We start from the raw sequence: 184,956 nt of genomic DNA on the forward strand, positions 1-184,956 counted from the left end.
CTTCCCCCTCGATGGGGGAAGGGCCGGGGTTGGGGGTGGTTGCGGCGGCATGACTTGAAGCGGCGGTGCGGGCTGAACGCGCGGCGTCACCCCCATCCCAACCCTTCCCCCCATCCGCCGACGGGAAGGGCTTTGAGTGGCTGTGGGCGGGGGAGGAAGGTCGGTTGGCATCGCCGCAGCTGAGAACGGCCCCCCTCCGGCCCTCCGGGCCACCTCCCCCAGAGGGGGAGGATCTGCCGATCAGGCCTTCCGGTTCAGTGTGATGGCCGTGGCGTTGTTGGCGTAACCGGCGCCGTGGGCGCTGGGGCCGTAGCCGGCGGCTTGCGGGCGTTGGGCGGCGATCTCGTTGGCGACGGCGCGGACGAGGCCCTCGGTGACGGTCTTGGCGGCGGCGATGGCGCGCGACTGGCGGGCCAGCACGGCGTCGAAGGCCTCGGTGGCGCGCACCAGGCGGCGGCGACGGTCGGGCGTGGCGGCCTGGACCAGGGCGACGTTGCCGCGCACCCGGGCCGACTCGTGGCGATAGACATTGGCCAGCTTGGCCGTCTCCTCGACGTGGCGGGCGGCCTCGTGCGGGCGGCGGGCCTCGAAGGCGGTGGCCTGCTTGGCGATCAGGTCGGTCAGGCGCTCGGTCAGGACGATCAGCTGTTCGACGCGCTCGTCCGAGGGAGAGAGGAGGGCGGAGCTCATCATTGGGCGACCTCCTGCAGGCCCTGCATCTTCAGCATCTCGCGCTGGACGGTGGAGGCTACGCCGATGCCGCCGGCCTTGGTCACTTCCTTGGCCATGGCGTCGGTCAGCAGGGACTTGAACATCTCCTCGCCCTGGCCGCCGCCGAAGGGCTCGGGCGTCTTCACGCCCTCGAACATCGACTGCATCATCACCGACAGGAACGAGGCCTCGAACTTCTGCGCCGTCTCCTTGATCTTGCCGCGCTTGAGCAGCTCGGCGGCCGAGGAGGCGGTGGGACCGGCGCCGGCGGTCAGGCCGGTGATCGGCGGCGAGGCGATCGAGAAGGCGCTCATCACATCACCTCGATGTCGGCTTGCAGGGCGCCGGCGGCCTTCACCGCCTGCAGGATGGTGATCATGTCGCGCGGGGTGACGCCCAGGGCGTTGAGGCCGCCGACCAGGCTCTTGAGCGACGCGCCGCCGCCCAGCGTGATCAGCTTCTTGCCCTTTTCCTCGTCGATGCTGATCGCCGATTGCGGGACGACCGTGGTGCGGCCCTGGCTGAACGGGGCGGGCTGGCTGACGGCCGGGGTCTCCTGGACCGAGATGGTCAGGTTGCCCTGGGCGATGGCCACCTGGCTGATGCGGACGTCGTCGCCCATCACCACCACGCCGTTGACCTCGTCGATGATCACCTTGGCCGGGCCGTCGGGCTCGACTTCCAGGTTCTCGATGGCGGTCACGAAGCTGATCATGTCCATGCCGGCCGGCGAGCGGATGGCGACGATGGTCGGGTTCTGGGCCTGGGCGCAGCCCGGGTACTTCGAATTGATGGCGTCGGCGATGCGGCGCGAGGTGGTGAAGTCGGGGTTGCGCAGCGACAGGCGCAGTTCCGTCATGGCCACCATCTGGAAGCCGGTCTCGCGCTCGACGTCGGCGCCGGCGGCGATGCGGCCGGCGGTCGGCACGCCGCGGCTGATCGAGCTGCCCGAGGCGCCGCCGGCCGAGACGGCGCCGGTCTGCACCTGGCCTTGCGCGACGGCGTAGGTCTGGCCGTCGGCGCCTTGCAGCGCGGTGACCATCAGGGTGCCGCCCTGCAGGCTCTTGGCGTCGCCCATGGCCGAGACGGAGACGTCGATCTTCGCGCCGGCGCCGGCGAAGGCGGGCAGCTTGGCGGTGACCATGACGGCCGCGGCGTTCTTGGCGTTGAGGTTGGCGTCGCGAATGTTGACGCCCTGGCGCTCCAGCAGCGACTCCATGCTCTGCTTGGTCATCGGCGCGTTGCGCAGGCTGTCGCCCGTACCGTTGAGGCCGACGACGATGCCGTAGCCGATCAGGTGGTTATCGCGCACGCCTTCGACGGCGACGATGTCCTTGATCCGCGACTTGGCGGCGGCCGGACCGGCGACGACGACGGCGGCCGCGAGGGCCAGGCCGGCAAGAACGGAGCTGAAAAGTGAACGACGCATGGACTTCCACACCGAGGACGCAATTCCGTCGCGGCCCATGCCAGAACCGGGCCAACGAAAAAGGTGAGGAAAATCAATGATCAGGGCGGGCAAAAACGCCTGCGACAATCCTGTCCGGCAGATTCTGCCCGGCATTAACCATACCGCAAGCGCGCTTCTCGAATATGAGTTCTCATCGGGGAGCGCGACTCCCTATATGTAGGCGTACAAGACCAGCGGTGGAGCGACGGTCGTCATGAAGGTTTCGAGCACGGGAGGCGTGGGCGCGGCTGGCGCATCACGCGCGCGGCCGACGGGCGGCGGGTCCAGCTTTTCGCTGCCCAGCGTCGGTGCGGCCGGCGGCGTCGCCGGAACCGCGGCGGCCGGCGGCCTGGCGGGCGTGGGCTCGCTGGACGCCTTGCTGGCCTTGCAGGCCAACATGGATCCGATGGAGCGCAAGCGCAGGGCGATCCGCCGGGCCGACGACATCCTCGACATCCTCGACGGCCTGAAGATCGCCGTGCTGGACGGGGAGGTTTCCCCCAGCACCATCGACAAGCTCAAGCGGGCCGTTCGCGAGCATCGCGAAGCCGTCGACGATCCGAAATTGCAGAGCCTGCTCAACGAGATCGAGACCCGCGCCGCCGTCGAAGAGGCCAAGCTGGCCGTCATGCGCGGCGCGTGAGGAGCAGCGGGATGGAACCTCTGGCCCTTTCCCGCGATTTTATAGCCCCGGTCGGCGCGGCGAAGCTCGCCGTAAGCGTGAGTCGCCGTCGCCCGCATGGGCGGTCTGCAGGCGCTCGCGCGCCTGAACGCGCCGCTCACGCGACGTTCATTGAACGGGGCTATCGTTTTGGTATAAGCACACCGCCCGCTGAGGGCGGAGTTCATCGGGGCGTGAGGCGTTGATGCAGACGGCCACTGTTCTTAAAGAACCGGACACCTATCGTCCTTCGGACGATGAGCCTTTCATGAACGAGCGTCAGCTTGAATATTTCAAGCAGAAGCTGCTCGGCTGGAAGGAAGAGATCCTCCGCGAATCTCGCGAGACGGTGTCCCATCTTCAGACTGAAACTGAAAACCATGCCGACCTCGCCGACCGGGCGTCGTCGGAAACCGACCGAGCGCTGGAATTGCGGACCCGCGATCGGCAACGGAAACTGATCTCCAAGATCGACCAGGCGTTGCGCCGCGTCGAAGACGGCAGCTACGGCTACTGCGAAGAGACCGGCGAGCCCATCGGCCTGGCCCGTCTCGACGCCCGCCCGACGGCGACCCTGAGCCTCGAGGCCCAGGAACGCCACGAGCGCCGCGAGCGCGTCCACCGCGACGACTGAAGCCCTTTGGGGCCTTCGGGCCCGACTGATGTGTTTCAAGCGGCCTCGCCCGAAAGGGCGGGGCCGTTTTTTTGTCTGCGCGGGCCCCCTCCGGCCCTCCGGGCCACCTCCCCCAGAGGGGGGATCGAGATGCGGTCGCTTCTCCTCCCTCGCGAAGCGGGGGAGGGGGACCACGAAGTGGTGGAGGGGGCGAGACTGGGCGCTGTGCCGGCGGTCGCCCCCTCCGTCACGGCGCGTATCCGCACCGCGCCACCTCCCCCGTTTCTCGGGGGAGGAGTAGGGAGCTGTCGCGGAGCGACTGAGGGGGTGTCAGCCCCGCTTCTCCTCGCCCCGCGCCGTCAGCCAGTACATCACCGGCGTCGCCACCCGCGACAGGACGGTCGAGGTCACGAGACCCCCGATGATGGCGATGGCCAGGGGCGAGTAGAGGCCCGAGCGTTCCAGGGCCAGCGGCAGCAGGCCGCCGATCGCCGTGGCCGAGGTCAGCAGCACCGGCAGGAAGCGCACCTCGCCGGCCTTCTCGATGGCGTCGTGCAGGCTCATCCCCTCGCGCCGCAGCTGTTCGGTGAAGTCGACCAGCAGGATCGAGTTCTTGATCTCGATGCCGATCAGGGCGATCAGGCCGATGGTCGCGGTGAAGGACAGGGAATTGCCGGTCAGCCACAGGGCCGCGGCGGCGCCGAAGATCCCGAACGGGATGATGCCGGCCACCACCAGGGCGGTCTTGAACTTGCGGAACTCCAGGACCAGCACTGCCAGGATCCCGAACACCGCCACCATCACCGCAGCCCCCAGGCCTGCGAAGCTCTCCGACTGGGCCTCGGCCTGGCCGCCCAGGCTCAGCACGTAGCCGGGCGGCATGGGCAGCTCCTTCTGCAGGCGGGCCAGCACTTCCTTGGTGACGTTGTCGGTCAGGTAGCCGGTGCGGACGAAGGCGGTGACGGTCACCGTCCGCTCGCGGTCGAAGCGGTCGATGCGGGCGGGGCTCGACTTCAGGCTGGGCGTGGCGATGGCCGACAGCGGGGCGGCCTCGCCGTCCGCGGTGGGCACGTAGACGCCCGACAGGGCCGACAGGGCGTTGCGGTCGGCGCCGTCGACCTGGCTCATGGGCAGGCGCACCTTCACCGCATAGTCGTCGCCGTCGGCGTCGCGGAAGCGTCCGGTCTCCTCGCCCGACAGCGACAGGCGGGCCACGCGGCGAGCCGCGCCGGCCGGCACGCCCAGGGCGGCGGCCTTGGCCTCGTCGACGCCGAGGTCGAGGTCGGTGCGGTCCAGGCGCACGGGATTGCCGACGTCGCGGGTTCCCGGCGTGCTCTTCAGGACCGCCTCGGCGCGCACGGCCAGGGCCTTGAGCACCTCGAGATTGCGGCCGGTGATGCGCAAGGCCACCGGGGCCTCGATCGGCGGGCCGTTCTCGAACACCTCGACGCTGATCCGCGCGCCGGGATAGCGGGCGAAGTCGGCGCGCAGGCGGTCGAGCAGCTGCTCGCTCTTGCCCGGCTCCCAGCGCTTGAGGCTGACGAACATCTCGCCATAGGTCACCGCGCTCTCGCGCTGGGACTGGTTGTAGAACACCTGCGGATTGCCGCGGCCCAGGTTGGCGGCGCGCCAGACGATGTCGGGCTCCCTGGCCAGGCGCTGGTCGACATAGCGCAGGGCTTCGTCGGTGCGGGCCAGGGACGAGCCGTCGGGCGTGGTGACCCGGACCAGGAACTGCGGCGTCTCGGCGGCAGGGAACAGGCTGGAGCCGGCCGCCTGCAGCAGCGGAACCGCCGTGGCGCAAAGAGCCAGCATAAGGGCCAGCGCCAGCCAGGGCCGCGCCAGGGCGTGGTGCAGCACGGGGCGATAGACGGTGTGGATCACGCGGTTGACCGCCTGCAGCAGGCGGTTGCCCTCGGGATCGGAATGCTTGTCCAGCACCCGGCTGGCCAGGAACGGGATGATGGTCAGCGACACGAACAGGGACGCGCCCACCGTGCACAGCACCGTCACCGGCAGCGAGCGGATATAGGCGCCCGAGCCGGCTGGCAGGGCCATCAGCGGCAGGAAGGCCAGCATCAGGGTGGCCGTGCAGCCGATCACCGCCAGGGCGATCTGGCCCGAGCCGTTGATCGCCGCGGCCGTGCGCGCCTCGCCCTCGCGGATCCGGCGGGCGATGTTTTCGGTGATGACGATGCTGTCGTCGACCAGCAGGCCGAGCGCCAGCACGAAGCCGGCGATCGACAGCTGGTTCAGGGTGAAGCCGAAGGCCTGGATCAAGGAGAGGCCGATCAGCAGGGACAGCGGGATCGACACCATCACCACCAGCCCCGCGCGCGGCCCCAGCGGCAGCAGGGTGATCAGCACCAGCACCAGGGCCAGGCCGAAGTCGCGCAGCAGGTTCTGGAGGCGGTGCTCGACATTGCGGGCCTGCATGAAGCCGCGATCGAGCCTGACCCCGGCCGGCAGCACCTTCTCGTAGTCGTCGAGCACGGCCTCGACGCTCTTGGTGATCTTGCCGACGTCCTGGCCGTCCTTCTGGGTGACGGCGATGAACACCGCGCGCTTGCCGTCGAAGCGGGTGACGTGGGTCGGCTCCTCCTGGGCCCAGGCCACATCGGCGACGTCGCGCACCCGCACCACCTGGCCGCCGACCGAGCGGACAGGGGTGTCCTTGACGGCGTCCAGCGAGCGGAAGGCCCCGCCGGACTTGACGTTGAAGCGCCGGGCGCCGGCCTGGACCGCGCCGATCGGGGCCTCGGCGCCGGCCGCGCGCAGGGCGTCGGCGACGCTTGAGGCGGGCAGCTTCAGGGCTGACAGGCGGGCCAGGTCCAGCGACACCCGCACCTCCGAGGCCGGGGCGCCGTAATAGCGGGTCTGGCGCACGCCGGGCACGCGGTCGAGGCGCTCGGACAGGCGGTCGGCGGCCTTCTCCAGCCGGCGCATGGGCAGGCTGTCGCTGACCAGGGCGACCTGGACGATGGCGACCTCGGTGGTGCGCACCCGCTCGATGTCCAGTCGTTGCAGGCCCGCCGGCAGGCTGCCGCGGATGGCGTTCACCTCGCGCACCACCTGGTCGAACTTGCGCTCGGGATCGACGTCCCAGGTGAAGAATACCCGCACGATCGCCGCCCCGTCGAGGCTGGTGCTCTCGACCTTGTCGATGTTGTCCAGGCCATAGACCGCCGTCTCGATCGGGTCGGCGACCAGCTGCTCCATCTCGGCCGGCTCGGCCCCGGGCAGCACGGCGCGGACGATGACGATGGGGATCGGGAAGTGCGGATCCTCCGACCGCGGCACGGTCAGCAGGGCGTTGACCCCCAGCATGACCAGCAGGCCGAAGGCGACGATGGTGAACTGCCAGCGCTTTACCGCGAAGGCGGCGAGGTTGAGGCTCATTTGCCCGCCGCCCCGCGGACAGGGGCTGCCAGGGCGCGCGGATCCACCACGGCCACCTTTTCGCCGTCGGAGACGAAGCCGGCGCCGGCGGTGATCACCCGGGTTCCGGCGGCGAGGCCCGCCACCAGGGCGTCGTCGCCGTCGAAGCCGCCAAACCGGACATTGACCCGACGGGCCACGGCGCCGTCGAGGCGCAGCACGGCGGCCTTGTCGCCTGAGGCCTCGAGCAGGGCCTCGGCCGGGATGCGGACGAACTCGGCGCGGGCGGCGGCCTGGGCCGAGGCGGGCGCTTGCAGGCGGGCGGCGGCGATCTGGCCGCTCTTCAGCTGCGGCGGAGCCTGGACCTCGATCTCGACGGTGACCGCGCCGGTGCGGGCGTCGGCGGCCTGGCCCAGGCGCGTGACGACGCCGGTCAGGGTCTGGCCGGGCAGGGCGTCGGCGGTGACGGCGGCGCTGGAGCCCAGCGTCACCCGCGCCGCGTCGCGGGCGGGCAGCGGCAGGCGCAGGACGAGCGGACTGGAAAGGTCGGCGACCGTCAGCACCGTCTGGCCGGCGGCGACCACCTCGCCGGCCTGGGCGGTCCGGGCCAGCACCACGCCGGAGACGGGCGAGGACAGCGCCGCCCAGCGCCGGTCGAAGGCCGCGCCGGCATGGGCGGCCTGGGCCGCCTTCAGCGCGCTTTCGGCGTCGTCCAGCCGGGCCTTGGCCACGAAGCCGGTGGAATAGAGCTTGCGGGCCCGGTCGGCGTCGCGGCGGGCGCGCTCCAGGTCGGCGGCGGCCTGGGTCTGGCGGGCGTCGACGCCCGCCGGATCGATGGCGGCTAGCGCCTGTCCGGCCCGCACCGCGTCGCCGGCCTCGACGCTCATGCGGGTCAGGACGCCGGGAATGCGGAACGACAGGGCCATCTCGCGGCGGCGTTGCAAGGCGCCCGAGGCGGTCAGTTCCGAGGCCGCTCCGGGCGCGCCGACCGTGACGGCCTCGACGGCCGGGGGCGGGGCGGCCTGGGGCGTCTGCGCCTTGCCGCCGCAGGCGACCAGCATCAGGCCTGAGCCCAGCGCTAGCGCCGTCAGCAGCACGACGCCTCCATAACCAGCACGCGCCCCGTCCATCGCCCTCGCCCTCATCATCGATCGGTGATAAGTTATCACTGATCGATTATTGTGGGTTGTCAAGGCAGGCCGAACACGGAAAGGAGGGACGATGATCGCGCCGAAAGTCCGTTCCCCCCGCAAGCCCAAGGGCCAGGGCGCCGAGCGCCGTGAGGAGATCCTGGACGCGGCGCTGAAGCTGTTCAGCGCCAAGGGCCTGCACACCGTCTCGACCCGCCAGATCGCCGAGGCGGTTGGCATCTCGCAGCCGGCGCTCTACGCCTATTTCGCCACCAAGGACGACATCACCGCCGAGCTGTGCATCCGCGCCTTCGCGATCCTGGTCGAGCGCATGGAGGCCGCGCGGGCCGACTTCACGCCGACGGCCGAGCGCTTCGAGAAGGCGCTGCGGGTCTATGTCGACTTCGGTCTCGAAAACCCCGACGCCTATCGCGTGGCCTTCATGGTCGAGAAGGGGCTGGACGGGACCTACAAGGAGCGGGTCGGCGACCGGCCGATGATGGCCGGCATCGGGGCCTTCCAGCGCTTCGCCGAGATCGTGGGCGAGGTGCGCGACGCTGGCCTGACCCATGACGACGACGTGCAGCGCATCACCCAGACCCTGTGGGCGGGGCTGCACGGCCTGGTGTCGCTGCTGATCGCCCGCGCCGATTTTCCGTGGGTCGAGCGCGAGGTGCTGATCGCCTGCCACATCTCGCTGCTGCGACGAGGAGCGTTGAAGGGCGTGGCCTGAACGGCATGGGAAGAAGGACGTCCGTTGAACTGAGCGCCTGGGGAGCCTACATCCGCGCCTCGCATTCCCCAGACGAAAGACGCCGACCATGGCCAAGCTGCAGCCCCTGGAAACCTTTTCCCTGCAAGAGACCGAAGACGGCTACCGCCTGCTGGTCTCGGCCGTCGGCGGCGACAACATCTATGTCTCGATCACCTCCGAGCAGATGGACGAGATCATCGACAGCCTCGACACCGCCCTGACGGGCGAGGAAGAGACCGCGGGCGAAGACGCGTTCGACGACGCGGATTGACCAAACTTCCTTCTCCCCTTGCGGGAGAAGGTGTCATCCGAAGGATGACGGATGAGGGGTCTCTCGGAACTTCGACGCTACACCCGATCGTTCGGCCGCTGCGGCGGATCGGGCTTTCGACCCCTCACCCGACCCGCTGCGCGGGCCACCCTCTCCCGCAAGGGGAGAGGGATCAGGCCGCAGCCTTGGCGTTGGTGGGCCGATAGCTGGCCGCGTCCGTGGTGAACTCGGCGTGGCCGTAGCGCTTCAGCAGGCTGCGGATCCGGTGGACCATGGCCGCGTCGGCGACGTGGCGCAGCAGCGGCAGGCGGTCGGCCAGGTCGAAGGCCTTCATCTGCAAGGTGACCAGCAGGGCGACGACGATGAAGGTCGCCTCGTCGGCCGGGGTCACCGCGATGCCCATGCTGGCCGCCCGCTTGCGGTCGCCGCGCATGAAGTGGCGCAGGAAGAAGGCCTTGGCGAAGCGGCGCTCGATGCGGTCGTGCAGGCGGTTGGCGGGGCTTTCGTCCGGCGGCAGGTAGGCGTCGAGCGTGGCGCGGATCAGCGCGCCGCAGGTCTCGTCGTCGAAGCCCCGGCGAAGCGTGCTGTCGCGGGCCGTCATCATCCGCACGATCCCTTCCGGCGTGTCGGCCAGCAGGTCCTGCGGCAGGCCCAGCAGGAAGCAACGATAGCGGGCCAGCTCGACCTTGGCCCGCTCGGCCGGGGTGAACCGGCGGCGGCCCTTGCGCAGCATCTGGAACGACATCAGGAAGATCGGGATCAGCCCGGCCGGCATCTGGTCGACCTGCGGGATCGGCACGCCGTAGACCTCGGCGTTCCAGCGGCCCGAGCGCAAGGCGTTGAAGCGCACCATCGAGTGCATCAGCCGCACCATGGCCGCGGCCTTGAAGCCTTCGCCGTGGCGGTCCAGCGAGCCGGGCAGCAGGGTGGTGGTGAAGAAGGCGGCCGTCTCGTTGACCCGCTTGGCGGCGGTCTCGGCCCCCAGGGTCCCGGTCAGGGCCATGGGCAGGGCCGAATACTTGTTGAGGAAGGTGGCCACGAACGCGCCGCGGATCGCGAAGGGGCCAAGGTGGGCGGCGGCGTTGCGGTCGAGCCGCTGGCCCTCGCGCACCAGGTCCATGTCGATCCAGTCGGGCGTCGCCTCCATCTCGGCGATGAAGGCGGCGAGCTCCGGCGGCGCGTCGGGCACGGCCTCGATCCCGCGCTCGCAGGCGGCGACCAGCATGTCGATCAGCCGGCGAAAGCCGAACTGCGGGATCAGGGCGGCATAGGCGTCGGCGACGATGTCGCCCAGCATGGTGTAGGCCCGCACGCGGTCCAGGTCGTCCTGGCTGACCGACACCCCCAGCGGCTGGCGGTCGCGGGCGACGGCGAAGGCGGGGTCTTCGGTGAAGCGCTCGGGCGTGCGGTCGAAATCGATCTTGCCGTAGAAGCCCGGCAGCAGGGTCTTCTGCGAGGCGACGCGGGCGCGGACTTCGTCGATGGGACGGATCATCTGGGCTCCTTCCGGTCTGCTCCCGGGGGAGGGACCTCTATTCTTGCCCTCAAGCGTATGTAAGCATTGCTCATGTTCCTACTCGCCTTGCCTTTTGACCTGGCGAGTGTGCGGAGGTCGATGGCAAGTGACTGAAAAGAAAAGGCGATCGCCGAGCCAGGGACGGGCGCAGGCCACGGTCGACGCCATTCTCGACGCAGCCTTTCAGCTTCTGGAGAGCGGCGGGCCCGAGCGGCTGACCACCAATCACGTGGCCGAGCGGGCGGGTGTCAGCGTCGGCACGGTCTACCAGTACTTCGCCGACAAGCAGGACATCCTGGCCGCCCTGGCCCAGAGGCGGACCAGCGCGGTGCGCGACACGATCGCCCAGACCCTGATCGAGCGGCCGGACCTGGGCAGCGTTCGGCCGATCGTGCGGGCGCTGATGAACGGCTTCGAGGGCTCGCCCGCTACCCGCCAGGCGCTGCTGGGGGCCATGTTCCATCGCGGCGACGCGGTGCTGGAAGAGCATCACCAGGCCTTCCTGGCCTCGATCGCCGGCAAGGCCCGGTTGCAGATCGACCTGACCCCGGAGTCGGCCTTCGTCCTGACCCACGCCGCCGTCGGCCTGCTGCGGGCGGCGGCGGCCGAGCCGGGGCTGGCGCTGGATCCGCAGGCGCTGGAGGACGAGCTGGTGCGGCTGATGGAGGCCTACATCTCGGCCTTGGTGGCCCTGCGTGGTCCTCGTCCTTCGACAAGCTCAGGATGAGGACCAAGGCTGGCGCTGCGGGTCATTCGAAAACCTCACCCTGAGCTCGTCGAAGGGCGGGGTTTTCGCGTCCCTCGAGGCCTTCCCTTGCCACGCTTGCGCTCCGGGTCCAGACGGAAGGCGTCGTCGGCACGGCGACTCGTCAAAGGGCCTGGCGATGCATTCCGATCTCGACACCGACGCGGCCGCCGCGCGGGCGCTGTTCCAATCGCTGGAGGGCATGGAGGGGCTGAGCCGTCCCGAGCCGGCCCCGGCGCAGAAGGCCAAGGAGCGGTTTCCCGGCCAGGCGGCGCTGATCAAGCTCTATCCCGGCGTGCTGGTCGCCGGGACCATCGCCCTGGCCTCGACCTGGCTGTCGCAGCACTATGGCGCGCCGGTGATGCTGTTCGCGCTGCTGCTGGGCATGACCTTCCACTTCCTGCACCAGGAGGGGCGCTGCATCCCGGGCATCGAGTTCTCGTCCAAGGCCATACTGCGGTTCGGCGTCGCCCTGCTGGGCGCGCGGATCACGGCGAGCCAGATCCTCAGCCTGGGCGTCACCCCGATCGTGACGGTGGTCATCGCGGTGGTCTCGACGATCCTCCTGGGCGCGTTCCTTTCGAAGCGGATGGGCCTGCGCCAGGGCTTCGGGGTGCTGTCGGGCGGGGCGGTCGGCATCTGCGGGGCCTCGGCGGCCCTGGCCATCGCGTCGGTGCTGCCGCGCGACAAGGACGGCGAGCGCGACACCATCCTGACGGTGGTGGTGGTCACGGCCCTGTCGACCATCGCCATGATCACCTATCCGCTGCTGACAGCGGCCCTGCATCTGGACCAGACCAAGGCCGGGGTGTTCCTGGGCGGCACGATCCACGACGTGGCCCAGGTGGTCGGGGCCGGCTACATGATCTCGCCGCACACCGGCGACGTGGCGACCTATGTGAAGCTGCTGCGGGTGTCGATGCTGCTGCCGGTGGTGTTCGTCATCGCCTTCCTGGCCGCGCGGATGCTGCCGGGCGGCAGCGGCGGGGCGAAACCCCAATTGCCGCTGTTCCTGGTGGCCTTCGCCGCCCTGGTGGCGGTCAACAGCCTGGGTTGGCTGCCCAAGGCCGGCGCCGACGCGGCCACCGAGGTCAGCCGCTGGTGCCTGGTCACCGCGATCGCGGGCCTTGGCATGAAGACCTCGTTCAAGGACGTGATGACCGCCGGCTGGCGGCCCGTGGCGCTGATGGTGGTCGAGACGGCGTGGATCGCCGGCGTGGTGCTGGTGGCGGTGGAGTGGTTTCTGTGACCGCCTGACGGCGGCCCCCTCCGGCCCTCCGGGCCACCTCCCCCAAAGGGGGAGGATCTTGAGCGCCTAGATGCTCCCCCTCTGGGGGAGCTGTCGCGAAGCGACTGAGGGGGTCAGCGCGCCGCCACCTGCGTCGCTCTCGCCAGGGCCTGGACCACCACCGGCGCCAGGTTGGCGGCGATGACCCGCGCGCCCTCGGCGTTCGGGTGGATGCCGTCGCTCTGCATATAGCGGCGCGAGCCGCCGATGCCGGCCAGCAGGTTGGGCAGCAGGGGGGCTGCGAAGTCGCGGGCCAGGTCGGTGTAGACGGCGTTGAAGCGGCGGGCGTAGTCGGCGCCGAGCAGGGCCGGGGCGTTGATGCCGGCGATGGCGGCCGGGATCCGCCGCTCGCGCAGCCGGGTCAGGATGGCGCGCAGGTTGGCCCGGGTGGCCTCGGGACGCAGGCCTTGCAGCAGGTCGTTGCCGCCCAGGGCCACGACGCAGACGGCGGTGTCGCCGCCCAGCGCGCCTTCGAGGCGCGAGAGGCCGCCGGCGCTGGTGTCGCCGTTGCGGCCGGCGGCGCGAACCTGGACGTTGAGGCCACGCGCCGCCAGCACGGCTTGAAGGCGAGCGGGCATGGCCTCGCCCTGGCGAACGCCGAGGCCAGCGGTGATCGAGTCGCCCAGCACCGTGACCACCGGTGGGCGCGGCGGTGCGATCACGCGCGGCGCGGCCAGCGCGGCGCCGGCGGGGAGGGTGAGCAGGCCGGCCAGGATCTCGCGCCGGCCCCAATTCGGGTCCTTCAGGATGTGAGCGTCAGCGAACTTCATTCTTCCTAGGTAGTAAGCCTTTCAGGCCGGGTTGAGGCGTCGGCGCCCCCTGATCGAGCGGTTGTGATCCGTCTTGAGGAAGGCTTGAGATCGGCACGCCGGGCAGGGGCGGCTCGCCGGTCCATTCCCAGTGCCAGGGCTCGAACACGTAGTTGACGAAGCCGAAGCGGCCGGCGTTGCGCACCATCCAGCGATAGACGTCCGAGCGGGCCATGGCGCGGCGGTTGTCGTCGGCGCTGGAGTCGGGGCCGTGGCCGGGGGCGGCGATGAAGACGTCCATGGCCAGGCCCGTGCGGTGGGCCGAGCAGATGGTGCGGGTCACCCCCTGGCAGTTGTTGTCGCGGGCGCAGCGGGCGGCGTCGGCGGCCGGATCGCGGAAGGCCGAGAAGATGGTCAGCACGCGCGGGTCGCGGTCGGTGACGACGCCGTCCTTGCGCGCCGCCTCGACCATCCGGCGATAGGCCTCCAGCGCGCCGGGGCGCAGCTGGATCGTCTTGCCGCCGTAGGCCTCCTCGGGCTTGGCCGTCGACAGGCTCGCCACGGCGGGAGCGTTGGGGCATTCGCCGCGCGCATTGATGGCCGCGAAGGGACGGGCCAGCGTCCAGCGGGTCTTCATGGCGTCGAAGGTGGGTGCGTCCAGCACGCCGGTCTGAGGCAGGCCGTGGCCCGCCTGCCAGCGGGCGAGGGCGGCGGCGAAGCGGGGCGTGCCCGGGCCGCAGGCGGTGGCCAGCTCGGCGCCGATGCGCGGGGCGTAGATGACCCAGCCGGTCTCGGTCCGTCCGAACGGGGCCCATGACAGGGTGTTGAGGCTGGCGGCGTTGGCTTCCGCGGCGCCGGCCGGAGCGGCGGCCTCGCAGGTCTCGTCGAGCGGCAGGGGAGACAGCGGGGCCGACGGCGGATCGTTGGAGGGCACGTACTGCGCGGCCGGCTCGAACGGGGTCTCGTCGCCGGTGGGCGGGTCGGCGGGCGGCGGACCCGATGTCGGCCAGGCCAGCCACGCGCCGACCCCCGCGCAGCCGGCCAGCAGCAGGACCAGCAGGGTCAGCCCCAGCCGCCGGCCGCGTCGCCGCGCCTTCGTTCCCTTCCGCCATCGTGAAGCCAAGCGCACCCGCCTTTCGGAACTTCGCCATGGCTCAAGGCTTGAGAACGGCAAGACGTTCCTCGTGCGTGGAGTATGCGATGCCTTCGACCTTCCGTCTCGCGGCCCTGATGGCCGGATGCGCCCTGGCCGCGGCCGCCTGCTCGAAGGGCGAGGACAAGGCTGAGGCGCCGCCGCCCGCCGCGGCCGGCGCGCAGCAGCCGAAGGCCGCCCCGGCCGCCAACGGCCGCTCGCCCCTGGCCCAGGCGGTGGAAGCGGCCGGGCCGCAGGACGCCCCGCCCGCCGATCCTTCGATGATCGCGCCGTCGCTGGTGCGGGTGCAGGTGCTGCTCGACCGGGCCCGGTTCTCGCCCGGCTCCATCGACGGGGTGACGGGCACGAACCTGCGGCTGGCCATCGAGGCCTTCCAGCAGGCCCGGGGCCTCACGGTCGACGGCCAGGTGACGCCGGACCTGTGGAAGGCGCTGATCGAGGCCGACGGCGGGCCGGTGCTGACCGACTACGTGATCACCCCGGAGGACGTGAAGGGGCCGTTCGTCAAATCGATCCCCAAGGACGACTACGAGGCGATGGCGAAACTGCCGGCGCTCTCCTACACCGGCCCGCTGGAGGCCCTGGCCGAGCGTTTCCACATGGATGAGGCGCTGCTGCAGGCCCTCAACCCCGGCGCGGACTTCACCAAGGCCGGCGCGAAGATCGCGGTGGTCGCCCTGGGACCGGCCGAGCTGCCGGCGCGGGTGACGCGGATCGAGATCGACAAGGGCGTCGGCCAGGTGCGGGCCTTCGACGCCCAGGACGTGCTGCAGGCGGTCTATCCGGCCACGGTGGGCAGCACCGAGCGCCCGGCCCCGAGCGGCGAGCTAGCGGTCAACACCGTCGCCCCGCGCCCGACCTACACCTACGACCCCTCGCGCCTGACCTTCGGCAAGCCCAAGGGCAAGCTGACCATCAAGGCGGGTCCCAACAACCCGGTCGGCGGCACCTGGATCGACCTGACCAAGGACACCTACGGCATCCACGGCACGCCCGATCCCAAGCTGGTCAACAAGCGCGCCTCGCACGGCTGCGTGCGCCTGACCAACTGGGACGCGGCGCAACTGGGCAAGGCGGTCGAGAAGGGGGCCAAGGTGGTGTTCATGGGCGAGGAGGCGAGGGCGGGATAGGGCCCCCTCCGGCCCTCCGGGCCACCTCCCCCAGAGGGGGAGGATCTGGATGCTCCCCTTCTGGGGGAGCTGTCGCGGAGCGACTGAGGGGGAGCGCGCATCGCGCGCTTTCTTGCCGTTAATGCGTTGTTGCGTCGCAGCATGTGAGCTTGATTTGACAACGTTGTCATCATATATGGCCGGCGTCGGGGCAATCTGGTCCCGGCGACGCAAGATGACTGGATTTCGCATGCTGAGCCTGATCGCTCTGGCCGTTTCGGCCTACAAGAACCGCGCCGCCCTGTAATTCGGCCGCGGTCGCCCCGGTTTCGGGGCCCACGAGGAAATGGCCCGCGCGCTCCGGCTCGCGGGCCTTTCTTTTGGGTGCGATGCAGCAATCGGTGTTCGTCGAAGATGCTTGCATAACGAGACTGATGGTCTAGGCTTCCGTCCGCCAGCCTGGGGAGGACGGCATGAAGATCGCGCGCCAACCGTCGGTGAAGACCTCGCTTGGGGTCACCGACCATCCCTACATGACCGGCGCCTGGACGCCGCAGCACGAGGAGCTCGACGCCGAGGACCTGGTGGTGCTGGAGGGCGCGATCCCGCCGCAGCTGGACGGGGTCTATCTGCGCAACACCGAGAACCCGGCGCACGAGCCGCTGGGTCGCTACCATCCGTTCGACGGCGACGGCATGGTCCACCAGATCGAGTTCCAGGACGGGACGGCGCGCTATCGCAACCGCTTCATCCGCACGCGCGGCTTCGAAGCCGAGCAGGAGGCGGGCCAGAGCCTGTGGGGCGGGCTGGCCGACGGGCCGGGGGTGTCGCTGCGACCGGGGTTCGGCGCGCATGGAGCGCTGAAGGACACCGCCAGCACCGACATCGTCGTCCACGCCGGCGAGGCGATCGCCACCTTCTACCAGTGCGGCGAGGCCTATCGGCTGGACCCGCTGACCCTGGAGACGCTGGGACCGGCCTCGTGGGCGCCGCTGGACGGTGTGTCGGCCCACGCCAAGGTCGATCCGGCGACCGGCGAGCTGCTGTTCTTCAACTACTCCAAGCACGCGCCCTACATGCATTTCGGCGTCGTCGACGCCTCGGGCCGGCGGACGCTGTACCAGCCCGTGCCGCTGCCGGGCCCGCGCCTGCCGCACGACATGGCGTTCAGCCAGAACTGGGCGATCCTCAACGACCTGCCGGTGTTCTGGGACTCAGGCCTGCTGGAGCGCGACATCCACGCGGTGCGCCTGCACAAGGGCCTGCCGTCGCGCTTCGCCCTCGTGCCCCGCAAGGGCGGCGAGCCGCGCTGGTTCGAGGCCGCGCCGACCTATGTGCTGCACTTCCTCAACGCCTACGAGGAGGGCGACGAGGTGGTGGTCGACGGCTACTTCCAGGAAAACCCGACGCCCAGACCGCTTGCGGATGCGCCCGAGCCGTACGCCCACCTGATGGCCTATCTGGACGAGCACAGCTTCCGGCCCAAGCTCCACCGCTGGCGGTTCAACCTGGCGACCGGCGAGACGGTCGAGCAACGGCTGGACGACCGGGTGCTGGAGTTCGGCATGTTCAACCAGGCCTGGGCCGGTAAGCCCTATCGCTATGCCTATTCGACGACGGCCAAGCCGGGCTGGTTCCTGTTCGACGGCTTCGTCAAGCACGACCTCGTCACCGGCGAGAGCCGGAGCCTGAAGCTGCCGGAAGGACGCTACGCCAGCGAGGCGCCGTTCGCGGGCCGTCCGGGTGCGACAGACGAGGACGACGGCTGGCTGGTCAGCTTCATCATCGACGAGAACACCGGAACCTCGGAGTGCCTGGTGGTGGATGCGCGGACGATGGAGCCCGCGTGCCGGATCGCGCTGCCGCACAAGATCAGCAGCGGGACGCACTCGGTGTGGGCGGGGCGGGGGGAGCTTCGCTAAACCTTCTCCCAGAGGGAGAAGGAGGGGCCCGCGCCGAAGGCGTGGGAGGATGAGGGGTTACACGGTCGGCCGGCGTGCCGGTACGATCTCGGGCAGGGCGGCCAGGGTTCCTAACCCCTCACCCTCCCAGGCTTCGCCTGGGCCCCTCCCTCTCCCTATGGGAGAGGTGTTTTTTGGGGAAACCACGGCACGAACCCGGAGGTCCGCGCCACATAGGCCGCGTAGTCGGGCCTCGTCTTCTTCAGGCGGCCTTCGGTGGTGGGCACGCCGCTCCAGCGGATCAGGGTGAAGGTCAGCAGGGCCGGGCCGATCATCGACAACGGGCCCCAGGGCAGGGCCTCGGCGGCGATCAGGAACAGGCCCCACCAGGTGCAGGCGTCGCCGAAATAGTTGGGGTGGCGGGTGTAGCGCCACAGGCCCTTGTCCATGACCTTGCCGGCGTTGGCCGGGTCGGCCTTGAAGGCCACGAGCTGGGCGTCGCCGACGGTCTCGAAGACGATGCCAAGCACCGCCAGGGCCGCGCCGGCGATGGCCAGCGGGCCGAGCGGGCCGGGCGCCTGGCCCAGCTGCACGGGCAGGGCGACCACGAACTGCATGACGTATTGCAGGGCGAAGACCAGCAGCAGCGAGGTCTTGGCGAAGCTCCAGCCGCGTTCCTTCTCGGCATGGGCCAGCATGGCGACGTAGCGGCGGTCGGCGCCGTGCTTGCGCCAGCGCCACAGCAAATAGCCGCCCAGGCGCGCGGCCCAGACAGTGCAGATGGCGGTCAGCAGCATGCCGCGCGGCGTCGGCGGGCCTTGCAGGAAGGCGGTCCAGGCGATCAGCGCCATGCCCAGCCCCCACCAGGCGTCGATGAAGCTGACGTCGCGGATCTTCAGCGAGGTCAGCCACAGCGCCAGGAAGGCGGCGGCCGAGACGGCGGCGTCGACCAGCAGGATCTGCAGCATGTCAGGTTCCGATCACCAGGCTGACCGTGGTGGTGGTCGAGCCGCCGATATTGAGGGTCTGGACGTTGCGGGCGCCGTCGACCTGATAGTCGCCGGCCGTCCCGGTGGTCTGCTTGAAGGCGTCCAGCACCATGCGCACGCCGGTGGCGCCGACGGGGTGGCCCGCGCCGATCAGGCCGCCTGACGGATTGACCGCCAGCTTGCCGCCGATGGCGATGTCGCCGGCCTCGATCGCCTTCCAGGCCTCGCCGGGCGCGGTGAGGCCCAGGTGGTCGATGGCCATGTATTCGGTGACGGCGAAGCAGTCGTGGGTCTCGACGGCATGGATGTCGGCCAGGGACAGGCCGGCCCGTGCGCGGGCGTCGTCGATGGCGCGGCGCACCTGCGGGAAGACGTGGCCGCCGTTTCTGCTCGCAGCCAGCTTGCGGTCGAGCGGGATCGGGGCCGAGCGGTGGCCCCAGCCCTTGATGCGCGGCAGGCTCTCGAGCGGAATGCCGCGGGCGTCGGCATAGGCCCTGGCGCGCTCGGGCGAGGCCAGGAAGATCACCGCGGTTCCGTCGGTGACCTGGCCGCAGTCCTGCTTGCGGGTGCGGCCCTCGACCACCGGATTGGCCACGTCGTCGGCGGTGAAGGCTTCGGGGGCGAAGCGCCAGTCGCGGGTCTGGGCGTTGGGGTTGCGGCGGCCGTTGGCGAAGTTCTGTTCGGCGATCGCCATCAGGTGCTCGTAACGCAGGCCAAAGCGCTGGTCGTAGACCTCGGCCAGGTCGGAGAAGGCGGCGGGCCACAGGAAGCGGGCGTCCTGGAACTCGTGGCCGGTCCAGGCGGCCGCCCCCAGGTGCTCGGCGGCGGTCTGGCCGGGGACGTTGCGCATCTGCTCGATCCCGATCACGCAGGACAGGCCGTAGCGGCCGGCCTCGATCTCGGCGGCGGCGGCCAGGACGGCGCAACTGCCCGAGGCGCAGGCGGCCTCGTGGCGCATGGTCGGCAGGCCGTCGAGGTCGGGATGGACCAGGCCAAAGAAGCCGCCCAGCAGGCCCTGGCCCGCGAACAGTTCGCCGGCGAAGTTGCCGACGTGGCCGGTCTCGATGTCGGAAGGGGCGAGGTCGGCGGCCGCAAGTCCCTGCGCCACCGCCTCGCCAAACGCGTCGGCCAGGCCCCAGCCCCGGCGCGACCAGTTCGCGGAGAAGTCGCTCTGCCATCCCCCCAGGATGTAGACCATGGCTGCCTCCGCGCCGGCGAGATTGCCCGTCCCCGCTCTTGTTAGTCTCGTTATAAAAGCTACTGGCGGGCGAGGCAATCGGCCAAGATTGACAGGCGGCCGCGAACGCTCGCACCAAGGGGAAGATGTCGCCCGAAAACCACAGTTTCCGCACGGTGCGCGCCAGTTCGGCGGCGCGGGCGCTGAACGTCATCGGCGATCGCTGGACGCTGCTGGCGCTGTACGCGGCGTTCCGTGGCGTCAGCCGGTTCGACGGCTTCGTGGCCCATACCGGCATGGCCCGCTCGCTGTTGACCGACCGGCTGGGCCGGCTGGAGGGCGCGGGGATCCTGGAGCGGCGGCCCTACCAGCAACGGCCCGTCCGGCACGGCTATCACCTGACGGCCAAGGGGCTGGACCTGTTCGCCGCCGCCCTGATGATCCTGCGCTGGGACCAGAAGCGGGGCGACGCGCCCGTCGACGCCTCTGGCGACCCGGCCCATCGCGTCATGCACCGCACCTGCGGCTGCGAACTGGTGGCGCAGCTGACCTGCAAGGCCTGCGGCGAGGCGGTGACCGCCCGCAACACGACCGTGGCTCCGGGACCGGGGGCGGGCCTGGATCCCGCGCCGGGACCGCGCGCCCAGCGGCGCTCGATCGTCGAGGGCGAGGGCGGGATCCCGCCGGTGGCCGAGCGGGCGATCGCCGTGCTGGGCGACCGCTGGACCTCGCACCTGGTGGCGGCGGCGTTCTACGGCCTGCGCCGGTTCGCCGACCTGCAGGCCGAGCTGGGCGCGGCCAGCAACATCCTCTCCGACCGCCTGGCGCGGCTGACGGCGCTGGGGGTGCTGGATCGCGTCCGCTACCAGGAGCGGCCCGAGCGCTGGGAGTACCGCCTGACCGACGAGGGGCGGGAGCTGTTTCCGCTGCTCGTGACGCTGATGGCCTGGGGCGATCGCTGGCTGGCGGGGCCGCAAGGCGCGCCCGAGGTGCTGACCCATGGGCCGTGCGGCCAGCCGCTGGAGGCGGTGGTGAGGTGCGCGGTCTGCGGCGGGGTGGTCGGGCCTGAGACGACCGTGCTGGTGTAGAGGCGGGGGAGCCCCCTCAGTCGGCTTTGCCGACAGCTCCCCCAGAGGGGGAGCATCTTCTTGGCGTGGCGCTTCTAGATCCTCCCCCTTTGGGGGAGGTGGCCTGGAGGGCCGGAGGGGGTCTCCTCCGGCCCCATTGCCTCTACAGCCGATCCACCGGCGAAGCCGTCGCCCCCGGCGCCTCGCGCGGCGTGGTCAGGCGCGAGAGCTTCGGCGTGATCCAGCGCTCGAAGTCGTCGATGACCTCGTAGACCACCGGCACCAGCACCAGCGACAGCAGGGTCGAGGTGATCAGGCCGCCGATCACGGCCACGGCCATGGGTTGGCGGAACTCGGAGCCTTGGCCCAGGCCCAGGGCCGTGGGCAGCATGCCGGCCATCATCGCCAGGGTGGTCATCACGATCGGGCGGGCCCGCTCGTGGCAGGCGTCGATCAGGGCCTCGCGCTGGGTCATGCCGGCGCGCTCCTGCTCGATGGCGTATTCGACCAGAAGGATCGAGTTCTTGGCCGCCAGGCCCATCAGCATCAGGAAGCCGATCAGCGACGGCATCGACAGCGGCTGGCGGCAGACCACCAGCGCCACGAGGGCGCCGCTGATGGCCAGCGGCAGGGCCGAGATGATGGTGATCGGCTTGAAGAAGCTGCGGAACAGCAGGACGAGCACGCCGAACACCAGGCCGATCGCCGATAGGATGGCGACGGCGAAGCCGCTGAAGAGTTCGGTGAACGCCTCCTGGTCGCCGGCCGAGGCCGGGGTGACGCCGGCGGGCAGGTTCTTCATCGACTCCAGCTTGCCGATCTCTTCCAGCGCCTGGCCCAGCTGGGCCTTGCCGGCGAGGTCGGCCTCGACGGTCAGCTGACGCTTGCGGCCGAAGCGGTCGATCTTGGCGGGACCGGCCTGGAAGTCGATGTCGGCGACGCTGTCGAGGCGGGTGACGCCGCCGCTGGCGGTGGGCACCTGCAGGGCGCCGATCGCAGCCAGGTCCGAGCGCGCGCCGTCGGGCAGGCGGATGCGGATCGGGATGCGGCGCTCGCCCTGGGTCATCTTGGCGACGTTGGCGTCGATGTCGCCCACCGTGGCCACGCGGGCGATGGCGGCGATGTCGGCCACCGAGACGCCCAGGCGGGCGGCCTCGTCGGCGCGCGGCCGGATGACGATCTCCGGGCCGCTGGGCGGGGAGGAGGGGCGCGGGTCGGCCACGGTCTTCAGGGTCCGCATCTCGCGCTCGATATCCAGGGCGGCCTTGTCGAGGGCCAGACCATCGTCGGAGGTGATGATGTTCTGGATGTCGGCCGAGCCCCAGTCGCTCTGCAGGTTGACGCGGGCGTCTGGAATGTCGCGCAGGCCGGCGCGGATCTCCTGCTTGATCTCGGTGACGGTCAGCTTGCGGTCGCCGGTGAGCACGACGGTGACGGTGCCGTCGCGAACGTCGGCGCCGCTCTGGCCGCCGAAGCCGCTGGCGATGTTGGAGCCGACCTGGACGAAGACGTGCTCGGTCTCGGGGCGGGCCTTGAACATCCTGGTCACGGCCTGGACCGTGCGGTCCATGTCGGTGACGGTCGCGCCGGGCGGGCCTTGCAGCTTGATGTAATAGTAGTTGGCGTTGCCGGCCGGCTGGAAGCCGACGGGCAGCACGCCGATCGACGCCAGGAAGCCGGCCCCGACCAGCGAGCCGACGGTCAGCACGCCGCCGAGGATGAAGCTGATGATCCGGTGGTCCAGCGCCCAGTCGAGGCTCTTGCGGTAGAGGCCCTCGAACGGTTTGCGCGGATGCGGCTTCTTGGCCGGCTTGAGGAAGTAGGCGGCCAGCAGCGGGGTCAGCAGGCGGGCCACGACCAGCGAGAACAGCACCGAGACCGCGACGGTCAGGCCGAACTCCTTGAAGAACTGGCCGGGGATGCCGGGCATGTAGGACACCGGCACGAACACCGCGACGATGGTGAAGGTGGTGGCCACGACCGCCAGGCCGATGGCGTCGGCCCCCTCCATCGCCGCCTGGTAGGGACGCTCGCCCTTGGACACCCGTTTCTCGATGTTCTCGATCTCGACGATGGCGTCGTCGACCAGGATGCCGATGACCAGGGTCAGGGCCAGCAGGGTGACGACGTTCAGCGAGAAGCCGACCATGGCCATGAAGGCGAAGGTCGGGATCAGCGACACCGGCATGGCGATGGCGGTGATCAGGGTGGCGCGCCACTCGCGCAGGAACAGGAACACCACCAGCGAGGCCAGCAGCATGCCTTCCAGCAGGGTGTGTTCGGTGGCCTTGAAGCTGGCCCGGGTCTCGTCGACGGTGGAGTAGATCTTGGTGAAGGCGACGCCCTTGCTCCTGGCCTCGAGGGCCAGGACGGCCGCCTTCACGCGATCCTCGACCTGCACGTCGCTGGACTCGCGGGTCTTCATGACCTGGAAGGCCACCACGGGCTTGCCGTCGAGACGGGCGAAGCCGCGCTCCTCGCCGGCGCCCTGGCCGACGTCGGCGACGTCGGTCAGCTTCACGTAGCGCGAGCCGACCGGGATGGTGATCTGCTTGAGCTGGTCCAGCGTGTTTGCCGCGCCCAGCACCCGCAGGGTTTGTTCGCGGCCGCCGACCGTGGCCCGGCCGCCTGGCGCGTCGAGGCTGAAATTGGCCAGGGCCTGGTTCAACTGCGGCGCCGTCACGCCGAACGCGGCCATGCGGGCCGGGTCGATGATGACGTTGATCTCGCGCTCGGCGCCGCCGACGCGGGCCACCTGGGCCACGCCCTTCTCGCCCTGCAGGGCGCGGGTGACGGTGTCGTCGACGAACCACGACAGCTCGGCCGTGCTCATCGCCGGGGCCGAGACGGCGTAGGTGATGATCGGCGCGCTGTCGATTTCCAGGCGCTGGACGATCGGCTCGTCGATCTCCTTGGGCAGGCTGGCGCGCGCCTGGTCGACCTTGGAGCGGACCTCGTCGGTGACCTTCTGCAGGTCCTCGCCGAGTTCGAACTCGATGGTGGTGGTCGAGGCGCCCTGGGTGACGGACGAGCGGATGGTCTTGATGTTGGAGATGCCCGAGACCGCGTCCTCGATCGGGCGGGTGACCTGGGTCTCCAGCTCGCCGGGGGCCGCGCCGCTCTGGGTGACCGAGACGGTCACGGCCGGGAAGGTGACGTTCGGGAACTGCTTGACCGGCAGCGACAGGTAGGCCGCGACGCCGGCGATGATCAGGGCGATGAACAGGACCGCGACGGGGATCGGGTTCCGGATCGACCAGGCTGAGATGCGAAGTTCGGCCATCAGTTGGCCGCCTTGACGGGCTGGGGCTTCACCAGGTCGCCGTCGCCAGCGAAGGCGGCCGAGCCGACGATGACGCGCGTGCCGGCGGCGGGGCCCTGGACCAGCTCGACCCAGCCGCCGCCGCGGCGGCCGGTGCGCACCGCAACCTGCTTGGCGCGATTGTTGGCGTCGACGGTCACCACCGACAGGCCCGAGGCGTCGTAGCGGATGGCGGTTTCGGGAACCGCCGTGACCGCCTGGCCCGAGGCCCCGAAGGTCGCCTTGCCGAAGCCCCCGGCCCGCAGGTCCTCGCGCACCGGCAGGCGGATGCGGACCTTGCCCAGGCGGGTGTCGGCGTTGACGCGCGGGCTGACCAGGCGGATGGCGCCGGAGACCTGCTGGCCGCCGGGCAGGGTGACGGTGGCCGGCTGGCCGACCGCCAGGCCCGCCAGGTCCTGCTCGTTGACGTCGGCTTCCAGCTCGACCAGGCCGTCGCGGACGATCCGGAACCAAGGCGTCGTGCCGCCGCCGGAGATCTCGCCCGGCTTGACGCCGCGCTCGATGACCCGGCCGCCGACCGGGGCGACGATGGTCATGCGGCTCTGGCGGGTCTTCAGTTCGTTCAGCGAGGCGGCCTGGGCCTTGGCGGTGTAGCGGCGGCTCTCGATCTGTTCCTGGCTGAGCACGCCCTGGCCGTCGAGGCCGGAGACGCGGGCGGCTTCGGCCTGGGCCTGGGCGGCGACGGCGGCCTGCTGGTCGATCTGGGCGCGCAGCAGGGTGGCGTCCAGCTGCACCAGCGGCTGGCCGGCGCGGACATAGTCGCCCTCGTCGGCATAGATGCGGGCGACGCGGTAGCCGGACAGCTCCGAGCCGACCACGGCCTCGTCGCGGGCCAGCAGCACGCCGGAGGCCTCGATGCCGCCGCCCAGCGGGCGGGTCTCGATCTGGCCGACGCTGACGGCGCGGGCCTGGCTGGCGGGGGCGGCCTTGTCGTCGTCCTTCTTGCCGCAGGCGGTTAGGGCCAGGGCGGACGCGGTCAGCAGGGCGAGCGCGCGGGCGGAAGTGATCGTCATGGTCTGGGTTCTCATCGCGAGGCGCGTTCGGAAGACGTGTCGGCGGGCTGGCTGGCGGCCCGTGGAGGCAGGGGCGCGGGGCTGTCCGGAGACCAGCCGCCGCCCAGCGCCTTGTAGGTCTGCACCGCGCGCAGCAGCGCCTGGGTCTGGGCGCCGGTCAGGGCGGTGCGGGCGCTGCGCCAGCTCTGCTCGTTCTGCAGGTTGGTCGTCTGGTCGGTGAGGCCGGCGGCGTAGCCCCTGCGGCTGGCGGCGTAGGCGTTGGCCGCGCGGGCCTCGCCGGCCTTCAGCAGGGTGACGCGGCGATTGTCCGACGCCAGCTGGGCCATGGCGTTCTCGGCCTCGCCATAGGCGGTCTGCACCGACTTCTCGTAGGCGACGGCGGCCTGCTCGGTGCGGGCGTCCTGGGCGTCGATCTCGGCCAGCAGCTGGGGGATGTTGAGCAGTGGGACCGAGACGTTGCCGCCCAGCGTCCAGGTTCCGGTGGTGGTCGAGACCGTGCCGCCGCCGGCGCCGCCCTGGCCGAAGTTGAAGGCCGGCGAGACGCTCTTGGCCCAGCCGAGACCGGGGGTCAGGGTGAAGGTCGGGAACAGGGCCTTCTGGTTGACCTTGAGATTGCCGGCGGCCGAGGCTAGGCGCGCCTGGGCCTCGCGCACGTCGGGGCGGCGGGCCAGCAGCTCGCCCGGCACCGCGGCCGGGATCGCCGGCGGCTCGGCCAGGGCGGCGTCGACGTCGAGGCTGGCCAGCGGGTCGATCCCGCGCCCGACCAGGATCAGCAGGCTGCGGCGGGCGGCCTGTAGCTGGCTTTCCAGGTCGGCCGCCTGGGCCTGGGACTGAGCGAGGGTGGCCGCGGCGCTGTCGGCTTCGGACCCGGCCGACAGACCCCGGCGGGCCTTTTCGGCGGCGAGGTCGAGCAGGCCCTGGCTGATGCGGGCGCTCTGCCGGGCGTCCTCCAGTTGGACGGCCAGGCCCTTGGCCTCGAAATAGGACTGGGCGACGTTGGCGGCCAGCGCCGCGCGGGCCCCTTCGTAGGCGAAGCGGGCGGCGGCCAGGTCGTTGTTCACGACCTGTAGGCCGGCCTTGCGGCGGCCCAGGTAGTCGAGTTCCCACGAGACGTCGAAACCCAGGCTGTAATTGTCAGCGTTGCCGCCAAGGGTGAAGGCGCCCTCGCCATCCTGATTTAGGATGTCGGTGTGCTGGCGGCTGGCCGCGCCCTTGATCTGGCCCGAGGGGATGAACAGCTGGCGGATCTGGCCCTTGCGCACGGCGCGGGCCTCTTCAAGCACGGCTGCGGCGCTGCGGGCGTCGGGGCTCTTTTCCAGGGCCGTGGCGATCAGGCCGCTCAGCTGCGGGTCGTTGAACTGCGTCCACCACTGGTCGAGGGCGGCGGCGGGCAGGGGCGCGCCCGCGGGGGCCTCGAAGGCGGCGGGCAGGCGGGTGTCGGGCGTGCGGGGCGCGGTGGCGTTGCAGCCGGCAAGGGCCAGCACGGCCAGGCCGGCGCCCGCACCAAGGCCGACCTGCGCGAACAGGCGCGCGGCCGTGCGTCGGCGATCGGCGGTCGCGTCGAAACTCATCAAGAACCTACCCCACTTCCGGACGACCGCCCCTAAACGGACGAACTGGACCGTCGTTCGCTCAATTAGGGCGACTATTCACAAGAAAAAAGCCCGTCTCTCGAAGACGCCAGCCGATTTTCCCATGCCTGCGGTCACTACGTAGGACGGTCGCGCCTTTGCTCGCATGGCGGCCACCCGAATCTGTCAGCAGCCTGGCAGCGCAACGCGACGATTTTTCGAAGCGGACGGCAGGCGGCTTTCGTTGCGCCCTCGTTACGAGCGGTTGACGTTTCTGAAAAACATACCCAATCATCGAAACGTTCGTTCGACTCTCGCCGGCGAGGCGGCTCGCTCACAGGTCGAACAGTTGAAAAGCTTTGCGTACAAAGTATCCGGCGGGAGGGGATCCCAAGGTTGTCGGCATCCAAGTTCGCATCTTCCAATTTCGAAAAGCGTGACCATGGCGCGGCGGGCGGCCGTGCGTCGTCGTCGCGCGCGGAGGATTTCGCCGAGACCTGAGAGAGATCCGTCCTCGCCCAAGCGCTCCGAAAAAGAAGAGACAGACCGGGAGAGGGAAATGACCAGGAAGACCTATCTGCGCGCGGGCTCGGCCTGCGCGCTGGCGGCGGCGCTCGCCGCGGCGGCGGGGGCGGCCAGCGCCCAGGAGAGCACGCAGGTCGAGGAGGTGGTGGTCACCGGCTCCTTCATTCGCGGCACGCCCGAGGACGCGGCCCTGCCGGTCGACGTGATCGGGGCCGAGGAATTGCAGAAGCGCGGCTCGCCCTCGACGGTGGAGCTGATCAAGTCGCTGTCGGTGTCGAGCGGCGTGCTGGGCGACACCAACCAGTTCGACAGCCGGGCCCAGGGCTCGGAGGGCTCGGGCTCGGTGAACCTGCGCGGCCTGGGCTCGCAGCGGACGCTGGTGCTGCTGAACGGCCGGCGCCTGGCGATCAATCCGCTGGCCTCGGCCGGGGCCGGCATCGTCGACACCAACATCATCCCGGCCGCCGCCATCGGCCGGCTGGAGGTGCTGAAGGACGGCGCGGCGGCGACCTATGGCTCGGACGCCATCGCCGGCGTGGTCAACTTCATCACCAAGAAGAACGTCGACGGGCTGGAGGTCGGCGCCGACTACCGGGCCATCGACGGCTCGGACGGCGACTACGGCCTGAACCTCACCTACGGCAAGCCGTGGGACAACGGCGACATGCTGATCAGCATCGGCTGGCAGCATCGCTCCAAGCTCAGCGTCGCCGAACGCGACTGGGCCAACCAGCCCTATCTGTCCAATCCCGAGGCGGGGTGGTCGGCGGCGGGCAGCCCCTCGAGCTTCATCCCCGTGGCCAGCACCACCAGCGGGCTGCGCGACCCGGCCTGCGCGGGGCGGGGCGGCTATCCCGGCTTCAGCGGCCTGACGCCGGTCTGCTACTGGCACTACACGCCGTTCGACAACCTGGTGGAAAAGTCCAACGCCGTGCAGGTCTACGGCGAGATCAACGCCCGGCTTTCGGAGACCACCAGGTTCCACGTCGAGGCGCTGTACGCCCATACCGACGTGCCCGACTGGAACACCTCGCCGTCCTATGCGGCGCTGGCCGTGCCGACGGCCGAGGTGGCGCCGATCCCGCAGCTGGCCGGGCGCTATTTCGTGCCGGCGACCAATCCGGGCCTGATCGCCTTCATGGCCGCCAATCCGACGGTGATGCTGACCAACCTGGGCACCGGGGCCCAGAGCACCGCGCCCGGCACGATCTTCGCCGGCGGCGCGCTGAACGTCGCCAACCGGCCGTTCGGCATCGGCGGCAACCCGGCCTTCGGCTACGGCCCGTCGATCGGCTCGCGCTCGTTCGACGCCTATCGGGTGTCAGCCGACCTGAAGGGCGAGTTCGGCAACGGGATCGGCTGGGAGGCGGCGGTGACCTACTCGCAGGAGGTGGGCATCCGCACCGGCTACGACACCCTGGTCAACCGCTACGCCCTGGCGCTGCGGGGGCTGGGCGGGCCCAACTGCGACAGCAGCCCCTCGACCCCCGGCATCCAGGGTACGCCCGGCGTGGGCGGCTGCATGTACTTCAACCCGTTCGCCAGCGCCCTGCCTAGCAACGCCATCACCGGCGCAGCCAATCCCGGTTACGTCTCCAGCCTGGCCAACAGCAAGGAGCTGACCAGCTGGTTCTTCCAGAAGCTGTCGACCAAGCAGACCTCGCGACTGTTCGTCGCCGAGGCGGTGCTGAACGGCAAGACGAGCATCACCCTGCCGGGCGGCGACATCGCATGGGCGGCCGGGATGCAGTATCGCCGCAGCTACTTCACCGCGACCTACAACGACATCTCCAACGCCCTGATCAATCCGTGCGTCAACACGCCGGACTTCGGGGTGACCACCTGCACGGGCTCGGCGCGGAACGGGCCGTTCATGTTCCTGGGCGTGGGCACGCCGTCGGATAACCAGAGCGACGTCGTGGCCGCCTTCGGCGAGCTCAGCTTGCCGATCACCGAGACGGTGCAGGCCCAGCTGGCGGCGCGCTACGAGGACTATGGCGGGGCGGTGGGCTCGACCTTCAACCCCAAGGCCTCGGTCCGCTGGCAGGCCACGCCCTGGATGGCGGTGCGGGCCTCGGCTGGCTCGACCTTCCGCGGACCGCCCGATCCCCTGACCACCACCACCTCGGTGACCTCGCTGCAAGGCATTCTCGGCGTCTTCCGGGCGGTCGACATCTTCGGCAATCCGAACCTGAAGCCCGAGAAGGCCAACACCTACAATGTCGGCCTGCTGTTCAAGGCCGGCGCCTTCAAGGCCAGCATCGACTACTTCCGGTTCGACTTCAAAAACCCGATCGTGGCCGAGCCGGTGGCCGGCATCACCAACGCGATCTATCCGAACGGGGTGGGGGGAGCCAACAACTGCGCCGACCCGGCCTATGCGGCCCTGGTGGCGCGCTTCACCTTCAACGGGGCCTGCGGCTCGCCGGCCAATATCGCGCGGCTGAAGACCTTCTACATCAACGGCGCGCCGGTGGAGAACTCGGGCTTCGACGTCTCGGCCGACTACAGCTTCGCCGGCGTGCTGGGCGGCGACCTGGCCATCGGCGGCACGGCGACCTGGGTGCAGAAGTACGAGGTGGGGGCGACCACCGTCGAGGGCGTCGTCGTGGAGAAGGCCTTCGATGCGGTGGGCCTGCTGAACTACCAGACCACCGTCGTGCCGATCCCCGAATGGAAGGGCCAGGCCTTCGCCGAGTGGAGCCGCGGGATCCACAACCTGCGCCTGACGGTGAGCTATATCGGCGACTACGCCGACCAGCGCACCGCGCCGTTCGCCACGGGGGCCTACAAGGATGCGACCGGCGCGGCCGTGACGGTGTCGAACGGCAAGACCATCGACGCCCAGGTGCTGACCGACCTGGCCTATCGTGTGCAGCTGCCGCGCGACACGACGGCGACGGTGGCGATCACCAACCTGTTCGACCAGGACCCGTCCTACGCCCGGCTCGACCTGGGCTACGACCCCTTCACCGGCGACCCTCTGGGCCGGACCTACAAGTTCAGCCTGCGCAAGAAGTTCTAGGGATCCCCGCCTCGGGGAACTGACGGCCGACCATCCTCCTGCCGGTCGTCCTGGGCCGGAGCCCGCTTGGCCGTCCCCCGCGCCAGGCAGGCTTCGGCCTTTCTGTTGTCAAAGCTCCTCCCCCGCTTGCGGGTGAGGGGGACCACGAAGCGGTGCAGGGGGCGAGACTGGGCGCCGAGGAGGCGGTCACCCCCTCCGTCACGCTGCGTATCCGCAGCGCGCCACCTCCCCCGTTTCACGGGGGAGGAACTGGGGCTCAAACCTGCGCCACGGCCCGCCGCACGGCCTCGGCCAGGTCGTCGAGGTCGGCGATGTCCAGGTCGGCGGCGAAGGGCAGGCCCAGCATCTTGCCGGCCAGGTGGTCGACGACCGGCACGCTGTCGGCCTGGATCTCGGGATCGCGCACGCCGACGCAGGTGACGAAGCGGCCTTCGACCGCCAGCAGGGCGGCCACGGCCGGGGCGCAGCCCTCGGCGACGCTGACCACGCAGGCGCTCGACACCCAAGACAGGCCCCAGCCGGGCTGGAAGGCGACGGGCGAGCCCAGCAGCAGCATGCGCAGGCGTTGGGCGTTGGTGGCCAGCTGCTGGCGCTTGAGGGTCCAGCCGTCCAGGCCGTCGTCGCCCTCGAAGATGGGAGCGGAAAGGCGAGCGATCAGCTCGGCATCCTCGGCGGCGACGAACACGCCCTGTCCGCCCGGCAGGCCGACGACCACGGGCACGGGGGCGTCCATGATCACGTCGAAGCCGAAGGCGGCGTCGACCACGACCGGCAGGCCGGTCTCGGCCTGGAAGGCGGCCAGGGCCAGGAGGTCGGGGGCGCGGCCGAAGGCGCAGGTGGTGACGATGGCTTCCAGCGGGCAGGGGGCCTCGGCCAAGCGCTCGCGCAGGTGGGCGGTGTCGACCATCCAGGTGAACGGGTCGACGTCGACCAGCCACGGCGTCAGGCCGGCGGCGGCGACGCCTTCCAGGGTCTCGCGGCCGGCCAGGGCCGAGACGATGCACACGCCGCCGGGGCGCGCCCCCTGGGCGGCCAGCAGGTCGGCGGTGGCGGCGGCGCGGTCGGCGCAGGCGCGCACGGCGGTGGTTCGGGAGAAGCGCTGGGCCAGCCGGCCGTTCAGGGTGTCGCAGTCGGGGCCGTCGAAGGCCTTGCCCAGGGCGTCGAAGTCGAGCGACGCCGGAGAGGCCAGGACGGACTTCGGCTGCGACGCCAGGATGGCGGCTGAAAGGCTGGACATGCGAGACGCTTCCGCAACGAACCGGCGCCGACAACCCCGACGGCGCCTTTATGGTTAATCGAACGTATCGAGTGACTCGGCCTGTCCAGATGCGGCGCGCCGTCGCGGCGGAGTTTGCGGTTTTTCCGGGTTTTCGGTGATCCGCTTTCCTATCCGCCCGTCATTCCCGCCCTTGTGGCGGGAACCTCTGGTGCCACTCGCAAGTGAAGCGCCAGCGGACCGCTGGCGGTCCGCCCCTCCCGCCCTTACGGCTGATAGAGGGGTTCCCGCCACAAGGGCGGGAATGACGGGCGTTGGGGGTGTGGCGAGCTATCCCTTCACCGTCCACCCGTCCCGCAGCTCGCGCTTGAGCACCTTGCCGATGTGGCTGCGGGGCAGGGCGTCGACCAGCACCAGGTCGGCCAGGCGCTGGGTCTTGCCCAGGCGTTCGTTGGCGAAGGCGCGGACGGCTTCTGCGCCCGCGGCCGCGCCGGGCTTGAGGGCCACGAAGGCGATCGGCGTCTCGCCCCAGGCCTCGGACGGCACGCCGACCACGGCGGCTTCTAGCACGTCGGGATGCGTGGCGACCACGGCTTCCAGGTCGCTGGGATAGATGTTGAAGCCGCCGCTGATGATCATGTCCTTCTTGCGGTCCATCAGCGTCAGGAAGCCTTCGGCGTCGAAGCGGCCGACGTCGCCCGTACGCACGAAGCGGCGGCCGTCGGGGCTGGTCCAGATGGCTTCGGCGGTCTTGCCGGGCTGGCCGTGGTAGCCGCTCATGGTGGCCGGCGAGCAGCCGACGATCTCGCCGATCTGGCCGACAGCGACCTCGACGCCGTCCTCGTCGATCAGGCGGATGTCGTGGCCGGGGGCGGGGCGGCCCACCGTGTGCAGCTTGTCGGGGTGCTCGTGGGCCATGAGGATGCAGGTGCCGCCCCCCTCGGTCATGCCGAAATACTCGACGAGGCCGCCGGGCCAGCGCTTGAGCACCTCGGCCTTGAGTTCAGCCGCGAACGGGGCGCTGGTGCAGAACTTCAGGCGCGTGGCGGACAGGTCGAAACGGTCGAAGTCCGGGTGCGCCAGCAGGCGGCGGTACTGCACCGGCACCAGCATGGCGTGCGTCATGCGGCGCCTCTCCGCCAGTTCCAGGAAGCGGCCGGCGTCGAACTTCCTCATCAGCACGACGGTCCCGCCGCCGGCCAGGGTGGGGAAGAAGCAGACCAGGGTGGTGTTGGAATAGAGCGGCGTCGACAGCAGGGTGACCGCGTCGGCGCCATAGCCGACGGCGTCGCCGCGGAAGACGTGCTTCCAGCGCATGCCGTGCGACTGGACGATGCCCTTGGGCGCGCCGGTGGTGCCGCTGGAATAGATGATGTTGAACGGATGCTCGGGGCCGATCTCGACCGGCGTCGGGGTCGCGCCTTCGGGGGCCAGCCAGGCCTCGAAGGCCTCGCCGGCGGCCGAGCCGTCCAGCGCGATGGTGCGAGCGGCGATCGGAGCGGGGCTTTGCGCTTCGGCCACGCCCGCATCGACGAAGAACAGCTTGGCGCCGCAGTCGGCGACCATGCCGGCGATGGCCTCGGGCGTCGACGAAGGCGCCAGCGGGGCGACGGCGACCCCCGCGCGCAGGCCGCCCAGGAACACGGCCGCATAGGGGATGGACGACAGGGCGCAGACGGCGACCGCCTCGCCGGGCGCCACGCCGTCGCGCTGCAAGGCGGCGGCGACGCGGTCGGCCAGGGCGTCGAACTGGCGGTAGGTGACGGTCTCGCCGGTCTCCATGATCACGGCGGGGTGGTCGGGGGCTTCGAGCGCCCGCTCGCGCAGGATGTCGCCCATCACGCCGTAGTCGGCGGCGATCATGGAGGGGATGGTGGGCATTGGTACTCCTTGCACTTGGCGGGCGCCGCATAGACCCCCTCCGGCCCTCCGGGCCACCTCCCCCAGAGGGGGAGGATTTATGCGGCGCAGATGCTCCCCCCTTGGGGGAGCTGTCGCGGAGCGACTGAGGGAGCCGCGAAGCGGCTACGCGTCCTTGAAGCCCTTGCCTTCGGTCACGAGCCGCTCCAGCAGGGGCGACGGCTTGAAGTCGTCGCCGTGCTTCTCCTGGAAGGCCTTCATGCCGGCCAGCACCTTGTCAAGGCCGACCAGTTCGCCCCAGAACATCGGGCCGCCGCGATAGACCGGCCAGCCGTAGCCGTTGATCCAGACGATATCGATGTCCGACGCCCGGATGGCCTTGCCTTCCTCAAGGATCTTCGCGCCCTCGTTGACCATCGGATAGAGGCAGCGCTCCAGGATCTCCTGGTCGCTGATCTCGCGGCGCTGGATCTGGCGCTTCTCGGCGAAGTCGAGGATCACCTTCTCGACCTCGGGGCTGGGCCTGGCGACGCGGTTCTCGTCGTAGTCGTAGAAGCCCTTGCCGTTCTTCTGGCCGCGACGGTCCATCTCGCACAGCACTTCGCGCACGGTCGAGGAGGAGGTCTTGGCCGGGTCCCAGCCGATGTCGAGGCCGGCCAGGTCGCTCATGGCGAAGGGGCCCATCGGCAGGCCGAACTCATAGAGCACGCGGTCGACGTCCCAGGGCATGGCGCCTTCGAGGATCAGCTTCTGGGCCTCGCGCTGGCGCTGGGCCAGCATGCGGTTGCCGACGAAGCCGAAGCAGTTGCCGACCAGCACGGCGACCTTGCCGATCTTCTTGCCGATCTGCATCGAGGTGGCGATCACCGACTTGTCGGTCTTCTCGCCGCGCACGATCTCGAGCAGGCGCATGACGTTGGCCGGCGAGAAGAAGTGCAGGCCGATGACGCTTTCGGGGCGCTTGGTGACGGCGGCGATGGCGTCGATGTCGAGGTACGAGGTGTTGCTGGCCAGGATCGCGCCCGGCTTGGCGATGGCGTCCAGCTTGGTGAAGACCTCTTTCTTGATCTCCATCAGCTCGAACACGGCCTCGATGATCAGGTCGCAATCGGCGAGGTCTTCGAGGTGCATGGAGGGGGTGAGCAGCCCCATGCGCTTTTCGACGTCGTCCTGGGTCAGGCGGCCCTTCTTGGCGGTGTTCTCGTAGTTCTTGCGGATGGTGGCGACGCCACGGTCGAGGTTCTCCTGCTTGGCCTCGATGATCGTCACCGGGACGCCGGCGTTGAGGAAGTTCATCGAGATGCCGCCGCCCATGGTGCCGGCGCCGATGACGCCGACCTTCTTGACGGGGATTGTGGGCGTGTCGTCCGGCACGTCGGGGATCTTGGCGGCCTGGCGCTCGGCGAAGAACACGTAGCGCTGGGCGGCCGACTGGCTGCCGGTCATCAGCTCCATGAAGAGGCGCCGCTCTTCCTTCAGGCCCTCGTCGAAGGGCAGGTTCACCGCCGCCTCGATGCACTTGATGTTGTTCTCGGGCGCCAGGAAGCCGCGGAACTTGCGGGCGTTGGCTTTGCGGAACTCGGCGAAGATCTCGGGCTTGCCGCGGGCGGCCTCGACCTTGTCCGACAGGTCGCGGACCTTGGCCAGCGGCTTGCCCTCGGCCAGCACGACGCGGGCGAAGGCGATCGCGCCGTCGCGCAGGGCCCCTTCCTCGACCAGGCTGTCGAACAGGCCCATGGCGAGCGCGGCCTTGGCCGGCACGTGCTGGCCGCTGGTGACCATCTCCAGCGCCTTCTCGACGCCGACGATGCGCGGCAGGCGCTGGGTGCCGCCGGCGCCCGGGAGGAGGCCGATGTTCACCTCGGGCAGACCTGCTTTCGCGGAGGGCACGGCGACGCGGTAGTGCGCGACCAGCGCCACTTCCAGACCGCCGCCCAGGGCCGTGCCGTGGATCGCGGCGACCACCGGCTTGGTCGAATTCTCGATGGTGTTCTGCACGTCCTGCAGGGAGGGGCCGGTCATGGCCTTGCCGAACTCGCTGATGTCGGCGCCGGCGATGAAGGTCTTGCCCTCGCAGATCAGCACGATGGCCTGCACGGCCGGATCGGCGATCGCCGCCTCGAAGGCGTTCTTCAGCCCTTCGCGGACCTGGGCCGACAGGGCGTTGACCGGCGGAGAGTTCAGCGTGACGACGCCGATGTCGCCTTCGACGGTCAGATCGGTGACGGCGTTGATCGCGGCCATGCGGTTCCACTCTTTTCGGTTCGTTTGAACGCTTGTTTGACTAAAGCCAGCACGACGGCGCGCCAGAGTCCAGAGGGCGCGGGCGGCGCCGCTTTTTCGGGCGCCGCAGGTTGACGTTCAAGGCGTCGTACTGGACATTCGAAGGGTTCAGTTTCGGTCGAGATGGCGCCTGCCGGCGCGGGCCGACGTGACATCGCGTCGGCGCGTAAGCCTACGGTCTTCCAAGAACAATCGACCAGACTGGGGAGGGAGTTCGCACCAGGACCGGCCGTCGGCCGCCGCTTGCAGGCGTGCGCGACATTCCAAGACCGTTTCAGGCGCGGGCGCGACGCGGTGCATACGACGCGTCGAAACTTAGAGGTGAAGCGCACCTCGGCGCGGGGGCGACAGGCTCCCGCGCCGCCTTGTGCGGGCTTGACCCTGGCGCGTCGCGAGCCGATGGAATTCCCATGACCGACACCACGCTCGAAGCCTTCGCCCGCGGCCTGCCCAAGGCCGAACTACACATGCACATCGAGGGCAGCCTCGAACCGGAACTGATGTTCGCCCTGGCCGAACGCAACGGGGTCACCCTGCCGTACAAGTCGGTGGAGGAGATCCGCGCGGCCTACGCCTTCTCGAACCTGCAGGACTTCCTGGACATCTATTACCAGGGCGCGGGCGTGCTGATCACGCGGGCCGACTTCAAGGACCTGGCCGTGGCCTATTTCGAGCGCCTTGCCGCCGACGGCGGGGTGCATGCCGAGATTTTCTTCGACCCGCAGACCCACACCGAGCGCGGCGTCGCCTTCGAGACGGTGATCGACGGCCTGCTGGACGGCATGGCCGAGGCGGAGGAACGCCTGGGCGTGACCTCGAAGCTGATCCTCTGCTTCCTGCGCCACCTGTCGGAAGAGAGCGCCTTCGAGACCCTGGAGCAGGCCAAGCCGCACCTGGCCAAGATCGCCGGCGTCGGCCTCGACTCCTCGGAGGTCGGCCACCCGCCGGCCAAGTTCGCCCGGGTGTTCAAGGCCGCCCGTGAGCTGGGCCTGAAGATCGTCGCCCATGCGGGCGAGGAGGGGCCGCCGGAATATGTGTGGGAGGCCATCGACCTCGTCGGCGTCGACCGCATCGACCATGGCAACCGTGCGCTGGAGGACGAGGCGCTGACTCAGCGGCTGGTCGCCGATGGGACGACGCTGACGGTCTGCCCGCTGTCGAACCTGAAGCTGTGCGTGGTGCCGGACCTGACCGCGCACCCGATGCGCAAGATGCTGGATCTGGGCCTCAAGGCGACGGTGAACTCCGACGACCCGGCCTATTTCGGCGGCTACCTGCTCGACAATTACCTGGAGACCGCCAAGGCCGTCGACCTGTCGCGGGACGACCTGGTGGTGCTGGCGCGGAACAGCTTCGAAGGCTCGTTCCTGGACGAGGCGGAGAAGGCCAGGCGGCTGGCGCAGGTGGATGCGTACGTGGCGGGGAACTAGACGCCCCCCCCTGAAGGGGGAGCTGTCGCGGAGCGACTGAGGGGGAAGACGGCGAGTTCGGCGGAAGCTGAAAACGTCCCCCCTCCGGCCCTTCGGGCCACCTCCCCCCGGAGGGGAGGGTCTTTGTCACCGCGCCATCAGCCCCATCAGCAGAGGCCTTGCGAACAGCCTCGCGGCGTCTTCGCGCGTCACGCCAGGGGCCCAGGCTTGCAGCGAGGCCGCCGCGTTGAGCATCGAGTTGATCATGTGCGCCGCCACCAGCGGGTCGACCGCGCGCACCGAGCCGTCGGCTATGCCGTCGGCGATCATGCCGGCGAAGCGGTTGGAGCCGCGGGCGTAGCCGTCGCTCATTTCGTGCCGGATCTCAATCGGCAGGGCGCCCATCGACGAGGCGCGCAGCAGCGGGCCGTGGTCCGACAGCTGGTATTCGACCAGGGCCGCCGTCGCCGCCGACACCGCCGTCCAGCCGTCGCTTGGCAGGGCCAGGGCCGACAGCTGGGCGCGGCGGGTGACCGAAAAGGTGCGCTGGAAGCACTCGACCACCAGGGCGTCCTTGTCCTCGTGGTGGTGGTAGAACGAGCCCTTGGTGACGTTCAGCGCGGCCGAGATGTCTTCCACCGAGGCGCCGCGATAGCCGCGCTGGTTGATCAGGCGCGTGGCCGCCACGAGGAAGGTCTCGCGCCATTCCTGGCCCTCGTCGGAGACGGGCGTCGGATCGGGCAGGGCCGGCGGCGTCCAGTCGCGGCCGGGGCCGGCGATGCCGCCCACGAGAATGTCGTACATCCGCTCGCGCACCCGCTCGTAGTCGTCGAGATCGAAGCGGCGCAGCCAGGCGCCGGTCCAGAAGACCTGTTCGAGCAGCAGGTGGGCGCGGGCGTTGCGCTCGGCCTTGTCGAGGTGGGCGAAGGCCTCGCCGTCGAAGAAGCCGCGCACCCGGCGGAAGATGTCGGCGAAGGCGGCCTGCACCGAGGCGCGCATCGGCTCCTTCAAGGCGCGGATCTCGGTGAAGCTGGCCAGGGGCGCGTCTTGCCCTGCGCGCACCCGGCGCGAGAGGTCGAGATAGAGGGTCAGGAACTTGCGGATGCGGCCGGCGGCGTCGGGCTCGGCGGCCGCCTCGTCGATCATCGCGTCCAGCCGTTCCAGGCCCCGGATAAAGCAGGCGGCGGCCAGGTCGTCCTTCTTGCGGTAGTAGTAGGTGACGCTGGTGGTGATCAGCCCGACCTTGGCGGCGACGTCGGCCAGGGTCATGCCCTTGACGCCCTGGCGATTGAGCACTGCGGTGGCGGCCGCCAGGATGGCTTCCTTCTTCTGCGCGTAGCGCGCGGTCGCCGCGGTGACGGTGTGGCCGTCGTCCATAGTCTCGCCCCCTGCAACGCCGGACTTTCCGGCGCTGGACTCAAGCGTCCAATCTAGGCCTCGAAAGGGGCCGCAGAAAGGCCCGCCCCAAGTCTTTGTCGCTCAGTGGACGCGGTCGGGCAGGGCGGCGACCACGGCGCGGACCAGGGCGGCGGGCGACAGGGGCTTGGCCACCGAGCCGTTCATGCCGGCCTCGGCATAGGCGCCGGTCTGGTGGGCCAGGGCGTTGGCGGTCATGGCCACGATTGGCGCGGACCCTGCCGGGCCGGGCAGGGCGCGGATGGCGCGCGTGGCCTCGACCCCGTCCATGATCGGCATCTGGATGTCCATGAAGATCAGGTCATAGCCGCGGGCGGCCGCGACGATGCCGGCCTGGCCGTCCTCGGCGGTGGCGACGCGGGCGCCGAGGGCTTCCAGCATGCGGGTGGCGATCAGGCGGTTGACCGCGTTGTCCTCGACCAGCAGCACCTCCAGCCCGTCGAGCATCGGGGCGTCGTCCTTAGCGTCCGTCGCCGCCGGAGCCTGGGCGGCGGGGGCGAGGATCTCCAGCCAGAAGGTCGAGCCCAGGCCCGGCGTGCTGGAAAAGCCGATGTCGCCGCCCATCAGCTGGGCCAGGCGGCGGGTGATCGACAGGCCAAGGCCCGCGCCGCCGAACTGGCGGGTGGTCGAGCCGTCGGCCTGGCTGAAGCGCTCGAAGAGGCTGGCCTGGGCGTCGAGCGGAATGCCCACGCCCGTGTCCTCGATCTCGAAGCGCAGGCGCATGCCGTCTTCGACCGGCGAGACGGACAGGCGGGCCACGACCTGGCCGGCCAGGGTGAACTTCACGGCGTTGCCTATGAGGTTGAACAGGGCCTGGCGCAGGCGCACCGGATCGGCGGCGACGAAGGCCTGGCCGGCCGGCGGGGCCTCGACGCGGATGGAGAGGCCCTTGGCCTCGGCCTGGGGCTCCAGCAGGTCGGCGACGCTGCGCAGCAGGGCCGACGGATCCAGGGCCTCGGGGGAGAGCTCCAGCTTGCCGGCCTCGACCTTGGAGAAGTCGATGATGTCGTTGAGCAGTTCCGACAGCATGGCGCCGCAGCCCAGGGCCTCGGCCAGCAGGCGGCGGCCGTCGGCCGACAGCGGCTCGTGCTTGAGGAGGTGCAGCACGCCCAGCACGCCGTTCATCGGGGTGCGGATCTCGTGGCTCATATTGGCCAGGAACTGCGACTTGGTCGCCGTCGCCGCCAGGGCCGCGTCGCGGGCGACCAAGAGCTCGGTGACGTCCTGGCTGATGCCGATGACGTCGAACAGCTCGCCCGCGCCAGCCCGCACGCCGCGCCAGTCGGTGCGCATCCAGCTCCAGCCCTCCCTGGAAGGATCGGCGTGGCGGTAGACCAGCTGGGCGTGCTCGCCGGTCTCCTGGGTGCGCAGGAAGGCCCGGGTCATGGTCTGGCGGTCGTCGGGGTGGATGGCGCTCAGCATCTCGGCCACCGTCATCTGACGGGCGTCGCCCAGCGGCGCGGCCAGGGTCGTGATGTCCTGCTCGAAATAGTAGATCCCCTTGCGGGTCTCGAAGCGCCAGACATAGACGCCGGCGGCGTTGCGCAGCAGCTCGTTGGCGCGCTCGGCCTGCTGGCGCTGGAGGCGGCGCAGGCGCTCCTCGGAAAAGTCCTGGAAGACGATCAGCAGCGCGCCGTCGGGCAGGATCTTCGAGCGCGAGCGCACCCACAGCCAGCCGCCGCCCTTGCGCGCCAGCCGGTGCTCGGACTGCACCTGGCCCTCGGCCCGCAGCACCCGGCCGGCCTGTTCCAGCACCTCGGTGTCGTGCAGGTGCAGGAAGTCGCGGATCGAGCGGCCCAGGGTCTCGTCGGGGCTCCAGCCGGCGATCGCGCTCCAAGCCGGATTGACCCGCACGATGGCGCGGTCTTGCAGCACGATGAACATGTCGAGGCTGTTCTGGAAAAACCAGTCGGCCGCGGCACGATCGATGTTCGAGGCCGTCTCGCCCTCGGGACGCTTGCCCATCGCGCTCCCCTCGTCTTCAATCGATCAACGCAGGATCAGGTGAAGGTTGCGTTAGCCGTACCGCCTATTCGATCCGCGATAATAAGGCGACCGTGACTGAAGGTCGCGCCAGTAAAGGGGGATTCCCGTTTGAGCACGCCCGAAGCCGTCGGCCTGTCGTCGCAGCGCCTGAAGCGCATCGATACGTTCCTGCAGGCCAAGTATGTCGAGCCCGGCCTCCTGCCCGGCGCCCAGTTGCAGGTCTGGCGGCGCGGCCAGCTGGCCCACGAGACCGTGCTGGGCCTGGCCGACCGCGAGCGCGGCGCGCCGTTGAAGTCCGACACGCTGTACCGCATCTATTCGATGACCAAGCCGATCACCTCGATCGCCTTCATGATGCTGGTCGAGGAGGGGCGCGTCGCCCTCGAGGATCCCGTCCATCGCTTCATCCCGGCCTTCAAGGACCTGGGCGTGTTCGTCGCCGGGAGCCTCGGCATGTTCCAGACCAGGCCGCTGGCCGAGCCGATGCGGATGATCGACCTGCTGCGCCACACGGCCGGCTTCACCTATGGCTTCCAGCAGCGCGGCAATGTCGACGCGGCCTATCGCAAGCTGCACCTCGACGACCTGCCGGGTCCGCGCGACCTGGACGGCTTCATCGCCGAGCTGGCGAAACTCCCCCTCGAATTCAGCCCCGGCGAGGCCTGGAACTATTCGGTCTGCACCGACGTGCTGGGCTATCTGGTGCAGGTCATCTCGGGCCAGCCGTTCGACCAGTTCCTCAAGGACCGCATCTTCGAGCCGCTGAAGATGGCCGACACCGGCTTCTTCGTGCCGGAAGCCGATCAGGGCCGCTTCGCCGCCTGCTACAGCCTGGATCCCAAGGGCAAGGTCGTGTTGCAGGACGATCCGGCCCAGAGCCCGTTCCTCAAGGACCCGCTGTTCAAGTCGGGCGGCGGCGGCCTGGTTTCGACCGCCGCCGACTATATGCGCTTCTGCCGCATGATCCTGAACGGCGGCCAGCTGGACGGCGCCCGCATCGTCAGCCCCAAGACGCTGAAGGCGATGATGCTCAATCACCTGCCGGGCGGCCAAGAGCTGACGCAGATGTCGAAGTCGCTGTTCAGCGAGAGCGTCTATGACGGCGTCGGCTTCGGCCTGGGCTTCGCCGTCACGACGGATCTCGCCCGCACCCGCACCATCGGCAGCCTGGGCGAGGCCTTCTGGGGCGGCATGGCCTCGACCGCCTTCTGGGTGGACCCGGTGGAGGACCTGGCGGTGGTGTTCATGACCCAGCTGATGCCGTCCAGCGTCTATCCCATCCGGCGGGAGCTGCGGACGCTGGTCTATGCGGCGTTCGAGGAGGCGGCTTAGCCGGCCTGCGGGCCGGCCCCCCTCAGTCGCTCCGCGACAGCTCCCACAGAGGGGGAGCATCTGCGGGATAAATCCTCCCCCTCCGGGGGAGGTGGCCCGAAGGGCCGGAGGGGGCCGCGCAGCGGCTAGAGCGGCGACGCCGGCGGGGTGTAGTCCTCCGGCAGGGGGATGAACTCGCCGTCGTCGAGGTCGGGCAGCTTCATGCGGCCGGCGCGCCAGTCGGCCTTGGCCTGTTCGATGCGGTCCTTCGACGAGGAGACGAAGTTCCATTCGATGAAGCGCGGGCCGATCGGCTCGCCGCCCAGCAGCATGACCACCGACGGCTCCAGGGCCTCGAAGACCACGGTCTCGCCCGGGGCGAAGACGGCCATCTGGGCCGCGCCCAGCACCTGGCCGGCGACTTCCACGCGGCCGCTGGAGACATAGGCCGCGCGCTCGGAATATTCGGCCGGCAGGGCCGCCTTGGCCCCGGCCGCCAGCTCCCAGTGGACGTAGAACAGCGGCGAATGCACCGGCACGCTGGCCTTGGCGCCGAAGGCCTCGCCGGCGATCAGCCGCGCCTTCAGGCCCGCGCCTTCGTAATAGGGCAGGTCGGCCGAGCCGGCGTGGTGGCTGAAGCCGGGATCCATCTCCTCATATTCCTTGGGCAGGGCGATCCAGGCCTGCATGCCGTTCATCACCCCGCCCTGGCTGCGCAGGGTCTCGAAGCGTTCGGAGTGGGTGATGCCCGAGCCGGCGGTCATCCAGTTGACCTCGCCGGGCACGATCTCGATCTCCGAGCCGACGCTGTCGCGGTGGGTCATGGCCCCTTCGAAGAGGTAGCTCAACGTCGACAGGCCGATATGCGGGTGGGGCCGCACGTCGACGCTCTGGGGGAAGTTCGGGTCGAAGCTGGCCGGGCCCATGTGGTCGAGGAACACGAACGGCCCGACCATGCGCCGCTTGGCGAAGGGCAGCACCCGCCCGACCTCGAAACCGCCGATGTCGCGGCGGCGGGCGTCGATGACGAGGTCGATCATGGCGGGGGCTCCGAAGGCGTCTCTTGTTGCGTGGGCGGAACCTCCCACGGCGGACGTGCGCAGTCTTGTTGATTTTCGCGGAGGCGCGGTCCCGCCTTCAGCGGTCGTTCCACCATGCGCCCTGGCGGCGCAGGATCTCGACATATTCGTCGACGACCTCGGGCGGACAGCCGCGGCGGCGCTTGTACTCGGCCTTCTTCTCGGCCTCGATCGCGGCCAGTCGCCGCGCTTCGGCGCGAGCGGCGGCCTTGGCGGCGGCCCGGGCCTCGGCCTCGGCGCGCTCGGCGGCGCGACGTGCGGCCAGCCGCTCCGCTGGCGTCGGCGGGGGCGGCGGAGGGGCGGGGCCCCGCGTGCGGTGCGGACGGGCGGGGCAGGGGTTGCGGCGATGGGGCATGGGGTTGGCTCGGGCTCGGCTGGGAACCTCCCCCCGTGGGGGAGGCGATCGCGCAGCGATCGGTGGGGGGAGCGGGGGTTAGACCGGCCGGCCTGGGTGGACGCTGAAAACGGCCCCCCGCCGGCCTTCGGCCGCCTCCCCGGAGGGGGAGGTTCCCCCTCAGTCGCTCCGCGACAGCTCCCCCAGAGGGGGAGCATCGGGTTGGCGAAGGCGTCGGGCGAGATCCTCCCCCTCTGGGGGAGGTGGCCCGGAGGGCCGGAGGGGGTCTGCGCGGACAGACGCGCGGCCTCGCGCTCACGCGGAAAACCACTGAGGGGATGGAGAGGGCGCGGGGCGTCCGGACCGCGTCCGGAGCTGTGTTTGAATGTACCGTTTCGACGAAGCCTGGACGCCCCGCGCGATCGTTTGACCTCAGGCCGGGGCGCGCGGGCCTTTTCCGCCCTTCACCCCCTTCGGCATCCGCCTTCCCCGTGACCGGGCTGTGAGCTTCGCTAGCCATCGCGTGCAGACAGAAGGCGCCGGAGCGGACCCTCGGGCGGGCGGGAGCCCATGACAGGCAGGCCCCCGATAGGCGGGTTTACGTCCCCCGCCCTCCATTCAAGCCCCGCCGGCCCGGCTCACGCCGCTCCAGGAGGCCCCGCTCGATCGCACCCCGCCGCACGCATCGGGCCGGATCCTGGCTCCCTCTCCCCGCGACGGGATGGAGAGGATTATGCGGGCGGTTTGAGAGCCGTCGGATGGGAAACGTGTGTTTTTGTGTAGGGCGTTGATTAGGTTGGGGTTTGTGCGGTGGGGGATGGGGATTGTGCAGCTCGCTGGCGTGCTGGGTGTCGTCAAAAAAGCACGCGTTATAGGCGAGTTAGCTCTGGCGTTCTTGTCCGTAGTCCTTACGTTCCTCCTGACGCCTTATCAACAGGGGGGGAGCGTTGGAGAAGAAAACGAAGGGTGCGTGGCTTCTCGCGCAATCCAAGAGCTTGGGCGGTTACACCGGCGCGGGGGCTACGCGACTTGAAAATGTTAGCCACTCCGGAAAGATAGGTCGTCTGTATAATCTATTGCGACGGCAGGTGGATAATCAAAGTACATTTCTTATAGAGAAGAATACGATTGAAACTACATGTAAATTGAATGGTATTGAAAAATCTGACCGAATTATTGGCCTGCAGGTGCTTCAAGACGCGGGGAGGATAGATGTTTCTTCCGAAGGGGCGGTGGCTGTCTTAGGCGCTACGACTCAGGCCGTTTTGGAGGCGACGGCCGAAATATTCGATGATCAGAATCCGAGCGCGGATGAGCGGGCGATCATTGATCTGTCGGAGTTGGTGTCTGGAAAGCCTATAAGGCGCGCAGATGCGGAAGAGTACATTTCTGATATTCATAGGCTTACAAAAGCTGATGCGACATCACTTGTTGATCTATCGAAGAAAACGGCGCTTATAGATGAAGAGGGTGGGGCGGGGCAGTGCATTCTTTTTAATTCACATACCTTCCGTGATGGTAGGTATGCGGAAAAAGCATACCGAGTTTTGGAGCAGCTCAGTGCGGATGAGCGTGGGCGTCTTTCTGAGGTTCAGGAAAAACTTAGCAAGCATGGTGCATTGTACGACGTAGATGTCGAGAAGATACTGGAGCCGGAGCTTTATAGGCGATTGGTCAGCGTTGGATTATTCGACCGTATGGAGGTCAGTAATAGCACCGAGTCGGTCGGTTACATCGCGTCGCCAAACGATTTTCAGAAGTATGGCCGACCATTCGAGGAGGATCCAATCGACGATGCCAAGGCTCTGATCGCATCGTTGACATACGGTCAGTCCCGGAGCACCCACACTCGAGGTCAAATCACTATGCCTGAGGCGCTCATTCGAGCCTTGGTTCGGGGTGAGGAGTTGGCCGCGCGGGCTGGCGGTGTGCGTGCGATCGGCGAAGACTATCGCGAACTTGAGGCGCGGCAAGTCGTGGACGTTACTAAAAAAAGCTATGGACGCTATACTATGCGCTTGCTCAAGAAGGATGTCGGCGAGCTCGCGTTGACGATCATCCGGGGTGGGGCTGCCGCGCAGGAAGCGGTCCTGATGGACGGGTCGCCGGCGCGAGCTTTCAAGGGGCCTCACGCAGCCAGAAGTGAAGTGCGCGCGAGGAATGAAATTACGGATAAGCGGTTCGTCTACGATGCGTTGGACCGTCTGCGGAGTGGGGGCTGATGGCTGTGGCGAAGGGTGCGGGTCTCGAAGAGTTGGCGCGGGCGTATTTTTCTCGGCAGGGGTTTGTCGCGATCCGCAGTGTCTCGATCCAGTTCGAGGACGAAGAAGTTACTGATGCAGACGTCTGGTTATACGGACGGCAAGGGGCTGGAGTTCGTACTCGGGCGCTTGTGGATGTTAAGGATAAAAAGTCGCCAAAAGCGTTCGAGCGGGTGCTTTGGGTTCGGGGGATGCAATTGGCGCTCGGATGTGATCGAGCGTTCGTTGCTACGACCGATGCCAGTCCCAAGGTGATCCGCTTTGCTCAGCATCAAAAGGTGGCTTTGCTGCCTGCTTCATTCCTTCGTCGTCAGGTTGAAAATCGGCTTGATCGTTTGAGTTTAGAGGAGTTGGTGGGAAATATTCAGGAATTCTCATCTCATAAGCAAGATGGTGACTGGTTGAAGCAGATCGCTATGGCTAAATCTGCGGTGGTGAGCTTGGCTCCTTATCCAGCGTTTAACAAGGCGATAAGCGCATTTCGATTTTTCGCTGAACGGGCTGGAACTAGACCTCAGCACCGCGAGCAGGCGCTACGAGGTGCATACTTTGCTGCGTCCCTGGCAAGTATCGCGCTAGACGCGGCAGCTGATCGGTTGGCATTTGAGGACAATGCCGCTCGCTATAGATTGCTCTATGAAGGCATAACCTATGGTGACGTGGGTGATGGCCGTGTCAGGTCGACCATAGGTACTGTTCTCAATGTAATTTCGCATGGCGTGAATAACGGCAAGGTTATTGCGCGACAGGCGAGTGATGCTCTTGATGAGATGTTCGCAGGTCTTAGGGCGGAGATCGTTGCGGAATTTTTTTCAAAGTCAGAGAATTCTCAAATGTTATTCTCGGTGGCGAGGGAGTTAGAGGCGAAAGCGCATGCGCGGTCACGCTCCGATATGACTTTGCTGAGTGTCGAGGCTAAGTCTGTGTTGGGTGTGTTTGCGGATTTTGTCGGGGCAAAGCGGGCGGCGTTATTTAGCGCTGAATTTGGAGTCGCGTCTGCGGCCAAGCCTGAGATCGGTGAGGCGTCTGATCGAGTGCTCTTAAAATCCAGCGACGATAAAGATGACGACGTATTCCCAGGGGATCGGCCGTCCAAGCTGCTTTAGGCTGGAGTGAGGAGATGGAGGGCTGACCCTTATTGGGTTGGCCTTCCCGATTAAAAACTCACCTCCGCCCCTTCCTGAACGCCTCCGCCTTCTCCGCCCGGTGCTCGGCCCGCACCCGTTTCGGCGCTGACGTGTCCACCGCCTCCCCAGCCCCCGTCAGCGCCTCGTTGGCGAACTCCAGATCCAGCAGCTTCATGCGCTTGATCTCGTCGCGGAGGCGGGCGGCGGTTTCGAATTCGAGGTTGGCGGCGGCTTCGCGCATCTTGGCTTCGAGGTCGCGCAGGGCGGCCTTGAAGTTGTCGCCGCTGAAGGGCTTCTCGGCGCCCGAGGCGTCGGCGACGCCCATCGGCACGAGGACGCGGTCGCCGCGCTCGTAGGGGCTGGCCAGGATGTCCTTGATGTCGCGCTTGACGCTCTCGGGCGTGATGCCGTGCTCGAGGTTGTAGGCGTTCTGCTTGTCGCGGCGGCGCTGGGTCTCGGCCATGGCCCGCTCCATGCTGCCGGTGATCCGGTCGGCATAGAGGATGACCTTGCCGTCGACGTTGCGCGCTGCCCGACCGATCGTCTGGACCAGCGAGGTCTCCGAGCGCAGGAAGCCTTCCTTGTCGGCGTCGAGGATGGCCACCAGGCCGCACTCGGGGATGTCGAGGCCCTCGCGCAGCAGGTTGATGCCGACCAGCACGTCGAAATGGCCCAGGCGCAGGTCGCGGATGATCTCGATGCGCTCGAGGGTGTCGACGTCGCTGTGCATGTAGCGGACGCGGATGCCCTGTTCGTTGAGGTATTCGGTCAGGTCCTCGGCCATCTTCTTGGTCAGGACGGTGACCAGGGTGCGGTAGCCCTTGCTGATGGTCTGGCGGATCTCGTCGACGACGTCGTCGACCTGGGAGGCGCCGTCCTTGGCCACGGGGCGCACCTCGACCGGCGGGTCGATCAGGCCGGTGGGGCGGATGACCTGCTCGGCGAAGACGCCGCCGGCGCGCTCCAGCTCCCAGTTGGCGGGGGTGGCCGAGACGTGCACCGACTGGGGCCGCATGGCGTCCCACTCCTCGAACTTGAGGGGGCGGTTATCCAGGGCCGAGGGCAGGCGGAAGCCGTATTCGGCCAGCGTCCATTTGCGGTTGCGGTCGCCCTTGTACATGGCGCCGATCTGCGGAACCGTCTGGTGGCTCTCGTCGGTGAACAGCAGGGCGTTGTCGGGGATGTATTCGAAGAAGGTCGGCGGCGGCTCGCCGGTGCGGCGGCCCGACAGGTAGCGGCTGTAGTTCTCGATGCCGGCGCAGGAGCCGGTGGTCTCGATCATCTCCAGGTCGAAGGTGGTGCGCTGCTCCAGGCGCTGGGCCTCCAGCAGCTTGCCGTTGGCGTTCAGCCACTCCAGCCGCTCCTTCAGCTCCTTGCGGATCTCGATGATCGCCTGGCGCAGGGTGGGGCGCGGGGTGACGTGGTGGCTGTTGGCGTAGACCTTGATGGTCTCCAGGTCGGCGGTCTTCTTGCCGGTCAGCGGGTCGAACTCGCTGATCGCCTCGACCTCGTCGCCGAACATCGAGACGCGCCAGGCGCGGTCCTCGTAGTGGGCGGGGAAGATCTCGATGGTGTCGCCGCGGCGGCGGAAGGTGCCGCGGTCGAAGGCGGCGTCGTTGCGCTTGTACTGCTGGGCCACCAGGTCGGCCATCAGCTGCTTCTCGTCGACCCGGTCGCCCACCGTCAGGGTGAAGGTCATGGCGGTGTAGGTCTCGACCGAGCCGATGCCGTAGATGCACGACACCGAGGCCACGACGATGACGTCGTCGCGCTCGAGGATCGCCCGCGTGGCCGAGTGGCGCATGCGGTCGATCTGCTCGTTGATGGAGCTGTCCTTCTCGATGAAGGTGTCGGTGCGCGGGACGTAGGCTTCTGGCTGGTAGTAGTCGTAGTAGCTGACGAAGTACTCGACCGCGTTCTCGGGGAAGAAGGCCTTCATCTCGCTGTAGAGCTGGGCGGCCAGGGTCTTGTTGGGAGCCAGGATCAGCGCCGGGCGCTGGGTGGCCTCGATGACCTTGGCCATGGTGAAGGTCTTGCCCGAGCCGGTGACGCCGAGCAGCACCTGGTCCTGGTCGCCGTTCTCGACGCCCTCGACCAGCTCCTTGATGGCGGTCGGCTGGTCGCCGGCGGGCTCGTAGGACGACACCAGCTTGAAGGTCTTGCCGCCTTCCGACTTCTCGGGACGCGCTGGCCGGTGGGGCGTCCACAGCATCGGCATGCCGCCTTCGAGCGCCTGGTCCAGTTGCGCGTCGAGGACGAAGGGCGTCGAGGCGTCGGAGACGCCGGGGTTCTGGCTGCTGGGCATGGGCCAAATCTAGGCATCCAGGCGCGCGAAGGCCAGAGGGCCTGCTGACAGCCGGTGTCAGCAGGTGGCGGCATGTGGCGGCTAGTAGCCTCCGGCGTAGTCGCCGCTGAGCGGCACGGTGATCGCGCGGCCGTATTCCAGCATCACCGACACGACCTCGGGCCGGGCGATCATGGCCTTGCGGCGGGCGTCGAGCTCGGCGTCGCGCGGGGTGAGCGCCGGCGGCGGCGGGCCGTCGCGGAAGGCCTTCAGCGCGTCGCCGCGCAGGGCCGGGTCGCGCAGGCGGCGGATCATCAGCTGGGCGGCCTCGTCGTCGCGGCCCACGCACAGCAGGGCGCCGGACAGGGCGTAGGGGTTGTCGCGCCAGCCCTTGCGCAGCTTGTCGAGCGCCTTGCGGGCGGCGGCCTCGTCGCCCAGGCGGTGGCGGGCGCAGGCGCGCAGCTCCTCCAGCCACATCAGGCCGAACGGCGAGGCGATCGAGGCGTCGGCGGCGTCGACCGCCTTCAGCACCTCGGCCGAGCGGTCGAGGCCCAGGAGGAGGGCGGCGCGGGCGGTGTTCTGGGTCAGCCTGTCCTGGGCGACGGGCCTGGCCAGCAGGGCGTCGGCCTCGTCGAAGCGGCCCAGCTCGCTGAGCGCGGCGGCCTGGATGGCGACCAGCATCGGGCCCGACAGCTCGACGTCGTCGAAGGCCTCGCCGGCCTGCAGGCGCGTGACGTAGCCGGCCCCCAGGGCGACAGCCTCGTCCCGCCGGGCCAAGGCGCGCAGGTGGTCGACGCGCTGGGCGATGCGCTTGAGGTTGGCCGGCTCGCGGGCCGACTGCTCGTCGGCGCGGGCGAGGGCGGTCTGCAGCACCTTGGTCCAGTCGAAGCGGCCGGCGGCCTCCAGGTCCGGCCACAGGGGCGCGAAACGGCGGTCCTGGGCCACGGCCAGCAGCACCTGCGGGCTGCTGGCGCGATCGAGCACGGCGCCGGCGCGGGTCATGTCGCCGTCGTCGGCGGCCAGCTGGGCGCGGACCAGGGCCCAGTCGTTGTCGACCTGGTCGTGGCCGTCCTCGGTGGGCCAGTCGAGGCCGCGCAGCAGGTCCAGCGCCTTGGCGCGGGCGGCCGGATCGTCCTTCAGGTCCTCGACCGTCTGGCCGTACATCTCGGGCGGCAGGGCGGTGACCTGCGAGGCGTCGGCGGCCACGGCGCGCTGCAGGGCCGCCAGCTCGCCCTTGCCGTCGTTGCGCATGGCCGCGTCGGCCAGCAGCACCATGTTGGCCGAGGCCAGGATCGGCGGAGGCGTGTCGTCGCGGTCGAGGCGGCGGGCCGCGGCCACGGCGCGGGCGTCGTCGAACGGCCGGCAGACGACGACGGCGTACAGCACCGCGTCGCGGCGGAAGGCGTCCAGGGCCTCGAAGCCGCGCCGGGCGACCAGGGCGTCGACCCGGTCGGCCAGCTCGGCGGGGCACGGCTGGCCGGCCTGCGGCCCCTGCGCCTTCGACAGGTCGAGCATGCGCGCGATCACCGCGTCGGCGTCGCGGGCGAGGTCGGGCCCGCCCCTGGTCGGGGCGGCCAGGGCGGGGGCGGCCGCCAGCGACAGCGCCGCGGCGGCGACGGCGAGTTGCAGTTTCACGATCATGCGCGGCCCCCGGTCACCCGTCACTTAAGACCACGCGCCCGGCCGCGCCGCAACGCCGCGATCAAGCGCAGGCCTTGCGCGGCTCGTCGGCCTTGATCACGCACAGGATCCTGGCGCCCCGCGCCTCGCCGTACTGACGGCGGACGCGCTCGGAGAACTCCTCCCACTTCAGGCGGGTGTCGGCGTCGTCCTCGTCGAACTTGCAGCTGGAGCCCATGGCGGTCTGGCCCAGCGACAGGTCGGGCGCCGCCAGGTCGCCGGCGCGGCGCAGGGCCTCGTCGAGATTGCGGTGCATCAGGGCGCGGCAGGCGCGCAGGGCGTCATTGGCCTTGTCGCGGCCCTGGGCGTAGTCGCCTCCGTCGAACCAGTCGCCGTCGTCGCAATGGGCCTCGGTGACGCTGATCAGGCCGCGGAACGGCCGGTCGGGCGCGCCGACCGCGCCGAAGCTGCCGGCCCCGACCATCAGGCTCGTGCCGGCCAGCTGGTTGAGGGTCAGCCGCTCGAAGCCGACCGGCTCCAGCGCCCGGCGGGTGATCCGCTCGTGCTCGGCGTTCTGGCCCAGCTTGCGCACCGTGCCGAAGGCCTGGGCGGCCTGCGGCGCCGCGACGAGGGCCAGGGGGGCGACCAAAGCAGCGGCGGCGAGGCCGGCTGCGAGCAGGCGCGAACGGACGGACTTGGACATGACGCTGAAGACCCCTGAAGTGCGACAACCGGCGGTCACATTTTCAGGGATTCCCTTAAGCGCCGGTGTGCCGAATGTCACAGGCGCGACAGCGTCAGCGGATCCTCCTGCCCGGCGAAATACTTGGCCAGGGCGGCGCGAAAGCGCGGCTCTTCCGGCGCGGCGGCGGAAAACAGGGTGAGGCTGGAGCGCAGCTTCACGTCGTCGGGCGAGCCGAACACCGCATGGGCGTCGTCGCCGGGCAGGGCCAGGATCGCCTCGACGCACGCGAGCAGGCGCGGCCCCAGCACCGGATGCGCCAGATAGGCCCGCGCCTCGTCCAGCCCCGCGATCGCGTAGAACCGGGCGGTCGGGCTATGGCCCAGGCCCTGGACCTGCGGGAACACGAACCACATCCAGTGCGCCCGCTTGCGGCCGGTGCGCAGCTCAGCGAGGGCGGCGGGATAGGCGGTCGCCTGGGCGTCGAGGAAGCGGGTGAGGGCGTGGGGCATGGGGGGGCAAGAGCGGAGCTTGGATCACCAGCATGAAGTGGACATTTGGCCATGTTCAACCATGACCGGCCGACTTCGCGTTGTGGACAGCAAAATGTGGAGCGACTCACTTAATGGTAGCGCTTGTCTCTCGATTCGCGCATTGGCCGAATGCCCTTGCTCGCGGCCACTAGGAGCAACGTCGCCTAATGCAGCTAATTCGCCGTATCGAGATCAACTATCTCCGCTCTCTCTACAGCGCGGTTCTCGACAATCCCGGCGACATGAACGTGGTTTTTGGGCGCAACGACAGTGGCAAGTCGAACCTACTGCGCGCGCTGAACCTGTTCTTCAACCAGGAGATTGAGCCGGGCCAGGACCTTGAGTTCGAGTTGGATTTCAGCGACATCAGACGCGATGCGGCCAAATCGGCCAAGGGGCGGCAGTTCATTGCCATCCGCATCGACTTTAATGTCCCTCCCAACTATCGTCCGTCACTCGGCGACGCTATCTCGATCAAGCGTCAGTGGAATATTTACGGAGAGCGAACGGACACACTCCCTCGCGGCCTTTCGAAGGGATCCAAGATCCAGCTGACCCGATTTCTCAACCAGATCGACTTCAGCTACATTCCAGCGATCAAGGACCTTCAAGTCTTCGGCGACTTGATCGAGCGCATGTATGGCGCTGCCGCCCAGAGCACCGGCTTTGAGGCCGTGACGGACACCTTCGTCGAAGCGATCCGGGAGCAGACCAGCGGCCTGTCAGCAGGCCTGAGCAAACTCTTTGGCTCAACCACCAGATTGGCCGCTCCGACGGACATGGGATTGCTCTTCAGGTCCCTGGATTTCGCCCATGGCGACGACGGCCACTCTCTACTACGGCAGAAGGGCGACGGCGTGAAAGCCCGCCACCTGCCCGAGTTGCTGCGCTACATCAACGAGCACGAGTCCGGGAAGAAGTTCTTTATATGGGGCTTCGAGGAGCCAGAAAACTCGCTCGACCTGGGTGCCGCCGACGCGGAGGCAGAACGATTTGCCGAAATCGCTGCGCGGTCCGACACCCAGGTCTTCATAACGAGCCATTCGCCCGCCTTCTATTTAGCGAGCTCCGAGCGAACAAAGGCTGATATCCGCCGAGTGTTCGTTTCCAAGCAGAAGCCAGGCCATGGCGCGCGGGACCTCGTTGTGCCGAAGAACGCTATAAGTGTCATCGACACGCTGGACGACGCGGAAAGCCGGATGAAAGAGGCCAGCCTCCTACAGCTGCCTTACCTGATCCGGCAATGGAGCGATCTGAAGAAAGATCGCGATGCCCTCGAAGAGCAAGCGGGGCATCTAAAGCGAAAACTGGAACTATTGAGGGTACCAACTCTGTTTGTTGAGGGTCGGTTCGACAAGGAGCTGTTCGAGGCGGCCTTCGCCCGCGCCGGCATTCCGAAAACCGCGATCAACGTTCGTGTTCTTGAGGGCACGCCTTCGACGACTCCTGAACTTTTGCCGCGCTTGCTCAGTGCAGGTGCGCTACATCAGGAAGCCAAGGTCCTGTTCCTGTTCGACAACGACGGGGCAGGCCGTAGGGCACATAGAAACATCTGCGGCAAAGCGCCGCCGGCGAAAATCTGCCAGGTCGCCAACGAGTTGGGAGTGTGGCTACTGCCACAATCGTCCGACAGCGTCGCGTTCTGCGGGGTCCACTCCATTCGTCCCGACCAGCTGTTCTTTACGTCCGAGTTTCTCTATCCCGCTAAGTTGGCCGCCGAACTCTGCGTGGAGATAATTGGGTCCGAGGGAGTGGCTGCATCACGATCCGCCATCCACGACTCGTACCACGGTAGTCTAAGCCAAGCGGCGGCAGCGCCGCTTCGTGTTGCGGAACCAGGTACGATAGATTGGTTCTTCTCTCGCGGCGTACCTAACAATTTTAAAGAGCGCTTCGCTGCGGCAGCAGCCAAAACTTTGCCGCAAGACCAAGTCGATCACATCGCCAGCACGGCTTGGGCCTTCCTGAATAGCTAATGAAGCGAGCACCAAAGTACCTAGGCGCTCTCGGTAGAAATCTCACGGGAGAAGGCGCTAATTCCATGAAGCGGCTGGTCAACATCATCAGAAACCTGCCCGAGCACCTACGGTTTAAGTACGGGCCAGGGGCGGTGCAGCAGCTGGTGCACTGGTCGACGTTCCAGGCGCGCCGGAAGCTCCCGGCCGATCAACCGCTTGGCATCCTCGTCGACAATAGCGTGCGAGGAAACGCGGTCACGCACGAGACGGGGTGGGTTTCGACTGGCCCGAAGATGTGGGGGCCGCATGAGATCGACACGGGCTACATGGCCCGCGTGCCGGTTCACACCGACGCGAATGACACCGAGATCTACGAGAACCTGACCTACCTGTCGGGGATCGTGCATCTCGGGAAGACCGGGCGACTGAGGCTCTGCACGTCGGCGGAGTTGCGCGATGAGACCTGGCGACAGCCGAGTGGCCTTTACACCGGCTACGGCTACTTCGATCATAGCCTGTTCGCTGGTGTGAACCTTGAGTGTATCGACAAACTTGAGGGCGGCTGGATGCTAGGCGGTGGCGCACCGCCCCTCGAAAATCAGCAGCAGCGTCGCCTCAGCAATTCGAACGACCCGCTGTACCACGCCCTCCTGAAGCGACTTGGACCAAAGCAAAATCTCGACGCTTGGCACATTAGGACGGCTGAGAAGTACGGCCTGTTCTGTTTCCTGACGATGGACTTCAAACTGCGACGGACGGTCGAGCGCTGGAAGGACTACGAGCCGTTCAAGTCGATGAAGACGAAGGTCATGACGCCGGCGGAGTTCGGGAAGGTATTCGAGCTGATCCGCGTGCCGCCGCGCCTCCACAGCTACTCCAACGCCAGCTTTTTCGTGCGCAGCGACTTGCACATGCCGGGTGAGAAGCGGCGCTCAAGGTCGGCGTACGGGCCTAAGGCCCGCTAGGTGAGATGCGGGGAAATCACGTCGTAATGCCTCAACCGCCGCGACAGCGGTTCGTCCGGTAGAATCCGGATGCTCAAGCGCTACCCGATGCAGCGGGCAACTGCATACGAGCGGGTGCCGAGGGCGTCGGCAGGCTGTTGGCCGCCAAGCTCAGTTGGCTGCCAAGAAGCGGATGCCTCAGACGTCAGCAAAGAGTCAGAACCCCCCTCACCCCGCCCCCGCCATCCGCCCCGCCGCCCAGGCGATGAACACCCTTGTCCGCGCCGAGAGCTGGCGGTCGCGGGGCCAGAGGAGGTGGACCGGGGTCGGGGTCGGCGGGTGGGCGGTCAGGACCTCGACGAGGGCGCCGGAGGCGAGGTGTTCTTCGGCGCGATAGCGGGGGACCTGTATGAGGCCAAGGCCCAGGAGGCCCATGGCCAGGGAGCTTTCGGCGCTGGAGACCACGACGGCGGCGGGGACGGCGACCTGGCGGACGGCGCCGCCTTCGGTGACTTCCAGCGGATGCCAGCCGCCGTCGGGGCGGGCGAAGCCGACCATCTGGTGGCGGGAAAGGTCGTCGGGGGTCCGGGGCGCGCCATGGCGGTCGATATAGGCCGGGGCGGCGCAGGTGACCTCGGGCAGCAGGGCGACGCGGCGGGCGGCCATCGCACTGCTCGAGGGGCCGCTGTCGGCGGGCGTTCCCAGGCGCAGCACGCAGTCGACCCCCTCGGCCACCAGGTCGACCAGCCGGTCGCCCTCGGTCATGCGCAGGCGAAGCTCGGGATAGGTCGCCAGGAACTCGGGCAGGCCCGGCAGCAGGAAACGGCGGGCCAGGGCGCCCTGGACGTCGACCCGCAGTTCGCCGCGCGGGCTGGCGCGGCGGAAGGCGTTCTCGGTCTCGTCGAGTTGGTCCAGAAGCTTCAGGCAGCGGCGGTAATAGGCCTCGCCGTCGAGGGTGGGGGCGACGCTGCGGGTGGTGCGCTGCAGGAGGCGCACGCCCAGCCTTGCCTCGAGCTGCTGCACGGCCTCGGTGGCGGTGGAGCGGGGCAGGGAAAGGTCGGCGGCGGCCTTGGTGAAGCTGCGGCGTTCGACGACGCGGGCGAAGAGACGCATGGCCTCGAAGCGGTCCAGGGCGGCCTCCATTATTCGCTGGTTCGAATAGTGATGGCCTGATCGCCTGAATTATTCAATCGGCGCGAAGGCGCATGGTCCGTTCGTCGACGCGGTGTCGGCCGGAGGACCAAGGCATGACGAAGACTAACGGCAGGACGGCGCTGGTGACCGGCGCTTCGGGCGGCATCGGCGCGGCGACGGCGCGGCGGCTGGCGGCGGACGGCTTCGCCGTCATCGTCAACTATGCGGGCCGGGCGGCGGCGGCGAACGGCGTGGTGGCGCAGATCGAGGCGGCCGGCGGCCGCGCCGCAGCGCACCAGGCCGACATCGCCGATCCGGCGGCCGTGGCCGCGATGTTCGACGCCGCCGGGGCGGCCTTCGGCGGCGTGGACGTGCTGGTCAACAACGCCGGCGTCATGGAGCTGGCGACCATCGCCCAGGCCGACGACGCGCTGTTCTCGCGGATGATCGCGGTGAACCTGACGGGGACCTTCAACACCCTGCGCGAGGCCGCGCGGCGGATGGCGGCGGGCGGCCGGATCGTCAACGTCTCGTCCAGCGTGGTGGGCCTGTTGCAGCCGGCCTACGGCCCCTATGCGGCGGCCAAGGCGGGCGTCGAGGCCCTGACCAGCGTGCTGGCCAAGGAGCTGCGCGGCCGCGACATCACCGTCAACGCCGTGGCGCCGGGACCGACGGCCACGCCGCTGTTCCTCGACGGCAAGCCGGACGAGCTGGTCGAGCGCCTGGCCAAGGCCGCGCCGCTGGAGCGGCTGGGCGCGGCCGAGGACATCGCCGCCGTCGTCTCGTTCCTGGCCGGTCCCGACGGGGCCTGGATCAACGGCCAGACCCTGCGCGCCAACGGCGGGATCATCTGAGCCCGCCGGGGCGTGGCCGGCGGCCGCGCCCCCTTTTCGCATTACGAAGAATTCAGAGAACGGCGGTTGACCCCAAATTATACTGTGTGACATACAGTGTGTATCGCACACTATGTGCTGCACACCATGTGACGCACACCAAACCGGGCACGCCAATGCCGACAGACACGGACATCTTCGAATCCCTCCGCCAGGAGCTGCGTCGCGGGACGCTGATCCTGGCCGTGCTCGCCCAGCTGAAGGTCGAGCGCTACGGCTACAGCCTGCGCCAGGCCCTGGCGGAGGTCGGGCTGGAGATCGACGAAGGCGCGCTCTACCCGATGCTGCGCCGGCTCGAGGGCCAGGGCCTGCTGACGTCCGAATGGCGCGAGGAGGAGAAGCGCAAGAAGCGCTTCTACCGCCTCTCCACCGAGGGCGAGGCCGTCCTCGAACGCCTGGCCGCCGAGTGGCGCGCCATCAACGACACCCTGCAAAATCTGATCTGAGGGGACTGGATCATGGACCTGCTCGACCGTTATCTCGCCGCCGTCGCCGCCCTTTTGCCCAAGGCCCAGCGCGAGGACATCGTCGCCGAACTGCGCGACCTGCTGCTCAACCGCATCGAGGAGAAGGAGGAGGCCCTGGGCCGCCCCCTGAGCGACAAGGAGCGCGAGGCGGTGCTCAAGGACTTCGGCCATCCGCTGGCCGTGGCCGGGCGCTACGGCCCCCAGCAGAGCCTGATCGGCCCGACCGTCTATCCGTTCTACATGTTCGCCCTGAAGATCGCCGTGGCGGTGGCGGCGGCGATCTCGGTGATCCCGGCCCTGGCGTCCATCGTCCTGGGCGGCGACAATCCGGCCCGGCTGCTCGCCAACGCCGCCTTCGACCACTTCCCGAGCTCGGCCCTGATGCTGGCGGGCCTGGTCACGCTGGTGGCGGCCGGCATCGAGCGCGGCTGGGCGCCGCTGACCGGCCTGACCGAGTGGAAGGTCAGCGAGCTGCCGGCGCCGAGCAAGAAGAAGGGCCTGTTCGAAACGCGCTTCAATGCGGTGTTCGAGATGGTCGTGGTGGCGCTGTTCGTCCTGTGGTGGACGGGCGTGTGGAAGGTGGACCTGGGCGACCTGACCGTGAAGGGCGAGGTGGTGCTGAAGCCGTCGGCGGTCTGGCAGACCCTGTTCTGGCCGATCCTGGCCTGGTCGGCGGTGCAACTGGTCTCGGCGCTGATCACGCTGCTCCAGCCGGGGCGGGTGAGGCTGCGGGCCGCCTTCGAGCTGGCCGTGGGCGCGGGCGGCATGGCCCTGACCACGGTGATGTGGAAGTCGCTGCCGCTGTTCACCCTGGAGCCGGTGACCGCTTCGGGCGCCGATACGGCCCGCCTGGAGCAGGTGATCGGCATGGGCTTCCACGTGGCGATGCTGGTCGCCGGGATCACCTTCGCCTGCCAGATCGGCGCGGCCGCCTGGCGCCTGTACAAGGGCGCCCGCTAAGGGGCGCCTATTGGGGGGCGATACAAGCGGGGCGGATTTTTCCACGGTCGAATGACACGGAATTAATCCGTCCCCGGTTGCCCCGCCCGCCGGGGCCATTTACGCCTTCGCCCCAGCCTTTCCGGCGCGGACCAACGCGCCGGAATTCATGTCAGGGCCCGACCGGAGGGGGAGGGCTCAAGGGAAGGGGACTTTCTCTTGCAAAACCGCCGCGAACTCCTGCTGTCGACCGTGGCCGCGGGCCTGGCCGCCGCAGCCGCCCCGTCGCTGGGCTTCGCCCAGCCGGCCGCCGCCTCGGCCTCTGGCGAAGCCGCCAAGATGAACGCGTTCTTCGACGCGGCCATGGCCAAGCTGATGCGCCAGGCGCCGGAGCTGACCACGAGCCTGGGCCTCGACAAGGACGACCTGGCCTGGACCAAGGGCCTGCTGAGCGACCGCTCGTTCGAGGCGATCGCCGCGGGCGCGGCCCAGACGACCGCCCAGCTGGCCGAGCTGCGCTCGATCGACCGCAAGCAGCTGACCGGCATGGACGCCGTCAACTACGACACCGTCGAGTTCACCCTGGCGGTGCAGGACGAGGGCAACCGCAAGTTCACCTACGCCGGCGGCGGTTCGGGCGCGCCCTACGTGCTGAGCCAGCTGACGGGCAGCTACCAGCAGATGCCCGACTTCCTCGACACCCAGCACAGCATCGAGACCAAGGCCGACGCCGACGCCTATCTGCAGCGCATGGAAGGCTTCGCGCGCCTGATGGATCAGGAGACCCTGATCGCCAAGCGCGACTACGCTGACGGCGTGATCCCGCCCGACTTCGTGATCGACAAGGCCCTCATCCAGATGAAGGCCTTCGCCGACACCCCGACGGCCGAGACCACCCTGGTCAAGTCGATCGCCCGCCGGACCAAGGAAAAGAACATCGCCGGCGACTGGGCCGCCGAAGCCAGCAAGGTCTACGAAAACTCGGTGCTGCCGGCCCTCAAGCGCCAGATCGCGCTGCTGGAAAGCGTGCGCCCGAAGGCCAACCACGACGCCGGCGTGTGGCGCCTGAAGGACGGCGGCGACTACTACGCCGTGTCGCTGAAGAACTACACGACCTCGACCATGGGTCCCGAGGAGATCCACCAGCTGGGCCTGGACTTGGTGAAGTCGATCTCGGCCGAGGCCGACAAGCTGTTCAAGTCGATCGGCATGAGCAAGGGCACGGTCGGCGAGCGCATGGCCGAGCTGGGCAAGGACATCTACGAGAACACCGATCCGGCCAAGGAACAGCTGATCAAGGATCTCAACACCAAGGCCGAGTGGATCGAAAAGCAGCTGCCGGCCTATTTCGGCCAGCTGCCCAAGGCCCCGCTGGAGATCCGCCGCGTGCCCAAGGCCATCGAGGCCGGCGCGCCGGGCGGCTACTACAACTCGCCCTCGCTCGACGGCAAGCGCCCGGGGATCTACTGGATCAACCTGCGTGATACGGCCGAGCAGGCCAAGTACACCCTGACCACCCTGACGGTGCACGAGGGCGTTCCGGGCCACCACCTGCAGCTGTCGCTGTCGAACGAGGCTCAAGGCCTGCCGCTGATCCGCAAGGTCATCGGCTTCTCGGGCTACGCCGAGGGCTGGGCGCTCTATTCCGAAGAGCTGGCCGTCGAGATGGGCATCTACAAGAGCGACCCGCGGGGCCACATCGGCATGCTGCACGACGCCCTGTTCCGCGCCGTGCGCCTCGTGGTCGACAGCGGCATGCACTACAAGAAGTGGACCCGCGAACAGGCCGTCAAGTACATGGCCGAGACCATGGGCGACGAGGAAAGCGGCACGATCACCGAGATCGAACGCTACGTCGTGTGGCCGGGCCAGGCCTGCTCGTACATGCTGGGCAAGATCACCTGGCTGCGCGCCCGCGAGCGCGCCAAGAAGGCCCTGGGCAAGAAGTTCGACATCAAGAAGTTCCACGATGCGGGCCTGCTGTCGGGCATGACCCCGCTGACCGTGCTGGACCGCGTGGTCGACGACTACGTCGCCGCGACCAAGGCCGGGAAGTAAGCGTCGCGCCTTTCGCAAGGCAGGCCTGGGAAGGGGAGCGTCCGCAAGGGCGCTCCCTTTTTCGTTGGCGGCGGTCGCACAGTTGTCGGGGCGGAATTGCCCGGTCGCCCGTAGATGACTGTTGTCCACCGCGCAGCCGCTGCTGTTGCGGAAAAAGTGTCATCAACCTGTGAAATAGACGCGGCGCTGAAAACAACCGGCGCCGTCGAGACCAGTACCCCGCGGCGCTTCCGATATCGGGGGATATCCGAATGCTGCTCAGGACCGCCAGCGCCGCGGCGATCGCCGCCTGCCTCATGCTCGCCAGCCAGGCCCAGGCGGCCGATGCTCCGGCCGCGGATGCGCCCGTCGCTACGGCGGATGGCGGCGAGGTCGAGGGCGTCGTCGTGGTCGGCAGCGGCCAGACCCGCTCGGTCTCGACCCTGACGCCGGCCAGCCTGGAAGTGCTGCCGCCGGGCACGAGCGTGCAGAAGGCGCTGAACTTCCTGCCCGGCGTGATGGCCCAGTCGATCGACGCCCTGGGCGTTAACGAGCAGTCGCTGTCGCTGCAGGTGCGCGGCTTCAACACCACCCACCTGGGCTACACGCTGGACGGCATGCCGCTGGGCGACGGCGCCTACAATAACTACAACGGCCTGACGATCAGCCGGGCGCTGATCTCCGAGAACCTGGGCCGCGCCGACCTGGCGACCGGCATCGCCGGCCTGTCGATCCCGTCGACCAGCAATCTTGGCGGCGCGCTGATCTACAGCTCCAGCGATCCGAAGAAGGCCATGGGCCTGTCGATCAGCCAGAGCGTCGGCAGCGAGGACACCCTGCGCACCTTCGCCCGCTTCGACACCGGCGAGCGCAACGGCTGGTCGGCCTATCTGTCGGGCCAGTACAGCGAGCAGGACCTGTTCGTGAACCAGCCGGTCTACAACAAGTCGACCGGCAAGCAGTTCAACGGCAAGCTGACCTACAAGGGCGAGCGCGGCCAGGTGACGGCCTTCGCCGACATCTCGCGCACCAACCAGGCCGACGACGCCTATCTGTCGAAGGACATGTTGAACCGCCTGGGTTGGGACTGGGGCGGCTATGCGCCCAACTGGGACGCCTATGTCGCCCGCGCGGCCTGTTCGGTGGCCTCGCTGGCCTCCAAGTGCGTGACCTCGACGGCGCCGGAAAAGCTGTCGGACGTGACCTTCACCAACGGCCAGATCCTGCGCAACGACGACCTCTTCTACATCGCGGCCGACTTCGACGTCACCGACAGCCTCAAGGTCCACGGCCAAGTCTACAAGCACGAGAACAAGGGCGCGGGGAACAACTTCATCACCGGCCTGTCGACCCAGGGCACGGCGTCGACGGCCGACGATCTGCCGGTGCAGATCCGCGACACCCGCTACACCATCGACCGTGACGGCGTGATCGCCAGCGTAGCCTGGACCCACGGCTTCAACCACCTGCAGGCCGGCCTGTGGCTGGAGCAGAACACCAGCAGCGCCGCCCGCTACATCTGGACCAACGTCACCGGTCCGTTCAGCCTGGCGCAGTACCTGAAGGGCCGTCCCGACACCGCCCAGTGGGTGCAGAAGACCGACTGGACCACCCAGCAGTTATACGTGCAGGACACCATCACCCTGCTGGACGACGCGCTGAGCATCGATTTCGGCTTCAAGAGCACCAGCGCCAAGTCGACCGCCACGGCCCTGCCGGGCATCGCCAAGGCCCCGGCCGCGGCCTCGACCCAGTTCGCCAGCGGCTCGCTGAAGGCTTCGGACAGCTTCCTGCCGGAAGCCGGCGCGCGCTGGCGCATCGCTCCGGGCCACGAGGTGTTCGCCAGCTACGCCGAGAACATGGCCATGTTCCAGGGCGGCTTCAAACTGGGCCCGCAGTCGGTGTCGCAGGCCGTCTGGGACGCCCAGGGCAAGTACCTGGAGCCCGAGACCTCCAAGAGCTTCGACGCCGGCTACCGCTATGTGGGCGAGAAGGTGCAGCTGTCGGTGTCGGCCTACGAGGTCGATTTCGACAACCGCCTGCTGCAATACAATCCCTGCCCGACCAACCAGCAGCAGAACCCCGGCTGCGGCAACTCCTTCCACAACGCCGGCAGCGTCACCAGCAAGGGCGCCGAGGTGGGCGTGCTGTGGAAGCCGCTGTCGTGGCTGAACTGGTACAACTCGGCCTCGTACAACAAGTCGACCTATGACGAGGACCTCAACTGGTGCTCCGGCGCGACCTGCGTGATCAAGAAGACGGCCGGCAAGCAGCAGGTCGACACGCCGAAAGAGATGTTCGCCAGCGTGGTCAGCCTCAAGCGTGGTCCGTTCTCGGCCTCGCTGCAGGGCAAGTACACGGGGCGCCGCTACTACACCTACACCAACGACCAGAGCTTCGGCGGCTACACGACCTTCGACCTGGGCGTCAGCTACGCCTTCGGCGAGGTCGGCTTCATGAAGGGGGCCAAGGCCTCGCTGAACGTCACCAACCTGACCGACAAGCGCTACGCCTCGAACTTCGACAGCAGCGTGTTCGCGCCGGACGACGCGGCGGGCTCGATCCTGGTGTTCCACTCGTCGGCGCCGCGGCAGGTCTTCGCCACGATCGGCTTCGACTTCTAGGGAAGGCGATCGACGGTCACCCGGCCGCTCTACTCAAGCCCGTCCTTCCCCGCGAAGGTGTTGTGTCCCGAGAGCTTGGCGGGATGGTTTGGGTGTAGCCTCCGGTTTGGCCTGGCTGGAGGAACACAACACCTTCGCGGGGAGGCTCGGTGAAAAAGGCCGATACTTCTGAGTGTCGATCTGGCTGGCGTGCGTGGCGAACCGGAGCGGGGCGGCGAACGTTGATGCCCCGCGACCGGCCCCGCTTGGGCCGGGCCCCGGGAGCCCGCCGTGACCTATGTGACCCGCGCCATCTTCGCCGCAGCCAGCCTGCTGTTGTTGCTGGCGGCCATGAGCCTGGTGGCCCTGGGGGTCAACGAGGCGATCTCCGGCCTGCGCAATCCCGAGCAGTCGGGCGCCGAGGCGGTGCTGGACGTCCTGGGCTACATCATCGTGGCGATCGCCGTGTTCGACGTGGCCAAGTACCTGTTCGAGGACGAGGTGCGGCGCGGCGAGGAGAAACGCAGCGCCGCCGAGGCCCGGCGCAGCCTGACCAAGTTCCTGTCGACCATCGTCATCGCCCTGTTCCTCGAGGCGCTGGTGGTGGTGTTCAAGACCGCCCGCACGGACGTCTCCCAACTGGTCTATCCGACCATGCTGCTGGTGGCGGCGGTGCTGGTGCTGGTGGGGCTGGGCGCCTACCAGCGCTTCTCGGCCGCCGTCGAGGAAAAGGTCGGCGACGACGATGACGCCGAGGCCCGAAAAGAGAAAAGCCGCCGACGCGGAAGCGCCGGCGGCTGAAGCTTGCGAGCGGTCGGGCCGGTCAGAAAGCCCACTGCACGCCCAGCAGGGCCGACTGGCGGCCCCCGTCGCCGAACTCGCCGGCATAGCGGACCGAGACCGAGACGTTCGGCTTGACCTGGTAGCTCACGCCCGCCCCGGCCGTGGCCAGGGTGTCGGCGCGGGTCACGCCCGCCGCGCGCAGCTGGACGCCGCCGAGGTTGGCGGTCGAGCTGACGCCGTCGCCGTCGACCAGGCTGCGCAGGCCGATCGAGGCGTGCGGGCGCAGGCGCGCGTCCGCCGCCTGGCCGCCGACCAGGGTGACCTGGGCGTCGACGAACAGGCTGGAGAGGCGCTCCTTGTTGACCGACAGGGCGAAGGCCCCGCCGCCGGTCTCGCTGACCGCCGCGCGCTGCGCCTGGATCCAGCTGACGCCGACGCTGGGCGCCAGCAGCCAGTCGCCGTTCAGGGCGGCGGCGTAGGTCAGGTTGAGGTCGGCCGACCAAGTCTTGAGCTTGTAGTTCTCGGCGCGGGCCGAGGCGCCGCCCGGCAGGGCGCGGCGGGTGTCGGCCTCGGCGCTGTCGTGGGCCAGCACGCCGCCCAGGGCGAAGTCGCCGAAGCTGAGGCCGCCCTGCACGCCGGCCACGAAGCTGCGGGTCTCGGTGCGAGCATCCAGGCCGCCCAGGCGCTCGCGGCCGTCGAGATAGCCGACGAAGCCGCCGGCCCAGGCCTGGCGGGCGCCGTAGCCGACGCCGGCCAGCACGCCGGCGCCGTCGACCTTGCCGCCGGCCACGCCCTCGGCGGCGTCGCCGTCCAGGGTGCGGCGGTTGAGCATGGCCTGGCCGAAGCCGAATAGGCCGGCGGTCTCGGGCGCCGAGGCCGACTGGGCGCGGGCGGCGTCGATGATGGTCAGGCCGTTCTCGGTTCCCAGTTGCAGGGCCGAGGCGTAGGCCTGAGGCGTGACGCGGATCAGGGCGGCGGCGTCGCTGCGGCCGGTCGAGGCCAGGGTCAGGGTCGGCATGGCCGCGACCAGGGCCGCGCTGGCCGTGTTGGCCACGATCGCGGCGTTGAACGCGCCGACCGCGTCGGCGGCCTGGCCGGGCAGGGTCTGGTCGTTGGTGAACAGGCCCACGGCCTGCAGGCGATCGGAGCCCTGGCGCAGGTGGATGCTCAGCGCCTGGGCGCCCTCGACGGTGGTGAAGCGGCCGGTGAGGCCGCCGCCGGCCGTGATCAGGTCAAGCGTGCGGCCCGGCGCCAGCAGCTTGTCGCCCACCAGCTTGAGGGTGGTGTTCGAGGCGATCGAGACCGCGCCCCAGACGTCCAGCCTGTCGCTGGTCGCGCCCAGTTCGAACACCGCCGACGAACCGCTGGCCATGGCCAGGTTTCCGGTGAGCGTCATCGTGCCCGGCGAGGCGCCGGGGCTGAGCACGCCGGCGACGGTCAGGTTGCCGACGACCGCGCCGGCCGAGCCGAAGGTCGCGCCGTTCTGCACCAGGATGTTGGCGGCCGACAGGCGCGAGCCGGCCAGGCCGATCAGGCGACCGCCCGACACGGTGACGCTGTCGAAGCCGTAGTCGCCCGCCAGCGAGACGACGCCCGACTGCAGGGCGAGCGCCTCGAAGCCGGTGAAGGTGGTCGAGCCCAGCGCCACGGGCGCCGCGTCGGTTCCACCGAGCGCCAGTTCGAGGCGGTCGTAGCCGGTCCCGCCGTTGGCGCCGCCGGTGAAGCTCGAACCCGACAGCAGGCGCAGGACGTCGTCGCCCGCGCCCAGGTCGAGGGCGCCGGCGAACTGGCCGGCCACGGTCACCAGGTTGTCGCCGCCGCCCATCTGCACCGATCCCGACGCCAGGCCCGCGCCGGCGCCGACGTTCAGTGTCAGGCTGGAGGTCAGCAGGCGGTCGAACCTGGCCGAGCCGGTGAAGTTCAGCGCGCCCGCGCCCGTGACCTGCAAGGTCTCGAACTGCTGTAGCTGCGCGCCGTCCAGGGTCAGGTCGGCGAGCAGGTCGATGCGGACGAGATCCGCGCCGGCGCCGCCGAGCACCTGGCCCTCCAGGTTGCCGCCGGCCTGCAGATGCAGGGTGTCGTCGCCGGCCCCAAGGTCGATCGCGCCCTTCAGCACCCCGCCCGACAGCACGGTCAGGGTCTGGGCGCCGTCGCCGAAGGCGATCTTGTCGCCGCCGGCGCCGAGCACGCCGGCCACCGAGAACGAACCGCTGGCGACCTCTATGCGCTCGAAGCCGTTGACCACGCCGGTCAGCAGAGTCGGGCCCGCGGCGGTCAAGGTCAGGACGTCGTCGCCCAGGCCCCCGTCCTTGACGCCGGCGATGGCGGCCGAGGCCAGGGTGAGGCGATCGCCGCCGCCGCCCAGCCGCACATCGGCCACGTCGCCGTCCAGGGTCACGCTTTCGTCCGCGTCGCCGCCGAGGATCGCGCCGACGGTGAAGCCGTTCAGGGCCAGGTTCACGCCCGCGCCGTCGAGGGCGACGCTGTCCCAGTTCTGGTCGAGGGCCAGGCCAAGCACGCCCGAGCCGCTGACGCCCAGGCGCTCGAAGCCCGTACGGGCGCGCAGGCCGGCGTGGTCGCCCGCCAGCTCCAGCAGGAAGGTGTCGACGCCGTCGCCGCCGTCCAGCACGCCCGCAAGGGTGGCGCCGGCGCGTTCGGTATAGGTGTCGTCGCCCGAACCCAGCAGGACCGAGCCGCCGATGGCGCCGCGATTGACCACGCTGTCGGCGCCGCCGCCCAGCGACAGGCCGCCCGACACCGAGCCTTCGATTGTGATCCGCTCCTGGGACGCCGAGCCCGTGAAGGAGAGGCCGGTCGTGGTGCTTACGCTGGTTCCCGCCAGCACCTTGGCGGCGCCGCCGACCAGGTTGATCGGGCCGGGCGCAAAATGGCCCGAATAGTTCAGTTCGCCGTCGCCGATCTGGGTGAAGCGCTCGAAGTTGATGAAGTTAGCGCCCTCGACAGAGCCGCCGCCGGTGGAGTCGATGGTCAGGGTGTCGAGGCCCGCGCCGCCGTTGACGACGCCGGTCACCTTGGCGCCGACCCACTGCACGAAGGTGTCGTTGCCGTCGCCGAGGAGGACCGCGCCCTCGATGGTCCCGTAGTTCTCGACCCGGTCGTCGCCGTAGCCAAGGTCGATCGTCCCGACGACCTTGCCGTCGTTGCGGATCGTGTCGGCGTAGTAGCCGCCGGCGATCGCGCCGGTCTTGCCCTCGATCAGGCCGTCGGCGTTGTTGGTGACGATCAGAGCAGCATAGCCGCCGCCCTGTATGGCCACGCCGGCGGTGCTGCGGATGACGCCGTCGTTCTGGATGGTCGCCGAGGCGTAGTAGCCGCCGGAGACGGCCGCACCCGCCACTTCGATGACGCCGCTGTTCTCGAGCGCGCCGACATTGAGGACGCCGGTGGCCGCCTTGTCTCCGGCGACCTGCCGGATCTCGCCGGTGTTGACCAGGGTGAGCGCGCCGCTCACCCCGACGCCGCCTTCCAGCGTGATGACGCCGGAGTTGGTCACTTTCTCGCCGCCGCGGATCGCCGCGGGCGTGGTCTGCCACCAGGACTGGGGCGCGAGCGCGACGTTGATCGACCCGGCGTTCTCGAACTCGGTGTTGGACGTCAGCTCGACGGCCGCGCCGCCCGTATAGTCGTAGGTGACTTCGGTGAACTGTAGGGCGCCGCGGCTGACGAGGCTGAGGTCGCCGTAGCCCGAGCCCTCATAGGGCGAGGCGACCCTGATGGCGCTGCCGGTCGTGGTCGTGATGTCGGCCGTCAGATCCAGCGATCCCTGGCCCGCCACGGAGAACTGCGAGGTCAGGAGCGAGGAGACCAAGGCCTTCACGGCCGCGTCGTCGCTTAGTTCGAGGCCCAGGGCCTCGAAGCTCGTGGGCAGGCTCAGGGTGACCTCGGCGTCTTTGGCTGCGCGCAGGATCAGCTGGTCGACGCCGTCGCCGGCGTCCACGGCGCCGGTCAGGAAGCTGAACTTTCCGTCCTGCAGGCGGTCCAGGTCGGTGAGCAGCCTGTCGCCGCGATTGCTCATGGTCAGCGAGCCGTTCAACTGGCCGCCGGCGTCGATATAGGTCCCCTCGCCCGAGAAGGTGACGTCGCCATTGATGACGCCCGCATTGCTGACGATGCTGGCCCAGTCGGCGCGCACCCCGCCCTTGGAGCCGGAGATGACGCCGCCGGCGAGGTTGTCGACGCGCGAGTAGCCCTCGAGAACAACGCCGTGGCCGTTGCTCGCGGTGATCGTCCCGCTGTTGGCCAGGATGATCGACGAGACCTGGGCGCCGGCGGTGACGCCCTCGATCACGCCATTGTTCGTGGAGGTCCTGGTCATGACCGTGCCGCCGCCGAGCGACACGTAGAGGGCAAGGCCTCCGGTGGAGCGGATCTCGCCTTCGTTCAGCAACGTACCGCTCGAGACCGAGAGCGCGGTGGCGACGGCGCTGATCGAGCCGTAGTTGGTCAGGGCCCCGGTGCTGCTCAGGCCAACAAGGACGCCGGCGCCGCTCGATACGATCGAGCCGCTGTTCACGAAGCTGTTCAGGTAGGAGAGATTGATCGCAGCCGGGCCGATATAGCCCGGCGCCGGCGGGGCGACGGTGCTGGTGACCGAGCCGTTGTTGGTGAACGACAGGCCCCCGTAATAGTAGTCGGGCGCATAGTAGGACATGAAGGCCGTGCCGGTGCTGGTCACCGCGCCGTTGGTCACGATCGATCCGTAGCCGGCCATCGACAGGCCGACGGGCGTGTTGCCGTTCAGCGTCAGCACGGTCCCCTGGGCCAGGGCCATGCGGTAGGCCTGGAAGTTGGCGTAGTCGGCCGACATCAGGCCGTCGGTCAGCTCGATCGATTGGTCGAGGGTGAATTGCAGGGTGTTGAGGCCGCCGCCGCCGTCGACGCGACCCGAGATCTCCTTCAGCCGTCGGGTGGCGGCGTCATAGGTTCCGATCACCAGGTCGTCGGAATCGCCCAGCAGCACGTCGCCCGCGATACGACCGCCCAACGTGTTGATCGTCGTCGACCCGTAGACGTTGGGACGCGAGGCGACCACGATCGAACCGGTGATCAGGCCGCGGTTGTAGATGGTGACGCTGGGGCCGCCGGCTTGGATCGCCGCGGCGCCGCCGCTGGAGATCACGCCGCTTGCGCTGTTGGTCAGGGTGACGCCCAAGCCGACCTCGAGCGCCGCGCCCGAGCCGCGGTTGGCGATCAGGCCGCCGTTGACGATGGTCGGCACGGACGAGGCCCTGACGGTCGCCGTCGTACTGTTGGAGCGGATCTCGGCGCCGACGTCGTTGTTCAGCGTATAGAGGTTGCTGTGCGCGTAGGACTGCGCCACGGCGGCCGGGGAACTCAGGGCGCTGAACGCGCCGCCGTCGATGACGCCGGCGTTGTTGAGCTGCTGCACGCCGGCCTGGATGCCGCCGATATAGCCGGTCCGGCGGTTGGTGATCGAGAAGAAGCCTTCGATCGAGGCGTCGGTGCTGACGATCGCCGGACCGCTGGTCGAGCGGATCTGGCCGCTGTTGTCGAGCTCGGCCACGGCCAGGCCGTAGCGGTTGCCGGCGGTGCCCTGCAGGCGGATGGCGGTCGCGCCCTGGATCGTCGCGTTCGTACCGACGGTGATGTTGAGGCGGGTGGAGGGCCAGTAGTAGCCGGGCCGATACTCGCCGCTGTTGACCAGTACGCCGTCGGCCGAGCCGCCCGTGATCGCGCCCTGGACATTCAGGTTGATGATCGAGCCATAGGTGGCGCCCATCGGCGAGACCGCGCGGAAGGCGGCCAGGTCGCCGCCGGCCGCCGACAGGCTGGCGCCGGAGAGGATGTTGACGAGGCTGGTCTTGTCGACCGTCAGGCCGCCGACCGTCGCGCCGGTGCAGTTGACGACGCCGTTCTGAACCACCGGCAAAGGCGTGCAGGCCGCCCAGGCCGAGCTTCCCGCGCCCGCGGCCAGGGCCGCCAGGCTGCAACCAAGCAGGCGGGCGCGCAGGCTCCGCGCCTCGAGGCCATTCAACTGAAGCATGCAAGCCCCCGGAGCATCAACTGAGATGGCGTCTAGCTTTGCCTTGGCGCAACGTCCAGATGCTCCGGGATATCTCCTCGCGCCCTGGTCAGTTTCTGCATGCGACGGGCCGGATATGAAACGGGGCGCTGGCGTTTCGGCCAACGCCCCGCCGATCGAGCGTTGCCGTCTTCTAGTTCAGGTCCAGCCGGTCGGCGTTCATGACCTTGTTCCAGGCCGCCACGAAGTCGGTGACGAACTTGTCCTGGGCGTCGGCCGAGCCGTAGACCTCGGCGAGGGCCCGAAGTTCGGCGTGGGAGCCGAAGATCAGGTCGACGCGGGTGGCCGTCCAGCGCGGATCGCCGCCGGCCCGGGGCGACCCGGCGAAGGCGTTGACCGCCGTCGGGTTCCAGGTCGTGCCCATGTCGAGCAGGTTGACGAAGAAGTCGTTGCTCAGAACGCCCGGATGCTCGGTGAACACCCCGGCCTTCGAGCCGCCGGCGTTGGCGCCCAGCACCCGCAGGCCGCCGACCAGGACGGTCATCTCGGGCGCCGAAAGCCGCAGAAGTTGGGCGCGGTCGACCAGGGCCTCTTCGGGGGCCATGAACTGGGTCCCCTCGCGGCGATAGTTGCGGAAGCCGTCGGACAACGGCTCCAGCGGATCGAAGCTGTCGGCGTCGGTCTGTTCGGCCGAGGCGTCGGCGCGACCGGGAACGAAGGGCACGGTGATCCGCGAGCCCGCCGCCTTGGCGCCTTCCTCGACGCCCACCGCACCGCCCAGCACGATCAGGTCGGCCAGCGATATCTTCTTGCCGTCGGCCGTATCGAACTTGGCTTTGATGCCTTCCAGCACGCCCAGCACCTTGGCCAGGGTGGGCGGGTCGTTGACCTCCCAGTCCTTCTGCGGGGCCAGGCGGATGCGGGCGCCGTTGGCGCCGCCGCGCTTGTCGGAGCCTCTGTAGGTCGAGGCCGAGGCCCAGGCGACCGAGACCAGTTCAGCGATCGTCAGGTCCGAGGCCAGGATCTGGCGCTTCAGTTCGGCGACGTCGGCGCCGTCGACCAGCGGGTGGTCGACCTCGGGGATCGGGTCCTGCCAGATCAGGGTCTCTTCCGGCACGAGCGGGCCGAGGTAGCGAGCCTTCGGACCCATGTCGCGGTGGGTCAGCTTGAACCAGGCGCGGGCGAAGGCGTCGGCGAACTGGTCGGGGTTCTCGAGGAACCGGCGCGAGATCTTCTCGTATTCCGGGTCGAAGCGCAGGGCGAGGTCGGTGGTCAGCATCCGCGGCACGTGCTTCTTCGAAGCGTCATAGGCGTCGGGGATGTCGGCCGGGGCGTCCTTGGCCCGCCACTGCTTGGCGCCGGCCGGGCTTTCGTGCAGCTCCCACTCGAACTTGAACAGGTTCTCGAAGAAGTGGTTGCTCCACCTGGTCGGGGTCTGGGTCCAGATCACTTCCGGGCCGCCGGTGATGGCGTCGGCGCCGATCCCCGTGCCGTGCTTGCTGGACCAGCCGAGGCCCTGCGCCTCGATCTCGCCGCCCTCGGGCTCGACGCCGACGAAGGACGGGTCGCCCGCGCCGTGGGTCTTGCCGAAGCTGTGGCCGCCGGCGATCAGGGCGACGGTCTCTTCGTCGTTCATGGCCATGCGGGCGAAGGTGTCGCGGATGTCGCGCGCGGCGGCCTTCGGGTCGGGATTGCCGTTGGGGCCTTCGGGATTGACGTAGATCAGGCCCATCTGCACCGCGCCCAGGGACGGATGCAGCTGGCGCTCGCCGCTGTAGCGCTCGTCGCCGAGCCAGCTGCCTTCGGGGCCCCAATAGAGCTCTTCGGGCTCCCACTGGTCGGCGCGGCCGCCGCCGAAGCCGAAGGTCTTGAAGCCCATCGACTCCAGGGCGACGTTGCCGACCAGCACGTAGAGGTCGGCCCACGACAGCTTGGCGCCGTACTTCTGCTTGATCGGCCACAGCAGGCGGCGGGCCTTGTCGAGATTGGCGTTGTCGGGCCAGCTGTTGAGCGGGGCGAAGCGCTGCTGGCCGCCGCCGGCGCCGCCGCGGCCGTCGCTGGTGCGATAGGTGCCGGCGCTGTGCCAGGCCAGGCGGATGAACAGGCCGCCATAGTGGCCGAAGTCGGCGGGCCACCAGTCCTGGCTGTCGGTCATCAGGGCGTGGAGGTCGGCGATCACCGCGTTGAGGTCGAGGCTGTGGAAGGCCTGCGCGTAGTTGAAGGACGCGCCGAGCGGATTGGAGCGCGGATTGTGCTGGTTCAGGCTTTCGAGGCTGAGATGCTGGGGCCACCAGTCGCGGTTTGCTCGCCCGCGGCCCTGGCTCACCGGGCACTGGCCCTGCGCTTTAGGATCGACGTTCCCATCCATTGTCGGCTTCCTCCGGTTGGCTTGTTGCGTTCGCCATTTCCCCGTCGGGCCTAGTCAACGCGTCCTTTTGGCCATTGGTACAATTGATTGTTCCTATCGCTTCGATAGACGCGGCCAACTCTCCAGGCGCGTTTCGTCCGCGGTCGGCCGATCTTCAGGCCGCGTCGGCGGCGGTGCTCTCGGTGTAGCCGCGCAGGCGGCGAGCGATGACCTCGCCCACGGCCTCGGCGGCCGGGCGCTGGGGGAAGTGGGCGCGCCAGACGATGCGGATGGTGCGGCCGGTCCAGGTGGAGAGCGGTCGCAGCACGATGCCGGCGTCCTGGGCCGCGCCGGCCGCCAGGCCCGGGATCAGGGTGGTGCCATAGCCGGCGGCGACCATGTTCAGCAGGGTGGTCAGGCTGGAGGCGCGCAGCGAGGCGCCGAGCGCTGTGGTCTGGCCGCAGGCCTCCAGCGCCTGGTCGCGCAGGCAGTGGCCGTCGGACAGCACCAGGATATCGCGCGCCAGGTCGGTCTCGGCCACCGCCTCGCGGGCGGCCAGCGGATGGTCGGGCGGCAGGGCTGCCAGGAACGGCTCGGCGAACAGCGGCGCGCCCATCAGGTCGGGCGCGGTCTCGTCGGTGGCCAGCAGCACGGCGTCCAGTTCATGGGCGCGCAGGCGTTCGAGCAGGGCCGCGGTCTGGTCTTCCCACGGCTCCAGCTCCAGCGAGGGCAGGGCCTCGCGCAGCGGGCCGAACACCAGCGGCAGCAGGTAGGGGGCGAGGGTGGGGATGACCCCGAGGCGGAAGCGGCCGGCCAGCGGATCGCGCAGGCTGCGGGCGGTGGCCAGCACGGCCTCGGCCGCCGTCACCGCCGAACGGGCGTGGTCGAGCAGCTGCCGGCAGGCGGCGGTGGGGGTGGCGGTCTTGCCGCCGCGCTCGAAGAGCACGACGCCCAAGAGGTCCTCCAGCTTGCGGATCTGCACCGACAGGGTGGGCTGGCTGACGCCGCAGGCGCGGGCCGCGCGGCCGAAGTGCTCGTGCTCGGCCACGGCCAGCAGATAGCGGAGATCGCGCAGGTTCATGCCGCCGGTTCCCGGTTCTCGATAGCCGAAGCCTATCGCGATCATTGATCTTTGAAACTTCTTTTCCTCGGCCCGTTGCGCCAAGCTGGCCGCGATACCGACGCGAGGAAGAGGTCGCGACGCGCAAACGATCGTGACCGTCCTTCGCCCCCGGGAGGACGCCTGCCGATGCCCCATGCCGTGGACGCCGTCCTGCAGGACGAGCTGCGTCGCGCGGGCCTGCCTTGCCGCGGCCCGACCTCGCGCCTGCTGGCGCTGCTGCGCGCCTCGGAGGAGACGCACCTGACCGCGCCCGAGATCGCCGAGCTGGCGGCCGAGGCGGGCCTGGCCATGCCGCCGGCCGAGATCGCCCGCCAGGTCGAGGCCTTCGCCGACCACGGCCTCCTGGGACGGCTGCCGACCACCACGGCCGAGCCGGTGTTCGACACGCAGCCCGAGCCGCACTTCCACCTGATCTACGAGGACACCGCGCGGATCGTCGACCTGCACGTCTCGCCCGAGACCCTGCTGGCCATGCTGCGCGACGCCCTGGCCAGGCGTCCGGGCGGGGTGGAGGTGGTGGTGGTCATGCGCCGCGAGGCCGGGCCGGCGACCGGGGGATAAACCAGCGTATGGGTGTCGGTGGCGGGGACGGTGGTCTAATCCAGTCCCGGTCAGCGTCCATGTAACGGGCGTGCTTAGAGAAACGCCATGTCCCGCCGGCGCGCCATCGCCGTCATCGACGACGACGCCCTTGTCCGCTCGGGCCTCGCGCGACTGATCCGCTCGTTCGGGCTGGAGGTCGGCGTCTTCGCCTCGGCGGCCAGCTTCCTGGCCTCGGGCGTGGAAGCCTGGGGCTGCGTGGTCACCGACATCCATATGCCGGAAATCTCGGGCCTGGATCTGCTGCGCCGCCTGCAGGCCAGCCATCCGGACCTGCCGGTGGTGGTGGTCACCGCCTTTCCGGACATGCGCGACCAGGCGATGGGCGCCGGGGCGCGGGATTTTCTCGAAAAGCCCTGTGCGCCCGACCGGATCGAGGCGACCTTGAGGCGGATGCTCGACGAGACGTGAAGCGCTGGGCGTGAGGCGCGGGGGCGTCGCTGGTGGAAGGGGGATAGGGTATGCCGGGCAAGGCCGAGAGCAGGAACGACGAGGCGGTGCAGACCGTGCTGATCGTCGACGACAACGAGATGTTCCGCGGCTCGATGGACAAGCTGTTCCGGTCGGTTGGCCTGCGCACGGCGCTCTACGGCTCGGCCGCGGAGCTGCTCGACGCCGCCTTGCCCGACACCGCGTGCTGCATCCTGGTGGACGTGCGCATGCCCAAGATGAGCGGCCTCGACCTGCAGGAGACCCTGGCCGCGCGCGGCGTGCGGGCCCCGGTGATCGTCATGACCGGCCATGCCGACGTGCCGATGACGGTGCGGGCGATGAAGGCCGGCGCCGTCGACTTCCTCGCCAAGCCCTTCCGCGACCAGGACATGATCGACGCCGTCACCGCCGCCCTGGCCAAGGACGGAAAGCGCCGAGAACTGGCCCGCGATGTCGCGCAGGTGAAGGCCCGCTTCGACGGCCTGACCCCACGCGAAAAGCAGGTCATGACCCTGGTCACCGCCGGCCTGCTCAACAAGCAGGTGGCCGGCGAACTGGGCCTGCAGGAAATCACCGTCAAGCTGCATCGCGGCAGCCTGATGAAGAAGATGCGCGCGGGCTCGTTCGCCGAGCTGGTGCGCATGGCCGAGGCCCTGGAGCGGGATCGGGCGGGCGGTTAGGCCCGGGTCGCCGTCATACCTTGGGCGGACCGGCCAGGTACTGGGCGTCGGTCACGTGCTCCATCCAGGTCACCGGTGAGCCGTTCAGCGCTTCCTGGATGGCGATGTGGGTCATAGAGGTGGTCGGCGTGGCGCCGTGCCAGTGACGATGGCCGGGCGGGCAGACGACGACGTCGCCTGCGCGGATCTCGACGATGTCCTCAGCCTCGCATTGGGTCCAGCCGCAGCCGGCGGTGACCACCAGGATCTGGCCCAGCGGATGGGTGTGCCAGGCCGTGCGGGCGCTGGGCTCGAAGGTGACGCTGGCGGCCGAGACACGGGCCGGGGACTCGGCTGTGTGCAGCGGGTCGAGGCGCACCTGGCCGGTGAACCAGTCGGCGGGGCCCTTCTGCGACGGCTGGCTGCCTGCGCGCTTGAGGATCATGGCTGTCTCCTTCGAGGACGCCCGGCGGGGCGATGCGGCCGCGAGCGCCGGCAGCAAGCTCCAGCACAGGACGCCGAAACCTAGGGTCGACACGGCTCGCCGATCCGGCATCGCAGCGCTCCGAGCGGTGAAAACGGTCGGGCAATCTAGCAGCGGGCTGGCGGGGCGATTAGCGGCGCGGCGCTCCATGGGGTGATGAGCTGCGCTCATCGATGGAAGGCCTTCAGACGACCGCCGGCAACCGCACCTCGATCCGCGCGCCGATCTCGCCGGCCGTTGACGGCAGCACCGCGATGCGACCGTCGTGGGCGGCGACGGCGGAGCGGCAGATGGCCAGGCCCAGGCCCATGCCGCCGGGCTTGGTGGTGAAGAAGGTTTCGAAGGCGCGGTCGGCGGCGTCGGGCGGGAAGCCGGGGCCGGTGTCGGCGATCTCGATCACGGCCTCGCCGCCTTCGCGGCGCGAGCGGACGTGCAGGCGGCGGGTCTCGACGGGGACGGCGCTCATGGCCTGGACGCCGTTGAGCATCAGGTTGACCAGCGCCTGTTGCAGCACGACGCGGTCGCCGTGGACGACGGTGTCGGGCGCCTGCGGGTCGAGGATCAGTTCGACGCCGTGCTCGGCGATCTCGCGCCGCACGAAGCCGGCCGAGGCGGCCAGCAGGCCGTCGAGCGGCAGGGGCGCGCGGTCGGCGGGGGTCTGGGCGATCAGGCCGCGGATGCCGCGCACCACCTCGGCGGCGTGGGCGGCGGCGTGGACGACGTCGGCGACGGCCTCCTTGGCCTCGTCCAGGTCGGGGGTCTCGCGGTCGAGCCAGCGCTGGGCCGCGCCGGCGGCGTTGGAGATGGCGGCGAGCGGCTGGTTGACCTCGTGGGCGATCGAGGCCGACAGCACCCCCAGCGTCGCCGCCCGCAGGGCGTGCTCCAGCTCGGCGCGGGCGCGATCCAGCCGCTCCTGCATGCGCCGCTGCTCGGTCAGGTCGACGATCGAGGCCTGGACGCGGTCGAGGCCCTGGGCGTCCGACGGGAAGTTCAGCGCGACCATCACCGGGATCATCTCGCCGGTGCGGCTGCGCACGGTGGTCTCGGTCTCGAAGCGCGGCGCGCCGGCGTCGAAGGCGATCAGGAACTGGGCGAAGCTGTCGTCGGTCTCGGGCAGCAGTTCGTCCAGGCGCTGGAAGAAGCCGGCCTTGTCGGCGACGCCCATCATCTTCAGGGCCGTGGCGTTGACGTCGGTGATGCCAACCCTGGTCTTGATCTCGCGGGCGACCTCGGGATTGCGGGCCAGGTGCTCGGCCAGATCCGTGACGCCCTGGGCGCGTAACTCGTCCAGCGCGGCCTTCACCGGCCGGAAGTCGTGCTCCCAGATCGACACCGCCAGGGTGTTGAAGATGGTGCGGTAGCGGGCCTCGCTGCGGCGCAGGGCCTCGTCGGCGCGACGCAGGTCGGAGATATCGGTGTTGCTCTCCAGCAGGGCGTGGGCGCCGGTCTCGTCGCGCTCCAGGATCCACTCGCTGAGCACGGTGAGGATCCCGCCGTCCTTGCGGCGCTGGCTGACCTCGCCCTGCCAGGCGCCGTCGCGGGCCACCAGGGCGGCGATGTCCTCGGAGGGGGCGGGCAGGGCGGTCGCCAGCAGGCGGTGGGCGTCCTGGCCCAGGGCCTCGTCTCGCGTCCAGCCGTAGAGGCGCTCGGCCCCGCGGTTCCAGAAGGTGATCCGCCCCTGGGCGTCGCGGATGAAGATGGCGTCGGAGGTGACGTCGAGCAGCCGGGCCTGGGCCTGCAGGATCTCGCGGGCGGCCAGGTTGCGGCCGGTCAGGAAGGCCGCCACGCCCAGCGCCGCCAGGCTGACCATCAGGCGCAGGGTGGGGGCCAGTTCGACGTCTTCCCCATGGGCGAAGGCGAAGCTGGTGGTGGCCATGGCCGCGCAGGCCAGGGTGACGACCCACAGCCTGCGGCCGGGCAGCTCCTCGCCGACCAGCAGCAGCACCAACACGTAGAGCACCGCCACCGCGCTGGAGAGCGGGGTGAAGGTGTCGATGACGAACACGGCCGCCGCGATCAGGGCCGCGCCGGCCAGGCGCAGGCGACGGCCGACCGCCGAGGGGCGCGACGAGGGGAAGGGCGAAAAGCGCATCAGGCGATTCATAGCGCAAGCCTGGCCCGGGCCGGGACCCCCTACCAAGGTCTGGGGCGGACCAACCAAGTCGATACGCGCGGTCAACGTCCGTTCGGTGTGTCGGATGAGCGACCGTCGCTAGGGTTGCGGTCATTCGAGGCGGCAGGAGGCCGGAGCCATGTTGCAATCCATCGACACCCAGGCGGCCATGCCGTCTTCCAACGCGCCCCAGGCGATCTGGCTGGTCGAGCAGGCCCTGGCCGCCCTCGACGCCGATCTCGGCTCGGCCCGCGAGATGCTGGACCGGCTGGCGGTGGTGCTGAGCAGCGCCGCCCGGCGCGAGGAGCGCAGCTTCCTGCCCGGCTCGCGGGTGCGGTCCTCGGGGCCGGCGCGCGGGGGCCTCGCCGGCTGGCAGATCCGGGCCGTGGCGGCCCATGTCGAGGCCCATATCGGCTCGACCGTCTCGGTCGCCGTGCTGGCCAGCCGCGTGGGCCTGTCGGCCAGCTATTTCTGCCGCGCCTTCAAGGTCAGCACCGACGAGACGCCGCACGCCTACATCATGCGCCGGCGCCTGGAGCACGCCCAGGCGATGATGCTGGAGACCGACGAGAGCCTGGCCCACATCGCCGCCGTCTGCGGCCTGGCCGACCAGGCCCACCTGACGCGCCTGTTCCGCCGCCACACCGGCCAGACCCCCAATGTCTGGCGCCGCGAGAACCGTCCGTGGGGCCGGGCCCTGGTGATGGGCTCGCTGCGGCGGGCCTGAGCCGAGCGCGACGGCGCCGACGTTCAAGCCGGCGCGCCTCGCGCCAAGCACGTTCGCCGCCAGCAGCGCAATATCACTCTCAACGGCGTGGCGATGGACCCCGCCTTCGCAGGAGAACACCCATGGACACCGAAATCGCCCGCGCCCGGCGCCTGGCCCCGCTGACCACGCCCACCGGCCTGGGCGAAGCCGCCGCCAAGGACATCTCCGCGGCCCTGACCGCGCTGCTGGCCGACGTCTTCGCGCTCTACATCAAGACCAAGAACTTCCACTGGCACGTCTCGGGCCCGCACTTCCGCGACTACCACCTGATGTTCGACGAGCAGGGCGACGAGCTCTACGCCATGACCGACCCGATCGCCGAGCGGGTGCGGAAGCTGGGCGGCACCACCCTGCGCTCGATCGGCCACATCGCCCGCGCCCAGCGGGTGCTGGACAACGACGCCGACTATGTCGAGCCGCACGACATGCTGGCCGAACTGCGCGACGACAACGGCGGCCTGGCCGCGGCCATGCGGGCCGTGCACAGCGCCTGCGACGAGCACGGCGACATCGCCACCGCCAGCCTGCTGGAGAACTGGATCGACGAGACCGAAAAGCGCGTCTGGTTCCTGTTCGAGGCCGGCCGCCGCGACCGCGCCTGATCCCCCTCGGGGTCCTGGAACCTCTCCCCCCAGGCCTGGACCCCGCAAGGCCCCGCCCGCCGCGCCTCCCCCGGCGGCCGGCGGGGCCGCCCCATATCCGACCAAGGGGCGTTGCTCGTGAACGGCTTCCAGAAACTGGCGCTCAGCGCCGCGACCGCCGCGCTTCTGGCGCTGACGGCCTTCGCCGCGGTGGCGCCGCGCGGCGCGCCCGATCGCGCCGCGGCTTCCGTTCAAGACATCGCCTCTCGGCGCTCCGTGAACTAGGGTCTGCAAGGACCGCCAGGAGGCCCGCCGTGACCGATATCATCGCCACCAAGCCGCTCGCCCCCGACGACCCCTACGCCCGCACCGCCCAGATCTTTCCGGTGCTGTCGCCCGAGATGGCCGAGCGCCTGGCCGGTTACGGCGTCGAGGAGGCGATCGCGAAGGGGCAGGTGCTGTTCCGTCGAGGCGACCGGCGGGCCGACTTCTTCCTGGTGCTGGACGGGCAGGTGGGGATCACCCGCACCGGCGAGGAAGGCGACGACGAGATCCTGACCATCCACCGGGCCGGCCAGTTCAGCGGCGAGCTCGACCAGATCAACGCCCGCGCCCTGCTGGTCGGGGCCCGGGCCCTGACCGACGGCCGGGTGGTGCGGGTGGCCAATGCGAACGTGCCGCGGATGATGGCGGCCGAGCCCGACATCGGCGAGATCGTCATGCGGGCCTTCATCCTGCGGCGGATGGGCTTCCTGCATCACGGCGAGGCGGGGATCGTGCTGATCGGCCGGCCCGACGATCCCGAGACCCTGCGCATCGAGCGCTTCGCCGTGCGCAACGGCTATCCCCTGCGGCTGGTCGACGTGGAGAGCGACGAGGCCGCCTCCGGCTGCATGGGCCGCCACGGCCTGGACATCGCCGACCTGCCGGCGGTGGTGCTGCCCGACCGCAGCGTGCTGCTCAATCCCGACACCATGGCCCTGGCCGACCGCCTGGGCATGACCGAGCGCTTCGACCCGCAGGCGGTGTTCGACGTGGCGGTGGTGGGCGCGGGGCCGGCGGGCCTGTCGGCGGCGACCTATGCGGCGTCCGAGGGGCTGGCGACGGTGATCCTGGAGGGCCTGGCGCCCGGCGGGCAGGCCGGGGCCAGCTCGAAGATCGAGAACTATCTGGGCTTTCCGACGGGGATTTCGGGCCAGGCCCTGGCCGGTCGCGCCCAGGTGCAGGCCCAGAAGTTCGGGGCGCGGCTGGCGGTGTCGCGGGCGGTTGTCGGGGTCGAGTGCGACAAGCGTCCCTATCGCCTGAAGCTGGAGGACGGCCAGACCCTGCTGGCGCGGGCGGTGGTGATCGCCTCGGGCGCCCGCTACCGCAAGCTGGACGTCGAGGGCTACGACCGCTTCGACGGCCAGGCGATCCACTACGCGGCCACGGCCATGGAGTCGGACCTCTGCCGGGGCCAGGCGGTGGTGGTGGTCGGCGGCGGCAACTCGGCCGGCCAGGCGGCGATGTTCCTGTCGCGCACCGTCGGCCACGTGCACATGCTGGTGCGCGGCGAGGGGCTGGCGGCGACGATGTCGGACTATCTGGTCCAGCGCATCGAAGGCTCGGCCCGCATCACCCTCTATCCGTTCAGCGAGGTCTCCCGCCTGGAGGGAGAGCGCACCCTGAGGCGGATCGGCTGGACCGACCATCGCAGCGGCGAGGAGACCGTGGTCGACGCCGGGGCGCTGTTCGTGATGATCGGCGCCGAGCCCAACACCGACTGGCTGCGCGGCTGCATCGACCTGGACGAGCGCGGCTTCGTGCTGACCGGCGAGAGCGGCCAGGTCCCCGGCGCCCGCTCGGCCTACGAGACCGAACGGCCTGGGGTCTACGCGGTCGGGGACGTGCGCTCGGGCTCGATCAAGCGGGTGGCGGCCGGGGTGGGCGAGGGCTCGGTGGTGGTCTCGGCCATCCACCGCGACCTGGAGGCGCTGCGGGCGGTCTAGAACCGCGCGACCAGCGTGGCTTCGAGCCGGCGCTTGAGCGGATCGTCCTCCGACCAGCGGTCGAACAGGTTGCGCACGCCCAGCCGCAGCTCGGTCTCGGACGCCCCGGGCGGCCGGGGAAGCTCGAAGGCCACGGACAGGTCGATCGTGGTGCGCTCGGGCAGAGCCGTCGGAAGGTTGGCGTCGATGTAGCGGACCGTGGCCGACGCGGCGAAGCGCCGGGTTGACCAGCGCGCTCCCAGGGCGCCGCGCCACTTGGGCGTTCCGCCATCGGGCGTGCGCTTGTAGGCGCCGCTGTCGGGCGGAATGTAGCGACGCAGGGTCGGCTGCCAGGTCAGGGCGGCGCTGAGGCCTAGGCGCCCGCCCGCCAGGCGCAGGTCGTGCTCGGCGACCATGTCGACCGACTCCACCAGGCTGGCGCCGGTGTTCTCGCTGAGATCGCGCACCTCGATGATACGGCCGGCCGTATAGCCCTTGGCGCGGTCGGCGTCGGTGAGCGGCGCGCGGACGACCCTGCCGGGATAGCGGTCCTCGTTGAGGATATAGAAGTCGACGCCCCGGAAGACCTGGACCATCAGGTCGTGGCCCTCGATGCGGGTGTAGTCGACCGACAGGCGCGTGCGCGGCAGCAGCGGCGAGCTTAGCACCGCGCCGGCCGAATAGGTGCGCGTTCGGTCGGGGCGCAGGTCGGCGGGGGCTCCCCAGACGTGCCAGAACCAGCCCTCCGCTGAGATGGGGCGGCTCTGATCGCGCTTGGGGTCCACGAGGTTGCTGGAGCTGGTGAAGGAACTGAGCGTCAGCATGCGGGGCTCGGGCAGCTGGCCCCCCGAGGCGAAGGAGCCGCGCAGGAGCAGGCTGGGCAGGGGCTCGACCTTCGCGCCGACCAGATAGAGGTCGGCGGCCGTGTCCAGGCGCTTCCAGGGCGAGGCGTAGGCGATCTGGACGCGGCCGGTCTGGCGGCGCACCGCCGCCTGAAGTTCCAGGCCCCGCACCCCGACCACGCCGTCCAGCGGCGCCCGCAGTTCCGCGAATAGCGAGCGCGTGCGGGACGACAGGCCGCTGCGGGGCAGGTCGGTGATGTAGGGCAGGGCGTCCTGCAACTGCTGGGCGGTCAGGGACAGCGTCAGGTCGCGGTCCCCGATCCGGCCGATCGGACCGGAGGCGCGCAGCGAGATGTCCCTGAGATGCGAGGCGCTGTAGGGGGCAGGCGGCGCCCAGTCGGCGTGGTACTGCTCGAGGTCGGCTACGAACCTGGCCTGGTCGCCGAGCGGATTGGGGACGGTCCGCCCGTCGCCGGGGGCGGCGCCGCTGGTGATCACGGAGGAGGCCTGGACCTCGAAACCGACGATCTTGCTGAGCTGGCGGGCGCGCAGCGAGCCCTCTGCATAGTCGATCCCGCCGCGCCAGCGGGCCGGCAGGTCGAACACCATGCCCGCGGTGAAGCGGCGGGTGATCACCCGGGTGGAATTGGGGCCGGCGGCATAGGGCAGCGGCGCGACCATCTCGATGGGCCCCGCCCCCGAGATCATCGCCGCCGGGCCCTGGCCCGGCGTCAGGGTGGTGGAGAAGGCCCCGTAGACGGTGGGGTAGCTGTCGAGGCTGGAGAGATAGATGTAGTCGAAATAGGCCTCGGCCCCGCGCCACAGCCGCTGGCGAAGATTGACCAGCACCGCGTCGGTGCGGCTGTCGGTGGACAGCAGCCGGTCGCGATGGGCCGGCGCCAGCCCGGGAGCCGACTTGCCGGCGTTCTGGATCAGCACCGTCTCGATCGGGGTCGAACCGTCGTAGTCGGCAGGGATGTAGGTCTTGGTCATCGCCACGCCGCCGACCACGAACGGGCCGTTCAGTCCGAACAGGGTCGTACCGTTTCCCGAGGGGCGCGAGGGCCATTGGTATGGGCCGAGCAGCGAGCCGTCGAGCGGGGCGGAGGCTTCGCGCCGGTCGCCATAGGCGACGCCGTTGAAGCGCTTCTGGCCGTAGCTGACCATCAGCGCCGTGTCGCCATCGTCGGTGCTGAATCCCAGCCGCGCGTCGAAGCGGCCGTAGTCGCCGTCGCCGCCTTTGCCCGAGCCGACGGTCGTCGAGACCTCGGCGCCGCGGTAGTCGCGGTCCAGCACCAAGTTGACCACGCCGTTGACGGCGCCCAGGCCGTAGAGCGCGCCGCTGCTTGAGGCCAGGGTCTCGATGCGGCCGATCGCCGTCAGGGGAATGGGGCCGACGTCGGCCTGGACCAGTTCGACCTGGCTGGGGATGGCCGGCATGCGCCGCCCGTCGACCAGCACCAGGGTGGCGGCCGTGGCGTTGGGGTCGCGGAACGAGAACTTGGATCGCGACGGCGGCGTGCCGCGCGGCACGCGGGGCACGGCCTGGCTGGCGTCGCCGTTGCTGGTCAGCCAGGTTTGCAGGAAGTCGTCGGCCGAAAGGGCCTGGGCGGCGCGCAGCGTGCTGCGCTCGAACACGCGATAGGGCTGGATGTCGTCGGGATCGCGCCGCTGGTCCACGTTCTGGGTGCGCACGCCCACCACCAGCAATTCGGGCAGGGCGACGGGCCCCTCGGCTTCGGGCGGCGCGCCGCGCCGGGCGCGCACGACATAGACGCCCGGCTCGACGGCCTCGTACTCCAGGCCCGATCCCGCCAGCAGCCGGTCCAGGGCCTCGCCGGGCGTCAGGCGGCCGCGCAGCGGCGGCGCGCGCCGGTCGCCGACCACGGCGGCCGAGACCAGGATGTCGACCCGCGCCTGGCGGCCCAGCTCGGCCAGGGCGTGGTTCAGCGGCTGGGCGGGCAGGGCCAGCGTGGCCATGCGCTCGGCCGCCAGGGCCGGCGCGGCCAGCGCCCAGGCGCAGGCGATGGCCGTCAGGCCACGGAAAAAGTCTTGTCGTCCTCTAGAGGCCACCCCGACCCGCCCTGATGTCGCCCGCGCCGGCCTATGGGCGAGAGTCGTGAAGATCATTCGGGCAATAGAGCGAACGATGTTTTCCGGGCAACACCCGATCGGGTAGCGCTACCCCTCGACCCACCGCTTGATCGGGCGCGGGTGGGGCGTCTTGTAGGCGGTAAGGTCGAACATCACCTCGTCGACATAGCACCAGCCCCAGCCCTCGGGCGGGTCGTAGCCCTCGATGATCGGGTGCTGGGCAGCGGCGAAGTGGGCGCTGGCGTGGCGGCTGGGCGACTGGTCGCAGCAGCCGACGTGGCCGCAGGCGCGGCACAGGCGCAGGTGCACCCACCAGCCGCCGGTCTTGAGGCATTCCTCGCAGCCGTCGGCGCTGGGCGTCACGACGGCGATGGTGGACAGGTGGCTGCAGCTCATCGGGCGGGCCTTTCTGCTTGGCGTCCGGACGGTCCGGCGATCATGCCGCCAAACCGTCCGTCGCGCTTGAGCCTGACGGGCCTTTCTTGGCCGGCCGGACCTATTTCTTCGGCTTGCGGGCGGCCTGGACCTCGATCTCGACCAGCATGCCGTCGGCGACCAGGGCGGTGACCTGGCTCGTGATGCGCGAGGGCTTGTTGGGCTGCTCGGCCGTGCCGAAGAAGGTCTTGTAGCCCTCCATCATGCCGGCGAAGTCCATCTTGCCGTCCTTGGCCGGGTCGCCGACCAGCAGCACGCGCATCATCACCACGTCCGACAGGCTCGCGCCCTGGCTCTTGAGCGCGTCCTCCAGGCGCTTGATGACGCCGATGGTCTGGGTCTTGGTGTCGCCGAACTTGGCTACGCCCGTGGCGTTGGCGTCGACCACCGGCGGGGTCATGCCGCTGACATAGATCGTGTCGTAGCCGGCCGGCACGGTGACGACGCTGGCGATCGCCGACTTGGGGTCGCCGCCGCGGACGATCTCCTGGGCCAGGGCGGGCGTACTGATGGCGGCGGTCGCCACGAGGGCGAGGGCGAGGCGTTTCATTGGGCGTTTCTCTCCTGGGGAACTCAAACCTTGGACCGAAATCCTCGTCCTTCGACAGGCTCAGGAAGAGGATTTCTACTGTGGCGTCGACGTCGCCCTCATCCTGAGCTTGTCGAAGGACGAGGGCGTAGACCTAGTGGGCCTGCAGGCCGCGGGCCTTGGCCCCGGCCTTGGACTGGGCGCGGGCGCTGGAGACGTCGGCGAAGCTGACCGGCTTGCCCTTGTTGCCCCAGGCGGTGCGAACGTAGTTCAAGAGGCCCGTCAGCTCGGCGTCGGACAGGTCGTCCTTGAAGGCGGGCATGCCGGCCCGGCCGTTGAGCACGACGCCGGCCATGGTCTTGCCGTCGCCCTGCACCAGCGGCGAGCCGGCCAGGGCCGGGAAGGCGCCCTTGACGCCCTTGCCGGTGACCTGGTGGCAGGCCGAGCAGTTGTCGGCGTAGAGGGTCTGGCCGGGCGGGGCGGCGAGGGCGGACGAGGCGGCGCCGGCGACGAGGCTGAAAGCGGCGAGCGCCGGGAAAGCGTGGCGAAGCATCAGGTCTCCGAGGGTCTGGATGGGGTTCGTCACGCGGCGCGGACGCGGGCGTGCAGCTTGGCGATCTGCTGCCAGGCGGACTCGATGGCCCCGGCCTGCCAGCCGCCGAGATAGCTGAGGTGCTCGCCGGCCAGGTAGAGGCGGCCGTCTGGCTCGCACAGCACCGGATAGGCGGTCTTGCGGCCTTCTTCGCCCCACTCGGCCCAGCCGCCCAGATTGTGCTCGGCCAGGTGCCAGCAGAACGAGAAGGCGTTCTCGTAACTGTCGGCGTATTCGGGGAACACCTTCTGGCCGCCGGCCACGGCGAAGGCGGCGCGCTCGGCGGGGCTCTTGGCGCTGATCCTCGCGGCCTCGCCGCCGAACGAGTAGTAGCCCAGGAGCACGCCCTTCTGCGACTGCCAGCCGGTCGAGGGCAGGCTGATCGTGCCGATGCCGGGCATGTCGTTGTAGATGTGGCCGCCGTAGATGAAGTGGTCCTCTTCCCAGAAGCGGCGCTTCATCTGCAGGCCGATCTTGTTGACCGGGGCGTAGGCCACGCCCTCCATCGCCGCCTTGAACGGCTTGGAGGCCTGCATGTCGACGCTGCGCAGCACGCTGAGCGGGATGGTGCAGATGCAGTAGTCGGCGACGACCTCTGCTTTCTTTCCGGCGGCGTCGCGGTAGCCGATCTTCACGCCCTTGGCGTCCTGGCCGATGCTCTCGACCACGCAGGAATAGCTGATCTTGTCGGCGACGTTGCGCTCGAAGGCCTTGGCCAGCTGGTCCATGCCGCCGATCGGCTGGAGCATGGTGCGCTGCTGCTCGTAACCGGCGACCGAGGTCAGGGTGCGCCAGGCGCCCGAGTGCAGCACGTCGGCCATGCTGCGCGGGGTCGAGGGCTTGCCGGGACCGGGCGAGACGCCGGCGCCGGGATGGACGTCGAAGCCGCGGCCGTCGGTGCCGGTATAGGCCAGGTCGGTCGCCGACAGGCGGCCCTCATTGACCATGTAGGCGACGAAGAGGTCGCGGTCCTGGGTGGTGAGCGCGCCGTCGAGGCCGCCCTTGGAAGCGACCTTGGCCATCAGCTCGGCGGCGTGGCCGCGGGCGTCGGCGGCGATCTCGCCCTTGCGCACGGGCTTGCCCTTCAGCGGGCCCTCGCCCTTCTCGAAATAGACATAGGCCGCGTCGTTGTCGTTGACGAAGCTCTCCAGCGGCACGCCGAAGAGCTTGGTGTAGTGCAGCGTCGAGCGGTGGTGGTACGGGATCCGCCAGGGGCCGTGGTTGATGTAGAGGCCCTCGTCGAACTGGCAGGTCTGGTCGTTGCCCAGGAGGTCGACGTGGCGGAAGCCCTTGCGGGCGGTCTGGCAGCGGCCGCCGGCGAAGCCGCGGGCTTCCAGCACCTGCACCTCGTAGCCGTGCTTGGTCAGTTCATAGGCGGCGGTCAGGCCCGCCAGGCCCGCGCCCAGCACCACCACCTTGATCCCCTTGCCGCCGCCTTCCAGCGGGGGCGGGGCGGCCTGGGCCGAGGCGAAGCCGTAGCCCAAGGCGTCCATGCCGGCCATGGCCAGCGACACCCCGCCATAGGCCGCAAGGCTTTCGAAAAACCGTCGGCGCGTCAGAACCGCGCCAGATGCCGAAGTCGCTCGACCGTCCATACGCCACCCCGTGTTCTTGTCCGCCTGCCGGATGTTTCGGCGGCGCGACCATCTCGAAATCCCCGTCTCGGCGGGGCAATCCCTTTAAGCCAGGCAGGGCGGCCAGCGCGTCGCGGAACGGCGTTGTGCCGCCTGCTTGGGCGCCCTGATCGCGGCTTGTGCGAAGTTGGGGCGCGGCGAGCGCGTCCCGTTGAATCGCCTTCGGAAAAGGGAGCCGGACGGACGCCCGACTCCCTCGTTGCCGATGCGATGGAAGGGCGACCTAGAAGGTGTAGGTCAGGCGCCCGTAGTAGTAGCCGCCGTTGATCCCGAACGGCGAGAACGCCGGGTACTGGGTCACGCAGCCGCCGCCTGAGGCGACGCAGGCCGACTGGAAGGCGGCCGAGAACTTGTCCGGATACTCGTTGAACAGGTTGTTGGCGCCGATGGCCGCGACCACGCCGACCGGGAACTTGTAGGAGATCTCCAGGTCGGTGAGGGCGGTGGCGCTGACCACGGTGTTGAGCAGCGGACCAGTGCCCGGGTCGGCCAGGGCCGAGGCCTTGCCGTAGAAGGTCTCGGTCAGGCTGACCGTGACGGGGCCGAAGCTGTAGAGGCCGTTGATGCCGATCTTGTACTTGGGCGCGGCGGTCTCGAGCAGCGAGGCGGCGTTGCCGGCGAACAGCACCTGGCCGGTCGGGAAGGCCGTGCTGGTCACGCCCAGCGCGGCCGGGGCCGACTTCACCTTGGTGATCTTGGTCTTGTTGTAGTTGCCGCTCAGGGTCCAGTCGATGCGGCCATAATCGCCCAGGTCGGTCGGGTAGGAGACGACCACGTCGACGCCCGTGGTGCGGGTGTCCAGGCCGTTGGAGAAGATGTTGATGCCGGTGCTGGTGACGGTGTTGTCGAGGATGTTGCCGTTGGCGGCGATGGCGGCGTTGACGTTCGGGTTCACCACCACGCCGTTGCGCAGGCCGTAGACCGAGCTGGAGCCGAAGATGCGGTCTTCCAGCTTGATGCGGTAGGCGTCGATCGTGGCGGTCAGTTTCGGGATCGGGTGGGCCACGACGCCGAAGCTGTAGTTGGTCGACTTCTCGGGCTTCAGCTTCTCGATGCCCAGCAGCGCGGCGGCCGCCGAGTTCGGGGCCAGCTGCACGAAGGCCGAGGTCGGCGAGACGTTGGTGGCCGAGTAGAACGACTCCGCCAGGGTCGGGGCGCGGAAGCCGGTGCTGACGGTGCCGCGGATGGCGAACATCTCGTTGAAGTCGTAGCGGCTGGTCAGCTTGCCGACGGTGGTGTCGCCGAAGTCGCTGAAATCTTCGTAGCGCAGGGCCACGTCGACCTTCCAGGGCGTGACCGGCGAGACGGCGAGGTCGGTGTAGAGCGCCCAGCTGGTGCGGCTGTGGCCGCCGGCGTCGGTCTTGGAGAATCCCGGATAGGACTGCGAGCCTTCCTTGTAGGTCGAGGCCGCGTCGCCCGCGCCGATCGCGTAGGTGTCACGGCGCTGCTCGATCCCCAGGGCGACATCCAGCGGCGTGGCCAGGCCCACGTCGAAGCCGCGGGAGAGGTCCAGGTTGTTGGTCCACTGGGTGGTCTGCCAACTGCCGGCGTGGAACGAGGTGGGGGTGAAGCCCTTGGTCGTGAGGGTCGAGGTGTCGGTGTAGAGGCTGGCGTTGGCCGAGTCCTCGACGCGGACCTCGATGTCGTCCTTGCCGTAGGTGGCGCTGAGGTCGAGGTTCCAGCCGGCGACGACGCCGGACAGGCCCAGGGTCAGGGCGTAGTCGTCCTCGATGATCCGTTCGCGCGGGCTGAAGCCGTTGGGGAAGGGCCGGTCGGCCGCGCCCATCCTGCCCTGGATGCGGTTGTAGCGGCGGTAGTTCTCGTAGGCCGACGCGTCCTTGTGGCCGTAGGTGCCGAACGAATAGACCTCGAAGTCGCCGGGCAGCTCGACCCCGCCATTGAAGGCCAGGACGTGCATCCGGTACTCGGCGTCGCCCGAGATCAGGTTCAGGTTCGGATAGCCCTTGATCTGGCTCTCGACGGCGTTGTTGGCGGCCGAGTAGCTGGGGCTGGCGGGGTTGTAGACGCGCTGGTCGGGCAGGCCGCGGTTGGAGAAGCCGTGGTATTTGCTCTCGACCGTGAAGTTCAGATAGCTGTTCTCGGTCGGGGCCGTGCCCAGGTTGGCCGAGAACGAGGCGGTCTTGCCGCCGCCGTCGAAATACTCGCCGCCGGTGACCGAGACCGCGCCGCCCGACTCCGACTTCTTGAGGATGATGTTGACGACGCCGGCGATGGCGTCGGTGCCGTACTGGGCCGCGGCGCCGTCGGTCAGCACCTCGATCCGACCGATCGAGGCCATCGGGATGAAGCCGAGGTCGGCGGCGGCGGCGCCCTGGTAGGGGCCCGACAGCACGGCGAAGTTGCCGGTGGTGTGGCGGCGCTTGCCGTTGATCAGCACCAGGGCCTGGTTCGGCGACAGGCCGCGCAGGCGCGCCGACAGGGTCAGGTTGGCGGTGTCGCCGCCGAAGGCCTGGGCGTTGAACGACGGCACCAGATTGGCCAGGCCCAGGCGCAGGTCGACCTGGCCGGTGCGCTCGAGGGTGGCGGTGTCGACCACCTGGACGGGGGCCGGGCTGTCGGCGACCCGCAGGCCGGTCTGGCGCGTGCCGGTGACGATGACGGTGTCGAGTTCGACGGAAGGATCAGGCGCGGGCTCGGCCGCATGTGCGATGGTCGAAGTACCGATGGCGATCGACAGAGTCGAAATGCTCGCGGTCAAGATTTTTTTGAGATTATTGTTCACTAGTGCCCCTCTCCGCATAGTCAATGCATGACTGATGGCTCCTTCGTGGGGTCCGCCCTAATCGTGTTCTTATTGTTGGAACGCGAATACTAGACTGAACAGCGGTTTTGGCCGCGGTTCAGCGTTCATCAGGCGGGCGGGTTCGGCAATGGGGGAGGGGACGAGGAAGGGCTTTGCGGGCCTTCTTCGTATACGGCCGCCACATTTCAGGGCGCCGACCGCAGGTTTCCAGATTGTGCTGATCATCACACCGGCAACTCGGATAACGCCGTTTGATTTTACGCGCACGGCGACGCCGACAGACGGTTCCCCGGTCCGGGCGCCAAGGCCGCCGCGACGGTGAAATCGCGGCGGGACCCTGTCGGCGCTGGATTTCGGCCCGAACGGCGTGTGGTGAAAATTGCCGTTCCAACCCATTTTTTGACGCGTCGGCGGCAAACTTGGTCGCAAGCGGTTCAGAAAAACTCCAATTCAATTCCCATCGATTCAGTGGGAATTGGCCGGCGCCGGCAATGATCCGGCACGACCTGTTCGTTTCGTCAGCATCGGGACGACGCGCCGGCATTTCCTGAAATGTGGATTGCGGGCGCGCTGTCGCGGCGGGGAGCGTCGGGTCGCAGTTCTGGAGGGGATACCATGAACACTCGCCTACGCGTCGCCCTGCTGGCGACCACGACTCTCTGCGCCGCCGTCCTGGCCGCGCACGCCAACGCCCAGGAGGGCCAGGCCGCGACCGTCGAGGAGATCACTGTCGTCGGCTCGCAGATCAAGGGGGCCAAGGTCACCGCCGCCCTGCCGGTGACGGTGGTCGGGGAGGACCAGATCCAGGCCACCGCCGCCGTCTCGGGCGACGACCTGTTCCGCGCCATCCCGCAGATGGGCGACGTCAACTTCAACTCGCAGTACCTGCCGGGGACCAGCAACAGCGCCCGCGGCGACGTCGGCTCGGTGAACCTGCGCAACCTGGGCATCGGCAACACCCTGGTGCTGCTGAACGGCCGCCGGGTGGTGACCCACCCGACCAGCCAGGCCAACGACAACCTGGTGCCGGTGCTGACCTACAACTCCAACGCCATTCCGGTGACGGGCCTGCGCCGCCTGGAAGTGCTGCGCGACGGCGCTGCGGCCATCTACGGCGCCGACGCGGTGGCCGGCGTGGTCAACACCGTGCTGCGCGACGACCTGGAGGGGCTGAACGTCGCGGCCCAGTACGGCTTCGCCGAGGGCACGAACCTCAAGGAGTACAATTTCAACGCCTATGGCGGGCATAACTTCGCCGAGGGCCGCGGCAATGTCAGCGCCTTCTTCTCCTATGACGCGCGCACGCACCTGCGCTCCAACGAGCAGGCCTTCACCGCCTCGGCCGACCGCCGCTCGCTGTTCGCGGGCACCCGCTTCGCCGGCGCCACCAGCCTGGACGGTCGCGGCACGACCACGCCCTGGGCCTATCTACAGACGCCGCAGAGCTTCGGCACGGTGCGCCAGGGCGCGACGGCCCTGACCAGCAGCGCCGGCTACTTCCACATCCAGCCGACCACCTTCTCGGGCTGCCAGCTGAACATCGGCAACGGGCTGTGCATCGACGACGGCGCGATCGCGACCTCGGGCGTCGACCGTGACCTGCGTTTCGACGCCGCTTCGCTGGGCACGACGGTGATCCCGTCGGTCAAGCGCGCCAACCTGTTCGCCACCGGCAAGTACGAGATCAACGACAGCGTCACCGCCTTCGGCGAGCTGGGCGTCTATCACGCCAAGACCAACGCCGGTCAGGCGCCGATCTCGACCCTGTCGTCGGGGGTGATCACCATCCCGGCCAGCAATTACTGGAACCCGTTCGGCCCGACCGTCTTCGCCAACGGTTCGGTCAATCCCAACCGCCTGCCCAACCTGAACGTCCCGGCCGCGGGCCTGCCCGTCACGCTGCGCGGCTACACCTTCGCCGACCTGGGCCTGACCCAGGTGGACGTCACCAACAAGCAGTACCGCGTGCTGGGCGGCCTGCGCGGCGAGAAGTTCGGCTTCGACTGGGAGTCGGCGGTCGTCTACTCCGAGGCCACAGCCGAGGACGTGGCCGACAACATCTCGACCACCAAGCTCTACGCCCAGCTCGCCCTGTCGACGCCGGACGCCTACAACGTCTTCAACGGCTCTGACCTGCTCTATACCAGCGGCCCCGACAGCACCCGCAACAGCCAGGCGGCCATCGACGCCATCCGGGTCAAGACCATCCGCCGCACCAAGAGCACGCTGGCGCTGTGGGACTTCAAGGTCTCGCGCCCTGATCTGCTGACCCTGCCGGGCGGCGACCTGGGCGTCGCCTCGGGCGTCGAGTTCCGCCGCGAGACGCAGCTGGACGACCGCGACAGCCGCATCGACGGCACGACCACCTTCACCGATCCGATCAGCGGGGCGGTGCTGAGCGACCTGATCAACTCGAGCATCAACCCCGACACCAAGGGCCACCGCACGGTGGGTTCGGCCTATCTGGAACTGGCCGTGCCGCTGGTCTCGCCGGAGATGTCGATCCCGCTGGTCCACCGCCTGGAAGGCCAGCTGGCCGGCCGTTACGAGCGCTACAGCGACTTCGGCGACACGGCCAAGCCCAAGGTCGCCCTGGCCTGGGACGTGATCGACGGCGTGCGCTTCCGGGGCTCGTGGGCCCAGGGTTTCCGCGCCCCGAACCTGGAGCAGATCAACGCCTCGATCATCTCGCGCTCGAACACTCGCACCGACTACGCCTTCTGCGAGGCCGACCTGCGGGCGGGCCGGATCGGCGCCTTCTCGTCGTGCTCGCGCTCGCAGCTGACGACGGCGCGGCGGGCGGGCAACCCGGACCTGGAGCCGGAAGAGTCCGAAACCCTGTCGTACGGCGTGGTCTTCGAGCCGAAGTTCGTGCCCGAGGCCTTCGGCCGCCTGACCTTCACCGCCGACTACTGGAAGGTGAAGCAGACGGGCCTGATCGGCGTGTTCGGCGAGGGCAACGCCCTGATCCTCGACTACCTGCTGCGCCAGCAGGGCTCGAGCAATCCGAACGTGGTGCGCGCCGCCCCGACGGCCGACGACGTCGCCGCCTTCGCCGGCACCGGCCTGACGGCCGCCGGCCAGGTGCTGTACGTCAACGACAAGTACACCAACCTCCAGCCGCAGGTGGTCGAGGGGCTGGACTTCGGCTTCCTGTGGAAGCTGGGCACCGACCGGTTCGGCGACTTCGACCTGAACGTCAACGTCGCCCACCTGCTGAAATACTACCAGTCGCCGTCGCCGGGCATCGCCGAACTGCTGAAGGCGCGCTCGGACGGGGTGATCAACGCCGGCACCACCATCACCGGCGGCGGTGATCTGCTGCGCCAGAACGGCAAGCCGGAATGGAAGTGGTCGGCGGCCCTGACCTGGCGCTACGACCGCTTCACGGTCGGCGGCTTCACCCAGTACATCGGCGACTACGACGACACCGCGCTGATCGACTCCTCGGGCCAGCCCTGGGTGGTCGACTCGACCCTGACCGGCAACCTCTACGGCGAGGTCGACATCGCCGAGATCGGGACCAAGCTGCGGCTGGGCGTGCGCAACGTCACCGACGAGCAGCCGCCGCTGAGCGCGGCCGGCTACGACGGCACGGTCTACACGCCCTACGGCCGCTACTGGTACTTCAACGTCAAGAAGCGGTTCTAGCCGCGCGAGCAAGCCCCGGGCCGCCGCGTGCGGCTCGGGCGTCTTCCTTTCAAGAATCAGGGAAAATCCCATGACATCGCGTTCCGCCCGCATCCTGCTCGGCGGCCTGTGCGCCGCGGCGCTCTCGACCTCCCTGGCGGTCGCGCAGACCAGGCCGCTGGCGGTGGTCAACGCCGAGATCTTCGACGCCACCGGCGCCGCGCCCTATCGGGGGACGCTGGTGGTCAAGGATGGGCGGATCGTGGCCGTCGGTCCCAAGGTCAAGGCCCCAAAGGGCGCCAGCATCGTCGACGCCAAGGGGGCGGCGCTGATCCCGGGCCTGTTCGACGTCCACACCCACTGGACCCCCGCCGGCGCGCCGGCCGTGACGCCGCAGATCGCCGACGCCTATCTGGCCTCGGGCGTGACGACGGTGAACGACTTCCACCAGCAGCCGGAAAGCTTCGCGCCGCGCCGGGCGTGGCTGGGGACGCTGACCGCGCCGCACGTCAATTTCGTCGCGCGGATGAGCACGCCGGGCGGCCACGGCGCCGACTGGGCCGACCAGGCCACCACCCGTTGGGTCGACACCCCCGAAAGCGCCCGCCTGGCGGTCGAGGAGATCGCCGCCTACAAGCCCGACGCCATCAAGGCCTTCACCGACGGCTGGCGCTATGGCTCGGCGCCTGACAACACCAGCATGGACGCCTGGACGCTGAAGGCCCTGACCGAAGCGGCGCACAAGCATAACCTCAAGGTCCTGACCCACACCGTCACCGTCGAGCGCGGCAAGGTGGCGGCGACCAGCGGCGTCGACGTCATCGCCCACAGCCTGCAGGACGAGCCGGTCGACGCCGACACGATCGCGGCGATCAAGGCTTCGGGCCTGTTCTACGCCCCGACCCTGGCGGTCTATGAACCGGTGAAGCCCGGCGCCAAGCCGCCGACCGATCCCGACAGCCCGCGCAACGTGCAGGCGCGCCGCAAGTTCGGCTACGCCCTCGGCAATGTGAAGGCGCTGTTCGACGCGGGCGTGCCGGTGGCCCTGGGCACGGACGCAGGCATGCCCGGCACGCCGCACGGCCCCTCGACCCTGCGCGAGCTGGAGCTCCTGGTGCAGGCCGGCCTTACGCCCGCTCAGGCCCTGGTGGCCGGCACCGCGACCAGCGCCAAGGCCATGAACCTGCTGGCCGATCGCGGCACGCTGGAGGTCGGCAAGCGGGCCGACTTCGTGCTGGTGTCCGGCAAGCCGTGGGCCACCATCACGGACGTGCGCAGGACCGAACGGGTGTTCCTCGACGGCCAGGCGGTGTTTGGCACGGGCGCCGTCCGCGCCCTGGCCAACGACAGGCTGACGCCGCCGGCGGTGAAGGCGACCGCGCTCATCGACGACTTCGAGCGCGCCGACGGCCGCACCAGCCTCGACACCCTGCGGCTGGACGATTTCGACGGCGGTCGCGACCGCAGCCTGGAAGTCTCGCAGGTCATCACCCGCGAGGGCGGCGGCAAGGTGCTGAGCGTCGGCGCCCGCATGGCCACCAAGGACGACGCCTCGGCCGGCGTGCTGTTGCCTCTGACCCGGGGCTCGGTGGTCCCGGCTGACGCCACGGCGTTCAAGGGCCTGAAGTTCGCCGTCCGCGGCGACGGCGGTTCCTATGTCGTGACCCTGGTCGGTGCGGCCGGCCGCTGGACCACCAAGGTCGAGGCCGGCCCGCAGTGGAAGCGCGTCGAGCTGCCGTTCGCCGCCTTCAAGCCGGTCGCCGTGCGCGGCGAGGCCCCGGCCTTCACCGGGACCGACCTGCTTCAGGTCGGCGTCGAGGGCGAGCGCGCGGCGGGGACCAGGCTGTGGTTCGAGCTCGACGACGTGGCGTTCTATTGAGGGCGTGGCGCCTGGTCCTCGCCCTTCGACAGGCTCAGGGTGAGGACCACTACTGAGCGTGCGTTAGAAAACCTCATCCTGAGCTTGTCGAAGGACGAGGTTTTCGCTGCTTGGGCGCGGACCGTGATCTGCGGGCCAACAGTCCCTGTCGCCGGACCGTCATGGACGGGCGCTAGAGGGCGGTTTTCCGATCCGCCAGCGCCCGGTTCCGCCATGATGAAGACGCGTCTTTCGCTCCTGCTCGCCGCCGGCGTCCTGGCGCTCGCCCTGCCGGCGGCGGCCGCGCCGCCGATCCCGCCCCTGACCCAGAACGGCGGGACCTGGGCCTCGGGCCACGTGCAGGGCGTCGCCGTCGATCGCAAGGGCGGCTACGTCTACTACTCGTTCACGAACCTGCTGGCGAAGTACGACTTCGACGGCAGGCTGGTGGGGACGTTGGTCGGCTGGACCGGGCACCTGGGCGACCTCGACTTCAACCCCGAGGACGGCCGGCTCTACGGCTCGCTGGAATACAAGAAGGACCAGGCCTTCTACATCGCCGTGATCGACGTTTCCCGGCTGGACAAGGTGGGTGTCGAGGCGGCCAGGAGCGATCTTTTCCGCACCGTCTACCTGCCCGAGGTGGCCAAGGACTACGCCGCCGACCTGGACAGCGACGGCCGGTTCGATGGCGACACGGCCAAGACGGCCGACCATCGCTACGGCTGCTCGGGCATCGATGGGGTCAGCTTCGGGCCGGCCTTCGGACGCAGCGACGGTCCGCGCTACCTGACCGTCGCCTACGGGATCTATGGCGACGAGGGCCGGACCGACAACGACCACCAGGTGCTGCTGCAATACGACGTCGCCGACTGGGCGAAGCTGGCCCGGCCGCTGTCGGAGGCCGCGCCGCACCACGAGGGCCCGGCCGCGCCGCGCGACAAGGTGTTCGTGCGCACCGGCAACACCCGCTTCGGCGTCCAGACCCTGGCCTATGACGAGACCCTGAAGCGCTGGTTCATGGGCGTCTACCAGGGCGCCAAGTCGACCTTTCCCAACTACCTGCTGTTCGCGGTCGACGCGGAAACCGCGCCGGTCACGGGCGACCTGGTCGGCGTGCCGGGGCCGGGCGGCAAGGACTGGGAGCAGGGCAGGGTGCTGCCCCTGGCCGCCGACGGCCTGAAGGACGAGGCCAGCGGCGTGCGCGGCTGGAACCAGAAGGCCGACGTCGGCTTCCAGCCGATCGGCGGCGGGCTGGTCTATGTGGCGGCCAATTCCAAGGTCGACGGCCGGCAGACCGCCGACCTGACTCTGATGCGTTGGACGGGCGACGCGGCGCGCCCGCTGGTTCCGGCGACAGCGGCGGACCTGCACTCGCCCGGAGCGAGCGCCCGGGACTGACTGTCACAAACCGCGTCTAGGCAAGGCGCCGACTCGCTGCGGGGAAAGTCCGGTCCTGGACCGCTCCCCGCGCCAGCGCAACGTCCAGCCAGCGGATCAGGATGACCGGCGCCGACAGGGAAAGACAGCGATGGTTCGTGCGCAACGTGCTGCCGCACGAGCCGGCCCTGCGCGGCTGGCTGTCGCGCAGCACGCCGGCGGGCGTCGATCCCGAGGACGTCATCCAGGAGGCCTACACCATCCTGGCCGAACTGGAGACGGTGGAGGCCATCCGCTATCCCCGGGCCTATCTCTTCCAGGTGGCGCGCTCGGTGATCATGCGCCACGTGCGGCGGGCCAGGATCGTCTCGATCCATGCGGTGGGCGACCTGGAGCGGCTGGACCATCCCGACGACGCCGCTTCGCCCGAGCAGCACGCGCTGGACCGGGACGAGCTGCGGCAGCTGGCCCGGGCGATCGCGGCCATGCCGGCCAAGGTGCGCGAGGCCTTCGTGCTGCGGCGGGTGGACGGGCTTTCGCAGCGCCAGATCGCCGAGCGCATGCGGATTTCGGAGAATACGGTCGAGACCCACATATCGCGCGGCGTTTCGTTCTTGATTGATTGGTTCGGCCGTAGCGGAAACAAGCGGTCCCAAACCTCTAGTACAGTGGATGCGGAGATCGCCTCGCCAGATGGCCGAACGAGACACCAGTCGAGACATTGACGAAGCGGCGTCCAACTGGACGGCGCGGCTGGATCGTGGGCCGCTGACTCCGGAGGAAGACCAGGCGTTTCAAAGCTGGCTGAAGGGCGATCCCCGCAGCCGGGGCGCGCTGTTGCGCGCCCAGTCGCTGTTCATGATGAGCGAGTCCGCCCAGGCCCTTGGCGCGCATTACGACCCGGCCGACTTCCAGGAGCCGGCGGCGCCGAGGCCGCGCGGGCTGTCGCGTCGCGGGGCCCTGCTGTGGGCGGGCGGCGCGGGGGCGGCCGCCTCGCTGGCGGCCCTGGCCGTGGGCGTGCCGGCGGCGGGCGCGGTGACCAGCACCCGGCGCGGCGAGATCCGGCTCGTGCCGCTGAAGGACGGCTCGACGGTGCTGCTCAACACCGACAGCCGCATCCGCGTGCGCTACGGCCAGGGCGAGCGGTTCGTCGCCCTGCTGAAGGGCGAGGCCTATTTCTCGGTGGCGCGCGACGAGCGGCCGTTCGTGGTCGAGGTCGACGGCCGCCGGCTGCGCACCCGCCAGGCGGGGTTCCGCGTACGCAAGCTGGCCGCCGATCCCGTGGATCTTCTGGTGCAGCAGGGACGCGTGGACGTGACCATCCCCCGGCTGACCGCGCCGTCCGCCAACCTGGCGCTGGATGGCAATACTCGGTTGGTGATGGCCGACCTTGTCCCGCGCCCGCAGCCGATCACCCCGGCGGTGGTCACGCGCGAACTGGCCTGGCGCGAGGGCAAGCTGGCCTTCGAGGGCGAGAGCCTGAAGGAGGCGGCCGACGCCTTCGCCCGCTACAGCGACACCCGCATCGCGATCCCAGACCCGGCCCTGGCGCGCGAGCCGGTGGCGGGTCTGTTCGCCGCCAACGATCCGGTCGGCTTCAGCCGCGCCATCGCCCGGGTGTTCGACGCCCGGCTGGATCAGAAGGGCGACCTGGTCGTCCTGAGCCGGGCTTCGGCCCCGACGGGCGCTTCGGACTGAGAATTTTTTGTGACCGGTCACGGAAGCCCGCGGCCGGCGGCTCTCAACCCGCGACGTCGCGATCTGGGCGACGATTGGGGGCTGACTGCCGATGACTTCCCGCTATTCCATCCTCGCCTGCGGCGTCGCCGCCGTGGCGCTCGCCGTCGCCTCGCAAGTCCAGGCGCAGGACCGCGACTTCGACATTCCGGCCCAGCCGGCCGTGCGCGCCATCCCCGAACTGGCCCGCCAGGGCCAGGTGCAGATCGTGGCGCCGGCCCGCCTGCTGGACGGCGTGCGCACCCCGGCCGTCAAGGGCCGAATGGACGTGCGCACGGCGCTGTCGCGACTGATCGCCGGCACGCCGCTGCGCATCGACAGCGACGACGGCCAGGTGATCACCCTGAAGTCGGCGGGTCCGGCCGGCGCCCGTCCGTCGGCGGCGGCGGGCTCGGGCGTGGTGCGCGGCAAGGTGCTGAACACCGCCACCGGCCAGTACGTGCGCAACGCCCAGATCCGCGTCGAGGGCACGACCATCGTGGCCTTCTCCGAAGACGGCGGCGACTTTCGCCTGACCGGGGTGCCGGCCGGCGAGGTGACGGTGGCGGCCAAGTACGCGGGCCTGGAGACGGCCCGCACCGTGGTGACCGTCGAGCCCGGCCAGACCGCGGCGGTGACCTTCGACCTGACGGCCTACGCCGCGGCCGGCGGCGACGCGGTCGAGGCGGTGACGATCACCGCCGCCCGCGACGGCCAGGCCGCCGCCATCATGGAGCGCCGCGCCTCGACCAACGCCAAGAACGTGGTGGCCGCCGACAACTTCGGGGCCCTGACCATGGGCGACGTCGGCGAGTTCATGAAGAACATGCCCGGCGTGTCGCTGGACTACACCGAAGTCGACGCCACGGCCGTGCGCATCGGCGGCCTTGATCCCAAGTACTCGACCTTCACCACCGACGGCGCGCGCATGGCCACGGCCACGTCGAACAACAATTCGGGCCGCCAGAACTCGTTCGAGCAGATGTCGATCACCGGCATCGACTCCATCGAGCTGAACAACACCCTGCAGGCCAGCATGGACGCCGACAGCCCCGGCGGCTCGATCAACCTGCGCAGCAAGTACGCCTTCCAGCGCAAGAGCCGCCTGCTGCGCTTCCAGATCGGCGGCGTGGGCACGTCGGACTCCACCCTGTCGCGTCAGTACCTGCCCGACGACAAGAAGCACATGACGATCTACCCCTCGGCGCAGATCGGCTATGGCGACGTGTTCCTGGACGGCCGGTTGGGCGTGGCGTTCAACGCCAGCTACAACGCCAACTTCGTCCAGCAGGACCGGGTGCAGACCGACTGGTCCTACCTCGCCGACGGCCGGGTCATGCCCTACCAGGTGATGTGGCGTCCGGGTCCGAAGCTTACCAGCCGCAAGGCCGCCAACCTCAGCGTCGACTACAAGATCACCGACAAGCTGGCGCTGTCCCTGCGCAGCACCTACTCGTTCTACGACGTCGAGTACTTCAACCAGTACACCTACCTGATCTTCGGCACGACGACGGTGTCGCGGGCGACGGCCGACTCCACGCCGACCCACATCGTCGTGAACCCCAGCACGACCAACACCCGCCTGCACACCCAGTATTCGCACCGCTACGCCGGCACCCCGGCCTGGGTGTTCGCGCCGAAGCTGGAATATCGCGGCGACACCTTCGAGGCCCTGTTGCGCGCGAACTATTCCAGCTCGCAGTTCAATTTCGAGGACAACGACCAGGGCTTCTTCGCCCGCACCGACAGCTACCTGACCCGCATCGGCTTCACGCTGGATCGCGCGTCGGAGGACAGCAACGCCTGGACCATCAAGCAGACGGCCGGCCGTTCGTGGAGCGACCCGGCCAACTTCAACCGCGACGACGACATCGGCAACAACATCCGCACGTCGCAGTCGAACGCCAACAACCAGATGTATGGCGTCAACCTGGACCTGAAGAAGCTGCTGGCCATCGGCGACGTGCAACTGAAGCTGCTGGGCGGCGCGGCTTTCCGCACCAACATGTGGAAGACCAACGAAGGCTCGTTCAAGCAATTCCAGTACGTGGGTCCCACCGGCGACCTGACCCAGAAGGCGCCCGAGGCGGTCATTCCCTGGACCCAGAACTACCAGTTCAAGATCCACGGTTTCGACGCCGGCAACATGAACGAGCAGGGCTGGCGCGCGGACAACAACTACGCCGTCTACGACATCTACCAGGCCCATCCCGAGTACTTCGTGCCCGACACCGTGGGCAACCTGAAGCGCCAGCTGGATAACAACAAGAAGATCGGCGAGGAGGTCAGCGCGGCTTACGTCGAGGCCCAGCCGCGCCTGGGCAAGGCCCAGTTCGACCTTGGCCTGCGCTACGAGAAGACCAAGACCCAGGCGCGCGTCGCCGACATCCGCTCGGCCAAGGAAGTCACCGCCGCCGGCATGTCGACCAGCACCGTCGAAGGCCTGATGTACCAGTACCGCAACGGGACCTACACGACCCGCGAGGGCGAGTACGACGACTGGTTCCTGAGCGGCGGCGTGAAGTACGACTTCAACAAGCGCCTGGTGGGCCAGGTGGCCTTCAGCCAGTCGATCCTGCGTCCCGACTACGGCAACCTGGGCGGCGTGGTGGCCGTCGACGACAACAACCTGATCGTCACCGTGCCCAACCCGCTGCTCAAGCCCGAGCACTCGACCAAATACTACGCCAGCCTGCTGTATTACCTCGAGCCGTCGGGCGTGGTCGGGATCTCGGCCTACCAGCTGGACGTCAAGGACATGCAGGTCACCGGCATCACGGTCGATCCCGAGGACGTCGGCTACAATCCGGGCGACTACGCCGGCTACACCTTCCGCAGCGCCCAGAACCTGCCGGGCACCAGCACCAACAAGGGGATCACGCTGGAGTACGACCAGCAGCTCAACTTCCTGCCGGGCGCCTGGCGGGGCCTGGGCCTGCGGGCCTCGGTCACCAAGATCGATCCGGACGGCGAGCGCGTGAACCTGCCCAAGACCTCGGCAAACTGGGGCCTGCGCTACAGCTACGGCAAGCTCGACCTGCAACTGACCGGCAACTGGCAGGACGCCTACCGGACCAGCGCGCTCAGCAACACGCCGACCACGGCCAACAACGGCATCCTCTACCGGGCCGAGCGGCAGCTGTGGAACGTCAGCGCCAGCTACAAGATCAACAAGCGCTTCGAGGTCATGCTGGCCGGCCGCAACATCTTCAACGAGCCGGACATCGTCTACTCGAACGTCCGCAGCCGGGTGCAGCAATACAGCATCTACGGCTCGATGTGGAACGTGGGCCTGAAGGGCGTCTTCTAAGGCGCTTTGGGCTCCCCGGCGGCCGCGTTCCTCCCCTCCGCGCGGCCGCCACCCTTTCTTCTTCTCGTCATTCCGTCGTTCAGATCGAAGAGGTCTTTCGTGGTTCTGCACATCGATCGCCGCAGCCTGGTGCTGGGCGGCCTGGGCCTGGGGGCCCTGGTCATGCCGGCCGGTCGCGTCGCCGCCCAACAGCTGCTGGGCGCCAGCGGCTTCACCCACAACGTGGCCAGCGGCGAGCCGGGGCCGGACAGCATGCTGCTATGGACGCGCTTCGTCCCAGCTGGCGACGCCGGCGTGGTCACGCTGCAGGTCGAGGTGGCGCTGGATCAGGCCTTCGCCAAGGTGGTCGCCGGCGGCGTCGCGCGCACCGGCGCCTATCGCGACTGGACCGCCAAGCTGACGGTCGACGGCCTGAAGCCCGGCACGGCCTACTGGTATCGCTTTGTGGCCCCGGACGGTTCGAAGTCGCCGGTCGGCCGCACCAAGACACTGCCGGTCGGGCCCGTGTCGCGCTTCGGCCTGGCGGTGTTCTCGTGTTCGAACCTGCCCAACGGCTACTTCAACGCCTACGGCCACGCCGCCGCCCGCCAGGACCTGGACCTGTGGCTGCACACCGGCGACTACATCTACGAGTACGGCGTCGGCTCGACCCGCGAGGGCGATTGGGCGCAGGGCCGCAAGGAACAGCTGCTGCCGGTCACCGAGATCCTGGCCGTCGCCGACTATCGCATGCGCTACGCCAGCTACCGCGCCGATCCTGATTTGCAGCGCCTGCACCAGATGGCCCCGATGGTGGCGCTGTGGGACGACCACGAGTCGGCCAACGACAGCTGGGAAGGCGGGGCCCAGAACCACCAGCCCGACAAGGAGGGTGACTGGAACGTCCGCCGCGCGGCCGCCATGCAGGTGTATCGCGAGTGGATGCCCGTGTCGGACGAGCCGTGGAAGGCCTATCCGATCGGCGCCCTGGCCACGCTGTACCGGACCGAGTCTCGCCTGCTGGGCCGCACGAAGCCCGCCGACCTCGGCGCGGCGTTCAAGGCGGCCGATCCGGACGCGGCGCTAAAGGCGTTCCGCGACGGGGCCTGGCGCGATCCGTCGGCGACCATGCTGGGCTCGACCCAGGAAAGCTGGCTGGCCCATGAGTTCAAGGCTTCGTCGAAGGCCTGGCAACTGGTCGGCATGGGCACGATCCTGGGTCGCACCGTGATGCCCCGGGAGGCCGTCGACTGGCTGCGCCCCGAGGTCGCCGACAAGAAGGTCGCCGGCTATCGCAACAACATCCGCGCCGCCCAGCAGGGCGTCCCGATGTGGATGGACCGCTGGGACGGCTATCCGGCCGCCCGCTCGCGCCTGCTGAAGGCCGCCCAGGCCGTCGACGCCGACCTCGTCATGCTGTCGGGCGACAGCCACAACGCCTGGGCCTACGGCCTGGTGGAGGACGGCCGTCCCGCCGGGGTGGAGTTCGCCGGCCAGGCGGTGACCTCCAACGGCATGGAAGGCGACATGGGCGCCGATCCCAAGGCAGTGGCCCAGGGCTTCATGGCCGCCAATCCCGAGCTGAAGTGGGCAGACACCAGCCGCCGCGGCTACATGATGATCGAGGTGACGCCCAGGAGCGTCGCCGGCGAATGGCTGTTCCTGAAGACCATCAGGGCCCGCTCGACCGAGCTGGCCGGCAGCCACCGGATGCGGGTCGACCGCGGCCGGCGGGTGTTTGCGGCCTAGAGCGGCGTGCGCATCATCCGGTCGATGCGGGCGGCCAGGTCCGACACCGCGAACGGCTTGGTCAGCACCTCCATGCCCGGCTGGATGTGGCCGTGGTTGAGGGCGGCGTTCTCGGCGTAGCCGGTGATGAACATCACCTTCAGCCCGGGCCTCAGGGCCCGGGCGGCGTCGGCGACCTGGCGGCCGTTGAGGCCGCCGGGCAGGCCGACGTCGGTGATCAGCAGGTCGAAGCGGGCGTTCGATTGTAGCAGGCGCAGGCCAGCCGGGCCGTCGGCGGCCTCGGCGCAGGCGTAGCCCAGTTCCTGCAGCGCATCGACGATCAGCATACGGACGGTCGGCTCGTCGTCGACCACCAGCACCGTCTCGCCGGCCGCCGCCGGGGCGGGCAGCACGGCGTGGGCGTCGATCTCGGGCGCGGCCTCCTCGCCGAAGTGGCGCGGCAGGTAGATGCAGACCATCGTGCCCTGGCCGACCTCGGAATAGATCCGCACGTGGCCGTGCGACTGGCGAGCGAAGCCGTAGACCATCGACAGGCCCAGGCCCGTGCCTTCGCCCATCGGCTTGGTGGTGAAGAACGGGTCGAACACCCGGTCCTGGATCGACTTGTCCATGCCCACGCCGGTGTCGCTGACGCAGACGGTGACGTATTGGCCAGGCTCCATGCCGCGCTCGTCGGCCGAGCGGCGGTCGAGCCACTTGTTGCCGGTCTCGATGGTGATGCGGCCGCCATCGGGCATGGCGTCGCGGGCGTTGATGCACAGGTTGAGGAGGGCGTTCTCCAGCTGGTTGTCGTCGACCAGGGTGGGCCACAGGCCGGCCGCGGCCACCGTCTCGACCTTGATCGACGGGCCGACCGTGCGGCGCACCAGTTCGACGAAATCGGCCATCAGCCGGTTGATGACGATCGGCTTGGGCGACAGGGTCTGGCGGCGCGAGAAGGCCAGCAGGCGGTGGGTGAGGGCGGCCGCCCGCCGGGCCGCGCCCTGGCCGGCCGACAAGTATTTCTCGACGTCGCGCGAGCGGCCCTGCGACAGGCGCGTGCCGATCATCTCGAACGAGCCGGAAATGCCCGACAGCAGGTTGTTGAAGTCGTGGGCCAGGCCCCCGGTCAGCTGGCCGACGGCCTCCATCTTCTGGGCCTGGCGCAGGGCCTCCTCGGCCTCGCGCAGGCGCTCCTGCTCCTCCAGCCGCTCGGTGACGTCGTAAACGAACTGGTAGGCGCCGGCCTGCAGGCCCATGTCGTCCCGCAGGACGCCGAAGCGCATCTCGTAGAAGCGGCGGTAGCCGCCCGGATCGCCATAGGCCTCGATCTTGACGAACTCCTCGCCCGCCAGGGCGCGCGACCAGACCGACCGTACCTGGGCCTGGTGCTCGGGCTGGTCGGACAGGAGGTCGAGCATGCGCTCGCCGACGCGGGGCGTGACGCCGAACACCTGCTCGAACTCGCGCACGGCCGCGCCGTTGACGGCCAGCCAGCGGAAGTCGTTGTCGACCACCTGCACCAGGGCGGCCGTGCCCTCGACGATGTCGGCAAGCACCCGGCGCTCGGCCAGGGCCGAGGCCACGCGCTGCTCCAGCGTCTCGTTCAGCCGGCGTAGGGCCAGCTCGGCGCGGCGGCGCTCGGTGATGTCCTGGAACAGCACCGCCACCTGCTTGCGCTCGGGCGGCTCGATGCGGAACGACGACAGCGACAGGTAGCGGCCGGTGGCCACCAGCTCCTGCTCGAAGCGGATCGGTTCGCCGGTGCGCAGCACGTGGCCGTAGCGCGCCACCCAGGCGTCGGCCTCGTCGCCGACCATCTCGCGCAGCCTCTGGCCGACCACGTCGGGGATGCCGGCGTGGCGGGCGTAGGCGGCGTTGGCGTCGATGTGGATATAGTCGCTGTCGGGGCCGTGCGGGCCGTCGAGGAACTCGATGATGCAGAAGCCCTCGTCCATCGAGTCGAAGAGGGTGCGGTACTTGCGCTCGCTGTCGGCGCTGGCCTGTAGCGACAGGCGCAGGTCGAGCTGGCTCATCACCTGGCGGGCCAGCACCTGCAAGGTGCGTTGCTGGAGGGGCGAAAGGTCCTTTGGCGCGGTGTCGAGCACGCACAGCGTGCCGATCGGCAGGCCGTCGGCGGTCTTCAGCAGGGCGCCGGCGTAGAAGCGCAGGTGCGGATCGCCGGTGACCAGGGGATTGCAGTCGAACCGGTGGTCGCGCGTGGCGTCGGGGACCAGCAGGAAGTCGTCCTCGAGGATCGCCTTGGCGCAGAACGAACTCTCCAGCGGCGTCTCGCGCACGCCCAGGCCCACCTCGGCCTTGAAGAACTGCCGGTGCTCGTCGATCAGGTTGACGACCGCGATGGGCGCGCCGCAGATCTCGGCGGCCAGGGCGACGATCTCGTCGAAGGCGGCCTCGCGCGGGGTGTCCAGGATGTCGTAACGGCGGAGCGCCGCGAGGCGGCGAGCCTCGCGTTCCGACGCGGCAGCGGCGTTCATGCTGGTTGCGGCCCCCCGGTCCCCGCGTGTCGACTCGCCGACGAGGAAGGCCGGCGCGGTCCCTTAGACGCTTGGCGCGGCCAAGGGTTCCACGCAAGTATGGTGAAGCTGTCTAGCCCCAGCCCTCCGACACGCCGGCGCGGCGGGCCATGGGGGTGACGGCCGACGGCTTCTGCGAGGGCTGCGGCTGGTCGGCCGGCTTGCCGTAGAGCCAGCCCTGGGCGAAGTCGACGCCGGCCTTGCGGACCACGTCCTCGACCTCGGCGGTCTCGACCATCTCGGCCACGGTGCGGACGTTGAGGTCGCGGCACAGCTCGACCAGGCGGCGGACCATGGCCCCGTCGCGGCTGTTGCCGGCCAGCTCGCGCACGTAGCGGCCGTCGATCTTGACGATATCGAGCGTCAGTTCCTGCAGGTAGGCGAACGAGGCCGCGCCGGCCCCGAAGTCGTCCAGGCAGACCAGCGAGCCCAGGCCGCGCAGGGCCTGGATGTGGCGGTTGGCGCGCGGCAGGTCGTCGATGGCGCTGGTCTCGGTGACCTCGAAGATCAGCTTGCCCTTGGCGGCCGGGGTGGCGGCCAGCAGGCGGCTGATGTGGTCGACGAAGGTCTCGCTGACGATGGTGCGGCCCGAGACGTTGACGGCCAGGCGGACATTGCCGGCGCGGTCGGCGGCGATCCGTCGGACCGCCTGCTCGGCGATGGCGTGGTCCAACTCCTCGATGATGTCGAACTCCTCGGCCATGCGGATCAGGGCGAAGGGGCTGGCGCCGTCCTCGAAGCGCACCAGCGCCTCGTGGTGATGGGCCTGGCCGCTCGAGAGGTCGACGACGGGCTGATAGGCGAGGGTGAAGCGGCGCTGGCTGACGGCTGCGCCCAGGGCGCCGGCGCGGGCCAGGGTGCGCTTGACCGACCGGTTCATCGCCTCCGACAGGGTCATCGGCGGGGTGTCCTTCAGGCCCTCGCGCAGGAAGTCGTCTAGGGCGTAGCGCAGGGCTCGCAGGCCGCGCGAGGAGGCCCCGCCGTCCAGCGGCACCACGTGGGCGCTGGCGTCTAGGGCGGCGATCTTGGTCAGGCGGGCGGCAAGCGCTTCGGGACGGTCGTCCTTGGCGCGCAGCAGGGCGAAGCGTTCGGGCGAGACCTGGGTGGCCATGGCCCCGGCGTGGCTCTCGGCGCGGACGGCGCCGGCGATCTTCATGTCGAGGGCGTGGGCCTCGGGGGCGGCCAGGCCGTCGCGCAGGGCGGACAGGCCGGCGAACTCGACCATGGCCAGTTCCAGCTCGAGCCCGGTGACGCGCGCGGCTTCAAAAAGGCCCTTGGCGATCTCCTCGAAGTTCTCGCGCGGGCGCAGGCCTGACGCGTCCAGGCCGCCGGCAGGCGCGCGGGCGGCGGTGACCGCCACGGAGGTACGTCCGAAATTGTCGGGGAGGGCGCGCAGAGTGACTCCGACGAAACGTTCCGGCTCGCCGGCGACGCGGACGGTGACCGGACCCCGGCGCTGGCCGTCGTCGAGAGCAGAGAGCGTCGCGTCCATCAACGGGCGGTCGGCCGGCGTGAACAGGTCGCGCCAGACCCGGCCCATCAGGGAGACTTCGGACTTGCCCATGATCTTCTGCGCCGCGCCCAGGGCGAGGCTGACGCGATCGCCCTCGAGTTCGAGAAGCAGGTCGGCGCTGGCGAAGGCCAGACCTAGTAGGCGGCGTGGATCGATAGACAAGGATGCAGGCTCCCCCAGAGGGCCTCATCCTACGCCCTCTTAGCTTAAGGAGCCGTGCATGGGGCGCGGCGAGCGGGGTGCGGCGGCTGGTCGCGGAATGGGCCGGACGAAGTGAAAAGAACATCTTGCGAACATAGAACAAAATGTGTACGCATTAATCATTCCACAGGCGGTGGGCGTAGCGGCGCCCGAACTTCCGGCCCAGCGGTCGGAATCATGGAATAAGGCGATCATCCAATGACCAGTCAGGCGGCTTTGAAACTCGTGGGCAAGGAAGAAGGCGACAAGGCGCGGGCGCTAGAAGCGGCTCTGGCGCAGATCGATCGGGCCTTCGGCAAGGGCTCAGTGATGAAGCTCGGCGAAAAGGGCAAGGTCGAGATCGAGTCGGTCTCCACCGGTTCGCTCGGGCTCGACATCGCGCTCGGCATCGGCGGCCTGCCCAAGGGGCGGGTAATCGAGGTCTACGGCCCGGAAAGTTCCGGTAAGACGACCCTGGCGCTGCACGTGGTGGCGGAAGTCCAGAAGGCCGGCGGCACCGCCGCCTTCGTCGACGCCGAGCATGCGCTCGATCCGTCCTACGCTCACAAGCTGGGTGTCAATCTCGACAATCTGCTGGTCTCCCAGCCCGACAACGGCGAGCAGGCCCTCGAGATCACCGACACCCTGGTGCGTTCGGGCGCGGTCGACATCGTCGTGGTCGACTCCGTGGCCGCCCTGACGCCGAAGGCCGAGATCGAGGGCGAGATGGGCGACAGCTTGCCCGGCCTCCAGGCCCGCCTGATGAGCCAGGCGCTGCGCAAGCTGACCGGCTCGATCAACAAGGCCAACACCATCGTCATCTTCATCAACCAGATCCGTCACAAGATCGGGGTGATGTACGGCAGCCCGGAAACGACCACGGGCGGCAACGCGCTGAAGTTCTACGCCTCGGTGCGCCTGGACATCCGCCGCACCGGTTCGGTCAAGAACCGCGACGAGATCATCGGCAACAACGTCCGCGTCAAGGTGGTCAAGAACAAGGTGGCCCCGCCGTTCCGCGAGGTCGAGTTCGACATCATGTACGGCGAGGGCATCTCCAAGCTCGGCGAGATCATCGACCTGGGCGTCAAGGGCGGCATCATCGACAAGGCCGGCTCCTGGTTCTCCTACAACAGCCAGCGCATCGGCCAGGGCCGCGACAACGTTCGCGAGTTCCTGAAGAACAACAAGGACCTGGCCAACGAGATCGAGACCGCGGTGCGCCGCGCCTCGCAGAAGATCGAGGAAGAACTGCTGGTCGGCGGCCCCGAGGAGGGCGACGAAGACTAGGACTTGAGTTTCGGCGCGCGCCTGCGCCGAACATCGCGGCCGCCGCCCGCCGAGGGCGACCCCGCCTTATAGCCCGCGGCGGCACGACACCGCCGTCGACGGCCGCGATCCCCGGACGCCTGGACCCCATGCCAGGCGTCCGATTTCGTTTCTCCTCCCCCGTGCAACGGGGGAGGCAGCGCGGCGCGAAGCGCCGTGACGGAGGGGGCGACCGCCGCAGGGCCGATCGGCCGATGGCGGGGCTGGGGCTTTTCCAGGGCCGGCCGGGACCGGACACTTGCGAGCGCAGGATCAGCAGAGCGGGCGGAGCGCCAGTCCAAGATCCTCCCCCTCCGGGGGAGGTGGCGCGAAGCGCCGGAGGGGGGGGGCGGTTTCAGCTTCCCAGACGCCTGCGGGTTTGACCGCGAGACCCGACAGCCAGGCCTGACTTGCCCCTGGCGGAAGAGGGGGCGCCCAGAGACCGCGCCCGCCTAGTCTCCCATCCGGAACACGGCCCGCTGCACGCAGCGCGGCTGGCCGTCGAAGATCGCCACCCGCGCGGCGGCGGGCGGCGCCCAGTAGGCCAAGGCCTTGGGCGTCTCCACCGCCAGGGCGCCGGGGCCGGTGAAGTCGCAGACCTGGGCCTCGCGCTTGCGGCCGTCCAGGCGATAGACGTGGCGCGAGCATTGCGCGTGGCCGATCCGGCGCGACAGGCGCGCGTCGTCGAACTCGGTGGTCATCGGCGCCCTGCGGGAGGCGGCCGTGAAGTCGACCGCCGAGATGACGGGGCAGGGGTCTCCGTCCAGGCCCCAGCGGACGGCTTCCTCCGCCTGGGCCTCGACGCCGGCCTTGTGTTCGGCGCGGTACCAGGAGCTGGCCAGCGGCGAGACGACGGCCGCCGCGAACAACAGCCGCAGCGGCCAGGGCGGCGGGCGCCTGCCCTCCACGCGAACCTCGCCGGCATGGCGTCGCGGACGAATGCGCTGCGGGCCAAGATTCCGCTCGAACATCCCCCGCTCCCCCGGTCGCGATCCCGATTCAATAACCTCCCGAGGCCGATCATCGCCAGGGCGGAGCTTTAGAAAGCTGGTCATTCCAGAGGTTGGATTTCCACAAAGCTTGAAACCGCGCTATGCAGCGCCGACCTCCGGCAGCCACCGGACCTTTCGAGATTCCCGAGACGACGATGCCTAGCCTCAACGAGATCCGCAGCACCTTCCTCGACTACTTCGGCAAGGCCGACCACGCCGTCACGCCGTCGGCGCCGCTGGTGCCGCAGAACGATCCGACCCTGCTGTTCGTCAATGCGGGCATGGTGCCGTTCAAGAACGTCTTCACCGGCGCCGAGACGCCCGCGCATCCGCGCGCGGCCAGCTCGCAGAAGTGCGTCCGCGCCGGCGGCAAGCACAACGACCTGGACAATGTCGGCTACACCGCCCGCCACCACACCTTCTTCGAGATGCTGGGCAACTTCTCGTTCGGCGACTACTTCAAGGAACAGGCGATCCACCACGCTTGGACCCTGCTGACCGGCGAGTTCAAGCTGCCCAAGGACAAGCTGCTGGTCACGGTGTACCACACCGACGACGAGGCCGCGGATCTGTGGAAGAAGATCGCCGGCCTGTCGGACGACAAGATCATCCGCATCCCGACCAGCGACAATTTCTGGTCCATGGGCGACACTGGCCCCTGCGGCCCGTGCTCGGAAATCTTCTACGACCACGGCGAAGGCATCTTCGGCGGCCCTCCGGGCAGCCCCGATGAAGACGGCGACCGCTTCATCGAGATCTGGAACCTGGTGTTCATGCAGTTCGAGCAGATCGCCGGCGGTGAGCGCTTGGCGCTGCCCAAGCCTTCGATCGACACCGGCATGGGCCTGGAGCGCATCGCCGCCGTCCTGCAGGGCGTGCACGACAACTACGACATCGACCTGTTCAAGGCCCTGATCGCCGCCTCGGTCGAACTGACCGGCGTGAAGGCCGAGGGCGACCAGGCCCCGTCGCACCGCGTCATCGCCGACCACCTGCGCTCGTCGTCGTTCCTGCTGGCCGACGGCGTCACCCCGTCGAACGAAGGCCGCGGCTACGTGCTGCGCCGGATCATGCGCCGGGCCATGCGCCACGCCTACCTGCTGGGCGCCAACGAGCCCCTGATGCACCGCCTGGCCCCGACCCTGGTGGCCGAGATGGGCCAGGCCTATCCGGAACTGCGCCGCGCCGAGGCCTCGATCGTCGAGACCCTGCGCCAGGAAGAAGAGCGCTTCCGCACCACGCTGGGACGCGGCATGGGTCTGCTCGACGAAGCCACCGCCAACCTCTCGACCGGCGACGTGCTGGACGGCGAGACCGCCTTCAAGCTCTACGACACCTACGGCTTCCCGCTCGACCTGACCCAGGACGCCGTGCGCGCCAAGGGCCTGACGGTCGACACCGACGGCTTCGACGCAGCCATGCAGAAGCAGCGCGAGATGGCGCGCGCCAACTGGGCCGGCTCGGGCCAGCAGGGCGCGGCGGCCGCCTGGTTCTCGGTCAAGGAAAAGGCCGGCGCCACCGACTTCGTGGGCTATGAGACCACCGAAACGACCGGCGTCGTGAAGGCCATTGTCGCCGACGGCGCCGAGGTCGAGGCCGCTTCGGCCGGCCAGACCGTGGACGTGCTGCTCGACCGCACCAGCTTCTACGCCGAGAGCGGCGGCCAGGCCGGCGACACCGGCGTGATCGAAGCCAACGGCGCCGAGAGCCGCGTGCTCGACACCCAGAAGCAGGCGGGCGAGCTGCACGTGCACCGCGTCGCGCTGGCCGGTCCGCTGAAGGTCGGCGACAAGGTCGTGGCCTCGGTGGACGCCGATCGCCGCCACACCACCCGCTCCAACCACTCCGCCGCCCACCTGGTGCACGCGGCCCTGCACCATGTGCTGGGCCCGCACGTCGCCCAGAAGGGCCAGATGGTCGACGGCGAGCGCATGCGCTTCGACTTCAGCCACGGCGGTCCGTTGAGCGCCGACGAGATCGAGCGCATCGAGGCCGAGGTCAACGCCGTGATCCGCCAGAACGTGGCGGCCCGCACCGAGGAGATGGCTCCGGAAGCGGCCATCGAGGCCGGCGCCGTGGCGCTGTTCGGCGAAAAGTACGGCGACAGCGTGCGCGTGCTGACCCTCGGTGACTCGCTGACCGAAGCCGGCAAGGCCTACTCAGTCGAGCTGTGCGGCGGCACCCACGTGGCCCGCACCGGCGACATCGCGCTGTTCAAGATCGTCTCCGAGCAGGGCGTCGCCGCCGGCGTGCGCCGCATCGAGGCCCTGACCGGCGAGGCGGCCCGCCGCTTCCTGCTCGACCAGGCCGGCGTCGCCAAGGCCCTGGCCGACCAGTTCAAGACCCCGGTCGCCGAGGTCCTGGCCCGCGTCGACGCCCTGGTCGCCGAGCGCAAGAAGCTGGAGAAGGAACTGGCCGAGGCCAAGAAGCAGCTGGCCCTGGGCGGCGGCGGCGCGGCTTCCGGTCCGGAAGACGTCAACGGCACCGCTCTGATCGCCCGCGTCCTCGACGGCGTCGGCGGCAAGGAACTGCGCGGCGTGGCCGAGGAGTTCAAGAAGCAGCTGGCCTCGGGCGTCGTGGCCCTGGTCGGCACGACCGACGGCAAGGCCGCCGTCACCGTGGCCGTGACCGCCGACCTCGTCGGCAAGTTCAGCGCCGCCGACCTGGCCAAGGCCGCCGTGATCGCCATGGGCGGCCAGGGCGCGGGCGGCAAGCCCGACTTCGCCCAGGGCGGCGCGCCTGACGCCAGCAAGGCCGACGACGGCCTGGCGGCGATCAAGGCCGCGCTGGCTGGTTGATACCGTCAAGGACCCGGGGCGGCGGCGCCGCCCTGGGTCCTTGACCCGGATAGCGCGCGGCCCAACTCAGGGGGCATGGGGCTATCGGCGGCGAGCCCATGCATGGTGGACGTCAACCATTTCCTGATACTCCCGAAGGGTCTCGTCATGGGTGAGGCCAAGCGCGTCCATCTGCCGGGCCATCAGCACCTTCAGGTCGTTCGTGCGGATCTCATCGTTGTCGAGCGGGCACAACGTCGCCGTTACGGCGACGACGCCATCGACAAGCGAGCCCAGGATCGGGTTCGCGCGTAGATCCATGCTCCAGACGATCAGGTCGAAACGAACATTTTCGCCGTTCAGCGTGGCGAGGACGTATTGGCTGCCCTGCTCGTGATGCCGCCCAGCCACGACCTTGCGGACCAGGGCTCGAGAAACCCAGGCGTGGGTTTGGAACAGGTGCTTGGCCAGGGCGTCGGCCACCGCCTGGTGCGCGGCTCTCAGACAATACAGGCCGCCTTCCTGATGATCGCACCGATCATCATCAGGCTCTTCGACCGTCTCATCGACCAGATCCTTGAAGACGAAGGCGTCGGCGGCGAGGCGCCCCATCCCTAGGGTCGGCGCGGGGTTCCATTTCTGGCTTGGCTTGTCGATCTCGACCTGCTGCAGCTCCAGACGGGCTTTCACCACCTCGTCCAGAAGAGACAGCGCGCCGCCCTCGACAGAGCTCCGCCGGACGCGTTCGGCCCGGTAATCCTTCAAGCTGACAAACAGAGTCATCGCGTTTCCCTGAAGCGACGGGCCGCAGGCCCGGAAGGCTCGCGCGCGGCAGGCGCGGCGAGACCTTCCCGCATAGGAGTGTCCGACAGTTTAACCGGACCGCTTAACGGCCTTTACGGCTCCAGCTGGACCTGGCCCTTGCCCAGTTCCAGCCAGTCGGTGAAGGGCCGGTGGTAATAGAGGTCGAAGATCTCGGCCTGCAGCTTGAAGGGCAGGCTGCTCTCGCTGTTCCACAGCATCACGACGCCGGTCTTCTTGGCCGGATCGAACATCATGGTGGCGCGGTAGCCGTCGACGGCGCCGCTGTGGCCGGCCAGGCGGTGGCCCTGGTAGCCGAAGCTGCGCATGGCCAGGCCATAGCCGGGCTTTTCCAGCGTGCGGCCCAGCGGCGAGTTGCCGTAGGGCTTGCCGGTGTTGACGCGCGGCCGCTGGATCTCCTCCAGCACGCCGGCGGGCAGCACGGCCGGCGCCAGGCCCATCTGGGCCTGCATCCAGCGCGCCAGGTCGACGATGTTGGAGTTCACGCCGGCGGCCGCGGGGGTCAGGTAATAGGCCTCGGCCAGGGTCAGGCGACGGCCGTAGCGCGACGGGCGCGCCCAGTGCTTGGCGTCGCTGATCTCGCCCATGCCGATGGTGGCGCTGCTCATGCCCAGCGGCAGGAACAGGCGCTGGCGCACCTCTTCGGCATAGGGACGGTGGGTGGTGGTCTCGACGACCTCGCGGATCGTGTCGAAGGCGACGTTCTGGTAGGTGTGGCAGGTGGCCGGCGGGCACTGGGGCGGCACATCGCCCAGGGCCTGGCGGATCATCTTGGGCGCGCGGCCGCCCTCCAGCCAGCCGTCATAGGCGTTGCGCGGCAGGCCCGTGCGTTGCGACAGCAACTGCTCGATCGTCAGGGTTTCCTGGGCGCCCGCCGGCAGGCGCAGGGTGGTGTGGAACTTGCCCAGCGGATCGGTCAGGGCGAAGGCGCCGTCCTGGGCCAGGCGCGCGCTCAGCGAGCCGGCCACGGTCTTGGACAGCGACGCCCAGCGGAACACCGTGTCGGCGCCCACCGCCTCGCCGTCGTCGGGCGCGGTGACGCCATAGCCCTTCACGAACGACAGCCGCCCGCCCTCGACCACGGCCACGGCCAGGCCGGTCATCGAGCGGTCGTGCATCATTGCCTGGATGCGGGCGTCGAGGGCGCGGTAGTCGATCTCGCCACGCCAGTCCTGTGGCTTCAGCGGCAGGACGACGGGCGTGGCCGCGGCGGCGATCGCCTTGTCGTCGACGGCGTGGGGGGCGCGGGTGCAGCGCGAGACGCCGAACACCACGCCGCCCAGCAGGACGACGCCGACGGCGGCGACGGCCGCGATCCGTCGGCCGGTCCAGAGACGACGGCGGAAGGTGAACTGCGAGGTCTTGAGGAACTTGGTCAGGCTGTCCGTCCGTACGCAGGAAAGCAGCGGCCGGACGCCGGCAGCCCCCCGGCGTCGCGTCCGCGACACATGAAACACGAGGCGTCCGTCCTAGCGTTTTGACGCAAGGCGACAACCCCATTTGAGCCGGCGATCCGGGATTGTCGGGCCGCCGCCGCGCGAGCGGCTTGCCGGGCGCCACCGGGGCGATAACATCGCCGCATGAAACGTCTCGCCAGCATCGTCGCCGCCGTGCTCCTGGTCTTTGGTCCCGTCGCCACCTGGCAGGCCAAGGCGCAGATCCACGAGCGGGTCTATCCGGCCCCAAAGGCGCCGCTGGATCTTGCGGGCCTGCCGCCGTCCGCCGCGATGATCACGGTCACGACCGCCGACGGCCTGGCCCTGCGGGGCGTCGAGGTCGCGCCGCGCGACGGCAAGCCGACCTTCCTGATCTTTCACGGCAACGGTTCGAGCGCCAACAACTCGGTGCGCTGGCTCTCGCCGCTGGTCGCCGAGGGCTACGGCGTGGTGGCGGCCGAGTACCGCGAGTACAGCGGCAATCCCGGCCGGGCCAGCGAGAAGGGCCTGGCGGCCGACGCCGACGCCTTCTTCGAGAGGGCGCGGACCGTCGCCGGCGCCGGACCCCTGATCGTCGTCGGCCACAGCCTGGGCGGGGGCGTCGCCTTCGGTCTGGCCGGCCGGCGCAAGCTGGACGGCCTGGTCACCATCGGGACCTTCACGCGGCTGGCGGCCATGGCCCCGGCCATCGCCCGCCCGCTGCTGACCGATCGCTACGACAACAAGGGCGCGATCGCGTCGCTGGACGAACCCCTGTTCCTGATCCACGGCGACGCCGACCCGGTCATTCCCTACGCCCATGGCGAGGCGCTGCGGGCGCAGGCGGTCGCCGCCCATCGCCAGGGGGCGCTGTTCACGGTGCGCGGGGCTGGGCACGGCCCGGACTCGGCGACTTTGGCGATGGTGCTAAGGGCGGTCGCCGCCAAGGTTAAGAGCGGCGAGGCGACGGCGCAGGTCACCTTGCCGGCCCATGTGCGGCTGGCGCCGTTCTAGGCGGCCCTTCCTTTCGACAACGCTCCGATGGCCCGCTTGGCCAAAACGCAGGGGGACTGAACAAGACTGTTTTTGTCGGCGTCGACACATTCCGCGGACTTCTTCCACTCCGCATCCAAGGACAAAGTCGATGCCGATCAAGGCCACCCCGACCCCCGGCCCGCAGCTGCTGACGCCGACCGACCACACCCTGATCATGATCGACTTCCAGTCGCAGATGGCGTTTGCGACCCACTCGATCGACGCGATCACCCTGCGCAACAACGCCGGCCTGGTGGCCAGCGCCGCCGCCGGCTTCGGCGTGTCGACCATCCTGACCACGGTCGCCGAAAAGAGCTTCTCGGGCCCGATGTTCGCCGAGGTCACCGCGCCGTTCCCGGGCAAGACCCTGCTGGACCGCACCTCGATGAACACCTGGGAAGACGCCCCGGTGGTCGAGGAGATCAACAAGATCGGCAAGGACCGCATCGTTCTGGCCGGCCTTTGGACCAGCGTCTGCATCGTCGGCCCGGCGCTGTCGGCCCTGGCTCAGGGCTATGAGGTCTACGTGATCACCGACGCCTGCGGCGACGTCTCGGCCGAGGCCCATGAGCGCGCCGTCGAGCGCATGATCCAGGCCGGCGCCCGCCCGATCACGGCGCTTCAGTACCTGCTGGAAATGCAGCGCGACTGGGCCCGTACCGAGACCTACGACATGACCACGGGCATCGCCAAGGTGCACGGCGGCGGCTACGGCCTGGGCATCATCTACGCCAAGTCGATGTTCAACGCCCACGAAGGCTAACCAGCCCGCCCGCGCCGGCTCGTTGCCGGGCCGGCGCGGCGCGCCCCTGCAAGGCGTCCCCATGATGAAGATCTACATCCTGTCGCTCGCCGCGGGCCTCGCGGTCGGCGTGTTCTACGGCCTCTTGCAGGTGCGCTCCCCCGCGCCGCCGGTGGTGGCCCTGGTCGGCCTGTTCGGCATACTGCTCGGCGAGCAGGTCCCGCCGCTGGTCAAGGGCTGGATCGCCCGCAAGCCCGCCGCCGTCTCGTGGCTGAAGCATCAGGTGGCGCCGCACATGTTCGGTCCGCTGCCCTGCGGCCAGAAGCCGACCGAACTGGCCGACAACGAGCCGCCCGCCGCGCCCAAGGCCTGAAGTTAAGCGTCCCGCCAGTTCGCTGGCCCCCAAAGTTTCCCCCGGAGTTCCGCCCATGACCTCGCCCGACCTGATCCTGCGCAACGGCCGTTTCACCACCCTGGACCGCAGCAATCCGAATGCGCAGGCCGTGGCCGTCACCGACGGACGCTTCGCCGCCGTCGGGACCGAGACCGAGGTCATGGCCCTGGCCGGCCCCGACACCAGGGTCGTCGACCTGAAGGGCCGCCGGGTGCTGCCCGGCCTGATCGACAACCACCTGCACATCATCCGCGGCGGCCTGAACTTCAACATGGAGCTGCGCTGGGACGGCGTACGCTCGCTGGCCGACGCCATGAACATGCTCAAGCATCAGGTGGCCATCACCCCGCCGCCACAATGGGTGCGCGTCGTGGGCGGCTTCACCGAGCACCAGTTCGTCGAAAAGCGCCTGCCGACCATCGAGGAACTGAACGCCGTGGCCCCCGACACGCCGGTGTTCATCCTGCACCTCTATGACCGCGCGCTGCTGAACGCGGCGGCCCTGCGCGTCATCGGCTATGACCGTGACACCCCCGAACCGCCCGGCGGCCAGATCATCCGCGACAGCCAGGGCAACCCCACGGGCCTGCTGCTGGCCAAGCCCAACGCCCAGATCCTCTACGCCACCCTGGCCAAGGGCCCCAAGCTGCCCTTCGACTACCAGGTCAATTCGACCCGCCACTTCATGCGCGAGCTGAACCGCCTGGGCGTGACCGGGGCGATCGACGCCGGCGGCGGCTTCCAGAACTATCCGGACGACTACGAGGTCATCCAGAAGCTGGCCGACGAGAACCAGCTGACCATCCGTCTGGCCTACAACCTCTTCACCCAGAAGCCCAAGGGCGAGAAGGACGACTTCCTGAACTGGACGAAGACGTCGAAGTACAAGCAGGGGGACGACTATTTCCGCCACAACGGCGCCGGCGAGATGCTGGTGTTCTCGGCCGCCGACTTCGAGGACTTCCGCCAGCCGCGCCCCGACATGCCGCCGCAGATGGAAGGCGAGCTGGAAGAGGTCGTGATGATCCTGGCCCAGAACCGCTGGCCCTGGCGGATGCACGCCACCTATGACGAGACGATCGACCGGGCGCTGGACGTCTTCGAGAAGGTCAACAAGGACGTCCCGCTGGAAGGCCTGAACTGGTTCTTCGACCACGCCGAGACGATCTCGGAAAAGTCGATCGACCGCATCGCCGCCCTGGGCGGGGGCGTCGCCGTGCAGCATCGCATGGCCTACCAGGGCGAATACTTCCTCGAGCGCTATGGCCCGGCCGCCGCCGAGGCGACGCCGCCGATCGCTAAGATGCTGGAGAAGGGCCTGAAGGTCTCTGCCGGCACGGATGCGACGCGCGTGGCTTCGTACAATCCGTGGGTCTCGCTGGCCTGGATGATCACCGGCAAGACCGTCGGTGGAACGCGCCTCTATTCGCAGCGCAACTGCCTGGACCGGGAGAGCGCGCTTCGCATGTGGACCGAAAACGTCACCTGGTTCTCCAACGAGGAGGGCAAGAAGGGCCGGATCGTGGAAGGCCAGCTGGCCGACCTGATCGTGCCAGACCGCGACTTCTTCGGCGTGCCGGAAGACGAGATCGCCGACATGACCTCGGACCTGACCATGGTCGGCGGCAAGTTCGTCTACGGCGCCGGCGACTTCTCCAAGCTGGACGAGAACGAGGTGCCGCCGGCCATGCCCGACTGGTCGCCGGTGCGCACCTTCGGCGGCTACGCGGCCTGGGCCGAGCCTGAGACGGACAAGACCCTGCGCCGCCAGGCGGCCGCGTCGTGCGGCTGCGCCAGCAGCTGCGGCGTGCACGGCCACGACCACGCCACGGCCTGGACCAAGAGCCTGCCGATCGCCGACCTGAAGTCGTTCTGGGGCGCGCTCGGCTGCGCGTGCTGGGCGGTCTGATGAGCACGCCCGTCCAACGCCTGCGCGGGGCCTTCCTCGCGCCGGCGGTGCGCTGGATCGCGCTGCTGGGCCTGTGCGCCGCCTACATCCAGGGCGGCCTGACCAAGGCCTTCGACTTCCCGGGCGCGCTGGCCGAGATGGCCCATTTCGGTCTGTCGCCCGCCGCGCCCTTCGCCGTGCTGGTCATCGTGCTGGAAATCCTCGCCTCGCTGATGATCCTTTCCGGCCGGCTGCGCTGGCTGGGGGCCCTGGCCCTGGCGGCCTTCACCCTGGGCGCGACCTTCATGGCCAACCGCTTCTGGGAGATGGGTCCGCCCGAACGCTTCGGCGCGACCAACAGCTTCTTCGAGCACCTGGGCCTGATCGGCGGCTTCCTGCTGGTGGCGTGGCACGACCTGCAACCGAAAGACCAGGCCCTGGAGAAGGGGGCATGAGGACGCTGGCGGCCGCGGCGCTCGTTCTCGTCGCGATTCCGGCTTTCGCGGCCGAGCGTCCGGCGATCAAGGTCAACCGCTGGCAGGAGGATCGGTCGGATACGTCCCTGACCCTCGGCCTCACCCTGCGCGAGCGGATCGAGACGGGCGACGCGGCCAGCTTCGGCGGCGAGCCTTCCGACGCCAGCCTGTCGCAGCGCTTTCAGGTCCATGCTGACGCTCGCAGGGGCGGCTGGCAGGGTTTCGTGCAGGTCGAGGACGTGCGCGCCTTCGGCCGCCGAGACATCGGTCCGGCCGACCAGAACCGCCTGGACCTGCGCCTGGCCTTCGTCGGCTATGAGAGCGAGGTCTGGGGCGGCAAGGCCAATGTGCGCGTCGGTCGCCAGGACTTCCCGATCGACCAGCAGCGGTTCCTGTCGGCGCGCGACGGCCCCGGCGTGCGCCAGTCGTTCGACGCGGTCTGGGCCGACTGGTCGCGTGGCGACTGGAAGTTGGCGGGTTTCGTCAGCCAGCCGGTGCAGTATCACGACCGCGAAGCGTTCGATGACACCTCCAGCGGCAATGTGCGCCTCGACCTGATCCGGGTCGAGCGCAAGGCGCCCGGCGGCGCGGTGTCGGCCTATGCCGCCCGGTTCGCCCGCTCGACCGCCCGCTATGTCGACGCGGTCGGCGAGGAGGATCGCCAGGCCTACGACCTGCGCTATCTGGGCGCGGCCGGGGCGCTGGACTGGGACCTGGAGGCCATGGTCCAGCGCGGCGACGTGGGCGCCAGCGACGCCCGCGCCTGGGCGGCCGGCGGTCGGATCGGCTGGACGCTCAAGGCGCTGGCCTGGAAGCCGCGCCTGGGTTTCCAGGTCGATACGGCCAGCGGCGATGCGCGTCCGGGCGACGGGCGAGTGGGGACCTTCGACCCGCTCTATCCCAACGCCGCCTATTTCACCCGCGCGGCCTACACCGGCTACGCCAACCTCGTGCACGTCAAGCCGTCGGTGACCGTGACGCCCGCCAAGGGCCTGGCGGTCACCGCCGCCCTGGCCGGCCAATGGCGCCGCGAGACGACCGACGCGATCTACGCCCAGCCCTTCATCCCCCTGTCCGGCACGGCCGGGCGCGGCGGACGCTGGACCGGGGCCTACGCCCACCTGCGGGCCGACTACGCTTTCAACCCGAGCCTGACCGGGACCATCGAGGCCGTCCACTACGAAGCCGGAAGCGCCCTGCGCGCCTCGGGCCGGGACGACAGCGACTATCTCGGCGTCGAGCTCAAGTACGGATGGTGACCATGAGATTCCCGAGCCTTTCCCAGCTGATGAGCTTCAACGGCGGCTATCTCGACACGGTCGGCTTCCTGGCTTTGCAGGGCGTGTTCGTCGCCCACGTGACCGGCAACTTCGTCACCTTCGGCGCGGCCATGATCCATGGCGCGGACGGGGCGATCGCCAAGCTGTTGGTGCTGCCGGTGTTCTGCGCGGCGGTGGTGATCAGCCGGCTGGTCACCTTCAAGCTGGCGGCGGCCAACATGCCGACCTTGCGGATCATGCTGGCGGTCAAGACCGTGCTGCTGATCGCCGGCTCGGTCGCCGCCGTCGTGCTGGCGCCGTTCGCCAAGGGCGACAGCTGGCAGCTGATCCTGGTGGCGGTGCTGTTCGTCTGCGCCATGGCCATCCAGAACGCCGCTCACCGGGTGCACATCCCGACCGCGCCGCCCACCACGCTGATGACCGGTTCGACCACCCAGATCATGCTCGACGTCGCCGAACTGATCCGGGGCGGCGGTCCCGACCGCGCGGGCTCGGTGGCGCGGATCCGGAAGCTGTCGGCGGCCGTGGGCCTGTTCGCGGCCGGCTGCGGCCTGGGCGCGCTGGCTTTTGCTTTCGGCGGGACGTGGGCGTTCTCGGTCTCGGCCGTGCTGGCCTTCCTGTCGCTGTTCTCGGCCGAGGCCCGCAGCCAGCGCGGATAGCGCTCCCATTCGGGCCGGCGGCTTCACCCTCCTGGGTAGGCGAGGTTCACCCGGGCGGGAATGGCGGCGGGGCGCCCTTTGGTTGAGTTTCGCTACACGCCGGCCCCGCGCCGGCGCGCCGAAGACCAGCCGAAGAGAGCGACGATGCAAGTCCTGACCGTGTCGAGCCGCGTTCCCCAACCGGCTCTAGACCCCGCCCCGGAGCCCGCCAGGGACCAGATCCGCCTGCTGCTGATGCAGGCGCGTCACGCCTTGGCGACCGATCCGGCCGACGCCGAGCGCTGCATCGCCGTGGCCGTGCGCCTGCTGCCGCAGATCGACGCGGCGCCGGCGTCCGAGCCCAAGGCCTTCGCCGCGCCGGTGATGCAGCGCGGGGGGCTGGCGCCCTGGCAGGTGCTGCGGATCAAGGCCCTGGTCGAGGCGCGCCTGGCCGGCCGGATCTCCAGCGCCGAGATGGCGGCCGCCGCCCGGCTCAGCCCCAGCCATTTCTCGCGCGCCTTCCGCATCAGCTTCGGCGACGCGCCCAAGGCCTATGTGAACCGCCGCCGCATCGCCCGCTCCAAGACCATGATGCTGGAGAGCGGCGATTCCCTGGCGGCCATCGCCCTGGCCTGCGGCCTGTCGGACCAGGCGCACTTCTGCCGGATGTTCCGCCGCTTCGAGGGCATGTCGCCCAGCGTCTGGCGTCGCCTGAGCGGCGGGGCGTCCGAGGCCATGGAGACCGAGGCCGACTGGCCGACGGCCGCCGTCGGCTGAACGGAGAGACAAGACCAGTGACCGCCGCCGTCATGCTTATCCACGGCGCCTGGCTGACGCCGCGCGCCTGGGACCGTTTCAAGACCCGCTACGAGGCGCGGGGGCTGACGGTGGTCGCGCCGGCGTGGCCGATGCTGGACGCTCCGGTCGAGGACCTGCGCCGCCTGTCGCCCCGGCCCCTGGGACGGCTGACGCTCGACGCGGTGGTCGCGGCCCATGCCGCCCACGCGGTGGCCATGGTCGAGCCGCCGATCCTGATCGGCCACGGGCTGGGCGGATTGATCGTGCAGCGCCTGCTCGACGGAGGCTGCGGCGCCTGCGGAGTGGCCATCGCCTCGACGCCGCCGCTGGGCCTGCTGGCCCGTCCGCGCGCGGCCTGGGCGCTACGGCGTCTGCTGGCGCGCTGGAGCGGTGCGACGCCCCTTTCGCCGGAGGGCTTTACCGAGCTCTTCGCCCCGACCCTGCCCGAGGACGAGCGCCGCCAGGCCTATGCCGAGCACGTGGTTCCCGCTCCCGCCCGGGTGGTGCGCCAGGCCCTGCTGGGACCCGGGAGCGGGGCGGCCAGGGCGGCCCGCCGCCGTCCGCCGCTGCTGCTGATCGCCGGCGACCAGGACCGCATGGCTCCGCCGGCCATGGTCGCCGCCGCGGCTCGCCACCAGCGCCGGGCGGCCTCGCGCACCGACCTGCAATGCTTCTCGGGGCGCTCCCACTGGCTGTGCAATGAGCCCGGCTGGGAGGACGTCGCCGACTTCGCCCTCGACTGGGCCCTGGCCAACGGACGGGCGGCCCTTTCGGGTCAAGCCCCGAAAGGGTAATCGTGCGCCGCTTTCGTGTATGGTCTCGGCTTGCGGAACAAGCCAACTGTACGAGTCCCATGCGTAAGGACCGGTCCCCGGACGTCGCCGAATGAACCAACACCCCGCCAGCATCGAGGCCGGCGACGACCGTATCCGCGTGCTGATCGCCGACGACCACCCCATGCTGCGCGAAGGGGTGATCGCGGTGCTGGAAACCCAGCCCGACATGGTTGTGGTGGGCGAGGCGGCCACCGGCGACGAGGCGATCGCCGGCTGGGAACGGCTGCGTCCCGACATCACCTTGATGGACCTGCAGATGCCCGGCAACGGCGTGGTGGCCATCGAGACCATCCGCCGCTCGCACCCCGAGGCGCGGATCATCGTGCTGACCACCTTCACCGGCGACGCCCAGGCCCTGCATGCGCTGCGGGCGGGCGCGGCGGGCTATCTCTTGAAGAGCAGCCTGCGCCGCGACCTGCTGGACGCCATCCGCGGCGTGCACGCCGGTCGCCGCCACCTGCAGGCCGAGGTGGCCGAGCGTATCGCCATCCACGCCATCGACGAGTCGCTGAACGCCCGCGAGATCACCGTCCTGCAACTGATCGCCAACGGCAATTCCAACAAGCACATCGCCCGCGAGCTGAACCTGTCGGAAGACACCATCAAGTCGAACATAAAGAGCATCTTCGCCAAGCTCTATGTGAATGACCGAACCCACGCGGTGACCGTCGCCGCCAAGCGCGGCATCATCGACCTTTGAGCCGGGCGGGGGGGCTTTGGAGCGGACTGGCGGGCGCGGCGCTCGCCCTGGCGCTGGCCGGCACGGCGGCGGCCGCGCCGACGCTCGAGCCCCTGGCCGAATACAAGCGCGTCAGCTGGTCGATCGAGGGCGGCGCTCCCAGCCGGGTCAACACCATCGGCCAGTCGAAGGACGGCTATCTGTGGATCGGCAGCGTCGATGGCCTGTTCCGCTTCGACGGCGTGGGCTTCGAGCCGATCCAGCGCGACGGGCCCAAGCCCGGGCGGCTGAACGTCTCGCAGGTGCTGGGCGCACGTTCGGGCGCGCTGTGGGTGGGCCTTGGCCGCAGCGGCGGCGTGGCGGTCTATCGCGACGGCCGGTTGATCGACGCGCGCATGCCCGATCCCTCGCGCGAGGTCACGAGCCTGGCCGAGGACCGCGAGGGCGGAATCTGGGTCGCCCGGGGCGGCCGCAAGCGCGCCACCCTGGCCCGTTGGCATAACGGCCGCTGGCAGGAATTCGGCCCCGAGGCCGGCCTTCCCGAGCAGGAAATCTGGCAGGTCTTCTTCGATCGCGACGGCGTGCAGTGGCTGGTGCTGACCAGCACCGTGCTGCGCCGCGCGCCGGGCGAGACGCGCTTTTCGCCGACCGGGGCCAAGGTCGCCCGCCGGGCCAGCCTGGCGCAGGACGGCCTGGGGCGGCTCTGGCTGTCGGACTCCGTCAGCACGCGCCTGATGCGCGGCGAGGCGCCGGCGGCCTCGTCCCTGACCCGGGCCTATCCGCGCCGCGACGAGGTGGGCGCCTCGCGGATCCTGTTCGACCGCAAGGGCGACCTGTGGGGCGCCACCTGGACCGATGGCGTCGTGCATATCCCGGCGCCGGGCGTCGCGGCCCGCAGCGTCGACGCCGGCGCCCTGCGCATCCAGTCCTACAAGGCCGTGCATGGCCTGACCTCCGACCAGACCCACGCCGTGTTCGAGGACCGCGAGGGCAACATCTGGTTCGGAACCGAGCTGGGCCTGGACATGATGCGGCCGGCGGCGGTGACCGTCGAACAGGCCATCCCGGCCAATTCCGCGCGTGGCTATCGGATGACGTCCACGGCCGACGGCAAGGTCTGGATCGCCGACGCCCACACCCTCTACGCCATCGCGCCGGGCCAGGCGCCGAAGTCCGTGCTGAAGACCGACTGGTCGGCGGGCTCGCTGTGCGCGGGGGCCGGCGACGCGGTCTGGGTGACGCTGCGCGACACCGTGCTGCGGGTGCGGGACGGCAAGGTCGAGACCTTCGCTAAGCCCGCCGAGGCCAGCGCCTATGGCTGCGTGGAGGACGAGGACGGCCGCCTGTGGATGGCCGCCCTCGACAAGGGTCTCTATTGGCGCGAGGGCGGCGCATGGAGCCATTGGCCGGGCGGTGTCGGCATCGCCTCCAACGCCGCGCTCCAGGCCGACGGCCGGGCGGCGATCCTGTTCCGCAACGCCCCGACCCTTCAGGGGCCAGCGCCGTTCGAGGCGATCCACAAGGCGCGCTTTCCGATCGGCGAGATCGAGGGCCTGCTGCCGGGCCGCGAGGCGCTGTATCTCAGCGGCGGCCAGGGCTTCGCCAGGCTGCGCGGCGGGGCGACCGCCAGCCTCGACGCCGAACGCTATCCTTGGCTGGCCTCGGTCAACGGCCTGGTCCAGACCCCGGCTGGCGACACCTGGACGATCGGCGACGCGGGCGTGGTGCGCATGCGCTCGGCCGACCTCGACCGGGCCCTGGACCGGCCCGGCGCGCCGCTGCCCAGGCGGGTGTTCGACTTCCGCGACGGCCTCAACAGCTTCGTCCAGAAGTCGCCGGGCCAGCAGATCACCGCCGGCGGCGACGGCCGGATCTGGATCCTGACCCGTCGCAACGTCGTGGTCGTCGATCCGGCGCGGCTGAGCGTCAACACCCTGCCGCCGCCGGTGGCGATCCGCGCGGTCATGGTCGGCGACCAGCATTTCCGCGATCCCAGCGCCCTGCGGCTGCCGGCCGGCACGCGCGGCCTGCGCATCCACTACACGGCGCTGAGCTTCCCCGCGCCCAATCGCGTGCGCTTCCAGTACCGGCTGGAGGGCGTCGACGCGGATTGGATCGAGGCGGGCGACCGACGCGAGGTGATCTACGACAACCTGCACCCGGGAACCTTCCATTTCCGGGTGAAGGCGGCCAACAGCGACGGCGTGTGGAACGAGCAGGGCGCGACCCTGACCGTCGAGATCCCGCCGACCCTGGTGGAGACCTGGTGGTTCCGCGCCGCCTGCGTGCTGGCCGTGGCGCTGGCGCTGTGGGGCGTCTACGCCCTGCGCCTGCGGCGGGTCGCGGCCCAGATTAAGGACCGGTTGGAGCAGCGCGCCGCCGAGCGCGAGCGCATCGCCCGCGAACTGCACGACACCCTGCTTCAGAGCGTGCAGGGGCTGATCATGCGGTTCCAGTCGGTGGCCTACCAGATCCCCGACGACCTGCCGGCCAAGGACGTCATCAACCAGGCTCTCGACCGCGCCGACCAGATGCTGGTCGAGGGGCGCGACCGTGTGCGCGACCTGCGCGGGGCCGAGGTGCGGCGGCTGGACCTGGTGCTGCGCGAGCTGATGGCCGAGCAGCCGTTCGAGGCCGGGGTGAAGGTCGAGCTGGTGGCCGAGGGGACGCCGCGTCCCGTGCAGCCGCTGGTGCAGGAAGAGATCGTCCGCATCGCCGGCGAGGCGCTGTTCAACGCGGCTCGCCACGCCAAGGCGAGCCAGGTGCTGGTCAAGGTCTCGTACGGGGTGCGGCAGTTGCAGGTGACCATTCGCGACGACGGGGTGGGCATCGGCGCCAACCGCATGGCCTGGGCCAGCCGCGAGGGCCACTACGGCCTGATCGGCATGCACGAGCGGGCCGGCAAGATGGGCGCCCAGCTGGCCATCGAGAGCGCCTCGGGCAGGGGCACGACCATAGCCCTCAGCGTCGCCGGCTCGATCGCCTATCCGACCCAGCCGTGGTTCGCGCGGCTGGGGCGGAAGAAGTAGGGCTCACGCCTTCAGCCACACCGCCACGGCCGACAGGGTGACGCAGGCGATGGCCGTGGTCAGGGCCACGGTGCGGGCGCCGCCGCGGGCGAAGACGCCGTAGGCTCGTGTCTGGATGAAGACGTTGACCGCCGTGGGGGTGGCGGCCAGCAGGGTGGCGGCCAGGTGGAAGGTCGCAGGCGCGGGGGTCAGCCCGACCACGAACCAGACCAGCACCGGCAGCGCCAGAAGCTTGGCGACGGCGGCGAGCGCCACCGGGCTCCAGCGCGGCGGGGCCGCGTCGGCCTCGGCGGGCAGGCCCAGGACTACCCCCAGCGCGACCAGCGCCACCGGGCTGCCCGAGGCGGCGGCCGCGCCGACCGCGCGGTCGAGCACGCCGGGCAGTTGCAGGCCCAGCAGGGCCAGGGCCGTGCCGAACAGGGCGGCGGCGACGATCGGGTTGCGGAACGCCTGCATGGTCGAGCGCCACACCGAGCGTCCGCCGGCCCAGCCCAGCAGCGCCACGCCAAGGGCGGTGGCCAGCACGAAGTCGATGGCGACCATGCCGGCGCCGACCCGGGCCACTTCGGGTCCGAACACGGCCGCCGCCACGGGCAGGCCCAGGAAGGCGCTGTTGCCGACGCCGGCGGCCATGGCCGCGCCGGCGCGCTCGCCCCGGTTCCAGCGCAGGACGAGGCCGACGCCGACCATCAGGGCCATGATCGCCACCAGGCAGCCGGCATAGGCGGCCAGGCCAAGGGTCAGGTCGTGGTCAGGGCGACCCATGCGCGAGAGCGAATGCACCAGCAGGGCCGGGAAGCCGATCCAGTAGACATAGGCCGACAGTCCCTGGGCCATGCGCCCGTCCAGCAGCATCAGCCGCGCCAGGGTCACGCCGGCCCCGACCAGCAGGAAGAACGGCAGGGCGCGGGCCAGCACCTCCAGCGTCAGGGCGGTCACGCCGGATACGCCTGCGAGGGCGAGGAAAGGGTCATGCGCGAGGGCCTCGGCGAAAACGCGGGTCGCTGGATAGCACCGCCTTCGCGCCGGGGTCAAAAGCGGCGCTGGGCGGCGAGGTCGGCGGGCAGGGTCAGGCGGTAGACCAGCACCAGGCTGTCGTTGTCTGCGGTCGACGCGCCCTCGGGCGCCTTGGGGGCGGCGTCGAAGGCCAGTTCGCCGACCTTGCCCCTGGCGGTCTGGAAGTCGTTGTCGCTGCCGACCAGCAGGAAGACGTCGTTGGGCGCGGCCGGGTCGAGGGCCGGGATGATGGCCAGGGATTCCAGTTTCTCGGGCAGGGTGGCGGCGTTCGGCGCGGCGTTGTCGAGATTGACGCCGACCCGCGCAAGCTCGGCTCGGTCGGCGAGGTTGATGAGTTGGGCCTGGCTGGCGGGGACCACGCCCGGGGCCAGCACGCCGCCGGGGGCGATGGCCGCGCCCGCCGCATCGTTCTTTGCGCCGGCAAGGTTTGTGGCGCCGGCGGTGTCGACCAGCAGCACCGAGCGATAGACGGCAGGCCTGGCCGAGCCTGACCCCAGGCCCGCGCCGTCGCGGGCCAGCACCAGGAACTGGTGGTCGGAAAGCGCCAGAAGCTCGGATTGAGCGGCCACCTTGTCGGGCGCGCCGCCGTCGCCCTTGGTCCGAAGCACCGGCAGTTCGAGCGCGTATTCGGCGATCGGGGCGTCGGGCGTCGGGTTCTTCTCGATGTCGTAGACGAACAGGCGGGCAACCGCGCGCTCTGCGTCGCTCTCGCCGCTGTCCTGCACGGCCGCGCTCTGCAGCAGCGCGAACAGCCGCTTGCCGTCGGGCGAGACCGCTACGCCCTCGAAGCCCTGGTTGGGGCGACGCCCGGACTGGGGCTTGATCTCGCTGGAGAGGGCGGGGCGGCCGTACTTGCGCGGGGACACGGCCGCCACCGGGGCGATGACGCCCTTCAGCGCACCGTGGGCGTCAAAGCGGTAGATGTTGGCCGCGTACTCGTCGCCGACATAGAAGCCGCCGTCCGCCAGCCGAGCCAAGGCCTCGCCGTCTAGGCTGATGCGAAAGCCGCCGGGGCCGGTCAAGGCGCTGGGGCAGGCGGCCTGGCCGCAGAAGACGACGCCTTCGCCCGGATCCATGCCGGTGAAGGCGTGGCCCTTGTCGTCCTTCAGCAGGAAGCCGCCGGTCGGCGTCAGGGTCAGCTGCTCGGCGACGCCCGAGGCTCCGTCGGCCAGCGGCCGGAAGGCCAGATCGAAGGCGTGGACGCGATTGTCGTAGGGCGTGGTGCCGGCCACCGTGCCGACGCCGTTGGGGCCGCGGTCGGGCAGGGTCAGAAGCTTGCCTTCATAGGCTCCGTCGGCGGTGCGGCGCCATTCGGTCACGGCCATGCCCGAGAACGAGCCCAGGGTGTCGCCCCGGAAGTCGCGGGTGCTGGCCGCCAGCCGACCGGCGCCGACCAGGCCGTGGTTGACGAAGCTGGCGCCGCCCAGGCTGACCGCCTTTGGGCTGGCCATATCGGGCGTCAGGTAGACGGCGGGCGCGGCGAGGGCCGGCGCGGCGAGCAACAGGGCCAGCAGCGACGCGGCGCAGGCGAACGATTTCATGACGGCTTCCCCAGACCATCCGGAACGTGGCGCACGCCGGGCCGCTCCAGACGCTGGGTGCCTAGCAGCGACGTTTGAAGGTTCGGTGACAGCGTTGCGCGGCCGGCGAAAAGCGGATCAGGACGGGGCATGAGCGACGCTATCCGCTTTCTCCGCGCCGTCCCGGTCCTGCGCAGCCCTTCGGCAGGCTGAACGCGTCCTGTCGATTCTCTACTTACAGAACTTTCAGTTGCGGCGATCCTGCCTGTGCGGTTGAAGTAGCGCTTCATTGCAAGTGAGGGTCGTTTCCATGCTGCATCGTCGTCGCCTGCTCACCCTGGCCGCCGTGGGCGGGAGCGCGCCGTCGGCGGCGCTGGCCCGGCAGATCATGGCCCTGCCGACGGTCGATCCCGCGACGGTGCTGGCCGAGACGGGCGCGCCGGCCGTGGCGGGCCTGGTCACCGACCCCGAGAAGGTGATCGTGCAGAAACAGGCCGGCGTGCGCCGCGCGGGCGCGCCCGACCTCGTCGAGGGCTCTGACCTTTGGCACATCGGTTCCAACACCAAGGCCATGACCGCGGCCGTCTACGCCCGGCTGGTCGAGGCGGGCAAGGCCAAGTGGGGAGCGAGCCTTGGTTCGCTGTTCCCTGGCGTGAAGCTCGACCCGGCGTGGGCCGACACCACGGTCGAGCGGCTGATGAGCCATGTGTCGGGGATCAGCGACAAGCCGGTGATGGCCGGCGGCTGGCTGGCGCGCGCCCATGCCGACAAGCGGCCGCTGACCGTGCAGCGGGCCGAGCTGGCCGCGCAGATCCTGGCCGCGCCGCCCACGGCCAAGCCCGGCAAGTACGAGTACGCCAACCTCAACTACATACTGGTCGGCTCCGCGATCGAGACCATCACCGGCAAGCCCTGGGAGCAGGTGATCGACGCCCAGCTCTTCAAGCCCCTGGGGATCACCACGGCCGGGTTCGGCGCGCCGAAGGGCGCCGCGCCCTGGGGCCATCTGCCCAAGCCGGGCGGCGGGCTGACGCCGGTCGATCCGGCCGGTCCGTCCGACAATCCGCCCGCCATGGGGCCGGCCGGCACGGTGCACATGAGCCTTGCCGACCACGCCCGCTTCGCGCGGCTGTTCCTGAAGGACAACGCCTTCCTCAGCGCCGACAGCATCAAGCACATGACCACGCCGGTCGGCGACGCGATCTATGCGCTGGGCTGGCTGGTGGTTCCGGGACGCCCGTGGAGCCGTGGAAAGCTCCTGGTCCACGAGGGCTCCAACACCATGTGGCACGAGGTGATCATGATCGCCCCGGGACGCGGGGTTGCGATCATCGCCGCCAGCAACGCCGGGCCCGAAGCCTCGAAGGGCGCGGCCACCAAGCTGCTGCACCAGTTCCAGGGCGCTTATGTCGCCTGAGGTTTAAGTTATCCAACCGAGCAGGACGCGTAGATGAGTTTGTTGCCGGTCGAGAACCTGTATTCGCAATTCCCCAGCCTGGCGGGGATGCTCTTGGATGGCGCAAAGATATATGTCGGGGAGCCGGGCAAGGATCCAGAGACCAATCCGCAGGCCGTGTTCTGGAGTGTGGAGGGAGGCGCGGCGGTCACCCAACCCCTGGACTTCCTAGGCGGCTATGCGGCGCGCGCCGGCGCGCCAGCGCTATTCTACACGCGAGCGGCCTATTCGCTTCGTCTGCGCGAGGCGTCGGGCGCGGAGCTCCTGTTCATCGCCAATTTGCAGAAGCCGATCCCGTTCGTAACGGGCCCTGCCGCGCCAGTCGCCGGCTCGACCATGCAGATCGACTGGATCATGGAGGACAACAGCAAGCCGGTGGAGGCGCTGGGCGGCTACTGGAACTCCAACACCTACGCGGCCGTGGCCTTCTCCAAGGAGTTCACGGACACTTTGACCGACAAGGATACGCCTGCGATCGGCGTGCTGTCCTATGTCGCCCAGAACTATGACAACCCGTTGTCGGACGGCGTGGCGGTGATGGGCGTGGCTGAGGCCTGGGCTGAGCATGCGACCGTCTTCGGCGCCAACTTCATCGCCTCGGGCCAGCCTACGGCGGTCCATGCGCGCTATGTCGGCATGGAGGTCGACGTGCAGCCCGCCACCGGCGTGCAGCCGGCTGACGGCAGCGCAGGCGTCTATGTGAACGTCTTCAACGCCAGCATTCCTGGAGCGGTCCTGCAGTCGGCCGGTCTAGGCGCGACGTTCGGCGACGGTGTGAAGCTTGGCGGCATCGCCACGACCGGCGCCGGCCTTTCCATGCAATCCGAGGCCGAGACGATCGGCAGTCTCGTCAACACCACTATCGGGCAATTCGCCGACTGCGCTATCCGCCTGGGCAACGGCGTGCAGCGGGGCTTGGCGTTCAGCGCCGCCACGGGTGGCAAAGCGAACATCTATACCGACGGCGACTTCCTCATCGCCGCGTGTCCGCCGAGCGGCTTTGCGATCAAGACGGTGGGAGGCGCGTCGACCTTGGTCTATGTGAGCGCCGCCGACGGCTCGGTGGATATCCAGGCTGGCGGCGCCCTCAAGATAGCTGGTCTGAAAGTGGCGGGCGCGCGCCAGACGGGTTGGACGGCCATGTCCGGAACGGCCGTGAAAGGCGGGTTAAACACCGAAAGTGTCACCCTTCCTGAACTGGCGAGGATCGTGAAGGCCCTGATCGACGAGCGCTTCGCCGCTGGCGGCGTCGGCGCCTGACGGCCTAGGGAGCCGCGTCGTGGCGGCGCGGCTCTACCGCTCGTCGGCCGGCAGGCGGATGTGCACCAGCTTCCAGACGAACAACTCGCGGCGCTGGAAGGTGAAGATCGTGGCCTTGGCCTTGTCGCCCGGACGGCGCACGGCGATGCGCACGCGGTTGGGGTCCCAGTAGGCGATGGTCGGATAAGGGCCGCGAACCACGGCCTGCATCCGACCCAGCACCGTCTCGGGGCGGGCCGTCGGCGGCGGGGCGGCGCCGGGCGCGTAGCCACGGGTCAGGGCCGATAGGCCCTGGACGGTGAGGTAGCGGTCGACCTTGGGCTCGGGCGGGGCGATCGGCTCGATGGCGCGCTTGAAGACGCCCATCGGGTTGGTCCACAGCGACGGCGCCTCGGGCTTGGCGGCGGGGGCTTCCTCGTCCAGCTGGCCGGTCAGGCTGCGGCGCACCACCGGGAAATCGACCAGCTCGCCCAGCGCCTGCACGTCCTCGTACTGGGCGGCGGCTTTCAGGGCCCGGAAGGCGAACCAGGGCGCTGTGGCGAAGGCGGCGGCGAAGATGAAGATCGCCAGGACCAAAAGGTCCCAGATCCGCTTCTGCAAAGTCATTGCGCCCCCGCACGGTTAACGCCGCCTAGAATGGGCATTCATGCCCCCACTGCAAGGGCGTTCGCGCGCCAAGGGTTCCCCGAGTGGAATCCGCTTTCCCGGAGGGCTTGGCCGCTTTAAGGGGTCGCCGCTTACGGCGCGGCCTTAAGCCTTCGCCGCCCCTGAGGAATTTCCCGGAGCGCCCATGGCCGGCTCGCCCATCGCCGATCTCTTCCGCTGCAAGCCCGTCGGGGCGATCGCGGCCGAGGGCGACGACAATCCCAACGAGCTGCCGCACGAGCTGGAGCGGTCGATCGGCCTGTTCCAGCTGACCATGCTGGGCGTCGGCGCCACGATCGGCACCGGCATCTTCGTGGCCCTGACCACGGCCGTGCCGCTGGCCGGGCCGGCGGTCATCGTCTCGTTCGTCATCGCCGGGATCACCGCGGCCCTGACAGCCCTGTGCTATGCCGAGCTGGGCTCGACCATTCCGGTGTCGGGCTCGTCCTACTCCTATGCCTACGCCACGCTGGGCGAGTTCGTGGCCTTCCTCGTCGGCGCCTGCCTGCTCTTGGAATACGCCGTCTCGGCCTCGGCCATCGCCGTGGGCTGGGGCCAGTACCTGAACGAGCTGTTCGTCGACCTGTTCGGCTGGCGCCTGCCCGACGCCCTGGCCAAGCCGCCGGGAGCGGGCGGGGTGTTCAACCTGCCGGCCGTGGTGCTGGTGGGCTCGTGCATGGTGCTGCTGCTGCGCGGGGCCAAGGAGTCGACCACGATCAACGCCGTGCTGGTGGTGGCCAAGCTGCTGGTGCTGCTGTTCTTCGTGGTCATCGCCTTCACCGGCTTCAACTCCGAGAACCTGACGCCGTTCGCGCCCATGGGCGTGGCCGGGATCGGGGCGGCGGCCTCGTCGATCTTCTTCTCCTACATCGGCATCGACGCGGTCTCGACCGCCGGCGACGAGGTCAAGAACCCGCGCCGCAACCTGCCGCTGGGCGTGGTGCTGAGCCTGCTGATCGTCACCGGCGTCTATGTCCTGGTGGCGATCGCCGCCGTCGGGGCCCAGCCCTGGACGGCCTTCGCCGGGCAAGAGGCGGGCCTGGCGGTGATCCTGCGCAACCTGACCGGCGCAGGCTGGACCTCGCTCGTCTTGTGCCTGGGGGCGATCATCTCGATCTTCAGCGTCACGCTGGTGGTCATGTACGGCCAGACGCGGATCCTGTTCGCCATGAGCCGCGACGGCCTGTTGCCGCGCATCTTCCAGAAGACCGATCCGCGCACCCGGGCGCCGACCTGGAACACCGCCATCGTCGCGGCCTTCATCGCCTTCCTGGCCGCCTTCGTGCCGCTGGACGTGCTGGTCAACCTGACCAGCATGGGCACGCTGATCGCCTTCGCCATCGTCTCGGCCGGTGTGATCATCCTGCGCCGCACGCGGCCCGACCTGCCGCGAGGCTACAAGGTTCCGCTCTATCCGGTGCTGCCGATCGCCAGCGTGGCCTTCTGCGGCTACCTGATCATCGGCCTGCCGTGGGACACCTTCGCCCTGTTCGGCGCCTGGGTGGCGGCCGCCTGCGTGATCTATTTCGGCTATTCGCGGAAGCACTCGAAGCTGGCTTGAACGGCCTTGGCCGACCCATTCTGGGTCAGGATTGAACACCGGGCCGCCTTCCTGGGGACGGAAGGGGCTCGCGCCTTGCCCGGTCTTCGCGACGCCCCCTAGGGTTCCCCGCGACGTCCCGTGCACGATTGCGCGGTCGTTTGGCCCGAGTCGGGTTTAGGATCGCCGCGATGAGCCAGATCGAAGTCCTGGGAATGGAAAAGCGCGCCTACCGTCGCTATCCCGCCTCGCGCAAAGCCTACCTCGTGGTGGGCGGCGAGCCCCTGCGCTGCCGGCTGATCGACATCGCCAAGGGCGGGGCGCGCATCGCCGCGCCGGAGTTCGCCACGCCGCCGGACGTGCTGCACCTGGTCGATCCGGCCCGCCGCATGATCCACCTGACGCGCATGGTCTGGCAGGGCGACGGCCAGATGGGCCTGCAGTTCATCGAGTCGCGGGCCTTCACCGAACCGCTGGGCGGCGCCGAGGGCGCGGGCCGCGTGGTCGAGATGGTCGGCCCCTGGCCGAAGCAAACCCAAGGAAACTAGACGTTTTTCGCCTTCCGTAACGGCAAGCTGAGCCAACCGGAATTGAAGTCGCGCGTTGCTGGCTCTGTCGGATTTCGACAGACGCCAAGGTGAGCGCGTGAACGCGATACTTCGTGCGGCGGCCCTCAGCGCCGCCTTGCTGCTGGCCGGTTGCGGCACGATGGCGAGGCCGCCGGAAGGCGTGGTCCGGGTCGCGCCCGGCGCGGTGATCCCCACGGTCGACCCGCGCATTGTCGCCAGCGACGCAGCCCCCGTGCGGCTGCTCGAGCGCCAGATCATGGGCGAGCAGGGCCAGGGCCCCACGGCGATCCTCGCCCTCTCGGGCGGCGGGGCCAATGGGGCCTATGGCGCGGGCGTGCTGGTGGGCTGGACGCAGAGCGGCCGGCGGCCCGACTTCCGCATCGTCACGGGGGTGAGCACCGGGGCCCTGGCCGCGCCTTTCGCCTTCCTCGGCTCGTCCTGGGATCCGCAGCTGGCGGCCGCCTATTCCGACGGCGGGGCCAAGGACATCCTGGCCTGGCGGCAGCTGGCCACCTTCGCCTCGCCCAGCCTCTACAGCAGCTCGGCCCTGCGCAAGCTGGTCGACAAGGCCGTGACGCCGCAACTGCTGGCCGCCATCGCCGTCGAGCACGACAAGGGCCGGCGACTGCTGGTGGCGACCACCAACCTCGACAGCGAGGAGACGGTGATCTGGGACATGGGGCTGATCGCCAAGCAGGGCGGGGAACAGGGGCTGAAGCTGTTCAAGGACGTGCTGACGGCCTCGGCCAGCATTCCCGGCGTCTTTCCGCCGGTGCTGATCGCCGGCCGGGCCAAGGACGGCCGTATTATCCAGGAGATGCACGTCGACGGCGGGGTCAACACGCCGTTCCTGGCCGTGCCCGAGAGCCTGGTCCTGTGGAGCCGCCCTGTCGGCGCCGTGGGCGGCGGTTCGATCTATGTGCTGGTCAACGGCCAGCTGGGCCGGCGCGACGCGGTCACCGCCGGCAGGCTGACGGCTATCCTCAAGCGCAGCTACGACAGCGGCAGCAAGGCGTCGACCCGCGCCCATCTGGCCGCCAACGCCGCCTTCGCCCAGCGCAACGGCCTGGCCTTCCGCGTCGCCGCCGTGCCCGACGAGGCGCAGGCCAACAGCCTGGACTTCAGCGACACGGCCATGCGCCGCCTGTTCGACCTGGGTCGCGAGCAAGGCCGCACGGGCAAGGCCTGGGGCGACTGGAAGCCCGCCGAGGCCGAGAAGGCGGCGGCGGCGGGGATCATCGTCATCGACGCCCCGCCGGCGCGGCGATAGCGCTCAGGCCGTCTCGTGGCGCATGGCCTCGGCGGCCAGGGCTGCGTGCTCGGCGATGCGGCCGCCCGTCTTGCGCTCGCTGTAGCGATCGACGAGGTAGTCGGCGCGGTCGCGGGTCAGCAGGGTGAACTTCACCAGCTCTTCCATGACGTCGACGACCCGGTCGTAATAGCTGGACGGTTTCATGCGGTCGTTCTCGTCGAACTCCCGATAGGCCATGGCCACCGAAGACTGGTTGGGGATGGTGATCATCCGCATCCAGCGGCCCAGCAGGCGCAGGGTGTTGACCGCGTTGAACGACTGCGAGCCGCCGCTGACCTGCATGACCGCCAGGGTCTTGCCCTGGGTGGGGCGTACGCTGCCGATCTCCAGCGGGATCCAGTCGATCTGCGACTTGATCACGCCCGTGATCGCGCCATGCCGCTCGGGGCTGCACCAGACCTGACCCTCGGACCATTCCGACAGGGCGCGCAGTTCTTGGACCTTGGGGTGATCGGGCCCCGAGGCGTCGGGCAGGGGCAGGTCGCGCGGGTCGAAGATTCGGGTCTCGCAGCCGAGGGCCTGGAGGATGCGCGCGGCCTCCAGGGCCAGCAGCCGGCTGAACGAGCGCTCGCGCAGCGATCCATACAGCAGCAGGATGCGCGGCGGATGCGACGCCCGCGATGACGACTCCAGGCGGTGCTGGTCGATCCTGGCGAGGAACGGGGCGTCGAGGGCGGGAAACTCGGTCACGGGCGTCTCCGGGGGCTGTTCAAGAGCTTATATTTCGAGAATAATGGAAATATGGAATCGACGTCCGCTGTCAACATGCTCTCGGCTCTGGGTCACGATGGGCGCCTGGCGATCTTCCGGCTGCTGGTGAAGGCCGGGCCGCAGGGCGTGGCGGCCGGCCAGATCGCGCGAACGCTGGACGTGCTGCCCAACAGCCTGTCGGCCAATCTGAATATCCTGGCGCACGCCGGCCTGATCGCGTCGCGGCGCGAGGGCCGCTCGATCATCTACTCGGCCGACTACGGCGCGATGAGCGGCCTGCTGGGTTTCCTGATGGAGGACTGCTGCAACGGCGCGCCGGAAATCTGCTCGCCCCTGACCGCCGTGCTGGCCCGTGTCGAGGGCTGCGGCCCGGCCTGCGCGCCCAAGTCGCCGGCCTGACCATGGCCGCCTTCGACCTGCGCCGCCGCCTCGTCGCCGAGGGGCTGGGCTCGACCCTGCTGCTGGCGGTGGTGGTCGGCTCGGGGATCATGGGCGAGCGCCTGGCGGGCGGGAACCTCGCCATCGCCCTGCTGGCCAACACCCTGGCCACGGGGGCGGCGCTGGTCGTGCTGATCGGCGTGTTCGGCCCGATCTCGGGCGCGCACTTCAACCCGGTGGTCACCCTGGTGGCGGCATCGAGGCGGGAGCTGTTCTGGCGGGATGCGGCCCTGTATCCGCTGGTTCAGGTCATCGGCGCGATCCTGGGCGTCTGGGCGGCGCACGCCATGTTCGGAGAGACGATCGTCCAGGTCTCGACCAAGGCGAGGACCGGCCTGGATCAGGCGTTCGCCGAGGTGGTGGCGACCTTCGGCCTGCTGGCCACGATTCTCGGGACGGTGCGGTTCAAGCCGGACAGCACGCCGATGGCGGTGGGGCTCTACATCACCGCCGCCTACTGGTTCACGGCCTCGACCTCGTTCGCCAACCCGGCCGTGACGCTCGCGCGCTCGATGACCGACACCTTCGCCGGGATCGCGCCGTCCAGCGCGCCGGCCTTCATCCTGGCCCAACTGATCGGGGCGCTGCTCGCGGCGGGCCTGTTCGGGTGGCTGCTGAAACCGGAGACCGCCTCGTGACCGACTTTCCGATCACCATCTTCCACAACCCCGCCTGCGGCACCTCGCGCAACGTGGTGGCCATGGTCGAGGCGGCCGGCTACGCGCCGACGGTCGTCGAGTATCTGCAGGCGGGCTGGACGCGCGAGCAGTTGCTCGACCTGTCCGCGCGCGCCGGCCTGCCGCTGCGCGACCTGATCCGCGACAAAGGAACGCCGGCCCAGGGGCTGGGCCTGCTTGCGGCGGACGTGTCCGACGAGCGCATCCTCGAGGCCATGGTCGCCGATCCGATCCTGGTGAACCGGCCGATCGTCGTCACGCCCAAGGGCGTTGCCCTATGTCGGCCGTCCGAGGCGGTCCTGGACCTGCTGGAGCAGCGTCCCGGCCGCTTCACCAAGGAGGACGGCGAGGTCGTCATCCCCTAGTGGGCGGCCGGGTCCCCGGGGCGAACAGCAGGTCCGACCAGCGCCAGGAGGCGTCGCCCAGGGCCAGGCGCGGCGCGCCGGGGCCGTCGGCCAGGCTGACGACGACGAGGCCGCGCATCGGGTTGGCGCGGCAGGCGGCCGGTGCGAATCCGACCTCCATGATGATCGCCTCGCGAACGCCGGCCAGGCCGCGTCCGACTTGGTTGGGGCTCTGAAGCCACTTGCCGTTCCAGATCAGCACCGCCTTGCCCGAGGCGGCGGCCTCGCCGTGGGCCGAGGCCAGGGCGCTGCGGACGCGGGGATTGCGGCGCAGCGCCGCCTGCAGCCGGCGGACCATGTCGCAGCTGGCGCCGTCGCCCGAGCCGTTTCCCGATCCCGCGCCCACGGTGGTGGCGCCGGCGAGTTCGGCCTCGCCCAGCTCGGCGGCCATCATCGTGGTGTCGGCGGGCGTGGCGGGCAGGGGCTCGACGTCGGGGGGGCGCACGGCCGGGCGGGCGGTGCGGGTCGGCGGTTTCGGGTCCGGCTTGGGCGGGGCGGGTGAGGGCGGCCGCGCGGGCTTGGAGTCGGGCCTTGGCTCCGGCGCGGGCGGCTTGGGCTCCGGCGGCGGGGGAGGCGGGGGCGGCGGCTGGATGAGGTCGACCGCGAACGGCTCGGGTTCGGGCGGGCGCGGATCGCCCTGGGACAGCATCACGGCCGCGAGCACGGCCGCGTGGGCTCCTGCGCTGAACAGGCCGGCCGCCAGCTTCGTCGCGCGCGAGGGGCGGCGTCGCGGAGGGTCGATCAGCGGTCGTGGCATCAGGCGTCCGTCACGGGCGCCGGGACGCCGGCGCAGCGTGCAGGTGAGCACTTCAGCGCGTCAGCATCGTGGCGGGCGCCGCCCCGATGCGGCCACGAGCGCTAACGGGGCGGTGTCTGCGTCAGCCGCCGACGACGTCGATGCCCAGCGGCGCGCCGCCTTCGGCGATGGCGATCAGGCGGTCGACATTGGGATGGGCGCCGGGGTTTTCGCGGGCGTCGGCCGTGTGTTCGGCGAAGACGGCCAGGCCGTGCTCGGCGGCCCTGGCGTCGAGGGCGCCGAAGGCCTGCTTCAGGTACTGGTAGACGGCGACCGAGCCCTTCTTGCCAGGCTGGTTCTCGATGCTGGCGACCACGGTCCCTTCGGCGTCGACGAGGTCGACACGGGCCACGCCGTCGATGGCCGGCAATTGCTGAAGGTTGTCCTTGAAGGTCGTGCTGGGCTGGATCATCGCCGGCTTTCTTGAATTCCAGAGTGGGGCGGGCCTTTAGCATCCTCCGGATGCTCGCCCAAAGAAAAAGGCCCTCCCGCGAGGGAGGGCCTTCGTCCTTACCGGAAGGTCGGTCGCCTTAGGCGGCCATGGCCTTCTGCAGGTTCTCGTCGATCTTGTCGAGGAAGCCTTCGGTGGTCAGCCAGCCTTGCTTGTCGCCGACGAGCAGGGCCAGGTCCTTGGTCATGAAGCCGCTTTCGACGGTGTCGATGCAGACCTTTTCCAGGGTGGCGGCGAACTTGGCCAGTTCCTGGTTGTCGTCGAGCTTGGCGCGGTGGGCCAGGCCACGGGTCCAGGCGAAGATCGAGGCGATCGAGTTGGTCGAGGTCGACTCGCCCTTCTGGTGCTGGCGGTAGTGACGGGTCACCGTGCCGTGGGCGGCTTCGGCTTCCACGGTCTTGCCGTCCGGCGTCATCAGCACCGAGGTCATCAGGCCCAGCGAGCCGAAGCCTTGAGCCACGATGTCCGACTGCACGTCGCCGTCGTAGTTCTTGCAGGCCCAGACGTAGCCGCCCGACCACTTCAGCGCCGAGGCGACCATGTCGTCGATCAGGCGGTGTTCGTAGTGGATGCCCAGAGCCTTGAACTGCTCGGCGTAGTGCTCGTCGTAGACCTCTTGGAACAGGTCCTTGAAGCGGCCGTCATAGGCCTTGAGGATCGTGTTCTTGGTCGACAGGTAGACCGGGTACTTGCGGTTCAGGCCGTAGGCGAACGAGGCGTGGGCGAACTCGCGGATCGACTCGTCGATGTTGTACATGGCCATGGCCACGCCCGAACCCGGAGCCTTGTAGACTTCGTGTTCGATGGTCTCGCCGTCTTCGCCGACGAACTTGATCGTCAGGGTGCCCTTGCCGGGGAACTTGAAGTCGGTGGCGCGGTATTGGTCGCCGAAGGCGTGGCGGCCGACGATGATCGGCTGGGTCCAGCCCGGCACCAGGCGCGGCACGTTCTGGCAGATGATCGGCTCACGGAAGATCACGCCGCCCAGGATGTTGCGGATCGTGCCGTTCGGCGACTTCCACATCTTCTTGAGGTTGAACTCGGTGACGCGCTGCTCATCGGGGGTGATGGTGGCGCACTTCACGGCCACGCCGTGCTTCTTGGTGGCCTCGGCGGCGTCGATCGTCACCTGGTCGTTGGTGGCGTCGCGGTTCTCGACCGACAGGTCGTAGTAGTCGAGTTCCAGGTCCAGATACGGGAAGATCAGCTTATCCTTGATGAGCTTCCAGATGATCCGGGTCATTTCGTCGCCGTCCATGTCGACGACGGGATTGGCGACTTTGATCTTGGCCATTGCGGGGTCTTCCTCTCGCGGTGGCGCGCTCTGACGCTCGGCGCACAGGGCCGAAACGTGGCGCGGACGGCGAGCCCTATAGACTGTTGCGGCCGTTGGGGAAAGGCTGCGTGGTGCGACGTCCGATGGTCGAGCGCGGCATTCCACCGCAGGCGACATGGACCCCGCGCCGCCCTAATGGGTTGTGGCTGCGCTGGCCGTCCCGCGTGGGGACGAGAGTGGGGAGCGGGTTTGGACAACTTGTGGCGTCATACGGACGTGATGTCGCCCCTTGCGCGCCGACTGCTGGCTTTCGCCGCCCTGCTGTCGATCGCCGTGACCGGCCTCGTCACGGCCGTGACGTTCTATTTCGTGCAGCAGAGCGCCGCCGAGACCCAGATGCGGCACCTGGCCGAATATGTCGGCGAGCGGGTCAAGACCGAGGACCGGTTGTTCTCCGACCTCGTGAAGGTTCACGACGCCGCCAGCCTGGCCCTGATGCGCCGTATTCGCGAGATCGAGCCCGACATCGACGGCCAGTTCGACCTGCTGTTCCCCGAATTCGGCGACGGCACCCGCCGCACCGCGCCGCGCCTCTATGACGGCGGGCGCACGGGCAATCACTACGTCTACGGCATCGGCGGTTTCGTGCCGCAGGCCCGGGAGCTGACCCGCGAGGACAAGGCCTTGATGGTGGCGGCCATGGAGGTCGTCGCCAACGCCGGCGAGACCGAGATCGGCCACTACGACAACTTCTACTTCTTCACGCCGCAGACCCGGCTGGTGATGTTCGGGCCCAAGCGCAAGGACCGGCTGCTCTACTACCGCCAGGACGCGCCCCCGAGCCTGGACATCGCCAAGGAGGAGATGAGCCAGCTCACCCTGCCGGCCAACAATCCGCAGCGGGTGATGAAGTGCACCAAGCTGCGCAAGCTGATCTCCAACCCCAGCGGCCGCGGGCTGAACGCGGCCTGCGTGACCCCGTTCGACATCGGCGAGCGGCATGTCGGCGCCTGGGGCACCAGCCTGTCGCTGGACTCTTTCCTGCTGCGGGCGGTCGGCGACGCGCTGCCGGGCGGGCAGAACATGATCGTCTCGTCCGACGGCGAACTGATCGCCGCGCCGGGCCTGGCCGCCGACGGGGTGGTCGACGCGGCCCAACTGGCCAAGGTGCAGTCGCGCGAGCGGGTGGCCGACCTGGTCGCCCAAATCCGCAAGCACGGCGGCGACGTCGGGGCCCTGCGCGACCGCAGCGGCGACCGCGTGGTGGCCTACGGGCGGATGAAGGAGCCCGACTGGTACTTCCTGATGACCTTCCGTTCGGACCAGATCGTCTGGAACGCGGTCAAGACGGCGTCCTGGGTGCTGCTGTTCGGCGTGGTCGGGGTCGTGGCCCAGCTCTTCCTGCTCTACCGTCTGATGGCCCGCGAGGTGGTGGCGCCCCTGCGCGGCCTGGGCGAGGCCCACCGCGCCGACGACGGCGCGGCGGCCGCCCGCATCGAGGCCCGCGGCGACGAGATCGGGGCCCTGGCCAGGGCTTTGCGCAAGCAGCGCGAGGTGCACGAGGATCTGCTGCGCTCGCTGGAAGTGCGCGTGGCCGAACGCACCCGCGAACTGGAAAAGGCCAACCAGGCCAAGTCGGTGTTCCTGGCCAATATGAGCCACGAGCTGCGCACGCCGCTGAACGGCGTCATCGCGGTCGGGGACCGCCTGGCCGAGGAGAGCGACCCGGCCCGCCGCCGCGAGCTGGCGGCGCTGGTGGCCTCGTCGGGGCGACTGCTGGAGCAGGTGCTGGGCGACATCCTCGACGTCTCCAAGATCGAGGCCGGCGAGTTCCAACTGACCTTCGCGCCCTTCGACCTGGAGGGCCTGGTGGCCGGCATGGCCGAGCTGCACCGCGCCTCGGCCGAGGCCAAGGGCCTGGCCTTCTCGTGGTCGGTCGCGCCCGACGCCATCGGCCGCTACGACGGCGACGCCGGCCGCATCAGCCAGATCCTGTCGAATCTCTTGGGCAACGCGGTGAAGTTCACCAGCGTCGGCGGCGTTGACCTGTCGGTGGAGAAGGTGGGCGAGCTGGTCCGCTTCAGCATCAGCGACACCGGGGTCGGCTTCGACGACGCGGTGCGTGAGCGTTTGTTCAAGCGCTTCGTCCAGGCCGACCAGTCGATCACCCGCCAGTTCGGCGGCACGGGGCTGGGGCTGTCGATCTGCGCGGCCCTGGCCGAGATGATGGGCGGCTCGATCGACGCGCGGGCCGTGGTCGGGCGCGGGGCGACCTTCATCGTCGAGCTGCCGCTACAGCCCTCGACCGAGAGCCTCGACCACGACCATGCCGACGACGAGGGGCCGGTCTCGCTGGAGGGCATGCGGGTGCTGGTGGCCGAGGACCATCCGGGCAACCGCAAGGTGGTCGAGATCGTACTGGAGCCGTTCGGGGTCGACCTGACCATGGTCGAGGACGGCGAGGCGGCGCTGCGGGCGCTGGAAGCCCAGCCGTTCGACGCCGTGCTGATGGACATGCAGATGCCGGTGATGGACGGACTGACCGCCACCCGGGAGCTGCGCGCCCGCGAGGCGGCGGCCGACTCCGACCCGATCCTGGTGATCATGCTGACCGCCAACGCCATGGACGAGCACATCGCCGCGGCCCACGCCGCCGGGGCCGACCTGCACGTGGCCAAGCCGCTCAATCCTGGCCTGCTGGTCCAGGCCCTGGCTGCGGCGCGGCATCGCGCCGCCGCCCACGAAGTCGCCTCCAGGCTTGAAGGCTGAGGCCTTAGCGACTATCTGACCGGCCATAATCGAGCGAGGCCACGTCCTCCACCGTCTTTCCAGGCGGGTTTAAGTCCGGGACGGCCCGGCGTTCTTGCAAAGGGACGCCGTCATGGCTTGGATATTCCTCATCATCGCTGGCCTGCTGGAAGTGGTCTGGGCCTTCTTCATGAAGGCCTCGGAGGGCTTCTCGAAGCCCTGGCCGAGCATCGCCACGATCATCTTCATGTTCGCCAGCTTCGGCCTTTTGTCGCTGTCGATGAAGTCGCTGCCGCTGGGCACGGCCTACACCATCTGGACCGGCATCGGCGCGGTCGGGGCCTTCGTGGTCGGCGTGGCGGTGCTGGGCGAGCAGCTCAGCGTCATGCGCGTGATCGCCGCGGTGCTGATCGTCAGCGGCCTCGTCTTGATGAAGCTGTCGTCGTCGCACTGAGCCGCGCGTGGTCCTCGTCCTTCGACAAGCTCAGGATGAGGACCAAGGAGCGGCTCAGTAGAGAACCTCACCCTGAGCCTGTCGAAGGGCGGGGTTTTCGCTTGGCGCCTATTTCGCCTTCTCCGCCGCCTGCAACACCGTCCGCGTGACCTCGAGCATCAGGGCGTCGCGGTCGGCTTCCTCGAGCGGCGAGGCCTTGAGCAGGATCGCCAGGGCGAAGCGCCGGCCGTCCTTCAGGCGGACCATGGCCAACACGTTGTCGGCCGCGGTCTGGCCCAGGTCCCACGGCGTCGCCGAGGTGATCGCCGCCAGCCGCGCGCCGGCCGGCAGGGCGGGACGCAGGCGCTCGCCGGCCGCCGCTTCCATCATGCGTAGCATCCGGCGGCGACCCTCCTGGCTGGTCAGTTCGGCCTGGTTCAGGGCCTCGAGGAAGCGCACGGCCGCCAGGGGCGTCGTGGAGTCGTGCGGGTCGGCCAGATAGTCCCGCCAGGCTTTGCGGCGGGTCGCCTCGGGCGTGGCGAGCACCGCCTTGCGCCAGGCCTGGCCGCGCCACTCGGCCCGGAACGAGGCCGCGCCCGTCTGTTCGGGCAGCAGTTGGCGGGCGTAGCGGTCGACCCGCAGGTTCTCGACCTTCTTCAGGTCCAGCCAGGCGGTGACTGCGCCAGGACCTCCGATCCGCTTCATCAGCACGTCGGCGGCGGTGTTGTCGCCGCCCGCCACGGCGTGTTTCAGCAGTTCCTCGACCGTCCAGCGTCGCCGGCTGGGCCAGGCGTCGGCGACGCCGCTGGGCGGCGGCGACAGGTCGACGTCCTCGATCGTGATCGTCTCGCGCAGCGACAGGGCCTTGGCCTCGACCTCGGCCAGAACCGCCGCGCCCAGCGCCGCCGTCCAGATCCCGGCCAGCGGAAACAGGTGGTCGCCGGCCACCGTGGCCCGTTGGGGGGTGGTCAGGTCCTGCACCGCCACGCCCAGGTCGCCGGGGCGGGCGCGCTCGGCGATGGCGGTCAGCTTGTGGCTCATGGTCTCGTGGTCGAAGGTCGGGTCTTCCTGGCCGGCCAGCGGCGGCTCGCGGCAGGCCGAGAGCGCCGCCGGCAGGGCGGGCATGGCGAGGGCGGCGAGCAGGGCGCGGCGATGCATCGGGGTCGAAAGCCTCCAAGCGTGAGTGGAGGCTAAACGCGCCAGACGACGGTTCGGACTTGCGTCAAAGTGTGGCTCGACGGCAAAGGGACGCCCATGACCGCCGAAACGAATTCTGAAATCGTCCGCACGCCCCCCTGCGTGATCCTCAACGCCCCGCAGCTGGCCGAGAACATCGGCTCGGTCGCCCGGGTCATGGCCAATTTCGGCCTCTACGAGCTGCGGCTGGTCAATCCGCGCGACGGCTGGCCGCAAGAGCGGGCCTGGGCCAGCGCCTCGGGCGCCAGCTGGCCGCTGGACGACGCCAAGGTGTTCGACAGCCTGGCCGAGGCGATCGCCGACCTGCATCTGGTCTACGCCACCACCGCCCGCCCGCGCGAGACGCGCCTGCCGGTCTACACCCCGCGTGAATCCGCCGGCCACCTGGCGGAGGAAGTCGAGCAGGGCCGCAAGGTCGGCTTGTTGTTCGGCGGCGAGCGCGCCGGCCTGGAGACCGACGACATCGCCCTGTGCCAGGCCATCGTCTCGATCCCGATCGACGAGCGCTTCCGTTCGCTGAATCTTGCCCAGGCCGTGTCGATCAACGCCTACGAATGGAAGATGACGGTCGACGACCGCCCCTGGAAGAAGTTCGAGCTGAACGTCGAAGGTCCGGCCGACCAGGCCGCGATGATGGGTCTGTACGAGCACCTGGAGAACGAGCTCGACAAGGCCGGCTTCTACCATCCGCCCGAGAAGAAGCCGTCGATGGTGCGCAACCTGCGTGTCCCGCTGGCCCGCGCCCGCCTGACCGACCAGGAGGTGCGCACCTTCCGCGGCGTGATCACCGCCCTGTCGAAGGGGCGGGGCCGGGTGCTGGCCAAGCTGGCCCAGAAGGCGGCCGACAAGGGTGAGGATTGACGGCGAGGTCCGGATATCCAAAGGGCTCGCCGCAGTAACCGGTGTCTCACCTTACGGCGCTTTAATTTCCGCGCTGGCGCAAACGCCGCTATCCAGCCAAAATCTGCAACCATGGTCCAGGTTGTGGGATAGCCGGCGGTTGAACGCCGGGGCTTGGGATAGGGGGCATGGTGATGGCGCTGGGCGGCGTGCTTCTGCAGGGTTTCGCGGCGGCGATGACGGTCGGGACGGTTTCGCCGTCGGAGGCCAAGCCCGCCGAGATCAAGGCTCTCGAGGTCAAGGCTGCTGAAGCCAAGTCGCCCGAAGCCAAGTCGGAAGACCCCAAGCCCGCCCCCATTCCCGTTGTCGAGGCCGAGGACGCCGTCGTCGAGGGCGTGACCGTGCAATCGGCGCCGCGCGGCAAGACCGAAGGCCCGGTCGAGCCGGAGATCTCGCTCGACGAGGAGGCTATCAAGGCCTACGGCGCGGGCAGCGTCGCCGAGCTGATGACCATGCTCGAACCGCTGACAGTCAGTTCGCGCGGACGCGGCGGCGAGGGGCCGGTGACCCTGGTCAACGGCCAGCGCATCTCGGGCTTCCAGGAGATCGCCGGACTGCCGCCCGAAGCGGTCCAGCGCCTGGACATCCTGCGCGAGGAAGCCGCGCTGGCCTATGGCTACCGGGCCGACCAGCGGGTCGTGAACCTGGTCCTCAAGAAGGACTTCCGCTCGCTGACCCTGGAGGACGAGTTCCGTTTCGCCACCGAGGGCGGGCGCACCTTCAACGAGCAGAAGGGCAACCTCTTCAAGGTCGACGCCAACGCCCGCTGGACCGTGAACGTCCGCTACCGCCGCGAGACGCCGCTGTACGAGTCCGAGCGCGACATTGTCCGCTCCAGCAGCACACCCTACGACATTCAGGGCAACATCGGCACGGCGACCGGGCCGGAGCTCGATCCGGCCCTGTCGACGCTGGTCGGCTCGGTGGTGACGGTGGCGGCCGTGCCGACCCTGGCGGCAGGCGCCGCGCCCACCCTGGCCGACTTCGTGGCCGGCGCCGGGAAGGCGGCGACCGACGACCTGACCGCTTCGCGCACCCTGCTGGCGCGCGGCGAGGAGGGCGCGATCCAGGGCGCCTACACCCGCAACCTGGTGCTGGGCGCGCTCGGCAACGTGACCACCACCCTCAGCGGCAATGTCGAGAGCACCAGCCGGGTCAGCTTCAACGGCCTGACCGGTGTGGGCCTGGCGCTGAAGGCCGACAGCCCGTTCTCGCCCTTCGCCCGGGACGTGACGCTCTATCGCTATCTCGACGTGCCCGACGGCCTGCGCCGCAAGACCGATACCGACAAGGTCGAGCTGGGCATGACCGCGCTGGGCATGATGGCCGGCTGGCGCTGGACCTTCACCGGCAACTACGACCTGACCGACAGCGCCACCCGCACCGGCCGGGGCCTCGACACCACGGCCTATCGCGCCGCCGTGGCGGCCAGTGATCCGCAGGTCGATCCGTTCGGCCCGATCCCGCGCAGCCTGCTGCGCTACGCCGCCCAGGACACCGCTGACTCCATCACCACCAACGCCAAGGCCGAACTGACCATGAACGGTACGGTGGCGGAGCTGCCGGCCGGCCGCCTGCGCGCCACGGTCAAGGGCGGGGTCGACAGCCGAAAGGTAGAGTCCGAGAGCGTGCGTTCGAGCGTCTTCACCCGCCGCACCCTGGTGCGCGACCGGGGTACGCTTTCGGCCAGCGCCGACGCGCCGATCGCCGAGCGCGACGGCGTGCTGGGCTTCCTGGGCGGCGTGTCGCTGAACGGCAACGTGCTCTACGAGCAGTTCTCCGACATCGGCGGCCTGGTGACGGCCGGCGGCGGCCTGTCGTGGTCGCCGGTCAAGCGCATGAACCTGTCGCTGAACTACAGCACCGAGGAGGGCGAGCCCTCGCCCCAGCAGGTCAACGATCCTGTGCTGCTGACGCCCAACGTGGCGATGTACGACTTCGCCACCAGCCAGACGGTCAACGTCACCCGCATCGAAGGCGGCAATCCCAACCTTAGCGCCGACAGCCGCCAGGTCGTGAAGCTGGGCTTCAACTACCGACCGTTCGAGAAGCGTGAGCTGTCCCTGTGGGGCAACTACACGGCCAGCCGTGTCGAGGATCAGATCGCCAGCTTCCCGGCCGTCTCGCCGGAACTGGAGGCCGCGTTCCCCAGCCGTTTCGTGCGCGACGCCACGGGCCGCCTCACCTCGGTCGACACCCGGCCGGTGAACTTCGCCCATGCCGACCGCCAGGAGCTGCGCTGGGGCCTGAACTACAATCTGCGCTGGGGCGGCCCGCCGCCCGCCGCGCCGGGCGCCCGGCCCGCCGGCGCGCCTCGTCCCGGTGGCGGCGCGCAGGTCAGCGGTCCGGGCGGCATGATGCGATCGGGCGGCCCGCCGGGGCAGGCGATCTTCAACGTCTCGCTGAACCACCTGTGGCGATTGCAGGACGAGGTGGTGATCCGCGACGGCATGACCCCGCTCGATCTGCTGGACGGCGCCTCGCTGGGCCGTCGCGGCGGCACGCCGCGCCACGAGGTCAACCTGCAGGCCAATCTCGCCAAGGACGGCATGGGTTGCGGCCTGCGCAGCGCCTGGCGTTCGGCCACATGGGTCGACGGCGGCCCGCGCGGCGACGACCTCTTCTTCGCCGACATCCCGACGGTCAGCCTGTCGGGGTTCGCGGATCTAGGGCAGCGCAAGGACCTGGTGAAGCGCTACGACTGGCTGAAGGGCTCGCGCGTGACGCTGGCGGTCGACAACCTGTTCGACGAGAAGCAGCAGGTCCGCGACGACCAGGGCCGCACGCCGCAGGCCTATCAGGAGGACTACATGGACGCCATGGGCCGGACCGTGCGCCTGAGCCTGCGCAAGCTGCTCTAAGCAAAGATCCTCCCCCTCTGGGGGAAGTGGCCCAAAGGGCCGGAGGGGGGGCGTTTTCAGCTTCCGCTGAACCGGCCGTCTTCCCCCTCAGTCGCTCCGCGACAGCTCCCCCTTCGGGGGGAGCGTCTGGCGGCCTACCCCAGCCCCCGCTCCAGATGCTCCACCAGCAGCCGCACCTTGGCCGGCAGCAGGCGCAGGTGCGGATAGACCGCCCAGACGCCTTCGTCGGCGGGGGTGGCGTCCTCCAGCAGCGGGACCAGCCGGCCTGCGGCTATGGCCGGGTCGACGTAGAAGTTGGGCAGCTGGCAGATCCCAAGGCCCTGCAAGGCGGCGTCCAGCACCGCCTGGCCGCTGTTGCAGCGAAAACGGCCTTGGGGCTTGAAGGCGATTTCGCGCTCGCCCTCCCGGAACGGCCAGGTGTCGGCCGCGCCCAGCACGCCGGCATGGGTTTCGAGGTCGGCGATGGTCGCCGGCGTTCCGGCCCGCGCCAGGTAATCGGGCGAGGCGCACAGGCGGCGGGTGCGCGAGGCCAGGCGCTTGGCGATCAGGCGGCTGTCGGTCAGGCGGCCGAAGCGGATGGCCAGATCGAAGCCCTCGCTGACGATGTCGCGCACCGCGTCGTCAAGCTCCAAGTACACCGACAGCTTCGGATGAAGCAGCATGAAGGCGTTGACCGCGGGCGCCACGTAGCGCTCGCCATAAGCCGACGAGCAGGTCATGCGCAGCAGGCCCTTGACCTCGCCGTCCTCCTCGCCGACCGCGGCCAGGGCCTCGTCGCGGTCGTGGATCAGGTCGCGGCAGCGGGCCAGGAAGGCCCGGCCGGCGTCGGTCAGGCTGACCCGGCGGGTGGTGCGATAGAGCAGGCGGGTCTGTAGCCGCTCCTCCAGCCGGGCCACCTCTCGGCTGACCCCGGACGTCGAAAGCCCGAGGCGCCGCGCGGCCTGCGAGAAGCTCTCGGCCTCGGCCGTCGCCACGAACTCGTCGATCCCGTCCCAGCGGCTCATGGCGCGGTGGTGCGCTTATTGTCCCTGCATGGCAACAATGTTTTGCCTTGTGAGGGATTATCGCCGGGCGCGCATCGGCGTACCACAGGGACCGAGAACCCATCGGAGCCTGCCATGAAGACCCGCGCCGCCGTCGCTTTCGAAGCCAAGAAGCCGCTGGAGATCGTCGAGGTCGACCTGGAAGGGCCCAAGGCCGGCGAAGTCCTGATCGAGATCAAGGCCACCGGCGTCTGCCACACCGACGCCTACACCATGGACGGCCTCGACAGCGAAGGCCTGTTCCCGTCGATCCTGGGCCACGAGGGCGCGGGCGTGGTGGTCGAGGTCGGTCCGGGCGTCACCAGCCTGGCGGTCGGCGACCACGTGATCCCGCTCTACACGCCCGAATGCCGTCAGTGCAAAAGCTGCCTGTCGGGCAAGACCAACCTGTGCACGGCCATCCGCGCCACCCAAGGCAAGGGTCTGATGCCGGACGGCACCAGCCGCTTCTCCTACAAGGGCCAGACCATCCATCACTACATGGGCTGCTCGACCTTCTCGAACTACACCGTGCTGCCCGAGATCGCCGTGGCCCGCATCCGCAAGGACGCGCCGTTCAAGACCGCCTGCTACTGCGGCTGCGGCGTGACGACGGGCGTCGGCGCGGTGACCAACACCGCCAAGGTCGAGCCGGGCGCCAACGCCATCGTCTTCGGCCTGGGCGGCATCGGCCTGAACGTCATCCAGGGCCTGAAGCTGGTCGGCGCCAACATGATCGTCGGGGTCGACCTGAACCCGGACCGCGAGGAGTGGGGCCGCAAGTTCGGCATGACCCACTTCGTCAATCCCAAGGACGTCTCGGGCGACCTGGTCGCGCACCTGGTGGCCCTGACCGACGGCGGCGCCGACTACACCTTCGACGCCACCGGCAACACCACGGTCATGCGCCAGGCGCTCGAAGCCTGCCACCGCGGCTGGGGCGAGAGCATCATCATCGGCGTGGCCGAGGCCGGCAAGGAGATCGCCACCCGTCCGTTCCAACTGGTCACCGGCCGGGTCTGGAAAGGCACGGCCTTCGGCGGCGCCCGCGGTCGCACCGACACGCCCAAGATTGTCGACTGGTACATGGACGGCAAGATCCAGATCGACCCGATGATCACCCACGTCCTGCCGCTGGAGCGCATCAACGAAGCCTTCGACCTGATGCACAAGGGCGAGAGCATCCGGACCGTGGTGACGTTCTGATTTGATCCTTTCCCCCTTGCGGGGAAAGGTGGCCGCGAAGCGGTCGGATAGGGGGTGTCGGCTCGGCGTTTGACGCCGGCGCTGCTCCCCCACCCCCAACCCCTCCCCGCAAGGGGGAGGGGAGGAGTTGAAGATGGTCGAAACCCTCGCCACCCACCGCACCCAGGGCGGTACGCTGCGCTACTGCCGGCACGACAGCGCCAGCACCGGCACGCCGATGAAGTTCAGCGTCTGGGTTCCAGATGGGGAGGGGCCGTTTCCGTACCTCGTCTGGCTGTCGGGCCTGACCTGCACGGAGGACAACTTCACCACCAAGGCCGGGGCCTATGCCTGGGCCGCCAGGCATGGCGTGGCCATCGTCGCGCCCGACACCAGCCCACGTGGGGAAGGCGTCGCCGACGACGCCGCCTATGACCTGGGCCAGGGCGCGGGCTTCTATGTCGACGCCACGCAAGAGCCCTGGGCGCCGCACTTCAACATGTATTCCTATGTCACCAAGGACCTGCTGGAGGCCGTCGACGGCGCCTTCCCGCTGGATCCGGCGCGGCGCGGGATCTTCGGCCACTCGATGGGCGGCCACGGCGCCCTGACGATCGCGCTGCGCAATCCGCAGCTGTTCAAGTCGGTCAGCGCCTTTTCGCCGATCGTCTCGCCGCTGAACTGCCCATGGGGCGACAAGGCCCTGAGCGCCTATCTGGGCGCCGATCGCGCCAAGTGGCGGGCCCACGACGCCTGCGCCCTGATCGAGGACGGTTTTGGCGAAAGCTTCGACGAGATCCTGGTCGACCAGGGCCTGGCCGACAGTTTCCTCGAAAACCAGCTGAAGCCCGAGCTGCTGGAAGAGGCCGGCGCCGAAGCCAGGCTGAAGGTCACGGTTCGTCGCCAGGAAGGCTACGACCACAGCTACTTCTTCATCGCCAGCTTCATCGGCGACCATATCGACTGGCACGCCGAAAGGTTGTAACCTTGGCCTTATGGAAGAGGTTTGGCCTGGCCTGATCGACGCCCTGGTCGAAGAGACGCCAAGACGGCGAGCTCGACTGCTGTGGACCACCCTGGCCTGGGTCAACATTCCATCGATTGCCGGCTCGGCGTTCGTGGCGCTGGATCCTGATGGCCAGGAACAGTCCTATCGGCTGGTCGTCTTCCTGGCCTGCGCCGCCTACACCCTGGTTCCGTCGCTATTGTTCATGCTGGCCTATGGGCTGTGGCTTGCGATGGGGCGACGGCGGCGCGTCGCGCCTCGGTCGCCGCTGCAACTGAACGGGTAGAGTCCGGATGGACGTCAGCGATCGCATCGAGCGCGTGGCGCAGGGCCGGCCGGGGCTGGTCTCGACGCCGCCTAAAACTGGCCGGTGAAGTCGAACAGCTGGCCGTTGATCCAGCCCTTGCGGAAGGCCAGGGCGCCCTTGCGGTTCATCACCACGCCCCGGGCCTTGGCCGTGCTGAGCGAGGCGCGCAGGTAGCTGAGCACGAACAGCTCCAGGTCGGCGGCCGCGACCTTGTCGCGCCACAGGCCGGCGTTCTTGATGCAGTCGACGCGGCCCCACCAGGCCGCCGGCGCGGCCAGCAGCCAGTCGCAGACCACGTCGTCGGCCTTGCCCGGCGTCGAGGTCTTGATGAACTGCTTGACGTCGTCATGGTCGACGCCCTTGAGGCTGCCGTTCTGGGTGACGAGGTCGAAGAACCAGATCAGCTCCTGCAGGCTTCGCGCGGCCCGGCCGGCCGCCAGGGCCCAGGTCGTGGCCAGGGCGTCGGCCTTGTTGGCCACCGTGCGGATGCGGGCAAGCTGCTGGGCCTTCATCTCGGGCGAGCCCATCAGGTTGGCCAGTTCCTTCTTGGGCGTCGCCTTCAGCTGGCTGCCGGTCTGCCACTGGCGCACGATCGTCAGGCCCTGGGAGACGCCGCCGTTGCTGGCCTGCCAAAGCTGGGCCCCGATCGTCGGCGCCTCGCGCAGCACCACTGGCTTGCCCACGGCCAGCACCATGGGCTGAAGCGAGGCCGAGCCGATGTTCCACTGCAGCACGCCGCAGGAAATGCCCATGCCGTCGAAGTCGCCGGTGACCCCGCGCCAGGGATCGCCCGCGTTCTCGAAGCGACCCGTGACGGCTACGGCCGCGTTGATCTCGGCGTCGGTGACGGCCATGTCGTGATCTCCCCCTCGGCGATAATTCAGAAATACACGCATAGAGGGATTTTGTCATCTGGCGACGCCTGTCGCGCAACGCGCCCCGGTTGTGAATTTTCGGTAATTCATCCCGGGTTCAGCCGCCGGCCGCTCCTCTGCGCCAAGGTCAAGTTCGACCGCTGAGGGGTGTTCAAACATGCAGAAGAAACTGGCCGTCCTGGCCCTGGTCGTCGCCGCGGGCCTGTCGACCTCGGCCTGCGTCATCATCGACGCCGACGACGGCGGCAAGCGCGACGTCTCGGTGAAGATCAACGACGGCAATGATGCGCTGGAGCCCCTGTACGGCGTGGCTCTCGAGAAGGGCGAGCTGGTGGCCCGCGTATCGTCGAACGGCTGCACCAAGGCCGAGGACTTCAAGGTCACGGCCGATCGCCGGGAAAGCGGCGTCGCCGTCACCCTGACCCGCGAGCGCCCCGACCTTTGTCGCGCTCTCGTGCCGGAGGGCAAGGAGCTGCGCTTCGACCTCGACGCCATGGGCGTGCAGCGCACCGACAAGGTCCGCGTGCGCAATCCTCTGCAGCGGGTCTAGAAGAAGCCCGAGCCCGGCGGGCGCGTCTTGGCGGCGCGCCCGCGCCGGTTGTAGGGTGGCCGCATGACGACGTCGGCGACGCAGCAACCGTCCTTGGGCCTTCGATGCCTTCGCCTGCTGGAGGCGGTGGTCTGGCCGGTCCTGGCGGTGGTGCTTCCGGACTGGAGGGACCTAGCGACGCCGCTGTCCCTGTTGTTCGTAAGTGCGGTGATCTCGGCGCCGGTCGCTCGGCCGCTGATCGACGGCATCCCGCGTTTCATCACTGGATCGACGACCCTCGTGCTGGGCATGGGCCTCGTCTGGACCTATCTGGCGCCCGACCTGATCGATGGCGCCTGGAACCGTGGCTTCATCGTTCTGGCGCTGCTGGTCGCCTGCCGCAAGGCTCGGGTTTTCGATCTGGAGCGCCGCCCGCGCTGGGCGTTGATCGTCGCGGCCGGCGCCGCGTGCCTGGCGCTGTTCGCCCTTGACCATCAGCGCATCCTGGCCGCCAACGCCGAGCTGATCTCTCGCTATGCCGACAGTCAAGCCTCGGCGTCGGCGCGGGGGAATGCGGAGTGGGAGGCGATGATGGCGGCCGAGATCGCCCACCTGCGCGCCGCCGATCGCTCTTGGTGGGTCTTGCCAACGGTGCTTGCCGTTCTTCCACCCGTCGGCCGGTTCGTCGCCCGGCGCGGCCTGGCCTTCATCCGTCGCCGCGACGTCGGCCGGTCCCGCAAGGCCTGGTTCCGCCATCCGGCCAACCTGTCGTCGGACTGAAGGGGGAGGACGCATGGCCAGCCGGTTCGCTACGAAGTTCGACGCCAGGCCGCTGTCGACGCCCAATCTCGCGCCGATGATCGGCGTGCTGCTGGCGGTGTTCGCTGGGGTCGTCGCCTGGCCGAAGGTGGATCGGGCCACGCCGCTCATGCTGCCGCCCGCGTTCGCTCCGGTTCCCCAAGGCCTGCCTTCTCCGCCAATCTACCTTTCCCAGCATCACGGACGTCACTTCGTCGACGGGCGGGGCGTGCCGCGTGACCAGGTAGCCGAAGCCCTACGGCGGGCCGCGAGGGGCAGGGAAGCCGCTCGGGTCGAGGTGCGTGTCGATCCCGACGCGCCCTATGCCGAGGCCTTCGTCCTGGTCCGCACCGTCGAGGACGCCGGCCTGCGTCCGCGCCTCGTCCTGGAGAGCGGAAGGCCTTGAAGCAACGGATATATCCGGTGCGCTGCCGGACCGTCCGTTGACTCTCAGGCGCCCCTCCGTCATAAACCGCGCCTTCACGCCGCCGGCTCGCCGCGCGGCGCGATAGCTTCATGACGGATTGACCCGAAGCCGCCGTTGAGATCGTCCTCCTTCCGGAGGTCCGGCTCGGATCGACATAAAGAGTGACCTATGTCCAAGCGCCATAGCGCCAAGTACAAGATCGACCGTCGTATGGGCGAAAACCTCTGGGGCCGGCCCAAGTCGCCGGTCAACCAGCGGTCCTACGGCCCCGGCCAGCACGGCCAACGCCGCAAGCAGAAGGTTTCGGACTTCGGCCTGCAGCTGCGCGCCAAGCAAAAGCTGAAGGGCTACTACGGCAACCTGACCGAGAAGCAGTTCGCTCGCACCTACGAGGAAGCCGCCCGTCGCAAGGGCAACACCTCGGAGAACCTGATCGCCCTGCTCGAGTCGCGCCTGGACGCCATCGTCTACCGCGCCAAGTTCGTGCCGACCGTGTTCGCCGCCCGCCAGTTCGTGAACCACGGCCACGTGACCGTGAACGGCAAGCGCGTGAACATCCCGTCGTACCGCTGCAAGGCCGGCGACGTGATCGCGGTTCGCGAAAAGTCGCGCAACATGGCTCTCGTCCTCGAAGCCGTCGCTTCGAACGAGCGTGACTTCGCCGAGTACGTCTCGGTCGACGCCAAGGGCCTGTCGGCCACCTTCGTCCGCGCTCCGGAACTCTCGGAAGTTCCGTATCCGGTGAAGATGGAACCGAACCTCGTCGTCGAATTCTACGCTTCGTAAGACGCGTCGAGCTCGCAAGAGATCGGAAAAGGCCCCGGAGCGATCCGGGGCCTTTTTTGTTTATGGCCCCTCTCCCTGTGGGAGAGGTGTCGGCGAAGCCGACGCAGAGGGGAGGGGCTATGAAATCGGCCCGCGTCGCGGCGGCTGAAAACGGCCCCCTCCGGCCCTTCTGGCCACCTCCCCTGAGGGAGGATCTCATGCGCCAAGATGCTCCCCCTCTGGAGGAGCTGTCGCGAAGCGACTGAGGGGGCTTGAAACGCGAAAAGCGCCTCCTATCTCCAATGAGCGGGCCGGGCCCCTCTGGCGCAGCGTCTTCACCTCCCCTCCGAAGGACGCGCGTGATGTCGGACCGCATCGGGTGTTCTCGATGTCTGGGTCCGGGTGTCCCTCCCCCTCGTGCCGGATCCGACATCGGGAACCCCGTCTCCATTCTTGGACCAGGGACCCGAACGACCCATGCCTCTTCTGATGTGCCCCAACTGCGATGGCTCCATGCAGGCCGTGCAGCGCGCCGGCGTCGAGTTCGACATGTGCCCCAAGTGCCGGGGCGTGTGGCTCGATCGCGGCGAGCTGGAAAAGCTTATGGCGATGGAGCGCGAAGACGCGCAGGGCGCCGCGCCGCCGCCGTCCGGTCCGTCGCCCTTCGGCCGTCCGCAGCCCACCTATGAGCAGCGGCCCGAGCCGCGCCGTTATGACGACAACTGGCGCAACGACCACAAGCGCCATGACGACCGCAAGCACTACGACCGCGACGACGACTATCGACGTCACGGCCACCACAAGAAGAAGCGCTTCGATCTGTTCGACATCTTCGACTGATCCCCGCGCAAGAGGACCATGAACCACTTCAAGACCTTCGCCCTGCTGGCCGGCCTGACGGCCCTGTTCGTCGGCGCCGGCTACATGATCGGCGGCCCGACCGGCATGCTGATCGCCTTCGTGCTGGCCGCCGGCATGAACGTCTTCTCGTACTGGAACGCCGACAAGATCGTGCTGCGGGCCTACGGCGCCGTCGAGGTCGACGAGAGCCATCCCGAGCCGCTGGTCAGGAACTACGCCCGCGACGTGGCCGATCTGGCCCAGCGTGCGGGCCTGCCCATGCCGCGGGTCTGCATCATCGACAGCGACCAGCCCAACGCCTTCGCCACCGGCCGCAACCCCGAGAACGCGGCCGTCGCCGCCACCACGGGCCTGCTGGCCATGCTCGACCGCGACGAGATCCGCGGCGTCATGGCCCACGAACTGGCCCACGTGAAGAACCGCGACACCCTGACCATGACCGTGACGGCGACCATCGCCGGCGCGATCTCGGCCCTGGCCAACTTCGCGTTCTTCTTCGGCGGCTCGCGCGAGGACGACGAGCGTCCGGGCGGGATCATCGGAGCCATCGCCCTGGCCATCCTGGCCCCGATCGCCGCCATGCTGGTGCAGATGGCCATCAGCCGCTCGCGCGAGTACGAGGCCGACCGGGTGGGCGCGCAGATCGCCGGCGACAACCGGGGCCTGGCTCGCGCCCTGGAGAAGATCGACGCCTATGCCCGCGGCGGCGTGGTCAACCACGAGGCCGAGCGCAATCCGGCCACGGCCCACATGTTCATCATCAACCCGCTGGCCGGTCGCGGCGCCGACAACCTGTTCTCGACTCACCCGGCCACCCACAACCGGATCGAGGCCCTGATGAAGCTGGCGATCGGGCAGGGCGCGCGTCAGCGGCTGGGGACGGCCGTGCCGACCAGTGGTCCGAGCCGTCGGCCGGGGCCGTGGAGCTAGAAACACAGCCGTCATCCCGGCCGGAGCGGAGCGCAGAGCCGGGACCCAGGAGACTGGGCTCCGCGCTTGGTTCATCCGCCCGAGGGCCGTCACCGCGATACGCCGCCCCCTGGGTCCCGGATAAGCCCTGCGGGCTTTCCGGGATGACGGCCTTTAGTGACCCCAGGACGTGGCGCGTCTAGCGCGCTGTCGCCGGGGCGGTTCCGCGCGCCGGCTCTTCGTCCTCGTCCTCGTTGAGCGCGCCCAGTTCGCCGCTCAGGCGGGCCGTGCGGCCATAGACGATCTCGAACAGCGGGCTGGCCATCAGCGTGGTGACGATGGCCATGACCACCAGCATCGAGAACAGGGCCGGGCCGATGATGCCCTTCTGCAGGCCGATGTTGATGATGATCAGCTCCATCAGGCCGCGGGCGTTCATCAGCGCGCCGATGCCCATGGCCGTGGCGTTGTCCTGGCCAGTGAGGCGGGCGGCGGCCCAGCAGGCCAGGCCCTTGGCGGCGATCGAGCCGGCCAGGATGACCAGGGCGATGCCCGCCAGGGCCCAGCTGTTGACCATGGTCAGCTGGGTGTTGAGGCCCGAGAAGGTGAAGAACATCGGCACCAGCAGCGCCAGCGCGAACGGCTCCAGCTGCTTCTTCAGCTCGCGGGTCAGGAGGCCGCGCGGCATGGCCGCGCCGAGGATGAAGCCGCCGAACACCGAGTGCAGGCCGGCCGCGTCCATGGCCCAGGCGCTGAGCATGAACAGCACCACGATCACGCCCAGCAGCGTGAGGGTGACCTTGCCTTCGCGCTCGGCCCAGCGGCCAAGGGGCGCCAGGAGCTTGGGGCCCACGGTCAGCATGAACAGGGCGAACAGGCCGCCGCCGATGATCGCCTTCAGGGCCACGACCGCGCCGCCGCCCAGGCTGGCCAGCACGATGGCCAGCACCGTCCAGGCGCCGGCGTCGTCGATCGCGCCCGCCGACAGCGACAGCGAGCCGAGCGGGGTCTTGGTCAGGCCGCGCTCCTGGATGATCCGAGCCAGCACCGGGAAGGCGGTGATCGAGATCGCCGCGCCCATGAACAGGGTGGCCTGGAAGGGCTGCACGCCCTTGCCGAACAGGTTCAGGCTCATCAGCCACGGCGTCAGCAGGATCGCCACCAGGAACGGCGCGGTCATGCCCGACAGCGACACGGCCATGGCGCTCTTGGCGTTGGCCTTGAAGTGATCGCTGCGGAAGCCGACGCCGACCAGGAACATGTAGAGGCCAACGCCCAGCTGGGCGCCGACATAGAGGATCGACTTGGTCTCCTTGGGGAACAGCATGTGCTGGATGTCGGGCGCCAGGAGGCCCAGCAGCGACGGACCCAGGATCACGCCGGCGATCATCTCGCCCACCACCTGCGGCTGGTCGAAGAACCGCTTCACCACCCAGCCCATCGCGCGGCAGGCCGCCACGATCACCGCCATCTGCAGGAAAAAGGCTACGCTCAACTCAGCCGTCGTCATGCGGCCGTCCCCCTTCGAATACGCCGCGTGACGCGGTCGCGTTTCATCCCTGCGCCGACGCTAGCAACGAACGTCGTTCTGGACAACGTTGTCAGAATTGAATGTTACCGTTCACTGTGGAGGCTGGGCCCCAAAGCGTTCGTGTGGGAGGCCCGATGATGATCCGGAACCTGGCGGCGGCCGTCGCGGCCCTGGCCCTGACGGCGGGCGCGGCGCCCTACACCGTGGCCCCTGGCCTGTTCGAGGCCGGCGAGCCGGATCTGGGCCTGAAGTCCTCACCGGGAACCGAGACCTTCACCGTCTTCGCGCCGACGGAAGGCTCCGACAAGTTCAGCAACGGCGTGGTGCTGATCCCCTTCCAGGGCCGCCTCTACGCCCAGTGGCAAAGCTCGGCCCGCGATGAGGATTCGGCGGACACCTGGGTCGCCTACGCCGTCAGCGACGATGGCCGGACCTGGGCCGCGCCCAAGGCGCTGGCGCCGGCCGGGCGGGGCGGGGTGATGCGCTCGAGCGGCGGCTGGTGGACGGACGGGCAGACCCTGGTCGCCTACGCCAATGTCTGGCCCGAGGGCTTCCAGTCAGGGGCGGGCGGATACGCCGAATATCGCATCAGCCGCGACGGCGTGACCTGGAGCCGGCCTCGGCGGGTCACGGGCGCCGACGGCGCGCCGGTCGAGGGCGTGATCGAGCAGGATCCGCACCTCATCGACGGCCGGGTGATGACCGCCTTCCACCTGCGGCCAGGCATGATCGCCAGGCCGTTCTTCACCGACGATCCGCTGGGCCTGACGGGCTGGACGCAGGGGCAGATGGAGAACCTGCCGCGCGACGCCTCGAACGCCGCGGCCGCGCACGAGCGTCGCCTCAGCCGCGAGATCGAGCCCAGCCTGTTCCGTCGCGCAGACGGCTGCGCGGTGATGGTGTTCCGGGACGAAGAACTGAGTTTCCGCCAGCTGGCGTCGGAGAGCTGCGACCTGGGCGTCTCGTGGACGACGCCGGTCCTGACCGCCATGCCCGACGCCCGCGCCAAGCAGAGCGCCGGCAACCTGCCGGGCGGAACGGCCTATCTCGTCAACGCGCCCAACAGCGATCGCCCGCGCCTGCCGCTGGCGGTGACCCTGTCCGCCGACGGCCGAACCTTCGACCGCAGTTTCCGCCTGCGCGGCCAGGACGATCTTCAGCCGCTGCGTTTCGAGGGCAAGTACAAGCGGCTGGGCTACCACTATCCCAAGAGCGTGGTGTGGAACGGCGCCCTGTGGGTGGGCTACGCCGCCAACAAGGAGGACGTGCAGGTCACCCGGGTGCCGCTGCCGGCGCTGGAGGGCCGTTGAGATCGGGGCGCTAAGGCAGCCTCACCGCCGTCGGCGGCGGAAACTGATCGAGCTCCGAGATCGACGAGGTGAACTGGCCGCGCATGTAGGGGGGCGGCTGGGTCCACTGCGGCTCGTAGCCGTGGCTGAGGGGCTGCATCGGGATCCGGGTCAGCGGCAAGGGGGGCTCATACACCCAACCGACGCGCACCCCGCAGGCCCGGAAGTCGGAGGCGCTGTCGGCGCGGCAGCGGAAGCCGTCGGCGGTCGCCTGGCAGTCGTCGACCCTGACGGCCGGCTTGAAGCAGGTGCCTCTGCGCTTGGCCTTGGCCTGGGCCTTGTCGGTGGCCAGGCGCATGGCCTCTTCCCGGGTGGAGGCCTTGGCCCAGTGCCAGTTCGACGCCACGGCGCCGCCGGCCGCCAATGACATCGCCAGTCCGATCAGGATGACCTGAGCCCTCATGTCGCGTCCTCCCATAGTCGGAGGATTTCGACAGGTGTGCGAGCAGGCGTCAACAATCTTTGCGGGTGATTTTGGTGCGTTCCCCCTTTGAGGCTACTGCACCAGCGGCGCGCGCGAAGGGTCCTGCCGGACGATCTCGCGGATGCCGACCAGGGTGGTGAACGAGCGCACGCGGCGGTCGTCGTTCAGCACCTCGTTGGTGAAGGCCTCGTAGGCCTCCATGGTCGGCACGGTGACCAGCAGGACGAAATCGGTGCTGCCGGTGACGTGCCAGGCGCTGAGCACCTCCTTGCGGGCGGCCACGCCGGCGGCGAAGGCGTTGTAGATCGCGCTGCCCTCGCGCTCCATCTGCACCAGCACGTGCATGGTCAGGCCGGCATTGAGGCGGGCGGGATCGACGATGGCGACGTCGGCGACGATCACGCCTTCCTTGCGCAGCCGTCGCAGGCGGCGCAGCACCGCGCTTTCGGAAAGCCCGACCTTCTCGGCCAGGCTGCGGGCCGGTTCGAGGTTGTTGCGGCGGACCAGTTCCAGCAGGCGGCGGTCAAAGTTGTCGAGGGTGACGGATTTCGTCATCTGGCCTGCCCATCTCGCCTGTTTTGAGCGGTATACGACGAATTTCGGCGAGAAGCGCCAACCGTCCGGTATTAGGTTGCGCTCATGTCCGCCGCCGCCCTCCGCCGTCCCGCGCTCGACGCGCTGTTGCCCTATGCGGCCCTGTTCGGCGGCATGGTGAGCCTGGCCGGCGGCACGTCCTTCGCCAAGACCCTGTTTCCGGCGGTGGGCGCCCAGGGCGTCTCGGCCTATCGCGTCGGCTTCGCGGCCGTGCTGCTGCTGCTGCTGTGGCGGCCGTGGCGGTTTCGCCTGACGCGCCAGGACCTCATGAGCGTCGCCTTCTACGGCGCGGCGACCGGGGTGATGAACCTCTGCTTCTACATGGCGCTGCGGACCATCCCGCTGGGGGTGGCCATCGCCATCGAGTTCCTCGGCCCGCTGACCCTGTCGCTGCTGCATGCGCGCAAGGTCAGCCATTTCCTCTGCATCGGCCTGGCCGCCTTCGGCCTGCTGCTGCTGTTGCCGCTAAAGCTGGGCGGACCTGCGCTCGACCCGGTCGGCGTCGGCTTCGCCTTGGCGGCGGCCGTCTGCTGGGCGCTCTACATCATCGCCGGCAAGCGTATCGGCCACCTGCACGGCGGCCGTTCGGTGGCCATGGGCATGGGCGTGGCGGCGATGATCGTCGTGCCGTTCGGCGTCGTCTCGGCCGGCGCGACCCTGCTCGACCCGCACCTGATGCTGCTGGGCCTGGTGGTCGCCGTCTGCTCCAGCGCCGTGCCCTATTCGCTGGAGATGGTCGCCCTCAAGCGCATTCCCAAGCGCACCTTCGGGGTCATGCTCAGCGTCGAGCCGGCGATCGGGGCCATAGCCGGCCTGCTGGTGCTGTCCGAGCACCTGTCGCTGCAACAGTGGGCCGCCATCGCCTGCATCGTCGCCGCCTCGGCCGGCGCGATCCTGACCACGACGCCCGAAAACGCCGTGGTCGAGGATCCCGAGGCGCTGGAGCGGCCGGGGGCCTAAGGGGCCTCCACCGGCATCAGCCGGCTGTATTCCCAGGCCCAGGGCATGCCGGTCTCGCCCAGCGCCGCCTTGACGACGGAGGGGAAGACTCGCTGGCCGTCGCCGCTGTTGGTCAGGATCACCACGCAGCGCCGGCGCTTTTCGACGCAGACCATCATGTTGTCGGTGATGTCGTTGTGGCCGCCCTTGAAGAAGGCCCGGCCTTGCGGTCCTTCGAAGGTGACGACGCCGACGCCGGCCGCCAGCTCGATCCTGGCGTTGTCGGGATTGGTCTCTTCCGACAGGGTCGGGAACTCCGAGCGCGAGACGATCGGCAGGCTGCCGCGCGTGAACTCGGCGCGGGCCTTCGGCGACAGGCCCCAGCCGCCGGCCATGGCCGCCGCCAGCTTGCCCATGTCGTCGATGGTGGTGTCCAGCGAGCCGGCCGCCTTGACGCTGGAGCGGTCGTCGTGCGGCTGCCACTTGCCGCCTTCCTCGCGGCCGTCGGCGATGTCGGGCGCGAAGTCGTCGCGCCAGACCATGCCCGAGCGGCTCATGCCCAGCGGCTTGAACAGGCGCCGGTCCATGTCCTCGCCGACCTTCACGCCGAGGCCCTGCTCGATGACGAACTGCATCAGGTTGATGCCTTCGCCGGCATAGGCGTAACGGCTGCCGGGCTCGAACTTGATGTCCAGCTTCTCGTCGGGGTTCAGCCAGCGGAAGTTTGGAAATCCCGCCGAGTGGCTGAGCAGGATGCGGGGGGTGATCTTCTTCCAGCGCTCGTCGCCGGCCAGGTCGGCATAGGCCTTGTAGTCGGGCAGGGGCTTGGGCAGGTAGGTCGCGATCGGCGTGTCGAGGTCGAGCTTGCCTTCGTCGACCAGCATCATGACGTAGTAGGCGAACACCGCCTTGGTGATCGAGGCGGCATACATCACCGTTTGCGGGTTCAGCGGGTCGCCCTTCTCGTTGCGGACGCCCTGGGTCGTCACATGCGCGACCTTGCCGTTCTCGATCACGGCGACGGCTACGCCGGGAACCTTGCCCAGGGCCATCAGCCGGGCGATCTCGGCGTCGAGTTTCGGATTTTCGGCATGCGCCGCCCCTGCGGCCAGACACAAGGCGGCCGCCGCCCACGCCAGAGACTTTCCACGCATTTCCAGAGGCCCCACTGTTGCGCGCACCCTCGCGCCGGGCGACCTTGGAGCCCATGGGCGTCATTTTCAACCGCCGCGTGCTGCTGGCCGGGCTGCTGCTTTCGGGATGCGCGACCGTTCCGTCGCGCCCGCCGCGCCTGTTGCCGGGCGACCCGGAGCTCTATGGAGAGCTCGAGCCGCTGCTCGATGTCCGCTCGGAGCCCGACGCCCTTGTGATCCGCCTGAAGTCGCAGGGCTGCCTGCGCAAGGAGGACCTGCGCTTCTTTGTCGAGGGCAAGGACGCGATCCCCGACGTCGCCTTTGCGCGCAGGCGGCTGGAGACCTGCAAGACGACGGGGCCTGGCTCGGCGGAGATAAGGTTCGGCTGGAGCGAGTTGGGAATTGCAGGCGCGACGGCGGTGCGGGTGCTCAATCCGATCGGGAAAGCCGGCTAGCGCGAGGGCTCCTGGATCAAGCCGGTCTTGGCCGGCGCGCCCTGCTTTTCCAGTTCACGATGCAGACAGGCGATGCGGCCGTAGGCGGCGTCTTGCGGGACGATCAACTGCGGCCGTCCATCCGAGCCGATATGCAGCCACTCGCGCGGCGCGCCGCAGGTCCTGACGACGGCGTCCAACTGTTCGGGGCTGGGCCACGTGGCCGGCTTGGGGGAGCAGCCGGCGATGACCGCGAGAGCGGCGAATGCGAACGAAAGCTTCATGCGGTGAAGCTTGGAGCGACGCGCGCGCGAAGGTCAACCGAAGCGGCTCAGCCTTTCGGCGTGAAGCGCTCGACCATCCAGGGCAGCACGCGGGCGGGACGCTTGGCGGCGATGTCGATCAGCACCCAGTCGGTGCGGCTCTGGGCGCACATCTCGCCGTCGGGGCCGTCGATGCGGACATAGCGCTCGAAGCGCGGCCCCTTCAGCTCGCCCACCCAGGTGTAGCCGGTGGCGATCTCGTGCGGCAGCAGTTCACGGCGGTAGTCGATCTCGTGTCGGCGGGCGACCCAGCTCCAGGGAGCCCGCTCCTCTTCCGAGGCCCAGGCTTCCCAGTGCGCAATGGCCAGGTCCTGGGCCCAGCCCAGATAGACCACGTTGTTGACGTGGCCGTTGGCGTCGATGTCCGACGCCAACGGCTCGAAGGTCAGGGGAAAGGCGTCCGCGGGCGGGACGAAGAGGCGGCTCACCCGGTCAGGCCGAGATGACGCCCTGCTCGATCAGGAACGACTTCAGCTCGCCCGACTGGAACATCTCGCGGACGATGTCGCTGCCGCCGACGAACTCGCCCTTCACGTAGAGCTGGGGAATGGTCGGCCAGTCGGTGAAGGTCTTGATGCCCTGGCGCAGTTCGTCGTCCTGCAGCACGTCGACGCCGACGAACTCGACGCCCAGGTGGTCGAGGATCTGCACGGCCACCGACGAGAAGCCGCAGCGCGGCTGGTCGGGCACGCCCTTCATGAACAGCACCACGGGGTGTTCGGCCACCGTCTTGGCGATGAATTCGAGGGCGGGGGAGGCGGCGACTTCGGTCATGGGGAGGTATTCCTTGGCGGTAGCCTCTCAGCTAGGCGCCGGAAGGCCCCCGGTCAAGCGCGGCGCTTGGTCCCGGCGGCCTGTTCGGCCGAAAACCGCGCCATCTCGATCTGGGCGGCGCAGCCGGTCGGCAGGTCGCGCTCGACCACGGCGGCCAGGGCCTCGAGCTTGTCGCGCTTGGTGGTGATCACCTGCACCGTGGCCAGCGAAGGCTCGGTCAGGGCGTAGCCGAGGCACAGCTCCTGGCCGGTCCAGCCGGTGGTGTTGTCGAGGAAGTCGTAGCCGCCGAGATTGGTCAGCGGGTCGGTGCGGCGCCGCCACAGCGACGGCTTCTTGAAGATCGGCTTGGCCTCGCGCTCGCGGATGCTCTGCGGCCAGAAGTCCTCGCCGATCACCGCCACGTCGTGGGCCATGGCGTTGCGGATGCGGTGGCGGTCGGCCCAGCCGGACGACAGGTTGAACGGCGCGGCCAGGGCGTCGAACATGCCGCCGGCCAGGTGGCGGTCCTGGCTCTCGCCGCGGCTGGCCAGGCCCAGCGAGCGGATCAGGCCCGACTGGCGCAGGCCCACAAGCGCGGCCATGGCCGTCGGCGGGAAGGCCGAGCCCGGGTCGTCGACCGTGACGAGGTCCACATAGGACAGGCCGCAGCGCTCGACAGCGGTGTCCACCAAGTCGTGGATCGCCTGGGCGCTGAGAAGCTCGCCGCCGCTGCGCAGGCGCCAGCCGACGAACAACAGCCGCCGCTCGATGGTGGTCAGCGACTCGCTCACGCCCTCCAGCAGGGCGTTCGACGAGCCGTGGACCTCGAAGCTGTTGATGCCCGCTTCCAGGGCCGTGAAGATAAGGTTGCGCCAGTCCTTGCCGCTCATGCGCGGGTGGTCGGCGAGCCGCAGCGTCACCGCCGAGATCGCCATGCCCGCCTTGCCGAAAGGACGATAGCGCAAGGTGCGTTACTCCGCCGGGGCCGCGGTTTCGAGCGCCAGGGCGTGCAACTCGCCGCCCAGCACGTCGGCCAGGGCGCGGTTGACCATCTGGTGCTGCTTGACGCGGGTCAGGCCGCGGAAGGCGGGCGAGACGATGCGCGCCTTGTAGTGATCGCCGTCGCCGGCCAGGTCGGTCAGCACGATCTCGGAATCCGGAAAGGCCGCGTTGAGGCGGGCTTCAAGCACGTCGGGCGACATGGGCATGGGCGGATTCTCCGATCCTCGAAGGGGCTGTATGCCCCGTAAACCTTAAGATCGCGCATATGGCGGGCGTCGCGGCCGGAAGCAATCGCCGATCCGGTCGGCCAGTTGCGTCCAGGTCCTTGGGATGATCAAAACAGGCGAAAGCCGCGTTCCGTAACGGCGGAGACCGTCCGCGCGGCAGGGAGTTCCAATGCGTTCGACGTTTCCAGCCAGCGTCCTGGCGATCCTTCTGGCCGCCCTGGCCGCGCCCGCCATGGCCGGTCCCGGCGACATGGCCCTCGACGACGTGAAGATCCTGTCGGCCGACGCCATGCAGGGCCGCGCCCCGGGCACGCCGGGATCGCAGCTGGCGCGAACGTACATCCTCGAACGCTTCAAGACGATCGGCCTGGCCCCCATCGGCGAGGGTTTCGAGCAGCCGTTCCGCTTCACCCGCAAGGACGGGACGACGATCACCGGCGTCAACCTCGTGGCCCGCATCAAGGGGACGGCCCCGGACGGCAAGGCCCTGGTGGTCACCGCCCATTACGACCATGTCGGGGTCAGGAACGGCCAGATCTACAACGGCGCCGACGACAACGCCTCGGGCGTGGCGGGCCTGCTGGCGGTGGCCGAGGCCTTCAAGGCAAAGCCGCCCCTGCATGACGTGCTGATCGTTGCGCTGGACGCCGAGGAGGGCGGTCTGCGCGGGGCCAAGGCCTTCGTCGCCCAGCCGCCGATCCCGCTGTCGGCGATCGGGCTGAACGTCAATTTCGACATGCTGAGCAAGAACGCCAAGGGCGAGCTCTACGCCGCCGGCGCTTCGCCGCAGCCGGCCCTGAAACCGATACTCGACGCCGTGGCCAAGGCCGCGCCGGTCAAGCTGAAGCTCGGCCACGACACCGACGCCGACGGCAAGGAAAACAACTGGACCACCCAGTCCGACCACGGGGCCTTCGCGGAGAAGGGTGTGCCGTGGGTCTATTTCGGGGTCGAAGATCACCCCGAGTACCACCAGTCGACCGACGACTTCGAAACCATCCCCCAGCCCTTCTTCAAGGCCTCGGTGGCGACCGTCGTCCTGGCGACGCGTGCTTTCGACGAGCGGTTGGGGGAAGTGGCGCGCTAGGGCGCTTCGATGCTGGGATAGCGGACGGCTGAAAAGTCCCCTCCGGCCGTCCTCCCAGACGCTCCCCCTTCAGGGGGAGGATCTCTTCACTCCGTCTCGTCGTTGGCCGCTTCGACCTCGACGCCGAACACTTCGTCGATGACCTCCATGATCTCTTCGAGGTCGTCGAGCGTGACCTTGACGCGCATGGTCTGATCGTCGTCGGCGGTGAGCGTCAGGAAGATGCCGTGCTCGGTCTCTTCAAGGATGAACTCGTCGAGATTGGCTATGACGGCCATGTTGCGCCTCCCGGTTTCACAAGGGGGAGCGGCCGGCGGCGGCTTTCGTTCCGCGATCTGGCCGCCGCCGACATAGGGCTTCAGGCCAGGCCGTAGCGAGGCGCGGGCCGGTCGCGCGACAGGTTGGGCGCAAGGTTCAACCGGGCCGCGTCATAGGCGGCGAAGTCGCCCGCCTCGGGCAGGGAGGGGATGGTCACCAGCTCGCCCTGGTCGAAGCCGGCCAGGGCCGCGTCGACGAGGTCGCCCACCTCCATCACCGTCGACGGATCCAGCGCGTCTACGCTGCCGCCCGAGCGGTCCCAGATCTCGGTGCGGGTGGCGCCGGGCAGCACCGCCTGCAGCTTGATCGCCTCTGGCAACTGGCTGCGCAGCCCTTGGGTGAAGTAGGTCACATAGGCCTTGGTCGCGCCGTAGACCGGCGAGCGGAACTCGGGCAGCAGGCCCACCACCGACGAGATGTTGACGATGGCGCCGCGACCACGGGCGTTGAAGGCGCCGGCCGCCGCGTGGGCCAGGCGCGTCACCGACACCACGTTCAGCTGGATCAGGTTGTCGACCTTGTCGACATCCTGGTCGACGAAGTCGCCGCCTAGCGCCGCGCCGGCGTTGTTGATCAGGATGTCGATGGCCGCGTCGTCGCGCAGGCGGGCCTCGACGCGGGACAGGTCGACGGCGTTGGTCAGGTCGGCCTGGAGGACGTCGACCTTGACGCCGGTCTCGCCGCGCAGGCGTTCGGCGAGGGCGGCCAGGCGCGCCGCGTCGCGGGCCACCAGCACCAGGTCGTGGCCGCGCCTGGCCAGGCGGTCGGCATAGGTGGCGCCGATGCCGGTGGAGGCGCCCGTGACCAGGGCCGCGCCGGGAAACTGCTTCTTGCTCATGTCTCGATCCCCTCGGGATGCTGGCCGCCACGCTCGTCGCGGCGGGGTGACTTGCAGATGGCTAGTGACTTTCGAATTGCAAGTGACTGGCTTTCATTTTGCTATCGACCGCCTATCTTCGCCTCATGACCACGCGCGCCTTCGATCCCGGACAGTGCCCCGTCGGCCGCACGCTCGAACGCGTCGGCGACACCTGGAGCCTGATGATCCTGCGGGACGCCCTGCAGGGGCTGACCCGCTTCGACGAGTTCGAGAAGAGCCTCGGCGTGGCTCCCAACATCCTCACCAAGCGCCTGGCCGGACTAGTACAATCCGGCTTTCTCGAGCGGCGGCCCTATCAGGAGCGGCCGGTGCGCCACGAATACGTGCCGACCGCGCGGGGATGGGACTTTGCGCCGGTGCTGACCGCGCTGCTGGCCTTCGGCAACCGCCACTTCGCCGAAGAGGGGATCGCCGGCCAGCTGGTCGACCGGGCGACGGGCGAGCCGGCGGAGCCGATCGTGGTCGACGCCGTAAGCGGCCGTCCGATCGACGGCGAGACCTTCACCTATGCGGCCGGCCCCGCCGCCGGCGAGGTGGTGCGCAACCGCGCAGCCCTGATCGAGGCCCGACGCGGGCGCGGCTGAAACGGCGCCTTTGGGTAATCTCTGTAGGGTTGTATGCTGCCCAGGATTGCGAAGCGCAGGGCGCCTTCGCCGGGGAGGCGCGACCATGGACACCATCACCGCCAAGAGCGCCAACGGCGCGAGCGATCCGGGCCTCGTCTCGGCCCTGGCCGAGGACGTCGCGCTCGCGCCGCCGACGGCCGACGAGGCCGCCTCGGAAGCCCCGCTCCTGGCCGCGGCCGCGGGCGCGGCGGGTCCAGAGGTGAAGCTGAACTTCGTCAACCGGTCGAACGACGCCGGCAACGTGCATGTGCTGGTGTTCGGCCAGCCCCCTTCGCCCGAGCTCGACGGGATCGGGCAGGCCTGGCGGGTGATCGACAACTGCGGTCCCGGCTGGAGCCATCCGTTCACCTGGCCCGTCGCGGTCACGCTCGGCGTCGTCGACCCGAACGGCAATGTCTCGCCGCAGCTGGACATCGCCGATGGCCAGGTCGCGGAGGTCGTCGCCGCTCCGTCCGGCACGCTTCTGAGGATCGCCGGCCAGCAGGGGCCTTCGCGCGCGATCGCCCTGATGAACCAGCTGCCCCAGGGCTTCGTCGCGGCCACCGTCTTCCGTGACGGCCAGCCCTATGCACGGACGTCCCTCGCGCCGCACACCACCGTCACCCTGGCGTTCAAGCCGACGATCTGGATCGGCGCGGCCGCCCGGACCGAGGCGAGCGGCGGCGAGGCGGTCTCGACGCTGACCGAGATCAGCCTGATGGGCGTCGCCAGCGCCGACATCGTGATGACGGGCGGCGGACAGGGAGCTGACGCCAGGCCGTTCGTCTTCACCCTGGCGAACGTCGCCTACGCCTGAGGGGGAGGGGCTTAGGCCGCGTTCTGGGCACCGCTTTCCCATCCCCGCGGCCAAGGTTGTCCACCGTTGCTGACCGCCTTGTCAGGCGGGCGTCAGCCTGACGACCCGATGGCGCCGCTACATCCGTCGCAACCTCTCCGGAACGACGGATGCTTAGATGATCTCGCTTGTGCGGACGGCTTTGGCGCGTCCCTACACCTTCGTCGTCATGGCCGCGATGATCCTCATCGTGGGCGTGCTGGCCATTCTGCGTACGCCCACCGACATCTTTCCGGAGATCCGCGTCCCCGTCGTGGCGGTGGCCTTCACCTATAACGGCCTGTCGCCGGAAGACATGTCGGGCCGGATCCTGACGCCCTACCAGCGGGCGCTGACCACCACGGTCAACGACATCGAGCACATCGAGGCCACCTCGCTGCAGGGCATCGGGGTGGTGAAGGTCTATTTCCAGCCCGGCGCCGACATCCGCCTGGCCAACGCCCAGATCACCGCCGTCTCCCAGACCCTGCTGCGCCAGATGCCGACGGGCACCACCCCGCCGCTGGTGCTGAACTACAACGCCTCGACCGTCCCGATCGTGCAGCTGGCGCTGTCGGGCCAGGGCATGAGCGAGCAGCAGCTGTTCGACTACGGCGTCAACTTCATCCGCACCCGCCTGGTCACCGTGCCCGGGGCGGCCGTGCCGTTCCCGTTCGGCGGCAAGACCCGCCAGATCCAGGTCGACATCGATCCGCAGGCCCTGCTGTCCAAGGGGCTGTCGGCCACCGACGTCGGCGCGGCCATCGCGGCCCAGACCCAGATCACCCCCGCTGGCTTCGTGAAGATCGGCGAGTTCCAGTATTCCCTGCGCCTCAACAACGCCCCGGGCTCGGTCGACGAGCTGAACGCCCTGCCGGTGCGCACCGTGAACGGCGCGACCATCCGCCTGGGCGACGTGGCCCATGTGCGCGACGGTTCGGCCCCGCAGCAGAACGTCGTCCACGTGGACGGCCAACGCTCGGTGCTGATGACGGTGCTGAAGTCGGGCGCGACCTCGACCATCGCCATCGTCGACGGCGTCAAGGGGGCGCTGCCCGAGCTGAAGGCCCAGCTGCCGGCCGAACTGTCGATCACCCCGCTGAACGACCAGTCGACCTTCGTGAAGGCGGCCGTCGAGGGCGTGGTCCACGAAGGCGCGCTGGCCGCGATCCTGACCTCGCTGATGATCCTGCTGTTCCTGGGCAGCTGGCGCTCGACGGTGATCATCGCCGTGTCGATCCCGCTGGCCGTGCTGGCGGCGGTGGCGACCCTGGCCGCCTTCGGCCAGACCCTCAACGTCATGACCCTGGGCGGCCTCGCCCTCGCCGTCGGCATCCTGGTCGACGACGCCACGGTGACCATCGAGAACATCAACTGGCACCTGGAGCACGGCAAGGACGTCAAGACCGCGATCCTCGACGGCGCGGCCCAGATCGTCACGCCAGCCTTCGTCTCCCTGCTCTGCATCTGCATCGTCTTCGTGCCGATGTTCTTCCTGCCAGGCGTGTCGGGCTTCCTGTTCGTGCCGATGGCCATGTCGGTCGTCTTCGCGATGATCGCCTCGTTCATCCTGTCGCGGACCCTGGTGCCGACCATGGCGGCCTTCCTGTTGAAGCCGCATGCGCCGCATGACCAGGAGGCGCCGTCCAAGAACCGCCTGGTGCGCTTCCAGCGCGGCTTCGAGCGGGTGTTCGCCAAGGTGCGCGACGCCTATGCCGGCCTGCTGGGCTTTGCGCTGGGCGCGCGAGGCAAGTTCGTCGCCGGCTTCCTGGCGTTTGCGGTGCTGAGCCTGGCGCTGGTTCCGTTCCTGGGCCGCAACTTCTTCCCGGCCGTGGACTCCGGCTCGATCGCCATGCACGTCCGCGCGCCCACCGGCTATCGGGTCGAGGAGTCGGCGGCCCTGTTCGACCGCATCCAGCGCCAGGTGCGCACGGTCATCCCCAGCGCCGAGATCGACACCATCGTCGACAACATCGGCCTGTCCACCAGCGGCATCAACGTCGCCTACAACGCCTCGGGCACCATTGGTCCGATGGACGGCGACATCCTGATCAGCCTGAAGAAGGGCCACAAGCCGACCGAGGACTATGTCAGGGCGCTGCGCCAGGAATTGCCCAAGGCCTTCCCCACCGCGACCTTCTCGTTCCTGCCGGCCGACGTCACCAGCCAGATCCTGAACTTCGGCAGCCCCGCGCCGATCGACATCCAGGTGGCCGGCGGCGATGCGGCGACCAACCAGGCCTACGCGCAGAAGATCCTGCGTGCGATCCGCGGCGTCGAGGGCATCGCCGACGTGCGCATCCAGCAGCCCACCGGCTCGCCGCAGCTGCGCTTCGACGCCGACCGCACCCGGATCCACGCCCTGGGCCTGGACGAGCGCGACGTCACCGCCAGCCTGGCCGGCGCCGTGGCCGGCAGCGGCCAGACCGCGCCGGTGTTCTGGCTGAACCCGCAGAACGGGGTGTCCTATCCGATCGTCGCCCAGACGCCGGAGTACCTGATCGACAGCTTCGAGAAGCTGGGCGCTATCCCGGTCACCGGCAGCCGCGTGCCCAACGACGCTCCGCAGGTGCTGGGCGGCCTGGGCGCGCTGAGCCGCGGGGCGACCCCGGCGGTGGTCTCGCAGTACAACATCCAGCCGATGGTCAATGTCTATGCGGCGACGCAAGGCCGCGACCTGGGCGGCGTGGCGGCCGACGTCCAGAAGATCCTCAAGAGCCTGGAAAAGGACAAGCCGGCCAAGGTGCGCGTCACGCTGCGCGGCCAGTACCAGACCATGAACACCGCCTTCTCCGGCATGGGCTGGGGCCTGTTGGGCGCGGTGGTGATGATCTACCTGCTGATCGTCATCAACTTCCAGTCCTGGCTGGATCCGTTCGTGATCATCTCGGCCCTGCCGGCCGCCCTGGCGGGCATCGCCTGGATGCTGTTCGCCACCGGCACGCCGCTGTCGGTGCCGGCCCTGACCGGCGCGATCATGTGCATGGGCGTGGCCACGGCCAACTCGATCCTGGTGGTCAGCTTCGCCCGCGAACGGCTGGCGGCCACCGGCGACGCGGTGCAGGCCGCCTTCGAGGCCGGGGTCACCCGCTTCCGCCCGGTGCTGATGACGGCCCTGGCCATGATCATCGGCATGGGTCCCATGGCCCTGGCCCTGGGCGAGGGCGCCGAACAGAACGCCCCGCTGGGTCGCGCGGTGATCGGTGGCCTGATCTTCGCCACCTGCGCCTCGCTGCTGTTCGTCCCGACCATCTTCGCCATCGTCCACGGCCGCCGTCCGCGCGCCGAGACCCCGTCCACCGAAGGACACGTCCATGCCTGACACCCTGCCCAAGACAGATCCGCGTCGGCTGCGCCGCCTGGCGCTGCTCGGCGCCGCGGGTTTCGCCCTTATCCTGGCGACGGGGGCGGCCGCCCGCTTCATGGCCGGCAAGGACCTGGCCAGCGCCAGCCAGGACGCCGGCGTCGTCGCCGTCAGCGTGGTGCGGCCCACCGCCGGCGAGGACGGCGCGCTGGTGCTGCCCGGCCGCTTGCAGGCGTGGAACCAGGCCCCGGTCTACGCCCGCACCGACGGCTATCTGCGCCGCTGGTACGTCGACATCGGCCAGCCGGTGAAGGCTGGCCAGGTGCTGGCCGAGATCGACGCGCCGGAAGTCGACCAGCAGCTGGTCGCCGCCCGCGCCGCCCTCGCCACCGCCTCGGCCCAGCGTGATCTGGCCGCCGTCGGCGCCGCCCGCTGGAAGCGCCTGGTCGGCGAGAACGCCGTCTCCCAGCAGGAGGCCGACGAGAAGCAGGGGGATCTCGCCGCCCGCGAGGCCATGCGCAACGAGGCCGCCGCCAATGTGCGCCGGCTGGAAAGCCTGGCCGCCTTCAAGCGCATCGTCGCCCCGTTCGACGGCGTGGTGACCAGCCGCGACACCGATCTCGGCGCCCTCATCAGCGCCGGGGGCGGCGCGCCGTCGCCGCTGTTCACGGTGTCGGACACCCGCCGCCTGCGCCTCTATGTCAGCGTGCCCCAGAGCATGGCCGCCTCGATCCGTCCGGGCATGACCGCCAGCTTCTCGAGCCCCGACCTGCCGGGCCAGTCGTTCCAGGCGCATCTGGTGCGCGCCGCCGACGCCGTCGACGCCCAGTCGGGCGCCATGCTGGTGCAGCTGGAAGTCGACAACGCCGCCGGCCAGCTGAAGCCGGGCGCCTACGCCCAGGTCAGCCTCGACCTCGGCAAGGGCGCGACGAGCGCGCCGGCGACCCTGCGCGTGCCGGCCAACACCCTGCTGTTCCGCAAGGAGGGCACGGCGATCGCCGTGGTCGACAGCAACGGCAAGGTCCAGATCCGCAAGGTCGCGATCGCCAAGGACCACGGCTCCGAACTGGAGCTGGCCGGCGGCCTGGCGGCCAACGAGTGGGTGGTCAGCAGCCCGCCCGACGCCATCGCCGACGGCGACACGGTGCGGGCGATCCAGCCCAAGCCGGCCCAGAGCAAGGCGGCCCAAGCCAACGGAGGCGCGGGTGCGCGCGGCTGACGCTGTCCTGCCCCTGGCGCTGCTGGGCCTGGCGGCGTGCAGCACGGCGCCGGCCTATGCGCCGCCCGCCGTCTCGACTCCGGCCGCCTTCCGCGACACCGGGCCTTGGACCCCTGCCGCCGCCGACGCAGCTTCGGCCGGCGACTGGTGGTCGGTGTTCGCCGATCCGACCCTGGCGGGGCTGGAGCAGCGGCTGGCCGGCGGCAACGCCAGCCTCGCCCAGGCCCTGGCGCGCTACGACCAGGCCCGCGCCCTGGCCCGCCAGGCCCGCACGGACCTCTATCCCACTGTGGGCGTCGACGCCGGCGCCGCCAGCCAACGCACGATCTCGTCGGGCCGCACCGACCCGGTCGGCGTCAGCGCGTCGGCTTCGTACGAGCTGGACCTCTGGGGGCGGGTGCGCAGCCAGGTCGAGGCAGGCCGCGCCGACGCCCAGGCCAGCGCCGCCGACCTGGCCGCCGTGCGGCTGAGCCTGCAGGCGCAGCTGGCCGACGCCTATTTCCAGCTGCGCGGGGCCGACGCCCAGATCGCCGTGCTGGCCTCCACCGCCGACGCCTATCGCCAGGCGCTGGACCTGACCCGGCGTCGCCAGGTCGGCGGGGCGTCGAGCGCGCTCGACACCGGCCGCGCCGAGACCCAGCTGGCCACGGCCCTCTCCCAGCAGGAGCAGGCCCAGGCCGACCGCGCCCTGCTGGAGCACGCCCTGGCGGTGCTGGTCGGCGAGCCGGCCTCGAACTTCTCGGTGGCTTCAATCGAAGGCCTGTCGGACGCGCCGCGCACGCCGGTCAGCACGCCGTCGCTCGTCTTGCAGCGCCGGCCCGACATCGCCGCGGCCGAGCGGCGGGTGGCCGCGGCCAACGCCCGCATCGGCGTGGCCCGCGCGGCCTGGTTCCCGACCGTGACCCTGGCGGCCAGCGGCGGCTGGCAGTCGACCGGCGGAGAGCTCTTGACCACGGCCAACCGCGTCTGGGCCCTGGGTCCGGCGGCCGCGGTCCTGCCGCTGCTCGACGGCGGCGCCCGCAAGGCCGAGGTGGCCCGCAGCCGCGCCGTGTTCGACGAGGCCGCCGCCGGCTATCGCCAGACGGTGCTCGACGCCTTCCGCGAGGTCGAGGACCAGATGGCGCTGGCCAACCGCCTGGCAGCCGCCCAGTCCCGCCAGGACGAGGCCGTCGACGCCGCCGCCCGCACCGCGGCCCTGGCCACGACCCGCTATCGGGAGGGCGCGGCCAGCTATCTCGACGTGGTCACCGCCCAGACCGCCGAACTGGACGCCCGCCGCTCGGCCCTCGACCTGCGCACCCGCCGCCTGGCGGCGAGCGTCGACTTGATCCGCGCGCTCGGCGGCGGCTGGACGGGCGGGGAGGGCGCCTAGGGTTCGGACTCAATTGTCCAGCGGCAAGACTGAAGTTCGAAGCTTCCAACGATCGTCATCCCGGCCGCAGCGAAGCGGAGAGCCGGGATGACGGCCTTCTTCACCGGCCCCAATCGAGTCCGGATCCTAGGGCTTCGCCGCCGCGGGCGGCTGGGGCTTGGGATACCAGAGCGCGTTGACGATCACCCAGCGCTCGCCGAACCGGCCAAGGTTCAGGTGGTCGACGAACCACGGGGTCTCCACCCGCGCCACCGCCACATTGCCGGCGACGTCGAGCACCCGCACCGTGCGATCCCACTGCTCGCGCGGGGTCTTCAGCGCGCCTTGCCGCGTCAGGCCCACAAGTTCGTCGCGGTTCATGCGCCGCAGGCCCAGGGTCTCGTCCGGGTCAGGCCGCGAGCGGATGGCGCGCTTGGCGAGGTCCGGGTGCAGCGAGCGGGTGACGCGCGCCACGTCGCCTTCCAGCTGGCCGTCGACATAGTCGTAGGCCACCGCCTCGACCGCCTTCACGGCGGCTGGGTCCAGTGCGGGCTGGGCCGTGTCGGCGGGCGGGGGCGCGGAACCGCCGAGGGCGATGGCGGCGAGCAGGGCGGCGATCATGGGCGTCTCCGAGTTGTGGGCGAAGGGCTGGTCACTCGACGGGGCGGGTCCAGACGAGGGCGGCGAGGTCCCTGGACTTCAGGTCGATCTCCTCGCCCTCGGGCGTGCCGTACTGGAAGCCCTCCAGGCAGGTCGGAAAGCCGTCCTCGAGCCAGAGGATGAATCCCATCAGCAGGGTCTTGCCGTCGATCGCGACCTCGGCGGTCGGCCCCTCGAGCGTGCGCGTGGGCCAGACGACGGGCGGCTGGCCCTTGTCGACGTCGAAGCAGGTGTAGAAGCCGTGGCCGGTGTTCTCGCGCTCGGGCGGCCGCATCGTCGCCAGCAGCGAGCGCAGCTGTCGCGCTATGGCCGGCCGGCCGTCGCAGATCGCGCCCAGCGCGGCCTTCTCAAGATCCGTGAAACCCGACATGCGCCCCCCTGGGCGCGAACCTTAGCGCCAAGGTCGCGGGTCGCCTATGGGGGCTCTTCGGGCTCAGGCCTCGGCCGGCTCGACCCGGCGGGCGAACGGCTCCTGCGGCTCGCCGGTCGCGGCCGCGCCGCCGGGCAGGACGAAGCCGATCAGCACCTCGCCGTCCTCGCAGCGGGCGAACACCGTGCCGCCGTGCATGGTGACGATGGCCTTGACCACGGCCAGGCCCAGGCCATGGACGTCGTGGCTGTGCTCGCGGGCCCGGTCGAGGCGATAGAAGCGGTCGAACAAACGGGCCAGATGCGCCTCGGGTATGGGGCCGCCGCGATTGCGCACGCCCAGGCAGACCTTGCCGTCCTGCGGCTCGATGGTCACGCGCACGGTCTTGCAGTCGACGCCGTGGCGGATGGCGTTGTCGAGCAGGTTGGTCACCGCCCGGCCCAGCAGCGAGGCGTCGGCGGCCACCATGCCGTCGCCGACCACCTCCAGCCGCACGCCGGCGTCCTCGAACAGGACGTCCAGGAAGTCGGCGGTCTTGTGGGTCAGGCCGGCCAGCGACACGGGTTCGAGATTGGCCGCCAGCGCGCCCTGGTCGGCGCGGGCCATGAACAGCATGTCGTTGATGATGCAGCGCAGGCGGTCCAGCTCTTCCAGGTTCGAGTGCAGCACCTCCTCCAGCTCGCCGGCTTCGCGGGGGCGGGAGAGGGCCACCTGGGTCTGGCCGATCAGGTTGCCCAGCGGCGTGCGCAGCTCGTGGGCGACATCTGCGTTGAACGAGGCCAGGCGTTCATAGGCGTCCTGCAGGCGGTCCAGCGCGCCGTTGAAGGCGGTCATCAGGCCCACCAGCTCGGTCGGCAGGTTCTGGGTCGGCATGCGCAGGCCAAGGTCGTTGGGGTTCAATGCGCGGGCCCGCTGCGACAGCCGGTCGACGGGGGCCAGGCCCTTGCGGGCGACCCACCAGCCCAGCAGGCTGACCAGCGCGATCGTCACCAGCGAAACGGCCAGCACCCCGACGCCCAGCACCCTGCGCGAGGCGTCGAACGGCGCGGTGTCGGCGGCGATCACCAGCCGCACCTCCGGCCGTTCCAGATAGGGCGGCACGCGGCGGGTCAGCGTCATGTAGCGCTTGCCGTCGAAATGGATCAGGTCGACGCCGTCGCGCGCCCGGGCCAGGGCGTCGTCGGGCGCGAAGCGGAAGCGGGCGTCGGGACAGTCGACCCGGTAGCGGACGCCGCCATTGGCCGGAGTGAACGACTCCAGCTTGTCGCCCAGCATCGGCCAGCGCTTGGGATCGCCGGCGTGCCGGATCATCGCGTCGATGATCTCCATGCGGGCGTTCAGCTCCTCGGCCTGGTGGCGGCGCAGCTCCAGGCTCTGGAAGCCGAAGATGGCCACGCCGGCCAGCACCGACACCAGGGTGGTGGCGATGGCGAACATCAGGGCCAGCCGCCCGGCTATGGACTGGGGCCCGATGGCCTTAGGGGCGATCGAGGCGGCGGTCATTCGGGGCCTCTGTCGGGGCGGTATTCGAGCACGTAGCCCATGCCGCGCACGGTATGCAGCAGCTTGGTCTCGAACATCCCGTCGATCTTGGCCCGCAGGCGCTTGATGGCCACCTCGACCACGTTGGTGTTGGTGTCGAAATTGATGTCCCAGACCAGCTCGGTGATGATGGTCTTGGAGACGATCTGCGACTGGCGCCGGCCCAGGACGGCCAGCAGGGCGAACTCCTTGGCTGTCAGGTTCAGGCGGCGACCGGCGCGGGTGGCGCGGCGGGCCAGCAGGTCTAGGTGCAGGTCGCCGACGGTGATGGTGGTGGCCTCGCCGCGTCCGCGCCGGGTGATGGCCTGCAGGCGGGCCAGCAGTTCCAGGAACGAAAACGGCTTGACCAGGTAGTCGTCGGCCCCGGCGCCCAGGCCGCGCAGGCGGTCGTCGACGCTGTCGCGGGCGGTCAGCATGATCACCGGCGTCTGGCGGGTCTGGCGCAGGCGCTCCAGCATGGCCACGCCGTCGAGGCCCGGCAGCATGCCGTCCAGCACGATGGCGTCGTAGTCGAGGGTCTGGGCCAGGTGCAGGCCGTCTTCGCCGTCGCCGACGAAGTCGACCGAGTAGCCCTGTTCCGTCAGCCCCTTGCGCAGATAGGCGACGGTCTTGGGTTCGTCCTCGACGATCAGGATCTTCATGGTGGCGGCGGCCCGGCGGCGCGGTGTTCGTGCGGCGGAGGCGGAAGGCCTCCTCGAACAGCTTTGATACAGCGTCCTCGCGCCGACCGCCACGGCTGGGGCGGGAAGGGGGCTCGGCAGCGGCCGGGCGAGAACTGTAGCCTAGGTGCCAGACCGCTCGGGTCGCCAGGCTGACGCCAGCATGACATTTCTGACCGGAAGGCGATGGCGGCGCCGATGCGCGCCATCGCCAATTGCGAAGCTCGTCGATTCATGTCCAGGTTGCGCCCGATTTCGACGCGAGGATCGCGTCGCTGGCAGGGGCGTACGATGGCGATCTGGACGATCGAGGTGGTCAACGAAACCGGGGCGGCCAAGGACTTCTTCGTCTACAGCGAGCCGCCCAAGGTGCGTTTCTCGGGCCAGATGGTCGCGGTCCATCCCTGCGCCTGGATCACCTATCCGGGGATCCAGCCGGGTGATCGCCGCCGCTCGACCTTCAGCGAGAGCATCGCCATCTACGTGGACTTCAGCGCCAGGCCCGCGCCCGGCGTGGTGCTGATGGAAAACGCCAACGTGCCGGTCGACGCCCGGGCGCGCGACCGCGTCGACCTGCTCAACAACCCCGACCTCTTCGGACCCGTGGTGCATGACCGGTCGGACTACGGCACGGTCTCGCTGCACACGCCCGACCCGCTGTCCAACGGTTCGTTCCCGCCGCCTGCGACGATCGGGCTGGGCAAGTTCGGCGACAGCGACGTGCCGACCCCGATCGCCGGTTTCCTGCCCCAGCCCGGCGGCGTGTTCGTGATCGAGCCGTCGCACCGCTTCCACCTGGCGCAGGGGCGTCCGCTGCGCGGCGAGGCGCTGGCGCTGCATCCGCCGTCGCTGGTCGCCGTCGACTTCGACCAGGACAAGCTGACGGCGACGATCGTGGCCAAGGCCGACGGGACCTTCGCCGTCACCTACGAGCCGGTTTGATCGGGCGGAGACGAGCATGGCGGTCTGGACGATCGAGATCGTGAACGCCGGGGGCAAGGTTCGCAGCTATGCGCTGCTGCCCGCGCCGCCGGAGGTGACCCTGGACGGCGCGCCGGTGACGGTATGGCCCGCCGTCTGCGCGCCTTTCGACTATGTCGAGCCGAACGCGCCCCGCGCCGCCACCTTCAGCGAGGCGGTGCAGGCCCTGTTCGCCTTTCCGGCCAAGGTGGAGGTCGATCGTGTGATCAAGACGGCGTTCACGGTGCCGGTGAACCCGCTGGCCCGCGACCTCGTCACGATCACTCACATGGAGCACGAGGGCCCCAGCCGGGGCTTCGCCGAGAAGCTCACCGCCGGCGCCGCCGAGCCGGGTCACTTCGCGATCGACACCAAGGCCGACTTTCCGCAAGGCGACGGAGTCGTGCTGGGCATGACCAAGCAGATCGACAGCAACGAGCCCGTGCCGGCGGCGGTGTTCGACGCCCGGCAGCACGTCACCTACCAGATCCGGCCGCGTCCGGTGTTCCACCTGATCGAGGGGCGCTTCGTGCGCGGCAAGGTGCTGGACCTGTCGGCCAGGCCCAGCGCAGTCATCGACTTCACCGGGCGCGAGCGGGCCAAGGCCGCCATCGTCCAGGCGGCCGACGGCGTCTTCACGGTGACGTACGATCCGGCCTGAGGCGCGTCAGTCGACGCAGATCGCGCCGGTCGCCTTGCCGTTCACGACCTTGGCGTAGCAGCCGAACTGCACGTTCGAGCGCTTGCACTGGCCGGTCACCGGGGCGTCATTGGGTTCGAGGTTACCCTCGACGATGCAGCCGCCCTGGCACTGGGCGTTGTCGGTGCAGGCCTTGCCGGCGTCGGCATAGGGCACGACGCAGGTTGGCAGGCCCCGGCGGCCGACGGTCTCGATCTGGCCGCCGCGGGCGGCGCATGTCTCGGCGGTGTCGCTGCCCGAAGCCGCTTGCGACGGCGACGGCGGAGGAGCCGTCGGGGCGCAGGCGGCCAGGGTCAGCAGGGCGGCGGCGATCAGCGGAAGGCGCATCCGGGATACTCTTTCGTACTTTCGCCGCTAGCCGGCGATCAGCCCATGAACGCCGGCAGCCAGGCTTCGTTCGCCTCACGCAGCTTGGTCAGCGGGATCGAGAACAGGTCGGTCGAGGCGAAGGCCTCGCCGCCGGCCACGCCCGCGATGTTGGCGTGCACGCCGGCGTCCTTGGCCGCTTCCAGCAGGGCGTCCGGATCGGGCGTCGCCACCAGGTAGCGGGCCTGGTCCTCGCCGAACAGGTAGGGGTGGGCGTGGGCGTGGCTGGTGGCGTTCAGGGTGACGCCGACCTTGCTGGCTAGGGCGATGTCGGCCGCGGCGACCAGCAGGCCGCCGTCCGACAGGTCGTGTACGCCGGCCACCAGGCCCGAGCCGATCAGGCCACGGACGAAGTCGCCGTTCTTGCGCTCGACGGCCAGGTCGACCGGCGGCGGGGCGCCGTCCTCGCGGCCCAGGATCTCGCGCAGATAGATCGAGGCGCCCAGTTCGCCGTGCGTCTCGCCGATCAGCACCAGGGTGTCGCCCTCGGCCACGGCGCCAAAGCCCGTGCGCAGGTCGTAGTCGGCCAGCAGGCCAACGGCGCCGACGGTCGGGGTCGGCGGAATGGCGACCCCGTTGGTCTCGTTGTAGAGGCTGACGTTGCCGCTCACGACCGGGAAGTCGAGCACGCGGCAGGCCTCGGCCATGCCGTCGGTGGCGCGCACGATCTGGCCCATGGTCTCGGGCTTTTCGGGGCTGCCGAAGTTGAGGTTGTCGGTGATGGCGATCGGCACGGAGCCGGCGGCCGTCAGGTTGCGCCAGGCTTCGGCGACGGCCTGCTTGCCGCCCTCGTACGGGTCGGCCTGGACGTAGCGCGGGGTGCAGTCGCTGGTCACGGCCACGGCCTTGCCGGTGCCGTGGATGCGCACGATGCCGGCGTCGCAGCCTGTGGCGCTGTCTTCCAGCGTGTCGGCCATCACGTGGCGATCGTACTGCTCCCACAGCCAGCGCTTGGAGGCCATGTCGGGGCAGCCCAGAACCTTGAGCACGGCCTCTTCCCAGTTCTGCGGCGCGGCCACCTTGGCCGGATCGAGGCGGGCGTCGACCTTCGGTTCGGTCCACGGACGGTCATAGAGCGGCGCGTCGTCGAACAGCGGGGCCAGCGGCACGTCGCAGACGGTCTCGCCGTGGTGCTTGAGCACCAGGCGGCCGGTGTCGGTGGTGTAGCCGATGACGGCGGCGTCTAGGCCCCACTTCTCGAAGATGGCGTGGCCGTCCTGCTCGCGGCCGGGCTTCAGGACCGCCAGCATGCGCTCCTGGCTTTCCGACAGCATCATCTCGTAGGCAGACATGCCGGTCTCGCGCTGCGGGACCATGTCCATGTTCAGCTCGATGCCGACGCCGCCCTTGCCGGCCATCTCGACCGACGACGAGGTCAGGCCCGCAGCGCCCATGTCCTGGATGGCGGCGACGGCGCCGGTGGCCATCAGCTCCAGCGTGGCCTCGATCAGCAGCTTCTCGGCGAAGGGGTCGCCGACCTGGACGGTCGGGCGCTTCTCCTCGGAGTCCTCCGAGAACTCGGCCGACGACATGGTCGCGCCGTGGATGCCGTCGCGGCCGGTCTTGGAGCCGAAATAGACGACCGCCAGGCCCGGGCCCGGAGCGGCCGAGTAGAAGATGCTGTCGGCCTTGGCCAGGCCCACGCACATGGCGTTGACCAGGATGTTGCCGTTGTAGCCCTTGTGGAAGTTGGTCTCGCCCGCGACGGTGGGCACGCCCACGCAGTTGCCGTAGCCGGCGATGCCGGCCACCACGCCGTCCACCAGGCGCTTGGTCTTGGGGTGAGCCGGCTCGCCGAAGCGCAGGGCGTTCAAGAGGGCGATGGGGCGCGCGCCCATGGTGAAGACGTCGCGCATGATGCCGCCCACGCCCGTCGCCGCGCCCTGGTAGGGCTCGATGTAGGACGGGTGGTTGTGGCTCTCCATCTTGAAGATGATCGCGTCGCCGTCGTCGATGTCGATGACGCCGGCGTTCTCGCCCGGGCCGCAGATCACGCGCGGGCCGCTGATCGGGAACTTCTTCAGCTGGTTCTTCGAGGACTTGTACGAGCAGTGCTCGGACCACATCACCGAAAACACGCCCAGCTCGACGAGGTTGGGCTCGCGGCCCAGGCGGTCGAGGACGACCGCGTATTCCTCGGGCTTCAGGCCGAACTCGGCGGCCGTATCGGCCATCGTCTTGGCGGGGGACTTGGCGGGGGCGTTGGTCGGTGCGCTCATGGGCGCGCCTTCTAGCGCGGCTGAGGGGATTCCGCTATATTTCAGGTGACCAGAAAGGCGCTTCTCGCATGGGTGTCGAGATCAATCGCGGCGAGATCGAGCGTCTGGCCCACGAACTTTCCGAGATCACGGGGGAAAGCCCCGATGAAGCGGTCCGCAGCGCGCTTGCCGAGAAGATCGACCGTCTGGCCCGCCCAGCGCCCGGTTCGGCCGCTTATGAGGCGCGCAAAGCGGCTTTCTTTGCGCGGCTGAGCGCCCGGCCACGAACCGCTGACGCTCGAGCCTGGCGGCAGATCGAGGATGAGGACCTTTACGACGAGCACGGACAGCCGATCGGATGATCGTGGATACTTCGGCGCTTGCCGCGATCCTCCTGGAGGAGCCTGACGCCGGGCGCTTTTATGATGCGATCATGGCGATCGCCGAGCCCAAGCTTTCAGCGGCGTCATTCGTGGAACTCGTAGAGGTCTACACAAAGAAGATCGAGATCAATGACGTCATGGGGGATGTGGTGCGCGATGATCTGGGAATGTTGGGCGTTGTCATCGTGCCTGTAACTGCCGAACAGGCCTTGCTCGCGGGAGCGGCCAGGTTGCATTTCGGCAAGGGCCGTCACCTGGCCCGTCTGAACTATGGCGACAGCTTCTCCTACGCCTTGGCAAGGTCTCTCGACGCGCCGCTGCTCTTCAAGGGCGACGACTTCGCCCATGCCGACATCCGTCCGGCGCTCTGACGCCTGGCGGGAAAACTCTCGCGAAAACAGAAGCTAAGCAGGAACTAAGGCAGCTGCGCCGAAGGAACGGCGGGACTCTCGCGCCCGTTCTTCATCCGTGCGCATCGCAGCGCGCGGAACGAACAGGAGTAAGGCCCATGGGCGAGCAAACCCGCAATCCGCAGCAGCAACAGCAGAACCCGCAGCGCCAGGCGCCGGGCCAGCAACAGCAGCAGCGCCAGAACGAGCAAGGCCGCAACCCGGGCGGTCAGGAAAATCAGCCGGAGCGCGATCGCGACCGCTGATCTGAAGCTTCAGCGCATTTTCTGACGACGAACCGGTACCCACTTCGTCGGAAAATGCTCTGGGCGAGCGTTAGCAGCGCTCCATCGGAGGAAGGGTCGGCGTCGCTCCGCCGGCCCTTTTCGCGGGCTAAGCCTCAGGCGCTCTGGAAGACGCTGCGGAACAGGATCGCGCCGTCTTCCGAGCCGAGGTCGGCGTCGAACGAGCGGTCGGGGTGGGGCATCAGGCCCAGGACGTTGCCGCCGGCGTTGACGATGCCGGCGATGTCGCGGGCCGAGCCGTTGGGATTGTCCTTGTAGCGGAACACGACCTGGCCTTCGCCCTCGATGCGGTTCAACGTCTCTTCGTCGGCGAAGAAGTTGCCCTCGCCGTTGCCGACGGTCATGACCGCGTCGCGCTGCTCGCCGAAGGCGGCGGTGAAGCGGGTCTGGCTGTTGACGATGTCGAGCTCGACCGGCTTGCAGATGTATTTCAGCTTGGCGTTGCGCAGCAGGGCGCCGGGCAGCAGGCCGACTTCCGTCAGCACCTGGAAGCCGTTGCAGATGCCAACGACGGCGACACCCTTATTGGCGGCCGAGACCACCTCGCGCATTACCGGGCTCTGGGCGGCCATGGCGCCGCAGCGCAGGTAGTCGCCGTAGGAGAAGCCGCCGGGCAGGACGATCAGGTCCAGGTCGTCCGGCAGGGCCGTCTCCTGGTGCCAGACCATCTCGACGCGAGCGCCGGTGGAGCGTTCGACGGCGACCTTGCAGTCACGATCGCAGTTGGAACCCGGGAAGACGACGACGGCGGCTTTCATGGCGCGGGCCTGTAGCACCGTTCGAAGGCGATGTCAGGCGCCGGACAGGCGGAAACTGGCGAAACCGTCCGGCAGCCGGGTCGCTAGAGCGGATCGACATTCGGTCGTTCTGGTCGCTTCTCACCGAGTTTCCCCGCGAAGGTGTTGTGTCCCGAGAGCTTGGCGGGATGGTTTGGGTGTAGCCTCCGGTTTGGCCTGGCTGGAGGAACAGCGATGCTCGTGAAGCTGCATGGCAATGCGACGACGACGCCGAAGGTGCGTGCCTACATCCAGGCGA

153 protein-coding genes and 1 pseudogene are annotated in these 184,956 nt (G+C 69.4%); 84 read left to right on the top strand and 70 right to left on the bottom strand.

Annotated elements, in window-relative coordinates:
• Window positions 1-240 precede the first annotated feature (240 nt).
• The 3 genes from SGCZBJ_RS14525 to SGCZBJ_RS14535 are packed head-to-tail and all read right to left on the bottom strand — an operon-like array spanning window position 241 to window position 2,140.
• Window positions 241-690 carry a flagellar basal body protein gene (locus tag SGCZBJ_RS14525; RefSeq protein ID WP_101718713.1) on the bottom strand — a complete coding sequence of 150 codons (450 nt, stop codon included), beginning with the start codon at window positions 688-690 and terminating at the stop codon, window positions 241-243.
• Complete coding sequence (locus tag SGCZBJ_RS14530; RefSeq protein WP_101718714.1) at window positions 690-1,025, bottom strand: rod-binding protein; 336 nt, start codon at window positions 1,023-1,025, stop codon at window positions 690-692. The genes SGCZBJ_RS14525 and SGCZBJ_RS14530 overlap by 1 nt, the downstream gene beginning before the upstream one ends.
• Complete coding sequence (locus tag SGCZBJ_RS14535) at window positions 1,025-2,140, bottom strand: flagellar basal body P-ring protein FlgI (protein WP_101718715.1); 1,116 nt, start codon at window positions 2,138-2,140, stop codon at window positions 1,025-1,027. The genes SGCZBJ_RS14530 and SGCZBJ_RS14535 overlap by 1 nt, the downstream gene beginning before the upstream one ends.
• Before the next feature lie 235 nt (window positions 2,141-2,375).
• On the opposite strand from SGCZBJ_RS14535, the gene fliX reads away from it, so the two are divergent.
• Both fliX and dksA read left to right on the top strand, forming a co-directional pair.
• Window positions 2,376-2,804 carry a flagellar assembly regulator FliX gene (gene fliX / locus SGCZBJ_RS14540; protein ID WP_101718716.1) on the top strand — a complete coding sequence of 143 codons (429 nt, stop codon included), beginning with the start codon at window positions 2,376-2,378 and terminating at the stop codon, window positions 2,802-2,804.
• 223 nt (window positions 2,805-3,027) lie between these two features.
• Entirely contained in the window at window positions 3,028-3,456 is a 429-nt protein-coding gene (gene dksA, locus SGCZBJ_RS14545; RefSeq protein ID WP_058346549.1) for an RNA polymerase-binding protein DksA, read from the top strand.
• A 309-nt stretch (window positions 3,457-3,765) separates the two neighbouring features.
• On the opposite strand, the gene SGCZBJ_RS14550 is transcribed toward dksA, so the two are convergent.
• Together SGCZBJ_RS14550 and SGCZBJ_RS14555 are read right to left on the bottom strand one after the other, a co-directional pair.
• Window positions 3,766-6,834, bottom strand: coding sequence for an efflux RND transporter permease subunit (locus SGCZBJ_RS14550; protein ID WP_101718717.1), 3,069 nt, complete (start codon window positions 6,832-6,834; stop codon window positions 3,766-3,768).
• Window positions 6,831-7,910, bottom strand: a complete 1,080-nt coding sequence (locus tag SGCZBJ_RS14555) for an efflux RND transporter periplasmic adaptor subunit (RefSeq protein ID WP_338065459.1) — start codon at window positions 7,908-7,910, stop codon at window positions 6,831-6,833. Before SGCZBJ_RS14555 ends, SGCZBJ_RS14550 begins: the two co-directional genes overlap by 4 nt.
• A 124-nt stretch (window positions 7,911-8,034) precedes the next feature.
• Here SGCZBJ_RS14555 and SGCZBJ_RS14560 point away from each other — a divergent pair, with 124 nt between their 5' ends.
• Both SGCZBJ_RS14560 and SGCZBJ_RS14565 read left to right on the top strand, forming a co-directional pair.
• Window positions 8,035-8,676, top strand: a complete 642-nt coding sequence (locus SGCZBJ_RS14560; protein ID WP_101718718.1) for a TetR/AcrR family transcriptional regulator — start codon at window positions 8,035-8,037, stop codon at window positions 8,674-8,676.
• Window positions 8,677-8,764: 88 nt separating this feature from the next.
• Window positions 8,765-8,968, top strand: coding sequence for a hypothetical protein (locus SGCZBJ_RS14565; RefSeq protein ID WP_101718719.1), 204 nt, complete (start codon window positions 8,765-8,767; stop codon window positions 8,966-8,968).
• Window positions 8,969-9,140: 172 nt separating this feature from the next.
• On the opposite strand, the gene SGCZBJ_RS14570 is transcribed toward SGCZBJ_RS14565, so the two are convergent.
• The gene (locus tag SGCZBJ_RS14570) at window positions 9,141-10,463 is read right to left on the bottom strand and encodes an oxygenase MpaB family protein (protein ID WP_101718720.1); all 1,323 of its coding nucleotides are present in this window, start codon (window positions 10,461-10,463) and stop codon (window positions 9,141-9,143) included.
• A gap of 127 nt (window positions 10,464-10,590) precedes the next feature.
• On the opposite strand from SGCZBJ_RS14570, the gene SGCZBJ_RS14575 reads away from it, so the two are divergent.
• A complete protein-coding gene (locus tag SGCZBJ_RS14575) occupies window positions 10,591-11,211 on the top strand; it encodes a TetR/AcrR family transcriptional regulator (RefSeq protein ID WP_101718721.1) in 621 nt (206 codons plus the stop codon).
• 157 nt (window positions 11,212-11,368) lie between these two features.
• Window positions 11,369-12,478, top strand: coding sequence for a YeiH family protein (locus SGCZBJ_RS14580; protein ID WP_101718722.1), 1,110 nt, complete (start codon window positions 11,369-11,371; stop codon window positions 12,476-12,478).
• A 113-nt stretch (window positions 12,479-12,591) separates the two neighbouring features.
• On the opposite strand, the gene SGCZBJ_RS14590 is transcribed toward SGCZBJ_RS14580, so the two are convergent.
• On the bottom strand, window positions 12,592-13,287 hold the full coding sequence (locus tag SGCZBJ_RS14590) for an arylesterase (protein WP_101718723.1): 696 nt from the start codon (window positions 13,285-13,287) through the stop codon (window positions 12,592-12,594).
• The gene (locus SGCZBJ_RS14595) at window positions 13,274-14,389 is read right to left on the bottom strand and encodes a M15 family metallopeptidase (protein WP_240621514.1); all 1,116 of its coding nucleotides are present in this window, start codon (window positions 14,387-14,389) and stop codon (window positions 13,274-13,276) included. The genes SGCZBJ_RS14590 and SGCZBJ_RS14595 overlap by 14 nt, the downstream gene beginning before the upstream one ends.
• Before the next feature lie 77 nt (window positions 14,390-14,466).
• Here SGCZBJ_RS14595 and SGCZBJ_RS14600 point away from each other — a divergent pair, with 77 nt between their 5' ends.
• Together SGCZBJ_RS14600 and SGCZBJ_RS14610 are read left to right on the top strand one after the other, a co-directional pair.
• Window positions 14,467-15,549 (top strand): L,D-transpeptidase family protein, encoded by a 1,083-nt coding sequence (locus tag SGCZBJ_RS14600; RefSeq protein WP_101718724.1) that lies wholly within the window; start codon window positions 14,467-14,469, stop codon window positions 15,547-15,549.
• A gap of 452 nt (window positions 15,550-16,001) precedes the next feature.
• The gene (locus SGCZBJ_RS14610) at window positions 16,002-17,450 is read left to right on the top strand and encodes a carotenoid oxygenase family protein (protein WP_101718725.1); all 1,449 of its coding nucleotides are present in this window, start codon (window positions 16,002-16,004) and stop codon (window positions 17,448-17,450) included.
• Between the two features lie 155 nt (window positions 17,451-17,605).
• Here the strand turns inward: SGCZBJ_RS14610 and SGCZBJ_RS14615 are convergent, their stop codons facing one another.
• Both SGCZBJ_RS14615 and SGCZBJ_RS14620 read right to left on the bottom strand, forming a co-directional pair.
• Window positions 17,606-18,397, bottom strand: a complete 792-nt coding sequence (locus SGCZBJ_RS14615; RefSeq protein ID WP_101718726.1) for a DUF1295 domain-containing protein — start codon at window positions 18,395-18,397, stop codon at window positions 17,606-17,608.
• A gap of 1 nt (window position 18,398) precedes the next feature.
• Window positions 18,399-19,616: an acetyl-CoA acetyltransferase gene (locus SGCZBJ_RS14620; protein WP_101718727.1), complete on the bottom strand. Its 1,218-nt coding sequence runs from the start codon at window positions 19,614-19,616 to the stop codon at window positions 18,399-18,401.
• Between the two features lie 125 nt (window positions 19,617-19,741).
• On the opposite strand from SGCZBJ_RS14620, the gene SGCZBJ_RS14625 reads away from it, so the two are divergent.
• On the top strand, window positions 19,742-20,683 hold the full coding sequence (locus SGCZBJ_RS14625) for a winged helix-turn-helix transcriptional regulator (RefSeq protein ID WP_101718728.1): 942 nt from the start codon (window positions 19,742-19,744) through the stop codon (window positions 20,681-20,683).
• 142 nt (window positions 20,684-20,825) lie between these two features.
• Here SGCZBJ_RS14625 and SGCZBJ_RS14635 read toward each other — a convergent pair whose 3' ends face one another.
• From SGCZBJ_RS14635 to SGCZBJ_RS14645, 3 genes are read right to left on the bottom strand one after another with little or no spacing between them, the layout of a single operon-like run.
• Entirely contained in the window at window positions 20,826-23,945 is a 3,120-nt protein-coding gene (locus tag SGCZBJ_RS14635; protein WP_101718730.1) for an efflux RND transporter permease subunit, read from the bottom strand.
• A complete protein-coding gene (locus SGCZBJ_RS14640) occupies window positions 23,945-24,997 on the bottom strand; it encodes an efflux RND transporter periplasmic adaptor subunit (RefSeq protein WP_240621515.1) in 1,053 nt (350 codons plus the stop codon). The genes SGCZBJ_RS14635 and SGCZBJ_RS14640 overlap by 1 nt, the downstream gene beginning before the upstream one ends.
• An 11-nt stretch (window positions 24,998-25,008) precedes the next feature.
• The gene (locus SGCZBJ_RS14645) at window positions 25,009-26,568 is read right to left on the bottom strand and encodes an efflux transporter outer membrane subunit (protein WP_101718732.1); all 1,560 of its coding nucleotides are present in this window, start codon (window positions 26,566-26,568) and stop codon (window positions 25,009-25,011) included.
• Window positions 26,569-27,127: 559 nt separating this feature from the next.
• Between SGCZBJ_RS14645 and SGCZBJ_RS14650 the strand changes: the two genes are divergently transcribed.
• A complete protein-coding gene (locus SGCZBJ_RS14650) occupies window positions 27,128-30,118 on the top strand; it encodes a TonB-dependent receptor (protein ID WP_240621516.1) in 2,991 nt (996 codons plus the stop codon).
• 256 nt (window positions 30,119-30,374) lie between these two features.
• Here the strand turns inward: SGCZBJ_RS14650 and SGCZBJ_RS14655 are convergent, their stop codons facing one another.
• From SGCZBJ_RS14655 to SGCZBJ_RS14665, 3 genes are all read right to left on the bottom strand, one after another.
• Window positions 30,375-31,355, bottom strand: coding sequence for a DegT/DnrJ/EryC1/StrS family aminotransferase (locus tag SGCZBJ_RS14655; RefSeq protein ID WP_101718734.1), 981 nt, complete (start codon window positions 31,353-31,355; stop codon window positions 30,375-30,377).
• 309 nt (window positions 31,356-31,664) lie between these two features.
• Window positions 31,665-33,215, bottom strand: a complete 1,551-nt coding sequence (locus tag SGCZBJ_RS14660) for a class I adenylate-forming enzyme family protein (protein WP_101718735.1) — start codon at window positions 33,213-33,215, stop codon at window positions 31,665-31,667.
• 144 nt (window positions 33,216-33,359) lie between these two features.
• Window positions 33,360-35,438 (bottom strand): 3-hydroxyacyl-CoA dehydrogenase NAD-binding domain-containing protein, encoded by a 2,079-nt coding sequence (locus SGCZBJ_RS14665; RefSeq protein WP_101718736.1) that lies wholly within the window; start codon window positions 35,436-35,438, stop codon window positions 33,360-33,362.
• Window positions 35,439-35,887: 449 nt separating this feature from the next.
• Here SGCZBJ_RS14665 and SGCZBJ_RS14670 point away from each other — a divergent pair, with 449 nt between their 5' ends.
• Window positions 35,888-36,907 (top strand): adenosine deaminase, encoded by a 1,020-nt coding sequence (locus SGCZBJ_RS14670; RefSeq protein WP_101718737.1) that lies wholly within the window; start codon window positions 35,888-35,890, stop codon window positions 36,905-36,907.
• Window positions 36,908-37,033: 126 nt separating this feature from the next.
• Here SGCZBJ_RS14670 and SGCZBJ_RS14675 read toward each other — a convergent pair whose 3' ends face one another.
• Both SGCZBJ_RS14675 and SGCZBJ_RS14680 read right to left on the bottom strand, forming a co-directional pair.
• Window positions 37,034-38,263: a TetR/AcrR family transcriptional regulator gene (locus SGCZBJ_RS14675; RefSeq protein WP_101718738.1), complete on the bottom strand. Its 1,230-nt coding sequence runs from the start codon at window positions 38,261-38,263 to the stop codon at window positions 37,034-37,036.
• Between the two features lie 102 nt (window positions 38,264-38,365).
• Window positions 38,366-40,267 (bottom strand): ATP-binding protein, encoded by a 1,902-nt coding sequence (locus SGCZBJ_RS14680; RefSeq protein ID WP_101718739.1) that lies wholly within the window; start codon window positions 40,265-40,267, stop codon window positions 38,366-38,368.
• Window positions 40,268-40,396: 129 nt separating this feature from the next.
• Here SGCZBJ_RS14680 and SGCZBJ_RS14685 point away from each other — a divergent pair, with 129 nt between their 5' ends.
• A complete protein-coding gene (locus SGCZBJ_RS14685; RefSeq protein ID WP_101718740.1) occupies window positions 40,397-41,620 on the top strand; it encodes a serine hydrolase domain-containing protein in 1,224 nt (407 codons plus the stop codon).
• A 125-nt stretch (window positions 41,621-41,745) separates the two neighbouring features.
• On the opposite strand, the gene SGCZBJ_RS14695 is transcribed toward SGCZBJ_RS14685, so the two are convergent.
• Both SGCZBJ_RS14695 and SGCZBJ_RS14700 read right to left on the bottom strand, forming a co-directional pair.
• Complete coding sequence (locus tag SGCZBJ_RS14695) at window positions 41,746-42,639, bottom strand: pirin family protein (protein WP_101718742.1); 894 nt, start codon at window positions 42,637-42,639, stop codon at window positions 41,746-41,748.
• Between the two features lie 97 nt (window positions 42,640-42,736).
• Window positions 42,737-43,033 (bottom strand): hypothetical protein, encoded by a 297-nt coding sequence (locus SGCZBJ_RS14700; RefSeq protein ID WP_101718743.1) that lies wholly within the window; start codon window positions 43,031-43,033, stop codon window positions 42,737-42,739.
• A 926-nt stretch (window positions 43,034-43,959) separates the two neighbouring features.
• Between SGCZBJ_RS14700 and SGCZBJ_RS25420 the strand changes: the two genes are divergently transcribed.
• Both SGCZBJ_RS25420 and SGCZBJ_RS25425 read left to right on the top strand, forming a co-directional pair.
• Window positions 43,960-45,234 carry a hypothetical protein gene (locus SGCZBJ_RS25420; RefSeq protein ID WP_133149264.1) on the top strand — a complete coding sequence of 425 codons (1,275 nt, stop codon included), beginning with the start codon at window positions 43,960-43,962 and terminating at the stop codon, window positions 45,232-45,234.
• Window positions 45,234-46,379 (top strand): hypothetical protein, encoded by a 1,146-nt coding sequence (locus SGCZBJ_RS25425; protein WP_133149265.1) that lies wholly within the window; start codon window positions 45,234-45,236, stop codon window positions 46,377-46,379. Before SGCZBJ_RS25420 ends, SGCZBJ_RS25425 begins: the two co-directional genes overlap by 1 nt.
• 58 nt (window positions 46,380-46,437) lie before the next feature.
• Here SGCZBJ_RS25425 and uvrB read toward each other — a convergent pair whose 3' ends face one another.
• The 4 genes from uvrB to SGCZBJ_RS14730 form a co-directional block, all read right to left on the bottom strand.
• The gene (gene uvrB / locus SGCZBJ_RS14715) at window positions 46,438-48,705 is read right to left on the bottom strand and encodes an excinuclease ABC subunit UvrB (RefSeq protein ID WP_101718746.1); all 2,268 of its coding nucleotides are present in this window, start codon (window positions 48,703-48,705) and stop codon (window positions 46,438-46,440) included.
• Between the two features lie 81 nt (window positions 48,706-48,786).
• Window positions 48,787-50,325 carry a hypothetical protein gene (locus SGCZBJ_RS14720; RefSeq protein ID WP_101718747.1) on the bottom strand — a complete coding sequence of 513 codons (1,539 nt, stop codon included), beginning with the start codon at window positions 50,323-50,325 and terminating at the stop codon, window positions 48,787-48,789.
• A gap of 61 nt (window positions 50,326-50,386) precedes the next feature.
• The gene (locus SGCZBJ_RS14725; protein WP_101718748.1) at window positions 50,387-51,007 is read right to left on the bottom strand and encodes a hypothetical protein; all 621 of its coding nucleotides are present in this window, start codon (window positions 51,005-51,007) and stop codon (window positions 50,387-50,389) included.
• 77 nt (window positions 51,008-51,084) lie between these two features.
• A complete protein-coding gene (locus SGCZBJ_RS14730; protein ID WP_101718749.1) occupies window positions 51,085-51,498 on the bottom strand; it encodes a DUF1810 domain-containing protein in 414 nt (137 codons plus the stop codon).
• A 188-nt stretch (window positions 51,499-51,686) separates the two neighbouring features.
• On the opposite strand from SGCZBJ_RS14730, the gene SGCZBJ_RS14735 reads away from it, so the two are divergent.
• Both SGCZBJ_RS14735 and SGCZBJ_RS14740 read left to right on the top strand, forming a co-directional pair.
• Entirely contained in the window at window positions 51,687-53,495 is a 1,809-nt protein-coding gene (locus tag SGCZBJ_RS14735; protein ID WP_101718750.1) for an ATP-dependent nuclease, read from the top strand.
• A 65-nt stretch (window positions 53,496-53,560) separates the two neighbouring features.
• A complete protein-coding gene (locus tag SGCZBJ_RS14740; RefSeq protein WP_101718751.1) occupies window positions 53,561-54,442 on the top strand; it encodes a hypothetical protein in 882 nt (293 codons plus the stop codon).
• A 207-nt stretch (window positions 54,443-54,649) separates the two neighbouring features.
• Here SGCZBJ_RS14740 and SGCZBJ_RS14745 read toward each other — a convergent pair whose 3' ends face one another.
• Window positions 54,650-55,564, bottom strand: coding sequence for a LysR family transcriptional regulator (locus tag SGCZBJ_RS14745; RefSeq protein WP_240621517.1), 915 nt, complete (start codon window positions 55,562-55,564; stop codon window positions 54,650-54,652).
• A gap of 104 nt (window positions 55,565-55,668) precedes the next feature.
• Here SGCZBJ_RS14745 and SGCZBJ_RS14750 point away from each other — a divergent pair, with 104 nt between their 5' ends.
• The 6 genes from SGCZBJ_RS14750 (at window position 55,669) to SGCZBJ_RS14775 (ending at window position 63,295) form a co-directional block, all read left to right on the top strand.
• Entirely contained in the window at window positions 55,669-56,409 is a 741-nt protein-coding gene (locus tag SGCZBJ_RS14750) for an SDR family oxidoreductase (RefSeq protein ID WP_101718752.1), read from the top strand.
• A gap of 155 nt (window positions 56,410-56,564) precedes the next feature.
• The gene (locus SGCZBJ_RS14755; RefSeq protein WP_101718753.1) at window positions 56,565-56,894 is read left to right on the top strand and encodes a PadR family transcriptional regulator; all 330 of its coding nucleotides are present in this window, start codon (window positions 56,565-56,567) and stop codon (window positions 56,892-56,894) included.
• 12 nt (window positions 56,895-56,906) lie between these two features.
• On the top strand, window positions 56,907-57,875 hold the full coding sequence (locus tag SGCZBJ_RS14760; RefSeq protein WP_101718754.1) for an HAAS signaling domain-containing protein: 969 nt from the start codon (window positions 56,907-56,909) through the stop codon (window positions 57,873-57,875).
• A 198-nt stretch (window positions 57,876-58,073) separates the two neighbouring features.
• Entirely contained in the window at window positions 58,074-59,912 is a 1,839-nt protein-coding gene (locus SGCZBJ_RS14765; protein ID WP_101718755.1) for a DUF885 domain-containing protein, read from the top strand.
• A gap of 251 nt (window positions 59,913-60,163) precedes the next feature.
• Window positions 60,164-62,515, top strand: coding sequence for a TonB-dependent receptor (locus SGCZBJ_RS14770; RefSeq protein WP_101718756.1), 2,352 nt, complete (start codon window positions 60,164-60,166; stop codon window positions 62,513-62,515).
• Between the two features lie 270 nt (window positions 62,516-62,785).
• Window positions 62,786-63,295 carry a GNAT family acetyltransferase gene (locus SGCZBJ_RS14775; protein ID WP_101718757.1) on the top strand — a complete coding sequence of 170 codons (510 nt, stop codon included), beginning with the start codon at window positions 62,786-62,788 and terminating at the stop codon, window positions 63,293-63,295.
• Window positions 63,296-63,317: 22 nt separating this feature from the next.
• On the opposite strand, the gene SGCZBJ_RS14780 is transcribed toward SGCZBJ_RS14775, so the two are convergent.
• The 3 genes from SGCZBJ_RS14780 to SGCZBJ_RS14790 all read right to left on the bottom strand — a co-directional run bounded on the left by SGCZBJ_RS14780 (window position 63,318) and on the right by SGCZBJ_RS14790 (window position 72,754).
• Window positions 63,318-69,302 (bottom strand): autotransporter outer membrane beta-barrel domain-containing protein, encoded by a 5,985-nt coding sequence (locus SGCZBJ_RS14780; protein ID WP_101718758.1) that lies wholly within the window; start codon window positions 69,300-69,302, stop codon window positions 63,318-63,320.
• A 172-nt stretch (window positions 69,303-69,474) separates the two neighbouring features.
• Complete coding sequence (gene katG / locus SGCZBJ_RS14785) at window positions 69,475-71,649, bottom strand: catalase/peroxidase HPI (protein ID WP_101718759.1); 2,175 nt, start codon at window positions 71,647-71,649, stop codon at window positions 69,475-69,477.
• A gap of 154 nt (window positions 71,650-71,803) precedes the next feature.
• A complete protein-coding gene (locus SGCZBJ_RS14790; protein WP_240621518.1) occupies window positions 71,804-72,754 on the bottom strand; it encodes a LysR substrate-binding domain-containing protein in 951 nt (316 codons plus the stop codon).
• A gap of 123 nt (window positions 72,755-72,877) precedes the next feature.
• Here SGCZBJ_RS14790 and SGCZBJ_RS14795 point away from each other — a divergent pair, with 123 nt between their 5' ends.
• The 3 genes from SGCZBJ_RS14795 to SGCZBJ_RS14805 all read left to right on the top strand — a co-directional run bounded on the left by SGCZBJ_RS14795 (window position 72,878) and on the right by SGCZBJ_RS14805 (window position 74,463).
• Complete coding sequence (locus tag SGCZBJ_RS14795) at window positions 72,878-73,312, top strand: transcriptional repressor (protein WP_101718760.1); 435 nt, start codon at window positions 72,878-72,880, stop codon at window positions 73,310-73,312.
• A gap of 87 nt (window positions 73,313-73,399) precedes the next feature.
• The gene (locus tag SGCZBJ_RS14800) at window positions 73,400-73,762 is read left to right on the top strand and encodes a response regulator transcription factor (protein WP_101718761.1); all 363 of its coding nucleotides are present in this window, start codon (window positions 73,400-73,402) and stop codon (window positions 73,760-73,762) included.
• Between the two features lie 50 nt (window positions 73,763-73,812).
• A complete protein-coding gene (locus SGCZBJ_RS14805; RefSeq protein ID WP_101718762.1) occupies window positions 73,813-74,463 on the top strand; it encodes a response regulator transcription factor in 651 nt (216 codons plus the stop codon).
• 13 nt (window positions 74,464-74,476) lie between these two features.
• Here SGCZBJ_RS14805 and SGCZBJ_RS14810 read toward each other — a convergent pair whose 3' ends face one another.
• Window positions 74,477-74,887, bottom strand: a complete 411-nt coding sequence (locus tag SGCZBJ_RS14810; RefSeq protein ID WP_101718763.1) for a (R)-mandelonitrile lyase — start codon at window positions 74,885-74,887, stop codon at window positions 74,477-74,479.
• A gap of 223 nt (window positions 74,888-75,110) precedes the next feature.
• Window positions 75,111-77,018 (bottom strand): PAS domain-containing sensor histidine kinase, encoded by a 1,908-nt coding sequence (locus SGCZBJ_RS14815; RefSeq protein WP_165799330.1) that lies wholly within the window; start codon window positions 77,016-77,018, stop codon window positions 75,111-75,113.
• 160 nt (window positions 77,019-77,178) lie between these two features.
• On the opposite strand from SGCZBJ_RS14815, the gene SGCZBJ_RS14820 reads away from it, so the two are divergent.
• The 4 genes from SGCZBJ_RS14820 to SGCZBJ_RS14830 all read left to right on the top strand — a co-directional run bounded on the left by SGCZBJ_RS14820 (window position 77,179) and on the right by SGCZBJ_RS14830 (window position 80,377).
• Window positions 77,179-77,766, top strand: a complete 588-nt coding sequence (locus tag SGCZBJ_RS14820; protein WP_101718765.1) for a helix-turn-helix domain-containing protein — start codon at window positions 77,179-77,181, stop codon at window positions 77,764-77,766.
• A gap of 122 nt (window positions 77,767-77,888) precedes the next feature.
• Window positions 77,889-78,410, top strand: coding sequence for a Dps family protein (locus SGCZBJ_RS14825; RefSeq protein WP_101718766.1), 522 nt, complete (start codon window positions 77,889-77,891; stop codon window positions 78,408-78,410).
• 117 nt (window positions 78,411-78,527) lie between these two features.
• Entirely contained in the window at window positions 78,528-78,674 is a 147-nt protein-coding gene (locus SGCZBJ_RS25670; protein ID WP_165799331.1) for a hypothetical protein, read from the top strand.
• A gap of 29 nt (window positions 78,675-78,703) precedes the next feature.
• Window positions 78,704-80,377, top strand: a complete 1,674-nt coding sequence (locus SGCZBJ_RS14830; protein ID WP_205685393.1) for an FAD-dependent oxidoreductase — start codon at window positions 78,704-78,706, stop codon at window positions 80,375-80,377.
• On the opposite strand, the gene SGCZBJ_RS14835 is transcribed toward SGCZBJ_RS14830, so the two are convergent.
• The 6 genes from SGCZBJ_RS14835 to SGCZBJ_RS14860 form a co-directional block, all read right to left on the bottom strand.
• On the bottom strand, window positions 80,374-83,271 hold the full coding sequence (locus SGCZBJ_RS14835; protein WP_165799332.1) for a TonB-dependent receptor: 2,898 nt from the start codon (window positions 83,269-83,271) through the stop codon (window positions 80,374-80,376). The two genes, SGCZBJ_RS14830 and SGCZBJ_RS14835, sit on opposite strands and share 4 nt — an antisense overlap.
• A gap of 108 nt (window positions 83,272-83,379) precedes the next feature.
• Window positions 83,380-83,688, bottom strand: a complete 309-nt coding sequence (locus SGCZBJ_RS14840; protein ID WP_101718768.1) for a UBP-type zinc finger domain-containing protein — start codon at window positions 83,686-83,688, stop codon at window positions 83,380-83,382.
• A gap of 100 nt (window positions 83,689-83,788) precedes the next feature.
• Window positions 83,789-84,277 carry a RidA family protein gene (locus SGCZBJ_RS14845; RefSeq protein ID WP_101718769.1) on the bottom strand — a complete coding sequence of 163 codons (489 nt, stop codon included), beginning with the start codon at window positions 84,275-84,277 and terminating at the stop codon, window positions 83,789-83,791.
• 133 nt (window positions 84,278-84,410) lie between these two features.
• Window positions 84,411-84,809: a c-type cytochrome gene (locus SGCZBJ_RS14850; RefSeq protein ID WP_101718770.1), complete on the bottom strand. Its 399-nt coding sequence runs from the start codon at window positions 84,807-84,809 to the stop codon at window positions 84,411-84,413.
• Between the two features lie 29 nt (window positions 84,810-84,838).
• Window positions 84,839-86,443: an NAD(P)/FAD-dependent oxidoreductase gene (locus tag SGCZBJ_RS14855; protein ID WP_101718771.1), complete on the bottom strand. Its 1,605-nt coding sequence runs from the start codon at window positions 86,441-86,443 to the stop codon at window positions 84,839-84,841.
• A gap of 262 nt (window positions 86,444-86,705) precedes the next feature.
• Complete coding sequence (locus SGCZBJ_RS14860; RefSeq protein WP_240621519.1) at window positions 86,706-89,201, bottom strand: TonB-dependent receptor plug domain-containing protein; 2,496 nt, start codon at window positions 89,199-89,201, stop codon at window positions 86,706-86,708.
• Between the two features lie 660 nt (window positions 89,202-89,861).
• Here SGCZBJ_RS14860 and SGCZBJ_RS14865 point away from each other — a divergent pair.
• The 7 genes from SGCZBJ_RS14865 to SGCZBJ_RS14895 all read left to right on the top strand — a co-directional run bounded on the left by SGCZBJ_RS14865 (window position 89,862) and on the right by SGCZBJ_RS14895 (window position 102,868).
• Window positions 89,862-92,897, top strand: a complete 3,036-nt coding sequence (locus SGCZBJ_RS14865) for a TonB-dependent receptor domain-containing protein (protein ID WP_101718773.1) — start codon at window positions 89,862-89,864, stop codon at window positions 92,895-92,897.
• A 70-nt stretch (window positions 92,898-92,967) separates the two neighbouring features.
• On the top strand, window positions 92,968-94,755 hold the full coding sequence (locus SGCZBJ_RS14870; protein WP_101718774.1) for an amidohydrolase family protein: 1,788 nt from the start codon (window positions 92,968-92,970) through the stop codon (window positions 94,753-94,755).
• Between the two features lie 213 nt (window positions 94,756-94,968).
• A complete protein-coding gene (locus SGCZBJ_RS14875) occupies window positions 94,969-96,135 on the top strand; it encodes a hypothetical protein (RefSeq protein ID WP_101718775.1) in 1,167 nt (388 codons plus the stop codon).
• A 137-nt stretch (window positions 96,136-96,272) separates the two neighbouring features.
• A complete protein-coding gene (locus tag SGCZBJ_RS14880) occupies window positions 96,273-96,839 on the top strand; it encodes an RNA polymerase sigma factor (RefSeq protein ID WP_240621520.1) in 567 nt (188 codons plus the stop codon).
• A complete protein-coding gene (locus SGCZBJ_RS14885) occupies window positions 96,808-97,812 on the top strand; it encodes a FecR family protein (protein WP_101718777.1) in 1,005 nt (334 codons plus the stop codon). The genes SGCZBJ_RS14880 and SGCZBJ_RS14885 overlap by 32 nt, the downstream gene beginning before the upstream one ends.
• A 91-nt stretch (window positions 97,813-97,903) precedes the next feature.
• Window positions 97,904-101,140, top strand: coding sequence for an outer membrane beta-barrel protein (locus tag SGCZBJ_RS14890; protein ID WP_101718778.1), 3,237 nt, complete (start codon window positions 97,904-97,906; stop codon window positions 101,138-101,140).
• A 99-nt stretch (window positions 101,141-101,239) separates the two neighbouring features.
• Complete coding sequence (locus tag SGCZBJ_RS14895; RefSeq protein WP_101718779.1) at window positions 101,240-102,868, top strand: alkaline phosphatase D family protein; 1,629 nt, start codon at window positions 101,240-101,242, stop codon at window positions 102,866-102,868.
• Here the strand turns inward: SGCZBJ_RS14895 and SGCZBJ_RS14900 are convergent.
• From SGCZBJ_RS14900 to SGCZBJ_RS14905, 3 genes and pseudogenes are all read right to left on the bottom strand, one after another.
• Window positions 102,865-104,901, bottom strand: coding sequence for a PAS domain-containing protein (locus tag SGCZBJ_RS14900; protein WP_420808162.1), 2,037 nt, complete (start codon window positions 104,899-104,901; stop codon window positions 102,865-102,867). The two genes, SGCZBJ_RS14895 and SGCZBJ_RS14900, sit on opposite strands and share 4 nt — an antisense overlap.
• Window positions 104,887-105,345 (bottom strand): annotated as a pseudogene (locus tag SGCZBJ_RS26140) (GAF domain-containing protein); the annotation flags it as partial. The pseudogene SGCZBJ_RS26140 and the gene SGCZBJ_RS14900, both read right to left, overlap by 15 nt.
• 112 nt (window positions 105,346-105,457) lie before the next feature.
• Complete coding sequence (locus SGCZBJ_RS14905) at window positions 105,458-107,059, bottom strand: EAL domain-containing protein (protein ID WP_101718781.1); 1,602 nt, start codon at window positions 107,057-107,059, stop codon at window positions 105,458-105,460.
• Between the two features lie 237 nt (window positions 107,060-107,296).
• On the opposite strand from SGCZBJ_RS14905, the gene recA reads away from it, so the two are divergent.
• Complete coding sequence (gene recA, locus SGCZBJ_RS14910) at window positions 107,297-108,367, top strand: recombinase RecA (RefSeq protein ID WP_101718782.1); 1,071 nt, start codon at window positions 107,297-107,299, stop codon at window positions 108,365-108,367.
• A 470-nt stretch (window positions 108,368-108,837) separates the two neighbouring features.
• On the opposite strand, the gene SGCZBJ_RS14915 is transcribed toward recA, so the two are convergent.
• Entirely contained in the window at window positions 108,838-109,356 is a 519-nt protein-coding gene (locus SGCZBJ_RS14915) for a hypothetical protein (protein WP_101718783.1), read from the bottom strand.
• Window positions 109,357-109,532: 176 nt separating this feature from the next.
• Between SGCZBJ_RS14915 and alaS the strand changes: the two genes are divergently transcribed.
• The gene (gene alaS, locus SGCZBJ_RS14920) at window positions 109,533-112,175 is read left to right on the top strand and encodes an alanine--tRNA ligase (RefSeq protein WP_101718784.1); all 2,643 of its coding nucleotides are present in this window, start codon (window positions 109,533-109,535) and stop codon (window positions 112,173-112,175) included.
• 81 nt (window positions 112,176-112,256) lie between these two features.
• Here alaS and SGCZBJ_RS14925 read toward each other — a convergent pair whose 3' ends face one another.
• The gene (locus tag SGCZBJ_RS14925) at window positions 112,257-112,937 is read right to left on the bottom strand and encodes a hypothetical protein (protein WP_101718785.1); all 681 of its coding nucleotides are present in this window, start codon (window positions 112,935-112,937) and stop codon (window positions 112,257-112,259) included.
• 113 nt (window positions 112,938-113,050) lie between these two features.
• Window positions 113,051-114,433, bottom strand: a complete 1,383-nt coding sequence (locus tag SGCZBJ_RS14930) for a serine hydrolase domain-containing protein (RefSeq protein WP_240621521.1) — start codon at window positions 114,431-114,433, stop codon at window positions 113,051-113,053.
• Between the two features lie 123 nt (window positions 114,434-114,556).
• Between SGCZBJ_RS14930 and SGCZBJ_RS14935 the strand changes: the two genes are divergently transcribed.
• The 11 genes from SGCZBJ_RS14935 (at window position 114,557) to SGCZBJ_RS14985 (ending at window position 126,186) form a co-directional block, all read left to right on the top strand.
• Window positions 114,557-115,405 (top strand): alpha/beta hydrolase, encoded by an 849-nt coding sequence (locus SGCZBJ_RS14935; RefSeq protein ID WP_101718786.1) that lies wholly within the window; start codon window positions 114,557-114,559, stop codon window positions 115,403-115,405.
• Between the two features lie 130 nt (window positions 115,406-115,535).
• A complete protein-coding gene (locus tag SGCZBJ_RS14940) occupies window positions 115,536-116,189 on the top strand; it encodes a hydrolase (protein ID WP_101718787.1) in 654 nt (217 codons plus the stop codon).
• A gap of 61 nt (window positions 116,190-116,250) precedes the next feature.
• Window positions 116,251-116,541 carry a XapX domain-containing protein gene (locus SGCZBJ_RS14945; protein ID WP_240621522.1) on the top strand — a complete coding sequence of 97 codons (291 nt, stop codon included), beginning with the start codon at window positions 116,251-116,253 and terminating at the stop codon, window positions 116,539-116,541.
• 55 nt (window positions 116,542-116,596) lie between these two features.
• Window positions 116,597-118,471, top strand: coding sequence for an amidohydrolase (locus SGCZBJ_RS14950; protein WP_101718788.1), 1,875 nt, complete (start codon window positions 116,597-116,599; stop codon window positions 118,469-118,471).
• Window positions 118,471-118,905, top strand: a complete 435-nt coding sequence (locus tag SGCZBJ_RS14955) for a DoxX family protein (protein ID WP_101718853.1) — start codon at window positions 118,471-118,473, stop codon at window positions 118,903-118,905. The genes SGCZBJ_RS14950 and SGCZBJ_RS14955 overlap by 1 nt, the downstream gene beginning before the upstream one ends.
• The gene (locus SGCZBJ_RS14960) at window positions 118,902-120,185 is read left to right on the top strand and encodes an alginate export family protein (RefSeq protein WP_101718789.1); all 1,284 of its coding nucleotides are present in this window, start codon (window positions 118,902-118,904) and stop codon (window positions 120,183-120,185) included. Before SGCZBJ_RS14955 ends, SGCZBJ_RS14960 begins: the two co-directional genes overlap by 4 nt.
• A 2-nt stretch (window positions 120,186-120,187) precedes the next feature.
• Window positions 120,188-120,865: a YoaK family protein gene (locus SGCZBJ_RS14965; RefSeq protein WP_101718854.1), complete on the top strand. Its 678-nt coding sequence runs from the start codon at window positions 120,188-120,190 to the stop codon at window positions 120,863-120,865.
• 144 nt (window positions 120,866-121,009) lie between these two features.
• Window positions 121,010-121,621 (top strand): helix-turn-helix domain-containing protein, encoded by a 612-nt coding sequence (locus tag SGCZBJ_RS14970; protein WP_240621523.1) that lies wholly within the window; start codon window positions 121,010-121,012, stop codon window positions 121,619-121,621.
• Between the two features lie 17 nt (window positions 121,622-121,638).
• Window positions 121,639-122,436 carry an alpha/beta fold hydrolase gene (locus SGCZBJ_RS14975; RefSeq protein ID WP_101718790.1) on the top strand — a complete coding sequence of 266 codons (798 nt, stop codon included), beginning with the start codon at window positions 121,639-121,641 and terminating at the stop codon, window positions 122,434-122,436.
• Window positions 122,437-122,527: 91 nt separating this feature from the next.
• Entirely contained in the window at window positions 122,528-123,178 is a 651-nt protein-coding gene (locus SGCZBJ_RS14980) for a response regulator transcription factor (RefSeq protein ID WP_101718791.1), read from the top strand.
• Window positions 123,175-126,186, top strand: a complete 3,012-nt coding sequence (locus SGCZBJ_RS14985) for a sensor histidine kinase (RefSeq protein ID WP_101718792.1) — start codon at window positions 123,175-123,177, stop codon at window positions 126,184-126,186. The genes SGCZBJ_RS14980 and SGCZBJ_RS14985 overlap by 4 nt, the downstream gene beginning before the upstream one ends.
• A 3-nt stretch (window positions 126,187-126,189) precedes the next feature.
• On the opposite strand, the gene SGCZBJ_RS14990 is transcribed toward SGCZBJ_RS14985, so the two are convergent.
• Both SGCZBJ_RS14990 and SGCZBJ_RS14995 read right to left on the bottom strand, forming a co-directional pair.
• Window positions 126,190-127,125 (bottom strand): AEC family transporter, encoded by a 936-nt coding sequence (locus SGCZBJ_RS14990; protein WP_240621524.1) that lies wholly within the window; start codon window positions 127,123-127,125, stop codon window positions 126,190-126,192.
• 92 nt (window positions 127,126-127,217) lie between these two features.
• Window positions 127,218-128,744 (bottom strand): esterase-like activity of phytase family protein, encoded by a 1,527-nt coding sequence (locus SGCZBJ_RS14995; RefSeq protein ID WP_101718793.1) that lies wholly within the window; start codon window positions 128,742-128,744, stop codon window positions 127,218-127,220.
• A 289-nt stretch (window positions 128,745-129,033) separates the two neighbouring features.
• Between SGCZBJ_RS14995 and SGCZBJ_RS15000 the strand changes: the two genes are divergently transcribed.
• Both SGCZBJ_RS15000 and SGCZBJ_RS15005 read left to right on the top strand, forming a co-directional pair.
• Window positions 129,034-130,140: a serine hydrolase domain-containing protein gene (locus SGCZBJ_RS15000; protein WP_101718794.1), complete on the top strand. Its 1,107-nt coding sequence runs from the start codon at window positions 129,034-129,036 to the stop codon at window positions 130,138-130,140.
• 33 nt (window positions 130,141-130,173) lie between these two features.
• On the top strand, window positions 130,174-131,439 hold the full coding sequence (locus SGCZBJ_RS15005; RefSeq protein ID WP_133149266.1) for a hypothetical protein: 1,266 nt from the start codon (window positions 130,174-130,176) through the stop codon (window positions 131,437-131,439).
• A 33-nt stretch (window positions 131,440-131,472) separates the two neighbouring features.
• Here the strand turns inward: SGCZBJ_RS15005 and SGCZBJ_RS15010 are convergent, their stop codons facing one another.
• On the bottom strand, window positions 131,473-132,045 hold the full coding sequence (locus SGCZBJ_RS15010) for a DUF2939 domain-containing protein (RefSeq protein WP_101718796.1): 573 nt from the start codon (window positions 132,043-132,045) through the stop codon (window positions 131,473-131,475).
• Between the two features lie 184 nt (window positions 132,046-132,229).
• On the opposite strand from SGCZBJ_RS15010, the gene SGCZBJ_RS15015 reads away from it, so the two are divergent.
• The 3 genes from SGCZBJ_RS15015 (at window position 132,230) to SGCZBJ_RS15025 (ending at window position 135,463) form a co-directional block, all read left to right on the top strand.
• On the top strand, window positions 132,230-133,645 hold the full coding sequence (locus tag SGCZBJ_RS15015; RefSeq protein WP_101718797.1) for an amino acid permease: 1,416 nt from the start codon (window positions 132,230-132,232) through the stop codon (window positions 133,643-133,645).
• A gap of 170 nt (window positions 133,646-133,815) precedes the next feature.
• Complete coding sequence (locus SGCZBJ_RS15020) at window positions 133,816-134,172, top strand: PilZ domain-containing protein (RefSeq protein WP_101718798.1); 357 nt, start codon at window positions 133,816-133,818, stop codon at window positions 134,170-134,172.
• 97 nt (window positions 134,173-134,269) lie between these two features.
• Window positions 134,270-135,463, top strand: coding sequence for a patatin-like phospholipase family protein (locus SGCZBJ_RS15025; protein ID WP_240621525.1), 1,194 nt, complete (start codon window positions 134,270-134,272; stop codon window positions 135,461-135,463).
• A 3-nt stretch (window positions 135,464-135,466) separates the two neighbouring features.
• Here the strand turns inward: SGCZBJ_RS15025 and arsH are convergent, their stop codons facing one another.
• Window positions 135,467-136,195, bottom strand: a complete 729-nt coding sequence (gene arsH, locus SGCZBJ_RS15030) for an arsenical resistance protein ArsH (RefSeq protein WP_101718799.1) — start codon at window positions 136,193-136,195, stop codon at window positions 135,467-135,469.
• A 51-nt stretch (window positions 136,196-136,246) separates the two neighbouring features.
• On the opposite strand from arsH, the gene SGCZBJ_RS15035 reads away from it, so the two are divergent.
• From SGCZBJ_RS15035 to arsC, 3 genes are read left to right on the top strand one after another with little or no spacing between them, the layout of a single operon-like run.
• Complete coding sequence (locus SGCZBJ_RS15035) at window positions 136,247-136,615, top strand: ArsR/SmtB family transcription factor (protein ID WP_101718800.1); 369 nt, start codon at window positions 136,247-136,249, stop codon at window positions 136,613-136,615.
• Window positions 136,616-136,617: 2 nt separating this feature from the next.
• Window positions 136,618-137,292, top strand: coding sequence for an aquaporin (locus tag SGCZBJ_RS15040; RefSeq protein ID WP_101718801.1), 675 nt, complete (start codon window positions 136,618-136,620; stop codon window positions 137,290-137,292).
• A complete protein-coding gene (arsC, locus tag SGCZBJ_RS15045) occupies window positions 137,289-137,696 on the top strand; it encodes an arsenate reductase (glutaredoxin) (RefSeq protein ID WP_101718802.1) in 408 nt (135 codons plus the stop codon). Before SGCZBJ_RS15040 ends, arsC begins: the two co-directional genes overlap by 4 nt.
• On the opposite strand, the gene SGCZBJ_RS15050 is transcribed toward arsC, so the two are convergent.
• The 3 genes from SGCZBJ_RS15050 to SGCZBJ_RS15060 form a co-directional block, all read right to left on the bottom strand.
• Window positions 137,686-138,492: a hypothetical protein gene (locus SGCZBJ_RS15050; protein WP_101718803.1), complete on the bottom strand. Its 807-nt coding sequence runs from the start codon at window positions 138,490-138,492 to the stop codon at window positions 137,686-137,688. The genes arsC and SGCZBJ_RS15050 overlap by 11 nt on opposite strands.
• A gap of 121 nt (window positions 138,493-138,613) precedes the next feature.
• A complete protein-coding gene (locus SGCZBJ_RS15055; RefSeq protein ID WP_101718804.1) occupies window positions 138,614-138,943 on the bottom strand; it encodes a DUF2322 family protein in 330 nt (109 codons plus the stop codon).
• 118 nt (window positions 138,944-139,061) lie between these two features.
• Window positions 139,062-140,276, bottom strand: coding sequence for an NADP-dependent isocitrate dehydrogenase (locus SGCZBJ_RS15060; RefSeq protein ID WP_058350047.1), 1,215 nt, complete (start codon window positions 140,274-140,276; stop codon window positions 139,062-139,064).
• A gap of 261 nt (window positions 140,277-140,537) precedes the next feature.
• On the opposite strand from SGCZBJ_RS15060, the gene SGCZBJ_RS15065 reads away from it, so the two are divergent.
• Together SGCZBJ_RS15065 and SGCZBJ_RS15070 are read left to right on the top strand one after the other, a co-directional pair.
• Window positions 140,538-143,027: an ATP-binding protein gene (locus tag SGCZBJ_RS15065; protein ID WP_240621529.1), complete on the top strand. Its 2,490-nt coding sequence runs from the start codon at window positions 140,538-140,540 to the stop codon at window positions 143,025-143,027.
• Between the two features lie 112 nt (window positions 143,028-143,139).
• Window positions 143,140-143,460, top strand: coding sequence for a DMT family transporter (locus SGCZBJ_RS15070; RefSeq protein ID WP_101718806.1), 321 nt, complete (start codon window positions 143,140-143,142; stop codon window positions 143,458-143,460).
• A 108-nt stretch (window positions 143,461-143,568) separates the two neighbouring features.
• On the opposite strand, the gene SGCZBJ_RS15075 is transcribed toward SGCZBJ_RS15070, so the two are convergent.
• Window positions 143,569-144,597, bottom strand: a complete 1,029-nt coding sequence (locus SGCZBJ_RS15075; protein ID WP_240621526.1) for a serine hydrolase — start codon at window positions 144,595-144,597, stop codon at window positions 143,569-143,571.
• Between the two features lie 96 nt (window positions 144,598-144,693).
• Here SGCZBJ_RS15075 and SGCZBJ_RS15080 point away from each other — a divergent pair, with 96 nt between their 5' ends.
• Together SGCZBJ_RS15080 and SGCZBJ_RS15085 are read left to right on the top strand one after the other, a co-directional pair.
• Window positions 144,694-145,497 (top strand): RNA methyltransferase, encoded by an 804-nt coding sequence (locus tag SGCZBJ_RS15080; RefSeq protein WP_165799333.1) that lies wholly within the window; start codon window positions 144,694-144,696, stop codon window positions 145,495-145,497.
• Window positions 145,498-145,664: 167 nt separating this feature from the next.
• Window positions 145,665-148,397 carry a TonB-dependent receptor gene (locus tag SGCZBJ_RS15085; RefSeq protein WP_101718807.1) on the top strand — a complete coding sequence of 911 codons (2,733 nt, stop codon included), beginning with the start codon at window positions 145,665-145,667 and terminating at the stop codon, window positions 148,395-148,397.
• Window positions 148,398-148,531: 134 nt separating this feature from the next.
• Here the strand turns inward: SGCZBJ_RS15085 and SGCZBJ_RS15090 are convergent, their stop codons facing one another.
• Complete coding sequence (locus SGCZBJ_RS15090) at window positions 148,532-149,401, bottom strand: LysR family transcriptional regulator (RefSeq protein ID WP_101718808.1); 870 nt, start codon at window positions 149,399-149,401, stop codon at window positions 148,532-148,534.
• 114 nt (window positions 149,402-149,515) lie between these two features.
• On the opposite strand from SGCZBJ_RS15090, the gene SGCZBJ_RS15095 reads away from it, so the two are divergent.
• The 3 genes from SGCZBJ_RS15095 to SGCZBJ_RS15105 all read left to right on the top strand — a co-directional run bounded on the left by SGCZBJ_RS15095 (window position 149,516) and on the right by SGCZBJ_RS15105 (window position 151,896).
• On the top strand, window positions 149,516-150,625 hold the full coding sequence (locus SGCZBJ_RS15095; RefSeq protein WP_101718809.1) for an S-(hydroxymethyl)glutathione dehydrogenase/class III alcohol dehydrogenase: 1,110 nt from the start codon (window positions 149,516-149,518) through the stop codon (window positions 150,623-150,625).
• 133 nt (window positions 150,626-150,758) lie between these two features.
• Entirely contained in the window at window positions 150,759-151,589 is an 831-nt protein-coding gene (gene fghA / locus SGCZBJ_RS15100) for an S-formylglutathione hydrolase (protein ID WP_101718860.1), read from the top strand.
• 10 nt (window positions 151,590-151,599) lie between these two features.
• On the top strand, window positions 151,600-151,896 hold the full coding sequence (locus SGCZBJ_RS15105; protein ID WP_101718810.1) for a hypothetical protein: 297 nt from the start codon (window positions 151,600-151,602) through the stop codon (window positions 151,894-151,896).
• Between the two features lie 71 nt (window positions 151,897-151,967).
• Here the strand turns inward: SGCZBJ_RS15105 and SGCZBJ_RS15110 are convergent, their stop codons facing one another.
• Window positions 151,968-152,771, bottom strand: coding sequence for a peptidoglycan-binding domain 1 protein (locus SGCZBJ_RS15110; RefSeq protein ID WP_101718811.1), 804 nt, complete (start codon window positions 152,769-152,771; stop codon window positions 151,968-151,970).
• A 178-nt stretch (window positions 152,772-152,949) separates the two neighbouring features.
• Here SGCZBJ_RS15110 and SGCZBJ_RS15115 point away from each other — a divergent pair, with 178 nt between their 5' ends.
• From SGCZBJ_RS15115 to htpX, 6 genes are all read left to right on the top strand, one after another.
• Window positions 152,950-153,342, top strand: coding sequence for a hypothetical protein (locus SGCZBJ_RS15115; RefSeq protein ID WP_101718812.1), 393 nt, complete (start codon window positions 152,950-152,952; stop codon window positions 153,340-153,342).
• A gap of 63 nt (window positions 153,343-153,405) precedes the next feature.
• Window positions 153,406-154,101: a hypothetical protein gene (locus SGCZBJ_RS15120; protein ID WP_133149267.1), complete on the top strand. Its 696-nt coding sequence runs from the start codon at window positions 153,406-153,408 to the stop codon at window positions 154,099-154,101.
• Window positions 154,102-154,114: 13 nt separating this feature from the next.
• Complete coding sequence (locus SGCZBJ_RS15125; protein ID WP_101718814.1) at window positions 154,115-154,525, top strand: ExbD/TolR family protein; 411 nt, start codon at window positions 154,115-154,117, stop codon at window positions 154,523-154,525.
• A gap of 189 nt (window positions 154,526-154,714) precedes the next feature.
• On the top strand, window positions 154,715-155,332 hold the full coding sequence (gene rpsD / locus SGCZBJ_RS15130) for a 30S ribosomal protein S4 (protein WP_101718815.1): 618 nt from the start codon (window positions 154,715-154,717) through the stop codon (window positions 155,330-155,332).
• A 456-nt stretch (window positions 155,333-155,788) separates the two neighbouring features.
• Window positions 155,789-156,151 carry a TFIIB-type zinc ribbon-containing protein gene (locus SGCZBJ_RS15135; protein ID WP_101718816.1) on the top strand — a complete coding sequence of 121 codons (363 nt, stop codon included), beginning with the start codon at window positions 155,789-155,791 and terminating at the stop codon, window positions 156,149-156,151.
• Window positions 156,152-156,169: 18 nt separating this feature from the next.
• Entirely contained in the window at window positions 156,170-157,102 is a 933-nt protein-coding gene (gene htpX, locus SGCZBJ_RS15140) for a zinc metalloprotease HtpX (RefSeq protein WP_101718817.1), read from the top strand.
• A gap of 178 nt (window positions 157,103-157,280) precedes the next feature.
• Here the strand turns inward: htpX and SGCZBJ_RS15145 are convergent, their stop codons facing one another.
• Entirely contained in the window at window positions 157,281-158,591 is a 1,311-nt protein-coding gene (locus SGCZBJ_RS15145) for a cation:proton antiporter (RefSeq protein ID WP_101718818.1), read from the bottom strand.
• A gap of 155 nt (window positions 158,592-158,746) precedes the next feature.
• On the opposite strand from SGCZBJ_RS15145, the gene SGCZBJ_RS15150 reads away from it, so the two are divergent.
• Window positions 158,747-159,922 carry a sialidase family protein gene (locus SGCZBJ_RS15150; RefSeq protein ID WP_101718819.1) on the top strand — a complete coding sequence of 392 codons (1,176 nt, stop codon included), beginning with the start codon at window positions 158,747-158,749 and terminating at the stop codon, window positions 159,920-159,922.
• 10 nt (window positions 159,923-159,932) lie between these two features.
• On the opposite strand, the gene SGCZBJ_RS15155 is transcribed toward SGCZBJ_RS15150, so the two are convergent.
• Together SGCZBJ_RS15155 and SGCZBJ_RS15160 are read right to left on the bottom strand one after the other, a co-directional pair.
• A complete protein-coding gene (locus SGCZBJ_RS15155; RefSeq protein WP_101718820.1) occupies window positions 159,933-160,364 on the bottom strand; it encodes a hypothetical protein in 432 nt (143 codons plus the stop codon).
• A gap of 93 nt (window positions 160,365-160,457) precedes the next feature.
• Window positions 160,458-160,940 carry an Lrp/AsnC family transcriptional regulator gene (locus SGCZBJ_RS15160; protein WP_101718821.1) on the bottom strand — a complete coding sequence of 161 codons (483 nt, stop codon included), beginning with the start codon at window positions 160,938-160,940 and terminating at the stop codon, window positions 160,458-160,460.
• An 84-nt stretch (window positions 160,941-161,024) separates the two neighbouring features.
• Between SGCZBJ_RS15160 and SGCZBJ_RS15165 the strand changes: the two genes are divergently transcribed.
• Window positions 161,025-161,939 carry an EamA family transporter gene (locus SGCZBJ_RS15165; protein ID WP_101718822.1) on the top strand — a complete coding sequence of 305 codons (915 nt, stop codon included), beginning with the start codon at window positions 161,025-161,027 and terminating at the stop codon, window positions 161,937-161,939.
• Here SGCZBJ_RS15165 and SGCZBJ_RS15170 read toward each other — a convergent pair.
• Window positions 161,936-163,072 carry a serine hydrolase domain-containing protein gene (locus SGCZBJ_RS15170; protein ID WP_101718823.1) on the bottom strand — a complete coding sequence of 379 codons (1,137 nt, stop codon included), beginning with the start codon at window positions 163,070-163,072 and terminating at the stop codon, window positions 161,936-161,938. The two genes, SGCZBJ_RS15165 and SGCZBJ_RS15170, sit on opposite strands and share 4 nt — an antisense overlap.
• A 53-nt stretch (window positions 163,073-163,125) precedes the next feature.
• On the opposite strand from SGCZBJ_RS15170, the gene SGCZBJ_RS15175 reads away from it, so the two are divergent.
• On the top strand, window positions 163,126-163,506 hold the full coding sequence (locus SGCZBJ_RS15175) for a hypothetical protein (protein WP_240621527.1): 381 nt from the start codon (window positions 163,126-163,128) through the stop codon (window positions 163,504-163,506).
• Here SGCZBJ_RS15175 and SGCZBJ_RS15180 read toward each other — a convergent pair.
• The 5 genes from SGCZBJ_RS15180 to SGCZBJ_RS15200 are packed head-to-tail and all read right to left on the bottom strand — an operon-like array spanning window position 163,503 to window position 165,769.
• Window positions 163,503-163,769, bottom strand: coding sequence for a hypothetical protein (locus SGCZBJ_RS15180; RefSeq protein WP_101718824.1), 267 nt, complete (start codon window positions 163,767-163,769; stop codon window positions 163,503-163,505). The genes SGCZBJ_RS15175 and SGCZBJ_RS15180 overlap by 4 nt on opposite strands.
• Before the next feature lie 47 nt (window positions 163,770-163,816).
• On the bottom strand, window positions 163,817-164,236 hold the full coding sequence (locus SGCZBJ_RS15185) for an acyl-CoA thioesterase (RefSeq protein WP_101718825.1): 420 nt from the start codon (window positions 164,234-164,236) through the stop codon (window positions 163,817-163,819).
• A gap of 4 nt (window positions 164,237-164,240) precedes the next feature.
• The gene (grxD, locus tag SGCZBJ_RS15190; RefSeq protein WP_101718826.1) at window positions 164,241-164,582 is read right to left on the bottom strand and encodes a Grx4 family monothiol glutaredoxin; all 342 of its coding nucleotides are present in this window, start codon (window positions 164,580-164,582) and stop codon (window positions 164,241-164,243) included.
• Window positions 164,583-164,635: 53 nt separating this feature from the next.
• Window positions 164,636-165,526 (bottom strand): aldo/keto reductase, encoded by an 891-nt coding sequence (locus SGCZBJ_RS15195; RefSeq protein WP_101718827.1) that lies wholly within the window; start codon window positions 165,524-165,526, stop codon window positions 164,636-164,638.
• A gap of 6 nt (window positions 165,527-165,532) precedes the next feature.
• A complete protein-coding gene (locus tag SGCZBJ_RS15200) occupies window positions 165,533-165,769 on the bottom strand; it encodes a BolA family protein (protein ID WP_101718828.1) in 237 nt (78 codons plus the stop codon).
• A 190-nt stretch (window positions 165,770-165,959) separates the two neighbouring features.
• Here SGCZBJ_RS15200 and SGCZBJ_RS15205 point away from each other — a divergent pair, with 190 nt between their 5' ends.
• Entirely contained in the window at window positions 165,960-166,877 is a 918-nt protein-coding gene (locus SGCZBJ_RS15205; RefSeq protein ID WP_101718829.1) for a M20/M25/M40 family metallo-hydrolase, read from the top strand.
• A gap of 86 nt (window positions 166,878-166,963) precedes the next feature.
• On the opposite strand, the gene SGCZBJ_RS15210 is transcribed toward SGCZBJ_RS15205, so the two are convergent.
• Window positions 166,964-167,155, bottom strand: a complete 192-nt coding sequence (locus tag SGCZBJ_RS15210) for a hypothetical protein (RefSeq protein ID WP_101718830.1) — start codon at window positions 167,153-167,155, stop codon at window positions 166,964-166,966.
• Between the two features lie 80 nt (window positions 167,156-167,235).
• Window positions 167,236-168,033, bottom strand: coding sequence for an SDR family NAD(P)-dependent oxidoreductase (locus tag SGCZBJ_RS15215; protein ID WP_101718831.1), 798 nt, complete (start codon window positions 168,031-168,033; stop codon window positions 167,236-167,238).
• Between the two features lie 125 nt (window positions 168,034-168,158).
• Between SGCZBJ_RS15215 and SGCZBJ_RS15220 the strand changes: the two genes are divergently transcribed.
• From SGCZBJ_RS15220 to SGCZBJ_RS15240, 5 genes are all read left to right on the top strand, one after another.
• Window positions 168,159-168,659 (top strand): winged helix-turn-helix transcriptional regulator, encoded by a 501-nt coding sequence (locus tag SGCZBJ_RS15220; protein WP_101718862.1) that lies wholly within the window; start codon window positions 168,159-168,161, stop codon window positions 168,657-168,659.
• A gap of 85 nt (window positions 168,660-168,744) precedes the next feature.
• Complete coding sequence (locus SGCZBJ_RS15225; RefSeq protein ID WP_101718832.1) at window positions 168,745-169,497, top strand: hypothetical protein; 753 nt, start codon at window positions 168,745-168,747, stop codon at window positions 169,495-169,497.
• Between the two features lie 157 nt (window positions 169,498-169,654).
• Window positions 169,655-172,837: an efflux RND transporter permease subunit gene (locus SGCZBJ_RS15230; RefSeq protein ID WP_101718833.1), complete on the top strand. Its 3,183-nt coding sequence runs from the start codon at window positions 169,655-169,657 to the stop codon at window positions 172,835-172,837.
• Entirely contained in the window at window positions 172,830-174,038 is a 1,209-nt protein-coding gene (locus tag SGCZBJ_RS15235; protein ID WP_101718834.1) for an efflux RND transporter periplasmic adaptor subunit, read from the top strand. The genes SGCZBJ_RS15230 and SGCZBJ_RS15235 overlap by 8 nt, the downstream gene beginning before the upstream one ends.
• Window positions 174,025-175,410, top strand: coding sequence for an efflux transporter outer membrane subunit (locus SGCZBJ_RS15240; protein ID WP_101718835.1), 1,386 nt, complete (start codon window positions 174,025-174,027; stop codon window positions 175,408-175,410). The genes SGCZBJ_RS15235 and SGCZBJ_RS15240 overlap by 14 nt, the downstream gene beginning before the upstream one ends.
• A 126-nt stretch (window positions 175,411-175,536) precedes the next feature.
• On the opposite strand, the gene SGCZBJ_RS15245 is transcribed toward SGCZBJ_RS15240, so the two are convergent.
• The 4 genes from SGCZBJ_RS15245 to SGCZBJ_RS15260 all read right to left on the bottom strand — a co-directional run bounded on the left by SGCZBJ_RS15245 (window position 175,537) and on the right by SGCZBJ_RS15260 (window position 178,602).
• Window positions 175,537-176,010: a nuclear transport factor 2 family protein gene (locus tag SGCZBJ_RS15245; protein WP_101718836.1), complete on the bottom strand. Its 474-nt coding sequence runs from the start codon at window positions 176,008-176,010 to the stop codon at window positions 175,537-175,539.
• A gap of 31 nt (window positions 176,011-176,041) precedes the next feature.
• Window positions 176,042-176,419 (bottom strand): hypothetical protein, encoded by a 378-nt coding sequence (locus tag SGCZBJ_RS15250; protein WP_101718837.1) that lies wholly within the window; start codon window positions 176,417-176,419, stop codon window positions 176,042-176,044.
• Window positions 176,420-176,482: 63 nt separating this feature from the next.
• Window positions 176,483-177,922 carry a heavy metal sensor histidine kinase gene (locus SGCZBJ_RS15255; RefSeq protein ID WP_240621528.1) on the bottom strand — a complete coding sequence of 480 codons (1,440 nt, stop codon included), beginning with the start codon at window positions 177,920-177,922 and terminating at the stop codon, window positions 176,483-176,485.
• Complete coding sequence (locus SGCZBJ_RS15260; protein ID WP_101718838.1) at window positions 177,919-178,602, bottom strand: heavy metal response regulator transcription factor; 684 nt, start codon at window positions 178,600-178,602, stop codon at window positions 177,919-177,921. The genes SGCZBJ_RS15255 and SGCZBJ_RS15260 overlap by 4 nt, the downstream gene beginning before the upstream one ends.
• 309 nt (window positions 178,603-178,911) lie before the next feature.
• On the opposite strand from SGCZBJ_RS15260, the gene SGCZBJ_RS15265 reads away from it, so the two are divergent.
• Together SGCZBJ_RS15265 and SGCZBJ_RS15270 are read left to right on the top strand one after the other, a co-directional pair.
• A complete protein-coding gene (locus SGCZBJ_RS15265; protein ID WP_101718839.1) occupies window positions 178,912-179,562 on the top strand; it encodes a hypothetical protein in 651 nt (216 codons plus the stop codon).
• 16 nt (window positions 179,563-179,578) lie between these two features.
• The gene (locus SGCZBJ_RS15270) at window positions 179,579-180,241 is read left to right on the top strand and encodes a hypothetical protein (protein WP_101718840.1); all 663 of its coding nucleotides are present in this window, start codon (window positions 179,579-179,581) and stop codon (window positions 180,239-180,241) included.
• A 6-nt stretch (window positions 180,242-180,247) separates the two neighbouring features.
• Here the strand turns inward: SGCZBJ_RS15270 and SGCZBJ_RS15275 are convergent, their stop codons facing one another.
• Both SGCZBJ_RS15275 and purL read right to left on the bottom strand, forming a co-directional pair.
• Window positions 180,248-180,607 carry a hypothetical protein gene (locus SGCZBJ_RS15275; RefSeq protein ID WP_101718841.1) on the bottom strand — a complete coding sequence of 120 codons (360 nt, stop codon included), beginning with the start codon at window positions 180,605-180,607 and terminating at the stop codon, window positions 180,248-180,250.
• A 38-nt stretch (window positions 180,608-180,645) separates the two neighbouring features.
• Window positions 180,646-182,865: a phosphoribosylformylglycinamidine synthase subunit PurL gene (purL, locus tag SGCZBJ_RS15280; RefSeq protein WP_101718842.1), complete on the bottom strand. Its 2,220-nt coding sequence runs from the start codon at window positions 182,863-182,865 to the stop codon at window positions 180,646-180,648.
• 68 nt (window positions 182,866-182,933) lie between these two features.
• Here purL and SGCZBJ_RS15285 point away from each other — a divergent pair, with 68 nt between their 5' ends.
• The 3 genes from SGCZBJ_RS15285 to SGCZBJ_RS25675 all read left to right on the top strand — a co-directional run bounded on the left by SGCZBJ_RS15285 (window position 182,934) and on the right by SGCZBJ_RS25675 (window position 183,882).
• Complete coding sequence (locus tag SGCZBJ_RS15285; protein WP_101718843.1) at window positions 182,934-183,206, top strand: type II toxin-antitoxin system VapB family antitoxin; 273 nt, start codon at window positions 182,934-182,936, stop codon at window positions 183,204-183,206.
• On the top strand, window positions 183,203-183,598 hold the full coding sequence (locus tag SGCZBJ_RS15290) for a type II toxin-antitoxin system VapC family toxin (RefSeq protein WP_101718844.1): 396 nt from the start codon (window positions 183,203-183,205) through the stop codon (window positions 183,596-183,598). Before SGCZBJ_RS15285 ends, SGCZBJ_RS15290 begins: the two co-directional genes overlap by 4 nt.
• A gap of 137 nt (window positions 183,599-183,735) precedes the next feature.
• Entirely contained in the window at window positions 183,736-183,882 is a 147-nt protein-coding gene (locus tag SGCZBJ_RS25675) for a hypothetical protein (RefSeq protein ID WP_164467334.1), read from the top strand.
• 134 nt (window positions 183,883-184,016) lie between these two features.
• On the opposite strand, the gene purQ is transcribed toward SGCZBJ_RS25675, so the two are convergent.
• Window positions 184,017-184,679, bottom strand: coding sequence for a phosphoribosylformylglycinamidine synthase subunit PurQ (purQ, locus tag SGCZBJ_RS15295; protein WP_101718845.1), 663 nt, complete (start codon window positions 184,677-184,679; stop codon window positions 184,017-184,019).
• Between the last annotated feature and the right edge of the window lie 277 nt (window positions 184,680-184,956).

The organism is Caulobacter zeae (assembly GCF_002858925.1).
Lineage (GTDB): Bacteria > Pseudomonadota > Alphaproteobacteria > Caulobacterales > Caulobacteraceae > Caulobacter > Caulobacter zeae.

Coding starts and splice junctions, on each gene's coding strand:
- SGCZBJ_RS15040 (WP_101718801.1), top strand. CDS start 136,618: ATGGCCGCCTTCGACCTGCGCCGCCGCCTCGTCGCCGAGGGGCTGGGC.
- SGCZBJ_RS14670 (WP_101718737.1), top strand. CDS start 35,888: ATGACCGACACCACGCTCGAAGCCTTCGCCCGCGGCCTGCCCAAGGCC.
- SGCZBJ_RS14825 (WP_101718766.1), top strand. CDS start 77,889: ATGGACACCGAAATCGCCCGCGCCCGGCGCCTGGCCCCGCTGACCACG.
- SGCZBJ_RS15075 (WP_240621526.1), bottom strand. CDS start 144,597: ATGCATCGCCGCGCCCTGCTCGCCGCCCTCGCCATGCCCGCCCTGCCG.
- SGCZBJ_RS14855 (WP_101718771.1), bottom strand. CDS start 86,443: ATGGACGGTCGAGCGACTTCGGCATCTGGCGCGGTTCTGACGCGCCGA.
- SGCZBJ_RS15125 (WP_101718814.1), top strand. CDS start 154,115: ATGGCCAGCCGGTTCGCTACGAAGTTCGACGCCAGGCCGCTGTCGACG.
- SGCZBJ_RS15060 (WP_058350047.1), bottom strand. CDS start 140,276: ATGGCCAAGATCAAAGTCGCCAATCCCGTCGTCGACATGGACGGCGAC.
- fghA (WP_101718860.1), top strand. CDS start 150,759: ATGGTCGAAACCCTCGCCACCCACCGCACCCAGGGCGGTACGCTGCGC.
- SGCZBJ_RS14995 (WP_101718793.1), bottom strand. CDS start 128,744: ATGAAATCGTTCGCCTGCGCCGCGTCGCTGCTGGCCCTGTTGCTCGCC.
- SGCZBJ_RS14865 (WP_101718773.1), top strand. CDS start 89,862: ATGAACACTCGCCTACGCGTCGCCCTGCTGGCGACCACGACTCTCTGC.
- SGCZBJ_RS14720 (WP_101718747.1), bottom strand. CDS start 50,325: ATGATCGTGAAACTGCAACTCGCCGTCGCCGCCGCGGCGCTGTCGCTG.
- SGCZBJ_RS14750 (WP_101718752.1), top strand. CDS start 55,669: ATGACGAAGACTAACGGCAGGACGGCGCTGGTGACCGGCGCTTCGGGC.
- SGCZBJ_RS15225 (WP_101718832.1), top strand. CDS start 168,745: ATGGACACCATCACCGCCAAGAGCGCCAACGGCGCGAGCGATCCGGGC.
- fliX (WP_101718716.1), top strand. CDS start 2,376: ATGAAGGTTTCGAGCACGGGAGGCGTGGGCGCGGCTGGCGCATCACGC.
- SGCZBJ_RS15155 (WP_101718820.1), bottom strand. CDS start 160,364: ATGAGGGCTCAGGTCATCCTGATCGGACTGGCGATGTCATTGGCGGCC.
- SGCZBJ_RS14800 (WP_101718761.1), top strand. CDS start 73,400: ATGTCCCGCCGGCGCGCCATCGCCGTCATCGACGACGACGCCCTTGTC.
- SGCZBJ_RS15160 (WP_101718821.1), bottom strand. CDS start 160,940: ATGACGAAATCCGTCACCCTCGACAACTTTGACCGCCGCCTGCTGGAA.
- SGCZBJ_RS15065 (WP_240621529.1), top strand. CDS start 140,538: ATGTCGCCCCTTGCGCGCCGACTGCTGGCTTTCGCCGCCCTGCTGTCG.
- SGCZBJ_RS14635 (WP_101718730.1), bottom strand. CDS start 23,945: ATGGCCGAACTTCGCATCTCAGCCTGGTCGATCCGGAACCCGATCCCC.
- SGCZBJ_RS14650 (WP_240621516.1), top strand. CDS start 27,128: ATGACCAGGAAGACCTATCTGCGCGCGGGCTCGGCCTGCGCGCTGGCG.
- SGCZBJ_RS14850 (WP_101718770.1), bottom strand. CDS start 84,809: ATGCTTCGCCACGCTTTCCCGGCGCTCGCCGCTTTCAGCCTCGTCGCC.
- SGCZBJ_RS15150 (WP_101718819.1), top strand. CDS start 158,747: ATGATGATCCGGAACCTGGCGGCGGCCGTCGCGGCCCTGGCCCTGACG.
- SGCZBJ_RS14870 (WP_101718774.1), top strand. CDS start 92,968: ATGACATCGCGTTCCGCCCGCATCCTGCTCGGCGGCCTGTGCGCCGCG.
- SGCZBJ_RS15005 (WP_133149266.1), top strand. CDS start 130,174: ATGAGTTTGTTGCCGGTCGAGAACCTGTATTCGCAATTCCCCAGCCTG.
- SGCZBJ_RS14925 (WP_101718785.1), bottom strand. CDS start 112,937: ATGACTCTGTTTGTCAGCTTGAAGGATTACCGGGCCGAACGCGTCCGG.
- SGCZBJ_RS14640 (WP_240621515.1), bottom strand. CDS start 24,997: ATGACGATCACTTCCGCCCGCGCGCTCGCCCTGCTGACCGCGTCCGCC.
- SGCZBJ_RS15180 (WP_101718824.1), bottom strand. CDS start 163,769: ATGAAGCTTTCGTTCGCATTCGCCGCTCTCGCGGTCATCGCCGGCTGC.
- SGCZBJ_RS15230 (WP_101718833.1), top strand. CDS start 169,655: ATGATCTCGCTTGTGCGGACGGCTTTGGCGCGTCCCTACACCTTCGTC.
- SGCZBJ_RS15270 (WP_101718840.1), top strand. CDS start 179,579: ATGGCGGTCTGGACGATCGAGATCGTGAACGCCGGGGGCAAGGTTCGC.
- SGCZBJ_RS14810 (WP_101718763.1), bottom strand. CDS start 74,887: ATGATCCTCAAGCGCGCAGGCAGCCAGCCGTCGCAGAAGGGCCCCGCC.
- SGCZBJ_RS14805 (WP_101718762.1), top strand. CDS start 73,813: ATGCCGGGCAAGGCCGAGAGCAGGAACGACGAGGCGGTGCAGACCGTG.
- SGCZBJ_RS14550 (WP_101718717.1), bottom strand. CDS start 6,834: ATGAGCCTCAACCTCGCCGCCTTCGCGGTAAAGCGCTGGCAGTTCACC.
- SGCZBJ_RS14790 (WP_240621518.1), bottom strand. CDS start 72,754: ATGATCGCGATAGGCTTCGGCTATCGAGAACCGGGAACCGGCGGCATG.
- SGCZBJ_RS14695 (WP_101718742.1), bottom strand. CDS start 42,639: ATGATCGACCTCGTCATCGACGCCCGCCGCCGCGACATCGGCGGTTTC.
- SGCZBJ_RS15080 (WP_165799333.1), top strand. CDS start 144,694: ATGACCGCCGAAACGAATTCTGAAATCGTCCGCACGCCCCCCTGCGTG.
- SGCZBJ_RS15010 (WP_101718796.1), bottom strand. CDS start 132,045: ATGACTTTGCAGAAGCGGATCTGGGACCTTTTGGTCCTGGCGATCTTC.
- SGCZBJ_RS14530 (WP_101718714.1), bottom strand. CDS start 1,025: ATGAGCGCCTTCTCGATCGCCTCGCCGCCGATCACCGGCCTGACCGCC.
- SGCZBJ_RS15245 (WP_101718836.1), bottom strand. CDS start 176,010: ATGATCGCCGCCCTGCTCGCCGCCATCGCCCTCGGCGGTTCCGCGCCC.
- SGCZBJ_RS14725 (WP_101718748.1), bottom strand. CDS start 51,007: ATGTCCAAGTCCGTCCGTTCGCGCCTGCTCGCAGCCGGCCTCGCCGCC.
- SGCZBJ_RS14890 (WP_101718778.1), top strand. CDS start 97,904: ATGACTTCCCGCTATTCCATCCTCGCCTGCGGCGTCGCCGCCGTGGCG.
- SGCZBJ_RS14645 (WP_101718732.1), bottom strand. CDS start 26,568: ATGAGTTTCGACGCGACCGCCGATCGCCGACGCACGGCCGCGCGCCTG.
- SGCZBJ_RS14600 (WP_101718724.1), top strand. CDS start 14,467: ATGCCTTCGACCTTCCGTCTCGCGGCCCTGATGGCCGGATGCGCCCTG.
- SGCZBJ_RS14915 (WP_101718783.1), bottom strand. CDS start 109,356: ATGTTCGAGCGGAATCTTGGCCCGCAGCGCATTCGTCCGCGACGCCAT.
- SGCZBJ_RS15275 (WP_101718841.1), bottom strand. CDS start 180,607: ATGCGCCTTCCGCTGATCGCCGCCGCCCTGCTGACCCTGGCCGCCTGC.
- SGCZBJ_RS25675 (WP_164467334.1), top strand. CDS start 183,736: ATGGGCGAGCAAACCCGCAATCCGCAGCAGCAACAGCAGAACCCGCAG.
- grxD (WP_101718826.1), bottom strand. CDS start 164,582: ATGACCGAAGTCGCCGCCTCCCCCGCCCTCGAATTCATCGCCAAGACG.
- SGCZBJ_RS15170 (WP_101718823.1), bottom strand. CDS start 163,072: ATGCGTGGAAAGTCTCTGGCGTGGGCGGCGGCCGCCTTGTGTCTGGCC.
- SGCZBJ_RS14655 (WP_101718734.1), bottom strand. CDS start 31,355: ATGTCCAGCCTTTCAGCCGCCATCCTGGCGTCGCAGCCGAAGTCCGTC.
- SGCZBJ_RS14570 (WP_101718720.1), bottom strand. CDS start 10,463: ATGATCCGTCCCATCGACGAAGTCCGCGCCCGCGTCGCCTCGCAGAAG.
- SGCZBJ_RS14760 (WP_101718754.1), top strand. CDS start 56,907: ATGGACCTGCTCGACCGTTATCTCGCCGCCGTCGCCGCCCTTTTGCCC.
- SGCZBJ_RS15220 (WP_101718862.1), top strand. CDS start 168,159: ATGACCACGCGCGCCTTCGATCCCGGACAGTGCCCCGTCGGCCGCACG.
- SGCZBJ_RS15235 (WP_101718834.1), top strand. CDS start 172,830: ATGCCTGACACCCTGCCCAAGACAGATCCGCGTCGGCTGCGCCGCCTG.
- SGCZBJ_RS15120 (WP_133149267.1), top strand. CDS start 153,406: ATGACGACGTCGGCGACGCAGCAACCGTCCTTGGGCCTTCGATGCCTT.
- SGCZBJ_RS14970 (WP_240621523.1), top strand. CDS start 121,010: ATGCAAGTCCTGACCGTGTCGAGCCGCGTTCCCCAACCGGCTCTAGAC.
- SGCZBJ_RS15035 (WP_101718800.1), top strand. CDS start 136,247: ATGGAATCGACGTCCGCTGTCAACATGCTCTCGGCTCTGGGTCACGAT.
- htpX (WP_101718817.1), top strand. CDS start 156,170: ATGAACCACTTCAAGACCTTCGCCCTGCTGGCCGGCCTGACGGCCCTG.
- SGCZBJ_RS14590 (WP_101718723.1), bottom strand. CDS start 13,287: ATGAAGTTCGCTGACGCTCACATCCTGAAGGACCCGAATTGGGGCCGG.
- SGCZBJ_RS14675 (WP_101718738.1), bottom strand. CDS start 38,263: ATGGACGACGGCCACACCGTCACCGCGGCGACCGCGCGCTACGCGCAG.
- SGCZBJ_RS14960 (WP_101718789.1), top strand. CDS start 118,902: ATGAGGACGCTGGCGGCCGCGGCGCTCGTTCTCGTCGCGATTCCGGCT.
- SGCZBJ_RS15110 (WP_101718811.1), bottom strand. CDS start 152,771: ATGGCCGTCACCGACGCCGAGATCAACGCGGCCGTAGCCGTCACGGGT.
- SGCZBJ_RS14730 (WP_101718749.1), bottom strand. CDS start 51,498: ATGCCCCACGCCCTCACCCGCTTCCTCGACGCCCAGGCGACCGCCTAT.
- SGCZBJ_RS14660 (WP_101718735.1), bottom strand. CDS start 33,215: ATGCCCACCATCCCCTCCATGATCGCCGCCGACTACGGCGTGATGGGC.
- SGCZBJ_RS15285 (WP_101718843.1), top strand. CDS start 182,934: ATGGGTGTCGAGATCAATCGCGGCGAGATCGAGCGTCTGGCCCACGAA.
- SGCZBJ_RS15105 (WP_101718810.1), top strand. CDS start 151,600: ATGGAAGAGGTTTGGCCTGGCCTGATCGACGCCCTGGTCGAAGAGACG.
- alaS (WP_101718784.1), top strand. CDS start 109,533: ATGCCTAGCCTCAACGAGATCCGCAGCACCTTCCTCGACTACTTCGGC.
- SGCZBJ_RS15265 (WP_101718839.1), top strand. CDS start 178,912: ATGGCGATCTGGACGATCGAGGTGGTCAACGAAACCGGGGCGGCCAAG.
- SGCZBJ_RS15250 (WP_101718837.1), bottom strand. CDS start 176,419: ATGTCGGGTTTCACGGATCTTGAGAAGGCCGCGCTGGGCGCGATCTGC.
- SGCZBJ_RS14735 (WP_101718750.1), top strand. CDS start 51,687: ATGCAGCTAATTCGCCGTATCGAGATCAACTATCTCCGCTCTCTCTAC.
- SGCZBJ_RS14845 (WP_101718769.1), bottom strand. CDS start 84,277: ATGAAACGCCTCGCCCTCGCCCTCGTGGCGACCGCCGCCATCAGTACG.
- SGCZBJ_RS15215 (WP_101718831.1), bottom strand. CDS start 168,033: ATGAGCAAGAAGCAGTTTCCCGGCGCGGCCCTGGTCACGGGCGCCTCC.
- SGCZBJ_RS15260 (WP_101718838.1), bottom strand. CDS start 178,602: ATGAAGATCCTGATCGTCGAGGACGAACCCAAGACCGTCGCCTATCTG.
- SGCZBJ_RS14980 (WP_101718791.1), top strand. CDS start 122,528: ATGAACCAACACCCCGCCAGCATCGAGGCCGGCGACGACCGTATCCGC.
- SGCZBJ_RS14610 (WP_101718725.1), top strand. CDS start 16,002: ATGAAGATCGCGCGCCAACCGTCGGTGAAGACCTCGCTTGGGGTCACC.
- SGCZBJ_RS15020 (WP_101718798.1), top strand. CDS start 133,816: ATGAGCCAGATCGAAGTCCTGGGAATGGAAAAGCGCGCCTACCGTCGC.
- SGCZBJ_RS15200 (WP_101718828.1), bottom strand. CDS start 165,769: ATGCCCATGTCGCCCGACGTGCTTGAAGCCCGCCTCAACGCGGCCTTT.
- SGCZBJ_RS14820 (WP_101718765.1), top strand. CDS start 77,179: ATGTTGCAATCCATCGACACCCAGGCGGCCATGCCGTCTTCCAACGCG.
- SGCZBJ_RS14700 (WP_101718743.1), bottom strand. CDS start 43,033: ATGCCCCATCGCCGCAACCCCTGCCCCGCCCGTCCGCACCGCACGCGG.
- SGCZBJ_RS14665 (WP_101718736.1), bottom strand. CDS start 35,438: ATGGCCGCGATCAACGCCGTCACCGATCTGACCGTCGAAGGCGACATC.
- SGCZBJ_RS14625 (WP_101718728.1), top strand. CDS start 19,742: ATGTCGCCCGAAAACCACAGTTTCCGCACGGTGCGCGCCAGTTCGGCG.
- dksA (WP_058346549.1), top strand. CDS start 3,028: ATGCAGACGGCCACTGTTCTTAAAGAACCGGACACCTATCGTCCTTCG.
- SGCZBJ_RS14755 (WP_101718753.1), top strand. CDS start 56,565: ATGCCGACAGACACGGACATCTTCGAATCCCTCCGCCAGGAGCTGCGT.
- SGCZBJ_RS25425 (WP_133149265.1), top strand. CDS start 45,234: ATGGCTGTGGCGAAGGGTGCGGGTCTCGAAGAGTTGGCGCGGGCGTAT.
- SGCZBJ_RS14525 (WP_101718713.1), bottom strand. CDS start 690: ATGAGCTCCGCCCTCCTCTCTCCCTCGGACGAGCGCGTCGAACAGCTG.
- SGCZBJ_RS14935 (WP_101718786.1), top strand. CDS start 114,557: ATGAAACGTCTCGCCAGCATCGTCGCCGCCGTGCTCCTGGTCTTTGGT.
- SGCZBJ_RS14795 (WP_101718760.1), top strand. CDS start 72,878: ATGCCCCATGCCGTGGACGCCGTCCTGCAGGACGAGCTGCGTCGCGCG.
- SGCZBJ_RS15290 (WP_101718844.1), top strand. CDS start 183,203: ATGATCGTGGATACTTCGGCGCTTGCCGCGATCCTCCTGGAGGAGCCT.
- SGCZBJ_RS14565 (WP_101718719.1), top strand. CDS start 8,765: ATGGCCAAGCTGCAGCCCCTGGAAACCTTTTCCCTGCAAGAGACCGAA.
- SGCZBJ_RS15115 (WP_101718812.1), top strand. CDS start 152,950: ATGCAGAAGAAACTGGCCGTCCTGGCCCTGGTCGTCGCCGCGGGCCTG.
- SGCZBJ_RS14770 (WP_101718756.1), top strand. CDS start 60,164: ATGCTGCTCAGGACCGCCAGCGCCGCGGCGATCGCCGCCTGCCTCATG.
- SGCZBJ_RS14740 (WP_101718751.1), top strand. CDS start 53,561: ATGAAGCGGCTGGTCAACATCATCAGAAACCTGCCCGAGCACCTACGG.
- SGCZBJ_RS15175 (WP_240621527.1), top strand. CDS start 163,126: ATGGGCGTCATTTTCAACCGCCGCGTGCTGCTGGCCGGGCTGCTGCTT.
- SGCZBJ_RS15255 (WP_240621528.1), bottom strand. CDS start 177,922: ATGACCGCCGCCTCGATCGCCCCTAAGGCCATCGGGCCCCAGTCCATA.
- rpsD (WP_101718815.1), top strand. CDS start 154,715: ATGTCCAAGCGCCATAGCGCCAAGTACAAGATCGACCGTCGTATGGGC.
- SGCZBJ_RS14615 (WP_101718726.1), bottom strand. CDS start 18,397: ATGCTGCAGATCCTGCTGGTCGACGCCGCCGTCTCGGCCGCCGCCTTC.
- SGCZBJ_RS14940 (WP_101718787.1), top strand. CDS start 115,536: ATGCCGATCAAGGCCACCCCGACCCCCGGCCCGCAGCTGCTGACGCCG.
- SGCZBJ_RS15000 (WP_101718794.1), top strand. CDS start 129,034: ATGCTGCATCGTCGTCGCCTGCTCACCCTGGCCGCCGTGGGCGGGAGC.
- SGCZBJ_RS14560 (WP_101718718.1), top strand. CDS start 8,035: ATGATCGCGCCGAAAGTCCGTTCCCCCCGCAAGCCCAAGGGCCAGGGC.
- SGCZBJ_RS14680 (WP_101718739.1), bottom strand. CDS start 40,267: ATGGGCAAGCGTCCCGAGGGCGAGACGGCCTCGAACATCGATCGTGCC.
- SGCZBJ_RS15165 (WP_101718822.1), top strand. CDS start 161,025: ATGTCCGCCGCCGCCCTCCGCCGTCCCGCGCTCGACGCGCTGTTGCCC.
- SGCZBJ_RS14885 (WP_101718777.1), top strand. CDS start 96,808: ATGGCCGAACGAGACACCAGTCGAGACATTGACGAAGCGGCGTCCAAC.
- SGCZBJ_RS15085 (WP_101718807.1), top strand. CDS start 145,665: ATGGTGATGGCGCTGGGCGGCGTGCTTCTGCAGGGTTTCGCGGCGGCG.
- SGCZBJ_RS15135 (WP_101718816.1), top strand. CDS start 155,789: ATGCCTCTTCTGATGTGCCCCAACTGCGATGGCTCCATGCAGGCCGTG.
- katG (WP_101718759.1), bottom strand. CDS start 71,649: ATGGATGGGAACGTCGATCCTAAAGCGCAGGGCCAGTGCCCGGTGAGC.
- purL (WP_101718842.1), bottom strand. CDS start 182,865: ATGAGCGCACCGACCAACGCCCCCGCCAAGTCCCCCGCCAAGACGATG.
- SGCZBJ_RS14535 (WP_101718715.1), bottom strand. CDS start 2,140: ATGCGTCGTTCACTTTTCAGCTCCGTTCTTGCCGGCCTGGCCCTCGCG.
- recA (WP_101718782.1), top strand. CDS start 107,297: ATGACCAGTCAGGCGGCTTTGAAACTCGTGGGCAAGGAAGAAGGCGAC.
- SGCZBJ_RS14840 (WP_101718768.1), bottom strand. CDS start 83,688: ATGAGCTGCAGCCACCTGTCCACCATCGCCGTCGTGACGCCCAGCGCC.
- SGCZBJ_RS14955 (WP_101718853.1), top strand. CDS start 118,471: ATGAGCACGCCCGTCCAACGCCTGCGCGGGGCCTTCCTCGCGCCGGCG.
- SGCZBJ_RS14745 (WP_240621517.1), bottom strand. CDS start 55,564: ATGGAGGCCGCCCTGGACCGCTTCGAGGCCATGCGTCTCTTCGCCCGC.
- SGCZBJ_RS14580 (WP_101718722.1), top strand. CDS start 11,369: ATGCATTCCGATCTCGACACCGACGCGGCCGCCGCGCGGGCGCTGTTC.
- SGCZBJ_RS15145 (WP_101718818.1), bottom strand. CDS start 158,591: ATGACGACGGCTGAGTTGAGCGTAGCCTTTTTCCTGCAGATGGCGGTG.
- SGCZBJ_RS15055 (WP_101718804.1), bottom strand. CDS start 138,943: ATGATCCAGCCCAGCACGACCTTCAAGGACAACCTTCAGCAATTGCCG.
- SGCZBJ_RS15095 (WP_101718809.1), top strand. CDS start 149,516: ATGAAGACCCGCGCCGCCGTCGCTTTCGAAGCCAAGAAGCCGCTGGAG.
- SGCZBJ_RS14620 (WP_101718727.1), bottom strand. CDS start 19,616: ATGGTCTACATCCTGGGGGGATGGCAGAGCGACTTCTCCGCGAACTGG.
- SGCZBJ_RS15210 (WP_101718830.1), bottom strand. CDS start 167,155: ATGGCCGTCATAGCCAATCTCGACGAGTTCATCCTTGAAGAGACCGAG.
- SGCZBJ_RS15205 (WP_101718829.1), top strand. CDS start 165,960: ATGCGTTCGACGTTTCCAGCCAGCGTCCTGGCGATCCTTCTGGCCGCC.
- SGCZBJ_RS15070 (WP_101718806.1), top strand. CDS start 143,140: ATGGCTTGGATATTCCTCATCATCGCTGGCCTGCTGGAAGTGGTCTGG.
- SGCZBJ_RS15015 (WP_101718797.1), top strand. CDS start 132,230: ATGGCCGGCTCGCCCATCGCCGATCTCTTCCGCTGCAAGCCCGTCGGG.
- SGCZBJ_RS14875 (WP_101718775.1), top strand. CDS start 94,969: ATGATGAAGACGCGTCTTTCGCTCCTGCTCGCCGCCGGCGTCCTGGCG.
- uvrB (WP_101718746.1), bottom strand. CDS start 48,705: ATGCCCAGCAGCCAGAACCCCGGCGTCTCCGACGCCTCGACGCCCTTC.
- SGCZBJ_RS15090 (WP_101718808.1), bottom strand. CDS start 149,401: ATGAGCCGCTGGGACGGGATCGACGAGTTCGTGGCGACGGCCGAGGCC.
- SGCZBJ_RS14965 (WP_101718854.1), top strand. CDS start 120,188: ATGAGATTCCCGAGCCTTTCCCAGCTGATGAGCTTCAACGGCGGCTAT.
- SGCZBJ_RS14780 (WP_101718758.1), bottom strand. CDS start 69,302: ATGCTTCAGTTGAATGGCCTCGAGGCGCGGAGCCTGCGCGCCCGCCTG.
- SGCZBJ_RS14945 (WP_240621522.1), top strand. CDS start 116,251: ATGATGAAGATCTACATCCTGTCGCTCGCCGCGGGCCTCGCGGTCGGC.
- purQ (WP_101718845.1), bottom strand. CDS start 184,679: ATGAAAGCCGCCGTCGTCGTCTTCCCGGGTTCCAACTGCGATCGTGAC.
- SGCZBJ_RS14950 (WP_101718788.1), top strand. CDS start 116,597: ATGACCTCGCCCGACCTGATCCTGCGCAACGGCCGTTTCACCACCCTG.
- SGCZBJ_RS15050 (WP_101718803.1), bottom strand. CDS start 138,492: ATGCCACGACCGCTGATCGACCCTCCGCGACGCCGCCCCTCGCGCGCG.
- SGCZBJ_RS14815 (WP_165799330.1), bottom strand. CDS start 77,018: ATGCGCTTTTCGCCCTTCCCCTCGTCGCGCCCCTCGGCGGTCGGCCGT.